Source organism: Aliarcobacter vitoriensis, assembly GCF_048320235.1.
GTDB lineage: Bacteria > Campylobacterota > Campylobacteria > Campylobacterales > Arcobacteraceae > Aliarcobacter > Aliarcobacter vitoriensis.
Map to the genome: position 1 here is coordinate 461,374 of NZ_CP182882.1, position 230,686 is coordinate 692,059.

216 protein-coding genes, 9 tRNA genes, 6 rRNA genes and 1 CRISPR repeat array (1 of these 232 cut by a window edge) are annotated in these 230,686 nt (G+C 27.6%); of the genes, 103 read left to right on the top strand and 128 right to left on the bottom strand.

What is annotated here, in order from left to right; translation table 11 throughout:
* Positions 1-56, top strand: the 3' end of a protein-coding gene (locus tag ACNSOS_RS02295; RefSeq protein ID WP_418185796.1) for an argininosuccinate synthase. It extends 1,180 nt beyond the left edge of the window; the window shows 56 of its 1,236 coding nt (coding positions 1,181-1,236); its start codon lies beyond the left edge, outside the window; its stop codon occupies positions 54-56.
* Positions 57-99: 43 nt separating this feature from the next.
* Here the strand turns inward: ACNSOS_RS02295 and ACNSOS_RS02300 are convergent, their stop codons facing one another.
* Both ACNSOS_RS02300 and ACNSOS_RS02305 read right to left on the bottom strand, forming a co-directional pair.
* On the bottom strand, positions 100-2,025 hold the full coding sequence (locus ACNSOS_RS02300) for a TonB-dependent siderophore receptor (RefSeq protein WP_418185797.1): 1,926 nt from the start codon (positions 2,023-2,025) through the stop codon (positions 100-102).
* Positions 2,026-2,257: 232 nt separating this feature from the next.
* Positions 2,258-2,464: a hypothetical protein gene (locus tag ACNSOS_RS02305; RefSeq protein ID WP_418185798.1), complete on the bottom strand. Its 207-nt coding sequence runs from the start codon at positions 2,462-2,464 to the stop codon at positions 2,258-2,260.
* Positions 2,465-2,686: 222 nt separating this feature from the next.
* Here ACNSOS_RS02305 and ACNSOS_RS02310 point away from each other — a divergent pair, with 222 nt between their 5' ends.
* The 3 genes from ACNSOS_RS02310 to ACNSOS_RS02320 are packed head-to-tail and all read left to right on the top strand — an operon-like array spanning position 2,687 to position 5,722.
* Positions 2,687-4,486, top strand: a complete 1,800-nt coding sequence (locus ACNSOS_RS02310; RefSeq protein ID WP_418185799.1) for a flagellar hook-length control protein FliK — start codon at positions 2,687-2,689, stop codon at positions 4,484-4,486.
* A 1-nt stretch (position 4,487) separates the two neighbouring features.
* Positions 4,488-4,766 (top strand): EscU/YscU/HrcU family type III secretion system export apparatus switch protein, encoded by a 279-nt coding sequence (locus ACNSOS_RS02315; RefSeq protein WP_113893956.1) that lies wholly within the window; start codon positions 4,488-4,490, stop codon positions 4,764-4,766.
* Between the two features lie 8 nt (positions 4,767-4,774).
* Positions 4,775-5,722, top strand: a complete 948-nt coding sequence (locus tag ACNSOS_RS02320; RefSeq protein WP_418185800.1) for a hypothetical protein — start codon at positions 4,775-4,777, stop codon at positions 5,720-5,722.
* Positions 5,723-5,768: 46 nt separating this feature from the next.
* On the opposite strand, the gene ACNSOS_RS02325 is transcribed toward ACNSOS_RS02320, so the two are convergent.
* The 10 genes from ACNSOS_RS02325 to ACNSOS_RS02370 all read right to left on the bottom strand — a co-directional run bounded on the left by ACNSOS_RS02325 (position 5,769) and on the right by ACNSOS_RS02370 (position 17,306).
* On the bottom strand, positions 5,769-7,655 hold the full coding sequence (locus ACNSOS_RS02325) for a TonB-dependent receptor domain-containing protein (protein WP_418186302.1): 1,887 nt from the start codon (positions 7,653-7,655) through the stop codon (positions 5,769-5,771).
* Positions 7,656-8,168: 513 nt separating this feature from the next.
* A 5S ribosomal RNA gene (gene rrf, locus ACNSOS_RS02330) occupies positions 8,169-8,285 on the bottom strand.
* Between the two features lie 206 nt (positions 8,286-8,491).
* Positions 8,492-11,404: ribosomal RNA gene (locus tag ACNSOS_RS02335) — 23S ribosomal RNA — on the bottom strand.
* Positions 11,405-11,817: 413 nt separating this feature from the next.
* Positions 11,818-11,893 (bottom strand) — tRNA-Ala (locus tag ACNSOS_RS02340).
* 49 nt (positions 11,894-11,942) lie between these two features.
* A tRNA-Ile gene (locus ACNSOS_RS02345) sits at positions 11,943-12,019 on the bottom strand.
* A gap of 109 nt (positions 12,020-12,128) precedes the next feature.
* A 16S ribosomal RNA gene (locus ACNSOS_RS02350) occupies positions 12,129-13,646 on the bottom strand.
* Together the 16S, 23S and 5S rRNA genes with 3 tRNA genes alongside form the textbook arrangement of a ribosomal RNA operon.
* A 336-nt stretch (positions 13,647-13,982) precedes the next feature.
* A tRNA-Asn gene (locus ACNSOS_RS02355) sits at positions 13,983-14,057 on the bottom strand.
* Between the two features lie 176 nt (positions 14,058-14,233).
* The gene (locus ACNSOS_RS02360; RefSeq protein WP_418185801.1) at positions 14,234-14,737 is read right to left on the bottom strand and encodes a c-type cytochrome; all 504 of its coding nucleotides are present in this window, start codon (positions 14,735-14,737) and stop codon (positions 14,234-14,236) included.
* A gap of 56 nt (positions 14,738-14,793) precedes the next feature.
* Positions 14,794-17,004 carry an ATP-dependent Clp protease ATP-binding subunit ClpA gene (clpA, locus tag ACNSOS_RS02365; protein ID WP_418185802.1) on the bottom strand — a complete coding sequence of 737 codons (2,211 nt, stop codon included), beginning with the start codon at positions 17,002-17,004 and terminating at the stop codon, positions 14,794-14,796.
* Between the two features lie 2 nt (positions 17,005-17,006).
* Positions 17,007-17,306, bottom strand: a complete 300-nt coding sequence (locus ACNSOS_RS02370; protein WP_418185803.1) for an ATP-dependent Clp protease adaptor ClpS — start codon at positions 17,304-17,306, stop codon at positions 17,007-17,009.
* A 72-nt stretch (positions 17,307-17,378) separates the two neighbouring features.
* Between ACNSOS_RS02370 and bioD the strand changes: the two genes are divergently transcribed.
* The 7 genes from bioD to ACNSOS_RS02405 all read left to right on the top strand — a co-directional run bounded on the left by bioD (position 17,379) and on the right by ACNSOS_RS02405 (position 26,574).
* Positions 17,379-18,011, top strand: a complete 633-nt coding sequence (gene bioD, locus ACNSOS_RS02375) for a dethiobiotin synthase (RefSeq protein ID WP_418185804.1) — start codon at positions 17,379-17,381, stop codon at positions 18,009-18,011.
* Positions 18,012-18,181: 170 nt separating this feature from the next.
* Positions 18,182-19,315, top strand: coding sequence for an HpcH/HpaI aldolase/citrate lyase family protein (locus tag ACNSOS_RS02380; protein WP_222718456.1), 1,134 nt, complete (start codon positions 18,182-18,184; stop codon positions 19,313-19,315).
* 19 nt (positions 19,316-19,334) lie between these two features.
* On the top strand, positions 19,335-21,854 hold the full coding sequence (locus tag ACNSOS_RS02385) for an aldolase/citrate lyase family protein (protein WP_113909913.1): 2,520 nt from the start codon (positions 19,335-19,337) through the stop codon (positions 21,852-21,854).
* 9 nt (positions 21,855-21,863) lie between these two features.
* Positions 21,864-22,922 (top strand): MaoC family dehydratase, encoded by a 1,059-nt coding sequence (locus ACNSOS_RS02390; RefSeq protein ID WP_113909914.1) that lies wholly within the window; start codon positions 21,864-21,866, stop codon positions 22,920-22,922.
* A 27-nt stretch (positions 22,923-22,949) separates the two neighbouring features.
* Positions 22,950-23,933, top strand: a complete 984-nt coding sequence (locus ACNSOS_RS02395) for an HpcH/HpaI aldolase/citrate lyase family protein (RefSeq protein WP_418185805.1) — start codon at positions 22,950-22,952, stop codon at positions 23,931-23,933.
* Positions 23,934-24,103: 170 nt separating this feature from the next.
* Positions 24,104-25,600: a fumarate hydratase gene (locus tag ACNSOS_RS02400; RefSeq protein WP_418185806.1), complete on the top strand. Its 1,497-nt coding sequence runs from the start codon at positions 24,104-24,106 to the stop codon at positions 25,598-25,600.
* Between the two features lie 137 nt (positions 25,601-25,737).
* Entirely contained in the window at positions 25,738-26,574 is an 837-nt protein-coding gene (locus ACNSOS_RS02405) for a DUF5718 family protein (RefSeq protein WP_418185807.1), read from the top strand.
* A gap of 16 nt (positions 26,575-26,590) precedes the next feature.
* Here the strand turns inward: ACNSOS_RS02405 and ACNSOS_RS02410 are convergent, their stop codons facing one another.
* Complete coding sequence (locus ACNSOS_RS02410; RefSeq protein WP_418185808.1) at positions 26,591-29,512, bottom strand: methyl-accepting chemotaxis protein; 2,922 nt, start codon at positions 29,510-29,512, stop codon at positions 26,591-26,593.
* Between the two features lie 188 nt (positions 29,513-29,700).
* Here ACNSOS_RS02410 and mscL point away from each other — a divergent pair, with 188 nt between their 5' ends.
* Positions 29,701-30,129: a large conductance mechanosensitive channel protein MscL gene (mscL, locus tag ACNSOS_RS02415; protein WP_418185809.1), complete on the top strand. Its 429-nt coding sequence runs from the start codon at positions 29,701-29,703 to the stop codon at positions 30,127-30,129.
* 159 nt (positions 30,130-30,288) lie between these two features.
* Here mscL and ACNSOS_RS02420 read toward each other — a convergent pair whose 3' ends face one another.
* The 5 genes from ACNSOS_RS02420 to ACNSOS_RS02440 form a co-directional block, all read right to left on the bottom strand.
* On the bottom strand, positions 30,289-32,424 hold the full coding sequence (locus ACNSOS_RS02420; protein ID WP_418186303.1) for a TonB-dependent receptor domain-containing protein: 2,136 nt from the start codon (positions 32,422-32,424) through the stop codon (positions 30,289-30,291).
* 233 nt (positions 32,425-32,657) lie between these two features.
* On the bottom strand, positions 32,658-34,085 hold the full coding sequence (gene glnA, locus ACNSOS_RS02425; protein WP_113909921.1) for a type I glutamate--ammonia ligase: 1,428 nt from the start codon (positions 34,083-34,085) through the stop codon (positions 32,658-32,660).
* A 340-nt stretch (positions 34,086-34,425) separates the two neighbouring features.
* On the bottom strand, positions 34,426-35,229 hold the full coding sequence (hisJ, locus tag ACNSOS_RS02430) for a histidinol-phosphatase HisJ (protein ID WP_418185810.1): 804 nt from the start codon (positions 35,227-35,229) through the stop codon (positions 34,426-34,428).
* Entirely contained in the window at positions 35,226-35,675 is a 450-nt protein-coding gene (locus tag ACNSOS_RS02435) for a molybdopterin synthase catalytic subunit (RefSeq protein WP_418185811.1), read from the bottom strand. The genes hisJ and ACNSOS_RS02435 overlap by 4 nt, the downstream gene beginning before the upstream one ends.
* Before the next feature lie 2 nt (positions 35,676-35,677).
* Positions 35,678-35,899 (bottom strand): MoaD/ThiS family protein, encoded by a 222-nt coding sequence (locus ACNSOS_RS02440; protein ID WP_113909924.1) that lies wholly within the window; start codon positions 35,897-35,899, stop codon positions 35,678-35,680.
* A gap of 71 nt (positions 35,900-35,970) precedes the next feature.
* Here ACNSOS_RS02440 and ACNSOS_RS02445 point away from each other — a divergent pair, with 71 nt between their 5' ends.
* Positions 35,971-36,639 carry an MqnA/MqnD/SBP family protein gene (locus tag ACNSOS_RS02445; protein WP_418185812.1) on the top strand — a complete coding sequence of 223 codons (669 nt, stop codon included), beginning with the start codon at positions 35,971-35,973 and terminating at the stop codon, positions 36,637-36,639.
* Positions 36,636-37,406, top strand: coding sequence for an undecaprenyl-diphosphate phosphatase (locus ACNSOS_RS02450; protein ID WP_113895126.1), 771 nt, complete (start codon positions 36,636-36,638; stop codon positions 37,404-37,406). Before ACNSOS_RS02445 ends, ACNSOS_RS02450 begins: the two co-directional genes overlap by 4 nt.
* On the opposite strand, the gene ACNSOS_RS02455 is transcribed toward ACNSOS_RS02450, so the two are convergent.
* Positions 37,395-38,420 (bottom strand): UDP-N-acetylglucosamine--N-acetylmuramyl-(pentapeptide) pyrophosphoryl-undecaprenol N-acetylglucosamine transferase, encoded by a 1,026-nt coding sequence (locus ACNSOS_RS02455; protein WP_418185813.1) that lies wholly within the window; start codon positions 38,418-38,420, stop codon positions 37,395-37,397. The two genes, ACNSOS_RS02450 and ACNSOS_RS02455, sit on opposite strands and share 12 nt — an antisense overlap.
* Entirely contained in the window at positions 38,417-39,688 is a 1,272-nt protein-coding gene (locus ACNSOS_RS02460) for an FtsW/RodA/SpoVE family cell cycle protein (protein WP_113895124.1), read from the bottom strand. Before ACNSOS_RS02460 ends, ACNSOS_RS02455 begins: the two co-directional genes overlap by 4 nt.
* Before the next feature lie 42 nt (positions 39,689-39,730).
* Here ACNSOS_RS02460 and ACNSOS_RS02465 point away from each other — a divergent pair, with 42 nt between their 5' ends.
* Positions 39,731-41,584 (top strand): peptidoglycan D,D-transpeptidase FtsI family protein, encoded by a 1,854-nt coding sequence (locus ACNSOS_RS02465; RefSeq protein ID WP_113895123.1) that lies wholly within the window; start codon positions 39,731-39,733, stop codon positions 41,582-41,584.
* Between the two features lie 14 nt (positions 41,585-41,598).
* Positions 41,599-42,102: a peptidylprolyl isomerase gene (locus tag ACNSOS_RS02470; protein WP_418185814.1), complete on the top strand. Its 504-nt coding sequence runs from the start codon at positions 41,599-41,601 to the stop codon at positions 42,100-42,102.
* A 42-nt stretch (positions 42,103-42,144) separates the two neighbouring features.
* Here ACNSOS_RS02470 and ACNSOS_RS02475 read toward each other — a convergent pair whose 3' ends face one another.
* The 3 genes from ACNSOS_RS02475 to ACNSOS_RS02485 form a co-directional block, all read right to left on the bottom strand.
* Positions 42,145-42,990 (bottom strand): virulence RhuM family protein, encoded by an 846-nt coding sequence (locus tag ACNSOS_RS02475; RefSeq protein ID WP_418185815.1) that lies wholly within the window; start codon positions 42,988-42,990, stop codon positions 42,145-42,147.
* 237 nt (positions 42,991-43,227) lie between these two features.
* Positions 43,228-45,213 carry a TonB-dependent siderophore receptor gene (locus ACNSOS_RS02480; RefSeq protein WP_418185816.1) on the bottom strand — a complete coding sequence of 662 codons (1,986 nt, stop codon included), beginning with the start codon at positions 45,211-45,213 and terminating at the stop codon, positions 43,228-43,230.
* A 178-nt stretch (positions 45,214-45,391) separates the two neighbouring features.
* Entirely contained in the window at positions 45,392-45,598 is a 207-nt protein-coding gene (locus tag ACNSOS_RS02485; protein ID WP_418185817.1) for a hypothetical protein, read from the bottom strand.
* 250 nt (positions 45,599-45,848) lie between these two features.
* Here ACNSOS_RS02485 and ACNSOS_RS02490 point away from each other — a divergent pair, with 250 nt between their 5' ends.
* A complete protein-coding gene (locus ACNSOS_RS02490; RefSeq protein WP_418185818.1) occupies positions 45,849-47,453 on the top strand; it encodes a YcaO-like family protein in 1,605 nt (534 codons plus the stop codon).
* Positions 47,454-47,462: 9 nt separating this feature from the next.
* On the opposite strand, the gene ACNSOS_RS02495 is transcribed toward ACNSOS_RS02490, so the two are convergent.
* Genes ACNSOS_RS02495 through ACNSOS_RS02505 form a run of 3 tightly spaced genes read right to left on the bottom strand, consistent with a single transcriptional unit; the run spans position 47,463 to position 48,786 of the window.
* Positions 47,463-48,068, bottom strand: coding sequence for a pyridoxamine 5'-phosphate oxidase family protein (locus ACNSOS_RS02495; RefSeq protein ID WP_418185819.1), 606 nt, complete (start codon positions 48,066-48,068; stop codon positions 47,463-47,465).
* A gap of 10 nt (positions 48,069-48,078) precedes the next feature.
* The gene (locus tag ACNSOS_RS02500) at positions 48,079-48,444 is read right to left on the bottom strand and encodes an FMN-binding protein (protein ID WP_418185820.1); all 366 of its coding nucleotides are present in this window, start codon (positions 48,442-48,444) and stop codon (positions 48,079-48,081) included.
* A gap of 21 nt (positions 48,445-48,465) precedes the next feature.
* Positions 48,466-48,786, bottom strand: a complete 321-nt coding sequence (locus ACNSOS_RS02505; RefSeq protein ID WP_418185821.1) for an antibiotic biosynthesis monooxygenase family protein — start codon at positions 48,784-48,786, stop codon at positions 48,466-48,468.
* A 94-nt stretch (positions 48,787-48,880) separates the two neighbouring features.
* Here ACNSOS_RS02505 and ACNSOS_RS02510 point away from each other — a divergent pair, with 94 nt between their 5' ends.
* On the top strand, positions 48,881-50,272 hold the full coding sequence (locus ACNSOS_RS02510; protein ID WP_418185822.1) for a PLP-dependent aminotransferase family protein: 1,392 nt from the start codon (positions 48,881-48,883) through the stop codon (positions 50,270-50,272).
* Here ACNSOS_RS02510 and ACNSOS_RS02515 read toward each other — a convergent pair.
* Both ACNSOS_RS02515 and ACNSOS_RS02520 read right to left on the bottom strand, forming a co-directional pair.
* Positions 50,253-50,954, bottom strand: coding sequence for an MOSC domain-containing protein (locus tag ACNSOS_RS02515; RefSeq protein WP_418185823.1), 702 nt, complete (start codon positions 50,952-50,954; stop codon positions 50,253-50,255). The two genes, ACNSOS_RS02510 and ACNSOS_RS02515, sit on opposite strands and share 20 nt — an antisense overlap.
* 75 nt (positions 50,955-51,029) lie before the next feature.
* A complete protein-coding gene (locus tag ACNSOS_RS02520; protein WP_113909933.1) occupies positions 51,030-52,790 on the bottom strand; it encodes an ABC-F family ATP-binding cassette domain-containing protein in 1,761 nt (586 codons plus the stop codon).
* A 325-nt stretch (positions 52,791-53,115) separates the two neighbouring features.
* On the opposite strand from ACNSOS_RS02520, the gene ACNSOS_RS02525 reads away from it, so the two are divergent.
* A complete protein-coding gene (locus tag ACNSOS_RS02525; RefSeq protein WP_113895112.1) occupies positions 53,116-53,310 on the top strand; it encodes a hypothetical protein in 195 nt (64 codons plus the stop codon).
* A gap of 11 nt (positions 53,311-53,321) precedes the next feature.
* Here the strand turns inward: ACNSOS_RS02525 and ACNSOS_RS02530 are convergent, their stop codons facing one another.
* From ACNSOS_RS02530 to ACNSOS_RS02555, 6 genes are read right to left on the bottom strand one after another with little or no spacing between them, the layout of a single operon-like run.
* On the bottom strand, positions 53,322-54,011 hold the full coding sequence (locus ACNSOS_RS02530; RefSeq protein WP_418185824.1) for a tetrahydrodipicolinate N-succinyltransferase N-terminal domain-containing protein: 690 nt from the start codon (positions 54,009-54,011) through the stop codon (positions 53,322-53,324).
* Between the two features lie 35 nt (positions 54,012-54,046).
* Positions 54,047-55,894, bottom strand: a complete 1,848-nt coding sequence (locus ACNSOS_RS02535; protein WP_418185825.1) for a primosomal protein N' — start codon at positions 55,892-55,894, stop codon at positions 54,047-54,049.
* Positions 55,891-56,301 carry a hypothetical protein gene (locus ACNSOS_RS02540; protein ID WP_418185826.1) on the bottom strand — a complete coding sequence of 137 codons (411 nt, stop codon included), beginning with the start codon at positions 56,299-56,301 and terminating at the stop codon, positions 55,891-55,893. The genes ACNSOS_RS02535 and ACNSOS_RS02540 overlap by 4 nt, the downstream gene beginning before the upstream one ends.
* A gap of 19 nt (positions 56,302-56,320) precedes the next feature.
* Entirely contained in the window at positions 56,321-56,530 is a 210-nt protein-coding gene (locus tag ACNSOS_RS02545) for a hypothetical protein (RefSeq protein WP_113895108.1), read from the bottom strand.
* Positions 56,527-56,721, bottom strand: a complete 195-nt coding sequence (locus tag ACNSOS_RS02550) for a hypothetical protein (protein WP_113895107.1) — start codon at positions 56,719-56,721, stop codon at positions 56,527-56,529. The genes ACNSOS_RS02545 and ACNSOS_RS02550 overlap by 4 nt, the downstream gene beginning before the upstream one ends.
* Positions 56,722-56,738: 17 nt before the next feature.
* Entirely contained in the window at positions 56,739-57,164 is a 426-nt protein-coding gene (locus tag ACNSOS_RS02555) for a TerB family tellurite resistance protein (protein WP_113895106.1), read from the bottom strand.
* A 292-nt stretch (positions 57,165-57,456) separates the two neighbouring features.
* On the opposite strand from ACNSOS_RS02555, the gene ACNSOS_RS02560 reads away from it, so the two are divergent.
* On the top strand, positions 57,457-59,397 hold the full coding sequence (locus tag ACNSOS_RS02560) for a methyl-accepting chemotaxis protein (RefSeq protein WP_418185827.1): 1,941 nt from the start codon (positions 57,457-57,459) through the stop codon (positions 59,395-59,397).
* A gap of 17 nt (positions 59,398-59,414) precedes the next feature.
* Here ACNSOS_RS02560 and ACNSOS_RS02565 read toward each other — a convergent pair whose 3' ends face one another.
* The gene (locus ACNSOS_RS02565) at positions 59,415-60,257 is read right to left on the bottom strand and encodes a YitT family protein (protein ID WP_418185828.1); all 843 of its coding nucleotides are present in this window, start codon (positions 60,255-60,257) and stop codon (positions 59,415-59,417) included.
* Positions 60,254-61,495, bottom strand: coding sequence for an NAD(P)/FAD-dependent oxidoreductase (locus ACNSOS_RS02570; protein WP_418185829.1), 1,242 nt, complete (start codon positions 61,493-61,495; stop codon positions 60,254-60,256). Before ACNSOS_RS02570 ends, ACNSOS_RS02565 begins: the two co-directional genes overlap by 4 nt.
* Positions 61,496-61,617: 122 nt before the next feature.
* On the opposite strand from ACNSOS_RS02570, the gene ACNSOS_RS02575 reads away from it, so the two are divergent.
* From ACNSOS_RS02575 to ACNSOS_RS02600, 6 genes are all read left to right on the top strand, one after another.
* On the top strand, positions 61,618-62,577 hold the full coding sequence (locus ACNSOS_RS02575) for a helix-turn-helix domain-containing protein (protein ID WP_418185830.1): 960 nt from the start codon (positions 61,618-61,620) through the stop codon (positions 62,575-62,577).
* Between the two features lie 116 nt (positions 62,578-62,693).
* Positions 62,694-64,763 (top strand): TonB-dependent siderophore receptor, encoded by a 2,070-nt coding sequence (locus ACNSOS_RS02580; protein ID WP_418185831.1) that lies wholly within the window; start codon positions 62,694-62,696, stop codon positions 64,761-64,763.
* 22 nt (positions 64,764-64,785) lie between these two features.
* Entirely contained in the window at positions 64,786-65,679 is an 894-nt protein-coding gene (locus tag ACNSOS_RS02585; RefSeq protein ID WP_418185832.1) for a DUF4198 domain-containing protein, read from the top strand.
* Positions 65,680-65,833: 154 nt separating this feature from the next.
* Positions 65,834-66,598: a polysaccharide deacetylase family protein gene (locus ACNSOS_RS02590; RefSeq protein ID WP_418185833.1), complete on the top strand. Its 765-nt coding sequence runs from the start codon at positions 65,834-65,836 to the stop codon at positions 66,596-66,598.
* Positions 66,599-66,674: 76 nt separating this feature from the next.
* On the top strand, positions 66,675-67,778 hold the full coding sequence (locus ACNSOS_RS02595) for a DUF808 family protein (protein WP_418185834.1): 1,104 nt from the start codon (positions 66,675-66,677) through the stop codon (positions 67,776-67,778).
* A 50-nt stretch (positions 67,779-67,828) separates the two neighbouring features.
* A complete protein-coding gene (locus ACNSOS_RS02600) occupies positions 67,829-68,683 on the top strand; it encodes a hypothetical protein (RefSeq protein ID WP_418185835.1) in 855 nt (284 codons plus the stop codon).
* Positions 68,684-68,697: 14 nt separating this feature from the next.
* Here ACNSOS_RS02600 and ACNSOS_RS02605 read toward each other — a convergent pair whose 3' ends face one another.
* Complete coding sequence (locus ACNSOS_RS02605; protein ID WP_418185836.1) at positions 68,698-69,399, bottom strand: DUF481 domain-containing protein; 702 nt, start codon at positions 69,397-69,399, stop codon at positions 68,698-68,700.
* A 106-nt stretch (positions 69,400-69,505) separates the two neighbouring features.
* Here ACNSOS_RS02605 and ACNSOS_RS02610 point away from each other — a divergent pair, with 106 nt between their 5' ends.
* Positions 69,506-69,805 carry a DUF3817 domain-containing protein gene (locus ACNSOS_RS02610; protein WP_113895091.1) on the top strand — a complete coding sequence of 100 codons (300 nt, stop codon included), beginning with the start codon at positions 69,506-69,508 and terminating at the stop codon, positions 69,803-69,805.
* A gap of 17 nt (positions 69,806-69,822) precedes the next feature.
* On the opposite strand, the gene ACNSOS_RS02615 is transcribed toward ACNSOS_RS02610, so the two are convergent.
* The 3 genes from ACNSOS_RS02615 to thiI are packed head-to-tail and all read right to left on the bottom strand — an operon-like array spanning position 69,823 to position 74,639.
* Positions 69,823-71,181: a hypothetical protein gene (locus tag ACNSOS_RS02615; protein WP_418185837.1), complete on the bottom strand. Its 1,359-nt coding sequence runs from the start codon at positions 71,179-71,181 to the stop codon at positions 69,823-69,825.
* 11 nt (positions 71,182-71,192) lie between these two features.
* Entirely contained in the window at positions 71,193-73,127 is a 1,935-nt protein-coding gene (locus ACNSOS_RS02620; RefSeq protein ID WP_418185838.1) for a hypothetical protein, read from the bottom strand.
* A 45-nt stretch (positions 73,128-73,172) separates the two neighbouring features.
* Positions 73,173-74,639, bottom strand: coding sequence for a tRNA uracil 4-sulfurtransferase ThiI (thiI, locus tag ACNSOS_RS02625; RefSeq protein ID WP_418185839.1), 1,467 nt, complete (start codon positions 74,637-74,639; stop codon positions 73,173-73,175).
* An 86-nt stretch (positions 74,640-74,725) separates the two neighbouring features.
* Between thiI and ACNSOS_RS02630 the strand changes: the two genes are divergently transcribed.
* Positions 74,726-74,983, top strand: a complete 258-nt coding sequence (locus ACNSOS_RS02630) for a hypothetical protein (RefSeq protein ID WP_113895087.1) — start codon at positions 74,726-74,728, stop codon at positions 74,981-74,983.
* Positions 74,984-74,996: 13 nt separating this feature from the next.
* Here the strand turns inward: ACNSOS_RS02630 and ACNSOS_RS02635 are convergent, their stop codons facing one another.
* The 16 genes from ACNSOS_RS02635 to ACNSOS_RS02710 form a co-directional block, all read right to left on the bottom strand.
* The gene (locus tag ACNSOS_RS02635) at positions 74,997-75,485 is read right to left on the bottom strand and encodes a hypothetical protein (protein WP_113895086.1); all 489 of its coding nucleotides are present in this window, start codon (positions 75,483-75,485) and stop codon (positions 74,997-74,999) included.
* A gap of 12 nt (positions 75,486-75,497) precedes the next feature.
* On the bottom strand, positions 75,498-76,757 hold the full coding sequence (locus ACNSOS_RS02640; protein WP_113895085.1) for a putative Na+/H+ antiporter: 1,260 nt from the start codon (positions 76,755-76,757) through the stop codon (positions 75,498-75,500).
* A 67-nt stretch (positions 76,758-76,824) separates the two neighbouring features.
* Positions 76,825-77,286 carry an N-acetyltransferase gene (locus tag ACNSOS_RS02645; RefSeq protein WP_113895084.1) on the bottom strand — a complete coding sequence of 154 codons (462 nt, stop codon included), beginning with the start codon at positions 77,284-77,286 and terminating at the stop codon, positions 76,825-76,827.
* Positions 77,276-77,878: a ribosome biogenesis GTP-binding protein YihA/YsxC gene (yihA, locus tag ACNSOS_RS02650; protein WP_418185840.1), complete on the bottom strand. Its 603-nt coding sequence runs from the start codon at positions 77,876-77,878 to the stop codon at positions 77,276-77,278. Before yihA ends, ACNSOS_RS02645 begins: the two co-directional genes overlap by 11 nt.
* A gap of 1 nt (position 77,879) precedes the next feature.
* Positions 77,880-78,365: a lipopolysaccharide transport periplasmic protein LptA gene (lptA, locus tag ACNSOS_RS02655; protein ID WP_113909951.1), complete on the bottom strand. Its 486-nt coding sequence runs from the start codon at positions 78,363-78,365 to the stop codon at positions 77,880-77,882.
* Positions 78,362-78,904 carry an LPS export ABC transporter periplasmic protein LptC gene (gene lptC, locus ACNSOS_RS02660; protein ID WP_418185841.1) on the bottom strand — a complete coding sequence of 181 codons (543 nt, stop codon included), beginning with the start codon at positions 78,902-78,904 and terminating at the stop codon, positions 78,362-78,364. The genes lptA and lptC overlap by 4 nt, the downstream gene beginning before the upstream one ends.
* Complete coding sequence (locus ACNSOS_RS02665; protein ID WP_418185842.1) at positions 78,895-79,392, bottom strand: KdsC family phosphatase; 498 nt, start codon at positions 79,390-79,392, stop codon at positions 78,895-78,897. Before ACNSOS_RS02665 ends, lptC begins: the two co-directional genes overlap by 10 nt.
* Positions 79,389-79,961, bottom strand: a complete 573-nt coding sequence (gene hisB / locus ACNSOS_RS02670) for an imidazoleglycerol-phosphate dehydratase HisB (protein WP_418185843.1) — start codon at positions 79,959-79,961, stop codon at positions 79,389-79,391. The genes ACNSOS_RS02665 and hisB overlap by 4 nt, the downstream gene beginning before the upstream one ends.
* A gap of 8 nt (positions 79,962-79,969) precedes the next feature.
* Positions 79,970-80,863: a septal ring lytic transglycosylase RlpA family protein gene (locus ACNSOS_RS02675; RefSeq protein WP_418185844.1), complete on the bottom strand. Its 894-nt coding sequence runs from the start codon at positions 80,861-80,863 to the stop codon at positions 79,970-79,972.
* Positions 80,847-82,094, bottom strand: coding sequence for a transglycosylase SLT domain-containing protein (locus tag ACNSOS_RS02680; RefSeq protein WP_418185845.1), 1,248 nt, complete (start codon positions 82,092-82,094; stop codon positions 80,847-80,849). Before ACNSOS_RS02680 ends, ACNSOS_RS02675 begins: the two co-directional genes overlap by 17 nt.
* Before the next feature lie 37 nt (positions 82,095-82,131).
* The gene (locus tag ACNSOS_RS02685; protein ID WP_418186304.1) at positions 82,132-82,920 is read right to left on the bottom strand and encodes a TatD family hydrolase; all 789 of its coding nucleotides are present in this window, start codon (positions 82,918-82,920) and stop codon (positions 82,132-82,134) included.
* Positions 82,921-82,929: 9 nt separating this feature from the next.
* Complete coding sequence (locus ACNSOS_RS02690) at positions 82,930-83,235, bottom strand: hypothetical protein (RefSeq protein WP_113895076.1); 306 nt, start codon at positions 83,233-83,235, stop codon at positions 82,930-82,932.
* A gap of 50 nt (positions 83,236-83,285) precedes the next feature.
* Complete coding sequence (gene hslU / locus ACNSOS_RS02695) at positions 83,286-84,614, bottom strand: ATP-dependent protease ATPase subunit HslU (protein WP_418185846.1); 1,329 nt, start codon at positions 84,612-84,614, stop codon at positions 83,286-83,288.
* Positions 84,615-84,621: 7 nt separating this feature from the next.
* Positions 84,622-85,158: an ATP-dependent protease subunit HslV gene (gene hslV / locus ACNSOS_RS02700; protein WP_418185847.1), complete on the bottom strand. Its 537-nt coding sequence runs from the start codon at positions 85,156-85,158 to the stop codon at positions 84,622-84,624.
* Positions 85,159-85,160: 2 nt separating this feature from the next.
* On the bottom strand, positions 85,161-85,607 hold the full coding sequence (gene rplI, locus ACNSOS_RS02705) for a 50S ribosomal protein L9 (protein ID WP_113895073.1): 447 nt from the start codon (positions 85,605-85,607) through the stop codon (positions 85,161-85,163).
* A gap of 57 nt (positions 85,608-85,664) precedes the next feature.
* Positions 85,665-86,300, bottom strand: coding sequence for a recombinase family protein (locus ACNSOS_RS02710; protein WP_113895072.1), 636 nt, complete (start codon positions 86,298-86,300; stop codon positions 85,665-85,667).
* A gap of 176 nt (positions 86,301-86,476) precedes the next feature.
* Here ACNSOS_RS02710 and ACNSOS_RS02715 point away from each other — a divergent pair, with 176 nt between their 5' ends.
* From ACNSOS_RS02715 to uvrA, 8 genes are all read left to right on the top strand, one after another.
* Positions 86,477-87,031: a UbiX family flavin prenyltransferase gene (locus ACNSOS_RS02715; RefSeq protein ID WP_418185848.1), complete on the top strand. Its 555-nt coding sequence runs from the start codon at positions 86,477-86,479 to the stop codon at positions 87,029-87,031.
* Positions 87,032-87,033: 2 nt separating this feature from the next.
* Complete coding sequence (gene coaD, locus ACNSOS_RS02720; protein ID WP_113895070.1) at positions 87,034-87,525, top strand: pantetheine-phosphate adenylyltransferase; 492 nt, start codon at positions 87,034-87,036, stop codon at positions 87,523-87,525.
* The gene (tmk, locus tag ACNSOS_RS02725) at positions 87,516-88,085 is read left to right on the top strand and encodes a dTMP kinase (RefSeq protein ID WP_418185849.1); all 570 of its coding nucleotides are present in this window, start codon (positions 87,516-87,518) and stop codon (positions 88,083-88,085) included. Before coaD ends, tmk begins: the two co-directional genes overlap by 10 nt.
* Complete coding sequence (gene hisS / locus ACNSOS_RS02730; RefSeq protein WP_418185850.1) at positions 88,075-89,316, top strand: histidine--tRNA ligase; 1,242 nt, start codon at positions 88,075-88,077, stop codon at positions 89,314-89,316. Before tmk ends, hisS begins: the two co-directional genes overlap by 11 nt.
* Positions 89,306-91,120, top strand: coding sequence for a biosynthetic arginine decarboxylase (gene speA / locus ACNSOS_RS02735; protein ID WP_418185851.1), 1,815 nt, complete (start codon positions 89,306-89,308; stop codon positions 91,118-91,120). The genes hisS and speA overlap by 11 nt, the downstream gene beginning before the upstream one ends.
* Positions 91,110-91,865, top strand: a complete 756-nt coding sequence (cysE, locus tag ACNSOS_RS02740; RefSeq protein ID WP_418186305.1) for a serine O-acetyltransferase — start codon at positions 91,110-91,112, stop codon at positions 91,863-91,865. The genes speA and cysE overlap by 11 nt, the downstream gene beginning before the upstream one ends.
* A 2-nt stretch (positions 91,866-91,867) precedes the next feature.
* Complete coding sequence (locus ACNSOS_RS02745) at positions 91,868-92,605, top strand: sulfite exporter TauE/SafE family protein (RefSeq protein ID WP_113909961.1); 738 nt, start codon at positions 91,868-91,870, stop codon at positions 92,603-92,605.
* Between the two features lie 94 nt (positions 92,606-92,699).
* A complete protein-coding gene (uvrA, locus tag ACNSOS_RS02750; protein WP_418185852.1) occupies positions 92,700-95,516 on the top strand; it encodes an excinuclease ABC subunit UvrA in 2,817 nt (938 codons plus the stop codon).
* Positions 95,517-95,573: 57 nt separating this feature from the next.
* Here uvrA and ACNSOS_RS02755 read toward each other — a convergent pair whose 3' ends face one another.
* Positions 95,574-95,963, bottom strand: coding sequence for a PAS domain-containing protein (locus tag ACNSOS_RS02755; protein ID WP_418185853.1), 390 nt, complete (start codon positions 95,961-95,963; stop codon positions 95,574-95,576).
* Between the two features lie 89 nt (positions 95,964-96,052).
* Here ACNSOS_RS02755 and ACNSOS_RS02760 point away from each other — a divergent pair, with 89 nt between their 5' ends.
* A complete protein-coding gene (locus ACNSOS_RS02760; RefSeq protein ID WP_418185854.1) occupies positions 96,053-96,310 on the top strand; it encodes a helix-turn-helix transcriptional regulator in 258 nt (85 codons plus the stop codon).
* A 1-nt stretch (position 96,311) separates the two neighbouring features.
* Here ACNSOS_RS02760 and ACNSOS_RS02765 read toward each other — a convergent pair whose 3' ends face one another.
* The 3 genes from ACNSOS_RS02765 to ACNSOS_RS02775 all read right to left on the bottom strand — a co-directional run bounded on the left by ACNSOS_RS02765 (position 96,312) and on the right by ACNSOS_RS02775 (position 99,724).
* The gene (locus ACNSOS_RS02765) at positions 96,312-97,958 is read right to left on the bottom strand and encodes an EAL domain-containing protein (protein WP_418185855.1); all 1,647 of its coding nucleotides are present in this window, start codon (positions 97,956-97,958) and stop codon (positions 96,312-96,314) included.
* A 152-nt stretch (positions 97,959-98,110) separates the two neighbouring features.
* The gene (gene lipA, locus ACNSOS_RS02770) at positions 98,111-99,004 is read right to left on the bottom strand and encodes a lipoyl synthase (protein ID WP_418185856.1); all 894 of its coding nucleotides are present in this window, start codon (positions 99,002-99,004) and stop codon (positions 98,111-98,113) included.
* A gap of 6 nt (positions 99,005-99,010) precedes the next feature.
* The gene (locus ACNSOS_RS02775; protein WP_418185857.1) at positions 99,011-99,724 is read right to left on the bottom strand and encodes a lipoate--protein ligase family protein; all 714 of its coding nucleotides are present in this window, start codon (positions 99,722-99,724) and stop codon (positions 99,011-99,013) included.
* A 104-nt stretch (positions 99,725-99,828) separates the two neighbouring features.
* Here ACNSOS_RS02775 and aceE point away from each other — a divergent pair, with 104 nt between their 5' ends.
* The 3 genes from aceE to lpdA are packed head-to-tail and all read left to right on the top strand — an operon-like array spanning position 99,829 to position 105,613.
* Positions 99,829-102,501, top strand: a complete 2,673-nt coding sequence (gene aceE / locus ACNSOS_RS02780; protein ID WP_418185858.1) for a pyruvate dehydrogenase (acetyl-transferring), homodimeric type — start codon at positions 99,829-99,831, stop codon at positions 102,499-102,501.
* Between the two features lie 10 nt (positions 102,502-102,511).
* Positions 102,512-104,170: a dihydrolipoyllysine-residue acetyltransferase gene (locus ACNSOS_RS02785; protein ID WP_418185859.1), complete on the top strand. Its 1,659-nt coding sequence runs from the start codon at positions 102,512-102,514 to the stop codon at positions 104,168-104,170.
* 9 nt (positions 104,171-104,179) lie between these two features.
* Entirely contained in the window at positions 104,180-105,613 is a 1,434-nt protein-coding gene (gene lpdA / locus ACNSOS_RS02790; protein WP_418185860.1) for a dihydrolipoyl dehydrogenase, read from the top strand.
* Positions 105,614-105,642: 29 nt separating this feature from the next.
* Here lpdA and ACNSOS_RS02795 read toward each other — a convergent pair whose 3' ends face one another.
* The 3 genes from ACNSOS_RS02795 to ACNSOS_RS02805 all read right to left on the bottom strand — a co-directional run bounded on the left by ACNSOS_RS02795 (position 105,643) and on the right by ACNSOS_RS02805 (position 109,741).
* Positions 105,643-107,268 (bottom strand): PepSY domain-containing protein, encoded by a 1,626-nt coding sequence (locus tag ACNSOS_RS02795; RefSeq protein ID WP_418185861.1) that lies wholly within the window; start codon positions 107,266-107,268, stop codon positions 105,643-105,645.
* Between the two features lie 72 nt (positions 107,269-107,340).
* Complete coding sequence (locus tag ACNSOS_RS02800) at positions 107,341-109,482, bottom strand: TonB-dependent siderophore receptor (RefSeq protein ID WP_418185862.1); 2,142 nt, start codon at positions 109,480-109,482, stop codon at positions 107,341-107,343.
* Positions 109,483-109,534: 52 nt separating this feature from the next.
* Positions 109,535-109,741 carry a hypothetical protein gene (locus ACNSOS_RS02805; RefSeq protein ID WP_418185863.1) on the bottom strand — a complete coding sequence of 69 codons (207 nt, stop codon included), beginning with the start codon at positions 109,739-109,741 and terminating at the stop codon, positions 109,535-109,537.
* A gap of 242 nt (positions 109,742-109,983) precedes the next feature.
* On the opposite strand from ACNSOS_RS02805, the gene ACNSOS_RS02810 reads away from it, so the two are divergent.
* A complete protein-coding gene (locus ACNSOS_RS02810) occupies positions 109,984-110,484 on the top strand; it encodes a gamma carbonic anhydrase family protein (RefSeq protein WP_113895271.1) in 501 nt (166 codons plus the stop codon).
* Positions 110,485-110,527: 43 nt separating this feature from the next.
* A tRNA-Leu gene (locus ACNSOS_RS02815) sits at positions 110,528-110,611 on the top strand.
* Positions 110,612-110,628: 17 nt separating this feature from the next.
* On the opposite strand, the gene ACNSOS_RS02820 is transcribed toward ACNSOS_RS02815, so the two are convergent.
* The 3 genes from ACNSOS_RS02820 to ACNSOS_RS02830 are packed head-to-tail and all read right to left on the bottom strand — an operon-like array spanning position 110,629 to position 111,782.
* Entirely contained in the window at positions 110,629-111,033 is a 405-nt protein-coding gene (locus tag ACNSOS_RS02820) for a hypothetical protein (RefSeq protein ID WP_113910168.1), read from the bottom strand.
* Positions 111,034-111,075: 42 nt separating this feature from the next.
* Entirely contained in the window at positions 111,076-111,459 is a 384-nt protein-coding gene (locus tag ACNSOS_RS02825) for a hypothetical protein (RefSeq protein ID WP_418185864.1), read from the bottom strand.
* Between the two features lie 8 nt (positions 111,460-111,467).
* The gene (locus tag ACNSOS_RS02830) at positions 111,468-111,782 is read right to left on the bottom strand and encodes a hypothetical protein (RefSeq protein WP_418185865.1); all 315 of its coding nucleotides are present in this window, start codon (positions 111,780-111,782) and stop codon (positions 111,468-111,470) included.
* Positions 111,783-112,058: 276 nt separating this feature from the next.
* Between ACNSOS_RS02830 and ACNSOS_RS02835 the strand changes: the two genes are divergently transcribed.
* The 4 genes from ACNSOS_RS02835 to ACNSOS_RS02850 are packed head-to-tail and all read left to right on the top strand — an operon-like array spanning position 112,059 to position 116,221.
* Positions 112,059-112,280 (top strand): XRE family transcriptional regulator, encoded by a 222-nt coding sequence (locus ACNSOS_RS02835; RefSeq protein WP_113895268.1) that lies wholly within the window; start codon positions 112,059-112,061, stop codon positions 112,278-112,280.
* A 2-nt stretch (positions 112,281-112,282) separates the two neighbouring features.
* A complete protein-coding gene (gene thiD / locus ACNSOS_RS02840; protein ID WP_418185866.1) occupies positions 112,283-113,041 on the top strand; it encodes a bifunctional hydroxymethylpyrimidine kinase/phosphomethylpyrimidine kinase in 759 nt (252 codons plus the stop codon).
* A 55-nt stretch (positions 113,042-113,096) separates the two neighbouring features.
* Positions 113,097-114,332, top strand: coding sequence for a glutamate-5-semialdehyde dehydrogenase (locus ACNSOS_RS02845; protein ID WP_113895266.1), 1,236 nt, complete (start codon positions 113,097-113,099; stop codon positions 114,330-114,332).
* The gene (locus ACNSOS_RS02850) at positions 114,332-116,221 is read left to right on the top strand and encodes a glycosyl hydrolase (protein ID WP_418185867.1); all 1,890 of its coding nucleotides are present in this window, start codon (positions 114,332-114,334) and stop codon (positions 116,219-116,221) included. Before ACNSOS_RS02845 ends, ACNSOS_RS02850 begins: the two co-directional genes overlap by 1 nt.
* A gap of 32 nt (positions 116,222-116,253) precedes the next feature.
* Here ACNSOS_RS02850 and ACNSOS_RS02855 read toward each other — a convergent pair whose 3' ends face one another.
* Positions 116,254-116,871, bottom strand: a complete 618-nt coding sequence (locus tag ACNSOS_RS02855; protein WP_418185868.1) for a hypothetical protein — start codon at positions 116,869-116,871, stop codon at positions 116,254-116,256.
* A gap of 118 nt (positions 116,872-116,989) precedes the next feature.
* Between ACNSOS_RS02855 and ccoG the strand changes: the two genes are divergently transcribed.
* Positions 116,990-118,306 (top strand): cytochrome c oxidase accessory protein CcoG, encoded by a 1,317-nt coding sequence (gene ccoG, locus ACNSOS_RS02860; RefSeq protein ID WP_418185869.1) that lies wholly within the window; start codon positions 116,990-116,992, stop codon positions 118,304-118,306.
* Here the strand turns inward: ccoG and ACNSOS_RS02865 are convergent.
* Together ACNSOS_RS02865 and ACNSOS_RS02870 are read right to left on the bottom strand one after the other, a co-directional pair.
* Complete coding sequence (locus ACNSOS_RS02865; RefSeq protein WP_418185870.1) at positions 118,303-119,622, bottom strand: ATP-binding protein; 1,320 nt, start codon at positions 119,620-119,622, stop codon at positions 118,303-118,305. The two genes, ccoG and ACNSOS_RS02865, sit on opposite strands and share 4 nt — an antisense overlap.
* A complete protein-coding gene (locus ACNSOS_RS02870; RefSeq protein ID WP_418185871.1) occupies positions 119,612-120,292 on the bottom strand; it encodes a response regulator transcription factor in 681 nt (226 codons plus the stop codon). Before ACNSOS_RS02870 ends, ACNSOS_RS02865 begins: the two co-directional genes overlap by 11 nt.
* A 45-nt stretch (positions 120,293-120,337) precedes the next feature.
* Here ACNSOS_RS02870 and ACNSOS_RS02875 point away from each other — a divergent pair, with 45 nt between their 5' ends.
* The 5 genes from ACNSOS_RS02875 (at position 120,338) to ACNSOS_RS02895 (ending at position 123,193) form a co-directional block, all read left to right on the top strand.
* On the top strand, positions 120,338-120,856 hold the full coding sequence (locus ACNSOS_RS02875; protein ID WP_418185872.1) for a methylated-DNA--[protein]-cysteine S-methyltransferase: 519 nt from the start codon (positions 120,338-120,340) through the stop codon (positions 120,854-120,856).
* Between the two features lie 90 nt (positions 120,857-120,946).
* A complete protein-coding gene (locus ACNSOS_RS02880) occupies positions 120,947-121,444 on the top strand; it encodes a transglycosylase SLT domain-containing protein (RefSeq protein ID WP_113910178.1) in 498 nt (165 codons plus the stop codon).
* 151 nt (positions 121,445-121,595) lie between these two features.
* Positions 121,596-121,937 (top strand): DUF2325 domain-containing protein, encoded by a 342-nt coding sequence (locus tag ACNSOS_RS02885; protein ID WP_113895258.1) that lies wholly within the window; start codon positions 121,596-121,598, stop codon positions 121,935-121,937.
* Entirely contained in the window at positions 121,928-122,683 is a 756-nt protein-coding gene (locus ACNSOS_RS02890) for a hypothetical protein (protein WP_418185873.1), read from the top strand. The genes ACNSOS_RS02885 and ACNSOS_RS02890 overlap by 10 nt, the downstream gene beginning before the upstream one ends.
* Before the next feature lie 12 nt (positions 122,684-122,695).
* The gene (locus ACNSOS_RS02895) at positions 122,696-123,193 is read left to right on the top strand and encodes a flavodoxin (RefSeq protein ID WP_418185874.1); all 498 of its coding nucleotides are present in this window, start codon (positions 122,696-122,698) and stop codon (positions 123,191-123,193) included.
* 27 nt (positions 123,194-123,220) lie between these two features.
* Here the strand turns inward: ACNSOS_RS02895 and ACNSOS_RS02900 are convergent, their stop codons facing one another.
* From ACNSOS_RS02900 to trpA, 4 genes are all read right to left on the bottom strand, one after another.
* Complete coding sequence (locus tag ACNSOS_RS02900) at positions 123,221-123,673, bottom strand: Fur family transcriptional regulator (protein WP_222718461.1); 453 nt, start codon at positions 123,671-123,673, stop codon at positions 123,221-123,223.
* A 98-nt stretch (positions 123,674-123,771) separates the two neighbouring features.
* A complete protein-coding gene (locus ACNSOS_RS02905; RefSeq protein ID WP_235827004.1) occupies positions 123,772-124,116 on the bottom strand; it encodes a hypothetical protein in 345 nt (114 codons plus the stop codon).
* Positions 124,117-124,172: 56 nt separating this feature from the next.
* Positions 124,173-124,910, bottom strand: coding sequence for an arginyltransferase (locus tag ACNSOS_RS02910; protein WP_113895254.1), 738 nt, complete (start codon positions 124,908-124,910; stop codon positions 124,173-124,175).
* Between the two features lie 3 nt (positions 124,911-124,913).
* Positions 124,914-125,654: a tryptophan synthase subunit alpha gene (gene trpA / locus ACNSOS_RS02915; RefSeq protein WP_418185875.1), complete on the bottom strand. Its 741-nt coding sequence runs from the start codon at positions 125,652-125,654 to the stop codon at positions 124,914-124,916.
* A gap of 99 nt (positions 125,655-125,753) precedes the next feature.
* Here trpA and panB point away from each other — a divergent pair, with 99 nt between their 5' ends.
* Genes panB through ACNSOS_RS02930 form a run of 3 tightly spaced genes read left to right on the top strand, consistent with a single transcriptional unit; the run spans position 125,754 to position 128,643 of the window.
* Positions 125,754-126,563, top strand: a complete 810-nt coding sequence (gene panB / locus ACNSOS_RS02920; protein WP_418185876.1) for a 3-methyl-2-oxobutanoate hydroxymethyltransferase — start codon at positions 125,754-125,756, stop codon at positions 126,561-126,563.
* A gap of 26 nt (positions 126,564-126,589) precedes the next feature.
* Entirely contained in the window at positions 126,590-127,618 is a 1,029-nt protein-coding gene (gene ruvB, locus ACNSOS_RS02925) for a Holliday junction branch migration DNA helicase RuvB (protein ID WP_418185877.1), read from the top strand.
* Entirely contained in the window at positions 127,615-128,643 is a 1,029-nt protein-coding gene (locus ACNSOS_RS02930) for an AI-2E family transporter (RefSeq protein WP_418185878.1), read from the top strand. Before ruvB ends, ACNSOS_RS02930 begins: the two co-directional genes overlap by 4 nt.
* A 6-nt stretch (positions 128,644-128,649) precedes the next feature.
* On the opposite strand, the gene ACNSOS_RS02935 is transcribed toward ACNSOS_RS02930, so the two are convergent.
* Positions 128,650-129,378 (bottom strand): ferredoxin-thioredoxin reductase catalytic domain-containing protein, encoded by a 729-nt coding sequence (locus ACNSOS_RS02935; protein ID WP_418185879.1) that lies wholly within the window; start codon positions 129,376-129,378, stop codon positions 128,650-128,652.
* Between the two features lie 101 nt (positions 129,379-129,479).
* On the opposite strand from ACNSOS_RS02935, the gene ACNSOS_RS02940 reads away from it, so the two are divergent.
* The gene (locus tag ACNSOS_RS02940) at positions 129,480-131,831 is read left to right on the top strand and encodes an ATP-binding protein (protein WP_418185880.1); all 2,352 of its coding nucleotides are present in this window, start codon (positions 129,480-129,482) and stop codon (positions 131,829-131,831) included.
* Between the two features lie 11 nt (positions 131,832-131,842).
* On the opposite strand, the gene ACNSOS_RS02945 is transcribed toward ACNSOS_RS02940, so the two are convergent.
* The 4 genes from ACNSOS_RS02945 to ACNSOS_RS02960 are packed head-to-tail and all read right to left on the bottom strand — an operon-like array spanning position 131,843 to position 135,688.
* A complete protein-coding gene (locus tag ACNSOS_RS02945) occupies positions 131,843-132,439 on the bottom strand; it encodes a YiiX/YebB-like N1pC/P60 family cysteine hydrolase (RefSeq protein WP_418185881.1) in 597 nt (198 codons plus the stop codon).
* On the bottom strand, positions 132,429-133,496 hold the full coding sequence (locus ACNSOS_RS02950; protein ID WP_418185882.1) for an AI-2E family transporter: 1,068 nt from the start codon (positions 133,494-133,496) through the stop codon (positions 132,429-132,431). The genes ACNSOS_RS02945 and ACNSOS_RS02950 overlap by 11 nt, the downstream gene beginning before the upstream one ends.
* A 15-nt stretch (positions 133,497-133,511) precedes the next feature.
* Positions 133,512-134,549, bottom strand: coding sequence for a CNNM domain-containing protein (locus ACNSOS_RS02955; RefSeq protein WP_418185883.1), 1,038 nt, complete (start codon positions 134,547-134,549; stop codon positions 133,512-133,514).
* Complete coding sequence (locus tag ACNSOS_RS02960) at positions 134,546-135,688, bottom strand: hypothetical protein (RefSeq protein WP_418185884.1); 1,143 nt, start codon at positions 135,686-135,688, stop codon at positions 134,546-134,548. Before ACNSOS_RS02960 ends, ACNSOS_RS02955 begins: the two co-directional genes overlap by 4 nt.
* A 99-nt stretch (positions 135,689-135,787) precedes the next feature.
* Between ACNSOS_RS02960 and ACNSOS_RS02965 the strand changes: the two genes are divergently transcribed.
* The 4 genes from ACNSOS_RS02965 (at position 135,788) to ACNSOS_RS02980 (ending at position 138,991) form a co-directional block, all read left to right on the top strand.
* The gene (locus ACNSOS_RS02965; RefSeq protein WP_113910190.1) at positions 135,788-136,102 is read left to right on the top strand and encodes a DUF6172 family protein; all 315 of its coding nucleotides are present in this window, start codon (positions 135,788-135,790) and stop codon (positions 136,100-136,102) included.
* Between the two features lie 68 nt (positions 136,103-136,170).
* On the top strand, positions 136,171-137,433 hold the full coding sequence (locus tag ACNSOS_RS02970; RefSeq protein ID WP_418185885.1) for a serine hydroxymethyltransferase: 1,263 nt from the start codon (positions 136,171-136,173) through the stop codon (positions 137,431-137,433).
* 18 nt (positions 137,434-137,451) lie between these two features.
* A complete protein-coding gene (locus ACNSOS_RS02975; protein WP_113910191.1) occupies positions 137,452-138,279 on the top strand; it encodes a bifunctional helix-turn-helix domain-containing protein/methylated-DNA--[protein]-cysteine S-methyltransferase in 828 nt (275 codons plus the stop codon).
* Position 138,280: 1 nt separating this feature from the next.
* Complete coding sequence (locus tag ACNSOS_RS02980; protein ID WP_418185886.1) at positions 138,281-138,991, top strand: endonuclease III domain-containing protein; 711 nt, start codon at positions 138,281-138,283, stop codon at positions 138,989-138,991.
* Here the strand turns inward: ACNSOS_RS02980 and ACNSOS_RS02985 are convergent.
* Together ACNSOS_RS02985 and ACNSOS_RS02990 are read right to left on the bottom strand one after the other, a co-directional pair.
* On the bottom strand, positions 138,974-139,471 hold the full coding sequence (locus ACNSOS_RS02985) for a ribonuclease HI (protein ID WP_418185887.1): 498 nt from the start codon (positions 139,469-139,471) through the stop codon (positions 138,974-138,976). The two genes, ACNSOS_RS02980 and ACNSOS_RS02985, sit on opposite strands and share 18 nt — an antisense overlap.
* A 91-nt stretch (positions 139,472-139,562) precedes the next feature.
* The gene (locus ACNSOS_RS02990) at positions 139,563-140,351 is read right to left on the bottom strand and encodes a hypothetical protein (protein ID WP_418185888.1); all 789 of its coding nucleotides are present in this window, start codon (positions 140,349-140,351) and stop codon (positions 139,563-139,565) included.
* Between the two features lie 139 nt (positions 140,352-140,490).
* Between ACNSOS_RS02990 and ACNSOS_RS02995 the strand changes: the two genes are divergently transcribed.
* On the top strand, positions 140,491-140,772 hold the full coding sequence (locus ACNSOS_RS02995) for a hypothetical protein (protein WP_418185889.1): 282 nt from the start codon (positions 140,491-140,493) through the stop codon (positions 140,770-140,772).
* A 232-nt stretch (positions 140,773-141,004) separates the two neighbouring features.
* On the opposite strand, the gene ACNSOS_RS03000 is transcribed toward ACNSOS_RS02995, so the two are convergent.
* Together ACNSOS_RS03000 and ACNSOS_RS03005 are read right to left on the bottom strand one after the other, a co-directional pair.
* Positions 141,005-142,906 (bottom strand): TonB-dependent receptor, encoded by a 1,902-nt coding sequence (locus ACNSOS_RS03000; RefSeq protein ID WP_418185890.1) that lies wholly within the window; start codon positions 142,904-142,906, stop codon positions 141,005-141,007.
* A gap of 233 nt (positions 142,907-143,139) precedes the next feature.
* The gene (locus ACNSOS_RS03005; protein ID WP_418185891.1) at positions 143,140-143,340 is read right to left on the bottom strand and encodes a hypothetical protein; all 201 of its coding nucleotides are present in this window, start codon (positions 143,338-143,340) and stop codon (positions 143,140-143,142) included.
* A gap of 211 nt (positions 143,341-143,551) precedes the next feature.
* On the opposite strand from ACNSOS_RS03005, the gene ACNSOS_RS03010 reads away from it, so the two are divergent.
* From ACNSOS_RS03010 to cas2, 15 genes are read left to right on the top strand one after another with little or no spacing between them, the layout of a single operon-like run.
* Positions 143,552-144,307: a CRISPR-associated endoribonuclease Cas6 gene (locus ACNSOS_RS03010; RefSeq protein ID WP_418185892.1), complete on the top strand. Its 756-nt coding sequence runs from the start codon at positions 143,552-143,554 to the stop codon at positions 144,305-144,307.
* Positions 144,308-144,341: 34 nt separating this feature from the next.
* Positions 144,342-144,860: a hypothetical protein gene (locus tag ACNSOS_RS03015; protein WP_418185893.1), complete on the top strand. Its 519-nt coding sequence runs from the start codon at positions 144,342-144,344 to the stop codon at positions 144,858-144,860.
* Positions 144,857-145,096, top strand: coding sequence for a hypothetical protein (locus ACNSOS_RS03020; protein ID WP_418185894.1), 240 nt, complete (start codon positions 144,857-144,859; stop codon positions 145,094-145,096). Before ACNSOS_RS03015 ends, ACNSOS_RS03020 begins: the two co-directional genes overlap by 4 nt.
* A 22-nt stretch (positions 145,097-145,118) precedes the next feature.
* Complete coding sequence (locus ACNSOS_RS03025) at positions 145,119-146,549, top strand: hypothetical protein (RefSeq protein WP_418185895.1); 1,431 nt, start codon at positions 145,119-145,121, stop codon at positions 146,547-146,549.
* A gap of 2 nt (positions 146,550-146,551) precedes the next feature.
* Entirely contained in the window at positions 146,552-148,081 is a 1,530-nt protein-coding gene (locus ACNSOS_RS03030) for an AAA family ATPase (RefSeq protein ID WP_418185896.1), read from the top strand.
* A gap of 2 nt (positions 148,082-148,083) precedes the next feature.
* The gene (locus ACNSOS_RS03035; protein WP_418185897.1) at positions 148,084-148,809 is read left to right on the top strand and encodes a hypothetical protein; all 726 of its coding nucleotides are present in this window, start codon (positions 148,084-148,086) and stop codon (positions 148,807-148,809) included.
* A 12-nt stretch (positions 148,810-148,821) separates the two neighbouring features.
* Positions 148,822-149,715 carry a type I CRISPR-associated protein Cas7 gene (locus ACNSOS_RS03040; protein ID WP_418185898.1) on the top strand — a complete coding sequence of 298 codons (894 nt, stop codon included), beginning with the start codon at positions 148,822-148,824 and terminating at the stop codon, positions 149,713-149,715.
* The gene (gene cas5b / locus ACNSOS_RS03045; RefSeq protein ID WP_418185899.1) at positions 149,716-150,501 is read left to right on the top strand and encodes a type I-B CRISPR-associated protein Cas5b; all 786 of its coding nucleotides are present in this window, start codon (positions 149,716-149,718) and stop codon (positions 150,499-150,501) included.
* Positions 150,488-152,917 carry a CRISPR-associated helicase Cas3' gene (cas3, locus tag ACNSOS_RS03050; protein WP_418185900.1) on the top strand — a complete coding sequence of 810 codons (2,430 nt, stop codon included), beginning with the start codon at positions 150,488-150,490 and terminating at the stop codon, positions 152,915-152,917. Before cas5b ends, cas3 begins: the two co-directional genes overlap by 14 nt.
* Before the next feature lie 59 nt (positions 152,918-152,976).
* Entirely contained in the window at positions 152,977-154,248 is a 1,272-nt protein-coding gene (locus tag ACNSOS_RS03055; RefSeq protein WP_418185901.1) for an ATP-binding protein, read from the top strand.
* The gene (gene cas4 / locus ACNSOS_RS03060) at positions 154,245-154,739 is read left to right on the top strand and encodes a CRISPR-associated protein Cas4 (RefSeq protein WP_418185902.1); all 495 of its coding nucleotides are present in this window, start codon (positions 154,245-154,247) and stop codon (positions 154,737-154,739) included. The genes ACNSOS_RS03055 and cas4 overlap by 4 nt, the downstream gene beginning before the upstream one ends.
* 58 nt (positions 154,740-154,797) lie before the next feature.
* A complete protein-coding gene (locus tag ACNSOS_RS03065; RefSeq protein ID WP_418185903.1) occupies positions 154,798-155,049 on the top strand; it encodes a hypothetical protein in 252 nt (83 codons plus the stop codon).
* Positions 155,033-155,371: a type II toxin-antitoxin system PemK/MazF family toxin gene (locus ACNSOS_RS03070; RefSeq protein WP_418185904.1), complete on the top strand. Its 339-nt coding sequence runs from the start codon at positions 155,033-155,035 to the stop codon at positions 155,369-155,371. Before ACNSOS_RS03065 ends, ACNSOS_RS03070 begins: the two co-directional genes overlap by 17 nt.
* Positions 155,372-155,373: 2 nt before the next feature.
* Entirely contained in the window at positions 155,374-156,378 is a 1,005-nt protein-coding gene (gene cas1b, locus ACNSOS_RS03075; RefSeq protein ID WP_418185905.1) for a type I-B CRISPR-associated endonuclease Cas1b, read from the top strand.
* Positions 156,375-156,686, top strand: a complete 312-nt coding sequence (gene cas2 / locus ACNSOS_RS03080; RefSeq protein ID WP_418185906.1) for a CRISPR-associated endonuclease Cas2 — start codon at positions 156,375-156,377, stop codon at positions 156,684-156,686. Before cas1b ends, cas2 begins: the two co-directional genes overlap by 4 nt.
* A gap of 163 nt (positions 156,687-156,849) precedes the next feature.
* A CRISPR array of direct repeats spans positions 156,850-159,758; the repeat unit is 30 nt; unit sequence CTTGAACTAAAACATATAATGTATTGAAAT.
* Positions 159,759-159,953: 195 nt separating this feature from the next.
* Here cas2 and ACNSOS_RS03085 read toward each other — a convergent pair.
* The 4 genes from ACNSOS_RS03085 to ACNSOS_RS03100 form a co-directional block, all read right to left on the bottom strand.
* Complete coding sequence (locus tag ACNSOS_RS03085) at positions 159,954-161,537, bottom strand: PepSY-associated TM helix domain-containing protein (protein WP_418185907.1); 1,584 nt, start codon at positions 161,535-161,537, stop codon at positions 159,954-159,956.
* A gap of 35 nt (positions 161,538-161,572) precedes the next feature.
* Entirely contained in the window at positions 161,573-163,693 is a 2,121-nt protein-coding gene (locus ACNSOS_RS03090) for a TonB-dependent siderophore receptor (RefSeq protein ID WP_418185908.1), read from the bottom strand.
* A gap of 52 nt (positions 163,694-163,745) precedes the next feature.
* Positions 163,746-163,952 carry a hypothetical protein gene (locus ACNSOS_RS03095; protein WP_418185909.1) on the bottom strand — a complete coding sequence of 69 codons (207 nt, stop codon included), beginning with the start codon at positions 163,950-163,952 and terminating at the stop codon, positions 163,746-163,748.
* Between the two features lie 197 nt (positions 163,953-164,149).
* Complete coding sequence (locus ACNSOS_RS03100; RefSeq protein WP_418185910.1) at positions 164,150-164,719, bottom strand: adenylate kinase; 570 nt, start codon at positions 164,717-164,719, stop codon at positions 164,150-164,152.
* A 132-nt stretch (positions 164,720-164,851) separates the two neighbouring features.
* Between ACNSOS_RS03100 and ACNSOS_RS03105 the strand changes: the two genes are divergently transcribed.
* On the top strand, positions 164,852-165,478 hold the full coding sequence (locus ACNSOS_RS03105) for an adenylate kinase (RefSeq protein ID WP_113910196.1): 627 nt from the start codon (positions 164,852-164,854) through the stop codon (positions 165,476-165,478).
* 38 nt (positions 165,479-165,516) lie between these two features.
* Here ACNSOS_RS03105 and ACNSOS_RS03110 read toward each other — a convergent pair whose 3' ends face one another.
* The 28 genes from ACNSOS_RS03110 to rpsJ all read right to left on the bottom strand — a co-directional run bounded on the left by ACNSOS_RS03110 (position 165,517) and on the right by rpsJ (position 184,353).
* Positions 165,517-168,084, bottom strand: coding sequence for a chemotaxis protein CheW (locus ACNSOS_RS03110; protein ID WP_418185911.1), 2,568 nt, complete (start codon positions 168,082-168,084; stop codon positions 165,517-165,519).
* A 135-nt stretch (positions 168,085-168,219) separates the two neighbouring features.
* Positions 168,220-169,995 carry a YgiQ family radical SAM protein gene (locus ACNSOS_RS03115; protein WP_418185912.1) on the bottom strand — a complete coding sequence of 592 codons (1,776 nt, stop codon included), beginning with the start codon at positions 169,993-169,995 and terminating at the stop codon, positions 168,220-168,222.
* A 46-nt stretch (positions 169,996-170,041) separates the two neighbouring features.
* Positions 170,042-171,793, bottom strand: a complete 1,752-nt coding sequence (aspS, locus tag ACNSOS_RS03120) for an aspartate--tRNA ligase (RefSeq protein WP_418185913.1) — start codon at positions 171,791-171,793, stop codon at positions 170,042-170,044.
* 44 nt (positions 171,794-171,837) lie between these two features.
* The gene (locus ACNSOS_RS03125) at positions 171,838-173,001 is read right to left on the bottom strand and encodes a hypothetical protein (protein ID WP_418185914.1); all 1,164 of its coding nucleotides are present in this window, start codon (positions 172,999-173,001) and stop codon (positions 171,838-171,840) included.
* Positions 172,998-173,666, bottom strand: a complete 669-nt coding sequence (locus ACNSOS_RS03130; RefSeq protein ID WP_418185915.1) for a uracil-DNA glycosylase — start codon at positions 173,664-173,666, stop codon at positions 172,998-173,000. Before ACNSOS_RS03130 ends, ACNSOS_RS03125 begins: the two co-directional genes overlap by 4 nt.
* Positions 173,667-173,744: 78 nt before the next feature.
* Positions 173,745-173,963 (bottom strand): translation initiation factor IF-1, encoded by a 219-nt coding sequence (gene infA / locus ACNSOS_RS03135; protein ID WP_113894991.1) that lies wholly within the window; start codon positions 173,961-173,963, stop codon positions 173,745-173,747.
* A 9-nt stretch (positions 173,964-173,972) separates the two neighbouring features.
* Positions 173,973-174,737: a type I methionyl aminopeptidase gene (gene map / locus ACNSOS_RS03140; protein ID WP_113894990.1), complete on the bottom strand. Its 765-nt coding sequence runs from the start codon at positions 174,735-174,737 to the stop codon at positions 173,973-173,975.
* Position 174,738: 1 nt separating this feature from the next.
* The gene (gene secY, locus ACNSOS_RS03145) at positions 174,739-176,001 is read right to left on the bottom strand and encodes a preprotein translocase subunit SecY (RefSeq protein WP_113894989.1); all 1,263 of its coding nucleotides are present in this window, start codon (positions 175,999-176,001) and stop codon (positions 174,739-174,741) included.
* Positions 176,002-176,003: 2 nt separating this feature from the next.
* Entirely contained in the window at positions 176,004-176,402 is a 399-nt protein-coding gene (gene rplO, locus ACNSOS_RS03150) for a 50S ribosomal protein L15 (RefSeq protein ID WP_113894988.1), read from the bottom strand.
* A 3-nt stretch (positions 176,403-176,405) separates the two neighbouring features.
* On the bottom strand, positions 176,406-176,846 hold the full coding sequence (gene rpsE, locus ACNSOS_RS03155; protein ID WP_113894987.1) for a 30S ribosomal protein S5: 441 nt from the start codon (positions 176,844-176,846) through the stop codon (positions 176,406-176,408).
* A gap of 9 nt (positions 176,847-176,855) precedes the next feature.
* Entirely contained in the window at positions 176,856-177,215 is a 360-nt protein-coding gene (rplR, locus tag ACNSOS_RS03160; RefSeq protein WP_418185916.1) for a 50S ribosomal protein L18, read from the bottom strand.
* Between the two features lie 9 nt (positions 177,216-177,224).
* The gene (rplF, locus tag ACNSOS_RS03165; protein ID WP_418185917.1) at positions 177,225-177,761 is read right to left on the bottom strand and encodes a 50S ribosomal protein L6; all 537 of its coding nucleotides are present in this window, start codon (positions 177,759-177,761) and stop codon (positions 177,225-177,227) included.
* Positions 177,762-177,770: 9 nt separating this feature from the next.
* Complete coding sequence (gene rpsH / locus ACNSOS_RS03170; protein WP_113894984.1) at positions 177,771-178,169, bottom strand: 30S ribosomal protein S8; 399 nt, start codon at positions 178,167-178,169, stop codon at positions 177,771-177,773.
* 12 nt (positions 178,170-178,181) lie between these two features.
* Positions 178,182-178,367, bottom strand: coding sequence for a type Z 30S ribosomal protein S14 (locus ACNSOS_RS03175; RefSeq protein ID WP_004510833.1), 186 nt, complete (start codon positions 178,365-178,367; stop codon positions 178,182-178,184).
* The gene (rplE, locus tag ACNSOS_RS03180; RefSeq protein ID WP_113894983.1) at positions 178,367-178,915 is read right to left on the bottom strand and encodes a 50S ribosomal protein L5; all 549 of its coding nucleotides are present in this window, start codon (positions 178,913-178,915) and stop codon (positions 178,367-178,369) included. The genes ACNSOS_RS03175 and rplE overlap by 1 nt, the downstream gene beginning before the upstream one ends.
* 1 nt (position 178,916) lies before the next feature.
* Complete coding sequence (gene rplX, locus ACNSOS_RS03185; RefSeq protein ID WP_113894982.1) at positions 178,917-179,156, bottom strand: 50S ribosomal protein L24; 240 nt, start codon at positions 179,154-179,156, stop codon at positions 178,917-178,919.
* Positions 179,156-179,524 (bottom strand): 50S ribosomal protein L14, encoded by a 369-nt coding sequence (rplN, locus tag ACNSOS_RS03190; protein WP_024776088.1) that lies wholly within the window; start codon positions 179,522-179,524, stop codon positions 179,156-179,158. Before rplN ends, rplX begins: the two co-directional genes overlap by 1 nt.
* The gene (gene rpsQ / locus ACNSOS_RS03195; RefSeq protein ID WP_113894981.1) at positions 179,524-179,775 is read right to left on the bottom strand and encodes a 30S ribosomal protein S17; all 252 of its coding nucleotides are present in this window, start codon (positions 179,773-179,775) and stop codon (positions 179,524-179,526) included. Before rpsQ ends, rplN begins: the two co-directional genes overlap by 1 nt.
* A gap of 9 nt (positions 179,776-179,784) precedes the next feature.
* The gene (rpmC, locus tag ACNSOS_RS03200; protein ID WP_113894980.1) at positions 179,785-179,976 is read right to left on the bottom strand and encodes a 50S ribosomal protein L29; all 192 of its coding nucleotides are present in this window, start codon (positions 179,974-179,976) and stop codon (positions 179,785-179,787) included.
* Positions 179,963-180,388 (bottom strand): 50S ribosomal protein L16, encoded by a 426-nt coding sequence (gene rplP, locus ACNSOS_RS03205; RefSeq protein WP_026803523.1) that lies wholly within the window; start codon positions 180,386-180,388, stop codon positions 179,963-179,965. Before rplP ends, rpmC begins: the two co-directional genes overlap by 14 nt.
* Positions 180,389-180,390: 2 nt before the next feature.
* Positions 180,391-181,095 (bottom strand): 30S ribosomal protein S3, encoded by a 705-nt coding sequence (gene rpsC, locus ACNSOS_RS03210; protein ID WP_113894979.1) that lies wholly within the window; start codon positions 181,093-181,095, stop codon positions 180,391-180,393.
* The gene (gene rplV / locus ACNSOS_RS03215) at positions 181,095-181,427 is read right to left on the bottom strand and encodes a 50S ribosomal protein L22 (protein WP_026803521.1); all 333 of its coding nucleotides are present in this window, start codon (positions 181,425-181,427) and stop codon (positions 181,095-181,097) included. The genes rpsC and rplV overlap by 1 nt, the downstream gene beginning before the upstream one ends.
* Before the next feature lie 2 nt (positions 181,428-181,429).
* On the bottom strand, positions 181,430-181,705 hold the full coding sequence (rpsS, locus tag ACNSOS_RS03220; protein WP_113894978.1) for a 30S ribosomal protein S19: 276 nt from the start codon (positions 181,703-181,705) through the stop codon (positions 181,430-181,432).
* Positions 181,706-181,714: 9 nt separating this feature from the next.
* Positions 181,715-182,542, bottom strand: coding sequence for a 50S ribosomal protein L2 (rplB, locus tag ACNSOS_RS03225; RefSeq protein WP_113894977.1), 828 nt, complete (start codon positions 182,540-182,542; stop codon positions 181,715-181,717).
* 10 nt (positions 182,543-182,552) lie between these two features.
* Positions 182,553-182,834, bottom strand: coding sequence for a 50S ribosomal protein L23 (locus ACNSOS_RS03230; RefSeq protein ID WP_113894976.1), 282 nt, complete (start codon positions 182,832-182,834; stop codon positions 182,553-182,555).
* A gap of 1 nt (position 182,835) precedes the next feature.
* Positions 182,836-183,447: a 50S ribosomal protein L4 gene (rplD, locus tag ACNSOS_RS03235; RefSeq protein ID WP_113894975.1), complete on the bottom strand. Its 612-nt coding sequence runs from the start codon at positions 183,445-183,447 to the stop codon at positions 182,836-182,838.
* Positions 183,444-184,019: a 50S ribosomal protein L3 gene (gene rplC / locus ACNSOS_RS03240; RefSeq protein ID WP_418185918.1), complete on the bottom strand. Its 576-nt coding sequence runs from the start codon at positions 184,017-184,019 to the stop codon at positions 183,444-183,446. Before rplC ends, rplD begins: the two co-directional genes overlap by 4 nt.
* A gap of 19 nt (positions 184,020-184,038) precedes the next feature.
* Positions 184,039-184,353 (bottom strand): 30S ribosomal protein S10, encoded by a 315-nt coding sequence (gene rpsJ, locus ACNSOS_RS03245; RefSeq protein WP_026803515.1) that lies wholly within the window; start codon positions 184,351-184,353, stop codon positions 184,039-184,041.
* 263 nt (positions 184,354-184,616) lie between these two features.
* Here rpsJ and ACNSOS_RS03250 point away from each other — a divergent pair, with 263 nt between their 5' ends.
* Positions 184,617-185,867: an NAD(P)/FAD-dependent oxidoreductase gene (locus tag ACNSOS_RS03250; protein WP_418185919.1), complete on the top strand. Its 1,251-nt coding sequence runs from the start codon at positions 184,617-184,619 to the stop codon at positions 185,865-185,867.
* A 21-nt stretch (positions 185,868-185,888) separates the two neighbouring features.
* On the opposite strand, the gene ACNSOS_RS03255 is transcribed toward ACNSOS_RS03250, so the two are convergent.
* From ACNSOS_RS03255 to ACNSOS_RS03290, 8 genes are all read right to left on the bottom strand, one after another.
* Positions 185,889-187,100 carry an ABC transporter permease gene (locus ACNSOS_RS03255; protein WP_418185920.1) on the bottom strand — a complete coding sequence of 404 codons (1,212 nt, stop codon included), beginning with the start codon at positions 187,098-187,100 and terminating at the stop codon, positions 185,889-185,891.
* A 104-nt stretch (positions 187,101-187,204) separates the two neighbouring features.
* Entirely contained in the window at positions 187,205-189,139 is a 1,935-nt protein-coding gene (locus ACNSOS_RS03260; protein WP_418185921.1) for a TonB-dependent siderophore receptor, read from the bottom strand.
* 232 nt (positions 189,140-189,371) lie between these two features.
* On the bottom strand, positions 189,372-189,578 hold the full coding sequence (locus ACNSOS_RS03265) for a hypothetical protein (RefSeq protein ID WP_418185922.1): 207 nt from the start codon (positions 189,576-189,578) through the stop codon (positions 189,372-189,374).
* Between the two features lie 459 nt (positions 189,579-190,037).
* Positions 190,038-190,154: ribosomal RNA gene (rrf, locus tag ACNSOS_RS03270) — 5S ribosomal RNA — on the bottom strand.
* Between the two features lie 206 nt (positions 190,155-190,360).
* Positions 190,361-193,273: ribosomal RNA gene (locus ACNSOS_RS03275) — 23S ribosomal RNA — on the bottom strand.
* A 413-nt stretch (positions 193,274-193,686) separates the two neighbouring features.
* A tRNA-Ala gene (locus ACNSOS_RS03280) sits at positions 193,687-193,762 on the bottom strand.
* Positions 193,763-193,811: 49 nt separating this feature from the next.
* Positions 193,812-193,888, bottom strand: a tRNA-Ile gene (locus ACNSOS_RS03285).
* A 109-nt stretch (positions 193,889-193,997) separates the two neighbouring features.
* A 16S ribosomal RNA gene (locus ACNSOS_RS03290) occupies positions 193,998-195,515 on the bottom strand.
* 497 nt (positions 195,516-196,012) lie between these two features.
* On the opposite strand from ACNSOS_RS03290, the gene ACNSOS_RS03295 reads away from it, so the two are divergent.
* Genes ACNSOS_RS03295 through ACNSOS_RS03310 form a run of 4 tightly spaced genes read left to right on the top strand, consistent with a single transcriptional unit; the run spans position 196,013 to position 200,413 of the window.
* A complete protein-coding gene (locus ACNSOS_RS03295; RefSeq protein WP_418185923.1) occupies positions 196,013-197,389 on the top strand; it encodes a phosphomannomutase/phosphoglucomutase in 1,377 nt (458 codons plus the stop codon).
* A gap of 1 nt (position 197,390) precedes the next feature.
* Complete coding sequence (gene galU, locus ACNSOS_RS03300) at positions 197,391-198,266, top strand: UTP--glucose-1-phosphate uridylyltransferase GalU (protein WP_418185924.1); 876 nt, start codon at positions 197,391-197,393, stop codon at positions 198,264-198,266.
* The gene (locus ACNSOS_RS03305; RefSeq protein ID WP_418185925.1) at positions 198,266-199,498 is read left to right on the top strand and encodes a glucose-6-phosphate isomerase; all 1,233 of its coding nucleotides are present in this window, start codon (positions 198,266-198,268) and stop codon (positions 199,496-199,498) included. Before galU ends, ACNSOS_RS03305 begins: the two co-directional genes overlap by 1 nt.
* 3 nt (positions 199,499-199,501) lie before the next feature.
* On the top strand, positions 199,502-200,413 hold the full coding sequence (locus tag ACNSOS_RS03310) for an AEC family transporter (RefSeq protein ID WP_418185926.1): 912 nt from the start codon (positions 199,502-199,504) through the stop codon (positions 200,411-200,413).
* Positions 200,414-200,603: 190 nt separating this feature from the next.
* On the opposite strand, the gene ACNSOS_RS03315 is transcribed toward ACNSOS_RS03310, so the two are convergent.
* The gene (locus ACNSOS_RS03315) at positions 200,604-201,326 is read right to left on the bottom strand and encodes a sulfite exporter TauE/SafE family protein (RefSeq protein ID WP_418185927.1); all 723 of its coding nucleotides are present in this window, start codon (positions 201,324-201,326) and stop codon (positions 200,604-200,606) included.
* A 97-nt stretch (positions 201,327-201,423) separates the two neighbouring features.
* Between ACNSOS_RS03315 and ACNSOS_RS03320 the strand changes: the two genes are divergently transcribed.
* The 3 genes from ACNSOS_RS03320 (at position 201,424) to ACNSOS_RS03330 (ending at position 203,507) form a co-directional block, all read left to right on the top strand.
* The gene (locus ACNSOS_RS03320) at positions 201,424-201,672 is read left to right on the top strand and encodes a hypothetical protein (protein ID WP_113895376.1); all 249 of its coding nucleotides are present in this window, start codon (positions 201,424-201,426) and stop codon (positions 201,670-201,672) included.
* Positions 201,672-202,460 (top strand): exodeoxyribonuclease III, encoded by a 789-nt coding sequence (locus tag ACNSOS_RS03325; RefSeq protein ID WP_418185928.1) that lies wholly within the window; start codon positions 201,672-201,674, stop codon positions 202,458-202,460. The genes ACNSOS_RS03320 and ACNSOS_RS03325 overlap by 1 nt, the downstream gene beginning before the upstream one ends.
* Positions 202,461-202,532: 72 nt before the next feature.
* The gene (locus tag ACNSOS_RS03330; RefSeq protein ID WP_418185929.1) at positions 202,533-203,507 is read left to right on the top strand and encodes a DUF438 domain-containing protein; all 975 of its coding nucleotides are present in this window, start codon (positions 202,533-202,535) and stop codon (positions 203,505-203,507) included.
* Here the strand turns inward: ACNSOS_RS03330 and ACNSOS_RS03335 are convergent.
* Together ACNSOS_RS03335 and ACNSOS_RS03340 are read right to left on the bottom strand one after the other, a co-directional pair.
* Positions 203,504-203,710 (bottom strand): hypothetical protein, encoded by a 207-nt coding sequence (locus ACNSOS_RS03335; RefSeq protein WP_113910284.1) that lies wholly within the window; start codon positions 203,708-203,710, stop codon positions 203,504-203,506. The two genes, ACNSOS_RS03330 and ACNSOS_RS03335, sit on opposite strands and share 4 nt — an antisense overlap.
* A gap of 88 nt (positions 203,711-203,798) precedes the next feature.
* Complete coding sequence (locus tag ACNSOS_RS03340) at positions 203,799-204,284, bottom strand: MarR family winged helix-turn-helix transcriptional regulator (RefSeq protein ID WP_418185930.1); 486 nt, start codon at positions 204,282-204,284, stop codon at positions 203,799-203,801.
* A gap of 99 nt (positions 204,285-204,383) precedes the next feature.
* On the opposite strand from ACNSOS_RS03340, the gene ACNSOS_RS03345 reads away from it, so the two are divergent.
* From ACNSOS_RS03345 to ACNSOS_RS03370, 6 genes are all read left to right on the top strand, one after another.
* Positions 204,384-205,616, top strand: coding sequence for a TolC family protein (locus ACNSOS_RS03345; RefSeq protein ID WP_418185931.1), 1,233 nt, complete (start codon positions 204,384-204,386; stop codon positions 205,614-205,616).
* Positions 205,613-206,653 carry an efflux RND transporter periplasmic adaptor subunit gene (locus tag ACNSOS_RS03350; RefSeq protein ID WP_418185932.1) on the top strand — a complete coding sequence of 347 codons (1,041 nt, stop codon included), beginning with the start codon at positions 205,613-205,615 and terminating at the stop codon, positions 206,651-206,653. Before ACNSOS_RS03345 ends, ACNSOS_RS03350 begins: the two co-directional genes overlap by 4 nt.
* A 2-nt stretch (positions 206,654-206,655) precedes the next feature.
* Positions 206,656-209,808: an efflux RND transporter permease subunit gene (locus ACNSOS_RS03355; protein WP_113895369.1), complete on the top strand. Its 3,153-nt coding sequence runs from the start codon at positions 206,656-206,658 to the stop codon at positions 209,806-209,808.
* 136 nt (positions 209,809-209,944) lie between these two features.
* The gene (gene pnuC / locus ACNSOS_RS03360) at positions 209,945-210,454 is read left to right on the top strand and encodes a nicotinamide riboside transporter PnuC (RefSeq protein WP_418186306.1); all 510 of its coding nucleotides are present in this window, start codon (positions 209,945-209,947) and stop codon (positions 210,452-210,454) included.
* A complete protein-coding gene (locus ACNSOS_RS03365; RefSeq protein WP_418185933.1) occupies positions 210,444-211,208 on the top strand; it encodes a phosphotransferase in 765 nt (254 codons plus the stop codon). The genes pnuC and ACNSOS_RS03365 overlap by 11 nt, the downstream gene beginning before the upstream one ends.
* Positions 211,209-211,317: 109 nt before the next feature.
* Entirely contained in the window at positions 211,318-212,232 is a 915-nt protein-coding gene (locus ACNSOS_RS03370) for a diguanylate cyclase domain-containing protein (RefSeq protein ID WP_418185934.1), read from the top strand.
* A 93-nt stretch (positions 212,233-212,325) separates the two neighbouring features.
* On the opposite strand, the gene ACNSOS_RS03375 is transcribed toward ACNSOS_RS03370, so the two are convergent.
* Positions 212,326-214,659: a methyl-accepting chemotaxis protein gene (locus ACNSOS_RS03375; RefSeq protein ID WP_418185935.1), complete on the bottom strand. Its 2,334-nt coding sequence runs from the start codon at positions 214,657-214,659 to the stop codon at positions 212,326-212,328.
* Positions 214,660-214,840: 181 nt separating this feature from the next.
* Between ACNSOS_RS03375 and uvrC the strand changes: the two genes are divergently transcribed.
* The 3 genes from uvrC (at position 214,841) to ACNSOS_RS03390 (ending at position 220,076) form a co-directional block, all read left to right on the top strand.
* A complete protein-coding gene (uvrC, locus tag ACNSOS_RS03380) occupies positions 214,841-216,682 on the top strand; it encodes an excinuclease ABC subunit UvrC (protein ID WP_418185936.1) in 1,842 nt (613 codons plus the stop codon).
* Between the two features lie 3 nt (positions 216,683-216,685).
* Complete coding sequence (locus tag ACNSOS_RS03385; protein ID WP_418185937.1) at positions 216,686-217,708, top strand: alanine racemase; 1,023 nt, start codon at positions 216,686-216,688, stop codon at positions 217,706-217,708.
* 109 nt (positions 217,709-217,817) lie between these two features.
* A complete protein-coding gene (locus ACNSOS_RS03390) occupies positions 217,818-220,076 on the top strand; it encodes a methyl-accepting chemotaxis protein (protein WP_418185938.1) in 2,259 nt (752 codons plus the stop codon).
* Between the two features lie 14 nt (positions 220,077-220,090).
* Here the strand turns inward: ACNSOS_RS03390 and ACNSOS_RS03395 are convergent, their stop codons facing one another.
* A complete protein-coding gene (locus ACNSOS_RS03395) occupies positions 220,091-221,218 on the bottom strand; it encodes an iron-containing alcohol dehydrogenase (protein WP_418185939.1) in 1,128 nt (375 codons plus the stop codon).
* Positions 221,219-221,331: 113 nt separating this feature from the next.
* Here ACNSOS_RS03395 and ACNSOS_RS03400 point away from each other — a divergent pair, with 113 nt between their 5' ends.
* From ACNSOS_RS03400 to ACNSOS_RS03440, 9 genes are all read left to right on the top strand, one after another.
* On the top strand, positions 221,332-222,504 hold the full coding sequence (locus tag ACNSOS_RS03400) for a MalY/PatB family protein (protein ID WP_418185940.1): 1,173 nt from the start codon (positions 221,332-221,334) through the stop codon (positions 222,502-222,504).
* Positions 222,501-222,920 carry a GNAT family N-acetyltransferase gene (locus ACNSOS_RS03405; protein ID WP_418185941.1) on the top strand — a complete coding sequence of 140 codons (420 nt, stop codon included), beginning with the start codon at positions 222,501-222,503 and terminating at the stop codon, positions 222,918-222,920. The genes ACNSOS_RS03400 and ACNSOS_RS03405 overlap by 4 nt, the downstream gene beginning before the upstream one ends.
* 150 nt (positions 222,921-223,070) lie before the next feature.
* A complete protein-coding gene (locus ACNSOS_RS03410; protein ID WP_418185942.1) occupies positions 223,071-224,576 on the top strand; it encodes a UvrD-helicase domain-containing protein in 1,506 nt (501 codons plus the stop codon).
* A complete protein-coding gene (locus ACNSOS_RS03415; protein ID WP_418185943.1) occupies positions 224,576-225,517 on the top strand; it encodes a hypothetical protein in 942 nt (313 codons plus the stop codon). The genes ACNSOS_RS03410 and ACNSOS_RS03415 overlap by 1 nt, the downstream gene beginning before the upstream one ends.
* An 8-nt stretch (positions 225,518-225,525) precedes the next feature.
* Positions 225,526-227,628: a hypothetical protein gene (locus ACNSOS_RS03420; protein WP_418185944.1), complete on the top strand. Its 2,103-nt coding sequence runs from the start codon at positions 225,526-225,528 to the stop codon at positions 227,626-227,628.
* A gap of 9 nt (positions 227,629-227,637) precedes the next feature.
* Positions 227,638-228,384: a hypothetical protein gene (locus tag ACNSOS_RS03425; RefSeq protein WP_418185945.1), complete on the top strand. Its 747-nt coding sequence runs from the start codon at positions 227,638-227,640 to the stop codon at positions 228,382-228,384.
* Positions 228,385-228,457: 73 nt separating this feature from the next.
* A tRNA-Gln gene (locus ACNSOS_RS03430) sits at positions 228,458-228,532 on the top strand.
* Between the two features lie 25 nt (positions 228,533-228,557).
* Positions 228,558-228,642, top strand: a tRNA-Tyr gene (locus tag ACNSOS_RS03435).
* 15 nt (positions 228,643-228,657) lie between these two features.
* A tRNA-Phe gene (locus ACNSOS_RS03440) sits at positions 228,658-228,733 on the top strand.
* A gap of 6 nt (positions 228,734-228,739) precedes the next feature.
* Here the strand turns inward: ACNSOS_RS03440 and ACNSOS_RS03445 are convergent.
* Positions 228,740-230,617 (bottom strand): cache domain-containing protein, encoded by a 1,878-nt coding sequence (locus ACNSOS_RS03445; RefSeq protein WP_418185946.1) that lies wholly within the window; start codon positions 230,615-230,617, stop codon positions 228,740-228,742.
* Between the last annotated feature and the right edge of the window lie 69 nt (positions 230,618-230,686).

Below are 230,686 nucleotides of genomic sequence, written 5' to 3' on the forward strand. Positions count from 1 at the left end.
GGTTTATAAGACTTAATGCTCTAAGACTTGTAATAGCTGGTAAAAAACAAAAATAATTCATATAAAGAGAGTGAAAACTCTCTTTATTTTTAAATATTATTAAAACTCCATTTTCATGGAGAAAGCAACACTTCTAGTATCCCCTATACCATTTGCATTTGCCCAATAAACTTTATTTGTTAAGTTTTGTACATTTAGATTAAAAGTTGTTGGATATTGTCCTAACTTAGTAGAATATCTAAGTCCTGCATCATAAATTGTATAGCTTGGTATAACATCCTTATTTTCTTGATCTACATAGCTTTTACCAGTATAGTATGCTCCAGTATTTATAGCTAAACCATTTATATATGGAATATTATACTCTGCAAATAATTTAGCCATTTTTGTAGCTACTAATGTTGGTTTGTTTCCTTTTAAAGATTCATCTTCAATTTTTTCTAAACTTAAATCCATCAAAGTTACTCCACCCATAAGTGTAAGATTATCTGTAACTTTTCCAGTAAGCCCTATTTCAAGACCTTGATGTATTTGTTCTCCATCTTGAGTTAATGTTGGTTTTCCTAAACTTGCTGTTGTACTTTCATCAGTGTAAGAATTAGCTTTTTCTATTCTAAACAATGATGTTGTTATTAAAGCTTTTTCATCAAATAAACTATATTTTGCTCCAATTTCATATTGTTTGCTTTTATATGGATCTAAAATATTTCCTTCATTTGCATACCAAATTCCGACAATAGTTCCCGCCTCTAAACTCTCTATATACGTAGCATAAGTTGTAAAATTCTCAAAAGGCTTATAAATAAGTGATAAAGTAGGAGTTAATTCTGATTTATCATATTTCGTATTTGATAAATAGTTTTTATTAATAGCCGTTGCATAATTTACTCCTACTAATGCACTCCATTGTTCATTGAAAACTATATCATCACCTATTAATATATTTTTATATTGAGTTTGAGTTATTGGTTTTTTTGATTGTGTTCCTATTGTTCCATAATCACTCCAATTTGGTTCAGATAAATTTTTATAATCATTAAAAGTGTAATTGTAATACCTGTTAGTTCTAAGTTCATTATCTGCTGATCTAAAAAGTTTTCTAGAATTTAAAGAATAACCAAGAGTTAAAGTATGATTTATACTTCCTGTATCAAACTTTGAATCTAAATATATATTGGCTCCATAATTTTTAGTTTTATTCCAAGCAAATTGTCTAGCATCCAACTCTTCAATAATATTATTTTTATAATAGTGAATATAGCCGTAAGTTCCTCTTCCTTTATGTTCTTCATACATTGCATTTGTTCTTAGAGTAAAAATATCATTTATATCCCATCTTATATTATTTGAAATATTGTGAGTATTTGACTCATTATCCATCCAATCTGGAATAGAATATTTATTTGAAGTTATATCTGAACGAACCACTCCTCCATAATCACCAAAAACAAGATTTCCACCTTTTGCTAAATAGTTTTTGTAAGCATATTTTATATCTGTATAAAAATTATCTGTTGGTTTCCAATCAAATACTAAACTTATTGCTTTTTGCTTTGTATCAGCTTCTGATGGTAGTCTTCCATCTTGATATAGTCCATTTACTCTATATCCAAAAGTATGATTATCATCAAATTGTCCACCTAAATCTAAGTGTGTATAGTATGATTCATTTCCATAACTACCTATTGAAATATTTCTTAAATCCTTAGTTATTGGTTTTTTAGTTATATAATTAACTGCTCCTCCAACTCTTCCGCCACCATATAAAAATCCTGTTGCTCCACTGATGATTTCAACCCTTTCTATATCTTGCATCATCACACTATTTGTACTACTTCCAGCATAAGAAATACCATCAACTATTGGATTTGAAGAATTAAATCCTCTAATTGTTACTCCTGTATGATCTCCTCCAGTTGATCCAAAATTCCCATCTTCTACTTGAGTAGTTGGATTCATTTTAAAAATCTGATTCATATCTTTTGCTTGAACATTTTCGATTAAGTCTTTTGAGATTATACTCATTGAGTATGGAGTGTCTTGTAGTTTTCTTTCATTCCAAATACCTACTCCCTTTGTTTCTTCTACAAGGTAGCCTGAATCAGCACTTCCATTTTTATAATTAGAACTAGAAACAGAGATTTCATCTAGGACAGTAGTATTACCAAAGTTTTGATATTTTGGTTTTTCTATTATATATATTACACCATCTTCTTGAATAGCTTTTAAATCATTTGGATTTAGTACACTATTTAAACTATCTAATACCGTACCCCCCCCCGAAACTCACTTTTTCTGAATCTACTATTTTATTCTTCAAATCTTTTGATTTTGAAATATACGTTACATTATATTTCTTTACTATATTCTCTACTGCTTCTTGCAAACTTATCTCTTTTGCATTTAACATTGTTCCACTTAACATCATTGATGTTAATACTGACATGAAAACTTTGTTTTTCATCTTCTAATCCTTTGTATTAATTTTGAGAATTTGTTTCTCTATATAGTAAGACGATTTAAATGAAAAAAATGGACAATTTTTACAAAAGAATTTTCAAATTTGTTGCTTAGAGTTACCTTTGGTAACAAAAATAGATAAAATTTAAATTCTTAATATATTCTGATTTAAATTCAAATACCAATAGATAGCTCTATTTTATAACTATTTGTGTTATAATCTATTATGTTAATATCAAATGGAACAGCTTTAAATATACTTTTAGCAAATAACAATAAAGTCTTAAATGATGTATTAAAAGAGACAGACAATAAAACTTTAAATAATCTTTTAAAACAAGATAAAGGACAATTATCAACAATCGATGCTGGAAAAGTTTTAAAAGAAGTTTTTGATAATATAAAAGATGGTACAAAGTCGAATTCATCTTTAGAAAATATGCTAAAAAATTCAAATCTTTTCAAAGATTTAGGAAGTGTTTCAACAAATATATCAAATTTACTTAATTCTGTAAAAGATGATGAAAATTTGCAAAAATTTAAACCATTATTAGAAAACTTTGCAAAAAATCTAAAAGATATTGATGCAAATAGTTTAAAAGAACAATTAAAAAATAGTGGTATTTTTTTAGAAAATAAACTGACACAAAATTCAAATTTGAGTACAAAAATAGAAAATATTTTACAAAATATTTCAAATTTATTAAAAAATATTGATACACCTCAAGTAAAAGAGATAAATAACCTTATAAACAATATTATCAAAAATGTATCAAGTCCAGCTTTTGTATCTAGTGGTGATTTACAAACTAGTCTAAAAAATCTTACAACAGCATTACAAAATTTAAATAATGCTTTGAACAATCCACAGACACAAAGTTTAAGTAACCTTGTAAATGAATTAAAAACAGTTTTAAATCAAGGAACATTAGTTGAATCAAAACTAGAGAATAAACCTGCTCAAAACCAAGTACAAACAAAAACTTTAGATAATCCAATAACAAATTTGATGAATAATCAAGTACAAAATTCAACTTCATCTCAAGCTACAAATCAACTACAAAATCCAAGCATTTTAGAAACAAAAAATAGTATTAATCTACAAGTAAAAGAACTTTTAGTACAAATTAAAAATGACATAATACAAAACCCTACTTCAGTACAAAACAAAAATATTTTGCCAATAATAGATAACCTTCTGAAAATAAATGATTTTTTTTCAAAACCAGAAGTAGCAATACAAAATAATCAGCAATCATCACAAAATATATCAAATTTGGCAAATAACTTACAAAATATAAATTTATCAACTTTTTCAAATAATTTTACAACAAATTTAAGCCCTCTTTTAAATGCTTTAAAAGATAGTTTACAATCGCAAAATCCACAAAATAGCCAAATTCAAGAACATATAAATACTCTTATAAAAAAAGTTGAAACAGTCATTCAAGAGCAAATAAATAACCCAACACAAAATTTGAAAACAAATATGAAACTAGAAGATGATTTCAAATCAGTTTTATTAAAAATGCAAGATGAATTAAGTACAAAAACAGATGTAAAATCACAAGATGCTTTGAGAACAATAAACAACTTGATAACTCAAGTAGATTATCATCAACTAACTTCTATTGTTTCAAACTCTAACTATGTTTATATTCCTTTTTTTTGGGAAATGTTAGAAGATGGAACTATCGAGATGAAACAAAAAGATGAAGAAAAGTTTTTTTGTCAAATAAAACTAACATTAAAAGATTTTGGAAAAGTTGATTTAATGCTCTCTCTTTATGATGAGAATAAGTTAGATATGACTATTTATGCGCAAAGAGAACATTTTAAAATAGCTCTTAGAGATAATATGCAACAATTAAAAATAGCTCTTAACAATGTAGAATTAATACCCGTAAATATAAAACTTCTTGATATGAAAGACGAAGAAACAAAAGAAGAAAAACCATCAAATATTTACCAACAAAACTACTATAATAGTGAGTCTTTTGGTTCAAAAGTTGATATAAAGGCGTAAGATGGAAGATAAAAGCCCAAATATTCAAAAAGCCGTTGCACTACAATATGACAAATCAGTAGATAATGCTCCAAAAATAACAGCAAAAGGGAAAGGTGAAACTGCAAAAAATATAATAAAAATTGCAAAAGACAACAATATTCCCATAAAAAAAGATGAAGATTTAGTAGAACTTTTATCTCAAATTGATATAGATAAAGAGATACCATCTTCGATGTATAAAGCTGTTGCAGAAATTTTTGCATTTATTTATGACTTATCAAACAAAAATAAAAAATAGGATAAAAAATGATTTTAAAAAAATTTATTATAAAAGATCAAAAAGAGCTTTATAGACATAAAAACTATCTTTTATCTTTAGATTTAGAATTTGATAGCCATAAAAAAGAGTATTCAAATAGTGGATACCTTGATTTTAATACAGAATATGAACTTGTAGAATTTTTAAAAAATGGTGACTTTAAATATACTATAACAGAAGAAAAAATAACTGATTTCAAAAAACAAATTATAGCTAAATATAAAACTTTACAAATTGATACAAACAATATATTTATAGTTGAAAAAAATGATAATTCTAAAATATATCTATTAAATCAAACAAAAAATCAAATTCAAATATTAGACTTAAAAAAATCAAATTTTAAATCATATAAAATAGATAAAGATATACAAAATGAAACAAATTTGAGTATAAAAGTACTTAAAACTCTAGCTTCAAATGATGATGATTTTAAAGAACTTTTCAATATTTTTGCTATATTAGAAAATCAAAATAGTGAAGAATTACTATTTATCGATAAACTTAAGAAATTTAAATATTTTTGTATTTCAAAAATAAAAGAAAAACAACAAGATATGTTTTTATGCAATTGCATAGAAGGCTTTTTCCCTGAAACAAAATTTTATATAAAAGGTGATAGAGTTTTTTCAGACTATACAAACTATTTCTTAAGTTATGAACAAGAGTTTAAATTATGGAAATATCTATATAATAATAGAAATTTAATAGGAATATTTAAAGAACCAACTTTAAATCAACTTTTTGTTGGAAGAAAAATATACATTATAGATGAATTTGCAAACAAAATAAAAGTTATTATAAAATCTGCTAAATTTAGAGAAGACAACCAAGGAATAATAATAAGCTTATCAAATGGAATAAGTATACAAAAACTATCAAAAATATTTACAAAAGAAGAGTTACAAAAAAGAGTTGTTGAGGCTAGAGATTGATTGCGGGATTAAATATTTAATCTACCGCAATCCTAAATAATTTAGTTTAAAACTTCATATTCATAGCAACGCTAAATCTTCTACCATCTAAATTCCTTTCATTAGTTCTGTTTGCTATATTATAAACTCCAGCTGTAAATTGTAGTTTTTTATCATAATTATAAACTCCACCTAAATCAACTAAAGTATAAGCTCTTTTTTCTAAACCTAAATCTCCTCCACCTTGTGGTACTGAACCACTTGTTTTACCATTATAATTTAATTGCGTCCATAACAATAACTTAGAAGTTACATCCCAATCAAGTCCAGCATTAAACATATGTTTTGGTGAATCTGTAAAAGGTCTTCCTTTATTATTTCCACTTTTTTGCTCTGTATCATTAAATGTATAAGAATGTCTATACTTTAAATTATCTAAAATATTATACTCTGTTGTAAGTTCTATACCTTTACTTTCTGCTTCATCCACATTATAATATGTAGTATATCCTCTAGAAGCAAATGGAAGGTTTGGATATTTACTATAAAAACTACTTCCAGCAGTACCACTTCCTGCCAATGTATCTGAACGAAGAATTTTATCTTTAAAATCTATTTGGAAAACTGTTAAACTAGCAGCAAGTCCAATATCTGGATTATCATAAGCAAGACCTGCTTCATAATTCATACTTTTTTCAGGAGTTAAATTAGGATTTCCGATCATATCTCCGCCCATAGAACCTTCTGCATAATTGTCACTTGAATTTCTTAGACTTGGTGCTTTATATCCAGAAGTAACTCCAGCTTTTAAATTTAAATTATCTGTTAAACTATAAACTGCATAAGCTTTTGGAGAAAAATTACTACCAAACTGTTCATTATCATCATATCTTCCACTTAAAGTTAAAGCCAAATTATCTGTAGCTTGCCAAGTATCTTCAGCAAATAATGCCCATTGATATCTATCTAAATCTGTAGTTTCACCAAGAGCATTATGCTGTCCATCTGTAAGGATTTTCTCTTTTTTATAATTTAGTCCAATAGATAAAGAGTTTGTATCAAAGAAATATGTCCCTAAAGTATTTGCACTAAGAGTTTCAAATTGATTCTTTTGAGTTAAACTCTTATCTTTATCATGATTTACATAAGAATTTATAGAAAATTTATCATATTTTGCTTCATGATCTATATTATAATTAGTTCTTTCAAATTTTGTATAAGGAGTTTCTCTACTACCAGCCACTATACTTTTACCTTCAGTATGAGTTCTTTCTTGAATTGTATAAGAGTATCCAGCTCTAATAGTATTATTTTCATCTGGAGTCAAAATCAATCTTGTACCAATATTTTTTCTTTCAAAATCAGGGTCTGCTCCAGATACAGCATGCTCACTTTCATTCATATTCATTAAACCTGCATCAAGTTGAAAAGAAAGAGTTTTTTCAATAATTGGAGCATTTAAATAAACACTTGTATTTGATGTAGCATTATTTACTTTATTTGATGAAGCACCTTTTATATATTCTGTTCTTATGCTTGCAGTTGCTCTATCTTGATGTTTTTTAGTAATTATGTTTATAACTCCACCAATAGCATCTGAACCATAAAGTGAAGAAGCCGGACCTCTTATAACTTCTATTCTTTCAATTGCCTCAAGTGGTGGCATATAATTAACTTGACTTTCAGGATAACCACCTCTAATTTTATAAGCATCATCACCTTGTGCAGGTTTTCCATCAATTAAAAATAGTGTATATTCAGAACCCATACCTCTAATAGATATAGTTCTTTTTGAACCATTTCCAGAAACATTAACACCAGGTATATTTTTTAAAGCATCAGTTACATCACTATAAGATTTTTTTTCTAATTCTTCAGCAGTTATTACTGAAATTGAAGCAGCCGCATCTAAAACATTTTGTTCAAACCCAGAAGCAGTAGTTACAACTTGAATATCATCAAGTTTTGTAGTTTCATTTGCGTTTAGTAGGTTGTACCCCCCCGCAAACTAGTAAAGCTGTTGCAACTGTTCTAGCCATTTTAATTTTCATTTTTTTCCTTTTTTTGAATTTTAGATTAAAATTTCGATAAATCTTTTAGGATAATTTATCTTATTTTACATTTTTAATAATTATTATACTAATTAGTAAAAATTAAATGTAATATTAATATATTATCCTTAAGATAATTTTAAATCAATAGTAATTATTGATTAAATTCTCTATTTTTATTTCTTTAATAATAAAAATGATAACATTTAATAAAAAGTATAGAGTAACTTCTTTTGAATAAAACTCAATATTTCAGAAGATAGATAATGGATAAAGAGGATATAGATAAAATTTGGAGAAGGTGTTTAAATATGTTTAATTGTGTTGAGAAGGAAGAAATAGAATAAAAAAAAGCCTTCCCTAAAATACTAGAAGAAGTAACTTAGGAAAGGCATTTGTAAAAAGAATACTCAAAGAGTTAGCGGTGACCTACGTTTCCACAAGGGGACCCTGCAGTATTATCGGCGATGAAGTGCTTGACTACCAGGTTCGGAATGGGGACTGGGTATTTCCACTTCTCTGTAACCACTAACAAAGTTGAGTAGTAAAAGCAAATAAAAAGTGAATTATTCATTTTCCATTTTTAACTTTTCATTTAAAAGCTTTGCTCTTAATACTCAACTCAAATATAGAGTTTAGATAAAGATAATGTTAAAGTCTTTTTGTATTTCATATAAAAACTAATGTAAACACAATTATTAAGTATTGTATACTTAATAAGATAGTAAACCAAAGAAATAAAAATAAGCCAAACGTTCTATTAGTACTGGTCAGCTAAACGCCTTACAACGCTTACACATCCAGCCTATCAACCAGCTAGTCTTGCTGGGAACTTCAGGGAAAGTTCATCTTAGAGTTGGCTTCGAGCTTAGATGCTTTCAGCTCTTATCACATCCGTACGTAGCTACCCAACGATGCTCTTGGCAGAACAATTGGTACACTAGTGGTACGTTCATCCCGGTCCTCTCGTACTAGGGACAAATCTCTTCAACTTTCCTACGCCCACGGAAGATAGGGACCGAACTGTCTCACGACGTTCTGAACCCAGCTCGCGTACCGCTTTAAATGGCGAACAGCCATACCCTTGGGACCGACTACAGCCCCAGGATGCGATGAGCCGACATCGAGGTGCCAAACCTCCCCGTCGATGTGAGCTCTTGGGGGAGATCAGCCTGTTATCCCCGGCGTACCTTTTATCCTTTGAGCGATGGCCCTTCCACGCAGAACCACCGGATCACTATGACCGACTTTCGTCTCTGTTCGACTTGTAGGTCTCACAGTCAAGCTAGTTTATGCCATTATACTCAACAAGCGATTTCCATCCGCTTTGAACTAACCTTTGTAAGCCTCCGTTACTATTTAGGAGGCGACCGCCCCAGTCAAACTACCCACCAGACATTGTCCTGATACAAGATAATTGTACGCAGTTAGTAACTCAAATATTCAAGGGTGGTATCTCAAGGATGGCTCCGACTCTACTGGCGTCTAGTCATCATAGCCTCCCACCTATCCTGCACATGAATATCCAAGCTACAGTGTCAAGCTGTAGTAAAGGTGCACGGGGTCTTTCCGTCTTTCCGCGGGTAGGAGGAATTTTCACCTCCACTACAATTTCACTGGATCCCTCTTTGAGACAGCTCCCATCTCGTTACGCCATTCATGCAGGTCGGTATTTAACCGACAAGGAATTTCGCTACCTTAGGACCGTTATAGTTACGGCCGCCGTTTACTCGGGCTTCAATCAAATGCTTCGCTTGCGCTGACATCATCAGTTAACCTTCGAGCACCGGGCAGGCGTCACACCTTATACATCCACTTACGTGTTAGCAAAGTGCTGTGTTTTTGGTAAACAGTCGGGAGGGACTCTTTGTTGCAACCTCTTTGGCTTTTTGAAGCAAGTTCATATACCAAAGTAGGCACACCTTATACCGAAGATACGGTGCTATTTTGCAGAGTTCCTTAAAGAGGGTTCTTCCACGCGCCTTAGAATACTCATCCCACCCACCTGTGTCGGTTTACGGTACGGGCAACATATAATATACTTAGTGGCTTTTCTTGGCACGACAGTATCATCGATTCTCCATCTCCTCCGAAGAGTGTCAAGAGCCTGTAAGATCTCGGTCTAATGTTAAGCGGATTTGCCTACTTAACAACCTACGTCCTTCGAGCCACTATTCCATCAGTGACCTCGATTAACTCTATGCGTCCCCACATCGCGCTTATATGTTGGTATTGAAATATTAATCAATTTGCCATCGTCTACCCCTTTCGGACTCGACTTAGGTCCCGACTAACCCTACGATGACGAGCATCGCGTAGGAAACCTTGGGTTTTCGGCGTTAAGGATTCTCACCTTAATTATCGCTACTCATGCCTGCATGCTCACTTCTATCCGCTCCAACGCTCCTTACCGGTACATCTTCTACGCTGAATAGAACGCTCTCCTACCACTCAATTAAAAATTGAATCTAAAGCTTCGGTGTACATCTTAGCCCCGTTATATTTTCCGCGCAGAATCACTAGACCAGTGAGCTGTTACGCTTTCTTTAAAGGATGGCTGCTTCTAAGCCAACCTCCTGGTTGTCACAGTAACTCCACATCGTTTTCCACTTAGATGTAACTTAGGGACCTTAGCTGTTAGTCTGGGTTGTTCCCCTCTCGACGATTGATTTTATCACCCACCGCCTGACTCCTGTGATTCCACATATAGTATTCATAGTTTGATAGGGTTTGGTACCGCGGTAAGCAGCCCTAGCCCATTCAGTGCTCTACCCCTATATGCTACAACACAAGGCTATACCTAAATATATTTCGGAGAGAACCAGCTATCACGAAGTTTGATTGGCCTTTCACCCCTATCCACAAGTCATCCCAAGACTTTTCAACGTCAGCGGGTTCGGTCCTCCACTGGCTCTTACACCAGCTTCAACCTGCTCATGGATAGATCACTTCGTTTCGGGTCTGCAGCTAGTGACTATGGCGCCCTATTAAGACTCGCTTTCGCTACGGCTTCGTACTTGACTTAACCTTGCCACTAACCACAACTCGCAGGCTCATTATGCAAAAGGCAGTCCATCACCCTGATAAATCATAGGGCTCTGAATGATTGTAAGCTAATGGTTTCAGGTTCTATTTCACTCTGCTCGCTGCAGTACTTTTCACCTTTCCCTCACGGTACTTGTTCACTATCGATCTGTAAGTAGTATTTAGGATTGGAGGGTGGTCCCCCCAGCTTCAGTCAAAATATCACGTGTTCCGACCTACTCAGGATACTATTAAAATTATTGATGATTTAAATTACAGGAGTTTCACCTTCTATGCTACACTTTTCCAAGTATTTCATCTATCATCTTTAATTCATATTATAGTCCTACAACCCCCAATACAAGTATTGGGTTTGTCCTTGTCCGCGTTCGCTCGCCGCTACTTACGGAATCTCTTTTGATTTCTCTTCCTCTAGCTACTGAGATGTTTCACTTCACTAGGTTCGCTCCCCGTAGGGTAATATAACTCTCATTATACTGGGTTGCCCCATTCAGAAATCCACGGATCAACGCTCTTTGGCAACTCCCCGTGGCTTATCGCAGCCTAATACGTCTTTCATCGCCTCTTACAGTCTAGGCATCCACCATTAGCCCTTAATAGCTTATTAATAAATAACTCTTTCAAGTTATTTGCCTTTAAAGTATTAAAAATTAATTTAATACTTTTAGTTTGATAATATTCTTTGGCTACTATCTTATTAAATATATTTATATTTAATAATTTAGTTGTGTTCTATCTATAGTTTTATAATAAATTTAATTTATCACAAATTATTGATATGAAATTTTTTTATTTAAAATTATTTAACTCTACTACAATAAAAAACTCTCATCTTTTATCTTCATATTATTATTTAATCTTACGAAAAAATTTTAAAGACTTTAACATTATATTTTTAAATATCATACTACTTAAAATAACTAAAGTTATCTTAGTAATGTTTTCTAGTTTTAAAAACCAGATATAAACTTTTAATCTATAAAAGCTTATATCTAATTTTTAAATATTAGTTTATATATATGGTGGAGAATAGCGGGATCGAACCGCTGACCTCCTGCGTGCAAAGCAGGCGCTCTCCCAGCTGAGCTAATTCCCCAACAAAACTCTTAATTCTAATATCTCTATTAAAAGTAAAGATTATTTAATGGTGGGCCTATCAGGACTTGAACCTGAGACCTCACGATTATCAGTCGAGCGCTCTAGCCAGCTGAGCTATAGGCCCATTCACCTATATATATTTATTCAAATAATCTTTATAAACCGAACATATATTGTTAATTGTTTTTTTCTTATTCTATGTATTAAGAATCAAATCTTAATACACTTCTCTGAAAGGAGGTGATCCAACCGCAGGTTCTCCTACGGTTACCTTGTTACGACTTCACCCCAGTCGCTGAATCCACTGTGGAAGGTAGCTACTTTAGCATCCCCGCTTCGAATGAGTTCAACTCCCATGGTGTGACGGGCGGTGAGTACAAGACCCGGGAACGTATTCACCGTAGCATAGCTGATCTACGATTACTAGCGATTCCAACTTCATGTAGTCGAGTTGCAGACTACAATCCGAACTGGGAAGTATTTTATAAGATTTGCTCCACATCACTGTATCGCTGCTCTTTGTATACTCCATTGTAGCACGTGTGTAGCCCTGGACGTAAGGGCCATGATGACTTGACGTCATCCTCACCTTCCTCCTACTTGCGTAGGCAGTCTCGTTAGAGTTCTCAGCCGAACTGTTAGCAACTAACGACGAGGGTTGCGCTCGTTGCGGGACTTAACCCAACATCTCACGACACGAGCTGACGACAGCCGTGCAGCACCTGTATGCAAGTTTCTGCAAGCAGACACTAATCTATCTCTAAATCATTCTTACTATGTCAAGTCCAGGTAAGGTTCTTCGTGTATCGTCGAATTAAACCACATGCTCCACCGCTTGTGCGGGTCCCCGTCTATTCCTTTGAGTTTTAATCTTGCGACCGTACTCCCCAGGCGGTACACTTAATGTGTTAACTGCATTACTGCAAGATCTAGTCTCACAACAACTAGTGTACATCGTTTAGGGCGTGGACTACCAGGGTATCTAATCCTGTTTGCTCCCCACGCTTTCGCATCTCAGCGTCAATAATGTTCCAGTAGATCGCCTTCGCAATCGGTATTCCTTCTGATCTCTACGGATTTTACCCCTACACCAGAAATTCCATCTACCTCTCCCACATTCTAGATTAACAGTTTTCAAAGCAGTTCTATAGTTAAGCTATAGGATTTCACTTCAAACTTATCAATCCGCCTACATGCTCTTTACGCCCAGTGATTCCGAGTAACGCTTGCACCCCCCGTATTACCGCGGCTGCTGGCACGGAGTTAGCCGGTGCTTATTCATATAATACCGTCATCATCTTCTTATATAAAAGGAGTTTACGCACCGAAATGTGTCATCCTCCACGCGGCGTTGCTGCATCAGACTTTCGTCCATTGTGCAATATTCCCCACTGCTGCCTCCCGTAGGAGTCTGGACCGTGTCTCAGTTCCAGTGTGACTGATCATCCTCTCAAACCAGTTATGCGTCATTGTCTTGGTAGGCCATTACCCCACCAACTAACTGATACAATACAGGCCAATCTCTTACCAATAAATCTTTCCCTTACAAACTTTTGTTTATAAGGAATATAAGGTATTAGCAAACGTTTCCATTTGTTATCCCTTAGTAAGAGGCATATTACCTATACATTACTCACCCGTGCGCCACTTAGCTGACAGTTATAACAAGTTATAACCCGTTCTCGTTCGACTTGCATGTGTTAAGCACGCCGCCAGCGTTCACTCTGAGCCAGGATCAAACTCTCCATAAATTTACAATGAAAAATAAAAAACTACAAATTAAAAATTACATTTTAATTTACATTCTAAATTCTATCACTCTTTATAGTGTTTGAAACTGACATATTCCATAATTACTCTCTTTTAAACTATATATCTATCTCTAAACATATAACTCTCTATTAAGTTAGTTACAAAATTATCACTCAAGTTATAGACAAGTATTTCAAATAATATCTATTCCTATCTCTAGGTTAAATATTACTACTTGTACAAATTTTCTTTTAACATATATATTCGGTTTACAAAGATTACCCTCTCTAAACCTATCAAACTTTAAAGATCTCAGATTTTACTAAATCTTAAAATGGCTCCGGCACCTGGGATCGAACCAGGGACCAAATGATTAACAGTCATCTACTCTACCGCTGAGCTATGCCGGATTATCTTAACCATCTCTGGTCAAATTGGACGGGAATTATAATCGCTTTTTCTGTCTTTGTCAAGGGGTTGTCACTTAATATTGGCTTAATTTTTTAAATTTATAAATAATAATCGTTTAATATTCGATTTTATAAGAGTTTTTATAGATAAAAGAACTTTCTTTTATCTATATATATTATAGTTTTGAGATAAAATCTGCTAAAATATCAATTTGTTCTGGTGTTTTTGTTTCAACATGAGGTTTCATGATTCCTTTCATAACACCACCATAAGTTCCATCTTTATAACCATTTAAAGCTTTTATTGTTCTATCTTTATCCCATCCAGCTATTGATTGAGATTTTCCTAAAGCTTCTTTTTCACCTTTTGTTCCATGACATGATGCACATGTTTTAAACATAGTTTCTGCATCTACTAAATTTGCATCTTCAACTAATTTTTCTTCAACTTTTAAATCTATTTTTGATTCTTCTTTTTTTTCTTGTTGTATCTCAGTAGTTCTTTCTTCTGTTTTTTTAACTTCTTCTACAATTTTTTCTTTTTCTTGTTCAACTGCTACACTAACTTCTTGCTTCACTTGTGTTTTAGTTGCTTGTTCAACTTTTTGCTCTTGTTTATCTTCTGTACAGCCAGATAATAACAATAATGTAGTTGCAGTTATAATTAAACCATTTTTCATATCATACCTTTATTTTTTGTTTGGAATTGTATCAAATAAATTGTAAAATAATTGTGTTATAAACTTTCATATTGAAAAATAAATTCATCTTTGAAATCTATTTTTACAATTCCACCTTTTTTTAGCTTTCCAAATAGTATTTCATCTGTTAAAACATTTTTAATTTTCTCTGAAATAACCTTATTTAGTGGTCTTGCTCCCATAGATTTATCATAACCTAATTTTGCCAATTCATCAGTTGCTTTTTTGCTAATTTCTATTTTTATCTTCTTATCTTCAAGTTTTTGTTCCAAATCTTCTATAAATTTGCAAACAACTTTTGAAACAATTTCCAAAGATAAACTATCAAAAGTTACAACTGCATCAAGTCTATTTCTAAATTCAGGAGCAAAAAATTTGTTTATTGCTTTATTTTCATTTAATTTCTCATTTTTTGCAAACCCCATAACATTTGCTTCAGTTGCACCTAAATTTGAAGTCATAATCAAAATAATATTTTGAAAATCTGCTTTATTACCACTATTATCAGTCAATTGTGCATTATCCATAACTTGAAGTAAAATAGACATCAAATCAGGATGTGCTTTTTCAATTTCATCAAGTAATAATACTGAATGTGGATGTTTTCTTATAGCTTCAGTTAAAAGTCCACCTTGTTCAAACCCAACATATCCAGCAGGTGCTCCAATAAGTCTTGAAACTGTATGAGCTTCCATATATTCACTCATATCAAATCTTTCAAAATGAATTCCTAATTGTAATGACAACTCTTTAGCAACTTCTGTTTTTCCAACTCCAGTAGGACCTGTAAATAAAAAACTTCCTATAGGTTTTTTATCCAAACCTAATCCAGCTTTATTTCTTTTAATTGATTGAACAATAGTTGTAATTGCTAAATCTTGCCCAAAAACTCTTTTTTGCATATTTTTTTCTAAATTTTTAAGTAAGCTTAAATCTGATTTTGTAGCACTTCGTAATGGAATATGTGCCATTTTAGAAATAGTTTCCTCAATATCTTTTGCACTTATTGTAATATTTGAATCATTTTGTGTTTTTAAAGTTTTTGATAGCTCTATTTTTTTAGCTGCACCAACCTCATCTATTACATCTATCGCACAATCTGGTAAGAATCTATCTTGAATATATTTTTTACTAAGTTCAACTGCACTTTGTATGGCACTTTTTGAATATTTTACTTTATGATACTCTTCATATTTTGATTTTAAGCCTTCTAAAATCAATATAGAGTCTTCAATAGATGGTTCATTTATATCAACTTTTGCAAATCTTCTACTTAGTGCTTTATCTTTTGAAAAATCATTTCTAAACTCTGCAAAAGTAGTAGCTCCAATACATCTTAATTTTCCATTTGCTAAAAGTGGTTTTAGTATATTTGAAGCATCCATTGCACTTCCACCTACACTTCCAGCTCCTACAATGGTATGAATTTCATCTATAAACAAAATTGCATTTGGAATTTTTGAAATCTCTTTTAGCAAAGATTTTAATTTTTTTTCAAAATCTCCTCTATATTTTGTACCAGCTACTAATGAACCCATATCAAGTGAAAAAACTTTTGAATCTTCTAAAAATGGTGGAACTTCTTCATTAGCAATTTTTAAAGCTAAACCTTCTGCAATAGCTGTTTTTCCAACACCAGGTTCTCCAACTAAAATAGGATTATTTTTCTTTCTTCGTCCTAAAATTTCAATAACTCTATTTAACTCCTTATCTCTACCAATAACTGGGTCAATTTGACCTTTTATAGCAATATTTACAAGTTCATTAGAATTTTGTTCTAAAATTTTATCATTTTGAGAAGTTTCTTCACTTTTTTCTTCATCCTCTTTGTGTGAAATTTCTTCTAAAATATCAACTCTTTGAACTCCATATTTTCTCAATAAATATGTAGAATATGCTTTTTCATCTTTTAAGATTGCAACAAACATATCTTCAACACTTGCATTTTGCTTTCCACTCCCTTGAGCATGAGCCACCATATATTCTATAGTTGAAGATAAAGCTAAGGTTTCTATTGGTTCATCATTAATATCTTCAGGTACTTTTGGAGTAGTTTCATCTATATATTTTTTCAATTCTTCAAATAATTCTTGAGAATTTAGCCCTAAATCTATAAATAACCCTTCAATCGTCAAATCATTTATCAACATTAAAAATATGTGTTCTACTGTTAAATATTCATGTTTATTAGTTTTTGCATAACCAACAGCTTGTGCAAAAATGTGTCTTAACTCTTTACTTATCATTTTTATTCTTCTTCCATTACAGCTTTTAAAGGAAAGCCTTTATCTCTACCCATAGTTTTTACTTGTGCAACTTTAGTACTAGCTATTTCATAAGTATAAACTCCACAAAGTCCTTTTCCATTATTATGAACACTTAGCATTATAGATTCTGCTTCATTTAAATTTTTTCTAAAAACTTTTATCAAAACATCAATTACAAAATCCATAGTTGAATAATCATCATTCAATAAAAAAACATTATATTTTTTTGGCTCTTGTAACTCTATCTCATCACTTAATTCTATTTCTATTTCATTACTCACATTAAACCCTTATAATTTATGATAAAATCATTTTCTAAAAATCGCCAAATTATAACAAAAAAGAGATTATTTATGAAAAATAATATAAAACCTTCTAAAACTATATTTATAACTGCTACAAATACAGATGTTGGAAAAACCTATGCTTGTGAAAAATTTTTAAAATATTTTGCTAAACAAGGTTATAAAGTAGGATATTTCAAACCTATTGAAACAGGAGTTATAAACAATCAACCTATTGATGGCAGTAAAATGTTTGAATTAACAAAAGAACTAAATCCAAATTTTAAGAAATTCTCTATGAATGATATTGTTCCATATCAATTTGAACTTCCAGCAGCACCTTATGTAGCAAAAAAAGATACATATATAGATATAGAATTTTTAAAAGAGAAAAAAGAATATCTACAAAATTTTTGTGATATTTTGATAATTGAAGGTGCTGGAGGATTGTTTGTACCTATAAAAAAAGATTTTTTTATGATTGATTTGATAAAAGAGTTTAATTGCAAAACATTTTTAATAACTCCTTCAAAACTTGGTTGTATAAATGACACCCTACTTTCAATAGAAACTTTAAAAAATTACAACATAGATTTTGAGTTTTTTATAAATTTATATCAAGATATTGATAGTTTTGAGAAAGTTTCAAAGCCATTTTTAAAAGATTATTTTAGAAATTTGAACTTTCTACAAGATATATAGCCCTATTTCTGGACTTTAAAGCATTTTATTAAACCAAACTTAAATTTATTTACTATTTCAAAAGATATAAAATTTATTCATTTTAATTTGTGTATAACTTCTGTATTAGTTTTATGTATAATATCTTTTGTATATAAAATGAATTTGTAAAATATAGAAAGGTTGAAAAAATGATGACTTCTGCTATTGATTTATCTAAATTAACAGAAAAAGATGATTTAACACCAGTTTTAGGTGGTTATTGGCCAGGTATTCAAATATACTACCCTCCAATTAAATATAATCCTCTTGATGGTTCTTATGAAACAATGGAACAAGCAAAATTAAGACTCCAAAAACATGCTTATAAAACAAAAGCTCATACAGTTTTATTTGACTTAGAAGATGGCTGTAGACAAAAAGCCATGAGTAGAGAGCTTCTAATTCAAGAGTTACCAAAATTCCCACAAAGAGATTTTCAAATAGCTGTAAGAATAAATCCTTTTAGAACTGAAGAGTATGAAGAGGATTTAAAAATGTTAAAACAAATACACCAATATATTGATGTGATAGTTTTGGCAAAAGCTGGAGAAGTTTATGGAAGTGCTGAAATAAGAGATTTATCTTCTTGGTTAGTATCTATTGGAAGTAAACTTACTATTCAACCAATTGTTGAACACCCAAAATCACTCCAAATTGCAGATAGGTTAATGGAACACTCAACAGTAAAACATATTGTATTTGGAATTCATGATTTTTCAAAAGCGATGGCATATAAAATAACTCCAAAAGGTTGGATTGATGAATTACAAACATTTTTCAACATACTTACGATGGAAGCAAGAATAAAAGGAAAAGGTGTAATTGGTGGAGTTGAAGTTCTACTTACTCCTCACTCTTTACCTGATAATTGTGTTGAAAAAAAAGATATTAGAAGATGGTTAGATTTACATGGAGATGAAGCTAGTAAACATGTTTATGCACATGCTTTAAGAGAAAATGCTATGGGATTAACAGGAAAACAAGTTATCACTCCAAATCATATAAATATTTGTAAAGTTGCATTTACTCCATCTCCAAATGAGATTGAAAAAGATGTATCTATTTTGAAAGCTGCACTTGAAGCTGATGCTCTTTTAAGTGGTGCGATAAGATATGAAGGAGAGATGCTTGATCCTCCGATGTTTGGAAAATCTTTGCAAAATATTTTAAGAGCTTATGCACTAAATAGCTTATCAAAAGAAGATGAATTATTTGCACTATCAGTTCTAAACAAAATGCCATTACACACATTTAAAGAAAATTGGCCATACGGTCAGTTGTAATATAACAAGGAGTTTTATAATGAGTCAAACAATTAAATTAGAAGTACCAGAATTTTTAAATATTGGTGTCGCTTGTACAAGCAAACATATAGGGACAAACAAAGAAAATAGCGTAGCTATGATAATTGAAGATGATAAACTTGGTACTGATACAATCACTTACAAAGATTTAGCTACAAAATCAGATCAAGTTGCAAATTTCTTTAAAGGGATTGGATTAGAACCAAGAGATAGAGTTCTAGTATGTTTAAAAAACTCTTTAGCTTACCCTATTTCATTCTTTGGGGTTATGAAAGCTGGAATTATTGCAGTACCTACTTCGACTCTTTTAAGTGGTAGTGAGGTTAAATATCTTGCTGAAGATTCTCAAGCAAAAGCTATTGTTATGAGTGCAACTATGTATGAAAACTTGGTTCCATATTTAGAAAATCTTGATAATTTAAAAACTATTGTTGTTGCAGGAGTTGATAGCGTTGAAGATTTTAAAGCACCTAAAGGTATAAATGTTTATGCTTTAAATCAAATTTTTAAAGATATAGATTCAACACCAAAACACTACAATTCAAAATCAGGAGAACCAGCATATTTAGTATATACTTCTGGGACAACTGGTTATCCAAAAGGTGTTTTACACTCTCATCGTTCATTAATAGGAAGAAAACCTGCTACTGATTTTTGGTTCGATTTTAAAGAAAATGATAGAATTATGCACTCTGGGAAATTTAACTGGACTTATGTTTTAGGTTCAGCATTAATGGATCCATTATACAACGGTCATACAGTTATTGCATATGAAGGCGGAAATGATGCCTCAACTTGGATAAATTTGATAAAAAAACACCAATGTACAATATTTATTGGAGTACCTACAATATATAGACAAATTATCCAAAAAACAGACTTTAAACTTGAAGATTGCCCAAGCTTAAGATATTGTATGAGTGCTGGAGAACATTTAAGTGATGAAATGTTAGGACTTTGGAGAGAAAGATTTAAACAAGATATTTTTGAAGCTATTGGAATGAGTGAATGCTCTTACTATATCTCACACTCAAAAAATAATCCTATAAGACCAGGAAGTGCTGGATTTGCACAACCAGGACATATTGTAAAACTTTTAAATCCTGAAACTTTAGAAGAAGTTGGTGTTGAAGAAGAAGGAATGATTTGTATAGGAGAAGATGATCCTGGATTATTTTTAGAATACTGGCAATTAGAAGATGAAACAGCAAAATCACGACATGATGGATATTTCTTTACAGGAGATTATGCAAAAAAAGATAAGGATGGATATATTTGGTTCATTGGAAGAAAAGATGATATTATCAATACTTTTGGATTTAGAGTAAGTCCACACGAAATTGAAAGAGTTGTAAAAACTCACGATGATGTTGCTGATTGTGTTGCTTTCGGACTCGATATTGAAAAAGACAAAACTTTAGTTGCTATTGCTGTTATTGGGCATTCACCAATTAGTAAAGAAAAAGAAGAAGAGATTTTAAAATTCTCACAAGATAATCTAGCAAAATATAAAGCTCCAAAAAGAATCTTTACAATGACAGATTATCCAAGAACAAAGAATGGAAAAGTTCTTAGAAAACAACTTGTAAAAGATTTACATGATTTAGAAAGAGCTGTTGTTAAAGGTGAAGAAGTTATAGAATATAAAGCTAGACGATCTATGATTTTGGTTCCAGCATACAATAAACACAATGTAGAAAAAGCAAAATCAATTCTAGCTGATACAGTGATTTTTGATTTAGAAGCTATTTTATCGGAGCAAAGAGAAGCTGGAAGAGAAACTTTAAGAGAAGTATTCAAAGAGTTTAATTCAAACTTTGGAGAAAGCGAAAGAGTTTTAAGAATAAATAATTTAATAAGTGAAGATTTGAAAAAAGATTTAGCTTTAGCAAAAGAGTTAGAAATTGATGGTTTATTATTCTCTAAAATTGACTCAAAAGAAGATGTTTTGGAAGCGGTAAAATTAATAAATGAAGTAAATCCAAATCTTACACTTATGATTATGATTGAAACTCCATTATCTGTTTTAAATATTCAAGAAATTTGTGCAGCTAGTCCTAAAGTTGAAGTTGTTGTTGTAGGTTCAAACAAATTAGCAAATAGGCTTCAAATAGACATAAAAAGAGGTTCAAAAGCAATCGTTACTTATCTATCTCAAATTGCACTTGCAGCTAAAGCTTATGGAAAAACTGTTATTGATGGACCACATTTTGATGTTCATGATGAATTTGCTTGTGAAGACTCTACAAAAGATGCATTTAATCTAGGATTTGATGGAAAATCTTTAGTACATCCAGTACAAATTGAATATATTAACGATATTTTTACTCCAAAACAAAGTGAAGTAGAAGATTATGAAGATATGATTGCAAAATATGAAGAAGCTACAAGAGAAGGTAAAGAGGTAATTTTACATAATAATAAACTTGTAGATTCATCAAGAATTAAATGGGCTAGAAAGATGATTAAGTTATATGAAACTTATAAAGCTTTAGGGCAAAATTTATTTAATAAATAAGGAGAGAATGTGTCAAAAATTAATTTTGGTAACTATTTTGAAGATTTTCAAATCGGACAAAAAATAGTTCATCCACTTCCAAGAACAATCAGTGATGGTGATGTATCTTTATATATTGCTTTCACTGGTTCAAGATTTGCTCTTCACTCTAGCGATGTTGTTGCAAAACAAATTGGATATGAAAAAAAACCATTAGATGATATTTTGATGTTTCATTTAACATTTGGAAAAACAGTTCAAGATATATCTTTAAATGCTATTGCAAATTTAGGTTATGCTGAAATATCATTTGCTAATCCTGTATTTGTTGGAGATACGGTTAGTATGACTTCAACAGTTATAGGATTAAAAGAAAATTCAAATGGAAAAAGTGGAGTCGTATATGTTCATTCTATTGGTGTAAATCAATATGGAAATGAAGTTTTAAATTTAAAAAGATGGGTTATGGTTCATAAAAAAGACCATTCAACAAAGAGTGATATAAATGAAGTTCCAACTTTTGCAAGTTCAACACCAATTTTAGATGAAATAAACATTCCAACAATAAAAGTAGTTGATACAGATGCTACTGGTGGAAAGTATTTTTTTGAAGATTATGAAGAAAAAGAAAGATTAAACCATCCAGAAGGAATTACAATTGATAATAGTGACCATACTTTAGCAACAAAGTTATATCAAAACAATGCAAAAGTACACTTCAATGACCATATGATGAAATCTACTCCAATGCAACAAAGATTGATGTATGGAGGGATTGTTATATCAACAGCAAGAACAATATCTTTTAATGGGCTTCAAAATGCACAATGGGTATATGCAATAAATAGTGGAAATCACTGCAATCCAACTTATGCAGGAGATACAATATATGCTTATACTGAAATTTTAGAGAAAATTGAGCATAAAAGAGAAGATTTAGGACTTTTAAGACTTAGAACTATTGCACTTAAAAATAAAACTCCAAAAGAGATTGAAAATGCAAAAGATGAGGATGGTAAGTACTTACCAAATGTTATTTTAGATTTGGATTACACAGTTGTAATCCCAAAAAAATCAACAAAAAAATAAATTTAATTAAAAAAGGAGAATATTATTATGACACACCCAAAAGAAGCTTTATTTGAATCTGGTAAATCTTTACCAATTATTCCAACTTGTGAACACTTTGCAGGAAGCGAAAAGCTAATCCTAAAAGGTTTTGAGATGCAAAAAAAACTAGGTCCTGTTTTTGACATTACTTGTGATTGTGAAGATGGTGCTGAAACTGGAAAAGAAGTTGAACATGCAAATATGATAGTTAGAGTTGTAAATTCAAGTGAAAACCCATATAAAATGGCAGGTACAAGAATCCATGACCATTCACATCCTGACTGGAGACAAGATGTTGATATTTTAGTTACTGGTGCTGGAGAAAATTTAGCATATATCACTTTACCAAAATCAACTTGTTATGAAGATGCTAAAACTCAAATAGAGTATATTCAAAGTGTTGCAAAAAAAGCTGGAATTAAAAAAGAGATTCCAATTCACGTACTTATAGAAACTCACGGTGCTTTACAAGATGTTGAAAAAATAGCAACTTTACCTTGGCTACAAGTTTTAGATTTTGGTTTAATGGACTTTGTTTCAGGTTACCAAGGAGCAATTCCTGCAATAAATATGAGAAGTCCTGGACAATTTGAACATAGATTAATTGGTGCTGCAAAAGCAAGAGTTGCACAAGCTGCTATTCAAAATTGTGTAATTCCTTGCCACAATGTAACACTTGACCTTAAAAATCCATATCAAACATATAAAGATGCTGAACGTGCTAGAAATGAGTTTGGATTTATGAGAATGTGGTCAATTTATCCAACACAAGTTCAAGCTATCGTTGATGCTATGAAACCAGATTTTACAGAACTTGAAGCTGCACAAAATATTTTAATAAAAGCTCAAGATGCAGAATGGGGACCAATCCAATATGATGGAGAGTTACACGATAGAGCAACTTATAGATATTTTTGGGAATTAGTTCAAAGAGCTAAATTCTCTGGAGTTAAACTGCAAGATGAAGCAGAAAAAAGATTTTTTGCTTAATTTTTAATTTCTTAAAGCTACTCTTTTTAAAGGGTAGCTTTTTTATTTTAAAAGATATTTCTAAACTAAACAATTTTGTAAAATATCCTAATTTATAGCTTAGAAAAAGCCTATCTTTAAAACTGCATTGATATAATTTCAAGGTTTATAAAACAAAAAAAGGAAAACTTATGAGCAAAAAAATCACAGAACAAGATATTATTGATTCGGTTGCATCAGCCTGTCAATACATCTCTTTTTATCATCCAGAGGATTTTGTAAAAGGGATGGTTGAAGCTTATGAAAAAGAACAAAGTGAATCTGCAAAAAATGCTATTGGACAAATATTAATTAATTCAAAAATGTGTGCTATGGGTCATAGACCCCTTTGTCAAGATACAGGAAGTGTAAATATTTTTGTAAAAATTGGTTTAAAAGCAAACTTAGATTTAAGTAGAAATTTAGAAGATGTTTTAAATGAAGGTGTAGCAAAAGGTTATACAGATCCAGATAATACTCTTAGATTTTCGGTTGTTTCAGACCCTGCTGGAAAAAGAGTAAATACAAAAAACAATACTCCAGCTGTTATTCATATCTCAACAGATAACTCTGATAAATTAGAAATCACTGTTGCTGCAAAAGGTGGAGGGAGTGAAAATAAATCTAAATTTACAGTTTTAAATCCATCTGATAGTATATATGACTGGGTTATGGCAAATGTAAAAGATATGGGTGCAGGATGGTGTCCTCCTGGTATTTTAGGTATCGGAATTGGTGGAAACCCTGAAAAAGCTATGTTACTTGCAAAAGAGTCTTTAATGGGACATGTTGATATCCACGAATTAAAGGAAAGAGGTCCACAAAATCCTCTTGAAGAGTTAAGATTAAGACTTTATGAAGATATAAATAAACTTGGAATTGGAGCACAAGGACTTGGTGGATTAACAACTGTTTTAGATGTTAAAATCTTAGATTACCCATGTCACGCCGCTTCATTACCTGTTGCTATGATTCCAAACTGTGCAGCAACAAGACATATTCATTTTGAATTAGATGGTAATGGAGCAGCTAAATTTGATAAACCAGATTTAAATCTTTGGCCAGATATTGAACTTCCAATGGATACAATCAAAAGAGTAAATATTGAAGATTTAACAAAAGAAAACTTATCTCAATTCAAATCAGGAGATACTCTTTTACTTTCAGGGAAAATTTTAACTGCACGTGATGCTGCTCATAAAAAAATAGTTGAATACAAAAATGAAGGTAAGCCTCTTCCAAATGGTGTAGATTTAAAAGATAAATTCATCTACTATGTTGGACCAGTTGATCCAGTTAGAGATGAAGTTGTAGGACCTGCAGGACCAACAACATCTACAAGAATGGATAAATTTACAAAAGATATGATGGATATTGGTATTATGGGTATGATTGGAAAAGGTGAGAGAAAACAACCTACAATTGACTTAATAAAAGAGTACAAATCTATTTATTTAATTGCAACTGGTGGAGCTGCATATTTGATTGCTCAATCAATAAAAGGAGCTAAAACTTTGGCTTTTGAAGAGCTTGGAATGGAAGCTATTTATGAGTTTGAAGTAAAAGATATGCCTGTAACAGTTGCAGTTGATACGCAAGGAAATTCTATTCACACAACTGGTCCAGCTAAATGGAGATCAATTAAATAATAATTTTACAAAAGGTAACACCTTTTGTAAAATCTCTTAAATTTACCTTAACTTCGTAAACTATATCCCTTTTTTGAACTTTATTAACTAAAAACTTTGCTATTATGTCAATTCAAAAAAATGTATTGGGATTTATGATGAATTTAATTGAAGATTTAAAAGATTACTTAGGTTTTGCTGTTGCAGGAAATTTTGCAGGGCATTTAAATGCAGCAGGTGAAGCTGATGAGTTTTCAATAATAAAAACAAAAGAAGAAGGTGCACCAAAAGGACTTTTCCCATTTTATATAAAAGGTCATAATAGCTTTTTAGGAACTTATCCTCTATGTGATGATATTATCTTAACTCATGAAAGAGAAGCAGATAATCTACAAATAGAAGCTGAAGTAGCTTTAATATGTGATTTTGTATATGAAGATGATAAAGTTGTAGATATCATACCAAAATATTTTAGTGCATTTAATGACTGTTCGATAAGAGTTCAAAATGGAAATAAATTAAGCACTAAAAAGAATTGGGGAGCTAGAACAAAAGGAATATCACAAGATATTATTCCTATTGATGATTTTAGTGAGAATGGTATTTTAAGCAAATATCATATCGCTTCATTTATAAAAAGAGATGGTATAGTTTATGATTATGGTACAACTTGCTCTGTAAAATCTTATAGTTACTTTTTCCACAAACTAAAAAACTGGATGGTTGATATGCTAAATTGCCAAGAAGATTGTGGACCATTGGAAGAATTAGGACAATTTTTAAAATATGCACATTCTGCAAAAGGTATAGTTATAGCAGCAGGTGCAACAACATATACAGATTTTGGTAAAAAAAACTTCTTAAAAAAAGGCGATGAAATTTTTGTTTATGTTTATAATGCAAATGCTCATAGCTTTCAAGATATTATGAATGATATGTGTGGTGTGGATACATATTTAGGACAATGTTCTAAACTTCACCAAATAGTAAAATAGTAGAAAATAGCTTGTGCTATTTTTTATGATTTCTTGATTCAAGATACAAAATATCATTTAAACTATCAAAAACTTTTATTGTGTTTTCTTCTACTTGATTTGCTATTTTTCGTAAAACTTGATTTTCTACTCTACTTGCATTTTGACTTATATATTCTTGTATTTTATTATGCATATTTTCATGGTTAGTTTTTAAATTTTGCCATTTTTCATCTTTTACAAAAGCCTCTTTTTTACTCTCACAACTTACTATCCATTTTCCTAAATTACACATTCTACAATTATCTATAATACAATCTTCAAATTTATCTAAAGTTTTGAAATATCTTTTTTTGAAATTTATATGATCATTTTTATATCTTGAAATCTCTTTAATTAATTCTACATTTTCAACCATTTCATAATATTTATCTTCTATTTTCGATTGTGATGTAATTTGAAGTAATTTATCTGATAAAATTGAAACTTCATTTGATAATTTATCAATATTTGAAGCTGTTTTAGCATTTTCTTGTGTAGAAAAATCTAGCCTTGAAACTGTTTCATTTATCTGTACAATTTCAATATCTTGCTCTTTACTAAATAAAGTTACATTATGAATAATATCTTTTGTTTCTAATATCTTTGAAGTTAGATTTTCATAACCTTTTATCATAGTATCAGCTACTATTTTTCCATCATTTGTTTCAATATTTGCACTTTCAACCAAATCTTTTATCTCTTTTGCAGCATTTGCACTTTTATTTGCCAACTCTCTTACTTCACTAGCAACAACTGCAAAACCTTTGCCTACTTCTCCAGCAGTTGCTGCTTCAACTGCCGCATTTAGACTTAAAATATTTGTTTGAAAAGCTATTTGGTCAATTACAGTTATAGCTTCATTTATAGCTTTTACTTTTTTACTTATTTCATCCATTGAATTAAAAGTTTGATTTGCAGATTTACCTCCTTGTATTACAGCAACATTTAATTCATCTGCAATTAATTGCATCTTATTCATATTTTCATTGTTCTTTTTTAAATTTTGTGTTATTTCTTCAAGAGAAGCCGAAGTTTGTTTCAAAGATGAAGCTTGATTTGAAGATGAAATAGCCAATTCATTTGATGAGTTAGTTAAAATTTTCGTATTCTCTTCCAATTTCTTTCCAGCATTTGTAATCATAGCAATTAATTGTGATGAAGATTGTCCTAAAAGTATAGTTGAATTACAAAGTATTCCAAAATCTCCATACATCCCTTTTGTATGAATCTCATCTAACTTAAATTTGTAATTTCCTTCACTATATTGGCTCAATAAAAAATTTAGATTATCTATTTTCAATCTTGTTCTATCTAACATTTTATTTATTATTTCTACTAAAGTTTGTAACTCTTTTGTAGATGGTTTAGCTTTTATAGAGTATTCAAAAAAACCATTATTAACTTTTCCTATAACATCTGCTATCTCGAGAATAGCTTGTTTATCATTTTGAGTTATTTGTTCTATTTTTACAACTTGCTCATTCATATTTCTTGTCATCAAAGCAAACTCATCTTTACCTTCAAGTTTATTTAACTTTATTTCATCTTTTTCTTTCATAGAGTAAGAAAAAAATTGATTTAGATTATTCTCAAATTTTTTAATAGATTTCGTAACATTACTCGTCATTATCATAATTACAAGAAAAATTAATAAAGTTAAAACTATCAAAGATACAAAAAATAATAATATTTGAGTATCACCTTCTTTTACATTTGTATCAATAAACAACAGCGTATCATTTACAATTTTCTCTTTTATCTCTTCTAGTATTTGTATCTTTTGTAAAGAACTATTTTCCCAATCTTGAATATTTGCACCATATATATTTTTTGATAAAAATTCTAAAGCTTTTAGAGTTTTTAAATCTAACTCTTTTGTGTCTTCCAAATATTCACTATTAAAAGCCTTTGACATATATAAGTCTATTGCACTTTGAATATCATTTAAAAGTTCTTTTTCTTCATCTAAATGTTCTAATTTTTGATAATCTTTTATTGCTCTTAATGTTTTTGTATGATTTCTTTGTATTTGATTTAAAATATTTTCATCACTTGACAAAATAAAATCTTTATACAGATGAATCAATCCACCATATCCTAGTCCATCTTTTATAGTGTTTATAATGCTCTCTTTTTCTATTTTTAAAAATATAACTCTTCTTGAATCTTCAATCTTTTTAAAAATATCATCTTCAAATCTTTTATAAACATACTCCAATTGTTCTTTTGTCAAATTCTCTTTTAATTCGTTTATATCTGAATCTTGAAAAATCAACAAAGATATAAAACTATTATAATCTTTATTTGAAATTGTATTGTAGTTGAAAATATTTCTTATTAAATCTTTCTCTTTATATGTTTTTTCTATTATACTTATGATTGAAATATATGTTTGAGAAGCTTTCAGTAAATCCTTACTTTTTGAATAAACCAATAACTCATCAAAAAAAGATATTAAATTAGTTATAACTTCATTGTAAAAATTTTCTAAAGTTTTACTATCTAGTTTTAAATCCAAGGCACTAGATCTTTTTTCATCTATTAAAGATATGTTTTTTCTCAAAGTATCAAGTTTATCTAACAAATTTGTATCTTTTTTAATCAATTCAAAATTATTTATAAAATCTTCTAATTTTTTTTGTGATGAAATATTTACTTTTATTTGATTTTCTAACTTCTCTTTATATATTGTATCTCCATAGTTTTTTATATATAAAACTGCGATTTCTCTTTCTTGTTGTAAATCTTTTAGAAATTGTGAGATTTCAACTGTAAAGTCTATGTAACTAGAAGTTTTATTCATATCTACAACTTTTTCATATTTCTCAAAAATCAAAACAGAAGAGAGCATAAAAATTGCCATCATTGGTAAAACTAATATCAAAAAGATTTTATTTCTTAATTTTAAATTGTTCATTTACATTTCCCCATTTTATATTTTTGGCAATTTACTCTTTATTTTATAAATATGGGGTTATACAGTTTTAAGCTGTAATTAAGTTGTAATCAAAGGATTATTTATTGATTATTTTATAAAAAATAAATACTTTTATTATCTATAAACCTATTTTTAAATATAATCTCAAAAAATCAAAAAGGATGAAAATGTTTAAAGAGTTTAAAAAATTTCTTATTTCTGGAAATGTAGTTGATATGGCAATAGGTTTTATATTTGGTGCAGCATTTGCAACATTTGTAAAATCTATGGTAGAAAATGTAATAATGCCTCCAATTGGACTATTACTTGGAAGAGTCGATTTTTCTCAATTGTTTATACCACTTGATGGAAATTCTTATACTAATTTAGCAGCTTTAGAAGCAGCAGGAGCACCTGCAATAAAACTTGGTGTATTTATGAATGATACAATATCATTTATAATTTTAGGATTTGTAGTATTTATGTTTATAAAATCTTACAATAAATTAAAAGGTGAAAAAGAAGAAGCACCAAAAACAAAATCTTGTGATGATTGTGCTATGGATATTCCAGTAGCTGCTAAAAAATGCGGACATTGTGGAAATACTGCAGTTTAATCTGCTACTATATTTATATTATTAAAATTGCAGGTTTCTCCTAAAAAAACCTGCAATAAAAAAGAAAAGTTCCGACTATTTGTCGAAAATGAAAATAAATGGCGTTTGTTCTACTTCCCAAATGTCGCCAATACTTGGGAATGAATATTTTTAATTATTTTAGAATTTCAAATTCATAGCAACGCTATATCTTCTACCATCTAAAACATTTGAATTTCCATCATCTAAAACATTTTTATTAGCTATATTATAAACACCTGCATTAAAACTTAAATTTTTATCATATTTATAAACTGCTCCTAAATCAACAAATGTATAAGATGGTGTTTTACTAGCACTAGTTCCACTACCAGCAGTTTTACCTCTATAATTTGCTTGTGTCCACAATAAAACTTTAGAAGTTACATCAAAATCTAATCCAGCATTAAACATATGTTTAGATATATTATTTAAAGGTTTTCCAATATTTGCCCCTGACTTTTGTTCACTATCTGTATATGTATATGAGTGTCTATATTTTAAATTATCTAAGATTTCCCAATCTGTTGTAAGTTCTAAACCTTTAATCTCTGCTTTATCAACATTTTCATAGAACTTAACTCCTCCTCCATAATATTCACCTTTATACCAATATTGTTTCGCATCACCTGGTAAAATATCAGTACCATCTCTTGATTGAACTTTATTTTTATAATCTGTTTGAAATACCATTAAACTTCCACCAAGTCCTAAATCTGGATTATCATAAGCAAATCCCAACTCATAATTTCTACTTTTTTCTGGTTCTAAATCTGGATTACCAACCATTGCAACAGCAGGACCTCCACCTCCAGAAATTCCAGCAAAATCAGGAGCAGCTTGTCTTAAACTTGGTGCTTTATATCCAGTTGTAACTCCACCTTTTAAGTTTAAATTATCTGTTAAACTATAAACAGCATAAGCCTTTGGAGAAAAATTACTTCCAAAAAATTCATTTCTATCAAATCTTCCACTTAAAGTTAAAGCCAAATCATCAGTTACACTCCAAGTATCCTCAGCAAATAATGCCCATTGATACCTTTCCATTTTAGTAATACTATCATCAGTTACACCACCAACTGTAATAGCATTTGTAGCACCATCTTCAAGATTTTCTTTTTTATAGTTTGCCCCAATAGTTAAAGAGTTTGTATCAAAAAAATAAGTTCCTTGAGAATTTGCTGTAATAGTATCCATTTCAATACCATTTCCAGTTCTAGAATTTGCTCTTGTTGGATTTTGTGATTTTTCATAAGTTAAGTAAGAATTTAATAAAAATTCATCATATTTTAATTCATGAGTTAAATCATAATTATAGTTTATTGATTTTTGAAAAGAAGAAGAATTTTTTTGTTTACCTGTAACTGTACCTTTAGAAATTTTTCCATCCCAACCAACTGCTCTACCATTTGAATCTAATATATTTCCATTTGCATCTACACTATATCCATTTGCTGTACTACCTCTAAATGATCCTTCACAAGCAATACTTTTACAAGGATTAGATGTTCTTTCTTGAATTTTATATGTATATCCAGCTGTGATTGTATTATTTTCATTTGGAGTTAATATAACTTTACCACCAACATTAGTTCTTTTATAATCAGGATCCGAACCAGCTTTCAAAGCTCCACTACTTACATAATCACTTTCATCTGTATCTAAAATTCCTGCTGTTAGCTGAACCGATAATAAATCTTTTACTACTGGAACATTTATAAATGTACTAACATTTTTTGAGTCATTATTTACTTTGTTTGATGAATCAGCTTTTAAATACTCTACATTTATATTAGCAGTTACTTTATCAGAATGTTTTTTCGTGATAATATTTATAACCCCACCCATAGCATTTGAACCATATAAAGATGAAGCAGGTCCTCTTATAACTTCAATTCTTTCAATAGCTTCTAATGGAGGTAAGAAATTAATAGGATTCCCAGCATGACTCCCATTTGGAGAGAATGCTTGATTATCTTGCATAGGTCTTCCATCTATTAAATATAAAGTATAATCAGCACTCATACCTCTAATAGATATAGATTGGTTACTTCCACCACCATTTACATAAACACCTGGTACATTTTTTAAAACATCTGTTACATCTGTAAATGATTTTTTTTCAATTTCTTCAGCTGTAATAACTGAAATTGTTGCAGCAGCATCGGCGATATTTTGTTCATATCCCCCAGCAGTAGTTACAACTTGAATATCATCAAGTTTTGTAGTTTCATTAGCACTTAATAGGTTACCCCCCCCCGCAAACGAGTAAAGCAGTTGCTACTGACTTAGCAATTCGTATATTCATACTTGTCCTTTTTGTTAAATTTTCAATTAAAATTTCGATAAACTTTAGGATATTTATCTTAATTTTTTACATTTTAATAATTGGTATATTAATTATCAAAAAGTAAATGAAATATTAATATATTAAACTTAAAAGAATATAAAAGTAATAATAGTTATTGAAGAAATATTATAAAAAAACTATGGATTTAATCCATAGTTTTTTAGCAAGAGTACATAGTTTTAAATTCAAAAGGTGTAGGTCTAGCTTCATAAGGCCAAACTTGTGTTGAGAACTTATAGTGTTGATACGTATCTATCATCTCTTTTGTAAATACAGGTTTAAGAAAATCATTATATCTAATAAGTGCTTCCAACGAACCTCTTAAAGTATGAGGCATTTGAGGGATATCTCGCTCTCTAATTTCATCTAACGATAACTCAAATAAATCATCATCCATAGGTCCTATTGGCTCATATTTATTTTTTATTCCATCAATTCCAGCCATAAGCATAGATGAAAATGCTAAATATGGACAAGAAGTAGAATCAGGGAATCTCATCTCTACTCTTGTTGATTTTTCACCTGCTCCATAAGGAATTCTACAAGATGCACTTCTATTTTGTGAAGAATAAGTTAAAATAGAAGGTGCTTCAAATCCAGGGATTAATCTTTTGTAAGAGTTTGTTGATGGATTTGTAAATGCTGCAACAGCTCGTGCATGTTTAAAAATACCTCCAATATACCATCTTGCCATATCACTTAAGTTTCCATATTCACCTTGTTTATAGAAAAGATTTTTACCATCTTTCCAAATACTTTGGTGAACGTGCATACCACTTCCATTATCTCCATAAAGTGGTTTTGGCATAAATGTTGCTGATTTTCCATTTAAATGTGCAACCATTTTAATTACATACTTTAATTTTTGAACATTATCACTAGCTTCAATTAAATCACCAAATACAATTCCTATTTCGTGTTGTCCTTGAGCAACTTCATGGTGACCTAGAGTAACTTCAAGACCAACTTGCTCTAAAACTTGCATCATTTCAGCTCTTAAATCAACACCATTATCAATAGGAGCAACAGGGAAATATCCACCTTTTAATCTTGCTCTATGTCCTATATTTCCACCTTCATAATCTCGAGAGTCATTCCATTCACCATCTTCACTATCAACTCTAAAAGATGACTCATTTACACTATCTTTAATTTTTACATCATCAAAAATGAAAAACTCATTTTCAGGTCCAAAATATGCAACATCACCAATATTTGCTTCTGCTAAATACTCTACTGCTTTTTTAGCTATTGATCGTGGACATTTTTCATACATTTGCCCTTTGTAAATATCATAAACATCACAGATTACAACTATTGTACTATCAGCTGTAAATGGATCTAAAAATGCAGTTGGAACATCTGGTTTTAAAATCATATCTGATTTATGAATTGGTTGCCAAGCATCTATTGATGAACCATCAAAAGGCATACCATTTGCCAATAAATCTTCATTTATTGCTTTATAATTATATGTAACATGATGCCACATACCTTTCATATCAGTAAATCTAAAATCTACAAATTTCACTTCATTTTCACTACAAAAACTTTTAAACTCATCTATACTATTTACAAATTTTCCCATCTGTTTATCTCCAAAAAATTTAAGCTGATATTTTAGCAAATTAAAACAAAATTCTTGATTTATACTATTACTCCATAATAAAATAAATGAAATTTTAGTAGTTTTATTGTGAGTATTTTTAAGGCGGAAGTTAGAAGCTTACCATTGTGTAAGCGATAACTTTCAACGCAAAAAATATTTATAATAAAACTAACATTTTGGTGTTTTCTCTCACATTATTTACACATTCTTTTTGTCCAAATTTTACTCAACATACGATGTATGTCTTCATAAATTTCAAACAAAAATTGATGGTAAAAATATGGCTAAAATTTCATTTATTTTATTGTGGAGTAATATATTAAAAATTCACCAATTTTCTATCTTTATTTTCAAAAGTCATACATTTTGTAAAACCTATCTCTTTTGCCAAATTTGTAGCTTCTTCATATCCAAAACCAATATGCTCTACGCTATGGGCATCTGATCCAAATGTTATATTTATTCCCATATCAAAAGCTACTTCTAAAAGCTGTTTTGATGGATATGTTTCTCCTATTGGTTTTCGTAAACCTGCTGGATTTATCTCTAAAACCATATTTGATTTTTTTATCTGATTTAAAGCATCTTTTGCCAAAATTCTCACATCTTTTTTTGGTAAAAATTTAAAAACTTTTATCAAATCAAAATGCCCAACAACATCAAAAAGTTGAGTTTTTGCCATAGATTCAATTGCATTAAAATACTCTTGCCAAATACTATCTATATCTTTTGACTTATAAACTCCTATAAATTCTGGATTATCAAATCCCCACATATCATCTTTATTTTTTAAAAAGTGAACAGAACCTATTAGATAATCAACTTTAGCATTTATTATCTCATCAAGTAAAAATCCATCTAAATAATCTACTTCATATGCAAAAAGAATTTTTATTTTGTCTTTATAAAAATCTTTTGCCTCTTTTATCCATCTTTCATAAATATCTTTTTGAGATAAACTCATTCTATATTTTGGGTCATAATTCATAGGTGCATGACATGAAAATCCATACTCATCTATACCCAATTTTATAGCTTTTTCTACATAATCAAAAACTGTCCCAGTAGCGTGATTACACAAAATTGTGTGATTGTGCAAATCTACTCTTTTTATATCTTTCATAGCAATATTCCTGCTCCATTTATTTTTTGACTTCTATCTTCTGCATAAACTCTTTTGCCATTTAAAATATCATATTTCCAAATTGGAGCATTTGCTTTAAAATCCTCTACAAATTCATCAATTAGCTCCAAAGCAACTCGTCTTTTTGGACTACAAATCCCAGCTATATACGAACTTTGATGATTTTTTACATTACCCAAACTATGAGCCATAAAAACTATTGCATTTTGTTTTTTAGCTTTTTCTTGCCAAGAGTTAAACCAAGATTTTAAAATAGGTTCATAAATATCAAAAGATAAACCTTCGATACTATTTTCATCTCTTACAATTCCAACAAAAGTTATAAATGCTCCATAATTTAGATTTTTATATTTTTCATACCAAGCATTATGAATTTTTTCTACTGGTAAATCGTCTTTATGTATTTGTAAATCTTCACTAAACACTATCAACCTCCACAAACTGGTGGTAATAAAGAGATTTTATCTCCACTTTTTAACTCATAATTTTTTGAAAAAACTAAAGTATCATTTACTGCAACTGCACAAGTTTCAAGCCAAGAAGAGATACTTTCATCATCTTTTAAAATTAAACTTAATTCTTTTAAATTTTTAATATCTAAATTCATATCTTCTTTATTTATAGGACCTAAAAATTCGACTTTTACCATTTTAATCCTTTCTAATTATCTTTATACTATTATATCGACTTAATTTTAAAACATTTTAAGGCAACAATTTTATGATATTTTCAAAAATTGATTTTATAAACTTATTACCCTTTCATATTTATATCAAAAAAAATATAAAATCGAACCAACTTAGGTCAAGTATAGAATATAAAAAATCTTATCCATCAGTTATAACAAACAATTTCAAAAAAAGAAGAGTTCATAGTGCATTTATATCATCTATTGGCTCAAGAAATGAAAAATTTTTAGATTTTGGAATAGTTGCAAGAGATGAAGTTTTATCCGTTTTAGTTTTGCCAAATAGAGTTTCAAAAGATGATTTTCAATCAAAAACTTCAAATGCACTAGCAAAAGTTTTAGAGCTTGATGGTGAAGTAATCATAGGTGATAAAGCTTTGAAATTTTATTGTGAAAATAAAGATGATAAGATTATTGACTTAGCAAAAACATGGCAAAAAAAATATAAATTACCATTTGTTTTTGCAGTATTGTGCTACAACAAACACGAAAATAGACTTAAGAAAATCACAAAAAACTTTAACAAAAAACATATAAAAATCCCACAATATATTTTAGATATCTACTCAAAAAGAAGTGGTATTTCAAAACAAAATATTTTAAATTATCTAAAAAAAATAGATTATGATTTGGGATATAAAGAAAAAAGAGCCTTAAAACTATTTTTAAAACTTACAAAAGAAAAAGGAATTATTTTATGACAATATTAGACGCAATTTGGCTAGGAATTCTTGAAGGAGTTACAGAGTTTATCCCTGTATCTTCAACTGGACATTTAATAGTTTTAAGTAAATTCTTAGGAATTGAACAAAATAATGTAAATAAAGCTTTTGAGATAATTATCCAATTTGCGGCAATTATGGCTTTAGTTTTTGTATATCCATCAAAATTTACATTTAAGCATATCAATCTTTGGGTGAAAATAGCTATTGCATTTATTCCAATTGGTGCTGTTGGTTTTTTGTTTGCAAGTCAAATAAAAAGCTTATTTAGTATAACAATAGTTGCTTGGGCATTTATAATTGGTGGGATAATTTTTTTAATAGTTGAAAAGTTTTTTTATGATGATAAACAACCTTTGATTGATGATGTAGAAAAAGTGAGTTTAAAACAAGCAATATTTATAGGAATTGCTCAAATTCTTGCATTAATCCCAGGAGCTAGTCGAGCGGGAGCTAGTATAATTGGTGCTATGCTTGTGGGATTAAATAGAAAAGCAAGTGCCGAATTTTCATTTTTACTTGCAGTTCCTGTGATGTGTGCAACAACTTTTTATGATATTTATAAACATCATAATGAAATACTACAAGATGGAAATTTACTAAATCTAGCTGTTGGATTTGTAGTATCATTTGTAGTTGCTTATTTAGTAATAAAGCTATTTTTAAAATTTTTAGAAAAATTTACTTTTGTAGCTTTTGGAATTTATAGAATATTTTTTGGGGTTTTGATTCTCCTAATATTCTAAAATATCATCAACAATATTTTTTATAGCATTTGGTTTGATAATATCTTTTAAACCAGTGCTTATTTTTTCAATATCACTATTTAAGCAAGAAAAAAAGTAGTTTTCATCAAGTTCATCTTCTATTTGCAAAAAACATAATTTTTTATCAAAAAGTTCTTTTGCATTAAAATATTGATGATTTGCTGCAGCATATTTAAAAGGTATAAAAAATGTTGGAAGATTGTTTGCACAAAGCTCAAAAAGTGTAGAAGCTCCAGCCCTACTTACACAAAAATCTGCTTCATTCATTTTACTCATAATATCTTTTGTAAAATCAAAAATATCAGCATTTATACTATTTTGCTGATAAAAATCTTTTACTCTTTCAAAGTCATTTTTACCAGTTTGATGAATTATTTTTATTCCCATTTCATTTAGTTTTGGTGCAACTTTTAGTGCAAAGTTATTTATAGCAATTGCACCTTGTGAACCGCCAAAGAATGCTATTGTTTTTATATCTTTTCTTATTCTTGAGTTTTCAAAAAACTTTAAATCAACAGGATAATCTTTAACTTTTGAATTTTCTAAAAAAGATGAATAAATCTGTCTTGCAAACTTTGATGTAATTTGATTTAATTTTCCCATTTTAGAATTTTGTTCATGTATAAAAAAGCTACAATTTCTCTTAAAAATAGCTGCAAAACTAGCAGGAGCAGCTGAAAAGCCACCAACAGAAATAACTTTTTTTACTTTAAATTTATTATATATTTTTAAACACTCTAAAGATTTTGAAAACATATTTGTCAAAGACAATATCTTACTCAAACCTTTTTTATTTACAACTCCACTAGTATCTAAGAAAAATGTTTCGCTCAATCTTTTATCATTTTCAAACCAAGCTCTATCTTGTCCCTTTGTAGAACCTATAAAAATAACATTAAAATCTCTATTTCTTAGTTCTTCTATAAAAGCATCTGCGACTTTTAAATGCCCTCCAGTTCCACCACCAGTTACAACAATATACTCTTTTTTCATCTTATTATAATCCTTTGATTAACTTTTGGTTTCGGAATATTTTTTTGTGGAATTTGTTTTTTTGATGTTCTACTTATTGATAAAACCAAGCCTATAGCAAAGGAAGTCGTCAATAAAGAAGAACCACCATAAGATAGAAATGGTACAGCAATACCTTTAATAGGAATAATTCCAGCAACCCCAGAAGAATTTATCAAAAAAGCTATAATTATCATCAATGCAACTCCAGTTGTAAAAAGATAATATACTTTATTTTCAACATTTCTACTAATTCTGAAAATTCTTAAAATAATTAAAAATAGTATAAAAACAATACAAAAGAATCCTATCCAACCTATCTCTTCAGTAATTCCAGCTAAAACAAAATCCGTGTGAACTTCTGATAAAAATCCCATTTTTAAATTACCATTTCCGATACCTTGACCAAAAAAATCTCCATTATGAATAGCATTTAAAGAGTGAGAAACTTGATATGGTTCTGGTAAGTTTTTAATTCTTAAATATGGTTCTAAAGATGCTGGTAAAACAGACAATATTCCATCTTGCACCATAGACCACCAAGAATGTATCCTATTTATCCTATGTGGTGCAGCTATAATAAGCCCTAAAAAACCTACAATAGCTACAACAAATAAAACTAAAATAATCTTAAAAGACCTATTTGCAAATAGTATTAAGATAAGCATAATCGAAGCCAAAAGTACAACTTGCCCTAAATCTTTTTGTAAAAATGCAACTATAAATACAACTACAAAAAATAGTAAAAAATAAGGCGATAAGAGTAATAAATCTCCAAAAAGTCCTTGTTTTGGCTGGTGAATAACTTTTCTATAAAATGACCAAGAAATAAAATATATAAATCCTATTTTAAAAAGTTCAATAGGAGATAGAGAAAATCCTGGTAATCTTATCCATCTATTTGCTCCACCAGAAGCAGTTACTAAAGAAGCTGGTAAAAATGGCATAGCAACCATAAGTAAAAAACCTACTATAAAAAGTGTTATTCCTACTTTAAACATTATTTTATCTGGATTTAGCCTTGCCATTGACCACATCAAAAAGATACAAAAAACACCTACTAATCCTTGTCTGAACACATAATGAAACTGTCCATATCCCATAAATTCTACTGTATATATTGTAAGTGAATATGAAAAAATTATACTTGTTATAATTAACATTGACACTAAAATAAACAAAAGGTAATCAGGTTCGCCTAAATTGGCACCTGTAGTTAATAATTTAATCTTATTTTTGATATAATTCATACCCTATTATATAATATTATGGATAAAGATGTCTTCAAAAAAATGCAATTAGAACAAAAATTTATAGAAAACAAAAAGAAAAAAAGAAAAATTATAATCTTACTCTTTCTGATTGCTTTAGGGCTATTTATAGTAACATTCTCATTTTTCAGAACTGTACATGAAAAAAGAACTCTTCCATCTTTAAAAGGTGAAAAAAGTGAATTGGCTGTTCGTGGAAATATAGTAAGTGAAGACAACTTTAACCTCGTATCTTCAAAAAAAGTATATAAAGCTGGACTTGATACAAGATATTTAAATCCTGAGAAAAAAGAGCTATTTTTAAAACTTTTTTCTATTTATAGTGGAATGGACTATCAAGAGTTAGAAAAGAAAATAAAAGATGCAGAAAAATCACCAGGATATGTAGTTTTATCTTATAATATTGACTCAAGAGCAGCAAAAAACCTAAAAGAATTAGACATAAAATTAAATCAGCTAAATGTATTTATACCACGAAAAGGTGGTAGTTTAAGCTTAATTAGAAGATTGGAAATAAGTGAAAGTGGAGAAAAAAGAACTTTCTCTTATGATGATACTTTGACTCCAGTTTTAGGATATAACTCAAAATTTGAATCAAAAGATGGAAAAACAAAAGTAAATGGAGTAAAAGGGCTAGAAAGAATATATAATAACAATCTAAATGACTCAAAAGATGGAGTATTAAAGGGATTTAGAGATGTTATTTCATATATCTATTTTGATAAAAACTCTATTATGTCACATAGCATAGATGGTTATAGTCTAAATTTAAATATTCCTCTAAAACTTCAAAAAAACAATGAAACAACACTAGATATTCATAAAAAAAGAACTCATGCTGATGAAATTTTACTAACTATTATGGAAAGTCATACAGGTAAGATCATATCTATGGCATCTTCAAATAGATTTAATCCAGAAAAAATCAAACAATCAGATATTCCATATTTAAATGTAAATGCAGTTGAGTATCAATTTGAGCCTGGTTCTGTTATCAAACCTTTATCTATATCTTTGGCTATGGACAAAGGTTTGATAAGAAAAAATGAGTATTTTTCAGCATACAATCAATCTAGTGTAAAAGGTGCTTATCCAATTGGTAAATTTACAATCAAAGATGACCACGCGTTTCCAAAAGGAAATATCTCACTTGATGATGTTGTGATATTTTCTTCAAATATTGGTACTTTACAAATTGCACAAAGACTATCTGGACCAGAATTTTATGAAGGTATGAAAAAATTTGGTTTTACACAAAAAACAGGTATTGATTTACCTTATGAAAAAAAAGGTGTTATGCCAAAACTTTGGCAATTTTCTGTAGGAGATAAGCAAAAAAGAGATAATATATATAAAGCAACGGTATCTTTTGGTCAAGGTATGACATCAACTTTTATACAACTAATAAAAGCTTATTCTGTATTTAACAATGATGGTAAAATGGTAACTCCACAAATTGTATCATTTCTAAGCCGTGATGGTAAGAAATATGAATCACCATATTTTCAAGCACCAGAACAAGTAATATCAAAAGAAACTGCCCTAGAGATGAAAAGAATGCTTATAAAAACTGTTACAGATGGTACAGGAAGAAGTGCAAGGATAGATGGTCTTGAAATAGGTGGGAAAACAGGAACTGCCCAAATTGCTGGTGGAACAGGGTATTTAAAAAAATATATATCTTCATTTATAGGATTTGTAAATGATGAAAAAGGTAACTCATATACTATTGGAGTAACAGTTATAAATCCTCTTCCAGTTCGTCCACACTACTATGCAGCCCAATCAGCTGTTCCAGTTTTTAAAGAGATTATTCAAAATCTTATTAAATTAAACTACTTATATCCAAAAGAAGATATAATCTCGGAAAATTAATTAAAAGGAAAAATATGTTTTTTAAAAAAGAATTAAAAGAATATAACTACTCAAAAGAAGAGTTAGCAAAATTTAACTATGCAAAAATCGCAACTGATAAAGGTGTTATTTGGATTAAACTTTTCAATGACGCAACACCAAATACAGTTTCAAACTTTGCAACTTTAGCAAATGATGGTTTTTATAATGGTTTAAATTTTCATAGAGTAATATCTGGATTTATGGCACAAGGAGGTTGCCCAGATGGAACTGGTATGGGAGGTCCTGATTGGGCTATCAAATGTGAGATAGATGCCCCAAAACAAGTTCATAATAAAGGTAGCTTATCTATGGCACATGCGGGAAGAAATACAGGTGGAAGCCAATTCTTTATATGTTTTGTACCTTGCCCTCACCTAGATAGAAATCATACAGTTTTTGGTGGAATTGAAGAAGGTGATACAGAAAGCTTTAAAAATTTAGATTCTATAAAACAAGGTGATAAAATAGTTTCTATTGAAATTTTAGAAACTAAATAAGTTTTAAAGAGGAAAATTCCTCTTTAAATTATATAAAATCTGTTATTTCAACTTCTGTAAAACTTCATCTATATCCAAACTCATTTTAGAAAAAGCGAACCATTTTTTACACAAATCTTTTAGACTAGCTCCCAAATGATATATCTCTTTTTTATCAAGTATTAAAAATCTATCATGAGAATTTTTAAAAGTTTTTAGTGTTATATTTTTATATTGTTTAGAGTATTTTTCAAAATCTAAATTTAGTTGTTTATTTATAGTATTTGTATAAATAGTAAAATTTATATTTGGATATTTTGAAAACAAAGTAAAAACTGTATCATCGATATAATTATCTATTAAAATAACTTCTTTTTGTGCTAGTTTTAATAAATCATTTATAAATCTGTATGAATCATATATTTGTCCATCATAAAATATTCCACTATCTTTTTCAAGTTTATTATCTTTTATTTTAGATTTTAAAATCTTTACATCATTTTCTAATGATAATAATCTTTGTTCAGTTATTTTATGAGTATTTATAGCATATCCATTTTGGATATAATTTTTCAAAATGGAAGTTGCCCATTGTCTAAACTTCACACCTTTTTGTGATTTTACTCTATATCCAACAGAGATTATTACATCAAGATTGTAGTATTCTACATCTCTTGTTACTTCCCTTTCACCTTCAAATTGAACTGTCGCAAAATTTGCGACAGTTGAAAATTTCTCTAACTCTTTTTCAATAAATACATTATTTATATGTTTTCCAATAGTTTTTACATCTCTTCCAAAAAGTTCAGATAGTTGATTTCTATTCAACCAAACTGTTTGATTATCTACCGAAACTTTTAGTTCTAGTTCTCCATCATTATAAACTACTAAATTTGATAAATTTCCCATTTTATATCCTTATGATAACAATTCTAAAATTCTATCATAAAAAGAAAAATTGTATAAAGAATATTACATTTTGTAAGATTTTATTTATACCCTTAAGTATGAGTTTCAAAGTAAAAAGGAAAGGAGAAAGTATATTTTTTGTATCGAAATTTTAATCTCAAAATTAAATAAATACTTTGAAACCCATGCTTAAAAATATTTGTTGGAACTGGGAACTTTGCTCCCAGTTCCAAAAGTTTAAAACTTATATTTTAAAGTAGCCATCCAACTTCTTTCATCTCCATAAGAATATGTTTCAAAATTTGTTTTATACTCTTTGTTTAAAGCATTATTGATATTTACAAGTAAACTTAAGTTTTTATTAAATTCATAATTTGCCATCAAATCAATCACATAATAATCATCTTGTTTAGCTTCTCCAACTAAATCTTCACGACCTAGTCTAATATAAGTATTTTTTATACTATCACTTGAAGATTTATCATGCCATCTTAAACCACCACCTACAGTTAAAGATGGTGTAGTTTTATAAGTTGTAAATAGATTTGCTGTTTTAGTAGTGTTTATTAATTCTTTGTTACTTTTTCTTAAACTAGAAGAAGAAAACCCTGCTTGAACTTGCCAATTTGGAGTAATCTCTCCTGAAACTTCAAACTCCCAACCTCTATTTTTTGTATCATCTTCTGCTTTAGAAGCACAACCACCATTTGGAAGTCTATGGCATTCTCCATCATCTCCGATTAAATAATCTGTTATAGCAAGATTGTCTTTTCCTGATTGAAATAGTGCAATACTACTATTTAGTCTTCCATCAAACCACTCGCCTTTTAAACCGACTTCATAGTTAAATCCAGTTTCTGGGTCAAGAAATTTATCACTTCTATCTTTTGCATTTTGAGGGTTAAAAATTTCTGTATAGCTTGCATATGTAGTTAAGTTATCTGTAAGATCATAAGTTAAAGCTAAATATGGTAAAAAATTATCAAATTTTCTATCATCTGTAACCCTAGTACTATTACTAATAGATTTAGTTTTCCATTCACTGTATCTTCCACCTAAAATTGCTGATAAATCATCTGTAAAGTTTAATTTAGTTGATATAAACCCACCATATTGTTGTGTTTCAGTATTGCTTGTACCAGATATTCCATCCCAAATTGGTTCAGATACTACTACTCTATTATTAATCATCTTTACATCTTGTAAATTCGTATTGGGATACAATGCAAAGATGTTATATTTGCTCTTTACACTATTAAATCCTATTACTAAATCATGAGTTTTTCCAAAAAGTTCAAAGTTTCCAGTAAGTTTTGTGTCAATTGAGTGAATTTTAGAATCTATTTTAGATATATCACTTTCAAAAAGCTGACAACCATCAGCCCTCCAAGTAAAACAACTACCTATTTTATGTGAAGCATCTTCTTCAATATAACTATAAGAAGTATCTATTTTCCAAGAGTCATTAATATGATGTTCTAAATTTAAAGTATAATTATCTCTAATTTGTTTGTGGTTTGTCCAATCTGTTGCATGCCAAGTGTATTTATCAAAGTTTGATAGTGAAACAATATTCCAATTTTGATCATAAAGAAATCTTCTTGCACCAACATTTATCATATAATGACCATTATTCTTCATTTCTGTTCTATTATATGAACCTGATATTGTAGTTGCATCACCTAAATCAGCTTCTACTACACCATATAAAGTCGTTCTTTCTTTTTCTGCTAATGGATTAAAATATCCACCTTGATCATTAACAGCGATAAATCTTCCTCTTATACTTCCATCTTCATTAAATCCACCACTAACATCTACAACCCCTCTATATTTATCCCATCTTCCAGTTTGAGCTTCTAAAGATGCTTGAAAATCTTTAGTTGGTTTTTTTCGTACTAAATTTATACTTCCACTAGGATCTCCAGCACCTGTTAAAAGCCCAGTTGCTCCACGAACTACCGAAACAGAATCATATATTGCAGTATCAGTATTATAACTTTCATAACTAGGGTTACTGTAATAGGCAATAGGGACACCATCTACTTGATAATTCGTTATTTTATATCCACGAGATACGAACATATCTCTTGCTTCTCCATTTGAACTTACCCCAGTTGTATTTTTTAAAACATCAACTAAATCATTTAATTGTTGGTCAGACATTCTTTTTGAAGTGATTACTGAAACTGATTGTGGTGTTTCTTTAAGCGATAAGTTCATACCAGTTGATGAATTGTCTTGGCTACGAGTGTAGCTATTTTCTTTATTATCTTTTACAGAAATTTCATCTAAAACAGTAGTATTACCAAAGTTTTGATATTTTGGTTTTTCTATTATGTAAATTATGCTATCTTCTTGAATAGCTTTGAGATTATGTTCTTCTAGTACGCTATTTAGATTACTTAATACCGTACCCCCCCCCGAAACTTAACTTTTCTGAATCTACTATTTTATTCTTCAAATCTTTTGATTTTGAAATATATGTTACATTATATTTCTTTACTATATTCTCTACTGCTTCTTGCAAACTTATCTCTTTTGCATTTGCAAAAGAACTTCCTAACATCAATGATGTTACAACTGACATGAAAACTTTGTTTTTCATCTTAAATCCTTTGTATTAATTTTGAGAATTTGTTTCTCTATATAGTAAGACGATTTAAATGAAAAAAATGGACAATTTTTGCAAAAGAATTTTGAAATTTGTTAGTTCGAGTTACTTTTGGTAACAAAATTATATATATTTAGTAATTCATTATACAAGATTTAAAATCATAAGAATTTATATAAACCTATAAATTAATACCATTTAGCTATACTTTGCAAAATTTTTAAGAAAGTAAAGAACAAATATTATGAATATAGTATCAAAAGATGCACCAGTAGAAGTTTCAATATCAAAAATGAAAAAAATCTTAGATGATTTTGGATATAAAGTAAAACTATCAAAAGAAAAAAATCCAGTAAAAAATAGCTTCTCTATAAACTTAAGCTTTGAAGGAGCAAATAATTATATATTTTCAAATGGAAAAGGTTCTATATTAAATTCTTGTTTAGCTAGTGCTTATGGAGAATTTATAGAAAGATTACAAACAAATCTATATTTTAATGACTTTTATTTGGAAGATAGAAAATTTTTTCCTGATCAAAAAGAGTTCAGTATTGATGAAGATTTTTTCCCAGATGAATTAAAAAAACAATATGATACAAAAGATTTTGAAAATGAAGATTTTTTGGATTTTAATTCAAATAGCTTTGATAAAATAGTATCTATACCATTTGTAAATCAAACTACTAAAGAAAAAATATATTTCCCTACAAGCCTTTTATCAAATCTTTTTGCAAGTAATGGCTTATCTACTGGAAATACACAAAATGAAGCAAAGGTTCAAGCTCTTTGTGAGATTTTTGAAAGATATGTAAAACTAAAAGTTATAAAAGAAGGTTTGGCTTTACCAAAATTTCCAAAAGAGATTATAGAAAATTTTCCAAAAATAAAAGAAGACATAAAATCCTTAGAACAAAATGGCTATAAATTAAAAGTTTATGATGCCTCACTTGGTGGAATTTTTCCAGTAACTGCAATAGCTTTTATAAACCCAAAAAACAATACACTTTTCTTATCTTTTGGAAGCCATCCTATTTTAGAAGTATCAATTGAAAGAACTTTAACTGAACTATTGCAAGGAAGAGAAATAAATGAACTTGATAGCTTTGAAAAACCATCTTTTGATATGAGAGAAATAAGCTCATCATCGAATTTGGAATCACATTTTGTGGACTCAAATGCAAAAGTAGGAATACAATTTTTAAGTACAAAAAAATCATATTTATATACTCCGTGGAAATTCCACAATGAAAATAGTGCTGAACAATTTATATTTTTAAAAGAGATTTTAGATAAAAAAAATAAAACTATATATTTAAGAGAATATGATTATTTAGGATTTTACTCTTGTCAAATGATAGTTCCAAATTTTTCTGAAGTTTATCCACTTGAAGATATGATTTATAACAATAAAAACCAAGGAAAATTAATCCGTGATTTTATTTTAAATAAAGATAATTACGATTTAGAAGATTTATTAACTCAAATTGATGGTTATGATGATTCTGTAAATGTTGGAGCATTTATTGGTGTTATTTTTAAAGAAGACTTTTCTCTTTTTGACTTTAAAGCTGATATTTTAATAAAACTAAAAGAGTATGAAGAAGCCATTTTTAATTTAGAACAAACAAATAAAAGCTTTAACTATCTTTTATCACAACTTCTAAGAATGTACCAAAACAAGCTAAATTTAGAAGATTATTTAGAAGCACTTGATGATATTTTTAGTAAAAAAGATGTTGAAAAAGCATTAAAAATCATAGAAGGTAAAAGTTCTTTAATAAATCTGGAATTTGCAGATGAATATAAAAATATATTAGCTTTATTTGATTCTAAAAAAGAGAAATTTTAATTTCTCTTTTTAGTGTTTGTTATAAAACTTCATCTGTTTGATAGTCTGCATATCTATATTTGAAGCTCTATTTTCTAACTTTTGAGTGAGTTTATCTCTTTTTTCATCATTTAAGTTTTGCCCTACTTTGATTTTACAAGATATATTTTGTGGTTTTAACCTAATAACAGTAACTTTATCCAACATTTTTGTGTACATTGCTTTATCATAAGATATCTCTTCATAACCACCATCATTTTGTAATTTTTTCATCAAATCATTTAAAACTTTAGCTTTATCATCACCATTTTCTACAAAACTTAAACTTCCTTCAAGCAAAACAGACGCAAAAAATTGAGTTGCAGGACAAGCAGCAACTGTATCAAAAAAATATGAGGGAATAGTAGAGTATGGCTGTACAACTAAAAAAGCACCATTGGGATTCTCTTTTATAGTATCTATTTTTTTACCTTCATTGCTTCCATGAAAGTAAATAGAACCTTCAAAATATACAAAATTCAAAGCTACACAATATGGTTTCCCTTCACTAATCAAACTCAAGGTTCCATATTCACAAGTTCCTAAAACTTCATTTATACTATTTTCATCTTTTACATCAAACTCTGCTCTTCTCATTTTATTCCTTTTATGTTGTTTGATAAGATTCTAAGATCTCTATTTTCATAACTGCTCTTGCCCATTCAAATTTAGATTTTATATCTTCATATTCTTTTATATCATTTTGAATAAAAGCTTTTCCAATTATTTTAACTCCCATACCCATTCCATGAAGTCCCATAAGTTCTTTTGTTCCAATTACAACTATAACTTTATTATCATTTTTAAGAGATTCTTCCATTTTAAACATTCCTGCAACTGGAACAAAAATCTCATTATTTTTGAAAATCACATATGAATTCCAAGTATTTACAATATGCGGAAAATCATCACCTTTAGCTACAACACTAAAAACTCCTTCATAGTTTAAAATAGATTCTATTTTTTTCTTCATATTCTTTCCTAAATATATTTTTCACTTATTAAAAGTGCTTGTTTGTAAAGTATAATCCCTTTTAATTTCTACAATACTTATCTTATAGTCTTTAAAAATAGATTCTCTACCTTTTTTCTGTGCAGCTGCATGGTCAATATTTTTCTTCCAATTTAAAATAGATTTTTCATCTTCCCAAAATGACAAAGATAAAAGCTTATTTTCATTAGCTAAAGATTGAAATCTCTCTATACTAATAAATCCTTTTTCTTTTATTAATTGTTCTTTTAAGATAGAAGCAATTTTCAAATATTCATCTTTTCTATTTTCCAATATCTCAACTTCAAAAATTACACCAAACATAATAAACACTCCTTCCTAAGTTTTTTGTTTGTATAATATCAATTATTTGTACTTTATAAAAGATACATTTTTTATTATTTTAATAAGGACACTTTTGTATAAATTTGAACAAAATCAAACTCCACTTTATTTACAACTTTATAATCAAATAAAAGAAGATATAGAAACTAAACTAAAAGCAGGAGCAAAACTACCTTCTATTAGAAAACTATCAAATGAATATAACCTAAGTAAAACAACTGTACAAACGGCTTATAACCAACTTTATGCTGAAGGTTATATAGAAAGTAAAAAAAATAGTGGCTATTTTATTTGTGAAGATATTATTCAAAATTTTCAAATAAATTTAGATAATAAAGAAAGAGATGTAATAGAGGATAATAGTTATAAAATAGATTTTTTTCCTGCAAGTTTATCTAAAAACTCTTTTCCAAAACAAACTTGGTTAAAGCTTTACAATAAAGCAGTAAAAAACGATATTCACTATGGGATTTATCATGATATTCAAGGAGAATTAGAGTTAAGAGAAGAGCTAGCAAAATATCTTTTATCTTCAAGAAATGTTATTTGTAAAGCTGAACAAATCATTCTTACAAGTGGTTTTACAGATAGTTTATTTATTGTTTCAACTATTTTGAAATCTTTTACAAAAAAAGTTGCTGTTGAAAAGCCTTGCTATAAAACTGCTAGAAAAGTATTTGAATTACAAGATTTTGAAATAGAAGATATTTCAATAAACCAAAATGGATTGGATTTATCACTTTTACAAAATATATCTTCAAAAGCTTTATACCTTACTCCATCACATCAATTTCCAACGGGAGTTACTATACCAATTTCAAATAGAATAAAACTTTTAAATTGGGCAAAAGAAAATAGTGTTTTTATAATAGAAGATGATTATGATAGTGAACTAAGCTACTACAATCGCCCTATTCCATCTATGCAAGGTTTAGATAATTTTGGAAATGTTATCTATCTTGGAACTTTTTCAAAAGCTCTATCTCCAGCTTTACGAATCTCTTATATAGTTTTACCTACAAAACTACTTCATATTTATAAAAAATCTTTTGACTTTAGATTTTCTCAAATTTCTATTGATATTCAAAAAACTTTAACACTATTTCTAAAAGAAGGTTATTGGGACAAACATTTAAGAAAAATTAGAAATATAAATAGGAAAAAACACCACATTATGAAAGATTATTTAAAAGAGTTTTTAGGTGATGATATAAAAATTTTACGAGAAGGAAGTGGATTAAACATCCTAATAAAACCAACTTTTACTATGAACTTAGAACTTTTAGAAAAGTTATGTCTTAAAAACAAAATAAAAATCTATTTTAAAGAATTTTTCAATTTAGAAAAAGTTATAGCTTTAGGATTTGGTGGATTTGAAGAGTTTGAAATAAAAGATGCAATAAAAACTTTCAGTAAGATTTGGTTTGAAGCTAAAAAACAAAATCTTATGTATGATAATAACTAAATTGTTCATCTTTATCACCCATTTCATATCTTTTTTGTAAAGAGTTTTTAAATTGATATCCTAACTCCTCACAATTTAAAGCTTTTAAAGTCAAATTTTCATCAATCATTGGGTTTACTATGATTTTATTTAGTTTTTCAATAGTTAATTCTGGATTTATCCTACTTTCTAGGTAAATTTCATCACCTTTTGAAATATTTCCTTCTTTTAAAACCTTTGCATAAAATCCTGTAAATCCACTTTCAAAAATAAACTTTGTCATATTTTTTTGTTCTGTATTTGCACTAAGTTTCCAGCAAGGTTGTCTTGGTTGTGTGATTTGTACTTGTGCATCGCCAATTTTTAATATATCACCAATACAAATATCTTTTTCACAAATTTCATCAAGTATCAAATTCTCCCCAAAATATGCCATATTTGTCATATCAAAACTATTATTAAAATGTGAATTTATATTTTGATAAGTTAATTTTGAAAATAAGAAAAGTGCTTTATTAACTCCTCCATGATGGAGTAAATCAGCTTGAAAATCATCAATAAAACCATTTTTTGATAAATATGCTTTTGAAACTGGATATTTTTTTATACCAGAAACAAGCTCTTGCCTTTTTTGATTTTCAAGTTTTGTGATAGTTACATTTCCTACTTTTATGTACAAAATAGTTGATATTTTTGTAGCCATTTTCCATACTCCAAATTTTGTATATTGGAAGTATAGAAAAATGAAAGAGTTTTTACAATCTGTTAATTGCTAATTTTATAGTTCACTCATCTTTGCTTCAAATTCACTATTTATGCTCTCAATTTTTTGCATAACTTCTAAAATCTCATTCTCTACTTTTGTTTTATCTACTCCAAAAAGTGTAGAAGCAAGGCTTTCTAATTCTTCAATTTTAGCTTTGAGAGGTTTTAAATCTTGGCTTTTTTTAGCTACTAATTCAGCTCTTAACTTTTTACTCTCTTTTTTATTTATCTTTGGCTTATCTTTTTTTTCATCTTTATTTGAAGTTTTTGTAGGTTTTTTATCATCAATATCATCACCCCAACCTATTTTTTCTAAAAATTCATCATAAGTTCCATTGAAATAATCAGCTCCATCATTTGTAAAAACTATCAATCTATCACAAACTTTTCTAAGTAATTCTTCACTGTGAGTTACAATGATACTTGATCCTTGGAAATCTTTTATTGCTGTTGTAAGTGCTTCAATAGACTCAATATCCAAGTGATTTGTAGGTTCATCAAGAAATAGTAGATTTACATCTTTTGCTATAATTTTTCCTAGCATTACCCTACTTTTTTCTCCACCAGATAAAAGTGAGATTTTTTTCTTTGCATTATCTCCACTAAACATCATAATTCCACAAATATTTCTTATTGTTGATTCAGGTAACTTCACATTTACAGAGTGAATTTCATCCATAATTGTATTGTTCATATTTAAATGATTTATATTTGTTTGTCCAAAATGCCCAAAAACTGTACTTGGATGATATTCAATATTTCCACTTAAAGCTTTTAACTCACCTGCAATTACATTTAAAAGTGTTGATTTTCCTTTTCCATTTTTTCCTATAATTCCCAAAGTTTCACCACGACTTAGTGCAAAAGTTATATCTTTAAAAAGCAGATTTTCTTTTGTATATCCAAAACTTACATCTTTTACTTCAAGTAAAAACTTAGCACTTGTATCTTTGTAGTTAAAATCAAATTTTAAATCTTTGTCATATTCAATATCTTCTAAAATATCCATTTTTTCAAGTATTTTTACTTTCGATTGAGCTAAAGTAGCTGTTGCTGCCCTTGCTTTGTTTTTAGCGATAAACTCTTCTAAATCTTTTATTTTTTTCTCTTGAGCAATTTTTTGCTTTTCATAATGCTCTTCATTTGCTTCTAATTGTTCAAAGAATTTTTGAGTTCCACCAGCAATAATAAAAGCATTTTTTCTAATAATCCCCATAGTATGAGTACAAACACTATTCATAAAATCTCTATCGTGAGTAATAAGTATAACTTCACCATCAAAGCTTTTTAAAAACTCTCTAAGCCAACGAATAGAAAGGATATCTAGGTAGTTTGTAGGCTCATCAAGAAGTAACATATTTGGTTCAGTTAAAAGTAATTTTGCTAAATTGATTCGTATTTGGTAACCACCAGAAAAAGATTTTGGCTCTTTTTGTAAATCTTCTTCACTAAATCCAAGTCCAAAAAGTATTTTTTCAGCTTTATAAATATTGTATTTATCATCTTCATTTAAAGCCAAAGCTGTTTCATCTATCAAAGTTTTTTCTGTAAAATCAAAATATTGTTTTAAAGCACCTATTTTATAATTTTTTGGTGTTGCTATATCTCCACTATCTTGATGTTCTTCACCAAGGATAAGTTTGAACAATGTAGATTTCCCAGTTCCATTTCTCCCAACTAGTCCAACTTTATCACCTTTATTTAGTCGTAAGTTTAAATCACTGTAAAGTTGGCTTGTTGGATAACTTTTTGATATGTTTATTAGTTCTATCATATTTTTCTCTTTTTTATTTTTTAGGGCGAGATTATATTAAATTTTTAGTTATAGATTGGTTATATCTAATTTACAAAAGAAAATTCATTAAGGATAAAATATATACATATTATTAAAAATATAAATGTAAGAAATATTACAAATAAACTCTCAAGATTTTTTATTTTATTATGTTTATAGAAAATATTTTTCTCTTTTTTCTTCAATTTCATAGCAAATATTATCTAACAATAACTTAATAAAGCAAATTATTTGCCTTTATAGGCATATAAAATAAAATTATTATCGAATTTTATTTATATAATTAATTTTATATCATCTTTGTATGAAACTAACCCAACAAGATATAGCAAGAATATTAAATATTACTCCAATGACACTAAGAAATTGGAAAAAAGACAAACCAAGACTTTATGAAATAGTTATGAAAGGTTTTGCATTTGAAGAAGCAGTAAAAAAAGCTCAACAAAATGCAGATGAACTAAAAGAGTTAGAAGAGAAATTTAAAATTAAAAAATAAAGTAGCAAAAGCTACTTTAAAAGGTTTTCAAAACTATATGTTTCATTTTCATTTGGAAGTATATGTTTTAAAACTCTTGAATATTTTCCTACAAATTCAACTTTTGGATATTTATTTGCAACTTTTAGCAAAATTTCATTTTGTCTTAACCAATCAAGCTCAACTGGAACTCCATCTATCCAAGCACAAGTTATAAGTAAATCATCAATTCGATCTAAATTAACATTAATATTTTTGCTATATTTTGCATAAAGTTTTAAATATGCTGTTTCAACACTTTGTGGTTTTGTATCTTCAAAAATAAATACAACTTTAAAATCATCAGCACTAAGTCCACTTTCTATTGGTAAAGATGCTAAAGTTGATATAACTTGCAAGTTTTTATGTTGCTCTTTTTCTTCATAAAATGGCTTATAACTCTCTACGCAATATGACAAAAAACTATCAGTCAAATCAAAAACTGCTTCACTTTTTGTTATATCAAATACAACTCCACTTTGTTTTATAGCATTTAAAAAAATTGCTGCACTTGCACTATTTTCATTCCAGTTTATAGTAGGATATGTAACTTCTAAGATACTATTTTTATTCAAAACTCCTCTGCTTACTCTAGCTATTGCAAATGCCAGTGGTTCTTTATACCAACTTTGTTTTTTTATATCTTCAACTAAATTTTTAAAATCATCTTTTGTAGTTACCATTTTATCTCCTTTGTTTTATTGATTTTACTAAATTTTTAATAAATAGTATCCATATCTATAGAAGCATCACTTGATTTTATAGAGTGCAAAGCTTTTAATAGTGCTTTTGTATTGTTTGAACGAAGTAAAATCTCATATCGGTATTTGTTTGCTATTTTAAAAATAGCACACTCTCCAAAACCTATAACTTCAATATCTTGTATAGTTTTAAATATATTTACAGCTTCAAAAGTTTCATCTTTTGCCTTTAAGCCATTTTTATTTGAAAAAACTACACGTGCAAGTTTTACAAAAGGTGGATATAAATCTTTTCTAAACTCCATCTCACTTTGTAAAAACTCCAAATAGTTTGATTCTTCCAAATAGTATTTGAAAAAATCTTCATTTTTTGTCTCAATTATAACTTCACCAAATCCACTTCTTCCACTTCTTCCTGATATTTGAATAAGTAAAGATAAAGCTTTTTCTCTAGCTTTATATGAATTCATATTTAAAACAAAATCTATTCCTAAAACAACTGCTAGTTTTACATTGTGATAATCATGCCCTTTTGAAAGCATTTGAGTACCAACTAAAATATCTATTTTATTGTCATTAAAATCTTTTAGTGTACTTTTCAATACTTTTTCACTTTTTATCTCATCTTTATCAAACCGTTTTATAACTTTATTTGGAAATTCTAGCTTTAAAAACTCTTCAATTTCTGCTGTTCCAACTCTATGATTTTTGATGATTCCAGTTTTACAAGAGGGGCAAAACTCTGGTATTTTTTGAGTATATCCACAATAGTGGCACTTCAATGCCAAATCATTTTTATGTAAACTCATAGAAACACTACAAAATGGACATTCAACACTTTTCCCACAATCAAAACATATCTGATGTTTAAAATTTGCACGAGTTGGCAAAAAAACTATTGCTTGATTCCCACTTTTTAAAGTATTATCTATTTTAGCTAAGCTTTTTGGACTGATTGTTTGGCAATTTGCTTCAAAAATATACTCTTTTTTTGTCTCAAAAAATGTCTTATCAAGGTTAAAATATGGTATTTTGTAAAAAGAACCAATAGATGGAGTTGCACTTCCTAAAATAAGTCTTATATCATACTTTTTAGCTATGTAAATACTCAAATCTTTTGCATTATATCTTGGAGTTTGATCACTTTTATATGAATCATCATGTTCTTCATCTACGATTATTAATTTGAGATTTGAATATGGTAAAAAAAGTGCTGATCTTGCTCCTGCAATTAGTTTTATACTTCCATTTTGAAGTCCTAAAAGTATCTCTTTTTTCTTTTTAGCACTTATCTTTGAGTGCCATATAGCAACACAATCTCCAAAAACTTTCTCCAATCTTTTTTGCATTTGTGGAGTTAAAGATATTTCAGGCATCAAAAGTATAGCTTGAGAGTTGTTTTTTAGATTTTCTTCAATAGTTTTTATATATATTTCAGTCTTTCCAGCTCCAGTTGAAGCAAAAAGTAAAGCTTGTTTTTTTTCATCTAAAAACTCTTTTGCTTTTTGTTGAAAACTTGATAATTTAATTGAGCTATCTATTTTTATATCAATATTTTCATCTTTTATATTTTTATTAAAGCCTTGAAAAATACTCAAAGCATAACCAAGAGAGCAAATATAATATTTTGATATAAAATTTGCTATTTCAATCATATAAGAAGAGTAAAATTCATCACAAATTTCTAAAATATTGCTACAGTTAAACTCTGGTTTTTCAACCTCTTTTATAACAACTGCCTCAATAAAATTTTTCCTATTTGCAAGTTGCACTAAAACTTTTGAACCAATCGAAATATCATCTTTACTTTGAAATGTAAGATTTTGCAAAGGCGATTTCAATATAGCAAGTTCATAATAATTCATTCTAACTCTTTACAATCTATTTCTTTACTTGAACAGATAAAATCACCATTGTTTAAATAAAACTCATAAGTTTTTGAAGAAGTAAAAAATATATATTTACTATTTGATACTTTTGCCCAAGAGCCTTTTTCTTTATCTTTTGTTGATGTAGATATGATAGGCATTTTTAAGATATTTGAAAACAAATCTTCATTTTTTATATCTATTTTAGCACTATCTAAAGAATTTATATAACTATTTTCTTGTGCTAAAACCCTTTTTGTCTTCTTTTTTTGCAAAGCATTTTTTATTAAAACTACATCTGATTTCAATTTCAAAATATCATTTTTTTCTAAATAAACACTCATTTTTGGTAAAATAAAAGATAATAATATAGCCACTATTACAATGGTTATGACGATTTCCAAAGTTGAAAATGCTTTGAGTTTAAACTCCTGCAAGTTTATTTGCAATGTCCTCAACCTCTTTTTTAAAAGTTCTATATTCTTGAGTAAGTTTTAAATATGCAAGTAATAAAGCTTTTGTTTCATTGTTTTTATTTATATCTAAATACTTGCAAAGCTCTTGTTCAAGCTCTTCATCAGCTGTTATCGTATAAGCCATATTATTTATATGAAAAGTTAGTTCTTTAGTCACTTTTGAGCCTTTATAAGTGTTAGTGTACTATCTATTTTTAAAATCATATCTTGATTATTTCTTTCTAATTTATCATTTTCATCTATCAATTCTTGAATTTGTTGCTCCAAAGCTATTTTTTCAAGTTTTAATTTTTCATGTTCATACAGTAAATTATCAATTCTATCATTTAAAATTTTAATAATTTCCATTCTTTTTTCCAAATTATTTATGATACAAACTCTTCTAAATTATCATCTTTAATATAAACTTTTGCAATTTCATAAAGTGTCGCAACAGATTTTCCCCACGCTGAATAATTGTTTACTTCTTCAGCAGAAATTCCAAAATCTTTTGCTAATTTATCTATCACAATTTGTTCATTTATATTGAAATTTCTATCAATATGTATTAAAATCATCAACTCTAATATAACTATTTTTTTACTTTTTAAGCTTTTAAAATTTTTTAAAGTATCTTCTAAACTAAAACTACTAATATCAAAAGAATCAATATTTTCAATACCCATTTCATCACAATACTCTAATATAATATCTTCTTCATCTTTTCCAAAATTATTATCAATTCTTGCTAAATAGTGTGCTAGTTGTAAAAAGGCAAATTTTTCTCTTGCTTGAAGTTTCATCAATAACATATTTTATATCCTATAATTTTTATAATATTCCCTTATTATAGTATATTTTTTCTAATTTGTGGTAAACATAAATTTCAATTTTTATTATTTAATTCTTATTTTAGGATTCTATAAAAATAAATTTATATTTAATTTATAAAATATTAGTTTTTAAAACAATAAAAATGTAACTAAATGAATATTTCAAATAAGATTCTTTTATCTTATTTATAACTTTTTCTTTTTTTAATCTTGTTATAAGTAACTTGTTTATATTTTAAAATAATTATTTAAACTCCATCAAAGGAACCCTATGCTGAAAAATGTTTCTACTAGAAAAAAGTTATTTTTGTTGCCAATAGTATTTGTTGTTGTAATTATTGCATGTACCTCGATATTTCTGTATTTTGAGAGCAATGCAAGTAAAAGACAAAATGTCGTTAAACAAACAGATGTACTAATACAACAAATGTTAAAAGGGCGAATTTCTGTCTATCAATTCTTACAAAATCCAGATCAACAAGCTGTATTAAATGTTAGAAATAATTTTTCAGAACTTCAAGAAAATCTTAGAGATTTGAAAACTAAATTAATAGAACAAGACAATATAGTTTTAGTTGGAGAACTTTTAGATTTATCTGGAAGATATTTATATCTATTTGACAGAATGTATCCTATAAAAATTGATGAATCAAATGGAAATTTAGAAAATAAAGAAAAACTTCCAAATAGTATAAAAGAAATTGCAAATGTAGGTCTTATATTAGAAGATAAATTAAATTTGATAAGTATAAAATCTGCTGAACTAAGAGATAAAACAATTAAAGAGATGGATATTGCGCTTATTATAACTATCTTGTTATCTATCATTTTCTTTGCAACTTTCTCATTGTATCTTGCAAATGAACTCATTAAATCTTTAGCAAATTTCGAAAAAGGGCTATTGAGTTTTTTTGATTTTATCAATAAAAATAGCAATGCTAAAATAGAATATTTGGATGATAGTTCAAAAGATGAATTCGGTACTATGGCAAGAGTTGTAAATGAAAATATTGAAAAAACTAAAATAACTTTAGAATCAGACAAAAGATTTTTAAGTGAAATTGATGCAATTGCAGAAGATATAAAAAATGGTTTTTTAAATAAAAGACTAAATAATAAAGTTGAATCTCACAATCTTGAATCTTTAAGAGAACATTTAAATGATATGTTTCATAGTTTACAAATAAAAATTTGTACAAATATAAATCATGTTACTCAAGCACTTGAAAGCTATGCAAAACTAGATTTTACATATAGAATACCTAATTGTAGAAGTGGTGTTACTACGGGATTGAATAAACTTGCAGATATTATAAGTGAAATGTTAGTGGATAATAAATCAAATGGTTTAACATTAAATGAAACTAGTATGATTTTATTAAAAAATGTTGATATTTTAAATAAAAATTCAAATGAAGCAGCTGCTGCTTTAGAAGAAACAGCGGCTGCAATAGAAGAGATTACAAGTAATATTTCAAGTAATACAAATAATGTTATTCAAATGTCAAAAATAGCTTCAAATGTTACATCTTCGGCTAATCAAGGTGAAAAATTGGCAAATCAAACAACACAGGCTATGAATGAACTTGATAAAGAAGTAAATGCCATAAATGAAGCAATAAGTGTAATTGACCAAATAGCATTCCAAACAAATATTTTAAGTCTAAATGCAGCAGTTGAAGCAGCAACAGCAGGAGAAGCTGGAAAAGGATTTGCAGTTGTTGCACAAGAAGTTAGAAATCTAGCTTCAAGAAGTGCTGAAGCTGCACGTGAAATAAAAAACCTAGTTGAAAGTGCAACTTTAAAAGCAGATCAAAGTAAAAAAATAGCCGAAGATATGATAATTGGTTATAAAGATTTAAGTGAAAATATAGATGCAACAATAGAACTAATAAAGGGTGTTGAAGCTTCAAGTAAAGAACAACTTACTGGAATTGAACAAATAAATGATACTGTAAGTTCTTTAGATAGTCAAACTCAACAAAATGCAGCTATTGCAACTCAAACTTATGATATTGCTGTTCAAACAGATACTATGGCTAAGTTAATTGTTGCAAATGCTGATGATAAAGAATTTGTAGGAAAAAATGAAGTAAAAGCTAAAGTACTTTCTAATAATCAAGAAATTAAAATTCCAAATATAGCTAAAACAGAGATAAAAAAAATAGCTCCTCAAAAAAAAGAAAATGACGATGAATGGACAAGTTTTTAAAACTTGTCCATTTTAGATTATTTTGAACTTCTACCTAAAAACTCTGAAGCTTCTGTAATTATCATAAAAGCATCTGGGTCATATTTACTTATCAAATTTTTTAGCAAATCAATCTTACTAGCTTCAACTGTAACATAAATAATAGTTTTATTTTGTCCTTGATGAAGTCCAATTCCTGTTAAAATAGTACCATGTTCTTCAATTCTTTCCCTAATTTGTTCTTTTAAAACTTCTACATTATTTGAAACAATATTTACTATCTTCTTTGAAGGTCGTCCAGTTAATATCATATCAATAACTCTAATTCCCACATAAACACTAAGCATACTATAAAGTGATTTATCTATATCGTTATATACAAAAACTGAAGCAAACATAATAGTTGCATCAATAGCTAATAAAACTTCAGCTGCTTTGAATTTTGTCTTTTTAGCAACTATTTCTCCAACAACCGAAGTACTTCCAGTCGAAGCTCTTCCTTTTATAACTAATCCTACACCTAAACCTATAAAAATACCACCAAAAATAGATGCTAATAAAATATCATTTGTCATAGCTTTTATTTGTAAAACTTCCTTAAATATATCCGTAAAAGTTGATAAAAGAATAACTACAATAAATGTTTTAAATAAATAGTATTTTCCAAAATAAATATAAGACATAATCAAAAATGGAATACTAACTATTGCCATAAAAATACCTAAAGTAATTTGTGGGAAAAGTGCATGTAAAAGTAAAGAAATTCCTACTCCACCACCTGTAATTATCTGATTTGGAGATAAAAAGCACACTGTTCCAAATGCCATTGCTAATGAGCCCAAAACTATAAATATATAATGTTTTAAATTTATTTTTTTCATATTTTTCCTAATAATTTACCAGCTAAAAAGCCACTTGAAAAAGACCATTGAAGATTATACCCACCACATGGTCCATCAATATCAATTACTTCTCCACAAAAATATAAACCATCTATTAAACGACTTTGCATAGTTTTAGAATCTATCTCTTTTAGGCTTATTCCACCTCTTGTTATCATAGCTTGTTTAAATCCATCATGACCAATAATAGTAAAAGGTGTCCAAGCCAAAGTTTTGATTAGCTTTTCTCGCTTAATTCCTTCAATTTGTTTAAATCGTAAATCATCTTTTATCTCACAAATATTTAAAATCTCTAGTGCAACGCTACTTGCCAATAATGTTTCTAAATTTTGTAAGATATTATTTTGTGGATTTTTTACTATTTCATCTTTTAATTGCTTATAAATCTCTTCTTCATTTCTACCTTTTAAGAAACTTATCAAAAGTGGAACTTCATCAAATGAAGCTAAAATCGGAGTAATTTCTCTAGCAAAATCTAAGATAACTGGACCTCTTAGACCTTGAGCCGTAAATATCAAATCACCAACTAACTTTAAATTTTTATATTTTGGAATATTTACTTTTAAAATAGCTTTTGAAATAGTATCAGCTTTGCAAGAAGCAAAGTTTTTCTCTTTTGTAAAAAGTGGCATCATAGCTGGATGAGTTTGTGTGATTGTGTGAGAAAGATTTAAAGCAAACTTATATCCATCTCCAGTTGCTCCAAGTGTTGGATAGCCTAAACCACCAGTTGCTATTATGATATTTTTTGATATAAAAGTTTCATTTAAAATTTTTACTTCAAAAAGTTCTTTATCTTTTTTTATCTCCAATATTTCTATTGAAGTTTTTACCTCAACTTTTTGATTTTCTAACTCTTTACTTAAAGCTTCTAATATGATAGTTGAACTATGATTTATAGGAAATATTCTAAAACCATCTCTTGCAATAGTTTCAACTCCAATAGAAGCAAAAAAATCTTGCAAATCTTTTTGGCTAAATTCATCTAAAGCACTTTGGATGAATCTTCCATTTTTGCCAAATTTAGCAATAAAATCATCTTGGCTTAGAGTATTTGTAAGATTGCATTTTCCTCCACCAGTTGCTTTTAATTTACTTGCAATTTTAGGAAGTTTTTCCAAAAGTAAAACGCTATTATTATTTTTGGCACAACTTATACTAGCCATTATTCCAGCAGCTCCTGCACCAACAACTACACAATCATAAATATTTTTCAAAATCAACCTTTTTTTAAATAGATGAAATTTTAGCTAGTTATTACAAATTTATCAATTTAATATATATTTAAATTGTTTTAAAATAAATAAGTATAATTCTCTTTATTTATTAAGGTGTAAAAATGAATGAAATAGTAAATTATAATAATTTAATAGAAATATCAAAAACAATATCAAACCCATTTTCAAGAGAAATCACTATATCCAAAATAAAAGAAGAGTTTGGTAATGGTTATTCAATTTTTTATGATTTAGGTAATGGAATTGCTGTTTTTATAAGAAATTTTATTCCAAAAAAAAATTTTACATTAATTGAAGAATCTAATATTGCAGGAACAAGTTTCATTTTTAATCTATCTTCAAATTTTACTTTTATATATAAAGATAAAAAACAATATATTGTAAACAAAAATCACTTTTTGACAGAGATTGCATCAGATAAATTTTATTGTGAAATTCCAATAAAAAAAAATGATCCATTTTCAGTATTTTTTATAGGAGTAAAAGAGGAACTATTTTTAAAACTTTCATATCCTATAAAAGATATTCAAGAATACATAAAAAAAGCTCATAAGAAGTGTTATTATATTTTAAACAAACTACAAATTGATACTTTTCAATTAGAACTATTTAATGATTTTATAGATGAAAATTCTTTTGAAGATATTTTAAAAAGTATATATTTAGAATCTAAAACTACAAATTTAATTCACTATACTATACAGAAAATAGCAAAAAATTTAAATACTTCACTAGATAATAATATATTATCTAGTTTAGAAAGAGCAAAAGAAATAATTATGAAAAATTATAATTTAAATCTATCTATAAAAGATATTGCTTATAAATCTGCGATAAATGAATGTTATTTAAAAAAATACTTCAAAATGCACTATGGAATAACTATTTTAGAAATGCTTCAACAAAGACGATTAGAAGTATCAAAAGAACTACTTAAAAAAAATCTTACAATGAAAGAAATTTTAGCAAAGATAGGATATAAAAATCTTGGACATTTTAATAAACTATTTTTTAATAATTTTGGAATATCACCAAATAATTATAAAAAACAACTAAATTAAAACCTACCTAGTTTTCCCTTTTAGGAATAATTTTTTCCTATTTTGGCAATATTAAATATTGATAACAACTATTTATTTATATATTATTCTTTATATTTTAATATTTAGGAGTATAAATGAAAAATAAAAATATATCTATTAAACTTTGTGTAATATTATTGGCAAGTACAACAATATTTGCACAAGAAACGACTAAAATAGATACCATAACAATAACGGAAAAACAAAGTTCTACTACATACAAAAATGATGACAAAGTAAATCTAAATAGAACAAAAATATCACAAGAAGATACAGCTAAATCTATTCAAATTTTTAATCAAAATTTTATAGATGATGCAAAATTACAAAATATTGATGATATTATAGAAATGTCATCAAATACAGTTTATACTGGTGATACAGATGGGAAATCAACAAATATTACAATAAGAGGGTTTTCAGGAACTCCAATACTTTTTGATGGTATAAAATATACAAATCAAATAGCTCATCCAGAAATCTTTAATTTTGAATTAGTTGAAATTCAAAAAGGTGCAGATTCATTACAATATGGACAATCAAGTCCAGGTGGATTGGTAAATTTAGTAAAGAAAAAACCTATAAAAACATCTTTAACTTCAATAGAGTTTGAAGCAACAGACAATCCATCATATAGTCCAAAACTTGATATTGGCGGTAGTCTAACAAATGATAATTCTTTATATTTTAGAATGCTTTCTGTTTTTAAATATGATAAAGGTTGGACAAATAGTAATACAAATACAAATAAATTATTTGTAGCTCCAAGTTTAGCTTATGACATAAATGATAATCATACTTTAACTTTTATAGCTGAATATACAGATGAAACAACACCAACAAATTTTGGAAGTAATGTAAATAGTAATGGTAAATTAGTTGCTCCCATTAAAAATGTAACTGGTCATCCTGATGAAAAATTTGAGACAACACAAAAAATTGTCGGGTTAGATTTTGATAGTATATATAATATTTGGAACTCAAATTTCAAATATCGATATTTTGATAATAAAAGAGATTATGGCAATGTTTACTTGCCACTAATGTATTTTGAGAACACTAATACAGTAAGAAGATTTGCAGCAGAACAAAAAACAGACTCTTCTGAACATGCTTTACAATATAGTTTAAATACAGAATTTAATTTGTTTGGTAAAAAAAACAACTTAAGTATAGGAGCTGATTATAATAAATCTTACTCTAAAACAATTTCTCGTGTAGTACAAGCTAGACCTTTCGATATTAGTATAGCAAATCCCATATATGAATCAAATATAATATCCGTAAATGATTTAGGATTTCCAATAAGAGATATGTCATCTTCAAAAACTTATGTAGAAAATTATGGAATATTTTTACAAGATAATATATATGTAACTGATGATTTAATATTTAGTGCTGGAGTAAGATATAGTGAAGTAAAACCACAAAATGGACAAAAAAGTGATGCTACAACTCCATCTTTTGGATTAATATATCATCTAACTCCACAAACAGCACTATTTACAAATTACTCTAAATCATTTACTCCAAATAGTCGTTTAGATTTAAATGGAAAAGTTCTAAATCCTGAAGAGGGGAAAAGTTATGAAATAGGATTTAAACAAAAACTATTTAATGACAATTTTGATTTAACAACATCTATTTTTAAAATAGAAAAAGAAAATGTTGCTGAACTCGATCCAAATGACATAACAAGAACAAGATATAAAGCTAGTGGAGAACAAGAAAGTAAAGGTTTTGAAATTGATTTAAGTGGAGAAGTTACAGAAGATTTACAAGTTATTGCTTCTTATGGATACACTGATACAAAAAATAAGGTTGTTAACGATAATGATTTAAGAAATGTTCCAAATCATACAGCAAACTTATTTTTAACTTATAAATTAACTGATTTGAATCTACCTAATTTTTATGTAGGTGGTGGAACAAGATATATAGGAACAAAATATGCAGATGATGCAAACAGTATAAATCTTGATAAAGCTATTATTTACAATGCGACAATTGGATATAAAAAAGGAAATTGGAAAGCTAACTTAAGTGTTCAAAACTTAACAGATAAAAAATATGTTGATGGTTCAGCTTCTGGTACTACAAGTGATACAAGAGTATATGTAGGAACTCCAAGAACATTTCTAGCTTCAATTTCTTATAAATTTTAAATAAAAAAACAAAGGATAAAAAATGAAAAATTTAAAAAAATTAGTGTTTATTAGTACAATATTGTCTTTAGGTTTTACGAATCTAAATGCTCATAATTTTTGGGTAAACTCTTTTGAGTCATTTTCTCATAAACCAGGTCATATTATCGTTGGTTTGGCTTGGGGTCATTCAATGCCAATGGATGATATTTTAAACTCTCCAAATGGAAGTGTTATTGTTGAAGAGTTTAAAATAACTTCACCAAATGGTGAAGTTACAAATCTTGATATTCCAACTAGTGAACCTAAAGAAGCAAATAAAAAAGCTAATAATTTTGATATTTTTAGTGCCGATATGGGATTACAAAAAATTGCATTAAAAGCAAATAGTCAAAAAGGTGTTTATAAAATAGAAGCAAAAAGTAAACCTACTTTTTATACTAAATATATAGATACAAAAGGAAAAGAAAGACTCAAGCTAACAACACTCGATAAAATCGATGATATTCAAAAAGTTTTAATGTCTTTAAAATTTGAAGCTTTTGCAAAATCTTATTTGACTATTGACAAATGGGAAGAACAAAAAGCAACAAATAAAGGACTTGAAATCATCCCAAAAACAGATTTATCAAATGTAAAAGTTGGGGATTTAGTAGAATTTGAAGTTTTATTTGAAGGAAAACCTTTAAGTGTAAGTGCTTCTAGCATAGATTTTATAACTGCTAGTAGTAACTCTTTTGGTCAAAATGACGGTTTTTCTTTAATGTCATACATAGAAAATGGAAAAGCACAATTTAGAGTCCAAAGTGCAGGACAATGGAGAGTTTCTTGTGAACATAAAGATAGTGTAACAAAAGATGGTGTTTTAAAAGATCTGTTTGGCAAAGTAGAGTATGTTTTCAATGGAGCAGCTTTAACTTTTAATGTAAAAGAATAATCTTAATATATTTTTGTATCAATCTTATAAATGAACAAAGATTGATACAAAATCTCTCATTATAAAAACATATATCAAACATTTACTCATATATTCTTTTTTTTAAATAAATTTTAGTATTATAAAAACTTGATTTTAAATATATAGGATTGTTGTGCATATTTTTTTTATTTCTCTCTTTTTATCGTTAAATTTATCTGCGATTACTAATTTTTTTGAAAACAATTCTACTATTAAAGAAGCAAAAAATGAAAAAATAGTACTTCTTACTTTTGATGATGGTCCAATAAGTGCAACAAAAAATATTTTAAAAGTAGTAAAAGAAGAAAGTATCCCTGTGACTATGTTTTTTATTGGTTATCAAGTAGAAAATGCAAATAATATTTATAAAAAAGCTCTGAAAGAATCAAATATTACTATTGCAAATCATACATATTCTCATGCAAACAATAGATATAAAGAGTTTTATAGCAACCCTATTTCAGTTCTTGAAGATATAAAAAAATCAAACTCTTTAATGTCAAACAATGAAAAATCTATTTTACCAGTTCGTCTTGCAGGAAGAAATGTTTTTAGGTTACCAGAAATAAAAGTAAATGATTTTGCAATATCAAAAGAACAAACAAATATAGAAACTATTGCTTATGATGATATTTTTAATGAAGGTTTTCATATTTATGGATGGGATTTAGAGTGGGAATATGATGTAGATGGAGAACCAAAACAGACTCCAGAACAAATATTTTACTCTATGGAAAAGATTTACAAAAGTAAATTAACTATCAAAGAAAATAAAGTAATCCTTTTGATGCATGATATTATGTTTTCTAGCCATTTTGAAGGTGAAGAAAATCTAAAAACTCTAATCACACTTTTAAAAAACAGTGGTTGGAGTTTTGAGAGTATCGAAAATTACTAAAATTACTCAATAATTTTTATTTTATTAGGAAAGATTGTATATTATTCCACTTTAAAAAATCAATTAAAGGATTTTAATGGCTGGAATATTAGGCTATTTATCTATTTTAGCAGATGATATTGGATCACTTGCAGGAAAAACTATGGCAACAACTGCCAAATCACTTGCAACTTCACTTGATGATATTGGGCTACTTTTTGATGATATTGCAACTTATACAAAACTTGCAAGTGTAAAATCAAGCGGACTTTTAGTTGATGACCTTGCAGCTATTGCAAACTTTACAAATGAAACAACTTCACAAATTTTAAAAAAAGAGTTAGAAAAAGCAAAATCTGTTGAAGATTTACAAGAAAATATAAAAAAGTTAGATGAGAAGTCTCAACAAGAAATTATTGAAGAGTTAGAACATATAAGAAATGTTGCAATGCTTGAAGCAAAAAGAAAAGCAGCACTTAGAGAACTTCCAATAGTTTATAAAATTGCAAAGGGAAGCTTTATAAATAAATTTATAATCATTCCTGTTGTTTTACTTTTAAGTTATCTTGCACCTTGGGCAATAGCTCCCATTTTAATCATAGGTGGAGCATATTTAGCTTATGAAGGAGTTGAAAGTATAATAGAAAAATTTTTTCATCAAGAAGCTCATAATGAAGATAATAAAAAAGAAGTTTCAAATGAAAACTTTGAAGATGAAAAAGTAAAAAGTGCTATTAAAACAGATTTTATTCTTTCATTTGAAATTATTGTTATTAGTTTAAGTTTACTTGATAATAGTGATTTTTTAACTAAACTTTTTGTTTTAATAAGCGTTGGAATATTAACAACAGTTTTTGTATATGGAATAGTTGCATTTATCATAAAACTAGATGATATAGGTTTTTACTTACAAGAAAAAAGAAGTAAGGCTATACAAAAAATCGGAGATGGTTTTGTAAAATCTATGCCATATATTATAAAAATTATTGGTGTTTTAGGAACTATTGCTATGCTTGCTGTTGGTGGTGGGATAATTGCACACGAAACACATATTTTAAGCTCATTTGATGAAACTTTAAAAGCTGTTCCACTTGGTGGATTTTTTAGTGAAATAATATTAGGTGTAATTGTTGGATATATTGTTGTTTTAATAGTGCCTTTATTTTCAAAAGTAGCAAAAAAAGTAAAATTAAATAAGTAAATTATTTATAGAAACTTTTGATACAATTTTACTATCTAAAAGGATTTCTTATGCAAGAATTTATAGAAATATATAATAAAAATCAAAAAAATATAGAGATTTTTATCAAAGAAAGTATCTACAATATAGGTGATATAAAATCAAAATCTTCAAAAAACTATCAACAACTTTTCAAAATATTTCCTTCATTAGAGCTTATATACATTGCAGATATAAATAATTTAAATCAAACTTCACCAAATATTTTCAAAGATAAAATAGTAGAAAAACCAATAGGTAGAAATAGACAATATTTACTAGATAATATAAATTTAAAAGATGAAAAAATAGCTATTACAAAACCTTATGTTAGTAGTGCAACCGCACAAACATGTATTACAACTATCATAAAATTAGAAGATTGCATAATATTTTTGGATTTCAATTTACAATCTATTCTAAAAAAATTAGGCTTTTTAGAGATAAATAAAAACTTTAATTTGTTGAATAAGACGTTTTATGTTGTTGTTTGTGTTTTGATGATAGCTTTAGCACTTTTTACAATATTCTACTCTTTATATGATTTTATAAACTCAATATTAAATCATACTATTTCTATTGAGTATATTTTTAAACCTATTATTGCATTAACACTAGGGTTGGCTATATTTGATTTAGCAAAAACAGTACTAGAACAAGAAGTTTTATTTAAAAGTTATGATAAAAATGAGAAATCAGAATATAAAGTTTTAACAAAATTTATGATTACAATTATAATAGCACTTTTGATTGAAGCCCTTTTAGTGGTATTTAAAATAGCAATAGATGATTATAGTCAAATGATAAATGCTTTATATTTAATAATTGGTGTAGGAGTAATCATAATATCTTTATCTACTTTTATTTATATTACAAAAAGTAAATAAAGATTGTTTAAATGTTAGAAATCAAAAATTAAAGATGTTAAAAACTTTTTATCTGTTTTCTCTTTTTCAGTATAGTTTACATAATCTATTCTATAACTAGCTCCTAAAGATAGGTTTTCCATCATCTTTACAGCAATACCTGTTTCACTAGAGAAGAAGTACTTTTCACTATCCTCAGCAGATATAAGATAACTTAACATCTGTTTTAATTCAATATTTTCTTTGATTTTATATTTATAATTCAGTTCAGCTCTTGGTGCAACATACTCATCTTTTTTACCATTTTTGAACTTATCTACTGCATAGTCAAATCCACCTTGGATATCTAAAACTTCATCATCTGTATAGATAAATTTATACCCAAGTCCAGGACCTACATTCAATCTTGAATCATAATCTGAAAACTCATCATTTATATAATGAGCTCCTAAATATGTATATAATCTGTCTCCTATCATATGATCATAATCTAACTCTAATTCATATTTATTTGCTGATTTTTTATTATTATCTTTACTTTTTAAAATACTTCCTTTTGCTTTTAGTTCTTGCTCATCAAACTTTGCATTTAATCCAAGTCTTCCAGAAAGTGAACTTGTATCAGTATTTCCACTTGTATTTATATAAGACAATTCCAATCTTCTATCTATATCAAATGCACTCAAAGAACTAAACAAAATTGGTAATATCAATAAATATTTTAAAACTTTATTCATTTTTTTCCTTTTTTTTAAATTTTTGGATTTTACTAAAAGTGGTGTTATATTAACCTTTCATAAAGAATAGTTTACTATACTTGGGCAAAAAATCAAAAGGTTAGATATGTTAAGAACAAAATTTTCTCAATTTAGAGCAATATCAATAATTGAAGGAATATCTTATTTAATATTGGTATTTATAGCAATGCCTTTAAAATATTTTTTTGCAGAACCACTTGCTGTTAAAATATTTGGAATGATGCATGGTATATTTTTTATTCTTTTTTGTATAGCATTACTCAATGCTATGAGACAATATAAATGGGAGTTTTTATTTAGTTTAAGACTATTTATATACTCTTTAATTCCATTTTTCTTTATACTAATAGAAAAAGAGATTTTAAAAAAGAGAGAAAATATTTAGGCAAAAAGCCTAAATATTTATTTTATTTCCATTCCTTGTGGAATTTGTAGCATAGCTTTTGGTAAAATTAAAACATCATTTGCATAAACACCATCTTCTTTAAGTTGAGCTTTTAAAACTTTAAATTTTTTATCATCTGAATCAACTAAATCTATACCCATTCTACTTAATCCAATTATATTTGAAATATTTTGAGCCGATTTACTATCAATTTTTAAATCTATATTTACAGTTTTAACAACGTCATCAATAGTTTGGAATTGCATATCACCTAATTTGCTACTAAAAGTAATATTTGATTTTAAATCAATTTCTTCAAACCAATCTTGACCTAAGAAATTAAGATTTTTTGAATTTGCATCTATTTTAATTTCTGAACCATTTTGTGCAATCTCTTTTAAAAGTTCTTTTAATTTATTATGCATTTCTTTGTTGATATCTTCAGAAACATTATAGTAGCTATCAATAAACTCTTCATATTTTTTCATAGGTAACTTATCAATTCCAAGACCAAAAGAAGTATCTTTTAAATTTACATTTGTAAGATTATTTTTAAAAGATAATAAATCAATAGATATTTTTGTATTTCCATCTAACAAGTCATTTAAAATTTTCTGAGAAGATGAACTTTTTAAACCACTTATATCTAATTGTGCTTTTTCATCACCAAATTGTATAGTTTTAATATCAAAACTTGAATCAATAGTTTTATTAGCTTGTTCTTCATAAGAAGTTTTTATTCCATATAAACTAAGTGAAAATTTATCTTTTGGAACATCAAATTTAAAACTTTCCATATCAAAAACTGTTTTATTTCCAGTCATTCCAAGAAGACTAAATTTTGCTTCATTATCTGGAGCAACAATATTGATATCTTTAATTTTATAGTTATAATCTTCATCTATATTTACATGGAAATCTCTATTTTTTAACATATCATCAAAAGTTTTTGGTAAATCTTCCATCATTTTAGTTGAAAATTTTGTTAAATAAAAGTTCAAATCAAGATTTGCAGTTAAAAGAGTCAAACTAAAATCATAGTCAAAAACTGCACCTTCTAAAATAAGCTTTGACAAATCAACATCTGGGAAAAATAACTTTTCATTATCTATAAGTCTTTCTAAAGCTTTTTTAGCTTCTCCTTTTTGGCTTTGCACCATATATTGAGTAACTTTTGAAGAATCAACAACTTCAATTTGACCATCTCCAACTATTTTAAGTGGTACAAATTTTTCATTGTAAGTTACATTAAATCCATTTGCTTTAAGTTCTTCAATCTTTGCTTCAATTTTTGAACTAACACTATTTCTTAAAAAGAAACAAACAGCAACTACAACGACAATAAGGGCAATAAGCCCTAATAATATTTTTTTCATTTAAACCTTTCTTATTTTTTCTTATTTTTTAAAGAATACAAATCTATATCAGCTATTTTTATAGGATATGTTTGTTGATCTTGAGTAAAACTTTGATTTTGATTTGGGATAAGTTCATAATCTATTTTATTAGCTTGTGTTGAATACCCTCTTAAATTTATCTCTAAAACATTACTTAAATCTGTAATATCTAAATCTACACTAAACTCTTTTTCTATATTTTTATCACTCCAAGAAGCATCCCAACCTTCAATCATCAAATACTCACCAGTTACATTTTCTTTTAATAATCCACTATAAAGAGTATCACCTTTTTTATAAACATCTAGTTTCTCAAATGTTTTTGTATTTTTAGCTTTTACTCTAGTATCATCTTTAAATTGAGGGAAAGATACAGAAATTCCACCAGAAGATACATCTTTCAAACCTGTTTTATATTTAAAATTTACTCTTAAAAGATTTGGTGAAACTAACTCATAAGTATAAGATACATTATCCATACTAGACTCTTTTCCATCATAAGAACTATTTGTATCATAAGCATAAGGTTTATATTTGTTTGGAAATAGTTTTAATTCAGCTTTTGGTAAAGTCAAAATACCATTCGTATATAATCCATCTTCTTTTAATTCTACTTGTAATTTTTTGAAATTTTCATCACTAGCATTCTCAAATTTAAGTTGAGATTTCAAATTTTCATCAAGACTTTGTAAAGATTTATCTACTGATTCCTTATCTATTTCAATATCAGCTTTTAAAACACTAAAAATATCATTTAAAATATCAATTTTATTAAAATCTAATTCTTTACTTAATACAAGATTTCCAGATAATTTCAAGCTTTTATACAAACTATTTTTATCTACATCTAAATCTTTTGATTCACCATTTATATTTATAGTTAAATCAGATTTTGCTAAAACTTCAAAGAATTTTTTATCAGCTTCTTGAGTTTTTGTTGTAGGTGTTAAAGAGTATGCTTCTATACCTAAAGATTTTGTAAATTCTTTGTACTCTTTGTATGGTAATTTATCATAAGCAACTAAAAAAGATGTATTTTTTAAATTTGTACTATTTTTATCTTCTTTTGTATAATAATCTGTATTTTTAAAATTTAAAGAATCAAAAGATATTTTTGTATCACCTTTTAAATAATCTCCATTTGGAATAGAAAAAGACGATATTTTTAAATTTTTTATATCAAATTCATTTAGAGTATATGTATTTTTATATTTAAGATTTCCAATATCAAATTTTGAATCAATTTTCTTATTTTTATCTTCACTATAAAAGAAATTAATATCTTCCATAACTATTTTATCATCTAAATAGTAGTTTCCTATTTCAAAATCAATAAAAGATATTTGTAAACTTTTATCATCACCTTTCATACCTCTTACAGTATATATTCCACCTGTTTGTGCAATAAAAGTAAAATCAGAAACTTTAAATTTACCTTTTTCATCTATATTTACTTGAATTTCTTTATTTTTCAACATCTCATTTATAGTTGAAATAGCATAAGAATTTTTCATCAAATTATATGTATTTTTTATAGGTAATTTTGTTAAATATAAATTTAAATTCATTTTTGAACTAAAATTTGATACTACAAAATCATAATCAAAAGTTAATCCATTTATCAAACTATCTTTATCCTCTTTTGATAAAAGTTTTAAAAGCGTATCAAATTCATCTTTCATTTGAGAATTTTCTTTTTTATTCATAAAATACTCAATAGCTTTTGAAGCATTTGAAACTTCTATTTTACCTTTACCTTTTGTTTTGAAAAATCCACTATAATTTTTATTTGTTACATAAAAACCATTTGAATTTAGTTCATCTACTTTAGATTGAATACTACTTTTTACTGAACTAGTAATCATAAAACAAATTAGAAATAGTGCTATAAAGATAGCAACTATTGAAATAACTATTTTTTTCATTTATATCCTTTTATAAAATTAAAATTGATTTTATCATTATTAAACTTATTGTTTTGGTCGATAAACCTTTATATTTGAGTATCCCTCACTATCTTTTAAAAACTGTCCATGAAGCTGACTTAAAACTCCTTTATCACAATACAAAAGATATGTTTTTTCTTTTGATAGAGTTTTAAACTCTTTTTTCAAATTATAAAATGGTATTTTCAAAGTTTCAACAGAAGTTTTTATACAATCAATATTTTGTCTTATATCTATTACAATATCATCTTTACTTGGTTCTGTTACAACTTCCAAACTTCCAATCTCACAAATATCATCTAAAACTTCATTTATATTTTTTATTTTTGCTTGTTTTACAGCTTCATCTAAAACAGAATAATCAAAAGCTTTAGCCTCTTTTTCAACTCTATCGTAACTCCCAAAAGTTACTGGATTTTGAGATATAACTCCACAATATTCAGGCATAGCTTCTGCAAATTTTCTAGTTCCTATTTTTGTAGCAATATCTATAATATCTGGTTTGCTCATCATTGCTAAAGGTCTTAAAATTAACATATTTGAAGCACTATCAATCAAACTTAAATTTCTGAGAGTTTGACTAGAAACTTGTGCAACACTCTCACCTGTTAAAAGAGCATCAATATTTAAATCTTTTGCTATATTTTGAGAAGCTTGTATCATCAACCTTTTAAGCATAACTCCCATATATGACGGGCTTATATCTTTAAATATTTGAGAAACAACATCTTCAAAAGGTACAGTTATAAAAGATACTTGATGAGAACTTGCAAACCTATTCCACAAATACCAAGCGACTTGTTTAACCCCTATTTCGTGAGCTAATCCACCCAAATTAAAGAATATAAAATGAGTTTTCACCCCTCTTTTTATAGCTAAATATGAAGCAACAGTAGAATCAAATCCTCCTGACATTAAAGATAAAATATCTCCTTGTGTTCCCAATGGAAATCCACCCATACCAAAATATTTTTTAGTAATAATATTTAGTTTTTTGTGTTCAAGCTCCAAGTTTATAGTAACATCAGCATTTTTTAAATCAACACCTTTACTATTTTTATTCATAGCCAACATATATCCACCAACAGTTTGCTCTATATTTGTAGATTTAAAATCTTGAGTTCCCACTCTTTTTGCTCTTACAACAAAAGTCTTATTATCTATTGTATGACGCATAAATTCATCAACTTTTACTTTTATATCATCAAGTGTTTCCATATTATCAACTTGTATTGCTTCTAAAACTTGTTCAATTCCTGAAGTTTCTAAAAGTTTTACTCTTAAATCATCTACAAATTGTAAAGGTGTTACAAGTTCAATCTTGTCAAAAAATTTCTTAATTTGTATATCTTTTGAAATATTTGAAGATATTTTTTGTAAATTTTGATAAAGCTGATTTATCATCTGTTTTTTAGCACTGTCACCTTTTATCATTATTTCAGTGAAGTATTTAACTATAAATTTTTGTGTTTTTATATCGTTTTCAACCATTTTTTCCAAAGCCTTAAATTTTTTAAGGTGTGATTATACCATTTTTTGAGATAATATAGCTTTCACAAAAAACTAAAGGTAAAAGTATGGATATAGATAATCTAGAAGATTTAGCAAAAGAGCTTAAATCTGACAAAAACAAGAATGTTTATAAAATATTTGATGACTATGCTACAAAGAACAACTTAACAAGCGAAGAGTTAGAACATAAATTAGCAAAAGAGTACGATTGCTTTAAATGTGATAGCTGTGAGAGATTTTATTGTTATGATGAATATTCATTCTTTGATGAAGAGTGTATTTATTGTTTTGATAGCGAAGCCGAGGATGAAGAGGAGTACTAAAGCTCCTTATCACTTATTCATCGCAATTTGCTTCTAATTCATCTTTTAAAATTAAAGCATCAATTTCTCTACTTTTAATATTTAAATCCTTTGCTCCACCAAAACATTTGATTAAAATTTCGTTATCATTTTTTTCAAAAGTTACTTCTCCCGCACCTTGTATAACATAGTCTGTAAAAAGTCTATTTGCTACTCTTTTAAAAGAAAATTTTCTAGGGAAAATTATAAACTTTGTAGATGTTATTATATACCTTGATTCAACTGCAAATGAAGATAGAAGCTTGTTTCTAATTAAAGCATCAGTTTTTCCTTGAATTAAATCGCACTTTAAATCTTCTTCTAATAAACAGACTCTATCTTCATTTATCTTTAAAAACCCAAATTCTTTTGGCTTAACCCTTACATTATAAAACTTTTTAAAAACCTCTATATGGCTAAAAGAGTTTGAAAAAACTATCAAACTCTTATTAGTTCTTGCAAATTTGGCAAAATGTGTAATCATATAAAATTTCCCTTATAAAATTATAAAACATATACTAGCAATTATTGTTGGTACTAATGCACCTAAAAATAGATATCTTGGATCTATAGTATTATCTTCAAAATGACTTTTCAAAATAGCTGCACCAGCTGGATTTGGTGCATTTGCAATTACTGTTAATCCACCACCAGATACAGCTCCTGCAACCAAATAATATTTAAATTCATCACTTAGATTTGGAACCAATGAACCTAAATATGTAATAGCAGCATTATCTGTAAAAGCTCCTAAAGTAATAGCCCCTACAAAAGCTTCAATATTACTTAAACTTGATATAATACCTGTTAGCCACCACTCTTGTTGTCCACCTAGAATTACAAGTCCACCTAAGAAAAATGCAACTAAAAGACCTTCTCTTAACATCAATCTATCTTGATATTGTTGATAAGCATAAGTTACACCTAAAAAAAGTAGAAACAAAATCATAAAAAATGCCGGATAATGTCCAAAATATACTACTAATATTAAAAAAGTAAAGTGTACTAAAACTATACCAAAAGGAATCTTTTCTCTATCACTAACTGTTGTTCTTATATTTATTTTTGATAACTCTTTATAAAATAATATTATCATAAGATTTGTATTTATAAATACAGCTATCATAGCTTTCCATCCAAAAGTAGTAAACATAAATGAAGTACTCCAATCCCAAGTTTGAGCAACCATTAATATTGGAGGAGCAGCAAAATTAGTCAATGTACCACCAATAGATATATTTATAAATAATGCTCCTAAAGTCATATATTTAAATTTAGTTGAAATACCTTGAGAAAATAATTTATCACTCAAAATAAGCGCAGCTAAAGTCATAGCAGCAGGTTCAGTTATAAAAGAACCTAAAAGTGGAACAATGGCTAATACAACAAAATAAAACCCTGTTGCTCCCTTTGCAGGTAATATATTTGATAATCGTTTAACAAAAGCAATAACAGTATGCAAAATTGGTCGTGTTGCAGCAATAACCATAATTACAAAAACAAACATTGGTTCGATATAATTTCTACTATTTACATAAGAAACTGTAGTTTCTTTTCCTTGTAACAAAAACATAAACATTACTAAAAACATAGCCCAAATACCAAAAACAACTTCTATTTCACCAAGTAAGTGAAAAAGTCCAGAGTGTTTTTGACTTCTATGTGATAAATGTTCAAAATATTTAACTGAAAATATATGTATAATTGCTAGGATAAAAATAACAAGTGCGATAATTTGCAAGGTAGTAGGTGGCATAAAGCATTCCTTTAGGTTGAATTTTGCCCGATTTTACTAAAAAAAAATTAATATAACCTTAACAATATTAAATATCTTTTACCATTGCAATTTCATTACAGATTGGAAATAGTTTACAGCGAATACAATCAGCCCAAATCTTTTGTTCTGGAATATCTTCTTTTTCTATTTGTATAAAACCACATCTTAAAAAAAATTCTTTTTCATATGTTAATGATAAAACTTGTTTGATTCCATAAAATTTTGCTTCTTCAACACAGGCTTCAACTAGTTTTTTACCAAGTTTTAAACCTCTAAACTTTTCTTTCACTATCAAGCTTCTTACTTCAGCAAGTCTTGGAGAATGAATATGCGTTGCAGTAAAACCAGCCATTTCTCCATCAACTTCAACAATAGTATAAGAACGAATTGTTGTAGCCATCTCATCTTCAGTTCTAAGTAAAATTTTTCCACTTTCAACTTCAGGTTTTACAAGCTCTTGCATTTTTGGTATATCAATAACTGTAGGTTTATAAAATTTAATTTCCAAACAAATGTCCTGTAATTTTATTTTGTAAGTCTATTATACCTCTTTTTTTAAGGTTTGATATAAAAATTCCATTAGGATAATCTCTTTTTAATTTATTCAATTCACTACTATTTAGCTTATCAGTTTTTGTAAAAGCATTTACTATTATTTGATCGCCTCTTTTTATATCTTTCAAAAATTCATCAACATTTTTATCTATTTCAAGTTCTGGGTGTCTTGAATCTATTAAATGTACAAAGATTTGTAAATTAGGTCTATCTTGTAGATATCCAGTTAAATTTTTATTCCAAGCAGCTTTTAAACTTTTTGCAACTTTTGCATAACCAAATCCTGGTAAATCTACAAATCTAGCAAATAAATATGGCATTTCTTCACTATTTGTTTTAAACTTAATATCAAAATAATTTATTAATTGTGTTTTTCCAGGTGTTGAAGAGGATTTTGCTAAACCTTTTTTATTTGTTAAAGAGTTTAATAAAGAAGATTTACCAACATTAGAACGACCCAAAAAAGCAACTTCAACAATATTTGGAGCAGGAGAATCAACTATACTTTGGGCTGATTGTAAAAATGTAGCATCAATTAAATTCATACTAATTCTTTTCTCCTCTTTCTACATTTATAATAAATTTAACAGGTTTATTTTCACTTCCTTTTACTTTTGCTTCACCTGTTAATTGATTTATATATATATTATCTCCATAAACTTTTCGATCATCATTTTTTTCATGAACAAAACCATTACCAATAATAGTATATTCTTCTTTTATTGGGCTATAAACTATTTTATCACCTTTTCCTACATAATGTTTATCATTTGAAATAACTTCAAAATCTGCATTTCCAGTTGCTTCATATTTTGTAGCAATTTTATTTTTTGAATTTTTTTCATTTTCAAAAAATACATCTACTCTATTTGCATTTAATTTATCTTCACCCATTCTTACTTTTACATTTCCTGTAAATGTAGATATTCCTTTATTATCATCTGCTTTAAAATCAAGTGCATCTATTACTAAAGTTTCACTTTGTGCAAACAAAAGTATAGAACAAATAAATAATCCAGCTAAAATTCTCATCTCTTTACCTCTTTGTTGTTCATATCTATCTCAAAATGTGTATTTTTTGAATTTATAATATTTTTTTCTATTTCAAAATATAAATTCTCTCCATTATATCTATGAGTATAATACTCTGCTTTAAATGGTTTACTATTTTTTGCAATTTTATTCAAATCATCATAAATTAGATGATCTGTATTTATTTTAATAAAATCATCTCTTTTATATTCAACATTCTCTTTTAGAGTATATATCCCACCTCTTTTTACTATAAAATCTGATTTAATATTTTCTTTATTAAACTCTTTTTTTTCGTTACTATTATTTAAAGTAATATCCCCAAAATACATTTCATCTCTATTTTCATATCTAATTGCTTGTTTTGCAATAATTATTCTATTTAAACCACTTTCATCAAAACTATACATAACTGGTTTTTCAAAAATAAATAAAGGTATATCTTCATTTTTAATATCTTTTTTTGTATCTTGTATAGGAGAAAAATAGAAAAATATTGCTATAAAAAAAATAGATGTAATAAATATTTTTAAACCCATGCGTTTAAAAACTCCTCTTCTAAACCATCTTTTTTTAATATATAATCTATCATTTCTCTTGCAGCTCCACTACCACCATTTTTTTCACAGACTACATTTACACTATCTTTTACAAGTTGTATAGCATTTTGTGGAGCGAAAGAAATTCCTACACTTTTAAGCATCCTAACATCATTTAAATCATCTCCAATAGCAGCAACTTGAGATAGTTCTAAACTCTCTTTTCTTAAAATTTCTTCTAGCACTTCAAGTTTATTTTTTACACCTTGATAAAGATGAGAGATATTCAACTCTTTTGCTCTTTTTTCAACAATAACAGAGTTTCTTCCAGTAATAATAGCTGCTTTTTTACCTAAATACTTTGTCCAAAAAACTATTCCAAATCCATCATTTACATTAAAAGTTTTGAACTCTTCTCCACTACTTGAATACATAATATCACCATTTGTAAGAGTTCCATCTACATCAAAAACTAAAAGTTCTATCATAAAATACCTTTTGTACTAGGAATACCTATCTTTTCATTTTTAGCTAATGCTCGTCTTAATGCAACTGCAAAAGCTTTAAATGTAGCTTCAATAATATGATGTTTATTTCTTCCTCTATCTTGTATCAAATGTAAAGTTATCCCAAAATTTCCACTTAATGCATGAAAAAATTCCTCTACAAGTTCAACATCAAAAAGCCCTACTTTTTCATTTACATCTATTTCATAAACTAAAAATGGTCTATTTGATAAATCCAATGCACATGAAACTGCAGCTTCATCCATTACAACTGTTGCATTTCCATATCTTTCAACTGCCTTTATAGGGAAAACTGCCTTTTTTAAAGCTTGTCCCAAAACAATTCCACAATCTTCAACTGTATGATGATAATCTATATGTAAATCCCCTTTACACTCAAGATTTATATCTATTCCACTGTGTTTACTTAAAGCTTCTAGCATATGATCAAAAAAGCCAACTCCCGTATTTATAGAAAATTGTCCACAACCGTCTAAATTCAATTGACATTTAATATCTGTCTCTTTTGTAACTCTATTTATTTCTACCATTTTAAATCCTAATTTTGTACTACAATTGCACTATTTAAACTATTGTTTTCTTTAAATCTCTGTCCATCTTCATAAGATGAGAAACCTCTGATATAAACTCTATATATTCCACCATTTTCACTATATTCTATTTTTTTTGAAGGGAATTTAACCTTATAGTCATTTACAGTTTTTAAAGCACCTGTTTGTAAACTAAATGCCCCAACTTGAATACTAAACTTTCCTTTACCTACAACTGGTTTTGTAGAGTTTTGATTTGATATTGGTGTTCCAATATTTGTATTCACATCTGTTGTTACAATAACATCTTCAACTACATCTATTTGATCTACTTTTGGTTTTTGTTCAACAGTTGAAACAGATGGTGCATTTTTATCATCTACTAAGCCATTGTACCCTAAAACAGTAACTTTAACTTTGGCTGTTCCTTTTCTTATCATATCAATTTCATGTGCTGCTTTGTTTGATAAATCTATAATCCTTCCTGCAACAAAAGGTCCTCTATCATTTATTCTTACAATAGTAGATCTTCCATTGTCTAAATTATCAACTCGAACAACAGTGTTCATAGGTAAAGTTTTATGGGCAGCTGTCATTGCATACATATTGTAAATCTCACCATTTGAAGTCTTTTTTGAATGAAAATCTGGACCATACCAAGATGCAATACCATCAAAAACATCACCAACATTTGCAACAAATGGATAATATCGAACCCCAAACACATCATAAGGTCGCATAGTAGCCCTATGCATAGCATCTGAATTATTTATATTTGTATTTCCTGTTTGCTTATGAAAAGTTCTATAATCAGTACTTTGTTTTGTTGAACAACCTGTAAATAAAAAAACTGAACATAAAAATATTCCTATAAAATATATTATACTATTTGTAAATTTCAATCTTTTCTCCTATTTTCAACATATTTGTCTTCTTTTTGTTATCACTTTTTATCTTTTTTACACTTACTTTATATTTTTTTGATATTGCTTCTAAAGTATCCCCTTGTTTTACAATATGTATAGTTTTATTAGCTTTAGATAAACTCTTTTTAGCTACTTCTTGTTTTGTATCTTTTGATACAACAACTTTTTCATCAGTAGCTACTAAATTTTTAATATTTGTTAATTTTAAATTAAAAAGTTCACTTTTTGTATGAGGAATATATAAATTATAGTTATTTTTATCTGTTGGTATTACTTCTTTTAAAAGATGTTTATTTAAACCTTTTAATTCATTATAATCCATAGATATTGCATCTGAAATAGTTTTTAATCTCAATCCTTTAGAAGCAGTTATCTTTTCGAGCTCATATCTTGAATTTTTATCTAAATTTTTAAATTTATCATTGTTTGCCAAAATAGAAAATGCAACAAGGGTATTAATGTAGTTTATACTTGTTTTAGGAAGATAATCTCTTTTATTGTTATGTTTCATGAGGTACATATAGTCAAAATGTCCATTTTTTTTACCTAAATCTCTATAAATAGTGAAAAGATTATCTATTCCTTTCTTACTTTTTCTATAATCATTTATATAAATATTATAAAGTTTTATAACTTTATCATGATACATTGTTGGATTTTTTTCTAAATAATTATCTAAAGATGCTCGTGCTAAACCATGAATAATTCTTCCTTCACCTGCATTATAAGCTAATACAGATAAATACCATTCACCAAATTTTTTGTAATACTTTTGTAAGTAAGAAGTTGCTGCTTGAGTTGATTTTATTAGATCAAGCCTTTCATCTACAAAATCATTTCTTCTCAATTTTAAGTTAGTTGCAGTAAGTGGCATAATTTGCCAAAGACCTGAAGGTCCTTTTTTACTTATTTGATTAACATAACTTGATTCAATTAATGGTACAAAAAATAAAAAGCTAGGCATTTTTTCATACTCTAACTCTTCTCTTACTATTTTTGCATTTAAGATAGATTTTTTTATTATATTATCATAATATCTGATTTTTTTTTGTGAGGATAGGTCTTTATACTTTAAAAGAAAAGATGATTCCTTTAAAAATTCTTTGGGCACTCCTATTTCATCCAAAACCTTAATATCTTCATTTTGAAATGAATTTGAATAAATTAAAGTAGTTAAAAACAACACTATAAAGAATATTTTTTTCAAAACTACCTCTCTTTATTTTAAATATTTTAGATTATATCTAAGAAATATTAGAAAATTCTTTAAATAATTTTTTAGCATTTTTTGTTGTAAGATCTTCTATTTCAACCTTACTTAGATCCAAAAGTTCGGCCATTTTATCTGCTACATAAACTGTATAATAAGGTTCATTTCTTATACCTCTATATGGATGTGGAGTCAAATATGGAGCATCTGTTTCTATTAGTAATTTATCTTGTGGTATTTTTGGTAAAATTTCAACTAGCTTTTTTGCATTTTTAAAAGTCAAGACTCCGCCTATTCCAAAATAAAAATTATGTTCAGATAACATAAGTAGATGTTCACTTGCATTATAACAGTGCAAAACCCCGCCTACTTTTTTTGCTTCATTATCTATTAAAATTTGTCTTGAATCATTTGAAGCTTCTCTTATATGAATAATCAAAGGTTTATTGTATTTTATAGCAAATTTTATTTGAGAAATAAAAACTTCCTTTTGTTTTGCTACATTTTTTAATTTTTCTTCTTCATTTTCAGCTAATCTATAATAATCTAGCCCACACTCACCAATAGCTATGCACTTAGGATGTGTTACATATTTTTCCATAATCTGTTCATCAAAACCATCTATATCATAAGGGTGAACTCCAACAGCAAAATAAACTTCATCATACCTTTCAGACAACTCAACAGCCCTTGGTAAATCATTCAAATCAGCACCTGGAATTAAAAAAGCTTTTACACCATTTTCTAAAGCTTTTTTGATAACCTCATCAATATCATTATAATATTGAGAGTTATCTAAATGGCAATGTGTATCAATAATAATGAAAAATCCTTATGATAAAAATCTTTTATTTAAAAGATTTATAAGATTATTTATTTGAGATATATCAGCACTTTTAATCCAAGCATCTATTCCAAAATTTTTAAAAGCATCATAGTCACTTTCATCTTCAATAACAGCAATACTTACAAACTTATCTTTACAAACACTATGCTTATTCTCTTCATATTCAAATATTGATTCAATATCTAAAATTGCTATATCAGCTTTATCTTCACTTTTAGAGTGAAAAGACTCCACACTAAAATCTGGATTAAAAATTGTCTCATCAATTTGACAAAAAGTTATTATTTTCATATATCCCCCAATTTTTTAATTAAGATGTATTTTATCAAAATATTATTAAATTACAATATGTACCTAGTAATATCAACATTATCCACAATTTTTTCCAATTTTTGTGAAACTAAATCCTTATCCACAGTCACTTTTGAACCATTTTTTTCATCTGCATCAAAAGATATATCTTCTATAACTTTTTCAATAACAGTATGAAGCCTTCTTGCTCCTATATCTTCAGTTTTTTCATTTGCTAAAACAGAGTATTTAGCAAAAGCTCTTATAGCTTCATCATCAAAATCTAGTTCAACTCCTTCAACAGATAAAAGAGCCTTATATTGTCTTAAAAGTGAATTTTTAGTATTTGTCAATATTTTATATAAAGCCTCTTCATCTAAAGATTCTAACTCAACCCTTAAAGGAAATCTTCCTTGCAACTCTGGGATTAAATCACTTGGCTTTGAAACATGAAAAGCACCAGCAGCAATAAATAATATATGGTCAGTTTTTACTTGTCCAAATTTTGTTTGAACACTACTTCCCTCAACAATAGGGAGTAAATCTCTTTGAACACCCTCTTTTGATGGATCACTTCCATTATTTTTCTTTCCTGTTGCTATTTTATCTATCTCATCAATAAAAATAATTCCACCATTTTCAGCTCTTTTTATAGCTTCAATTTTTATAGCTTCAGTATCAAGTAAACCTTCACTTGCAACATCTCTTAATAAAACTTTTGCATCTTTTATTGTAACTTCTTTTTTAATTTTATCTTTATTTAAACTTCCAAGCATTTTATTAAGACTTTCTTGCATTGAACTCATATCAAATGGAATACTTGAATCTATTATCTCAACATGAGCTTTTTTAGGAACTTCAATCTCTATTTTTTTATCATCTAAATCACCACTTAATAACTTTGTTTCCATTAAATTATAAGTTTTTATAAAAGACTCTTTTGCACTATCACTTGCTGTTTCAGGTAAAGGGGGAACTAATTTTTCAACTATTCTTTTAGTAACTTCTGAATCTATTTTATCTTTTATTTTTTCTTCATACTCTTTTGTAACCAGAGCAATCGACTCATAAACCAAATCTCTAACCATAGATTCGACATCTCGTCCTACAAAACCAACTTCAGTATATTTACTAGCTTCAACTTTTACAAAAGGTAATCCCATCATTTTTGCTAATCTTCTAGCAATTTCTGTCTTACCAACTCCTGTATTTCCTATCATCAGAATATTTTTTGGCATAATCTCTTCTTGAAGTTTTGGCTCAACCCTCATCCTTCTATATCTATTTCTCAAAGCTAATGCAATAGTTTTTTTAGCATCTTTTTGACCAATGATATAATCATCTAAGTAAGCAACAATTTGCTTTGGTGTCATATCCATAATATATCTATTCCTCTAATTTTAATATTTTAATATTTTGATTTGTATATATACAAAGCTCTCCAGCTATCATTAAACTCTCACGAACCAAATCTTCTTCGTCTAAATTTGAGTGTTTAGCTAAAGCACGTGCAGCACTAATAGCAAAGTTTCCACCACTTCCTATACTTGCAATTGCTCCATCTTCAGGTTCTACAACATCACCATTTCCACTTAAAATAAATATTTTTTCTTTATTTAAAACTATCATCATAGCTTCTAATCTTCTTAAAACCTTATCTTTTCTCCACTCTTTTGAAAAAGCTATAACAGACTTTAGTAAATCTCCTTTTGAAGCTTCTAAGTGTGATTCAAACATATCAAAAAGATTAAAAGCATCTGCTGTGCTTCCTGCAAATCCAGCTAAAATTTTCCCCTGATAAAGTGTTCTTATTTTTGTTGCATTTCCTTTTAAAACAGAGTTTCCAAAAGTAACCTGTCCATCACCACCAATTACAGCTTTATTTGCACCTTTATAGGCAAGTATTGTAGTTGCATGAAACATTTTTAACCTGCTATAACATCAATTTTTAAAACTGCACTTATAGAATGTCCCAATTTGCAAGATACTTCAAAAATTCCTATATGTTTTATTTTGTTATCTATACTTATATTTTTTTTATCAATCATAATTGAAAACTGTTTTTCAAGTTCTTCACTGATCTCTTTATTTGTAATACTTCCAATAAGTTGGTCGTTTGCCCCAACTTTGTGTCTAATTGTTAGTTTTGTTGAGTTTAATTTCTCTGCTAACTCTTTTGCTTTTGCAATCTCTTCTTCTTCTTTTAAAGCTAATTTTTTTTGTTCTGATTTATGTCTATTTAAAACTTCAGTAGTTGCATGAAGTGCTAATCCTTTACCAATTAAAAAGTTTTTACCATAACCATCAGCTACCTCTTTTACTTCTCCAGCTTTTCCTAAACTTTTTACATCTTTTAACAATAATACTTTCATAAAAACTCCATTTAATTTGATATTTAATTCTACACTATTTTTAATAAAAATAGTATTTTAAGCTTCTTTTGAAGCCTTAACATGCTCTTTTATAGCTCTTTTTTTAACATAGTTATTTAAACCTATATGATTGTTATAACCTAGAAGCTTAGCTATTTTTCTAACACTCAAACCAACACCTAAAAGCTCTTCAATTTTTTCTCTTTGAGTATCAAATTTTGATTTTTGTATAGTTCCTTTTGGTTTCCCTAAAGCTATTCCATCTTGTTTTTTAGCATTCAAAGCCTCTTTTGTTCGTAAACTCATAAGCTCTTTTTCTAAATTTACAGTTATTGAGATAATATTTAAAATCATTTGTGTAAGTTTGTCATTGTCATCAAGTAAATCTAAATTTTGTTCAACAACCACTATTCTAATTTTATTTGAAAGTAAAAATTTTACAATTTCTAAAATCCTATCAATTGTTCTACCAAAGACATTTAAATTTGAAATAATTATAGTAGAGTTTTTCTCACAATTTTCCAAAAAATGTACAATATTTTTCTCTTGTGAAGGGCGATTTATCTCTATTTCAATATTTTTACTTATAACTAATTTATTTTTATTGACATAGCTATCTATAAAATCTTTTTGTTCTTTTGTATAAGTTTCGTTATTTTGATTTTTTCTTATATAGGTAAATATTTTAGACATATTCTTCTCCTAGTTTTATAAAATATTACTATTTTAATTTATACAAAATGTTATCTATTTATTCATTAGCAAAAGCTTATACACAGACTATTTAAAAAATTGTAATATAAATAAAACTCAAAGCTTTTTTTTGATAACATCAATGTTTTTATAATTTAATAAACTTAGAGGTTTTTTTGAGATTAACAGTTGCAATTAGTGGTGCTAGTGGAGTCAATCTTGCACTAAAATTTATAAAACAAATTCCTAAAGATATTGAACTTTTTGTTGTTATTTCAAAAAGTGCAAAAAAAGCTTTAAAACTTGAAAATGGAATAAATTCTAAAGAGATTTTTAAAGATTGTGAAAATATTTCAATTTTTAAAGATAAAAATATTGGTGCATCAATAGCATCTGGGTCATTTAAAGTTGATAAGATGATTATTATTCCATGTAGCCAAAATACTTTAGCAAAATGCTCAATAGGAATAGCTGATAGTTTGATAACAAGAGCTTTTAGTGTAATGCTAAAAGAAAAAAGAGAAATCATAGTAGTTCCTAGAGAGCTTCCTTTTAATACTATTTCTTTGGAAAATATGTTAAAGCTATCAAAATTAGGAGTTACTATTGCTCCTCCAATTTTGGGATATTATAGTTCTCAACAAAGTTTAGAAGAGATGGAAAATTTTATAATTGGTAAATGGCTTGATTTACTAAAAATTGAGAATAATTTATATAAAAGATGGAAATAAATATGAAAAATAAATATGATTATACAGGCTCATATAAAAAAGCTATTTATAGTGGAACTTTTGACCCTATAACTATTGGGCATTTAGATATTATCGAAAGAGCAACAAAAATATTTGATGAAGTTATAATAAGCGTTGCAAAAAGTGAACTAAAAAAGCCAATGTTTAATCATCAAAAAAGAGTAGAATTTGTAAAAGCTGCAACGGAACATTTAAATAATGTGCAAGTTATTGGCTTTGATACACTACTTGTTGATTTTGCACGTGAACTTAAAATAAATACTATAATAAGGGGCTTAAGAGCTGTTAGTGATTTTGAATTTGAACTTCAAATGGGATATGCAAACTCATCGATAAATAAAAATTTGGAAACAGTTTATTTGATGCCAACTCTTGAACATGCTTTCGTAAGTTCTACAATAGTTAGGGAAATCATCAGATTTAAAGGAAATTTTGAACATTTAGTTCCAAAAAGGATTATTGAATGTATGTAAGTATAGAAGGAATTGATACAGCTGGAAAATCAACACAATTAGATATTTTAAGAAATAAATTTCCAGATGCAATTTTCACAAAAGAACCTGGGGGAACAGCATTAGGAATAAAATTAAGACAAATGATTTTAAATGGAGAAGCAAATTCAAATATTGCTGAAATGTTCTTATTTTTAGCAGATCGTGCTGAACATACAAAAGAGATTATTATTCCAAATTTAGACAAACTTATCATTTCAGATAGATCATTTATTTCTGGAATTGCTTATGCCATAGAAGAAAATATAGAAAAATTAATTGAATTAAATAAGCTAGCAACTCAAAATAATTTTCCAAATAAAATAATCCTACTTGAATTAAGTAAAGATGAATTGATAAATAGACTTTCAAAAAAAAAGAACGATAGCATAGAACAAAGAGGAATTGATTATTTACTATCAATTCAAAGTAGAATGAAAGAAGTTATAAAAAATATAAATATCAATCATATAATCATTGATGCAAGTGAAAAAATAGAAGTTATTGAAAAACAAATAGAGGATTTTATAGATGCAAAGTAGCACAAAAAATATTCAAAGTTTAAGAGGTATGAAAGATATTGTAAATGAAGAGAGTGTTTTATTTACATATTTTATAGAAAATGCTTCTAAAATTGCAAAAAAATATGGTTTTTCATATATTGAAACTCCACTTTTAGAAGAAACCGCTTTATTTAAAAGAAGTGTTGGAGAAAGTAGCGATATTGTAAATAAAGAGATGTATCAATTCATCGATAAAGGTGAAAATGATGTTTGTTTAAGACCAGAAGGAACAGCTGGAGTTGTAAGACATTTTGTAGAAAAGAAACTTGACCGTGCAGGTGGAACTTATAAATGGTATTATTATGGACCAATGTTTAGATATGAAAGACCACAAAAAGGAAGACTTAGAGAATTTCACCAATTTGGTTGTGAAGTTTTTGGAATAGATAGTGTTTATGAAGATGCAAATATCATAATGCTGATAAAAGAGATTTTAGATTTTTTTGGCATAGGATTTACTTTAAAATTAAACTCTTTAGGTTGCAAAGAGTGTATGCCATCATATAAGGAAAGTTTAGTAAAACATCTATCAACTTTTGTAAATGAACTTTGTGAAGATTGTAATAGAAGAATTCTAACAAATCCAATTAGAGTTTTGGATTGTAAAAATGAAAAATGCCAAAGTTTATTAATAAATGCACCAAAAATAACAAATAATTTGTGTAATTCTTGCGATAGTGATTTTGAAAAATTAAAAGAGATCTTAGATTTTAATAATATCTCTTATGAAATTGATTCAAATTTAGTTCGTGGACTTGACTACTATAACAAAACTGCTTTTGAGTTTGTAAGCAATGAAATAGGCTCTCAAAGTGCAATAGCTGGTGGAGGAAGATATGATAGGTTGGTTGAGTTTCTAGGTGGTAAAAGTACAGCTGGAATTGGTTTCGCAATAGGAATAGAAAGATTACTTGAATTAGTAAAAATAAAAGAGTTTAAAGAAGATTTTGTATATATTGGTGCTTTAGATGAAAATTGTTTAAATGAAGCTTTCAAAATAGCAATAAATAAAAGAAAAAATACAAAAACCCATATAGAATACAATCCTAGAAGTTTTGGAAAACACTTTGGAATTGCACAGAAACTAAATTGTAATATTGTTGCACTTATTGGAGAAAATGAGTTAAAAAATAGTACAATTTTTATTAAAAATTTAGATACAAAAGAAGAAAAAAACATTGCATTAGAGGAGTTTTTAGTTGAAGAATAAATATGGTATAGACATTTGGTCTGATAATAATTTTTTTATTGAAGATGGAGTTGTAAAAGTTGATTATGATAGTAATCCATCTTTAATATCAATCGTAAAAAATGTAAGAAAACAAGGCTTTAAAGGTCCTTTACTTCTAAGATTTCCACATATCACAAAAAAACAGATAAAAACTCTGTTTAGTAATTTTAATGCAAGTATGAAAGAATATGATTATAAAGGAACTTTTAATGCCGTTTTTCCTTTAAAAGTAAATCAGTTACCAAATTTTATTCATCCATTAATAAGTGCTGGTAAAAAATACAATTATGGACTTGAAGCAGGAAGTAAAGCAGAATTAATCATTGCTATGACTTATAACAATATGGGAAGTCCAATAACTATCAATGGTTTCAAAGACAAAGAGATGATACACCTTTGTTTTATAGCAAAAAGTATGGGACACGATATTACAGTTATAATTGAAGGTTTAAATGAACTTGAGATGATTGTGGAAGTTTTAAAAGAGACAAAACTTGAAGCTCCAAATGTTGGTTTAAGAGTAAGACTTCACAGTGGAGGAAGTGGTGTTTGGGCAAAAAGTGGCGGAATTGACTCAAAATTTGGTTTAACTTCAACAGAAATTTTAGAAGCTTTTGAACTTATGCAAGATAATAACCTTGAAGATTTACTAACAATGATTCACTTTCATATAGGTTCAGCTATGAACTCTATAAAACCTCTTAAAAAAGCTCTAAGAGAATCTGGACATATTTATGCAGAACTTAAAAATTTAGGTGCAAAAAATCTATCTTCAATCAATATTGGTGGTGGATTAAGTGTAGAATATAGTGCTTATGAAAGAACTAGATTTTATTCATTAAGAGAGTTTGCAAGTGATGTTGTATTTACACTAAAAGAGATTGCAAGACAAAAAGGTGTTGAAGAGCCAAATATTTTTACCGAATCAGGAAGATTTATAAGTGCTGCTTCAACTGTACTTATAACTCCTGTTTTAGAACTCTTTTCAGCAGAATATGAGTTAAATCATCTAAAATTAAAAGAGAAAAATCCTCCTTTAATTGCAGAATTAAATGAGTTATATAAAGATATGACTAAAAAAACAGCTTATGAATTTATGCACGATAGTATCGACCACTTAGAATCATTGCTAACATTATTTGATTTAGGATATATTGATTTGCAAGATAGATCAAATGCTGAAATATTAACTCATCAAATCATAAAAAAAGCTATTTCATTACTTCAAATTGATGATTATGAAGAGTTAAAAAGATTTGATAAAAATATTCAAGAAAAGTATCTTCTAAATTTCTCTTTATTTCAATCACTACCTGACTATTGGGGAATAAATCAAGAGTTTCCAATTATGCCAATAACTCATCTTGATGAAAAACCAACAAGAAGTGCATCTTTATGGGATATTACTTGTGATAGCGATGGAGAAATACCATTTGATATGAAAAAACCTCTATATTTACATGATGTAAATTTAAATAAAGAGGATTACTTTTTAGGATTTTTCAATGTTGGAGCATATCAAGATACTTTAGGAATGAAACACAACTTATTTTCACATCCAACAGAAGTAAATGTTGTATTTAAAGATGGAGAAGTTCAGCTTGAAAAGATTTTAGAATCTCAAAAGATTATTGATATTTTAGAAGATATTGATTATGACACAGAAGAGATACAAACAATTTTAAGAAGAAGTTTACCTCTAGAAACTTATGAAGTATTACAAAAATATCTAAATGACAATAGTTACTTAAAAACTATTTGGAGTTATTATGATGATGAATGAAGAAGAGATAAAAAATGGTAAAAAATTATCTTTATGGCAACAAATAAAAGAAGATTTTTCTGTTCCAAAGCTAAATGACCCAGTTTTAGAATCAAATTTTGAAATATTTTTTAATTATCCTGGTGTTTGGGCTATCATAAATCATAGAATTGCAAATAGACTATATTACAAAGGTTTTAAAAAATTAGCAAGAGTTCTTACTGGTATTTGTTCTATTTGCACAAAAACAGATATACATCCAGCTGCAACTATAGGAAGAAGAGTTTTTATTGATCATGCTATTGGAGTCGTTATTGGCTCAACTGCTATTGTTGAAGATGATGTTTTGATATACCAAGGAGTAACTTTAGGTGGAGTTAGCCTAAATAAAGGTAAACGTCATCCAACAGTTAAATCAAATGTAGTGTTAGGTAGTGGAGCAAAAGTTTTAGGAAATATTACTATTGGAGCAAATTCAAAAATAGGAGCGAACTCAGTTGTAGTTGTAGATGTACCTGAAAACTCAACAGCTGTTGGAGTTCCTGCAAGAATTATCAAAAAAGATAACTCTAAAGATAAACTAGCTCACAATGAATTACCAGATATAAATAAAGAGATGTTTAAATATCTAATTGAAAGAATTTCTATTTTAGAAAGTAATGTAAAAAATGAAAATTGCAATTGCAATATAAATGAAAAAAATGAAGTTTTAGAAAAAGAATACCAATCTTTTATTGAAACATTAAAAACAAATAAAAAAGGTTAATAATGGAATTTGAACTAATAGCATTTGGATTAATTACTGGTTTTACATCAGGTTTTTTTGGAATTGGTGGAGGAAGTATATTAATTCCTATGTTATTACTTGCAAATTATGGTATGAAAGAAGCTGTTGCAATATCTATTATGCAAATGGTTTTTTCATCTATTTATGGCTCTTTTTTAAACTCAAAGAAAATAAAAGGTTTAGTAAGAGATGGTGTTATATTAGGTATTGGGGCTAGTTTAGGTGGAGCTACAAGTGGTTATTTTTTACCAAAAGTTCCAGATATTTATCTTCAATATCTTTTTATAACAGCACTTTTATATACAATATATACTCTATTTAAAGCTCCTGCATCTTCAAATATACAAAAAGAAGATAAAAGTGTATATGTACTTTTAGCTATTGGTTATTTTGTTGGTATTTTAGCTATGAGTATAGGAATTGGTGGTTCTTTAGTGCTTCTTCCTATTTTAGTTGGATTTTTAAAATATGATTTAAAAGTTGCAACTGCTTTAGGATTATTCTTTGTGATTTTTTCTTCTATTGGTGGTTTTATATCTACTTCAATATATGGAAATATGCTATATTATGAAGGTGCAATAATAGGTATTGGTTCACTAATTGGTGTATATTTTGGTATAAAAATAAAAGAAAAAACACAAGCAACTTCATACAAAACTTTTGTTTTACTTTTAAATCTTCTTGTTTTGGTAGTAACTATATACAAAACTGTATTTTAATATTACAAGGTAGTGCTTGTAATATTAATATATTTACAAAACTATTAAACAAAACTATCCTATAATAATGGCTTTAAAATTTTAAAGGCAATATATGAGTGATACAATAAAAATTTTTAATGCAAAAGAGAACAATCTAAAAAATATTAACTTAGAAATCCCAAAAAATAAGCTTATAGTATTTACAGGACTTAGTGGAAGTGGGAAATCAACTTTAGCTTTTGATACACTGTATGCAGAAGGACAAAGAAGATATATAGAGTCTTTATCTTCTTATGCTAGACAGTTTTTAGACAAAGTTGGAAAGCCTGATGTTGAAAGAATAGAAGGTTTAACTCCAGCAATTGCAATTGACCAAAAAACAACATCAAAAAATCCTCGTTCAACTGTTGGAACAATTACTGAAATCTATGATTATTTTAGACTATTATATGCAAGAGTTGGAAAACAACACTGTCATCAATGTGGAAAACCAATTTCACAAATGAGTGTTAGTGATATTATAGAGCAAGTTTTATCTCTACCAGACGAATCAAAACTTATCATTTTAGCACCACTTATAAATAGAAAAAAAGGAAGCTTTGCAGATTTACTAGAAAGCCTTAGAAATAAAGGTTATGTTAGAGCTATGATAGATGGGGTTATGGTAAGACTTGATGAAGATATTGAGTTATCAAAAACACAAATGCACACTATAAAAGTAGTTATAGATAGAGTTACAGTAAAAGAAGAAAACCGTGATAGAATTGCACAAGATGTTGAAAAAGGGCTAAAAGAGAGTTTTGGAGAACTAGAAATTGAAATAGCAAATTTTGAAGATCTAGGTACTCAAAAAAGTATTCATTACTCTGAACATATGGCTTGTTTTGACTGTAAAATATCATTTGAACCACTTGAACCATTGTCATTTTCTTTTAACTCACCAAAAGGGGCATGTAGTTCTTGTGACGGATTGGGTATTCGATACACTCTTGATATGAAAAAAATTATAAATGAAGATTTACCTATCGAAGATGGAGCTATAAAAATAATTTATGGTTTTAACAAAGGGTTTTACTTTAAAATGCTTATAGCATTTTGTGAAAGTCAAGAAATAAATATAAAGATACCTTTTGGAGAGCTTGAAGAACATCAAAAAAAAGCAATTTTACATGGAAGTGCTGAAGAGTTCTCATTTTTTTGGAAAAGACACAAACTTTCTAGAAAGTGGGAAGGTATCGTAAAATTAGCCTATGATATGATAAAAGATGAAAAAGAGATGGCTGAATATATGACAGAGAAAAAATGTGACTCTTGTTCTGGAAATAGATTAAAACCATCTTCTCAAAGTGTTTTTGTAGCACAAAAAAATATTCCAGATTTATTAAATATTCCTATTGAAGATACACATAAATTCTTTCAAGATGAAAAAAACTTTGATTACTTATCTGAACAAAATAAAATGATTGCTGCTCCCATTTTAAAAGAGATAAAAGAGAGAATATTTTTTCTTTTTGATGTTGGTTTAGGATATATAACATTAGGAAGAGATGCAAGAACAATAAGTGGGGGAGAGGCACAAAGAATAAGAGTTGCCTCGCAAATTGGTAGTGGATTAACAGGAGTTATGTATGTACTTGATGAACCATCTATTGGTCTTCACGAAAGAGATACAAATAAACTAATAAACACTTTAAGAGCATTACAACAAAAAGGAAATACAGTTATTGTTGTAGAACACGATAAAGAGACTATACAATCAGCTGATTTTATAGTTGATATTGGTCCAAATGCTGGAAAGTTTGGTGGAGAAGTTGTATTTGCTGGAACACTAAAAGAGATGAAAAAAGCGAAAACATTGACAGCACAATATGTAACTGAAGCAAAAAAAATTGAGTATGCTCACAATCGCCCACAAAAAGAGTTTATAGAGATAAAAAATGTAAATATAAATAACATAAAAAATCTTGATGTGAAAATCCCACTTAAAAATCTAGTTTCAATAACAGGAGTTAGTGGAAGTGGAAAATCATCACTTATATTACAAACATTACTTCCTGTTGCCCAAGAGCTTTTAAATCGTGCAAGAAAAGTAAAAAAAGTTGATGGAGTAGAAATAGAAGGATTAGAAAAGCTAGATAAAGTTATCTATCTTGACCAAAGCCCAATAGGAAGAACTCCAAGAAGTAATCCTGCAACTTATACTGGACTTATGGACGAAATAAGAGATTTATTTGCTAAAACTAAAGAAGCAAATCTAAGAGGATATAAAATAGGTCGTTTTTCATTTAATGTAAAAGGTGGAAGATGCGAAAAATGTCAAGGAGAAGGTGAAATCAAAATAGAAATGCACTTCTTACCAGATATTATGGTTAAATGTGATGCTTGTCACGGTCAAAGGTACAATGCTCAAACTTTAGAGATAATGTACAAAGGTAAAAATATATCTGATGTTTTAAATATGAGTGTCGATGAAGCTTTAGAATTTTTTATAAAAGTACCTAAACTTAAAGCAAAACTTCAAACTTTAAGTGATGTAGGACTGGGATATATAACTTTAGGACAAAATGCTATAACTCTAAGTGGTGGAGAAGCACAAAGAATAAAATTAAGTAAAGAGTTAAGTAAAAAAGATACAGGAAATACTCTTTATGTATTAGATGAGCCTACAACAGGACTTCATTTTGCTGATGTTGATAGATTAACACGAGTTCTTCATCATTTAGTTAATTTAGGAAATTCTGTTCTTGTAATTGAACATAATCTTGATGTTATAAAAAACTCTGATTGGGTTATTGATATAGGTCCTGAAGGTGGAAGTAAGGGCGGTAAAGTTGTAGATGAAGGGACACCTGAATTTATGGCAACAAATCATAAAAATAGTGGTTCATATACTGGATACTATTTAGATAAAGAGATAAACAAAAACTAGAAGAGTTTATTTTAACTCTTCTGGTTTATTAAAATAGCATCATTAAAAATTTAGTATTTAATGCATATTTTTATACAAATTTATAGCTTTTGCAATCTCTTTATCTGTTGCTTTTTTTCTACAAGATAAATATCCTTTTTCCCCATTATTCAATATAGTTGGATAAATTGTTGCAAATACCCAATAATATCCACCAGACTTTGTAGAATTTTTTACATAACCAGTCCAAATTTCATCATTTTTTATAGTATTCCATAAATCTTCAAATGCACTTTTTGGCATATCAGGATGTCTTACAATATTATGTGGTTTTCCAATCAATTCATCTATACTATATTCAGCTATTTCACAAAAATCATCATTTGCAAACTGTATTACTCCCTTTTCATCTGTTTGACTAACTAAAAAAGCATAGTCATCTAAAATAGTCTCTTTTTTTTCATTCATATTTATTCCTATAGAAATGATTTCTTGAGAAGATTGTATATAAGTTCTTTTTAAAATACCCTTATAGAAATAATTTCTATAGGAATAATATGTTAAATTTACCAGAGATAGTTACAGAAGAAGAGATTGAAGAATATTTTAAACTAATTTCTAAAAATGTTAAAAGATTGAGAAAAGAGAAAAATTTAAGTCAACTAGAAGTCGCTTTGTCTATTGGACAAAAATCTTCAGGTTTTTATGCAAATACTGAAAATAATGCACATGGAAAACATTTCAATTTAGTTCATTTACTAAAATTATCAAAATTATTTGATATACCAATGGAAGAATTTTTTAAAGAAGAGTAAACTATTTTAACTCTTCTGGTTCGTGTAGATAATATCCTTGAGAATAGTCGATTTTAAGTTCTTGAACAATATCAAAAACCTCTTTATTATGTACAAATTCAGCAACAGTTTTTATATTCAAAGCCTTTGCAAAATCTACAATTGTTTTAACTGTAAGATAAAGATGTTCATCTTTATGAATATTTTTTATTAAAGAACCATCTATTTTTACATAATCAACATCAAGCTTTATAATATATTCAAAATTTGAGTATCCAGTTCCAAAATCATCAATAGCAACTTTACAACCTAAATGTTTTACTTTTCGAATAAAGTTCCCTACTTCTTCAAAGTTTTCAATTCCTTCACTTTCAACTATCTCAAAAGCTATAAATTCAGCTGTTTTTGTTCTAAGAAGTATGTTATATATAAAATCCATAGTATATGTATCTTTTAAATCTTCTAATGTTAAATTTATACTAAAATGTATATTTTTATCTTTAAAATATTCACATGCTTTTTTAACCAACATTCGCGTCATATTGAGATATAATTTTGATTTTTTTGCTTCTTCCAAAAATTTAAAAGGAGATAAAATTGTATTATCATTTAATTTCAATCTCATTAAAGTTTCATATTTTTCTTCACCTGTAAAGTTATTTATCATTTTTTGACCATACAATAATAAATTGTTATTTTCTAAAACACTTTTTAGCTGTTCTACAAGTGTTCTATTCTCTTGCAATTTATTATATAACTCTATGTTTTCATCTAAAAATAGTATTGATATATCTTTTTTTCTAGCAATCCGAACTGCAAATTCAGCTTTTGATAATAAATTAGAACTATTATCTAAACAATTACAAGCAACTCCTATCGCAACATTTATATAAAAACTATTATTAGCGACTAAAATTGGTTTTTGTGCAATATTTTCTATAATATTTTTACAAAGATACTTTAAATCATCTAAACTATTTTTATCATTAGATAATATTGCAAAAATATCATTTGATAATTTATATAAAATCAAATTAGAAGGTGTCAGTTTTTTAAGAATATCTGCAAATTTTTGAAGAACTTTATCTCCAGTTTCAAAACCGTAAAAATTATTTATATCTCTGAATCTATTTATGTTTATAACCGCTACTTTTGAAAATTCAGATTTTTTGATATCTTTTAAAAGTTTTTGTCTATTTGGTAGATTAGTAAGTTCATCTAAATATTGTTCTTGAATTATCTTTTCTTGTTCGTATATTTTTGTAATATCATATCTTATTGCCATAAACTCTATAATATTATCTTTATCATCAAATATTGGAAATACAGTTGTATCTACATAATAAGATTGTCCATCTTTTTTTCTATTTTTAATAATTGCTTTAAATACTTTTTTATCTAAAATAGTTGTCCATAACTCTTTAAATACTTCTATTGGCATATCTTGATGTCTTATAATATTATGATTCTTACCTATTAACTCTTCTTTTGAATATCCAGAAACAGTACAAAAGTTATCATTAACATAGGTTATCACACCATTTTTATTAGTTTTTGAAACTATGGAACTCTCATCTAAGGCTTTTTTATACTGATTTAAAAGAGTAAACTTATCTAAAATCTCTTCAATTTCATTTAAAAGAGTCTTATTATCTATTATCTCACCCAAAAAGACCCCTTACGGTTTTTAATATCTAAATTTAAAAATTTTAGCTAGAAAAAAGCTTTAATATAAAGAAGACAAAAATCTTCTTTATCATTAATTTTTAAATTACTTAATGAGTTGGGATTATATTATAATATTTTGTAAATTATTATTAATTACAAAGCCGAAGCCATATTCAAGTAGTGATGGGCCATATAAGAACTTCTAGCATAAGGACTTGCTTTTACAAACTCAAAACCTAAATCATAAGCTAGTTTTTCATATCTTAAAAACTGTTCAGGTTTTACATACTCTATAACTTTTTCAAAATCTCCACTAGGAGCAAGATATTGTCCTATACTTAAAAATTTACAACCAACATTTAATAAATCTTTAAATACTTGAACCATTTCTTCTTCTGTTTCTCCAAGTCCTACCATCAAAGCACTTTTTGTCTTAACTTTATCGCCACCTAGTTCTTTCAATTTTTTTAATACTTCCAAACTTCTTTCATAAGTTCCATTTCTTCTTATTCTATATAGACTTGGAACTGTTTCTACATTATGTCCGATGATTGTAGCACCTGATTCTATAGCTCTTTTAAGACTCTCTTCTTTACCTTTAAAATCAGGAATTAAAATCTCAACTTTTGTGTTTGGTGATTTTTCCAAAATATCTTGTGTTACTCTAAAAAACTGCTCTGCTCCACCATCTGGTAAATCATCTCTTGCTGGACTTGTAATAACTACAAATTTAAGCCCAAGTCTTAAAACTGAAGTTGTAACTTTTTGTATTTCATTTAAATCAACTTCAGTTGGTCGTCCTGTTGTAACATTACAGTAAGTACATCTTCTTGTGCAAATATTTCCTAAAATTAAAAAAGTTGCATTTTTATTTGCAAAACATTCACTTATATTTGGGCATTTTGCCTCTTGACAAATAGTATGAAGTCCACCAACATCTTTAAGTAGATTTTCCATTTCTACTTGTGTATGTGGAGTTAATTTTTTTCTTAACCATTCTGGTTTTTTAAAATTTGCTGATTGCTTAAAATTCATTTGTTGTGTCATAATAGTTTATTCCTTACATAATTCATTATATATTTTTAATTCATCCTCATTTAATTCAGAATTTGTAAATTCCGAGTTAAATGTTTTAGTAAATGCTGTTTTTAATTTTTCTATTGCTTCTTTAAAATCTAATTTTACACCAAAACTTTCCAAACTACTACCATATTTTTTGTCATTTTTTACATTTTTTATGGGAATAGAACCATGTTGAAAGATTACTTTCTTTGCTCTTTTTTGTGCATTTCCACCTATTTTTTGCCCATCAATTATGATATCATAAGCTTCAAAGCCTACTTGACAGAAATTACTTTTACTTAAAGTTATCTCTTTTATATCTTTTGCAAAAGCTACTTTAAAATCTAAATTTTCATAAAAAGCAAGTACAAACTTACATATCAATTCATAAGTTTCTTTTACATTTTTATCTTCAATCATTTTTGATGGAACTATCAAAGAGTATGAAATATCATGCCCATGAAATAAAACTCCACCGCCAGTTATCCTTTTTGAATAATTGTTTTTATAATCTTCTATCAAATTTTTATAATCTTGTGGGTCTTGCCCTGCACCAAAGGTAACAGAATCTTGCCAAGAATATATTCTTAAAATTGGTAAATCATTATCTTTAAAGTTTTTAAATAGTGCATTATCTATATTTGAATTAACCTTTGCACTAAGATTATGTGATATAATCAATCTAAATTTATTATTGAATATCATTTATATTTATCCTAAAAAAATTTATATAAGTGAATTATAATTTATAATAGATTAAAATTGCAAATTAATTTTAAAAATTAAGAAAACTTTTATAAAGGATATTTATGCCTAAAAAACAATTAGAAGACATTAACCCACTTGAAACGCAAGAGTGGATGGAAGCTTTAGAAGCTATTATTGAAGAAGAAGGTGTTGAGAGAGCTCACTTTTTATTGGAGAAATTAATTGATAAATCAAGAAGAAGTGGTGCACATTTACCATATAATTCTACAACTGCTTATATTAATACAATTCCAACTAATGAAGAACCTAAAATGCCAGCTAATATGGATTTGGAGAGAAAAATAAGATCTATTATTAGATGGAATGCACAAATAATGGTACAAAGAGCTTCAAATAAAGGTTTAGAACTTGGAGGGCATATTGCATCTTTCCAATCATCTGCTACACTTTATGATGTTGCTTTTAACCACTTTTTTAGAGCACCAAATGAAAAAGATGGTGGAGATTTAATATTTTTTCAAGGTCATATAAGCCCTGGTATATATGCAAGAAGTTTCTTAGAGGGAAGATTCACTGAAAATCAAATGGATAACTTTAGACAAGAAGCATTTAATGATGGATTATCTTCATATCCACACCCAAAATTAATGCCTTCTTATTGGCAATTCCCAACAGTTTCTATGGGACTTGGACCATTACAAGCAATCTATCAAGCAAGATTTTTAAAATACCTTACAAATAGAGGAATAAAAGATTGTAGTGCACAAAAAGTATATTGCTTTATGGGAGATGGTGAGTGTGATGAGCCTGAATCTCTTGGAGCTATTGGAATGGCTGCACGTGAAGGTTTAGATAACTTAATCTTTGTTATAAATTGTAACTTACAAAGACTTGATGGACCAGTAAGGGGAAATGGAAAAATTATCCAAGAACTTGAAGGTGAATTTAGAGGAGCTGGATGGGAAGTTCTAAAAGTTATTTGGGGTGGACTATGGGATAGTTTACTTGAGAAAGATACATCAGGAAAACTTCTTGAACTAATGGAACAAACAGTTGATGGAGAGTACCAAAACTTCAAACAAAAAGGTGGAGCATATACAAGAGAGAATTTCTTTAATAAATTCCCTGAAACTGCAAAATTAGTTGAAAATTTAAGTGACAATGATATTTGGAAACTTAATCGTGGTGGACATGACCCTGTTAAAGTTTATGCTGCATTTAAAAGAGCAACTGAAACAACAGGAAGACCAACTGTAATCTTAGCAAAAACTGTAAAAGGTTATGGAATGGGAAGTGCTGCTGAAGGTATGAATATCGCTCACCAAGTAAAAAAAGTAGATGTAAATCATCTAAAAGCATTTAGAGATAGATTTGATTTACCAATCAGTGATGAAGCTGTTGAATCATATTCATACTATAAACCAGAAGAAAGTTCACCTGAAGTTCAATACTTAAAAGAAAAAAGAGCTGCTCTAGGTGGATTTGTACCTCAAAGATTAGAAAAATTCACAAATAAAATGCAAATTCCTGCTTTAAGTGATTTTGAAAGTATTCTTGCAGGTAGTGGAGATAGAGAAATCTCTACAACTATGGCATTTGTAAGAGTTTTAAATGTTTTATTAAAAGATAAAAATATTGGTAAACAAATAGTTCCAATAGTTCCAGATGAAGCTAGAACTTTCGGTATGGAAGGTATGTTTAGACAATATGGAATTTATTCAAGTGCTGGACAAAAGTATATTCCTCAAGATAAAGACCAAGTTGCATTTTATAAAGAAGATATTAAAGGTCAAGTTTTACAAGAAGGGATTAATGAACTTGGAGCTATGAGTTCTTGGATAGCAGCGGCAACATCATATTCAGTAAATGATTATCCTATGATTCCATTTTATATTTTCTACTCAATGTTTGGATTCCAAAGAACTGGAGATTTATGTTGGGCAGCTGGAGATCAAAAAGCAAGAGGATTCTTAGTTGGAGGAACTTCAGGAAGAACAACACTAAATGGTGAAGGACTACAACACGAAGATGGACACTCACATATTTTAGCAAATACTGTTCCAAATTGTATATCATATGACCCAACTTATGGATATGAAGTTGCTGTTATTGTAAAAGATGGTGTTGAAAGAATGTATGGAGAAAACCAAGAAGATATTTTCTACTATATCACAACTTTAAATCAAAACTATGTACAACCAGCAATGCCTGAAGGTGCAGAAGAAGGAATTATCAAAGGAATTTATAAAGTAAAAACTTTTGAAGCAAAAAATGATTTCAAAGTTAAACTTTTAGGTTCAGGAACTATTTTCCAAGAAGCTATAAGAGCAGCAGAAATTTTGGCAAGTGAATATGATATTAAAGTAGATATTTACTCTGTTACTTCATACAATGAATTAACAAGAGAAGCTCAAGATACAGAAAGAGAAAATCTTTTAAATTTAGATAAAGAAGCAAAAATTCCTTATATAGAAAAAGTTTTAGGAAGCAATGATGACAATATTGTTATTAGTGCAACAGATTATATGAAAGCATATTCAGAACAATTAAGACCTTATGTAAAAGGAAGTTTCAAAGCTTTAGGAACTGATGGTTTTGGTAGAAGTGATAGCAGAGCGAATTTGAGAAAATTCTTTGAAGTTGATACAAACTTTATTGTTTACACAACTTTAGCACAACTTTCAAAAGCTGGAAAATTAGATAAAAAAGTTGCTCTTGAAGCTATGAAAAAATATGAGATTGATTCAAATAGAATCTCTCCAAGAAATGCTTAAGGAGTAAACAATGGCAAAAGTTTATGATATTTTTATTCCTGATTTAGGTGCTGATAAAGATGTTGATTTAATCGATATTATGGTTAAAGTTGGAGATAAAGTAGAAGTTGAAGATGGACTTATAACTCTTGAAACTGAAAAAGCTTCTATGGATGTTCCTACAACTCATGCAGGAATTATTAAAGAGATTTTAGTAAAAGTTGGTGATAAAGCAAATAGTGGTGACTTAATAGCTAGAGTTGAAGTAGAAGATGATTCAGTTGCTGATGAACCAAAAGCTGAAACTGTTTCTCCTGCTGTAAAAGTTGAAGAACCTAAAGTTGAAGCTGTAGCTGTTCAAACTCCAACACAATTTGTAAAAGAACAAACTATAAAATCAGTTGTTGAAGAAGTGAGAGTGCCTGATTTAGGTGCAGAAAAAGATGTTGATTTAATAGAAATTATGATTCATGTTGGAGATATTATAGTAAAAGATTATAGTATCATCACTCTTGAAACTGAAAAAGCTTCTATGGATGTTCCAGCACCATTTGGTGGAGAAGTTATTGAGATTTTTGTAGAAAAAGGACAAAAAATAAATGGTGGAGATTTAATAGCAAAAGTTATAAAAACTGTTGTTGTTGAAGACAAAGTTCCAACTCCAGCATTTGCAGCAAACTCAACTCCTACAAAAGTTGAAAAAGCTACAAGTTCAACTCCTACAATTCAAGAAGTTGCTGCTATTAGCATAGAAAAAGAAGATAGTAAAGTTTTATCTAAAAAAGCTACAAAAGTTTATGCTTCACCATCTGTTAGAAAAGTAGCAAGAGAGTTTGGCGTTGATTTAGGATTTGTAAAAGGAAGTGGTGAAAAAGGAAGAATCTTAAAAGATGACATCAAAGCTTATGTAAAAGAACAACTAAACAAACCTGCATCTGCTTCAAGTATTGGTTTTGGATTTAATTTACCAGAATCAAAAGAGATAGATTTCTCTGTATTTGGTAAAGTTGAAAGAGTTGAACTTAGCCGTGTTCAAAAGGTTTCTGGACCATTTTTACATAAAAACTATCTATCTATGCCTCATGTTACACAATTTGATGAAACTGATATTACAGAACTTGAAGAGTTTAGAAAATCACAAAATGCAAAAGCTGTTGATTTTAAACTATCTCCTTTAGTATTTATCATCAAAGCTGTTCAAAAAGCTTTAGAAATTCATCCAAAATTCAACTCAAGTTTAAGTAGTGATGGGCAAGAATTGATTATGAAAAAATACTTCAATATCGGAGTTGCTGTTGATACACCAAATGGTTTATTAGTTCCAGTAATAAAAGATGTTGATAAAAAAGGTTTTAAAGATATAGCTATTGAATTAGCTGAACTTTCTAAAAAAGCAAGAGATGGGAAATTAACTAGTGCTGATATGAGTGGTGGTTGCTTTACTATTTCAAGCCTTGGTGGAATTGGTGGAACATACTTTACTCCAATTATAAATGCCCCTGAAGTTGCAATTTTAGGTGTTTCAAAATCTTCTATTAAACCAATTTATGATGGGAAAGAGTTTAAACCAAAATTGATTTTACCATTAAGTCTATCTTATGATCACAAAGTAATTGATGGTGCAGATGGTGCTAGATTTACTACAACAGTATCACAACTTTTAAGTGATATTAGACTGTTAAGTCTATAAGGAGCTAAAATGACAGAAATAAAAACTCAAGTTTTAGTAATCGGAGCAGGACCTGGAGGATATTCAGCTGCTTTTAGATGTGCTGATTTAGGACTAGAAACAACTATAGTTGAGAGATACTCAACTTTAGGTGGAGTTTGCTTAAATGTTGGTTGTATCCCTTCAAAAGCCCTACTTCACGTTGCAAAAGTTGTAGAAGAAGCAAAACATATAGAAAAAGCTGGTATATTTTTTGAAGAACCAAAAATAGATATAAAGAAAGTTGCAGAATATAAAAGTGGAGTTGTAAAAAAACTAACTGGTGGTTTAGATGCAATGGCTAAAATGAGAAAAGTAAACCATGTTCAAGGATATGCAAAATTTTTAGATGAACATAGTGTTGAAGTAGCTCTTACAAATAGTGATGAAAAAACAAAAATCACTTTTGAGTATTGTATTATTGCAGCTGGTAGTCAAAGTTCTAAAATGTCATTTATTCCACATGAAGATCCAAGAGTTTGGGATTCAACAGATGCACTTGAAGTAAAAGAAGTACCAAAAAAACTTTTAATTCTTGGTGGTGGGATAATTGGTCTTGAGATGGGTACGGTTTACTCAACTTTAGGAAGCCAAGTTGATGTTGCAATTCGTGGTGATCAACTTATGACTGGAACAGATGCTGATTTGATAAAACTTTATACAAAAGCAAATAGCAGTAGATTTAATATCATGTATAAAACTCAAACTCAAAGTATCATTCCAAAAAATGAAGGAATTTATGTAGAGTTTAAAGGTGAAAATGCTCCAAAAGAAGGAGTTTTATATGATGCTGTTTTAGTTGCCCTTGGAAGAAGTGCAAATGGAAATAAAATCGGACTTGAGAATACAAATATAGAAGTAAATGAGCAAGGTTTAATCAAAGTTGATAATCAACTGCGAACAAAAGTATCTCATATATTTGCTATTGGAGATATAATAGGACAACCAATGCTTGCACATAAAGCTGTTCATGAAGGTCATGTAGCTGCTGAAGTTATTGCAGGTCACAAAGTATTCTTTGAACCAAAACAAATTCCATCTATTGCATATACTTTCCCAGAGATTGCTTGGGCTGGAATGACAGAAATTGAAGCTAAAAAAGCTGGAATAAACTATGAAATTTCAACTTTCCCTTGGAGTGCAAGCGGTAGAGCACTAGCAAGTGATGTTTCAACTACAGGTCTTACAAAACTAATTTTTGATAAAGATACACATCAACTAATTGGTGGGGCAATCGTAGGAGAAAATGCAGGAGAACTTTTAGGAGAAATCTCTTTAGCACTTGAAATGGATTGTGATGCAGAAGATATTGGCCTTACAATTCATGCTCACCCAACACTTCACGAGTCTATTGGTATGGCTGCTGAGATTTTCGAAGGAACAATCACAGACTTACCAAACGCAAAAGCTGTAAAGAGAAAATAATTTCTCTTTACAAATTGTAAGATTTGATTTTACAATCTTTTACTCCAAAACTCTTGAATCTTTTGTCTATCCGTTGGTAACTTCTTAGCCACATAAAGTAATATCAATCCAAAAACAAACAATCCTATATCAACAGCTAAAACTGTATATATCTCTTCATTCCAAAGTCTAATAGGACTAAATCCACTAAATATAAAATGAATGATTGGACTTAAAGCAAACAATACTCCACCAAGATATAAAAATTCTTTAGCTGTTTGATAAGAGTTTAATCTATAAAACGAATAAGTCAAAGTTCCTATCCAAAAAGTTGCAAAAAGTCCATGTTGAATAGCTACTCTATCTTCCATATCAAATGGAAGTATCCATTGTAAGAAAAATAAAAGTGCAGTTGCAGGAATAACTCCAACCATTCCAGCTAAACAAAACTTTGAAACCCAGTTATATACAGGAGTTGTAGTTGGAAATTTTCTTGCTTGCTTTTCTAAATATAGCAATACTCCAAATCCAACAGCTAAAGTACACAAAAGCATAGTTACAAATACAAACAATCTCAACCAAATTCCATGATTAACAAGTATATGCAAATAATGTATACTATCAGATATTATAAAACTATAATGTCTATTTTCAAATAAATTCTCTTCTATCAAACTTCCATCAACAGCACTTAAAGTAATACTTGGAAAAGTTTGTTCATCTTTTAAAAATGGTACATATTGATTATGTCCTCTAAATGTTATTTTTGCATCTTTATCTTCCCAATTTTCTAATCTTATCCATTTAAAATCTATATCTTTATTGATTTGTAAAGCTTTATTTGTAAGTTCATTTAAACTTAACATTGAAGCTTCTATTCCACTTATTTTTACTTCTTCTTTTTTTGGGTTTTTTAACTCTTTGAGATGCTCTTTATATTCCCAATAGTCACTAAATTCTCCTTTAGAAACTACATAAGTCATAAAAGAGGATTGTTTAACATAATGCATAGGAACATTTAAGTTTGCTCCACTCCAAACAATAAGTAAAAAAGGTAAAAACAACCAAATAAATATTTTTCTATGCCAATTTGAAAATTTACTTGATACACTTTTCCCACCATTTTGATATTTTATAATACTTACTTGTATCAATCCACCAATAATTAAAAATATTCCTGCAAGTGCAACAAAGCCAAAAACTTGTGTCATATAGATTTTATATAAAGGTGCTCCATAGTGCATACCATTTAAGAACCAAGCTAGATTTGATTCTTCCTTTACTTTTTCTACTTCTTCATTTGTATTTGGATTAAAAACTTTTCTTTCCATAAATTGAGTAGATATAGTTAAATTTGGAGATTTATTTGGTAAGTTTACAAAAATAGTATTATATTTAGGATACTCCTTATCATCTAAAACTTTTTGTATAGTTTTATCAAAATCTATATTTTCTATATTTACTATTTTTTTATGATTAGATGGTCTTTCCCAATTTGCTATATAAGGCAAGAATATTGCAAATATTCCAAAAAACAAAGCTATATACATAAATACTGAAAACCATATTCCTATTACTACATGTACTCTTTGTAATCTTTGTTTTAAAAGTTTACTATTCTCTTTATTTTCTTCTTCTTTTAATTTCTCTTCATTACATGATATTTTTATATTCATATTTATTTTATTCCTTTAAATTGTAAGTCACAACCTACGATTTATAAAAAATCGTAGGTTTAATAAGATGCTTTAAAACTTATATTTCAAAGTAGCCATCCAATTTCTTTCTTCTCCATAGTTATAATCACCAAAACTATTTTTGTATTCTTTATTTAAAGCATTTTTGATATTTACCAATAAACTTAAGTCTTTATCAAACTCATAGTTTGCCATCAAATCAACTACATAATAATCTTTCTGTGTAGCTTCCCCCACCATTTCAGAATGACCTACGCTAATAAATCTATCTTTCAATTTGTCATCCCAAGTTTCACTTTGCCATCTTAAACCACCACCTACTTTTAATTGTGGTGTAGCTTGATAAGCTGTAAATAGATTTGCTGTTCTTATAGGCATAGTTGTACTATTTAATCTTTTTCCATCACTATCTTTAAGAATTGATGAAGAGAAACCAAATTGAGCATGCCAATTCGGAGTAATCTCTCCTGCAATTTCAAACTCCCAACCTTTGTTTTTTGTATCATCTAAAGATTTATAAGCACAATCCCATTCAGATGTAGCATCTGGAAGTAAATAGCATTTTCCTGTTGTTTCATCTTTATCTTGAATAGCTAAACCATCTTTACCTGATTGAAAAAGTGCAATACTAGAGTTTAGTCTTCCATCAAACCATTCACCTTTTAGACCAACTTCATAGTTAAATCCTGTTTCTGGATCAAGTAATTTACCACTTCTATCTTTTGCATTTTGTGGGTTAAAAATCTCTGTATAGCTTGCATAAGTTGTAAGATTTTCTGTAAGATCATAACTTAAAGCTACATATGGTAAAAAATTATCAAATTTTCTATCATCACCAGGGCTTTTTGTTTCCCATTTACTATATCTACCACCTAAAATTGCAGATAAATCATCTGTAAAATTTAATTTAGTTGATATAAATCCACCATATTGTTCATTACGTGTATCATAATATGGTACTGCATTACCAAACTTAGTTGGTTCAATTACTACCCATTTATTATTTATAATCCCCATATCTTGTAATGCACCTATTTGGGGATAATATTTACTATTTAGCTTACTTTTTTCTCCATTAAATCCTACTACTAAATCATGAGTTTGTCCCCATAATTCAAAATTACCATTTAGTTTTACATCAAATGAATGAGATTTTGTAAGATATTCAATTGGAGAACCCCAATATGGTGTACCAGTACAAGTACCATCTGTACGAAAGTAAGTACGACAACGTGCATCTTTTATTTCTATATCATCTTCCGTATAGTTATATGTAGCATCTATCTTCCAAGAATCATTAATATGATGATTTAAATCCAAAGTATAATTATCTCTAACTTGTTTATATCTTGACCATTCTGGTCTAATCCAAGTATATTTATCAAAATTTGATAAATGGACTTTATAATTTTCATCATAAACAAATTGTGAAGGAGAAATACTATGAGCAGAACCATTATGCTTTGTTTCTGTTCTTTCCCAAGAACCTGATATTGTAGTTGAATCTCCTAAATCAGCTTCTATCACACCATATAAAGTACTATTTTGTCTATCTAGTAATGGATGCCAAAATCCACCTTGATTATGTAGTGCTATAAATCTTCCACGAATTGAATCATCTTCATTAAATCCACCACCAATATCTACAACACCTCTATATTTATCCCATCTTCCTGTTTGAGCTTCCAAAGAGGCTTGAAAATCTTTTGTTGGTTTTTTTCGTACTAAATTGATACTTCCACTAGGATCTCCAGCACCTGTTAAAAGTCCAGTTGCTCCTCGAACTACTGAAACAGAATCATATAATGCTGTATCAATATTTTCAAGTCCCGTTTTATCTGTATCAAAAAAACTGCTTTTTGAACCATCAACTTGAAAATTCTTAATTTGATACCCACGAGAATAAAATTCTGTCCAACCAGTATTTCCTGATTGTGAAGTTGCCCATACTCCTGTAGTATTTTTCATAACATCTATTAAATTATTTAATTGTTGTTCTTCCATTCTTTTTTTAGTGATTACTGAAACTGATTGTGGAGTTTCTTTAAGTGATAAATTCATACCAGTTGCAGAATTGTCTTGAGTTCTTGTGTAGCTATTTTCTTTATTATCTTTTACAGAAATTTCATCTAAGATATAAGTTTTACCTACTTTTTTATATGAGGATTGGGAATTTTCTATTATATATATCACATCATTTTCTTGTATAGCTTCGAGATTATGTTCTTCTAATACACTATTTAGATTACTTAATACCGTACCCCCCCCCGAAACTCACTTTTTCTGAGTTTATACTTTTATCTTTCAAGTTATTAGCTTTTGAAATATATGTTACATTATATTTCTTTACTATATTCTCTACTGCTTCTTGCAAACTTATCTCTTTTGCATTTAACATTGTTCCACTTAACATCATTGATGTTAATACTGAAATGAAAATTCTATTTTTCATCTTTAATCCTTTGTATTAATTTTGAGAATTTGTTTCTCTATATAGTAAGACGATTTAAATGAAAAAAATGGACAATTTTTACAAAAGAATTTTCAAATTTGTTAGTTGGAGTTACTCTTGGTAACATTTTTTACGAATTATAACTTCAGAACTTTTAATTTCTAAATTGTATTTGATACTCTTTTTGCTTTATTTTTGCTACTTATTTTGAATACAATATCAAGTTTATAAGGAGATTTTATATGATATTAAAATTTAAAGAGTTTTATCCAAAGATTCATCCATCTGCTTGGATAGCACCAAGTGCTGATTTGATAGGAAATATAGAAATAGATGAAGATAGTTCTGTTTGGTTTGGATGTGTTATTCGTTCAGATGTAAATGAAGTAAAAATAGGTAAAAATACAAATATTCAAGATTTATCATGTATTCATACAGATACAAATACAAAAACAATTATTGGGGACAATGTTACAATTGGACATAAGGTAATGCTTCATGGATGTAAAATAGAAAATAATTGTTTAATAGGAATGAGTGCAACTATTTTAGATGGAGCAGTTATAGGAGAAGGAAGTATCGTAGGAGCAAATTCACTTGTGACTGCTGGGAAAAAATTTCCACCAAGAAGTATGATTATGGGAAGTCCTGCTAAAGTTGTAAGAGAATTAAGCCAAGAAGAAGTTCAAGGTTTAATAAATCATGCTCTGCATTATGTAGAGTATAAAAACGAATATAGATAGGCTTTAAGAAAAAATAGATATAATTCCAATCTATTTTTTCTGTGCGGCTGTGGTGGAACGGTAGACACGCTATCTTGAGGTGGTAGTGGCAACAGCTGTACGAGTTCAAGTCTCGTCAGCCGCACCATAAATATTTCTGATTATTTATATATATGTTTCTATCAATTTAAAATTAGCAAAAGCATTTTCAATACTAGGGATATTTTTATATAAAGTCTTTGTTAATCTCACACTTCTTGTTTTCAAATCACATATTGCAATTCTAAAATTTGAACCAATTGATGGTTCAACTACACAAATGATTTTATCTTCTATTTGTTTTGTTACATAAATAGTTCCTTGAAGTTGTGAAAAAAAATATTTTGGATAACTCAAAGGGGTGATCTCAACTATATCAATATTTTCTGGTTCTTCAAGAGTTTGTACAATATCCATCGCTTCTTCATAGCTTTCAAATGAAATACACCAATCATCAAATTTTTTATTGAAATGTTGTAAATCTTCATCTAAAAATCCCCCTGCTATTGATTGCAAAGCAAAAATAGCCATATAACCACCTTTTTTATTCATATATCTTTTATAAATTAAAATCTATTGATTATTTAACAATACATCAGCTTTTGTTTTTAGCTTTTTTTTATGTAAAAGTTCTTTTTCTCTTGGAGTAAATTTTTCTTCTTGTGGTATTTTTTGTTCTTTTTTTACTTCTTTTTCTTTTACTTCAACATCTTTTTTAAACAAACTTAAAATTAAATATATAGAAAATAAAATATTAAAAAGTATTATGAGCCATTTTGCAAAAAGTACATACTTCAAATATTCAATATTTTGTGTAAGTTTCAAATACTCAACAACATCACCATAAATAAGTCCAGAAAACAAGGCAACCAAAAGAAGAAAAAATATCAAAATTGCTCTTTTTCTAAATTTATATAAGTAATACCAAAAAACAGCTGATTTTACTTGTTTAAACATATTTTAACCTATACAAAAAAGTTTATTCCTAAAGCAGCCAAGGCAACAACAAGTGATTTCGTTTTTAAATCATCAACTATTTTTCTCTCTTCATCTGCAATGATTATTTCCAAATCATCATCGCTAAAATCATTTATAGTTTTTCCATTTTCAACTAATCTAGCTTTTGTTGCAATAATCGCTTTTTTTCTGATTTTTAAATTTACCATATCTTTTAACTGATTACTTTTAATCTTTGGATAATCAAAAGCCTTTGTTACATTTTCACTTGCTATATTCACAAGTTCTTTCGACTTATTTTGTAAAATATCTTTTATTCCCATAGTCTATCCTAAAATTTTGGATATTTTATCATATTAAGATACATATTCCCATCTATTATAAGCACTTGCAACTTTTTTTAAATCTTCAAATCCCATAACTTTGATAAAAGTAAATCTTCCACTTGCTAAAAAAGCTTTTATAAGCATTTTATCTCCTTTTAAAATAATATATATTCTAGCCTTTTATATATTATAATAAACTTAAAATAAATATACTTTTATATATTTTTTAAATTATTATGATATACTTTTGTATATTTTATTATTTGGAAGAAAATGGATAAAGAAGAGTTTAAAAAGCTTTTAAAAAATGCAAACTTTTCAAAAAAAAGTTTTGCATCTTTTGTTGGATTAAAGTATCAAAGTGTGAACACATGGGGGAATAACAATCGGGCTATTCCTTACTGGGTTAAATCATGGTTAAATCTCTATATTGAAAATTTGAAATATCAAAAAATGAAAGATATTTTAAAAGATAGTGGAGTTTGTAAGGAGTAAAAATGAAAGTAGTTTTAAGTATAGCGGGGAGTGATAGCAGTGGTGGTGCAGGAATTCAAGCTGATATAAAAAGTGGGTTTTATCATAAAGTTTTTATGACAACTGCAATTACAGCAATAACTGTGCAAAATACTTTAGGTGTATCAAATGCAGTAGTTTTAGAACCAAAATTTGTAGTAGAACAGATAAATGCAGTAATAGAGGATTTTAAAGTTGATTGTATAAAAATAGGAATGCTGAGTTCAAAAGAGCTTATTTTAGAAGTTTTTAATGCTATTAAAGATTTAGATATTCCTATAATATTAGACCCCGTTGCTATTTCAAGAGCTGGTTCAAAACTTATTGATGATGAAGCCATAAATAGACTAAAATCTATGTTTAAATATGCTTTATTAATTACTCCAAATAGTTTAGAAGCAAAGCTATTTTTTGGAGTAGATAGTATTGAAGATATTAAAAATATAAAAGATATTCCTACAAATATTATTTTTAAAAATATAGTAAAAAATGATGAAACAACGACTGATGTTCTTTTAACAAAAGATGGAAATATAGAACTTTTTATAGGTCACAAAGCTGATATTTCAAATACACATGGAACAGGTTGTAGTTTTAGTGCTTCAATTGCTTCTTTAGTTGCTAGAGGTTTTAGCTTAAAAGATAGTATAGATTTATCAAAAAAATATATTTATGAAGCTATAAACCATGCTCCAAATTTTGGAAGAGGAAATGGACCAATAAACCATATATTAGATTTTTAAAAGGCTTAACAAAGTCTAATTTTAGTATATTTACATAAAAATTTTAGGAAATTTTATGCAAGATTTTTTACAAAAAGCCAAACAAAGTAGCCGTATTGTAGCTACTTTAAGCACTGAAATTAAAAATAGTGTTCTTTTGCAAATGGCAAATGCTTTACAAGAAAACACTTCATATATTATTGAAGAAAATAGTAAAGATATGAAAAATGCGAAAGAAAATAACTTGAGTTCTGCTATGCAAGATAGACTTCTTTTAAATGAAAAAAGAGTATTTGATATGGCAAATGCAATAAGACAAATAGCTTCTCAAACTGAACCAGTTGGGCGAATACTTGATGGTTGGGTTACAAAAGATGATTTAAATATTCAAAAAGTATCTATTCCTATTGGTGTTATTGGAATAATTTATGAAAGTCGTCCAAATGTAACAAGTGATACAGCAGCACTTTGTTTTAAAAGTGGAAATGTTTGTGTACTAAAAGGTGGAAAAGAAGCTGAAAACTCAAATCAAGCAATAGCAAAAATTTTACAAAATATTTTAGAAAAAAACAATCTTCCTAAACAAGCAATTTCTTTGCTACCAGATAGTAGTCGAGAAGGTGTTGCAAAGCTTATAAAAGAGGATAAATTTGTTGATTTGATAGTTCCAAGAGGTGGTGAAGCACTTATAAGATTTATTAGTGAAAATTCTTCAATTCCTGTAATAAAACATGATAAGGGAGTTTGCCATATATTTATAGATAAAGATGCAAATGCAAATAAAGTTATATCTATTGTAATAAATGCAAAATGCCAACGACCAAGTGCTTGTAATTCAATAGAAACTATTTTAGTTCACGATGATATAGCTCCTTATATTTTAACTGGTCTTCAAGAAGAGTTAAAATTACAAGGGACTCAACTAAAAGGTTGTGCAAAAACTTTAGAATATATAAAAGTTGATTTTGCACAAGAAAATGACTTCTATACAGAATATTTAGAGAATATTTTAAATATCAAAGTTGTATCAAATGTAAATGAAGCTATAGAACACATACAAAAATATGGTTCTGGGCACTCTGAATCAATTTTAAGTGAAAACTACACAACAATAAATAAGTTTTTAAATGAAGTTGATGCAGCTTGTGTATATGCAAATGCAAGTACAAGATTTACGGATGGTGGAGAGTTTGGTTTGGGTGCTGAAGTTGGAATTTCTACAAATAAACTTCACTCACGAGGACCTATGGGAATAAATGATTTAACAACATTTAAGTATAAAATCTACGGACAAGGACAAACGAGAAAATAATGAATACAAATAGACTATTTTTAATATTTTGTAGTGCAATAATAGCACTATTTTTCTGGCATTATTTAGGTGAAAAGGCTATCTTAAAAGATGATTCAAATAGCTTTGATAAACTTCAATGTGTATCTTATGCACCTTATGGAAAAGATGAATCTCCTTTTTTATTTGATAAAGGTTTGGTTTTAAAAGAAGAAAATATAAGAAAAGATATGGAACTTCTTTCAAAATATACTTCTTGTGTAAGAACTTACTCAACTGTTGGGCAAGAACTTATACCAAAAGTTGCAAAAGATTTAAATATGCAAGTTTTAATGGGGATTTGGATAGGAAAAGAAGAGAAACAAGCTATTGCTGAAATTAGCAAATTAAAAGAGTTAGCTGCACAATATCCAGAAGTTATAAAAGCAATTATTGTAGGAAATGAAGTACTTTTAAGAGGGGATGCAACTGAAAATCAACTCGTGAAATATATAAAAGAAGTAAAAGAAGCTCTTCCTCAATATCAAGTAACTTATGCTGATGTTTGGGAATATTGGATTAAATATCCTAAAGTTAAAGAGGTTACAGATTTTGTAACTATCCATATTTTACCATATTGGGAAGATGACCCAAAAAATATTCATGATTCAATAGAACATGTAAAAAATGTAAGATTAGAAGTTGAAAAAGAGTTAGGAACTTCAAATATTTTAATAGGTGAAACAGGTTGGCCAAGTGAAGGAAGAACTAGAGTTGATGCACATCCAAGTAAAATCAACCAAGCAATTTTTATAAGAGATTTTGTAAAACTTGCAAATGAACATAACTGGCAATACAACATAATAGAAGCCATAGACCAACCATGGAAAAGAGTAAGTGAAGGAGCAGTTGGAGGTTTTTGGGGAATATTTGATAAAGATAGAGCAGATAAAAATGTATTTAGTGGAGATGTTTCAAATTTTCCAAATTATTTATATTTAGCTTTTGGTTCTTTAGTTTTAATCTTAGGTTTCTTCTTCATATTTAAAAAAGAACAAACTTCAACTATAAAAATAATTACTTTTAGTGCTATAAATACACTATTTTCTATTCTTTTTATGCTTCAAGTTGAGCAGTATATTGTAATTTCAAGAAATTATCTTGAAGCAATTTGGGCTATCTTACTTTTAGGAGTGCAAATATATGTTTATTATCAACTTCTAAAACATATTGTATGTAAAAATCAATATGAGATTATTTCAAGAGTTGCATTTTATTTAAGTGCTATTTTTATATTTATTATGACTGTAAAACTAGCTTACAATGGAAGATATGAAAACTTTGAAATTTATGGTTTAACAATTTTAGCAATATCATTTATCTGGTCATATATTGGTAAATTTGATAGATTGAAATTTGGAAATTTTGAAAGATTATTTGCAATTATTTTACTTTTAAATACTTTTGTTATGCTTTATAGTGAAACTACATTAAATATCTTTAGCAATATTTTAGCAATTATAAATTTTATTTTTGTAGCTATTCTTTATTTAGGTTCACTTAAAAATAGTAGTTTTAACGAATTAAAAAAACCAATTATTTATATAATATTTACAACTGTTATTCTGGTTTTATTCAAAAATGGTTTGATTATGAATAACAGCTTAGGTATGAGTTGTAAAGAAAATGGTGGAATATTATGTTCATTTGTTGGATATATATGGTATTTACTATATTTCAACTATATTGGAATTGCAGCAATTATAGCTTCAATAGTAGCATTTTTAATAAACACTAGAGTATTACTTCTTGTAGCACTATTCTTGAGTATTTTAGCTTCTATGCTTACAAATACTTTCTTAGGAGCAATAGCATTTATTATTGTAATGTATGCCATTACAAAGGATAATGATAAAAAAGCTCTTATCTAAAAATAAAATAGATTGAGAAAACTCAATCTATTTTAATCTTCGCCTTCAGATATTATAATATCTATAGCTTTAACTGGAAAATTAGGTAGCTTGAATTTATTATCTTTTATATCTATATTAAAATTTGCATTTTTTGCTATTTGCATTTGTTCACTTCCAGAACTTTTAGTTATCTGTTTTAAAGGAACGCTATTATAAATCCAAATTTTATATTCACCTAACTGCCAAATATCACACTTGTATCCCAAAATATTCTCATTTCCCAAAAATTTTGCTCCCATTTGAGTAAAACTCTCTTTATTTTTAATATTTCCAACTGGGTCATCTTTATCTATTTGTAAATCTTGAGAATATATCATCTCATCATTGAAATCAACAGTATAAAGTTTGTCTTTTGAAATTTTATTTATATTTCGTTCTTCTTCATCTTCAAAATTGCCTCTTTTATAAGTAATTCTTTCATCAAGAAGTTCTATTTTTCCAAAGTCCTTAAAATAAAGTACACTAGTTCCTGTAATAGTGCTATTATCCATCGCACCTACAATATCATACTCAACAATTCCTGATTTTATATCATATCTATTAGTTTGAGCAAATAAACTATTCAAACTAAAAAATAAGAATATAGATAAATAAAGTGCTTTTTTCACTGCTTATTCCTTAAATAATTTAAATAAATTATACATATATATAAATAAATTTACTATTTATACCACCAAATAGCCACTATTTTTTCGTAAAATTAAAAAAAATTTAAAAGGAGTATATATGGCTTATGCTAAAAAAAGATATATTGTATATCTTTGTATTACAATATTTGTTATGGTTTTACCATTTATAACTATAAATGAAAATCATATTTTACTACTATCATTTGATAAGTTACAGTTTCATTTTTTGGGGGTTTCTTACAATGTAAATGAACTTTATGTTATGCCATTTTTATTAATGTTTTTATTTATTGGAATATTTGCATTAACTTCTATATTAGGTAGATTTTGGTGTGGGTGGGCCTGTCCACAAACAATATTTAGAGTAATTTATAGAGATTTAATAGAAAGTACTATTTTAGATTTACGAAGAATAAAAAATAAACAAAAAGATATAGACTATACAAAAACAAACAATAAAATTAAAAAATATATATCTTTAGTTTTATGGTTTATGATAACTTTAATAATATCATCAAACTTTATGCTATATTTTGTACCACCTGAAGACTTTTTTACTTATTTACAAGATCCATTTGAACATAGCTTTATGATTATTTTTATTATAAGTGTTGCGCTATTTTTATTTTATGATATTGTTTTTATGAAAGAAAATTTTTGTGTATATGTTTGCCCTTATTCAAGAATACAATCAGTTTTATATGACAATGATACAAAACAAGTAACTTACGATTTTAATAGAGGTGGAAAAATATATGAAAATGGAACTAAATCTATTTTTAAAATCAATCAATGGAAAAATAATGAAGAGTGTACAACTTGTGATGCCTGTGTGAAAATTTGCCCAACTCATATTGATATTAGAAAAGGTTTACAAGTTGAGTGTATAAACTGTCTTGAATGTAGTGATGCTTGTAATACAGTTATGGGAAAACTAGGAAAGCCATCTTTAATAAACTGGGGAAGTACAAATCAAGTTTTAAACCATAAAAAAGTATCTATATTTACTAAAAAAAATATAACTTATTTTACTTCGCTTTTTATTTGTATATTTTTGGCATTTTACTTTTCGCTTGAAAAAGAGCAATTTTTAGTAAATATCAATAAAACAACTGAACTTTACAAAATAACAGAAGATAAAAAAATAGTAAATAACTATATTTTAACTATTCACAACACTCAAGATGAAACATTGTCTTTTAATATAAAATTAAAAGATGAATTAAATTTTAAAATAAAAAGAGTTGAAAACCCTACTTTAGAAGCAGGCAAAAGAGCTAAAATAGTATTAATTATAGAAAGTAATGATGAACTTAAATACATTAAAGAAAAGAATATACCTATTTTTATTGAGATATTTACAGAAGAGAAAAATTTTAAAACTGTAAAAAAACTAACTTTCTCAAAACCTTAAATAGTTTTTTCTATAAAGATGGAGAATTTTGCTCCATCTTCTATATTTTGAACTTGTAATTTTCCATTAAAACTTTCCTCAATTATAATTTGAGATAAATAAAGCCCTATTCCTGTTCCTTCTTCTTTTGTAGAAAAATATGGTTCAAATATTTTTTTTATATTTTTTGGTTTTATTCCTCCACCATTATCAAAGATTTCTATTATCACATCAGCACTAGAAGCTAAAACTTTTATATATATTTTTGGGAATTCTTTATTTTTTAAAATATCTATTGCATTTGAAACTAAAGATAAAATAACTTGTGAAAGTTCATTCTTTACTCCATAAACTTTTATCTCTTCATAAACTTCAAATTCTACACTCAAACTAATATTGTGTTTTTTTATATCTGCACTTAAAATTGTAAAAGCATTTTCTATTGCATCTTTTACAAAAAAATCTTCTTTTTCTTTTTCTTGTGTATAGAACTCTTTAAAATCATCTATTGTTTTTGACAAAAAGTGTAACTGTTCATTTGCTTGATTTATCTTTTTATCAAAAAAAAGTTTGTCTAGTTTTTGGCTTTCAAACCTCTTTTTTAGGTTTATTAAAATATATGAAATATTATTTAGTGGCTGTCTAAATTGATGAGTTATATTTGCTATCATTTCACCTGATTTTACAAACTTTGATTGTTGTAAAACCATCTTTTCAAACTCTTTATTTTGTTTTTTAAGGTCATTATATTTATATGCAACTGAAACAGTAAAAAGGACTGCTTCAAAGGTAAATACAAGCAATACTAAATCAAAATATCCCTTATTTATATAGAAGTTTTTAAAATCAAAAATAAATAAAATTATACAAAAAACACTCCAACCTAAAACATAAATCATTGTGGGCTTAAAACCTTGTTTTAAATTAAAAACTATAGAGATAAATAAAACTGCATAAATAATAGTATATGGTAAATATTCAAATAATATATAGTGATAAAATGAAGTTAATATAACAATATTTAATAAAAAAGTGTTTATAAAAAGTTCTTTATAGTTTGAAATCTTTGGTATAAATTTTCCATCATTGTAGCTTATAGCAAAAATAAGTGCAGAAATAGAAGCAAGAATCAAAAATAATTCTTTATAAAAATAACTTATTTCATAAAGTTTACTATGAGCTATAATAAAAATAAGAGAAAAAAGTTGCATAAAACAATAGCTTATATAAAATACTTCTTTAGAGTATAAATATCGAACGAAAGTATAAACTATAGTCATCAATAAAATACCAAATGTTATTCCATAAAATAAAATTATATTTATATCAAATGTCAATTTTATACCCAATATTTGTAAGATTTTGTATCAAATCTTTTGGTAATTTATGTTTAATATTCTTAACTAAAGTTTTCAAGGCATCTTTTGTCATAACACTATCAAACCAAATATAAGATTCTAATTCTTCATAATTTACATATCTAGTTTTATTTTTTATTAAAATATCTAAAAATAGTATCTCTTTTGCTCTCAATTTTATTATTTCACCATTTGATACTAAAGTTTTATTAAAAATATCAAAATATGTTATTTCATCAAATTTTATAATATTTGTTATATTTTCACTTAAAGACTCGATACATAAAGATAAGGCCTCTTCAAACTCATTTTCTTGTACAGGTTTTACAAGATATTTTATAAGCTGTAACTCAACTGCTTTTAATAAATATTCTTGATTACAAAAAGCTGTAATAATAATAATTTTTGTGTGTTTATCATTTTGTCGTATTTTTTTTATAAATTCCAAACCATCCATTTTTGGCATTTGTATATCTGTTATAATAATATCTGGATTGTATTTTTCATACATTTGTAGAGCACTTATAGCATTTGAGGCTTCATAAATAGTTTCAAAATAGTTTTCTAAATACTCAACACCATTTTCTCTTGCTATTTCATCATCTTCAACATATAAAATTTTTATATTTTTATTTATATTTTTTAACATTTCAAATTATATCTTATATCATATTATTATGATAAAATTTTAACTATGAAAAATTATAATATTTATACTACCATTATTAAAACTCCCATAGTTGATATGTTTGCAGCTAGTTTTGAGAATGAACTTTTACTTTTTGTCCCTTTTGAAAAAGAGTTTTGTCAAAAAAAAATAGAAGGTTTTAAAAAAATTTTAAATGTAGAAAAAATTATAGAAGATGAGAGTAAATTTGATAAATTAAAAATAGAATTAGATGAATATTTTAGCAAAAAAAGAGATTTTTTTACGATTCCACTAAAATTAATAGGAACACCTTTTCAAATAAAGTGTTGGAAAGCTTTACAAAATATTCCTTATGGAGAAACTATTAGCTATAAAGAACAAGCCAGTAATATAGGAAATGCAAAAGCCTATAGGGCTGTTGCAAATGCAAATGGTAAAAATAATTTCAGCATTATTATCCCATGTCATAGAGTTATAGCAAATGATAAAACAATTGGTGGTTACACTGGTGGAATTTGGATAAAAGAGTTTTTACTAAACTTGGAAGGAACATATAACATATAATTTTGAAATGATTTTTATCATATACAATTTTTTCACAATTTTGAAATATTATCTATATTCATTGTAAAAAATTCAATAAGGAGAAAAGCATTGAAATTTAAGTTACTACTAATGATTTTATTATTCATTTCTAATGTCTTTGCATCTGAAATAGATATAAAAAATTTAACCCCTCAACAATTAGAGACTCTTAAAGAGATAAAAAAATATGGAGAGGATCATGGTCTTGGCTATACTTTAATGGCAATAGCTATAAAAGAGTCAAAATTAGGTACATATATGGTAAATCTTGATACGAAAGACTTTGGGCTTTATCAAGCAAATATAAGAACTGTTTTGAATAGACAAAATATCAAAGATACTACTTGGAATAGAAATGTTTTCGCTTCAAAACTTGTTTCTGATTTCCACTTTGCTACTCAAAATGCAATAGAAGAACTAACTTTTTGGCAAAAAGTACACAGAAATGATTGGTCAAAAGTTTGGGGAAGTTATAATGCTGGGTACAAATATAATAGCCTGGAAGCAAAAAATTACTCAAAAGAAATAGCCTCTATTATTCGTGAACTAAAAAAAATTGATGTTTAATAAAAAATTACAGCCAGTTTATGCTGGTTGTTACACAAATTAATAAATTCTACAAAAAACAATAGCAATTCTCATAATTTAACTAAAATTTAAGTTTACTTTCTGTATATTTTCTGATACCAATTATTAGTAATTTTATAAGGATATAAAAATGAGTGTTTTAATAATAGGCGGAGACCAAATATCACAAATAAGTTCAATGCTTACAAATTTAGGTGCAAAAACAATAAATCATTGGGATGCTAGAAAAAAATCTTCTGCTCCAAAGAAGAAAGTCCCTCAAGATACAGATTGTATAGTTATGCTTACATCTTTTTTAAATCATAATACTATGCTTAAATATAAAAATGAGGCAAAAAAGAAAAATATCCCATTTATATGTGCAAAAAGATCAATATCTTGTGTTTATGATGAATATGTAAAAATCATGGGAATAAAAGATTGTAGTCAATGCTATGCAAACTGTACTAATAAGGAACTTGAATGTCAATAGAAAATAATTTTATTGGTTTTTCGAATAATTTAGAGTATTTACCAAAAGATTTTGATGAATTTAATTCTATATATAGATTGAGACAGTTATTTTTAGGTCTTAGTAACAACATTTTAAAATCATATTGTAACTTTTCAAAATATGAACAAAGAAAGTTATCTATTTTACCTTTAAATAAGGCTTTCTCATACAAAATAAAAAGTATGCTACCTATAAGCTTTATTAAGTCAAAAAAAGCTACAAGTATGAAATTTAATCCATGTAGTAACTCTACAAATATTATAAATAGCTATTTAAATAATGGTATTAGTGGAGTTATATCTGCTACTAATTTAATACCCGTAGCAAAATTAATATCAGTTTGTTTTGTACAAAACTGTTTTCAACTACTTATTGATAAAGATTTACTATTTCATGAGTTTGTTTTAGATAAAATAAAGAAGCTTCATGGAAATAGAAAAGTTATTGATTTGGGTGATTCTATTGGTATTAAAGTTCAAAATTCTATTGGCATTAAAGTTTATACATCTTGGAAACATATAGAAACAACAAAACCAAATATAAAAAGTGAACTTGATAATGCAATAAAATCTATAAAAAAAGGTGAGTTTTATCAAATATATTTAGCTTATCCAAAAAACAAACAATTTACTAAACATATACCTGTTTATGTAGATGAATTAAAAAATAGAGAGTATCAAATCAAAGCGATACCATACTCTTTTAGATCAATTATAAAAAATTAAAGAAGGAACAAAATGGCAACAGCAATCTTTTATGGAAGTAATACAGGAAACTGTGAAGATATAGCTAAAAAAATAGCTAAAAAATTAGGGAATGTAGATATTTACAATCTTGACAAAACAAAAATAGAAAAAATAAATGACTATGACAAAATTATTTTAGGTGCTTCAACTTGGGGAGATGGTGAATTAAATGATGATTGGGAAAGTGCTTGGGATGATTTTAAAGAACTTGATTTATCAAATAAAATAGTAGCACTTTTTGGTTTAGGTGATCAAGAAAGCTATTGTGATGAATTTTCAAATGCGATAGGTATTATTTATGAGCATTTACAATCAATTGGTGTAAAAGTAGTTGGTTTTACGTCTACAGAAGGATACTACCATGATTATTCAAAAGCTCAAATTGATAAAGAATTTGTGGGATTAGTAATAGATGAAGACAATCAAAGTGACCTAACAGATCAAAGAATAGACGATTGGATCAACGAAATAAAATCTGATATTTTATAAAAAATAAAAGTAGTATAAAAAACTATACTACTTTTGACAATTCTCACAAATACCATAAAGTTGCATTGAGTGGCTAGTAATTTTAAATTTATTAGCTTTTGCAATTTTATCTTGTCTTTTTTCAATCTCTTCATCTATAAATTCGATAATAGCATTACACTCTGTACAAATCAAGTGATCATGGTGAGACTTCATATTGCTTTCATACTTTTTACCTTCAGTTCCAAAATTAATTGAAGCAATTAAATCAACTTCTTCTAAAAAGCTTAAAGCTCTATATACAGTTGCTATACCAACATTAGATTTAGGGTACTCTTTTTTTATCTGATTATATATCTCTTCAGCTGTTAAGTGACCATCTGCATGTAACAATATACTTAATACAATTTCTCTTTGTTCTGTATATTTAAGACCTTTTTGTTTAACTATTCTTCTAAGGTCGCTAATTACCTCTTCGTGATTATTATTATTCTCTATCATGTAACACCTCTCAATTTTTTAAACATTATAGTATATCTAAAGTTTTTAAAAATTTCAAATTAATTTTGATTTTATTTACACAAAATAGTAGTAAATTACTATTTTAACTCAAATTTAGATGAATACTCATTACCTTTATAAACAATTACAAAGTCCCATTGACCTTTTTCTCTTCCATCAAGGTATCTAAAATCATAGGCAGAGGTATCTCCAATAGGAATTACCATTTCTCTAGTTCTAGAAATTTCTCCATTTGGATCAATCCAATTTATAACTATTGTTTGATTATTTTCTACATCTAGTTCTACTTCAAATTTACATATAATTGAGTTTTCATCTTCTAAAATAACACAATCAACATTTGGGTTATAAGGTTTTGGTTCTGCTGCACTCTCTGCAAAAGCTGAAATTACAAAAAGCAAAACTATTAATAAATTTCTCATAATTCTCCTTAAATTTAAAAACAGATTATAGTAAATTTTTTATTAAACAATAATAATTAGTTTATAAACTTTTCCCAAATAACTTCTTCATGAAGACCAGCCCTATTTTTCAAAACTTCAAAAGGTTGATAAGCTCTTTTATATCCCATAGAATAATGGTTATCTATCCAATACCCTAAATAAACATATGGAACATTTAATTCTTTAGCTATTTTAATTTGAGCCAAAATAGAAAATTTTCCTATAGATAGATCTGAATATTCATGATCATAATAGCAGTAAATAGCCGAAATTGATTTTGGCAAAACATCAACTAATGCAACACCTATTAATTTATCATCTTTCATATACAAAAACTCTCTTGCATAGTCATCACTTCCTTCAACATAAGACTTTGCATAATCATCAACTGTTATAGGAGAATATGGCCAATCTTTTTTATCATGCATAAATTTATGGTATTTATCATATAAATTTAAATGTTCCATTGTGAGAGTTGGTTTTCTAATATATAATTTTGTATCTTTATTTTTTGAAAATACTCTTTTATCTGATTTTGAAAATTTATAATTTTCTACATCTATTCTCATAGAAACGCATTTTGTACAAGTTTTACACTCTGGAACAAAATGCATTTTTCCAAATCTTCTCCAACCTCTTTCTAACTTTTTTTGATAATCAGAAATTGAACAAGAGTTAATATATTGATATCTTATATCAGAAGCTTCTTTTTCAAAATATGAGCAACTTCTATTCTCTTCAAAAAATTCTAAATCACAGTTAAAAAAATTCATTTTCTATTCATTTATCTTTATTTTTATCTCTTTTGCTAATTGTGAAATCTTAGAAATTTTTTCACTATTTGATAAACTATTATCTAGTAAATGCTTTACAAAGGCACTTCCTACAATAACACCATCAACATTTTTTGCTTTTTCTTTACAAGTTTTTTCATCTACTCCAAAACCTATGTAAAGTGGTGTTTGTGTATATTCTCTAATATTTTTTATTATTTCACTTAAATCTTCACTTTTACCACTTCCAGTAATTCCTGCATAAGCAACCATATATATAAACTTTTTAGAATTTTCAACAAGAGTTTTTATTCTATTCTTTGGAGTTGTTGGAGCTACAAAAGTTATATTTGTTTTATTATATTTATTAAATAATTCATCATATTTTTGTGACATTTCAAAAGGTAAATCAGGAATAATTGTTCCAGAGATATTGTATTCTTGTGCCTTTTTCAAAAATTCTTCTATACCATAATGATAAAAAGGATTCATATATCCCATCCATAAAGTATCAATATCATGCCCTATTTTTGAAGACACTTCAAATAAATCGTTTAATCTAAATCCATTTTGAAGTGCCAATAAATTGGCTTTTTCAATAATAGGTCCATCAGCAACAGGGTCACTAAAAGGAATTCCTAGTTCTAAAATATCAACTCCATTTTCTTTTAAAGAATATGCTAAATCAACTGTTAAATCATTGTTTGGTAAAGAAGTAGTAATATATGCAACCAATTTTTTCAAAATGTAATCCTATTTTTAAATTGTATAGATTTTATCCAAAACCAAATTAAAATATATTTTTAGCTATAATCTTTCGTATTTAATTTAAGGATTTTTTAAATGAGTATAGTAGTAAACAATTTTGAAAAAATGAATATAACAAAAATAAAACAATCAAAAAATAAAAAAAAATTAACCGTTATAACAGCTTATGATGCACTTTTTGCAAAACTCTTTTCTCAAGCATCTGATATGATATTAGTTGGAGATAGTTTAAATATGAGTTTTGCTGGTGAAAAAGACACTCTAAGTGCAACTTTAGAACAGATGATTTATCACACGAAAGCTGTTTGTAATGGTGCAAAAGATGCTTTTGTTATAACAGATATGCCTTTTGGAACTTATATAAATAAAGATGAAGCTTTAAAAAACTGTACAAAAGTATATCAACAAACAAATGCTAGTGCTGTTAAAATAGAAGGTGGAGAAGATAGAGCTGATATTATAAAACACTTAACTTCAAACTCAATAGCTGTTATGGGACATATTGGACTTATGCCCCAATATGTAAGAAGTGAAGGTGGATATAAAGTTCGTGGAAAAACAAAAGAAGATGAAGAACAACTTATTCGAGATGCAATTGCAGTTGAACAAGCTGGAGCTTTTGCCATCGTTGTTGAAGGTGTAATGAGTGATGTTGCAAAAAAAATAACTCAAACAGTTAATATTCCAATAATTGGAATAGGAGCTGGAGTCGATACAGATGGACAAGTGTTAGTTTGGTCTGATATGTTAGGATTTTTTGAAGAGTTTAAACCAAAATTTGTAAGACACTATCTAAATGGAGCAAAACTTGTAAAAGAAGCTGTAAACCAATATAGAGATGATGTTCAAACTCAAAGGTTTCCATCTAAGGAAGAAGAATACTAAAATGAATTTAAAAGCGGAGCTTTATAGTGCAAAGATTAGTTGAAGTTGAATCTGTATCATTCGAAGAAGAAAAGAACGAACAAAGTCTTCGTCCATCTTCATGGGAAGACTATATAGGGCAAGAAAAAATCAAAAAAAATCTAAGAGTATTTATAGATGCTTCAAGAAAGAGAAATGAAGCTCTTGATCATATACTATTTTATGGTCCTCCAGGACTTGGTAAAACTACACTTTCATATCTAATATCAAATGAGATGAATTCAAATATAAAAGTAACAGCTGGTCCAATGATAGAAAAAAGTGGTGATTTGGCTGCAATTTTAACAAATCTTGAAGAAGGTGATATCCTTTTTATAGATGAAATACATCGTTTAAGTCCTGCTGTTGAAGAAATTTTATATCCTGCGATGGAAGATTATAGGCTTGATATTATTATAGGTTCTGGACCAGCTGCTCAAACTGTAAAAATAGACCTACCAAGATTTACACTAATAGGTGCAACAACAAGGGCTGGAATGTTATCAAATCCATTAAGAGAACGATTTGGTATGCACTTTAGAATGCAGTTTTATACACATGAAGAGTTGGCAAAAATCATCCAAAAAGCTTCATTAAAACTAGGAATATTTTGCGAAGACAATTCAGCACTTGAAATGTCTAAAAGAAGTCGTGGTACACCAAGAGTTGCTCTAAGACTATTAAGAAGAGTTAGAGATTTTTCTCAAGTTTCAGGAGAAAAATCAATAATTCTAAAAACTTGCCAATATGCACTTGATGAATTAGGAATAAATGAAAATGGTTTCGATGAAATGGATATAAATCTTCTTGAACTTCTTATTTCAAATCGTGGGAAACCTATGGGACTATCTACTATTGCAGCAGCACTTAGTGAAGATGAAGGAACAATAGAAGATGCTATTGAACCATATTTATTAGCAAATGGCTATATTGAAAGAACAGCACGTGGAAGAGTTGCAAGTGCAAAAACTTATGATATGTTTAGATTAACACCACCAAAAATGAATTCAGAGGATAAACAAGGAAATTTATTTTGAAACCATCACACTTTTTAATAGCAATTGCCATTTTACTGCTATTTTTCTTAGCACAATTATTCGATCCATTTTTAAAACCTATTTTCGTAGCAACACTACTAACAATTGCTACAAATTCGATGTTTATAAAAATAAATGCTATTATAAAAAATAATGCTGTTTCAACTTCCATTTTAACCTTACTCATGGCATCACTGTTTTTTTTACCAATGCTATATTGTATTATCTCATTTGCAACATTTTTTAATCAAGTAGATCAAAATATTTTGATAAATAACCTAAATGAAATTAAAAATTCTAGTATTAAACTTTTAGCTGAATTTAGTTTTTTAAATGAGTTCACACACAATATAACTTCAAGAATAGATATAGGTAAAATTGTTCAAACAATGGTAAGTTTTAGTGCTGATTTAGGGAAAAACTCTTTAAAATTTATGATGGATATGATATTTATTTTAGTATTCTTCTTATTTTTTACTTTGTATTCATCAAAAATTGCACACTATTTAAAAAATATTATTCCTATAAATAATGATGATGCAAATATTTTATTTAACGAATCATCAAGTGTTATGAGTGTAGTTTTTTACTCTATATTAATAACTGCAATTTTTCAAGGATTTTTATTTGGAGGTTTTTTAAGTGCTTTTGGATACGATGGACTTTTATTTGGAGTTTTATATGGTTTTGCTTCTTTAATTCCTGTTATTGGTGGAATAATAATGTGGCTTCCAATCTCTATTTATGAAGCAACAACAGGAAGTTTATCAAATGCTATTTTTATAGCAGTTTACTCAATAATAGTAATATCAATAATAGCAGATACTTTTATAAAACCAATAATAATAAATTACATAAATAAAAAAGTAGTAAAAAATAAAACGAATATTAGTTCACTTCTAATATTTTTTGCTATTGTCGCAGGACTCTCAACTTTTGGTTTTTGGGGGATGATAATAGGTCCAGCTATGATAAGTCTATTCATATCTATAATGGAATTAATAAAAAAATATAGTAGCAATTAGAGAAGATTATTCTCCTCTAATTAAATCTCCTCTAAAACTTGAAATTCCAAAATCTAAATTTACAACTTTCTCAAATCCCATATTTTGCATAACTCTTTGACAATAAGCACTTCTACTACCACTATGACAATATACAACTATTGGTATATTTTTTTTATCATTTAATGATTCAATAGAGTGATAAAAACTTGTTGTTGGAACTAAAAAATCAACACCTTTTATCCTTGCATTTATCCACTCCATCCACTCTCTTGTATCAACCAAACAAAAATCTATAGCTTTTTTATCTCTTGCTTTAAGAAGTGCTTCTAGTTCTTGAGAATTTATCTCTTCTTGATAAAATAGGTCTTCACACTCTTTTTTCGATAACCCATTAAAATCAGATATATCTTCTTCTATATTGGCTTGAGATTGTAAATCTTGTGCTTTTTGTGGTGTAACAAAGATACCACAGTGACAACTACCATTATTTGGTATTTCAACACTCAAAGCAGGAACACAAGGACATAGCCTGTTTTTTTCAGTTTCACTTTCTTCAATAACCATAAAACAGGGACAATATCTTTTACCATAAATAATCATATTTCTTGTTAATCCCATTTGAATAGCTTCATTTACTTCATTATTTGGATTAAATACTAAATTATGTGTTTTTAACACATCTTGTGTAAATTTTATTGTATTTTTTAGTTCATTTTTAAATTCATTTGATTCTACATCAATCTTTTTTATCATTTTTACCTTTCATATTTTTTAAATTATTCTTGACAATTATACTATATTTTCATTAATTAGAATTTTGGCTATAATGTACCAAAAAATTATTAAGGTTTACTATGAATACTTTTGATTATGAAAAATTAAAACTTTTTTATATAGGAAAAGAAACGATAGATGGACAAAAAACTCCATTGGTTTATCAAAATAAAGATTTATTGACTCATGCAGCTATACTTGGTATGACAGGAAGTGGTAAAACAGGACTTGGAATAAGTTTACTTGAAGAAGCAGCAATTGATGAAATACCATCGATAATTATTGATCCAAAAGGTGATATGACAAACTTGATGCTAACTTTTCCAGAGTTAAAACCTAATGATTTTGAACCTTGGATTGATGATAGTGAAATTTCAAATAGTGGAAAATCAAAAGAAGAATTAGCTTTAAATATTTCAAATTTATGGAAAAATGGAATCCAAAAAGATTTTCAAGATATAAGTAGAATAAAAAAATTAAAAGATAATGCAGATTTTACAATATATACTCCAGGAAGTAATGCAGGAGTTCAAATCTCTATTTTATCTTCATTTAAAGCTCCAGCAATTGAAGTTTTAGAAGACAATGAACTTTTTACTTCACTTATTAGTTCAACTGTAAGTTCTATTTTATCGCTAATTGATGAAAAAAGTGAAGCAACTTCAAAAGAGTCAATTTTACTTAGCTCTATATTTACAAACTATTTTAAAGAGCAAAAAGATTTAACTTTAGAAGAGTTAATCACTTTGATAGTTACTCCACCATTTTCAAAAATTGGAGTTTTTGATTTAGAAACATTTTTTGCACAAAATGATAGATTAAAATTTGCATTAAAACTAAATACAATCATTGCTAGTCCGTCTTTTAGCTCTTGGCTTGAAGGTGAAAGCCTTGATATTTCAAAAATGCTGTATGATGAAAATGGAAAAGCTAGAGTTTCAATATTTTCTATTGCTCATTTAAATGACTCTCAAAGAATGTTTTTTGTAACAATTCTTTTAAATCAAATCTTAGCTTGGATGAGAAGACAAGAAGGTACTACTTCTTTAAAAGCCCTACTTTATATGGATGAAATTTTTGGATATTTTCCACCACTAGCAAATCCACCATCAAAACAACCTATGCTAACACTTTTGAAACAAGCTAGAAGTTTTGGAATAGGAATCATACTTTCAACTCAAAATCCAGTTGATATAGACTATAAAGGTTTATCAAATATTGGAACTTGGTTTATAGGAAGACTTCAAACAAAACAAGATATTGATAAAGTTATTGATGGCTTAAATAGTGCAAGTGATGGTGCATTTAATAAGCAAGAATTATCATCAACTATAAGTAATCTTCAAAAAAGAAATTTTATTTTAAAGAATATAAATGAAGATAAAATAAAAATATTTGAAACAAGATGGGCATTGTCTTACTTAAAAGGACCAATATCAAAAGATGGTATAAAAAAACTTATGAGTGATAAACGAACATCAAATAAAGCTCCTAAAAAAGAAGAACAAACAGAAAATTTTATTGATGTTCAAAAAGGTGTATCAAAACCATTAATCGTAAGTAATATTAAGGAAAAATACAAATATATTTCTCAAAATAGTGCTTATTATATGCAACCAAATCTACTTATTTCTTGTACAACACACTATGTAAATAGTACAAAAAGTATCGATTTAGAAGAACAACTATCTTATAAAATATATATAGATGAAAATACAAAAGAGATAAATTTTGATGAAAAAGAAGAACTTTTAAATGAAATTTTTGATGAAAAAGATAAACCAAACTCATTTTATTACGAAATACCATCTTTTATTCAAAATGATAGAGAATTGAAAGCTTTAGAAAAAGATTTTGCTGATTATATATATAGAAATTCAAAACTCATTTTATATAAAAATGAAAGTTTAAAATTAACTTCAAAACAAAATGAAAATTTAAATGATTTTAAAATAAGAATACAAGATAGACTAAATGAAAAAATAGATTTAGAAATAGAAAAACTAAAAGAAAAATTCAAAAAAGATAATTTTTCAATAGAACAAAAATTATCAAAACTTTTTGACAAACTTGAAAAAGAGCAAATGGAAGCTTCAAATATAACTACAAATAGTATCATCTCTATTGGAACTTCTATTTTAGGAGCTTTTTTTGGAAAATCTAGTAAAAGTGCTATCGCTTCAAAAGTAGCAACAAGTTCAAGAGGTGTAAGCAAAGTTTTAAAAGAGAAAAATGATGTAAAAGCTGTTGAAAATGAGATAAATCTACTTCAAACACAAAGAGATGAACTTCAAAATAGATTAACAATAGAGATAGACAAAATAAATCAAGAATTTGATATTTCTAAATATCAAGTTGAAGAGTTATTTATAAAGCCAAAAAGAAGTGATATTTATGATATAAAAGTAGAACTTCTTTGGCAAGAACAGTAACAAACTAGAGTTTAAAACTCTAGTTCATATCTTTTTTCTAAATTTGTATTTTGAATAATACTATTTATTGAAATTCCACTTTTTCCACCAAAATCATATAAATAAGTATATAAATTTTCATTAAAAAGCTTAAAATATATATCATTTATAAACTCAGTACAATAAAAAGTATCATTTTCTAAAGAAAACTCAAAATCAAATTTTGGTCTATTTTCTAAAAATCCATTCAAAATTTTAGACAATGAATCTTCATTGATATTATTTTTATATCTGTAAATAGCTATTTTTTTTGAAAAATTTACAAAATCTTTTATATTTGATACTTTCATTTCATCACTATTTTCATCAACTTCTAAATGAAAAACTACAAAACCATCTTCACTATTTGCAACTATTCCTATATGTGAAAATCCAGCACCATCTAAAGAAGTAAAAAAATCACTTAAAGCATTATCTTCTTTTCGTAAAATAATATCACCATTTTTAAGTTCTAAAGTTTCTTTTAGGCTTTCAGTAGTTAAATCTTTTTCTCTTTTTTCCATAAATTTTTTTGCTTCATATGAAGCAAAAAAAAGTAAAAAAAGTATAGCAATAAGTCTAATTTGCATCTTTTCTCACTATATCACCATTTTCTGATATCAATATAGCCAAGCTTTTTGTACTCTCAAATTGAGATAATATTATAAGTAAAATCATCATTATAGGAACAGCCAAAAACATACCTATACTTCCCCACATAGCACCCCAAATAACTAAAGACAATATCACAACAAATTGAGAAATATTCAATTTATTTCCCATAAGTTTTGGGTATATAATATTTCCTATTACAAACTGAATAATAACCAAAGCTGTAAATAACCATAATATATCACTTAAATCATCTATTTGTATAAATGCAAAAATTGTAGGTATTAAAACAGCCACTATTGTTCCAACGGTAGGAATGAAATTTAGAATAAATGCTATAAATCCCCATAAAACAGAAGCTTCTAAACCAAAATATTGACATATTAAAAAAGTTAAAAATCCTGTTACCAAACTTACAACCGTTGTTATAAAAATATATGTTCTAATTCCTTGTGAAATTGAAGTTAAAATATTTTTTGCTCTTAATTTACTATCATTCTTTTTAAAAAGTGCATTTAGTTTTGCGTTGAAAAATCTTTGGTCAATCAGTAAAAAAAGCACATATAAAAAAATTTGCATCAAATTACTAAAAATTGAGCTAAAAACAACAAATATTCTATTTAAAACACTAGAGATACTGAACTCTTGAAAAAATTTACTTAAAGGTTCTTTCAAATCTATTGAAGTTAAAGTTGAAATTTTATCTATTACAATATTTATTTTTGAATCTAATTGAGATACTACAGAACTCAATTCCATCATACTTGTAGTTAAAAAAGCTCCTATTTTTATCATAGAATATATGATAATTATTAAAGATAAAGGAGTAGCTATAAAATCTAAAAATTTATTATTTACATAAGGAATTTTTCTGATTTGTGATGCTAAAGCATTTATCAAAAACCATATAAAAAATGCTATTGCAATAGGGATTAGAATGTTACTCAGACTATTAAAAGCATAAACTACCAAAAACATAAAAGCAAAAACATAAAATAGTTTTGCAAAATTTATATCACTTTTGAAACTTTCCAAAATATCCCCTTTTTATTAGGCTCTAGCAAATTTCCTAAACTTATCTTTTGCTAACTCTTGCATATCTGTAACTTCATCCATTTCATCAACTATTTCAACTCCAAGTAGAGTTTCCAAAGCATCTTCAAGTGTTACAACTCCACTTGTTTGTCCATAGCTATCAACTACTATAAAAAGGTGGCTTTTTCTTCTTACAAATAAATCTATCAATAAAGAAACATTTATATCTTCTGAAATTTTATGAACAGGGATCATAATATCTTTCAAAAGAGTATCTTTTTTCTTTTTCACACTTTTTTCTAAAATAGTTTGATTGAAAACAACTCCTACAATATCGTCTATTGTTTCATTAAAAATTGGAATTCTTGAGTGAATATAAGTCTTATCCATTTTCAAAGCTTCTTTTACAGTTGTTTGAGAATCAAGAGCAAAAACTACACTTCTTGGAGTCATAATATCTTCTGCTTTTATACTTTTTAGTTTAAATAAATTCTCAATAAAATCACTCTCTTTTGCTTGAATAGTTCCCTCTTTTTCACTCAAATTTACTAAAGCCATAATCTCATCTTTAGAGAAATTTGCCTCTTCTTTTTTATTTTTTTGTATATAATTTGTGATTTTTGTACCAACCCAAATAAATGGATATGTTACTTTTATTAAAAATGATATTGTATAAGCTGTTGGAACTAAAAATCTTTTCCAATACAATGCAGCATAAGTTTTCGGATATATTTCAGTAATATATAAAACCAATAAAGTAAGAATAAAAGCAACCAAACTTTGCCATTTTTCTCCAAATACAATAGCAGCTTGTGCTCCAACTCCAGCTGCTCCCATAGTATGTGCAAAAGTATTTAATGTCAAGATTGCAGATATCGACTTATCAATATCTCCTTTCATCTCTTTTACCAAATTTATACTTTTAGGGCTATAGCTATTTTTGTCCATACTTTCAATATAAGAAGGAGTTGAAGATAAAACAGTAGCTTCTAATATAGAGCATAAAGATGAAAAAAATAGTGCTAAAAAAAGGTATATAAATAGTAGTGTCATTTTTTAAACTCAATTAATGAAATATTTTTTAAAAGATGATTTATATCTTTTAAATTTAATATATGTTTATCTTCTAAAACTTTCATAAAAAACCTAACTTCAGCATTAGTGAATCCATCAGGTTCTTTTTGTTTTACAGAGACTTCACAACCATCTTCTAAACGAATCCTATATAGTTTTTTATCTGTAAGTTTTGCATAATAAACTACATCTATTTGTGTTTGATTTACTTTTTCTAAAGTTACAATAACTCTTTGTGTATCAACTTGCATATCAAAATCTTGATACAGTTTTTTAAACTCTTCAACTTCCATATACCCAATGTATAATTTTGTATAAATATCAAAATATAATTCCATTTTTGGTGATGAAAAAAATCTTAAATCGACACTAAATTTTGGATTTTTTCGTGAAGTATTTAAAATCCACTCTAAAGTTGGAAAGTAAGGAAACTTCTTATATTTGAGGCTATCAGCTTCAAGATATTTGTCATTATTTGGAGCTTTTAGAGTTTGTAAATCATTTTTTACTCTCTTTGTAAAAATCATCTCTTCTATTAAACTTTCGTCTTCTAAATCTTTTGTAACCCAAATCGTGGCATATTCTGGGAAATTTCTAAGCCCAGTTGAACCAGAAGTTAAAACTATCAAAGCATTTATTTTTAAATATGGAAATATCATCTTCAAAAGTGCATATTTCTTAGCCAATCGTTTATTTAAACTTGCTGTTTTTTTAGATGTACTCATCTCTACAAAATAAAGTCCATCTTTTGTAAAAAACAAAGCATCAAACTCACTTATATCTTTATATGCTGATTTAAAAACTATTTGAGAAGTTCTGTCTATTAAAAGTCCACTTTTTATAAATTTATTCTCTTTATCTTGATATGGTCCTTTTAACACAAAGCCTTCAATATCATCATTTGTTTTTGCATAATCAAGTAAAAGTTCATAAATAATATTTTCATAAATCTCTCCTTTAAAACTACTGTATGCTGTTAAATAAGAAATTTCTTCTTTTGAAACATCACTTTTAAATAAAGATTTTAAAGTTTTATTATCATATGAGTAATGAAAAAGATTATCTTTTATATCTTCGATATCTAAATTTTTGATTTTATCTGTTATTTTAAATTGCAATTCTTCTCTTTTTTTCATAATAGCTTTGATTATATCAAATATTTTCTCTATTTAAAATAATAAACTTGATATAATGTCAGCTTTAAAAAAAGGGTATGAATGAAAAAGGTATTTAAATTAATTGTGGAAAATAAGTCTAAAGATAGACAAGTTGATTCAATTAAAAATGAGATTAGAAAATACGTAAAAAGAGAAAAAAACAAAAAACTTCCTGAAGAGTTTAATTTTTGGAGCTTTGAATGTAAAGCTGGTAAATCTCAAGATGAAGCAAATAGTATCGAATTTAAAGATATTATTAAATATGTTGATTTTGCATCGTCAGAAAATTTTGATAGTTTTTACTTAGAAATTATTGCTAAAGCAGTTTTTAAAGAGAAGAAACAACAAACAATTGAAGATGAAAATTTAGAATAAAATAGCAATTTTTGGATTGTCTATTTAATATAAATAAGTTAATATTTTAAAAATTTAAAGGAGAAATTATGAATTACATAACAAACGCGAATTTAAAAGAAGCAGATAACGAAGTATTTGCAATAATTGAAGATGAATTAAAAAGACAAACAAATCATTTAGAGATGATTGCAAGTGAAAACTTCACAAGTCCAGCAGTAATGGAAGCTATGGGTTCAGTTTTTACAAATAAATATGCTGAAGGGTATCCATATAAAAGATATTATGGAGGTTGTGAACAAGCTGATAAAGTTGAACAACTAGCAATTGATAGAGCTTGTCAAATTTTTGGTTGTAAATTTGCAAATGTTCAACCACACTCTGGAAGCCAAGCAAATGGTGCAGTTTATGCAGCATTACTTAAAGCTGGTGATAAAATTTTAGGTATGGATTTATCTCATGGTGGACACTTAACTCATGGAAGTAAACCAAGTTTTTCAGGACAAAACTATTCAGCATTTTATTATGGTGTAGAACTTGATGGAAGAATAAACTATGACAAAGTTGAAGAGATTGCAAAACTTGTTCAACCAAAAATCATTGTTTGTGGAGCAAGTGCTTATGCTAGAGAGATTGATTTTAAAAGATTTAGGCAAATAGCTGATAGTGTTGGTGCTATTTTATTTGCAGATATTGCTCATATTGCTGGTTTAGTTGCTGCAGGTGAACACCAAAGTCCATTCCCACATGCTCACATAGTAACAACAACAACTCATAAGACTTTAAGAGGTCCAAGAGGTGGAATGATCATGACAAATGACGAAGATATTGCAAAAAAAATCAATTCAGCAATATTCCCAGGACTTCAAGGTGGACCACTTGTTCATGTAATTGCAGCTAAAGCAGTAGCATTTAAAGAGATTTTAGATCCAAAATGGAAAGATTATGCTAAACAAGTAAAAGCAAATGCAAGAGTTTTGGGAGAAGTTCTAATAAAAAGAGGTTATGATATAGTAAGTGGTGGAACAGATAATCACTTAGTATTAGTAAGTTTTTTAAATAAACCATTCTCTGGTAAAGATGCAGATGCAGCACTTGGAGATGCAGGAATTACTGTAAACAAAAATACAGTTCCAGGAGAAACAAGAAGTCCATTTATCACAAGTGGAATTAGAGTAGGAAGTCCAGCATTAACTGCACGTGGAATGAAAGAAAAAGAGTTTGAAATCATAGCAAACAAAATTTGTGATGTTTTAGACAATATAGAAGATAAAGAGTTACACAAAAAAATCAACAAAGAGATGGAAGAACTTGCTTCTAACTTTGTGATTTATTCTAAATCTACTTACTAAGACCCAAAAGGAAGTGTAATGCCTGCACTAGATAAAACATATAAACAGATAGAAAAGGCTATAAAATATATAGATGACAACTTCAAACAACACCCAAGTGTTGATGAAGTTGCACTTAATATAGGAATGAGCAAATATCACTTTATAAGAGTTTTTAAAGAGTATGTAGGTGTTACTCCTCAACAGTTTTTACACTGTGTAACTTTAAATTATGCAAAAGAACATATAAAAGAATCCAAATCTATACTTGATAGTAGTTTAGATATTGGACTATCTAGTACTAGCCGACTTCATGAACTTTTTGTAAACTTAATAGGTGTTACACCAAAAGAGTGGAAAGAAAAAGGAAAAGATGTACAAATAACTTATGGATTTGGACAAACTCCTTTTGGTGAAGCTCTTCTTGGATTTACTGATAAAGGGATTTGTTATTTAGGATTTATTGACAATAACAAAAAAGAGATTTTCCAAAGATTTAATGAACTTTGGGAAAATGCTAATTTAGTTTTTGATGAAAAATTGGCAAATGAATACTTGGAAAATATCTTTGTAAAAAATCAAAAATACCCCCTTTTAGTAAAAGGTACAAATCTTCAAATAAATGTTTGGAAAGCACTTCTAAATCTTCCAAATGGAATAGTAGCAACTTATAGCGATATCGCAAACTATCTTGAAAAACCAAAAGCTGTAAGAGCAATAGCAAGTGCAATAGGACAAAATCACATAGGATACTTAATCCCTTGCCATAGAGTTATTGCAAAAAGTGGAGCAATGAGTGGTTATAGATGGGGCATTGAGCGAAAAAAAATCTTAATAGCTTACGAATCAGTAAAAGAAAATAGTTAAAATGAATAAAGTTTTTAGTATTTATAAAAAGCTTTATGAAACTTATGGTGCTCAAGGTTGGTGGCCTTTTATAAACTATCAAGGTCAAAATAGCCAAAAGCAAGGAAATAATGATGGTTATCACATTTTAGATTATAGTTTTCCAAGAGATGGAAATGAGATTTTTGAAGTATGTTTAGGCTCAATTTTGACTCAAAATACTACTTTTACTTCTGTCATAAAATCTTTAAATAACTTAAATGATTTAGGTTGCCTAAACTACAAAAAAATCAAAAACTTACCAATAGAAAAACTAAAAGAACTTATAAAACCATCTGGATATAACAACCAAAAAGCTAATTATGTTTTAAATTTTATAGAATTTTTTGAAAACTTAAATGGTAAAATTCCAACAAGAACTGAACTTTTAGCTATAAAAGGAATTGGTTTTGAAACTGCTGATTCTATGCTTCTTTATGGCTTTAATCAAGCAGAGTTTAAAGTAGATGCTTATACAAAAAGATTGCTAGTACATAATAAACTTTTAGATGAAACAGCAAAATACAACGATATAAAATATTTTATGGAAGATGAACTAAAAAAAGTGATTTTTGATGAAAAAGAGCTAGTAATAACTTACCAAGAATACCATGCTTTGATAGTAAATCACTCAAAATTGTATTACTCAAAACAACCTTATGGAAATGGGTGTTTTTTAAATAAAATTTGTTAAAGAACTTTCTCTCAAAGCATTTCTTGAAGCTTTATCTACAAGATTAAAAATCTTATCAATTTCATTTTTCAAACTATTTTTTTTATGCCCTTTTACTTTTATAAAATCAATATTGAACTTATCTATTTTTTCAAAAAATAGTTTATATAACTCATGATTATTTATAGTTTTTTTAGTTGAAGTTTTATAGTCATTTATCTCAAACTTTTCTCTTCTATTTTGTAAACTTAGTATATTTTGACAGTCAGTATAAACTTCTATTTGAGTATTTTCATCTATTACAGCAATCTCATCTAAAGCCCAAAGCAAAGTTTGAAGTTCAAGCTTTGTGGAGCTTGTATCTTCAAATCTTTTTATTTTTATAGTTTTCTTTAGCTCCTCAAAAGAAAAACTCTCATCAGAAATTTTTAAAAAAGCCCCAAATCCTATTTTCTTTTGTGGGTTTACACTTGAATCTGTAAATAATTTGATTTTTTTCATATTGTTGCAACTTTTTGTGTAAATTGTAAAAAGCTTAATTCATAATTTTCTATATTTTTTATTAGTAAATCAATATGTTTCATCATTATCCTTAATATTCTTTTATCAATTTTTTTAATTGATAATATCCATTTTTATTTATAACTATTTTATTTGTCCAAACTAATATCCAGAATAAACTACTAATTATATATTTAGATGTTAAAAATTTATTAATTTTATATTTTATAGTCTTTATAAAAGATTCCTTTCTTAAGTTATAAGAGGAAAGAATCTCTCCATTCAATATTTTATAATATATATATTCTCTCAAATCTTCTTTCCCTTCTTCAATATATTTTAAGTTCCAATTTATATCCCATTTTATATCCCATCTATCATTTATTAACGAAGAAAACATTGGGTATAATTTTTCAAATTCTTGATTTACACTATTATGATTTATACTAACTACTTCTATATATATTAAATTATATTTTGGAATTATAGAATCTTTATAAAATTCAAGTTCTTGAAAAGGTATTTGATTTAATATAAATATATTAGGTTTTTCTTCAGGTGATAAACTATCTATGTATATATGTTGAATATAATTCCCAAATATTGATTTTGCAACAATTTTTATTATTAAATTCTCAAGTTTATTTGTTGAATTATTTTTAATCATCAAAAACGAATTATCATTTACATCATTCTTATATATATTTTCAAGACATATCTTATAAGAAAAACCAAATTTATCAATATTGTGCCAATTTGAAGTATATAAATGCTCTATATATTTTGAATGAGAATATTGATAATATTTTAAAAATAATTTTTTATCAATAAATTCTATTATTTTACCTATAAATGGTATAGGAATACTTATTTCTGCCATGACTTTATTTCCTTATTTTATTTTTTATAATTATATTACAAATCTAAATATATAGCAACTATAATTATATCAATATGAAATATTTTTATATTTAATTAAATAAATGATATTATATTTCAAATAAATAAAGGTATAGGAAATGAAAACTTATGGAGAAAATAACAATATTTTTGATGCTGTAGAAAGTTTTATAACATATGGGATTGTTGCTATAAAAGGTACAAAAACACCAGCTTTAAATTATGCTCATAGAATTATTAAAGCTTTAGAACCTTATTCTAATGTTAGCCCAACTGTTAGTTATCAAAATGTAGAAAACAATGGATATTTATATTTTATAGTAGATTTAAATAGATTTAATTTATTGGGTAATGAAATAAAAGAATTTATAAATATAATTGATAAAACAAATATTGGATAAAAAGTATTGCAAATTGTGATTTTATTCTAGGATAAAAGATAAAATCAAAGGCTTTATAGCAAAACGAGACTAACCATAATTAATAATATGTGTGAATTAGGAAACGATACACACAAAATAAAATGCTATAAAACCCATGAAGTTAAGTTTATACACAAGTTATAAACTTAATTATAAGTTTTGAATAAAATCCATAATTAAATCTATAAAGAGAGCAAACTCTCTTTATATTTTAAAACTTCAAAGTAACATTAAAAGCAACACTTCTAGGGTCACCTAAGTAGTTTCTTGTCACCCAATATTTTTCATCAGTTATATTTGAAGCATAGATTCTAAATGTTGTATCATATCCATCTAATTTTGTTTCATATCTAGCACCAAAATCAACTGTTGTATAAGCATCAAGTTTTTCTGTATTTGCACCATCTCTCCATTGAGTTCCTGTATAGTAAACTCCACCATTTAAAAAGATTTTTGGAGAAACTGGAAGTCTATATTCTGCATACATTTTTGCTTGAACTTTCGCAATACCTGTTGATTCTTTCCCTTCAAGTGTTTTATCATCAGTTTTTTCTACTTTTGGACTTAAGTATGTAACTCCACCCATCAAAGTTAAACTATCTGTTGGTTTTCCAGTTACTAAAACTTCAACTCCTTGGTTTACTTGCAGTCCATCTTGAGTTGTTGTTTGTGTTTTCCCATCTCCACTATCAGCAAAATATTCAGTCATATTATTTGCTTTTTCTATTCTAAATATTGCAGTGCTAAGTAATAAGTCTTGATTTATAGAGTATTTTGCTCCAATTTCATACTGTTTACTTTTCAATGGGTCAAAAGTTTTTCCATCATTTCTATCTACTGAATTATCAATCACTGTTCCTTGTTCTAAACTTTCCATATAAGTAATATAAGTTGTTAAATCTTCTATTGGTTTATATATTAAAGATAAAGTTGGAGTTAATTCTGATTTATCATATTGAGTAACTCCTTGTCCATTTTTATTTTCCATTGAAGCATAATTTACTCCAACTAAAGCACTCCATTGTTCAGAGAAAGATATATTATCACCTAAAACTACATTTGTATTAAAATTCTTTCTGTCTAAAGATTTTGATTGTGTACCATTTGGGATTGTGTAGTTCCAATTGTTATAATCAGCCAAATTATTACTACCAAGAGAAGCACCCCAAGGAGTATTATAACCACCACTACTATAAGCTTTTTCAGTTCCGAAAGAACCACCAAAAGTTAAAGAGTGTTGAATAGAGCCTGTATTAAAATCTCCATCTAAGTAAGCATAAGCTCCATCATTTTTAGTTGTTTGTGGATAAAAGTAATATAAAGTTCTTCCTAAAGTACCTGTATTTGTATTTAGATAATTATAAAATATAGTTCTTTTTCTATCTGCTTCTTTATAAATATAAGCAGATCTTAGTCTTAAATTATCACTAAAATTATAATTTGTTTTTAGTTCTACTTTATCTGAATTTGTATCTACTTTAGCCCAATCAGGAATATAAGCTTTTGAAGTATCAAAATCTTTTGCATTTGGCATTTTACCCGTTATTAACCACATAGGTTTAGTGCCTTTTATTGATTCTAGATGTGAGTAATATAATCCTAAATCAAGATTATCTGTTAGTTTATAAGTAAAAGATACACCAAGTAGTTTTTCTTCATCTTCATAATTTTCTATTGCTGTTTCACCATCTTGATATGAAGCATTTACTCTAACACTTAATTTATCTGTGATGTTTTGAGAAGTATCTATACTTGAATAATAGTTTTCACCTCCATTATTTCCAATACTTACTTTTGTAAATGGTTTATTTGTAGGGTATTTTAAAGCATAGTTTATAGTTCCTCCTACATTTCCACTTCCATATAAAAACCCACTAAGTCCAGATATAACTTCCACTCGTTCTACTTCTTTTAATGATGTTCCAAAACTAGAATTTGGAAGTGGTATTCCATCAATTAAAGCTGTTAAAACACTAAAGCCTCTAATATTGGTATTTAATTCTCCAGATTCTGAAATACCATCTTTATTTTCTAAAAGTGGATTTTGTTTTGCAACTTGTCCCATATTATTTGTGATTGTATTTTCTATAAAGTCTTGTGGAATTATTGACATCGAATATGGAGTATCTTGAAGAGATAAATTTCCCCAAACTCCAAGAGTTTTTACATATTCTACAAGGTAGCCAGATTCTGCACTTCCATTGTTATTCGTATCATTAACAGAGATTTCTTCTAAAATAGTAGTGTTAGATTTTGAAGTTTGTTTTGGTTTTTCTATTATATATATTACACCATCTTCTTGTATTGCTTTTAATTCATTTGGGTTTAATACACTATTTAAACTGTCTAATACCGTACCCCCCCGAAATTCACTTTTTGCGAATCAACTATCTTATTCTTTAAATCTTTTGATTTTGAAATATATGTTACATTATATTTCTTTACTATATTCTCTACTGCTTCTTGCAAACTTATCTCTTTTGCATTTAACATTGTTCCACTTAACATCATTGATGCTAAAACTGAAATGAAAACTTTGTTTTTCATCTTCTAATCCTTTGTATTAATTTTGAGAATTTGTTTCTCTATATAGTAAGACGATTTAAATGAAAAAAATGGACAAATTTACAGAAAGAATTTTGAAATTCGTTAGTTTGAGTTACTTTTTGTAACAATTTAAGAATCTTTTTGATTTTTAAATTTGATTTTCTTAATCAAAATGATATAATACTTTCAAATTTAAAAAGGATAACTTACAATGGAAAAAAGTAAAATATTTGAACTAAAATGTATAACATATTTAAAAAAAGATATATCTTTTGAAGATACTTTTGATGTGATTTCAAAATATATCAACTTCTCAATTTGCAAAAAAGATGAGTATTTAGAAAAGCATAATAAGAATATATTTAATAATTTTTGTTTTGGTGGATTTATGCCTCTTGAAAAAGATAAAATATATAAAAAAGGAAACAACTACTCTTTTACTTTTAGGACTATTGATGAAGAGTTTGCAAAGAATGTATATAGTCTTTTTCGAGCAAATATCGACAACCAATATTTACAAATTGTAGATATAAAACAAAAAGAGATAAAAAATTATTTTATAAGTGAACTTTATAGTGCAACTCCTGTTGTAATGTCTATTAAAAAAAAGGATTTACAAGATAGACAACTTTTTTGGACTTTGGAAAAAAGTGGAGATATAATAGAACTTCAAAATCAACTCCAAGATAATCTACTCAAAAAATATGAAGAGTTTTTTGGTGAAAAACTAATTCCAACTCAAAATTTTATCCAGTTACTTGAAATAAAAAATCATAAACCACAATATATTTTTTTTAAAACCACAAAAAATGAAATTCAAAAAAAAGTGGCACTTATAGGTAATAAGTTTAGAATAGTTCCAAATGAAGATGAAGTAAGTCAAAAATTGGCATTTTTAAGCTTGGGTGTTGGACTGGGTGAAAAGATCAGCTATGGTGCTGGGTTTTTGATTGTAAAAAGTATATAATAAAAGATTGTATAATTATTACAAAGGTTAAAAAATGATAACGATTCAAGAAGCACATTGGAAATCAGAAGGAATTTTTAATAAAAAAGATTTAAGTAATATTATGACTTTAGTTATTGAACAAAATGGGTTTTATTTTGATCCATCAGATAGTGATTTTTTAGGAGCAATATTTAAAGAATATGTACGAAATTTTTTAGATAATGATTCTGTCATACTTAAATTGTCAAAAAAAGAGTTGTTTTTTTATGGTGAAAATGCAAATCTTTATTTACTTAATCATATTTATAATAATTTTTTCCCAAATAAAAAACAAAATCCATTTAATTCAATTTATGATGACGATGAAGACGGAGCAACAAACCTTGGAATATTTAACTTACCATTTGCTAATCAACTTCAAAACTTAATTGAAATTTTGGAAAAAATGGAGATTGATTTTAAAAAACTTAGTGAAAAATATATGCTTTTGGGATTTCCAAACTCTATGAAACGTTACAGAAAAAAAGATATAATTGATTTGAGTTATAAATTGTGGGAGGATAGGGGATGATTTATGATATTTTAGAAGTTTTTAAAAGGCTTTATGCTGAATCTAAAGATAAAATTATATTAGATAACTATTTATTGAAAGATGGTTTATATGTAATTGTAGATAATAATCAAGAAGAATTTTTTATATATAAAGCAGATAAAAAAATTGCTGACAAAGATTTATGTTTACTTGACTTAAATAAGAATCGAAGAAGAGATAAATATTTTGACCTAACTCAAAAAAGATTATTATAGTGAGTGGCTCAATGCCAATAAAATGTTTTTTGATAAAAAAATTCATAGTATAAATTATTTCTCTTTTTTTGTAAAAGTTGAAAGTTTTATAAGTAAAGATGAAAAGAAATTAATTGATAGAAAAAATATACAAAAACATTTTGAAGGTTTTATTGATTTTTCAAAATATACAAAACCTGAAGAAAAAAAGGTACTAAAAGAATTTTCTCATACATTTGAAGATGAAAATAGAAAACAAAATATTTTGAAGCATTTAGATTTTATTGAAAAAAATATAGATAGGTATGTACAAATAGCACAAGAAAATGATGTAAAAAACTATATAAAAGTTTTTTTTGAAGCAGATATTGATAAATATCAAAAAGAGAGTGAAATATATTATTCTTTAAAAATATTTAATGATATAAAATATAGTTTAGATGATAATGGATTTACTTTTGGATTAAGCGATTCCAATATGGGATTAAATTCTAAAAAACCTTTTTTAGAACATAAATCACGAAAAAAAGAAGCTCCTTTTTTGATAAAAAAAGATGAAGCGATTATGACAAAAAAGTTTTTTGATTGGTTGAAATATCAAAAATATCAAAATAAAAAGCCTCTGGGTGAAGAATTTTTTATAAATAGAGATTTTAAAGAAAAAAATTTGATTACGGAATATGATTATATTCCTGTAAAAATAGATAAATTTGATGATTCTATTTATTATAAAAATTATTTAAGTGTATTTGAAAATAAGAATATTATAGAAAATGATACTATTGATTCTTTGGGACAATTAGAAATTATGATTGATGAAATTATTTTTAATCATCAACTTATGAATAATTATTATGGAGAAGTTTATAACAAACTTGATAAATCATTTGCAAATCTGATTTATCTTACACGAGAAGCTATGATAAACTATTTTAAAAAGTATGATGATAGAGCATTTAAAACTATTATTTTCAAATACGGTTTAGATTTTGTTTTAGAACATATACGACACAATCGAGAACTTGGTGCAAAAAAATGTATGAATTTATATTTATCGCTTAAAAATTATTATTTAAAAAAAGAGGAGAAAGAGATTATGGATATTAAGGCAATGCAAAAAAATATCATAGAGAAACTGGAAACAAATGACTATAAAGAGCTAAATTCAGAAGAGTTTTTTTATCTTTGTGGGCAAGTGGTAAAATATTTATTATCTCAAAGTGAAAAAGAGAAAAAAACAGCTGATATGTTAGAACCTTTTTTAAGAGCAAATAATTCTAAAAAACTAAAGCAAGATATAGAATTGACTTTTTTTAAATATAAACATAAAATTTCTTTAAATCATGTGAAGTTTAACAATGCAATGAGTATCATAATGGCTTATGAAAATATTGAAAAACTTTCACAAAATATGGATATTTTTTTGGTAGGAGTACTATCTCAAAATATTTTTTATATAAAAAATGAGGAATAAATATGACTTATTGGCATATGCAACTTTCATCTAAAGCTCATTTAAGAGGTAGATTAAAAAGAATATTAGAAGAAAATTCTTTAATAGACTTTGCGGATATTGAAGAGAATAAACAGATAATAAATAAGTTTAGAGAGAATGTGAAAGTAAATGATTTGATTTTAATTAAAAATAAAGATAGACCTATAGTATTAGTTCAAATATCAGAACTATTAAAAAATATAGAATTTACAAACTCATATCAGTGTAAAGTTAAAATTATAGATTGGGCAACTACTACAATGGATAAATATCCATTAGGCAGTATGACTCAAGAGCTTCAAGCAATAAATCCAAATAGTATTCTTGCATATAATTATATACAAAAGTGGTATGTTCAAGGTAAAGAAATATTGATTAATGGTGTAAAACTTAGAAAGTTGTATATTGATGATTATAATAATGGAATGATAAAAAATCTTGAAATTGATTTTATTGATAAAGAAGATAAACCTTTAAATATAATTGTACTTGTAGGAATTAATGGAAGTGGCAAAACTACACTATTAGAATATATCCAAAAAAATCACTTATTAAATATAGGAGCATTTTATGCAAATAATAAAGATTTTATTGAACTTGAAGAGAATAATAAAATAAAATTCTTAAATAATGAAGCTAAAAAGAAGAGAAAGGAGATAGATGATTATTTAAAAAGAATAGTTGAAATAAAAGGAAGTGCAGGAATATCATATAATGAAGATGAATTATATTTAGAGGATTTAGATAAAAAAATTTTATACATTAAAGTTTATGAAGATAATGTGGTAAAAGATATAAAACAAAATATTTTAGAATTCTATAGAAGAGAATCTAGAGAAATAGATTCATATTCTGAAACAGTTAATAATCTAAAAATTTTTATAAATAAAATTTTTGATGGCTTAGAAATAAACTTCTTTCTTGAGGATGTAGATGATATTTCAAAAGAAGAAGTTGTTCAGTTTAAAAATTCTTCAGGACTAATATTTCGGATAGAAAGACTTTCTACTGGTGAAAAAACACTTCTTTCAAAAGTTTTGAATTTATATTTTAAAGATATTAAAAATCAAATTATTTTAATAGATGAACCAGAACTTTCTCTTCATCCAAGTTGGCAGAATAAAGTTTTAAGTATATATGAACGATTTGCTAAGGAGTATAATTGTCAAATAATTTTAGCTACACATTCTCCACATATTATAGGAAGTGCAAAAAATGAATATATTAGAGTATTAAAAAAAGATAAAATAACAAATGAAATAAAAATTTTAAATAATTTAAAAGCTCATGGAAGAGATATAAATTCTGTACTTTTTGATGTTATGGGAGAAGTTTTATATAGACATGATGAATTTAGGAAAAAAATTGATAGGCTTTTTTATGCTATTGAAGATGAAAAAAACTATGAATTATCTAAAAAACTTTTTGATGAATTAAAAGAAGATTATGGAGAAAATGATAGTATTATCCTTGAGGCTAAGATGTTAATAAGTATGACTTTTGGTGAATAGCTATGAGATTAATAACTAAAAAACATAAGGGTAAAGGTTATAAAAGATTAATTGGAATTCATAAAAATAATGGGTCATACACAAGTGATGTGTGCTCAAACGATGAAAATGGAATTTGTACTAAAAATATAGTTCTAAAAGATTTGCTTAAAGAACAAGGATATATTTGTGCATATTGTATGCAAAAAATTGATGAAAAAAACTCTACAATTGAACATATAATTGGACAAAGTTTCAAGGATGAAGAAGATTTAGAAATAGGCAAAAAAGAAGATACAAACTATGATAATATGTTGGCTGTATGCTTAGGTAATTCCTGTAAAGAACTTCATTGTGATAAAAGCAGAGCAAAATATCAATCAAAAAGGGCTAAACTTTATGTTAATCCTTTAAGTAAAGTTCAAATGGAAAATATAAAATTTTCGCAAAGTGGAGTGATTTATTATAAAGAGTTAGAGGATATTATTGATAAATCTAGTGAAATACAAGAAGAAAAAGAAATAAGATTTGATTTAAATAAAGTTTTAAATTTAAATACTAATAGATTAATAGAAGAAAGAGGAAAAATAATTAAAAGTATTAAATCTATATTAAGTAGAAGTGGTTTAAATAAATCAAGTTTTGATAAAACTAAAGCAAATATTGAATTAGATAAATGGCAACATAATGATGGTTGTTATAAAGAATTTTGCCAAGTAGCAATCTATGAATTAAAAAAACACATTTAAGGAGACAAACAAATGAACAGAGTTTACGGAATAATAGGAATAAAAGCTAAAATGGCAAATTGGAATGCAGATTTTACAGGTCGTCCAAAATCTACAAGTAATGGTGAAATATATGGAAGTGATAAAGCTTTAAAATATCCTATGAAAAAAATGTGGGAAAATGAAGGAAAAAAAGTTTTATATGTTAAAAGTTTTAAAGAATCAAAAGGTGCAATTATTCCGAATCAATTAGCTGAAAGATATGAAAAACTTTTTTCAAAATTAGATGAAAAAGATATGACAAATGATGTGATGATAAATCTTTTTAATTGTATTGATGTGAAAAATTTTGGTGCAACTTTTGCTGAAAAAAAACAAAATATTTCTATAACTGGTGCTGTTCAATTTGGACAAGGTTTTAATAAATTTGATGATACAAATGTAGAGATTCAGGATATATTATCTCCTTTCGCCGATTCAACAAAAGATGATGCAAAGCAATCAACTCTTGGAACAAAAATCACAGTTGATGAAGCTCACTATTTTTATGGTTTTTGTATTAATCCAAAAGCTTATGATGAATATAAACTTTTGTTAAAAGGTTTTGATGGATATACAAAAAATGATTATGAAGAGTTTAAAAAAGTTGCTCTTACAAGTGCAACTGCATTTAATACAAATAGTAAATTTGGTTGTGAAAATGAGTTTGCATTGTTTATTGAGTGTAAAGATGAAGAGTGTTATTTCCCTGATTTAAGTAATTATTTAGAGTTTGATAGTCAAAAAAGAGAGATTGATTTATCTCAAATTGAAAAAATGATAGAAAATAAAGTTACAAAAGTGGAAATATATTTTAATCAATTTAAATTAAGTGTTTCTTCAAAATATGATAAATTTAATATTTTTACAAAAGAGAATATACAATAAATGAAAGCAATAAGTTTCATACTAAGTGGTAAAACCGCTTGTTTTAGGAAACCTGATGTTAATCAATTTGCATATTTTACTTATAACAATATTCATAAACCTGCACTTTTAGGATTATTTGGTGCTATTATAGGCTTAGGTGGATATACTCAATTAAATGATGAGAATATTAGAAATAAAAAAGATAAAAAGTCATTAAATAGTGGCTTTCCTGAATTTTATGAGAAATTACAGCATTTAAAAATTTCTATTATTCCATTAGTACCAAATGGATATTTTAGTAAAAAGATTCAGAATTTTAACAATGGAGTGGGATATGCAAATGCATTTGGAGCAAAACCAGAAGAAAGAATCAGTTCATATAACTTACAAGTTCGTGAACAATGGCTTGAAAATCCTATTTGGCAAATTATGATTCTTGATGATGGAAGTAGTGAGTATGAGAAAATCAAAGAATATTTAGAGAATGGTAAAGCAGTTTTTATTCCTTATTTAGGGAAAAATGACCATTTTGCTGATATTAAAGAAGTTAAAAGTATTGAATTAGAAAGTCCAATATTAGAAGATAGGATATATTCTATTTTTATGGAAAAAGATTTAAAACTCTCAAAGATAAAACCTCGAGCTGAGAACTCTTGCTTTTTTAAAGAGATTGCTCCAATTAGATTAAATAAACAATATCACTTTTATGAATTTGAAAATTTAATTTTTACAAATCATAGTATTATTGAGGGAGATTATCTAAATATTTATTCAGTTAATGAGAAAAATTATGCTTTTATCTGATTTTGGAATTGATGAAAGATATTTTGCTCATACTTGTATAGATAAAGAACCAGAAACATTAATAGAGCATTTAGATTTAACACTTGAATATTATAAAAAAATTATAGAGAGTAAGAATTTAAATTTTGTTATTGATTCACTTATAAAAAAGATTGATTCAAAGAATTTTGAATTAATAAAAGAGATGTTTATAAACACCATTTATTTACACGATTTAGGTAAAAAGAATCCAATTTTTCAAAAAGTTAAAATGAAAAATCCTTTATTTGGTAGTTGTGAAGATGAGGGAGATAGTAAACATTCTCATATAGGTGCTTTGGAATTTATAGCGTATTATAATAATCGTTTTAATAAAGAAATAAAAAATGATGTAGATTTTTATAGATTAAATTTTATTCTTTACACTTTTTCTTATCATATTAGTAAACATCATGGAAAACTTGATAATATGAATGATTACCCAAAAGACAAAAAAGAGAACAAAAAAAAACATAATGATTTTACAAGTATTTTAAAAAATATAGATGACTATGTTACAAAAGATGATTTTGATTTTTTTATTTTAAATAAACTTCTTTTTTCATTAGTTATTTCAAGTGATTATTTCGCAACAACTGCATATATGACCGATAAAACTTTTGATAATTTTGGGATTTTTCAGAAAAAAGATAAGTTATTATTTGAAAGTTTATATTCTAATTTTATGAAATCATTTGGCGAACCAAAAGGGATTAATAAATTACGAAATGAAATATCAAAAACTGCTGTAGAAGAGTTATCAAAAAATATCAATAAAAGTATATTTTATCTTGAAGCACCAACTGGAAGTGGTAAAACATTAACTTCCATATCACTTGCATCAAAACTTCTTAATACAAATGAAAATTTAAATAAGATTTTTTATATATTTCCCTTTAATACTTTGGTTGAGCAAACAAAAAAAGTATTTGAAAATATTTTTAAAGATAAATTTAATATGGAAGTTATAAATTCTGTAACACCTATAAAAGAGATAAATGATGATGAAAATGAAAAAGAAGAAACAAATTATGATAAATCTTATTTAAATAGACTTTTTTTTAATGAACAAATTATTTTTACAACACATATAAAATTTTTTGATATATTATTTGGAACAACAAAAGATGAAAATTTTCCATTATGGCAATTGGCAAATAGTGTAATAATTATCGATGAAATACAAAGTTATAATAATAATCTTTGGTGGTATATGACTCAATTTTTTGAAAAATATGCATCACTTCTTAATATGAAAATTATAATAATGTCTGCAACTTTACCAAAACTAGATTTCTTTCTTGAAAAAAAAGACAATTTTGTTTCATTGATTCCTGATGAAAAAAGAGATGAAATATTTGGAAATAAATATTTTAAAGATAGAGTCAGTATAAAATATCTTGATTTAGATAATAAAATCACTTTTGAAAAATTATATGATATTTTTAAAGAAGAAAATAAAAAATATAAAAAAGTGTTATTTGAATTTATTAAAAAAGATACAGCAAGAAAATTTTATCAATTTCTAAAAGAAAAAAAAGTTAAAAATTTATATGAGTTGAGTGGAGATGATAATAAAGCTTTTAGAGAATATGTAATTAATAAAACAAAAAATAATGAAGAAATTGTAATAGTTGCAACTCAAGTAATAGAAGCTGGCATTGATATTGATATGGATTTAGGTTTTAAAGATATTTCTACTTTAGATAGCGAAGAACAGTTTTTGGGGAGAATAAATAGGAGTTGTTTAAAAAGTGAAATAAATCCTACTGTTTATTTTTTTTATATGGATGATGCAAATAAAATTTATAAAAATGATAATAGATTAGAATTTGATTTACGAATAAAAAATTATCAAGAGATACTTTTAAATAAAAATTTTGCAAAGTATTATGAAAATGTTTTAACTCTTATAAAAGATAAGGGATTAAAATATGAAGATGGGTATTTAACAAATTATGGGAGGTTTGAAAAAGATGTAAAATATTTAAACTATAAAAAAATTCAAGATAATATGAAATTGATCAAGTCTTCACAATTTACACTTTATTTTCCATTTCAAATCAATTTATCAATCTATAAAGATGTGAAAGAGTTTATTGGTTTAGATGAAATATTTTTAACAGATGGGAAACTTGATGGTCAAAAAGTTTGGGATGAATTTATAGCTTTAAATAAAATTGAAAGTTTTACAAAAAGAGAAATAGAAAAATCAAAAATAAATTCTCTTATGCAATTTTTTACTTTTAATATTTTTAAATATTATGATGGGCAAAGACCGCATATTGGTGAAGAAATGTATGGGTATTATTTTATAGATAATTTAGAATATATTACGAGTGAATGTAAATTTGATAGAGAAAAATTTAACAATGATAAAAAAAGTTTATTTCTATGAATATAATCAATAAAAATAAGTTATAATACAGAATACATTCCTAATAAAGGTTATAAAATATGGAATCAATTCTTTTAGAAGACAATAAACATTGGTTTGATAGCTCTTGTTATGATAGCTACATTGAGCGAAATATATTATCAAAAGCTTTAGAGTTTTTACATACAAAAGAAATTCTAGCAATAATTGGTGCAAGAAGAGTAGGAAAAAGTACTTTATCAAAGCTTATGATAAGAGAGTTATTAAAAGAGGTAAATTCTAAAAATATTTTTTTTATTAATCTTGAAAAACCAGAATTTATACCATTCAAAGAAGATGCTTCTTATTTACAAAAGATTTTTGATGAGTATATAAAACTAGCCAATCCAAATTTACAAGAAAAAATATACTTTTTCATAGATGAAATTCAAATTTTTTCAAATTGGGAAGTTTTTATCAAATCAAAATATGAAAATAGCAATATAAAGTTTATTATCACAGGTTCAAACTCTTCACTTCTTACATCAAATTATGCAACAGTTTTAACAGGTCGAGTTATCAAGCTTAAATTAAATAGTTTTAGTTTCAAAGAATTTTTACAATATAAAAATATAGATATTTCTTCAAAACTTTTAAGAGTAAAAAATAAAATTGATATAAAAAGAGCTTTTGATGAATATATAAAATGGGGTGGATACTTTAGTGTTATTTCAAATTCAAATGAAGAGATAAAAAAAGAGATTTTAAAGAATATTGCTGAAGATATAATATTAAAAGATATTGTTCCAAGATACAATATAAAAAATTCTTCTCAAATAAGAGATATGTTTTTTTATATCGTTTCAAATGCTACAAACATAGTAAATTATTCAACTTTATCTACTAAGCTAGGAATTGATGCAAAAACTGTCAAAGAGTACATAAACTATTTTGAAGATAATTTTTTGATTACTAAAATATCAAATTATCACAATAAGTTAAGTGAACAGATAAAATCAGCAAAAAAAATATATATCAATGACAATGGTTTTTTAAATCTTTCAATCTCACAAAATAGAAATTTTGGAATAAATCTTGAGAATTTAGTATTTAATTATCTTTATGAACACGATGAAAATATTACATATGTAAAAGACAAATATGAAATAGATTTTTTTAGTAAGAATTCTATGTATCAAGTATCTTTTAATATTAGTGATGAAACTACAAGAAAAAGAGAATTAAATGCTTTTAAGCATTTTGATTCACTAAAAAACTCACAAAAAATTTTAATTACTTATGACTACAATGAAACTAATGAAGATATTCAAATCATAAGTTTTGATAATTTTATATTAGATAATAATTTATGAAAAATATAACAGGAACTTTAATAAACTATTATTTTCACTGTCAAACACAATGTTGGCTCCACGCAAATCGCCTAAACCTTGAAGACAATAGCGAAGATGTTCGAATAGGAAAAGTTTTACATGAACTAAATGAAGAAAAAAATAAACAAAGTGAAATAAACATCGACAATATAAAAATAGATAAAATCACGCGAGATTATTTAGTTGAAGTTAAAAAATCAGATTCTGACCCAGAAGCTGTAAAATGGCAAGTTTTACTTTATCTTTATAAATTAAAGCAAAAAGGTGTAGAGAAAAAAGGAAAAATTGAGTATATAGAGAAAAGAGGTGATAAAAAAGTAGAATTCATAGAACTTGATGAGATAAATGAAAAAGAGCTTTTAGAAGTTTTAAGCAGTATTGAAATGCTTATAAATCAAGCAATTCCACCAAAAGCAAAGTTTGAGAATAAGTGTAAAAAATGTGCTTATTTTGAGTATTGTTTTATTTGACAAGTAAAATATAAAATGTTAGAATTATTTATCATTTTAATATGTAAAAAGGATATGTATGATTAATACAACATTAGCAAATTTAAGAAACTCTACAAACTTTTTTAATACAAAAGAGATTTTGCATATTTTTGATGGACGAAAAAAAGAAGAAATTGGATATTTTGTACCAAAATATTTCCAAAAAGAGTTTGAAGAGTTCATACAAAAAATTGAAAAAGATAAAAAAAATAGACTTTTAAAAAGGATAGCAAAAGCTCAAAAAAGTGATCCAATAGAAGAAGGAAGTGAAGATGATGGACTTAGATAAAGGGGATATTTGTCTTATCAATTTTAATCCTGCAAAAGGTGGAGAAATAGGTAAACTTCGCCCTGCAATCATCTTAAGTTCAAAAGAAGACATAGAAATTTTAAGTACAGTAATAGTCATACCACTTTCAACAGTTATAGAACAAGATGCTTTACCATACAGATATTTGATAAAAAAAAGAGAGAAACTTAAAAAAGATAGCGATGCTTGTATTTATGAAATAAGGGCTTTAAGTAAATCAAGAATTAAAGAAAAAATTGCAAAATTAACTATAAAAGAGTTAGAAATTATACAAGAATCACTATGTGAAGTATTGAGATAATAGTGGCAAAAAATCATACACGATATATTTTTAGCATGGGTGAACTTAAACGTAAAGATAATTCAATAGCTTTTAGAAATGAAAAAGGCAATTTTTATATTCCTGTACAAGATACTAGAGAAGTTTATTGTATGAATGAAGTGAGTTTTAATACAAAATTTTTGGATTTTATAAGCAAAGCTGGGATTACTTTGCATCTGTTTAATTATCATGGAAATTATAGTGGGACTTTTTATCCCAAAGAACAGCTAATAAGTGGAGATTTGAGTATAAAACAGGCTGTTTGTTATATAGAAAACAGACTAAATATTGCAAAATCAATCGTTCAAGCAATTGCAGATAATATCTATGAAACTTTATATCACTATTATAGACATGATAAAAAAGATTTAAAACCAACTCTTGATTGGCTTAAAACTGAACCAAAAAAATTTTTGGAAAAAGAGATAACAATTGAGCAGATTATGTTTATTGAAGGGCAAATTTGGAGTAGATTTTATGATAGTTTTAAACACTTTTTGCCTGAAGATTTTTTGATGAATAAAAGAGTAAAAAGACCACCAGATAACCCTATGAATGCACTTGTAAGTTTTGGAAACACCCTACTTTATACAAAAACAATAAGTGCAATTTATACAACTCACTTAAATCAAGCCATAAGTTTTTTACATAGCCCACAAGAAGGAAGATTTAGCTTATGTTTGGATATAAGTGAAGCTTTTAAACCTGTTATTGTGTTTAAAACTATCTTTGATTTGGTTGGGAGAAAAAAATTGCAAGTTGAAAAGCATTTTGATAAAAGTTTAAACTATGCACTACTCAATGAAGATGGCAAGAAAATATTTATTGATGCTTTTGAAACAAGACTAAATGAGACTTTTATCCATCCAAAACTCAAAAGAAAGGTTAGTTATAAACACTGCTTAAAACTTGAAGGATATAAACTTATAAAATATATTGTTGAAAGTCGAGAGTTTGTACCTTTTAGATTGAAGGATAAAATGTGAGTAAAGATAAGTTCAATTATAACTACGCTTTTTTATTTTATGATATTGCTGATGAGTTTAGTGAAGTTGGAAAATATAGAGTTGCAAAAGTTTTTAAAATCTGTAAAAAATATCTTAAACATCACCAAAAATCTATTTTTAGAGGAAATATTACTCCTGCAAATCAACTAAAACTTGAAACTGAACTAAAAAAAGTTATAGATAAAGATTTGGATTTCATCTCTATAATTAAGGTACAAAATAGTGGAAGTTTTGCTGAAAAAATCATAGGAAATGATAAAAAAGAAGTTGAATCAATCTTTATATGATTTTCCAACTTATAAGAGTTTAATTTAATGGTAAAAGTGCTAAAATACAGCTTGTACAAAAGTTATTTTACAATTTATTGTTAATTATACTTTTGATTGGAAAAAATAGTTTTGAGAGCTATTTTTAGGCAATTCGATATTTTAAGATGTCGATTTTGCCTTACTTGAACTAAAACATATAATGTATTGAAATAATTTACTATCTTCAAAATTAGATGAAATATTGGCTTGAACTAAAACATATAATGTATTGAAATTCATATTCGCTTACAGTAATCTCATAATCTTCCGCTTGAACTAAAACATATAATGTATTGAAATTCACCAATTTTTCTAACATCTGACCAACCCTTACAACTTGAACTAAAACATATAATGTATTGAAATGTTATTGCAAATCTTGCTATCGCTGGTGGTGCTGTCTTGAACTAAAACATATAATGTATTGAAATGTGTTTATATCTTTGCAACCTTGACCAACGCAGACTCTTGAACTAAAACATATAATGTATTGAAATATACGATATAATCTAAAATATCTCTTCCACCGTTTGCTTGAACTAAAACATATAATGTATTGAAATAAAGTTTTGCCTATTTCATATTGAAAATCTCTACACCTTGAACTAAAACATATAATGTATTGAAATTCAAAAACAATAAAGCTAACTTCTTTTAATCCCTGCCTTGAACTAAAACATATAATGTATTGAAATATATGAAATTTTAGATACTGTTCTCTAGCATATTTACTTGAACTAAAACATATAATGTATTGAAATGAGATTGATATTATTCAAACGGTTGGAAGAGTGCAACTTGAACTAAAACATATAATGTATTGAAATGAGATTGATATTATTCAAACGGTTGGAAGAGTGCAACTTGAACTAAAACATATAATGTATTGAAATAAAATATTTTACAAATGAATTAACGAGTTTAAATCTTGAACTAAAACATATAATGTATTGAAATTCGTTTCTAGTCTTGATTTTGTTTTTGTAGCACAAGACTTGAACTAAAACATATAATGTATTGAAATAATATTTTATTAAGAATAGTAGATAATGTCATTATGCTTGAACTAAAACATATAATGTATTGAAATACTGATTCATCTAAACATTGTAGATGTGTTTGAGCTCTTGAACTAAAACATATAATGTATTGAAATATTCTTAGCTTATAAGGTTGAACTTTAGCATTGAACTTGAACTAAAACATATAATGTATTGAAATTAGTATCAAAACAATCAATACTATCATAAGCACCAACCTTGAACTAAAACATATAATGTATTGAAATGTTAATGTTAGTTCTACATTTTCAATATCAGTTTTCTTGAACTAAAACATATAATGTATTGAAATGGATTAGGTTCATTAGGTTTAGTTTTTTCGCATTTCTTGAACTAAAACATATAATGTATTGAAATGGATTAGGTTCATTAGGTTTAGTTTTTTCGCATTTCTTGAACTAAAACATATAATGTATTGAAATATAATTCGTGCCATTTTTATTAGTTTAGCATCTCCTTGAACTAAAACATATAATGTATTGAAATATTATGAAAAATAAAGAAATTAAACAAAACAATATACTTGAACTAAAACATATAATGTATTGAAATTATCCACCTTTTGTACAAGCAAAAGTTTGGTATAACTTGAACTAAAACATATAATGTATTGAAATGGATTAGGTTCATTAGGTTTAGTTTTTTCGCATTTCTTGAACTAAAACATATAATGTATTGAAATCAATCATAGGAGATACTGCTTTTCAAAAGATTGGCTTGAACTAAAACATATAATGTATTGAAATTTTCAATAAATAATCCGTGATACTTTTTATTTGCAACTCTTGAACTAAAACATATAATGTATTGAAATACTGAAACTGTTTTGAACCCTACAAAAGCTAAAAACTTGAACTAAAACATATAATGTATTGAAATAGTTCAGCAATCAATCTCTTCTCAACAACCTACTACTTGAACTAAAACATATAATGTATTGAAATTTTACTATAAAAACTATATTTTCATTTCTTAGATTCTTGAACTAAAACATATAATGTATTGAAATTCATTTAAATCTCCCATTTCAATAACATCAAATGCTTGAACTAAAACATATAATGTATTGAAATTTTGTTACACTGCAAGTAGCTTCACAATAAGCACTTTCTTGAACTAAAACATATAATGTATTGAAATTAAGTTTTTCTGTATCTGTATTTACTATTTTTTTCTTGAACTAAAACATATAATGTATTGAAATGTGCTTCAATAAAACATTTTTTACCTATTCCATCAACACTTGAACTAAAACATATAATGTATTGAAATGTCATCCACCTTGGCATGATGCGAGTTAGAATTCTTGAACTAAAACATATAATGTATTGAAATTTTTTAATTAGAATTTGTAATTTTTCTAAAGCAAGCTTGAACTAAAACATATAATGTATTGAAATCGGGGATTTTAACAGCTTTAACTAATGAGATGGCTTGAACTAAAACATATAATGTATTGAAATCATGCTATTTTTATCCTCTTCAGAATATCCTTTACTTGAACTAAAACATATAATGTATTGAAATAACTTTTTGCATATTCAAAAATGCTATTTATTCTATCTTGAACTAAAACATATAATGTATTGAAATTCTAAAAATCTATTAACTGTTTTATTAAAAAATCTTTCTTGAACTAAAACATATAATGTATTGAAATTTACCTAAAGGATTTTTAAAACTATGGGATTTAAAAACTTGAACTAAAACATATAATGTATTGAAACCAAAAATAGACTTTTTGCATGAATGAAAAACTTCTCTTGAACTAAAACATATAATGTATTGAAACAGAAGCAAGGCTATTTCTAAAAGTGTATTAAGATATCTTGAACTAAAACATATAATGTATTGAAACTAATTGGAACTTTGCATACAATTTGTTTTATGAGAAGCTTGAACTAAAACATATAATGTATTGAAACTTCTAAAATCACTTTATCGTAGGAATTTCGATTAACTTGAACTAAAACATATAATGTATTGAAATAAAATTGCTCGAATATTTTTTTGTGTTAAACTCATCTTGAACTAAAAGAATTTAAAAAATAAATATGCCCTTAAGTATGAGTTCCAAAGTATAAAAGGAAAGTATATTTTTTTGTCGAAATTTTAATCTCAAAATTAAATAAATACTTTGAAACCCATGCTTAAAGATATTAGGAAGTTTTAAATCTTCCTAATATCACAATCTTTTACTCCAAAATTCTTGTATCTTTTGCCTATCAGTTGGTAACTTCTTAGCCACATAAAGTAAAATCAATCCAAAGATAAAAAGTCCTATATCAACAGCTAAAACTGTATATATTTCTTCATTCCAAAGTCTTATTGGACTAAATCCACTAAATATAAAATGTATTATTGGACTTAAAGCAAACAATACTCCACCAAGATATAAAAATTCTTTACTAGCTTGATATGAATTTATTCTATAAAAACTCCAAGTTAAAGTTGCTACCCAACAAACAGCAAATAAACCTTTTTGAATTAAAAATCTATTTTCCATATCAAAAGGAAGTATCCATTGTAAGACAAACAAAAGTCCAGTTGCTGGAATAACTCCTATCATAACTGCTAGTGAGAGTTTTCCAAATCCTTGATATACTGGAATATTATCTCCAAACTTTCTAGCTTTTTTTTCTAAATAAAGAAGATTCCCAAATCCTATGGCTAAAGTAGTCAAGATCATCAAAGATAAAACAACTAATCTTGTAAATGTATCAACTCCTACTAAAAAATGTAAAAATAAGATACCATCAAAAAATATACTACTCCAATGTCTATCTAAAACATCTTGTTTATCTATCAGACTTCCATCTAAACCACTTAAAGTTACACTTGGTTTATTAGTAATACCATTTAAAAATGGCATATAAGGATTATAACCCTCAAATTTAGCAATACCATTTTCAGTATTCCAATTCATAATATGAATTCTTTGAAAATCAATTTGTGGTGCAATATCTTTTGCTTTTTTTAATAATTCATTTATTGGAAACATTAAAGAAATTTTACCATTTTCTTTATATTCCAATTTGTTAGGAAATAAAATAGGATCTGTTAATTTATAAATATTTGTAGTTTCACCTTTTGAAGATAAAAATGTCATAGGAACGGAACCACTATATCCTATATTAAACAAAGCACCAGTTAAAATTATAATAATCAAAGGAGTAAAAGTCCAAATAAAAATTTTTCTATGATACTTTGAAAATTTACTTGTAGGAGTTTTTGCATTATTACTATATTTTATTTTTATTATTAAGTAAACTCCACCTATAACCAAAAACATCACTCCAACTGCCATAAATCCAAAAGTATAAAGTCCAAAATCTTTAAAAGGCTTACCATAGTGCATTGTATTTAAAAACCAAGAAAGTTCAGATTGTTTATCTTCATTAAAAACTTCTTGATTTGTATTTGGATTAAAAACCCTCTCTTTTGTAAATTCTGCAAATATTCTAAGAGCAGGATCATGCCAATATCCTGGAAGCGATATATGAACTCCATTAATAAGTGGATAATCTGGTTCAGCTAAAACTTTATCTATCATTTTTCCATAATCAATATTTGTACTATCTACTGTTTTAAAATGTCTTGAAGGTTTCTCCCAAGCTTGAATATAAGGAAGAAGTATTGCAAAAATTCCAAAAAAAACTGATATATACATAAGTAAAGAAAAAGTTATTCCCGTTATTATATGTACTCTTTGCAATCTTTGTTTTAAGAGTTTTTCATCTTCATGTTTACATAATTGTTCTGTATTCATATTTTAACTAATAAAGGAACTTATAAGTTCCTTTATTAAAACTCCATTTTCATAGAAAATGCAACCGCCCTAGGTTCTCCCAACATTGCACTATGTGTCCAATAAACTTTATCTGTTAGATTTTGTACATTTAAATTAAAACTTGTAGGATAATTTCCTAGTTTTGTTTTATATCTAAGACCTACATCATAAGCTGTATAACTTGGCATAATATCTGTATTTGTATCATCAGCATATTTTTTACCAGTATAATATGCTCCACCATTTATCGCTAAACCTTTAATAAATGGGATTTTATATTCTGCATAAATTTTTGCCATTTTTGTAGCTGTATTTGTTGCTTTATTTCCTTCAATGGATTTATTACTATGTTTTTCTACACTTAAATCCATCAAAGTTCCACCAGCAATAAGTGTTAGATTATCAGTTAGTTTTCCAGTAATTCCCAATTCAAAACCTTGATGTATTTGCTCTCCATCTTGTGTTAAAGTTGGTTTTGGTGTTGTTGTATTATCAATATAACTATTTGCTTTTTCTATTCTAAACAATGATGCTGTTAATAAGGCTTTTTCATCAAATAAACTATATTTTGCTCCAATTTCATACTGTTTACTTTTATAGGGATCTAAAAAATCTCCTTCATTTTTGTATATGCTTCCAACAGTTTCTCCAGCTTCTAAACTCTCAATATAAGTTGTATAAGTAGTTAAGTTTTCAAAAGGTTTATAAATAAGAGATAAAGTAGGAGTAAGTTTTGATTTATCATTCTTTTTATTATCAGAGTAACTTTTATTTATAACTGTTGCATAATTTACTCCTATTAATGCACTCCATTGTTCATTAAATACAATATCATCACCTATTAATATATTTTTGTATTGTTTTTTTTCCCAAGCTTTTCTTGAAGTTGTTCCAATAGTTCCTGTTCCCCAAGGAAGTTGATTAAAATCATTCATTGTTACATTCTTAAAATCATTTAAGGCAACATCTTTATTTAATCCATAACCAATCCAATCATCATCACTTATAGAAAATTTGTATGAATTAAATGAAGTTCCAAAAGTTAAAGTATGATTTATATCAAATGTATCAAAATTTGAATCTAAAAAGATATTTGCTCCATAGTTATCTGTTTCTCTATATCCATATCTCCAATGACTTGTACCAGAGTAAGTAGCCATATCATAGGCTTTTAGCTTTCCATCTTGAACATTCATAATAATATTATTTACATATGAAAGTACATTTTCATACATAAAATTTGTTCTTAAAGTAAAAGTATCATTTATATTCCATTTAATGTTATTTTCAAACTTATTTGATTTATATTTTTCTTCTACTAAATCAGGATTATAGCTTTTATTTTTCTTTATAACAGAACGGTCATTAATAGTATTAATAGTAGTGTACCCACCATTAGTATTCCTTTCGTTTCTTGTATATTTTATATCTGTATAGAAGTTATCAGTTGGCTTCCAATCAAACATCAAGCTTCCTGCTTGTTGTTCAGTATCAACTTTTGAAGCTGATTTACCATCTAATACAAATAAATTTGCTCTATATCCAAAAGTATTTTTGTCATCAATTTGTCCACTTAAATCTGCTTGAACAAAGTTTTGACTTCCACCATAGTTTCCAATACTTATATTTGCTTGAGTTTCAAGTGTTGGTTTTTTAGTTATATAATTTACTGCTCCTCCAACTCTTCCACCTCCATATAAAAACCCAGTTGCTCCGCTTATAATTTCAACTCTTTCAATATCAGACATTATTGGAGTAGTAGAATATATATATGCACTTGGAATTCCATTTATAATAGGAAAACTTGATTCAAATCCTCTCATAGTTACATTTGCAGTATCTATTCCTGATTGATAAAATCTCCCTCTTTCTTGAGTTACTGGATTCATTTTATATATTTGATTCATATCTGCTGCAACAGTATTTTCGATTAGGTCTTTTGAGATTATACTCATTGAGTATGGAGTATCTTGTAGTTTTCTTTCATTCCAAATACCGATTCCAGATGTTTCTTCTACAAGGTAGCCTGATTCTGCACTTCCATTTCTATATGAATTCCCAGAAACAGATATTTCATCTAAAACCATAGTATTACCAAAGTTTTGATATTTTGGGTTTTCTATTATATATATCACATCATTTTCTTGTATAGCTTTGAGATTATGTTCTTCTAATACGCTATTTAGATTACTTAATACCGTACCCCCCCCCGAAACCTAACTTTTCTGAATCTATACTTTTATCTTTAAGGTTATTAGCTTTTGAAATATATGTTACATTATATTTCTTTACTATATTCTCTACTGCTTCTTGCAAACTTATCTCTTTTGCATTTAACATTGTTCCACTTAACATCAAAGATGTTACAACTGACATGAAAACTTTGTTTTTCATCTTAAATCCTTTGTATTAATTTTGAGAATTTGTTTCTCTATATAGTAAGACGATTTAAATGAAAAAAATGGACAATTTTTACAAAAGAATTTTGAAATTTGTAAGTTGGAGTTACTTTTTGTAACAAAAAGAGTGAAAAAAAGTTTAAAATTTAAAATAAGTTAAAATAAAAAAAGATAGATTTTCTACCTTTTTTATTATATTTTAGATTGTATAAAATTATCCATTTCATTTACAATCTCTTCAATAGTTCTTTCACCATCTATTTTTTTTAATAAACCTTTTTCTTCATAAAATGCTTGAATTTGTGCTAATGGTTCAGTATAAACTTTCATTCGGTTGTTAAATACCTCAACTTTATCATCATCTCCTCTTGCTCGTCCTAGAACTCTATCTCGTGCAACCTCTTGGCTCACAACAACTTCTATGCAATTTACAAGTTCAACTTCACTTTCATTTACTAAATACTTATCAAGCTCACTCATTTGTTCCAAACTTCTAGGATAACCATCTATTATTATCGTATTTGTTGGTGCATTTTTTATGGCATTTAATATTGTTTTTATAGCTATTTGTATTGGAACTATCAGACCGTTATTTATATATTTTTCTATCTCTTTTCCAATTTCACTCTTTTTTGCAACCTCAGCTCTTAACATATCTCCTGTACTATAATGAGTAATATTTTTGTGTTTTTGTGAAATAAGTTCTGCATCTGTTGTTTTTCCACTTCCTGGAGCTCCGATTATTAAAAATAGTTTTTTCATATATACAACCTTTCCCATTTTAAAGCATTCATTGTATCAAAAATCATTTAAAACAAAAGTGTAACTTAAAAAACTTATCTACTATTAAATGCTTTTTATATACAATGTGCTAAAAATTTTTAAGGATAAAATATGAATTTAATGCTATTTGGAGCACCAGGAGCTGGAAAAGGAACTCAAGCAAAGTTCTTGATTGAAAAATACAATATTCCTCAAATCTCAACTGGAGATATTTTAAGAGCAGCAATTACAGATAAAACTGCTATGGGAATGGAAGCAAAAAAATTTATGGATGAAGGAAAATTAGTACCTGATTCAACGATCATTGGTATTATCAAAGATAGACTTATAGAATCTGACTGTAAAAATGGATTTATTCTTGATGGTTTTCCAAGAACTTTAGCTCAAGCAGAAGCTTTAGACGAGTTAATGAACAATATGAAAATATCACTTGATAAAGTAATATCTTTAAATGTTCCAGATTCAAATATAGTTGAAAGAATCACAGGAAGAAGAACATCAAAAGTAACTGGTAAAATATATCATATTAAATTCAATCCACCAGTAGATGAAAAAGAAGAAGACCTTGAACAAAGAGCAGATGATACAGAAGAAACTGTTACAAAAAGACTAGAAGCATATCATACTCAAACTGCTCCTTTAATCGACTTTTACAAAGCTAAAGGAATATTTATAGAACTTGATGGAACAAAAGATGTTTCAGAAGTTACAAAAGATATGATAAACTCACTTTCTTAAATCTTTAAAAAGTAACCACAATATGGTTACTTTTTATTTTAAACTCTTTGCGTAAAATTTTCATCTAGTTTTTTAATATCCAAAAGCATAGCGACTTTTGATTCTTTTACATCCTCTGTATCTTTTATCTCAACTAAACTCTCTATTAAAGTTCCACTTCCTAAAAAATGATTTTGTATATGTTGAATTGACTTTTCTTCCACTGTACAAATAGTTTCAAGTGAACTTACTAAAAGCCCTATACAATGTTCTACATTGTCTTTATCATACTCAACTAAGATAATATTTGAAAGTGTTTCATCACTTATATCTTCATTGATAAATTCTCTTATATCTAAAACAGATATTAGTCTATTTTTATGTAAAACCATACCTTTAAAAGGATTTGTATTATCCATTTCTATTGATTCTTGAAGCTCTTCTATCCCTATAGATTCTACTACATTTTGTGAATTTACTGCAAGTAGTTTTTTACCTAAATAAAAAGTTGCTAACTCTGTTGTATTTCCTGTAAACTCCTTTTTTTGAGAAGTTATAAATTTTGTTTTAGCTTGAGTTAAAATAGTATCAACTTCAACTTTTCCAATTAAGATAAAAATAAAAGATAAAACATCATTTTTGTACTCTCTATATCCACTTGAACATTTAACTCCAACTGCATAGTAGTTTCCACGAAATTCTATGATACGACTTAAACTTTGTCCATTGTTTAGTTTGAAAAATTTCTCATCTATATCTAAATATGAATTTACTTCAAAATTTGTACTAGTTGTAGCTATAATTTGTCTATTTTTATCAGTAAAAAAGGCATAAACTCCTTTTTGTTTTACTCCATTGTTATCCTTTGGTAAAACTTCATCAAGCATTGTATAAAACTGTGATGTTGAATCAAAAATAGTAGCGATTCCTCCAATAAATCTTTTTTCATCTTTTAAAGAGAAAATTGCACTACTATAAATATATGTTGAATTATTATCATAAAGAGTAGTTTTTTCAAATTTTGAAACATAATATTTTGAAGTATTATCTAAATATATAGTTTTTTCTACTAAATCTTGTGTTAAAGTTTTTCCAATGATAGAACTATATTTATCATTTGATATAGCAATTACTTTTCCTTCTTTATCAAAAAGTATCAAATTTGTATAGACAGTATATAAACTATTGATATATTTTAAAATAGAACCCAAATTTTCTTCTTTTTGGTTTATTGCCAAATTGTCTTCTAAAGCTTCTTTAAAATATGAGTTTAAAGCCCACCATCTACAATCATTTGCTCTTTCATACAGATTTCTATCCATAATATCAATCGCAAGTGAAGATAAAAACTCACAATCTTTTAATATTGAAGAGATTATTGTTTGGTTTAGATTATCTAAAGATGAACTAGCTTTATTTCCAGTAAGTCCAATTTCATTTAATAAAGCTCTTGAAAATGTTCTATTTGTTGAATTAAATTTACTTTGAATAATATTCCCATTCCAAATAACCCTTGTTAAATTATCTTGAATTTTTTTACTATTTTCAAATACATCTTTTAGCTCTTTAGAAAAATGCTGTTCATTTTTAATCATTGAATTTACAATTTGCTCATCAATAGCTAAACCTTCATGTTTTTCACTTAAAAAAGCATATTCAAGTGGTATCATAATATGAGAATACCATTTTGGACCAAAGAATCCTTGATATCCAGTTGTTTGTGAGCTTTTTGCTATATAATCTCGTCCAGCGAATGATATAATTTTATACTTTTCATTTAAAATTATTTGTAACTTTACATCTAAATTTATATGAGCTTTGTCACTACTTGCTATTACATAACCATTTTCATCAAGTATAGTTAGACACTCTTTATTTTTTGGATTTACTAAATTATTAAAAATTACTTTCATCTCATCTTTAAATTTAAAACAAAGAGATAAAACTCCTAAGATTTCATTACTATTTGATTTTGTAACCTTATATGAATATACTAAAGATTGTTTATATTTTGGAATAAAATCATGATATTGATAACTTTCAACATAATCTTCACTTGTATTTAAAACCTTGTGAATAAAAGATATATCAACTTTTTCTACATCAATATCCTCATTCATTCGTACAAGTACTCGTCCATTTGTATCTAATAAAACAATATCAAAATATACAGAATATTTAGAAACATACTCTTTAAATCTTTTTTTAATATTTTGTTTTAAAACCAAACTATTTTCAGCATATTTTGATACAAAATTCTCTAAAAAAAGCCTAATATCATCATCCGTTGCCAAAAATCCAATATCAGCTCTTCTTTCAAAAAGATTTCTAATAAGAATATCTATAGATACTTGAGATTTAAAATTCATCTCTTGAGTAACTTTTTTAATTTGTTGGATAGTTAAATGATTTAGTAGTGTTGAAGTAAGATTTAGAAAATTATCTTTTGTTTTTCCTATATCTATATTAATATCGCCAAGTTGTCCTAGAAGTGATAGAATATCCCAAGATGAGTTCAAAGTTCCTAATTCATCTTTGTATTTATCTACATCTTCAACATATTTTATAATTGGATATAACTCATTTTTTATGTTTATACCCTTATAATTTATTGTTTCCTCTTGCATAACAATCTCCTATTAGGGCTATTTTGAGTTGTGTTGAACTTCTATGTTCAATAAAAAATAATTTTTTATTCTCCTATTTTATGTATGATTTAAAAAATCTGGAAATTTTATCAGAAAAAAACTTTTATATAGTTTTTAACCTTGCATTCCTTGAGTAAACTTCTGTTTTGAGTTACAAAAACTCTTTTTTTCAATAACAATCTCTTTTTGTCTCTCTTTTCTTCTTGGGTCTTTTTCTACAAAGATTTTCTTTTTTGTAAATGGATCAAGTTCAGTATAATACATAACAGCAGAATAAGTTCCTGGAGTTGGAGTAAATATTTGTGCTTGTTCTGGATTCATTTTAAGTTCATGAGTTGTAAATTGTTTTAATTCATGCATATGTTTTTCTTCACATCCAGGATGAGCTGCAATTAAATAATAAGTTAAAAACTGTTTTTTACCCGATTCTTTATTCAAATCATCATACATTTTTTTAAAATCAATAAGTGTTTGTTTTCCTGGTTTTCCCATGTGATGTAAAACATCATCATTTGTATGTTCAGGAGCAACTTTCATCTGCCCTGAGATATGATGGTCTATCATCTGCTTTAAATACTCTTTTCCATGGTTTTTATCAGCAGTTATCAAATCATATCGAACACCTGAAGCAACAAAGGCTTTTTTAACTCCTGGAACTTTTCTAATATCTTTTAAAAGCTGAATATTTCTACTATGATCAACTTTCATAGTTCGACAAAGTCTATGAGCATCTACACATCTTTTATTATCAACACAAGTTCCTAAATTTATCTTCTTTTTACACTCATATCCATACATATTTGCAGTTGGTCCACCAACATCAGAGATTATTCCTTTAAAATCTTTCATAGTTGTAAAGTGTTTTGCTTCTGCTAAAATATTTTGTTCACTTCGTGTTCGTATAGTTCGACCTTGATGAGCTGCAATGGCACAAAAATTACACTCTCCCCAACAGCCATGATGAGTCATAATTGAAAATTTAATAGTCTCTAAACATTTTACTTTTCCATCTTTTGCATGATATGGATGAGCATCTCTTTGATATGGATAAGATGCTATTTTATCCATTTCCTCTTCTTCCATATGCCTGCTTGGTGGATTTTGTATCAAATATCTTCCATCAACTTCTTGACAAAGTCCTTTTGAATAAATAGGGTCATTATTATCATAAAAAGTTCTAAAAAGGTCTATGTATTTTTCTTTATTTGCTAAACATTCTTTATGTGAAGGTATTTGAAGATAGTCATCTTTTGGCTCTTTTGAGATATAACAAAGCCCTGCTATTGTTCGTACATCTTTTCCTTCTTTTAAATATGTTCCTAAATCAATAATAGCTTGTTCAGCCATACCATAAACCATATAATCAGCTTTTGAATCAAATAGAATTGGTTTTCTAAGAGTGTTTGACCAATAATCATAATGAGTAAGTCTTCTTAAACTTGCTTCTATTCCACCTAAAACTATTGGAACTGTATTTTTAAAATATCTTCTTATAAGATTTGTATAAACTAAAGTTGCACGATCTGGTCTTTTATTGTTTTTTCCACCTGGAGTATAATCATCATCATTTCTAAATTTTTTACTTGCAGTATAGTTTGAAACCATAGAATCTATACTTCCACCACTAACTCCCCAAAAAAGTTTTGGTTCACCAAGTCGTTTTATATCTATATCACTATTAACATCAGGTTGTCCAATAATACCTACACGAAGTCCAATATCTTCTAAAATTCTTCCAACAACAGCAATTCCCATAAAAGGTGAATCTATATAAGCATCACCTGTTATTAAAACAACATCAAGTTCTTCCCAACCTCGTTGTTTCATCTCTTCTTTTGTTGTAGGTAAAAATTTATTTTGTGAAAAATTGTTTATGTTTTTATTTAGCATATTTTTGTGTATTATAGGTTTTTATATTGAAAGTAGAAAGCTAAAATTAGCTATCTACACTTTTTCTTACACGAATGTGTAAATCTTTTAATTGAGTTTCATCAACACTTGAAGGTGCTTGTGTTAGTAAACATTGAGCTTTTTGAGTTTTAGGGAATGCTATAACATCTCTAATAGAATCTGTCCCAGCAAGTAACATAATCATTCTATCAAGTCCTAAAGCAAATCCACCATGACTTGGAGCTCCATATTGTAAAGCATCAAGTAAGAATCCAAATTTTTCTTTTGCTTCTTCTTGGCTTATTCCCATAAGTTCAAATACTTTTGATTGAATTTCCTCTTTATGGATTCTTATGCTTCCACCACCAAGTTCTGTTCCATTTAATACAATATCGTAAGCGATTGATTCAATCTCTTCTAAATCTTCTTTATTTAAATCTTTTGGCATTGTAAATGGATGATGAAGTGCTTTTGTTCTTCCATCTTCAACTTCAAACATAGGGAAATCTACAACCCATAAAAACTCATATTTATCTTTTGGAACAATATTCATCTCATCAGCTAAAAATAGTCTAAATCTTCCCATATAGTCCCAAACAGTTTTTTTGTCCCCAGCTCCAAAGAATACTACATCTCCAACTTCAAGTTGTGTAACTTTTACTATCTCTTCTAAATCAGCTTCTGTAAAGAATTTTGTAAGTGGTCCTTTAAGTCCATCTTCTTTCATTTGGAAGTATCCAAGACCTTTTGCACCAAATTTTCTTACATAATCTTCAAAACCTTTCATCTGTCTTTTTGAGAAAATATTATCTCCATTTGGACATCTTAAAGCTTTTATTCTATTTGCTTTTTTATCTTTTGCAATTTCGCTAAAAATTTCATTTGAAGATTTTTCAAATATATCAATAACATCAATTAAAGGCATATCAAATCTTAAATCAGGTTTATCTGAACCATAACTTTCCATAGCTTCAGAGTATTTCATTCTCTTAAAAGTTTTTGGAATATCTTTTCCACATTTTGTGAATACATCATAAATTAATTTTTCAGCAACACCTATAACATCTTCTTGATTACAAAAACTCATTTCAACATCTATTTGCGTAAACTCTGGTTGTCTATCTGCTCTTAAATCTTCATCTCTAAAACATTTTGCAATTTGGAAGTATCTATCAAATCCTGCAACCATTAAAAGTTGTTTGAATAGTTGTGGTGACTGGGGAAGTGCATAAAACTCTCCAGCGTGAACTCTTGATGGAACTAAATAATCTCTTGCACCTTCTGGAGTTGATTTTGTCAAAATTGGAGTTTCAACATCTAAAAACCCTAACTCATCAAGTGTATTTCTAGCTTGAATAGTTGCTTTACTTCTTAGTTGGAAAATATCAAATGATTTTTTACTTCTTAATTCTAAAAATCTATTTCTTAGTTTTATCTCATCATTTACTTTCTCATCATTTATATCAAAAGGCATAGCTTTAGATCTATTTTCAATAACAAGATTTTCTAAAATAATCTCTATTTTTCCAGTTTCTAAATTTGGATTTTCTAATCCCTCACCTCTTGCTCTTACAGTTCCTGTTGCAATTAAAACATACTCATCTCTTACAGTTTCTGCAACAGCTAAAGCCTCTTTACAATCTTGTGGATCTGCAACAAGTTGAACTAAACCACTTTTATCTCTTAAATCTATAAAAATAATTCCACCGTGGTCACGTCTGCTATTTACCCAACCAGCAACTGTTACTTTTTGTCCTATTAAATTTTCTCTTACACTTGTATTATAATGTGTTCTCAAATTAAACTCCATTTTTCTAAATAATCCGCGATTTTATCTAAAACCTACTTAATTTCTACAAACCCATACTCTGTACTTTTAAATAGTCTTGGAGTATAAATTGCTTGATTTTCTAAAACTTTTGTCGGAATAAAACTATTATTCCCATTAATTAAATAGTTTATTCCTACTAATGTTGAATAATCAACCCATTCATAGATGATATTGCCACCATAAGATAAAATCTCATCTTTTAATTTGTTATCAATATTTTCAATAGAATTTGCTAAAACTAGCCTTTCTCTATCTTTATCTTGAGTTAAAGTCATCAAAACTGGATCAAAATTTATTTGTGTAGAAAATATCATTTTAGGATATATATCATTTGCTCTTAATTGAGATAAAATCAGTGAGCTTTTTACAATATCAGTGTTTAAAAATAAAGCACTATTTCTCAATCTCGAATCTACAACAATACTTCGAAAATTTGTTTCATCTTTTTTTATCTCTTTTCTAACAATCGTATAATCAACTACTGATTCATAACTATTTTTTAATTTTGTTCCTAAATATGTATCTTGATAAAATAACACATTTGGACCATCAGTGTAATAACTTAATTTTTTAAGTTGTTCTTCATAAGATATTGAACCAAAAATTAAATTATCATTGTTTTCTAATGACTCTTTTTTTTCTATTAAAGGTAGATATACTAAAATATCATTTAAAGCAATTTTATTTATATTGTTTATAGAATTTGGAGTATATAAAGCAATTACTTTTGTAATTCCCTCTTCTTTTACTTTATCAAAAGCTTTATTTATACTTTCAGGACTCTCATTTATACTATCAATTACAACTAAATTGTAATTAGCTTTTACAAAAGATAGATAACCTGAAACTGTATTTATAGAATTTCTTGCATATTTAGATACCAAAGAAGATGGATAAACAAAAGCTACTTTTATATTAGCTTTTGTTCCATCAATATCACTTATCACAATACTATCACCATCTTTGATAATTTCATTTTGTGAACCACTATTATTGATAATCTCTTCTTGAATTATAGTATCATTTGAAATAAACTCTTCAACAACTGTTTTTTTATCTTCATCAACTTGTTTTACTGGAACAGTTTGATTTGGCAGCTTTAACTGCACAACTTGTTTTTGTAAACAACCTGAAAATAAAATAGCCATAAAAATTAAAGTTACTAAATGCTTCAATTTAACTCCTCATATAGATTTTTTATTTTTAACATATCAAGGTAAGTATCTTTTTTTAAAGATGGATTTTTTAGTAAGTGTATAGAAGAAAATATTGGAATCAATAAACTAGAATTAAAATTTAAAGTTTTCCCTCTATTTTGTGAAAAATCTTCATCATTTTTCATTAAATAACTATAAACTTTCTCCCCAACAGCAATAATAAGCCTTGGATTTATAATTTCAAGCTGTTTATGAAAATAACAACTACAACTTTCAAAGTTTTGAAAACTTGCTTCTTTTGATCCTCTACACTTGGCTAAAGTTGTTATATAAACTTCTTCTTTTTTGATATTTAAAACATTTTCAATCATTTTAGAGAGTAATTCTCCACTATTTCCTGAATAAAAAATTCCTAACTCATCTTCACTTTTTGTTGGTTCATCACAGACAAACATAAGTTTACTTTGATTATTTCCATAACTAAAAAGAGTATTCTTTCTACCTTTTGATAGTTCACATAAATGACAGTTTGCAACAGAATTTTTCAAATCATTTAAACTATTTGGTAAATTAAAATCACAACTACTATAAAAATTGATATTTAAATTACTATGATAGTTAAATCCAAAAAGTTTTTGATTGTATAGATATTTTAAAATTTGATTCTTAACTTGTTTTGTCATATGAGATTTTACAAAAAATATACTTTAGTATTGATTTGTATTTAAGAAGTTTTAAATAAGGTAAAAACCTTATTTAAACTATTTTTTTCTATGTACTATTCTACCTTTATCCAAGGAATAAGGTGTTATTTCCACAGTAACTACGTCGTTTGGTAATATTTTAATATAGTGCATTCTCATTTTACCTGAGATATGACATAAAACTATATGACCATTTTCTAATTGTACTCTAAACATAGCATTAGGCAAAGCTTCGATAACTTTCCCATCAATAACTATTACATCATCTTTCGCCACTTTCTCCCCTTAATCTTCCCGATTACTTAAAATAATTGCTCTACCATTAACAACAGCAACTGTATGTTCATAATGGCTACCTCTTAATCCATCAGCTGAGATTACATCCCAACCATTTTCTAAAATAACTGGATTTCTATCTTTTTGACAAATCATTGGCTCGATACAAAATACCATTCCATTTTTAATTTTTGGTCCAGACTTTGTATCTCCATGTTCCAAGTAATTTGGAATTTCTGGATCTTCATGTGGTTTTCTTCCAATACCATGTCCACAAAATCTAACTAGCGGTTGGTATCCTCTAGCAACAATAAAATCTTCAATTTTTTTAGATAACTCTTTAAATCTCATTCCATCTCTTATTATGTCAATTGCATAATACAAAGAATCCTTAGAACAAGCTATTAAATCTTCATCTTTTTTTGAAATTTTACCTATTGGCATAGTAATTGCACTATCACCATACCAACCATCAATTTCTGTTCCAATATCAAGCCCTAGTATGTCACCTTCTTTTAAAACAACATCACTAGGAATACCATGAATAATAACTTCATTCAAAGATGTACAAATAGCATTAGGAAAACCATATAATCCTTTAAATGCAGGTCTTGCACCTAAGTCTCTTATAAATTTTTCTCCAATTGTATCTACTTCTTTTAAAGTCATTCCTGCTTTAACATTTTCTTCAAGATATTTTAAAGTTTTAGCAACTGCTTGATTTGCAACAAAAAGTTTCTCAATTTCGTGTGGTTTTCTAAGAGCGATTGACATTTTATAGTCCAACCGCACTTAGAGTTTGATATTTGCTTGAATATTGTTGAGCTTCAATTTTTCTCATTGTATCAATAGCAACTTGAACAACAATTAATACTGCAACCCCTCCAAAATAGAAAGGTACTCCCATAGCTTTTACAATTAACCATGGTATAGTAGATATTAATCCCATATATATAGCTCCCCAGAAAGTCAATCTTCCTGCAACTGTATTTAAAAATTCAGCTGTACTTTCTCCTGGTCTAACTCCAGGAATAAATCCACCTTGTCTTTTTAGGTTTTCTGAAATATCTTTTGCATTGAATGTAATTGAAGCATAGAAAAATGCAAAGAAAACAACAAATAAAAACATAAATAGATTAAAAGTATATGAACTAGGATTTAAATAATCAGCAATCATAATTAGATACTTATTTTGGCTACCTTGTAACACTGTTGCAGGGAACATCAAAATAGCACTTGCAAAAATTGCTGGAATTACTCCTGAAAGGTTCACCTTAATAGGTATATAATTCATAACTCTTCTTTTTTGGTTTTGCATCATAACTTTTCTTGAGTATGATACAGGAACTCTTCTTTCACCTAATTCAACATAAATAATAGCACCAACAGTTGCTATAATAACAATTAAAATACCAATAACTGTTAAGAAATGCATTTGACCATTATTTACTAACTCTACCGTTCCACCAATTGCACTAGGTATTGCAGATACGATACCAGCAAAGATAATTAGTGAAATACCATTTCCAATACCTTTTTGAGTGATTTGTTCTCCAATCCACATTAAAAGCATTGTTCCTGTTAGCATTGAAATAGCTGATACTGCTATAAATGTATTCATATCAATAGAAATAGCACCTTGTCCATTTTGACCAGTTAATGAATTAAGACCTACTGAAACACCAACAGATTGAACTAATGTAATAACTATTGTAGTGTATCTGATGATTTGCATATATTTTTGCATACCATCTCTCTCTTTTTTCATTTTACCTAAAGCTGGGAAAGTTGCTGCAAGAAGTTCCATAATAATAGAAGCAGTAATGTAAGGCATAATTCCTAGTGAGATAATACTTAGTCTTTCAACTGCATTTCCACTAAACATATTTACCAACCCTAAAGCATTATTTGCATTTGAGTCAAAAAATTCTTTAACTACATCTATATTAACTCCAGGTACTGGCACATATGCCAATAACCTGTAAAGAAGAATAAAGCCTAAAGTAATAAGAATCTTATTTATTAGATCTTTACTCATAATTATTTTCCAGTAGTTGTAATGTTTTCGTCTTTAATCTTAGCACTTAAATTTTTTGCAGTTGCACCAATTAATTTAACTTTTACAACTGATTTAGATAACTTATACACAGATTTAATAGAATCTAATGTAATTTCATCAAGATTTGCAACTGCCGTAACTTTATCAACATTTATTGAGTAAGGTTTAACAACTCTAGAAACAAATCCAACTTTTGGAAGTCTTCTTGCTAATGGTTGTTGTCCACCTTCAAAACCTCTTTTTACATTGTATCCAGATCTAGCTTTTTGACCTTTGTTACCTTTTCCAGCAGTTTTACCGTTACCGCTACCTTGACCTCTACCTTTTCTTTTTGTATCTTTTGTACTTCCACAAGCTGGTTGTAAATTTTCTAATATCATATACTATCCTTTAATTCTTGCTAAAGCTTCAACAGTAGCTTGTACAAGGTTATTTGGATTATTTGAACCTAAAGATTTTGCAATAATATCTTTTAATCCAGCAAGCTCAAGAACAGGTCTTGCAGCTCCTCCAGCAATTAACCCAGTACCTTCTGATGCTGGTCTTAATAATATTTTACTTGCATTATATTTATGTTCAATATCATGTGCAATTGTTGTTCCTTTTATAGAAACTGTTACTAAGCTTTTAAAAGCATCATCTAATGCTTTTTTAATAGCATCTGGAACTTCTTTTGCTTTTCCTGTTCCAAATCCTACTGTTCCGTTTTTATCTCCAACAACAACTAAAGCTGTAAATCTGAATCTTCTACCACCTTTTACAACTTTTGTTACTCTTCCAATTTTAACGATTGCTTCTTGAAATTCTTCTCTATTTACTGCCATCATTAATCCTTATAATTTAATACCATTTTCTCTTAATGCGTCAGCAAATGCTGCAACAACACCATGATAAAGATACCCGTTTCTATCATAAACAACTGTTTCTATACCAGCTGCTTTTAATTTAGAAGCAAACTCAGCTGCAACTTTTACAGCATTCTCTTTATTACCATTTAAACCCATAGCTTGAGAGCTAACAGCTGCTAAAGTTCTACCTTCAACATCGTTGATAGCTTGTGCACTAATGTATTTGTTAGATTTAAAAATTGATACTCTAGGTTTTTCAGCCGTACCAGAAATATTAGCTCTAACTCTTTTTTTTCTTTTGATTCTTAAAGCAACTTTTTTTGCTAAATCTTTTTCTCTACTCATAGTTACACCTTACTTCTTAGCAGTTTTTCCGGCTTTTCTAATGATTTTCTCATCAGAATATTTAACACCTTTACCTTTGTAAGGTTCTGGTTTTCTAAAGCCTCTAATAATTGCAGCAGCCTGACCAACTTGTTGTTTATCTGCACCTTTAACAGTAATTATATTTTTCTCAACAGAGATTTCTAAACCTTTTTGGATCTCAAAATTAATTGGATGAGAATATCCTAAAATTAGTTCTAAAATATTACCTTTTACGGCAGCTTTATAACCAACTCCATTAATCTCTAAAGTTTTTGTGAAACCTTCATGTAAACCATTAATTGCATTCGCAGTTAATGCTCTATAAGTTCCCCAGAATGCCGCTGATTCTTTTGTTTCACCAATTTTAGATAAAACAACTTGACCATTAGCTACTTCTACACAAACTCTTCCATGAGTTTCAACTGTTGAAACACTGTTTCCTTTTTTTACATTAATTACTGTACCATTTACAGTAACTTCAATTCCTGAAGGAATAGCGATAGGTTTTTTACCAATTCTTGACATTACACTCTCCTACCAAACAGTACAAAGTACTTCTCCACCAACATTAGCAGCATACGCTTCATCATTAGCGATAATACCTTTGTTAGTTGAAAGAATAATAGTACCGTACCCATTTTTAAAGTTTTTAATTTCAGAAGCTGGTTTATAAACTCTTCTTCCTGGTTTAGAAACTCTTACAAGTTCGTTAATTACTGATTTTTCATTTTCATCATATTTTAATTCTACTTGAATTGTTTTTTTATTATTTGTTCCATCGATAACTTTGAATCCAGTAATATACTCTTTTTGTAAAAGTACATTCATCACACCAACAACTGTATTTGAGTGTAATAATGTTGCAACTTCTAATCTTCTCATTGCAGCATTTCTAATTCTAGTTAAAGCATCTGCGATTAAATCATTCATCATAGCTTTTTTCTCCTACCAACTAGCTTTTCTAACACCTGGTAATAAACCTTCGTTAGCCATTTTTCTTAAACAAACTCTACATAAACCAAAATCTCTGTAAACAGAGTGTGGTCTTCCACAAACAGAACATCTTGTATATGCTCTTACAGCAAATTTAGGTGTTCTTTGTTGTTTAGCGATCATAGATTTTTTTGCCATTACGCTCTTCCTTTTGTAAATGGAATTCCAATTAATTCAAGTAATCTGAAAGATTCAGCATCACTTGTTGCAGTTGTTGCAATTGAAATATTCATCCCGTGTGTTTTAATGATGTTATCATAAACTACTTCTGGGAACATTAGTTGTTCATCTAGTCCAAAGTTAAAGTTTCCTCTACCATCAAAACCATTTTTATTCAAACCTCTGAAGTCTTTAACTCTTGGTAGTGCAACATTGCATAGTTTGTCTAAGAAATGATACATATTTTCACCTCTTAAAGTTACTTTAACACCAACAGGCATTCCTTCTCTTACTTTAAATCCTGCAACAGATTTTTTAGCAATAACTTTAACCGCTTTTTGACCAGCAATTAAAGAGATTGTATCTTGAATATTTTGGATTAACTTAGTATCTTTCATAGCTTCACCAGCACCAACAGAGATTACAACTTTATCAACTTTAGCTGTTAAAGTTTTATTTTTTGCAAACTCTGCTTCAAGTACAGGTTTAATTTCAGCTTTGTATCTTTCTAATAATCTTGATGCCATCTTACTCACCTTCTACTTTTGCCACATTTGAAATATCAATTGGCATCTCTTTATTTATAAATCCACCATCTGGATTTTTTTCTTGATCAGGTTTAACAGTTTTTTTAGCAACTTTGCAATCTTTCACGATTACTTTGTTAGCTTTTGGTAATACTTTTAAAACTTCTCCAGTTTTACCTTTATCATCACCAGCGATGATTTTTACTGTATCACCTTTTTTTATTTTTAATTTAATAGCCATTATAATACCTCCGGTGCAAGTGAAACGATTTTCATAAAACCTGAATATCTAACTTCTCTGGCAACTGGTCCAAAAATTCTAGTTCCAACAGGCTCTCTTTTTGCATCAAGAATAACTGCTGCATTATCATCAAATCTAATTAATGAACCATTTTCTCTTTGAACTTCTTTATGAGTTCTTACGATTACAGCTTTTACAACTTGACCTTTTTTAATTTTACCAGTTGGTAAAGCTTTTTTAACAGAAGCAACAATAACATCACCAACAGTTGCATATCTTCTTTTAGAACCACCTAAAACTTTGATACACATAATCTCTTTAGCACCTGTATTATCAGCTACATTTAATCTTGTAAAACTTTGAATCATTATTTAACTCCTGTAGCAACGATTGTCTTTAATCTAAAAGATTTAGTTTTTGACAATGGTCTACACTCAACTGCAATAACACTATCACCAACATTTAATTCATTTTTTTCATCATGAATTAAATATTTTTTAAATCTTTTTACAGTTTTGTGATATTTTGGGTGTAAAACTGATCTTGTAACTAAAACAGAAGCTGTTTTGTCACCTGATCTTTTTACTACTACACCTTGAATCTCTCTTTTATGTGTCATACTAGATCCTTAGTTAGCTTTTGATGCAGTAATAGCTGTTTGAATTCTAGCAATATCTTTTTTTGCTACTCTTAATTCAGAAGTGTTTGTTAACTGCATAGTTTTTAGCTTAGCTTTTAATTCAAAAAGAAGCACCTTTTTCTCTTTTAATAACGCTTGTAATTCATTCAAGCTTTTATCTTTAATATCAGTATAGTTCATTTTCGCTATCTCTTGTTACAAATTTAGTTTTAAATGGTAATTTATGCATAGCTAAAGCTAAAGCTTCTCTTGCTAACGCTTCATCAACACCAGCCATCTCAAAACAAATTCTTCCTGGCTTAATGTTCATAACCCATTTATCTACAGAACCTTTACCTTTACCCATTCTTGTTTCAAGTGGTTTTGCAGTAAGTGGTTTGTCAGGGAATACCATAATCCATACTTTTGCTTGTCTTTTTACTTTTCTAGTCATTGCAACCCTAGAAGCTTCGATTTGTCTTGAATCTACTCTTCCATGTTCAACAGCTTTAATTCCGAAATCTCCATAAGCTAAAGAGTTACCTCTATGAGCCTGACCTCTATTTCGGCCTTTCATCATTTTTCTAAATTTTGTTCTTTTAGGCATTAACATAATTATTTACCTCTTTTCTTAGCTGGTCTTCTTTTTGGTTTTGAAGCAGTATCTTCTGATTTTTCAGCAGGAATTCCTTTAGCTAAAACCTCACCTTTGAAAATCCAAACTTTTATACCTATACAACCATAAGCTGTATGAGCTTCAGCAAAACCATAATCAATTCTAGCTCTTAAAGTATGTAATGGAACTCTTCCTTCTAAATACCACTCAGTTCTAGCCATTTCAGCTCCACCAAGTCTTCCAGAAACAGATACTTTAATACCTTTTGCTCCACCTTTTAATGCATTTTGCATTACTCTTTTCATAGCTCTTCTAAATGCTACCCTTCTTTCTAATTGCTGAGCAACATTTTCAGCAGATAATTGAGCTGATATTTGAGGTTTTCTTTCCTCTTTAATATTAACTGCAATCTCTTTTCCTACTAATTTAGATAAAGAATTTTTTAGTTTTTCAACATCCGCACCTTTTTTACCAATGATAATACCAGGTCTTGCAGCAACAACTGTAACTCTTACTTTTTTAGCAGTTCTTTCGATAACTGTTTGAGCAATTCCAGCATAATATAACTCTTTTTTAACAAATTTTCTAATTTTGTCATCTTCAGCTACATTTGCAGGCATTGTTTCAAATTTTGGGAACCATCTTGAATCCCAATTTCTATTAATACCTAATCTTAAACCTATTGGATTAACTTTTTGACCCATTATTTGTCTCCTTTTGTTGCAGCAGCTACTTCAATCATAATATGTGCAGTTGGTTTATGCTTTGGTGAAGCTGAACCTCTTGCTCTTGGAGTAAATCTTTTAAGAACTGGACCTTTATCCACTCTAGCCGATGTGATAACTGCATCAACAGGATCTAAACCAGAATTTGCAACAGCAGAAGCTATTACTTTAGAGATAATTCCAGCAGCTTTATTTGGAGTAAATTGTAAAGATGCTATAGCATACTCTGCATTCATTCCTTGAACTTCTCTTGCAATAAGTCTTGCTTTAATTGGAGAAACTCTAATAAATTTTAATATTGCTCTTGCCATTATTACGCCTTTCTCTGAACAGAACCTTTATGGCCCTTAAACGTTCTAGTTGGTGCAAACTCACCTAATTTATATCCAACATGGTTCTCTGTTACATTTACTGGTACAAAGTTTCTACCATTGTGTACATTGAATGTTAATCCAATCATATCTGGTAATATTGTTGATCTTCTTGACCAAGTTTTAATTGGTTTTTTATCTTTTGAACTATTAGCAGCTACAACTTTTTTTAATAGATGTGAATCCACAAATGGTCCTTTTTTTACTGATCTTGCCATCTTAAACCCTTACTTCTTTCTTCTTGAAATGATTAGTTTATCACTAGCTTTTTTCTTTCTAGTTTTATAACCTTTAGTTGGCATACCCCATGGAGTAACAGGATGTCTTCCAGAGTTAGTTTTACCTTCCCCTCCACCGTGTGGGTGATCAATAGGGTTCATTGCAGATCCTCTAGTTTGAGGTCTAACTCCTAAGTATCTATTTCTACCAGCTTTTCCAACTACCATATTAATATAATCTTCGTTACCAACTACACCGATTGTAGCCATACAAACACCAAGGATTTTTCTCATTTCTCCAGAAGGTAATCTTAAGATAACATATTTATCTTCTCTACCCATAATTTGTGCATATCCACCAGCAGATCTAGCAAACTGTGCACCTTTACCTGGTTTTAACTCAACATTATGAACCATTGTTCCAACTGGAATGTTACTTAATCTCATTGCATTACCTGGTAAAATATCCAATCCACTTTCAGCAGCTTGAACTTTGTCTCCAACTTTTAATCCAGATGGTTGAATAATATATCTTTTATCTCCATCTAAATAAGAAACTAAACAAATTCTGCAGTTTCTATATGGGTCATATTCAACAGTTGCAATTGTACCTTCTACTCCAAATTTATCTCTTTTAAAGTCGATAATTCTATATAGTTTTTTAGCACCTGCTTCTTTGTGTCTTGATGTAATTCTACCATTATTATTTCTACCAGCATTTGCTTTTACTCTTACAAGTAAAGATCTTACTGTTGGTTTTGAAGTAATATCAGAACTCTCAATAACTGACATAAATCTTCTAGCAGGAGTTATTGGTCTAAATTTTTTAATTGCCATTCTTTACTCCTTACGCTGATAGGTTCGCAATAGCTGCGCCTTCTGGTAATGTTACATAGAATTTTTTGAAATCAGCTCTTTTACCAACTTTTCCTCTAAATCTTTTAACTTTACCGTCTTGTCTTAAAGAATTAATTTTTGATGGAGTTACTCCAAAATACTCTTTAAACACCTCTTTTAAACCGTTTTTAGTCATTTTAGGACTTGTTTGAACAACGATTACACCATTTTCTTGAAGCTCAATTGTTTTTTCTGTATATAAAATTGATTTAATATCTGTAATATCTGCCATCTTAAGCCTCTTTAGTTAATACTTCTAGTACTGATTTTTCAATTAGTACAGAGTGGTAAACTGCAATTAAGTAAGCATTTACTTCTTGCTTTTCAACCATATAACAGTTTTTAATATTTCTAAATGATAAATAAGTTTTTTCATCAATTGTATCAACAACAATTAATGTATCTCTTTTATTTAATTTATTTAAAACTGCAACTGCATCTTTAGTTTTACCTGATTCAACTTTAAATGAATCTACAACAAAAAGTGAACCATTATTAGCTTGTGCATTTAAAGCATATTTAAGTGCTAAAGCTTTTTGTTTTTTATTTACTTTTTGATCATAGTTTCTTTTAGTAGGTCCAAAAGCTTGTCCCCCACCAACAAATAAAGGAGATCTTTTAGAACCCCATCTAGCAGCACCACTACCTTTTTGAGCTTTAGGTTTTTTACCACCACCACTCACTTCAGCTCTAGTTTTTGCTCTAGCAGTATTTGCTCTTAAAGAAGCTAAATATGATTTAACATATAAATATAAGTTATGTTGATTAATTTCTTCATAACTTGCTGGTAAAACTACTTCACCATTATTTTCAAATTTTTCATTTAATACTATTGCTTTACTCATTTAGCAACCTTTACTTTACCTAATGTTCCATTTGCACCAGATACTGAACCTTTTAATACTAAAATTCTAGTTTCAGCATCAAATGAAATGATTTCATTTTTTACAGATACATTTGTATTTCCGTATTGTCCTGGCATTTTTTTACCTGGTTGAACTCTTCCTGGAAATTCACAGTTACCAATTGAACCTGTTCTTTTTCCCATTCTGTGTCCGTGAGAACCTCTACCACCAGCAAAATTCCATCTTTTTACAGCACCAGAGAAACCTCTACCTTTTGTTTTAAAAGTTGTTTTAACTACTTTAGCAACACCCAAACCAGAAACATCTAAATCTCCAGCTTCTGCATTAGCTACAGTAATTGTTGCAAATCTATTAAACTCTTTAGATAGATTGTATTTTTTTTGTTGTCCCTCGATAGCTTTGTTATTTTTTTTACCATTGCTATAAGATACAAGTGCTACACCATCAGTAACTTGACATACCTTTGTATCAAGAACTTTTAAAAGTGTAACCGCTGTACTAGGAACAGATACTGTTCTACTCATACCGATTTTTTGAACTATAAATTCCATCTTGTATTACCCTTTCTTATTATTCTTGACCCATTGATCTTACTTCAACATCAACTTCAGGAGCTAAGTCTAGTTTCATTAATGAATCAACAGTGTCTGCAGTTGCAGAGATGATGTCAATCATTCTTGAATGAACTCTAATTTCAAATTGCTCTCTTGAATCTTTGTTTACGTGAGGACCTTTGATAACTGTATATCTTCTGATTTTTGTAGGAAGAGGAATAGGACCTCTTAAATCAGCACCAGTTCTTTTAACAGCTTCAACTATTGAAGCAACACTTCTGTCTAAAACTCTATGATCATAAGCTTTAAGCTTTAATCTGATTTTTTCCATATATTTTTTCCTTTAAAGAACTCGTTAGACACCAAAAAATGGCTCTAACCACATTAAGTGGACGCGGATTATAACTTAAATTGTGTTAAATGTCAATATTTATGGGTGTTTTAGAAAAATATTTATAAATTTATTTCCTTATACAAAGGAATAAAATATCAATTAAGAGCTTAATTAAGTTTAATTTTATATTTCTCAATTAACTCCTTTTTTAAATAAATATTGTATTGTTTCATAATTTTAGTTTAATAAGGAGTTATTAAATGAAACGAGATATTATAATAATTGGTGCTGGAATTATGGGCTTAACTACAGCCTATGAACTTATAAAAACAGGTAGGAAAGTTACAATTATAGATGAACATGATATTACAAATTCAACTTCTTTTGGAAATGCAGGTTTATTATCTGCTTTTGACAAAGGTCCACTTGCAAATCCAGGAATTGTATTTAATACATTAAAACTTATGATTAAAGGTGAATCACCTGTAAATATACATCCAACTTTAGATATAAATATATATAAATGGTTATGGAAATTTATAAATAGTGCAAATAAAGATAGATTAAAAAGAACCCTTGCTTTATTTGAAAAGTATGGTCATATATCAAATAATAGTTATGAAAATATGCAAAAAATTGATGGACTAGATTTAGATTTCCATAGAAAAGGTATGTTATCAGTTTTTACAGAACAAAAAAGTTATAATAAAAAACTACTTGATTATACAGTTAAAAATGATGATATTTTTGAGATTATTGAAAAAAATAGAATTAAAGATTTTATACCTTGTGTTACAGATGATGTAAAAGGAGCTATTTATTTTAAAAGAAATACTCATTTTGATCCTAAAAGAACTATATTAGAACTAAAAAGATATTTAAAAGAAAATGGAGTTGAATTTATATTAAATGAACGAATTTCAAATATTACTTATTCTGATACAAAAATAGAATCAATTAGTTCTGCTCTAAATACTTATGAAGCTGATACATATATCCTATCAACTGGTTATCAAACTAATTTAGTAAATAAATTAAAACAAAATCTTATGATGACTCCAGCAAAAGGATATAGTATTACCTTTAATATGCCAAAAGAGTTACAACCAATTACATCAACACTATTTTCTGATTTATTTATTGTTATGACACCAAGAAGAGATGATGTAAGAATTACATCAAAATTAGAAATAGGTTCTACAAATCATAAAATAGTAAAAAAACAAATAGAAAGTATAAAAGAAAATTTTAAAAAATACACTATTCCTTTTGATATGGAAAATATGCTTGAATGGACTGGCTTTAGACCATTAACACCCAATGATATGCCTTTAATTGGAAGAGACGAAAAATATAAAAATTTAATTTATGGAATGGGATTAGGATGGCTTGGAATGACATTTGGTCCAGCTCTTGCTTCTATATTAAAAGATTTGATTGTAAATAATTTAGAAAACAAAAATTCTGATGATATTCTTTTATTTTCTGGATTCTATCAAGGTAAATATTAAGAGTAGTAAAATTTCTACTCTTTATATTTCATCACCACAATTAAAACAATACCCTAAACCTTTTATACTATCTTTATGACAATTTTGACACTCTATTTTTAACTCATTCTTACAACAAGGGCAATAATTCATATTTATATAATCAACTCTAGTTCCACAACTATTACAAAGATTTCTACTATAAGATTCAATGATTGATATTTTACTATTTTTTAGTTTTTCATTATCATCTTTAAATCTTTTTTGTATTTTTACTATTACAAAAATAAAAAACAATATAGCAATTGCAATGGCAAAATAATAAACAATAAAAGGTATTTCTAAATTATAAAAAAACATTAAAAGTTTTTCTATAAAAATCTTTGGAATAAAAATATTTATCAAACTCAAAAGTGAAATCAAAGTTGGTATTAAAGTAACAACTAAAAGATTTTTAAAAATAATATATAAAATATATCTATCTTTTTTTAGATAGTTTTTCATCATATAGAGGAAAATCAAAACCAAAGGTATTAAAAATAACAAAATCACCAATTCATATTTAATAGAATAATATTTTTCGCTATTTTCTATATCTTCTAAAATAATATTTTTATTTGAATCAATATATAAATTAAATTCTTTTACAAAACTATTTTCCTTAAAGCTATTGTATAAATCTTCTTTTTGTTTTGTTAGTTTTTCTAATTCTAATGAGAAATTATCATATTTATCTTTAATATTCTTAGCTGTTAAATCTCCTTCAATAATCGACTTATCAACATCTTGATTACTTAGTTTTTCAAATAATATAGTGTTGTAATTGTCCTTTAAATATGAAATTTGATTATTTAATTCATAAGATTTATTTGATATTTCTTCATTTGTCTTTTTCAATAATTTTACATCTATATTATCTTTTATAAAATCTATTTTCTCATAAATTAAATTACATCTATTATCAACTTCTAAATCTTTTATATTTTGGTATTTTGAAGAATAATTTTTGGGATTGTATATATAGTTGTTAAAATCATCAACTTTTGAATTGTAAGCAAAAATATCTCTACAATCATATGGAAATTTTGTACTTGGATTATTTAAAACTTGTGTTTGAAAGTCTATACCTTGATAAAGTATAGTTAAAATAAAAATATCCAAAATAGCCAAAGCTAAAATGGTGATTTTCGATAATTTTTCTTTTCCTTTATATATAAAATTATTTATAAAAAAGTTTTTAATAATAGATTTCAAAGTAATTCCTAATATTTTTAATTTGACTATTGTACTTTAAATATCTTTACAATTTATAAAAAATCTATAAAGAGAGAATAAACTCTCTTTATTTCTAAATATTCTTAAAACTCCATTTTCAAAGATATTACAACACTTCTAGGATCCCCTAATCTATTTGAACCACTCCAATAAACTTCATCAGTTAAATTTTGTACATTTAAGTTAAAAGTTGTAGGGTATTTATCTATTTTTGTTTTATATCTAAATCCTACATCATAAGCTGTATAGCTTGGTAAAACATCTGTATTAAGAGCATTTGCATATCTTTTCCCAGTATAATATGCTCCACCAGATATTGTTAAACCTTTAAGCATAGGAATATTATATTCTGTATATAGTTTTGCCATTTTTGTAGCAGCTTCAGTTGGTTTCTTCCCTTCAATAGCTTTATTACTATGTTTCTCAACGCCTAAATCCATATATGTACCACCAGCAATTAAAGTTAAATTTTCTGTAACTTTACCAGTAATTCCAAGTTCAATGCCTTGATGTATTTGTTCTCCATCTTGAGTTAAAGTTGGTTTTGGTGTTGTTGTATTATCTGCATATTGATTTGCTTTTTCTATTCTAAAGAATGAAGTAGTCAATAAAGCTCTTTCATCAAATAAACTATATTTTGCTCCAATTTCATATTGTTTACTTTTATAAGGATCTAAAATTTCACCTTCGTTTTTATAAAAGCTTCCAACTATTGTCCCAGCTTCTAAACCTTCAATATAAGTAGCATAAGTTGTTAAATTTTCAATAGGTTTATAAATAAGAGATAAATTTGGAGTTAATTCTGATTTATCATATTTTGTATTAGCCGAATAATCTTTACTTATAGCAGTTGCATAGTTTACTCCTACTAAAGCACTCCATTGCTCATTAAATACAATATCATCACCAATTAATATATTTTTATATTGAGTTTGACTAATTGGTTTTCTTGGTTGTGTTCCTACTGATTGATATCCATCATAACTAACTCCATCTTTAATCCAATCTGGTTCAGATAAATTTTTATATTCATTAAATGACATAGCATTTGGTATATCAAAATACAATCCAGAATCAGCAGATTGGAAAAGTTTGCTAGAATTTAAAGAATACCCAACAGTTAAAGTATGATTTATACTTCCTGTATCAAATTTTGAATCTAAATATACATTTGCTCCATAATTTTTATTTTTACTCCAAGCACCCTTTGAAAAATTTGATGTGTTTTGTACAAGATTATCACTATAAGAGATGAACCCCAGAGTCCCTCTTCCTTTTTGTTCTTCATACATTGCATTTGTTCTTAAAGTAAAAATATCATTTATATCCCATCTTATATTATTTGCTATATTATGTGAATTTGATTCATGATTTACCCAATCAGGTGAATATACTTTATTTGAAGTAATATTTGAACGATTAGTATATGGAGCAGCATTAAATATAGCATTTGCACCTTTACTGTAAATATCTTTATAAGCATATTTTATATCTGTATAAAAATTATCCGTAGGTTTCCAATCAAATACTAAGCTAATTGCTTTTTGTTCAGTATCAACTTGAGTTGGTAATTTTCCATCTTGATATAAAGCATTTACTCTATATCCAAAAGTATGATTTTCATTGAACTGTCCACCTAAATCAATATGTCCATAATATGATTCGTTTCCATAACTTCCAATAGTTACATTTCTTAAATCTTTTGTTGTTGGTTTTTTAGTTATATAATTTACTGCTCCTCCAACTCTTCCTCCACCATATAAAAATGCTGTTGCTCCACTGATGATTTCAACTCTTTCTATATCTTGCATCATCACACTATTTGTACCATTCCCAGCATAAGAAATACCATCAACTATTGGATTTTGTATATTAAATCCTCTTATAACAACTGTTGCTACATCTCCACCAGTTGTTCCATAGGGTGTTCTTTCTTGTGTTGTTGGATTTTTTCTAAATATTTGATTCATATTTGAAGAAATAGAGTTTTCAATTAAATCTTTTGAGATGATACTCATTGAGTATGGAGTATCTTGTAGTTTTCTATCATTCCAAATACCGATTCCAGATGTTTCATCTACAAGGTAGCCTGAATCAGCAGAACCATTTTTATAATTAGAACTAGAAACAGAAATCTCATCTAAAACAGTAGTATTACCAAAGTTTTGATATTTTGGTTTTTCTATTATGTAAATTATGCTATCTTCTTGAATTGCTTTTAAATCATTTGGATTTAGTACACTATTTAAACTATCTAATACCGTACCCCCCCCCGAAACTTAACTTTTCTGAATCTACTATTTTATTCTTCAAATCTTTTGATTTTGAAATATATGTTACATTATATTTCTTTACTATATTCTCTACTGCTTCTTGCAAACTTATCTCTTTTGCATTTAACATTGTTCCACTTAACATCATTGATGCTAAAACTGATATGAAAATCTTTCTTTTCATCTTCTAATCCTTTGTATTAATTTTGAGAATTTGTTTCTCTATATAGTAAGACGATTTAAATGAAAAAAATGGACAATTTTTACAAAAGAATTTTTAAATTTGTTAGTTAGAGTTACTTTTAGTAACAATTATTAGTAAATAATCCTGTTTTAAATTTTTTATTGCTATTAGTTATATTTAAAAAAATAGTCATAAAATGTAATAAAACTTCTTTAAAAAAAAGAGTTAAAAAATAAATTATGTAAATAAATTTAATAAAAAGTATAGAGTAACTTCTTTTGAATAAAACTCAATCTTTCAGAAGATAGATAAAAGATAAATTATGTAAATAAAATTTAAAGAAGGTGTTTAAATATGTTTAATTGTGTTGAGAAGGAAGAAATAGAATAAAAAAAAGCCTTCCCTAAAATACTAGAAGAAGTAACTTAGGAAAGGCATTTGTAAAAAGAATACTCAAAGAGTTAGCGGTGACCTACGTTTCCACAAGGGGACCCTGCAGTATTATCGGCGATGAAGTGCTTGACTACCAGGTTCGGAATGGGGACTGGGTATTTCCACTTCTCTGTAACCACTAACAAAGTTGAGTAGTAAAAGCAAATAAAAAGTGAATTATTCATTTTCCATTTTTAACTTTTCATTTAAAAGCTTTGCTCTTAATACTCAACTCAAATATAGAGTTTAGATAAAGATAATGTTAAAGTCTTTTTGTATTTCATATAAAAACTAATGTAAACACAATTATTAAGTATTGTATACTTAATAAGATAGTAAACCAAAGAAATAAAAATAAGCCAAACGTTCTATTAGTACTGGTCAGCTAAACGCCTTACAACGCTTACACATCCAGCCTATCAACCAGCTAGTCTTGCTGGGAACTTCAGGGAAAGTTCATCTTAGAGTTGGCTTCGAGCTTAGATGCTTTCAGCTCTTATCACATCCGTACGTAGCTACCCAACGATGCTCTTGGCAGAACAATTGGTACACTAGTGGTACGTTCATCCCGGTCCTCTCGTACTAGGGACAAATCTCTTCAACTTTCCTACGCCCACGGAAGATAGGGACCGAACTGTCTCACGACGTTCTGAACCCAGCTCGCGTACCGCTTTAAATGGCGAACAGCCATACCCTTGGGACCGACTACAGCCCCAGGATGCGATGAGCCGACATCGAGGTGCCAAACCTCCCCGTCGATGTGAGCTCTTGGGGGAGATCAGCCTGTTATCCCCGGCGTACCTTTTATCCTTTGAGCGATGGCCCTTCCACGCAGAACCACCGGATCACTATGACCGACTTTCGTCTCTGTTCGACTTGTAGGTCTCACAGTCAAGCTAGTTTATGCCATTATACTCAACAAGCGATTTCCATCCGCTTTGAACTAACCTTTGTAAGCCTCCGTTACTATTTAGGAGGCGACCGCCCCAGTCAAACTACCCACCAGACATTGTCCTGATACAAGATAATTGTACGCAGTTAGTAACTCAAATATTCAAGGGTGGTATCTCAAGGATGGCTCCGACTCTACTGGCGTCTAGTCATCATAGCCTCCCACCTATCCTGCACATGAATATCCAAGCTACAGTGTCAAGCTGTAGTAAAGGTGCACGGGGTCTTTCCGTCTTTCCGCGGGTAGGAGGAATTTTCACCTCCACTACAATTTCACTGGATCCCTCTTTGAGACAGCTCCCATCTCGTTACGCCATTCATGCAGGTCGGTATTTAACCGACAAGGAATTTCGCTACCTTAGGACCGTTATAGTTACGGCCGCCGTTTACTCGGGCTTCAATCAAATGCTTCGCTTGCGCTGACATCATCAGTTAACCTTCGAGCACCGGGCAGGCGTCACACCTTATACATCCACTTACGTGTTAGCAAAGTGCTGTGTTTTTGGTAAACAGTCGGGAGGGACTCTTTGTTGCAACCTCTTTGGCTTTTTGAAGCAAGTTCATATACCAAAGTAGGCACACCTTATACCGAAGATACGGTGCTATTTTGCAGAGTTCCTTAAAGAGGGTTCTTCCACGCGCCTTAGAATACTCATCCCACCCACCTGTGTCGGTTTACGGTACGGGCAACATATAATATACTTAGTGGCTTTTCTTGGCACGACAGTATCATCGATTCTCCATCTCCTCCGAAGAGTGTCAAGAGCCTGTAAGATCTCGGTCTAATGTTAAGCGGATTTGCCTACTTAACAACCTACGTCCTTCGAGCCACTATTCCATCAGTGACCTCGATTAACTCTATGCGTCCCCACATCGCGCTTATATGTTGGTATTGAAATATTAATCAATTTGCCATCGTCTACCCCTTTCGGACTCGACTTAGGTCCCGACTAACCCTACGATGACGAGCATCGCGTAGGAAACCTTGGGTTTTCGGCGTTAAGGATTCTCACCTTAATTATCGCTACTCATGCCTGCATGCTCACTTCTATCCGCTCCAACGCTCCTTACCGGTACATCTTCTACGCTGAATAGAACGCTCTCCTACCACTCAATTAAAAATTGAATCTAAAGCTTCGGTGTACATCTTAGCCCCGTTATATTTTCCGCGCAGAATCACTAGACCAGTGAGCTGTTACGCTTTCTTTAAAGGATGGCTGCTTCTAAGCCAACCTCCTGGTTGTCACAGTAACTCCACATCGTTTTCCACTTAGATGTAACTTAGGGACCTTAGCTGTTAGTCTGGGTTGTTCCCCTCTCGACGATTGATTTTATCACCCACCGCCTGACTCCTGTGATTCCACATATAGTATTCATAGTTTGATAGGGTTTGGTACCGCGGTAAGCAGCCCTAGCCCATTCAGTGCTCTACCCCTATATGCTACAACACAAGGCTATACCTAAATATATTTCGGAGAGAACCAGCTATCACGAAGTTTGATTGGCCTTTCACCCCTATCCACAAGTCATCCCAAGACTTTTCAACGTCAGCGGGTTCGGTCCTCCACTGGCTCTTACACCAGCTTCAACCTGCTCATGGATAGATCACTTCGTTTCGGGTCTGCAGCTAGTGACTATGGCGCCCTATTAAGACTCGCTTTCGCTACGGCTTCGTACTTGACTTAACCTTGCCACTAACCACAACTCGCAGGCTCATTATGCAAAAGGCAGTCCATCACCCTGATAAATCATAGGGCTCTGAATGATTGTAAGCTAATGGTTTCAGGTTCTATTTCACTCTGCTCGCTGCAGTACTTTTCACCTTTCCCTCACGGTACTTGTTCACTATCGATCTGTAAGTAGTATTTAGGATTGGAGGGTGGTCCCCCCAGCTTCAGTCAAAATATCACGTGTTCCGACCTACTCAGGATACTATTAAAATTATTGATGATTTAAATTACAGGAGTTTCACCTTCTATGCTACACTTTTCCAAGTATTTCATCTATCATCTTTAATTCATATTATAGTCCTACAACCCCCAATACAAGTATTGGGTTTGTCCTTGTCCGCGTTCGCTCGCCGCTACTTACGGAATCTCTTTTGATTTCTCTTCCTCTAGCTACTGAGATGTTTCACTTCACTAGGTTCGCTCCCCGTAGGGTAATATAACTCTCATTATACTGGGTTGCCCCATTCAGAAATCCACGGATCAACGCTCTTTGGCAACTCCCCGTGGCTTATCGCAGCCTAATACGTCTTTCATCGCCTCTTACAGTCTAGGCATCCACCATTAGCCCTTAATAGCTTATTAATAAATAACTCTTTCAAGTTATTTGCCTTTAAAGTATTAAAAATTAATTTAATACTTTTAGTTTGATAATATTCTTTGGCTACTATCTTATTAAATATATTTATATTTAATAATTTAGTTGTGTTCTATCTATAGTTTTATAATAAATTTAATTTATCACAAATTATTGATATGAAATTTTTTTATTTAAAATTATTTAACTCTACTACAATAAAAAACTCTCATCTTTTATCTTCATATTATTATTTAATCTTACGAAAAAATTTTAAAGACTTTAACATTATATTTTTAAATATCATACTACTTAAAATAACTAAAGTTATCTTAGTAATGTTTTCTAGTTTTAAAAACCAGATATAAACTTTTAATCTATAAAAGCTTATATCTAATTTTTAAATATTAGTTTATATATATGGTGGAGAATAGCGGGATCGAACCGCTGACCTCCTGCGTGCAAAGCAGGCGCTCTCCCAGCTGAGCTAATTCCCCAACAAAACTCTTAATTCTAATATCTCTATTAAAAGTAAAGATTATTTAATGGTGGGCCTATCAGGACTTGAACCTGAGACCTCACGATTATCAGTCGAGCGCTCTAGCCAGCTGAGCTATAGGCCCATTCACCTATATATATTTATTCAAATAATCTTTATAAACCGAACATATATTGTTAATTGTTTTTTTCTTATTCTATGTATTAAGAATCAAATCTTAATACACTTCTCTGAAAGGAGGTGATCCAACCGCAGGTTCTCCTACGGTTACCTTGTTACGACTTCACCCCAGTCGCTGAATCCACTGTGGAAGGTAGCTACTTTAGCATCCCCGCTTCGAATGAGTTCAACTCCCATGGTGTGACGGGCGGTGAGTACAAGACCCGGGAACGTATTCACCGTAGCATAGCTGATCTACGATTACTAGCGATTCCAACTTCATGTAGTCGAGTTGCAGACTACAATCCGAACTGGGAAGTATTTTATAAGATTTGCTCCACATCACTGTATCGCTGCTCTTTGTATACTCCATTGTAGCACGTGTGTAGCCCTGGACGTAAGGGCCATGATGACTTGACGTCATCCTCACCTTCCTCCTACTTGCGTAGGCAGTCTCGTTAGAGTTCTCAGCCGAACTGTTAGCAACTAACGACGAGGGTTGCGCTCGTTGCGGGACTTAACCCAACATCTCACGACACGAGCTGACGACAGCCGTGCAGCACCTGTATGCAAGTTTCTGCAAGCAGACACTAATCTATCTCTAAATCATTCTTACTATGTCAAGTCCAGGTAAGGTTCTTCGTGTATCGTCGAATTAAACCACATGCTCCACCGCTTGTGCGGGTCCCCGTCTATTCCTTTGAGTTTTAATCTTGCGACCGTACTCCCCAGGCGGTACACTTAATGTGTTAACTGCATTACTGCAAGATCTAGTCTCACAACAACTAGTGTACATCGTTTAGGGCGTGGACTACCAGGGTATCTAATCCTGTTTGCTCCCCACGCTTTCGCATCTCAGCGTCAATAATGTTCCAGTAGATCGCCTTCGCAATCGGTATTCCTTCTGATCTCTACGGATTTTACCCCTACACCAGAAATTCCATCTACCTCTCCCACATTCTAGATTAACAGTTTTCAAAGCAGTTCTATAGTTAAGCTATAGGATTTCACTTCAAACTTATCAATCCGCCTACATGCTCTTTACGCCCAGTGATTCCGAGTAACGCTTGCACCCCCCGTATTACCGCGGCTGCTGGCACGGAGTTAGCCGGTGCTTATTCATATAATACCGTCATCATCTTCTTATATAAAAGGAGTTTACGCACCGAAATGTGTCATCCTCCACGCGGCGTTGCTGCATCAGACTTTCGTCCATTGTGCAATATTCCCCACTGCTGCCTCCCGTAGGAGTCTGGACCGTGTCTCAGTTCCAGTGTGACTGATCATCCTCTCAAACCAGTTATGCGTCATTGTCTTGGTAGGCCATTACCCCACCAACTAACTGATACAATACAGGCCAATCTCTTACCAATAAATCTTTCCCTTACAAACTTTTGTTTATAAGGAATATAAGGTATTAGCAAACGTTTCCATTTGTTATCCCTTAGTAAGAGGCATATTACCTATACATTACTCACCCGTGCGCCACTTAGCTGACAGTTATAACAAGTTATAACCCGTTCTCGTTCGACTTGCATGTGTTAAGCACGCCGCCAGCGTTCACTCTGAGCCAGGATCAAACTCTCCATAAATTTACAATGAAAAATAAAAAACTACAAATTAAAAATTACATTTTAATTTACATTCTAAATTCTATCACTCTTTATAGTGTTTGAAACTGACATATTCCATAATTACTCTCTTTTAAACTATATATCTATCTCTAAACATATAACTCTCTATTAAGTTAGTTACAAAATTATCACTCAAGTTATAGACAAGTATTTCAAATAATATCTATTCCTATCTCTAGGTTAAATATTACTACTTGTACAAATTTTCTTTTAACATATATATTCGGTTTACAAAGATTACCCTCTCTAAACCTATCAAACTTTAAAGATCTCAACCTTCCCAGCTGTCTGGTCAAATTGGACGGGAATTATAATAGCTTTTTTCTTATTTGTCAAGAGGTTTCTATTAATTCTGGCTTAAATTTCAAATTTTATTTTTTGTAAACATTTATTTTACAATTTTTAGGTAGAATTCTAGAGTTTTTATACGTTTATATATAGGAGTTATAGACAAAATGAGTGCATCTATTTTTAGGGAATATGATATAAGAGGAATATTTGAAAAAGAGTTAAATGAAGATATAGTAAAGAAAATTGGTTATTACTTAGCTAAAGCTTTACAAAAAAAAGTTCCAAATGCTGTTTACATGGCTGTTGGTTATGATGCAAGACTTCATTCACCAACTTTAAGAGACTGGTTAAGTTCTGGAATAAATAAAGCAGGTTTAAAAGTTTTAGATATGGGACTTGTACCAACACCTGCAAACTATTTTGCAAATTTTACTGATTTCGATGGTTTAAAATGTGATGGTTCAGTAATGATAACGGGTAGTCATAATCCTCCTGAATACAATGGATTTAAAATTACTTTAAATAAAGACCCATTTTTTGGTGAAGATATTTATGCTTTGGGAAGAGAAATTTTAGCGGATAATACTATTATTGAAGATAATGAAGAAACTATTTTGATTGATTCTAAAAATAGATATATAGATTATATAGTAAAAAGTTTTTCTCACTTAAAACTTGAAAATAAAAAATTTGTTTTTGATTGTGGTAATGGTGTTGCAGGAGTTGTTTTAAGAGAAATTCTTGACAAATTAAATATTAAATACAAAATTTTATTTGAAAAGCCAGATGGAAATTTTCCAAATCACCATCCAGATCCAAGTGACGAACATACTTTAGAAGATATTAAAAAAGAATTAGAAACTAAAGAATTTGATTTTGGATTTGCTTACGATGGAGATGCAGATAGAATTGCCCTACTTTCACAAAAGTATAACTTTAAAGGTGATATTTTAGCAATATTCTTTTCAAGATTTATTGATAATCCAACTGTAATTGGTGAAGTAAAATGTTCACAAGTTATGTATGATACTATCAACTCTTATGGAAAAGCTATAATGTACAAAACTGGGCATTCAAACTTAAAAGTGAAAATAAAAGAAACAAATGCTGATTTTGCAGCTGAAGTTTCTGGTCATTTATTCTTTAATGATAGATATTTTGGTTATGATGACGCTATTTATGCAACATTTAGAGCTTTAGAATTAATTGACCAAGGTTTTGATTTTGATAAAGAATATGAAACTTTACCAAAAGTTTACTCAACACCAGAAATAAATATAACAGTAACTGAAGATACAAAGTTTAAAATCATAGAAGATTTAAAAGATGCATTAAAAAATCCACCTGCAGATTTTCCAAAAATTAAAGATATTATAACTGTTGATGGAATTAGAGTTATATTTGAAAAAGGTTGGGGACTAGTAAGAGCTAGTAATACTACACCAAAATTAGTTACAAGATTTGAAGCAGATACAAAAGAGAATGCAAAAATCTATGAAGAAGTTTTAATAAATCTATTTAATAAGTTAGAAGGAAAATAAAATGAGTAATACAAATAATCCAATTAAAAAATGTCTATTCCCAGCTGCAGGTTATGGAACAAGATTCTTACCAGCAACAAAAGCAACACCAAAAGAGATGTTACCAGTTTTAACAAAACCTCTTATTCAATATGGAGTTGAAGAAGCACTAGCTGCTGGAATTGAAAATATGTCTATCGTAACAGGTCGTGGGAAAAGAGCTATTGAAGACCACTTTGATATATCATATGAGCTTGAACACCAAATAAAAGGAACTAGTAAAGAACATTATTTAACAGAAATTCGTTCAGTAATTACAAAATGTACTTTTTCATATACTAGACAAATAGAGATGAAAGGTTTAGGTCATGCAATTCTATGTGGAGAAAATCTAATAGGAAATCAACCTTTTGCCGTTTTACTAGCAGATGATTTGTGTGATGCAGCAACAAAGGGTGTTTTATCTCAAATGGTTGATTTATATAAAAAGTATAATTGTTCTATTGTTGCTATTGAAGAGATACCAAAAGAAGATACAAATAAATATGGGGTAATTGCTGGAAATGAGATAGAACCAGGAATTTTTATGGTAAAGGATATGGTTGAGAAACCTGAACCAGAAGTTGCTCCATCAAATTTAGCTATTATCGGAAGATATATATTAACTCCTGATATTTTTGATATTATAAGAGAAACAAAACCAGGAAAAGGTGGAGAAATTCAAATAACAGATGCCCTTTTAACTCAAGCTAAAAAAGGAATGGTTTTAGCATATAAATTTGAGGGTCAAAGATTTGACTGCGGAAGTATTGATGGGTTTGTAAAAGCTACAAATTACTTTTATGACAAATCTATAAAAGAAATAAAACAAGAGAAGAAAGATAACGGGAAAAAATAGTGAAAAATAATCTATACTATCCAAAAATATCTCTAAGCGACGAAGATATTTTTTTAGAGATAAAAAAAGAGCGTGAAGAGATAGGTTACTATTCTTTACCTTATTGCGATACAAATAATATAAAGAATGAACTTAATAAACTTGATTTCAAACAAAAGAATATTGCTATAATTGGGATTGGTGGAAGTACGTTAGGTACTTTTGCCATATACAATTTCTTAAAATATCACAAACAAAAAAATAAATCTCTAAAAAAAGAAATTTTTTTCTTTGAAAGCACAGATCCAGTAAACTTAAACGGAACTATTTCTCAGTTCAATTTAGAAGATACTTTATTTATAGTTATATCAAAATCTGGAACTACAATAGAAACAGTTTCTATTTTTAAATATCTTATGTCTATTACAAAAATAGATAAATCAAATCTTTTAGTAATAACAGAAGATGACAGTAAATTAAACACTTTTGCAAAAACAAATGAGATAAAAACTTTTGATATTCCCAAAAATGTTGGTGGAAGATTTTCAGTTTTATCAAATGTTGGATTGGTTCCACTATATTTAGCTGGTTTTGATATAGATGAACTTTTAAAAGGTGCTAGACATATATCAACTTCATTTTTTGAACAATATGAGCTTTATACTCACTTAATAAAAAAAGCTAGAACTTACTATGAATACAAAGATGTTTATAATATAAATGCAGTTTTTTCATACTCTCAACTTTTAGAAGGATTTAATAAATGGTATATTCAGCTTTGGGGTGAAAGTTTAGGTAAAATAGATGCAAACAGTACAAATCAAGGTTTAACTCCTATTGGGTTACTGGGACCAGTTGATCAACACTCATTTTTACAACTAATCGTTGAAGGAAAACGTGATAAAACAGTAACTTTTATAAAAATTAAAGATTTTAAGGATGATACAAAAATAGCTCCTACAACTTTGCAAGGTTTAGAAGAGTTAGACTATATAAATAATCTTGATTTTAAAAAACTTATAAACCTTCAAGCAGATGCAACTATTGCATCAGTTAAAGAGTATAAAAAAGATATTCCAATAGATTTAATAGAAATTGAAGATATAAGTGAATTTGAGATAGGGAAACTTTTATTTTACTATGAATTACTAACTTCTATTGTTGGTAAATTTTTAAGAATAAATACTTATGATCAACCTGGAGTTGAGGGTGGTAAAATTATCCTAAAAGAGATGTTGAAAAAGAAAAATTAAAAAATGGAACATATATTTTCAAGTTTAATTCCAATTTTTTCTCTAATTGTGATTGGTTACTTATTTAAAAGAATAAGTTTCCCATCACACGAATTTTGGCCAATGGCAGATAAACTCACTTACTATATTTTAATGCCCGCACTTTTAATATATACTCTATCAAAAGCTAAATTTGAACAAAATAGTATAACTTTTATATTTGTTTCTATTTTAGCAATTTTTATAACAATGCTTATATTGATGATATTTAATAAACTAAGTCCTACACAAAATAGTTCATTTACTTCTATTGTACAAGGGGGAATAAGATTTAACACTTATGTATTTTTAGCATTAAGCGGTTCAATATTTGGTTCAAATGGCTTAGTTTTATCAGCAATTATCATCACTTTTGCTATTCCTATTTTAAATGTTTTTTGTATAACAATCTTTGCTTTATACTCAAACAATAGCAAAATTGATTTTATATATTTAATTAAATCCATTATTAAAAATCCTTTGATAATCTCTTGTATTTTAGGAGCTTTAATAAACTTTTCAGAAGTAGCAGTTCCAATTAGTATAGAAAATTTACTTAAAATTTTAAGTAGTGCAGCTCTTCCTTTAGGACTTCTATCTATTGGTTATACTTTAGTTTTAAAAGAGATTGGAAGTGCAAAAAAAGATTTATCTGTTACTATGATAGCAAAATTCATAATTTTACCTATTATTATGTACTTTTTAGCAATTACTTTTGAACTTGATAATTTAATGATTTCAATTTTGGTTTTATTTGCTATTATGCCAACTGCACCTAGTTCTTTTATACTTGCACGTCAATTAAATGGTGATTTGCCTTTAATGACATCAATAATAACTGTACAAACAATATTGGCCGCAATATTTTTAATAATTTTTTTAAACTACTTTAATTAAAATTTATCATTTGATAATATATAATACTTGATTTTAGAATAAGAGCTTTATTAATATATTGTTAAAAAAATATAGTATATCATAAATTTTAATCCCCTAAAAGCTCTCATTTACTATATCATTTCCTTTGTGTTGAACTATATCTAAAATTTGTCACAATTCTGTCACAATTTTAATTTTTATAAATATCTTAAATCATTTTTATAAAAATATCTACTATAAGTTTAATAGCCAAAAGTGTAAGTAGTATTTTTAAAATGATTGTAAATTTTTTACCATCTACTAAATTTCTCGCTCTTGTTCCAACAAAACTTCCCAAAACTGCACCAAAAATCATAGCTAAAATAATCCAAATATAATCAAAAAATACAAATCCAAAATATATAAAAACAGCAACTTTAAGAAAATGAGTTATAGTCATCAAAGCTGCTCCAGTTGCTACAACCTTATCTTTATCATTATAATCTTTAAATAAAAGTGTCATAGTAAGTGGTCCCGTGGCACCTACCACCATAGAAAGTCCTGTTTGAAAAAACCCAGCAAGATAGTAGTTTTCATATCTTTTTATCTTTTGATTAAATTTTTGACTCCACAAAGATAGTAAAATATAAACTCCAATAAACAATGGAACATAATCAAGTGAGATAAAACTTAGAATTCCTGCAAAAAGCCCTATTCCTAAAATTGAACCTATCAAAAATTTAGGAATTATTTCATATTGAATATCTTTATATCCAAAAAAAGCTCTACTCAAATTGCTTGAAACTTGTGTAAGTCCATGAACTGGGATAAGAGCATTCAAGGGTAGAAAAGAAGGTAATATAGCTATTAACATCATTCCACCTCCAATACCAACAACTGCTGCAATAATTGAAGTTAAAAATGTGATGCTTCCTAATAATAACTCTGTCATAAATATTTACCTTAAAAAAATATTATGTAAAAATATCAAATTAAGGCTTTATTATTGAAATGTAGTTATAATTTATTAAAAAAAAAAGGAAGATATTATGAAAATATTACTTATTGTTACTATATTTTTATCAAATTATTTGTTTGCAAATTATATCTATACAGATCAAAATAGTGGAAAAATAGATATGCATGGTGGCAAAAAAGAGAATTTATTAAATCAAAAAAATAGTATTTCAAATATAAATCAAATTGGAATCGTAAAACCACTTGAGCCCAAAAAACCAAATGAACCAGAAAATTTAATAAAAGAAGATAAAAAAATAAAAAAGGAAGATAAAAAATAATGGCAAAAAGATATAAATTTATCTCTTGGAATGTAAATGGAATAAGAGCAGTTGATAAAAAAGAAGCTCTAAAATGGGTTGATGAAGCAAATATTGATTTACTTGGAGTTCAAGAAACAAAATCACAAAAGAGTCAAATTCCAAAGTCTATATTCAACAAAGAATTCTCTTTTACAACAGCTAGTGAATCAAAAATAAAAGGAAGAAGTGGAACAGCACTATTTTGCGATATTACTACAACTTTTGAATGTACTTGTCCAACAGTAGATATTTTAGATGAAGGAAGAATAAATGAAGTTCATTTTTCTTTAGGAAAAAAAAATATTGCATTTTTTAATGTATATTTTCCAAATGGTCAAAGTAGTCAAGAAAGACTAGATTATAAAATGGAATTTTATGATAGATTTTTAGAACATTGTGAAAATCTAAAAAAAGATGGAAAATCAATAATAGTTTGTGGTGATGTAAATACTGCACATACTGAAATTGACATTGCAAGACCAAAAGCAAATGAAAAGACAAGTGGATTTTTAAAAATAGAAAGGGATTGGATAACAAAATTTTTAAATCATGGATATGTAGACACTTTTAGACTTATAAATGGTGATTTAAAAGATAAATACTCATGGTGGAGTTATCGAGCAAATGCTAGAGCAAACAATGTAGGTTGGAGAATTGATTACTTCTATGTAAGTGAAGATTTAAAAGATTTTGTAAAAGATGCTTATATTTTAGATAATATTGAAGGAAGTGACCATTGTCCTATTGGACTTGAAATAGAAATATAGTCATTGATTTAAATCATTTATTAGGTTTTTGAATTAGGATATATTTTGTCCTAATTTTTATAAAGGATATTTATGAATGATTTAAAAAATAATTTAGAACAATTTGATGAAGGTCATCCAGTAAGAGTTTATCTTGAAGAGAATATTTTAATCAAAGAGCTTTTTAGCGAATTATTCAATATTAATCCAAAAGATGATTTTCAAAAATTTTACAATATTTTTAACCAAATTTGTGAAGTAGAAAAACATTTTGCTAGAAAAGAAAATCAACTTTTTCCATATCTTGAAAAATATGGTTGGACTGGACCATCTCAAGGTATGTGGTCATTTCACGATGATATAAGAGCATTAATAAAAGATGCAAGAGTAGCAGTTGAATCTAAAGATTTTGATAATATTGTAACAAAAAGTGTAAATGTTTATAATAGCTTATCACATCTAATTCAAGTAGAAGAAAATAGGTTATTACCAAATGCAATGCAACTTCTTAAAGAAGATGATTGGAAAGAGATGTATGAAGGTGATAAGGAAATTGGTTGGATGTTTGCTAATCCACCACAAAGATATCCAGCTCTTGAAGAAGAATATATTCACCCAAGTCAAGATACAAAAAAAAGAAAATTATCTTTTTCTCTTGAAGATAGAACTCATTTTGATGAAGGTTATCTGACTATGGAACAAGTAAATTTTATATTTAAGTTTCTACCAATTGATATAACTTATGTAGATGAAAATGATAAAGTTGTTTTTTATAATCGTGGAGATGAAAGAGTCTTCCCCAGAAGTGCAGGAATCATAGGAAGAGAAGTAAAATTTTGTCATCCACCTAAAAGTGTCGATCAAGTTTTAAAAATTCTTGAAGAGTTTAAAGCAGGAAGACAAGATATAGCTGATTTTTGGATAAATTTTAAAGGCAAATTTATACATATTAGGTATTTTGCAGTAAGAGATGAAAATAAAACCTATAAAGGAGTAATAGAAATGTCACAAGATGTTACTGAAATAAGAGCTCTAGAAGGGGAAAAAAGACTTTTAGATTGGAATTAATCATTGATTTTATTTATGTCTTTTTTATCCTTGTTCATAAGATTCGTTTTTCCACATCTAGGACAAGGATTTCCAGGATTTGAGTAACAAGAATAACAAAACATTGTAGTACAAGATTCACAGGTAAGCTTACAATGTTTACATACATAAGTTTTTGCTCTTTTAATTTTTTTATCTTTGTTTTTAAACAACCAAGCAAACATAATTATCCTTAAAAATAAAATAAGTATATTTGATATTCTTTTTATAAACAATGATTTATATCAAAGATTTTTGTTTAAAAATATAAAATTATGAATTTAAAGAGTAAAGAAGTTTAGCTAAAATCTTTTTCAAATCATCTTTTTCTTTATTTGTCAAAATACTAAAAGATTTTTCTAACATACAGGCTTTATTATCCATAATTTCAGTTATAAGTTCTACACCATTTTGTGTTAAACAAACCAATTTTTTTCTTTTATCATTGGAAATATACTCTCTTTTTATAAGTTTTCTTTCCTCAAGTTTTTTCAAAACCTTTGTCATACCACCAGAAGAAAATATTAAACCATCATATAAATCTGTAGGTGATAAAGTATAATCTTCTCCATTAAAAAATAAAGAAGCTAAAACATCAATATCAGTATGAAGCAAATCATAATTTGTCTTTAAAAACTGTTCTGAAGCTACAGTTAAATCCTTATTTATTAAAAAGAGTGGTAGAGACAAAGAAAATATCTCGCACTTTTGATCACTCTTAACCCTATCATAAAAACTATCTATATATTGTTTATCCATGAGATAATTATATCAAAACAGACATTAAAATATCTTTCTAGCAAGATACTTTTAAGAATAATATAGATAAAATCTTGCTTTATTTAAAAGGAGTTATTTTTGAAAAAGATATATTTTACTTTTTTAGTACCACTTTTTTTATATAGTCAAAGCTTAGAAGACATAGTAAATTTGTCTATTGAAAATAGATTAATTGAAGCTTCAAAACAAAATCTTGAAGCACTAAAATCTGATTATAAAAGTGTAAAAAGTGGCTATTTACCAAAATTTGATGTTGGTGCTAGTTATTCAATAAATGAACATGAATCACCAAATGTTCCAAAAAAAGGAACAAATGCTTATGCAAGTGCAAATTATGTCCTATATGATGGTGGAAAAAAATATGATATTTATGATAGTTATGAAAGCAGTATTAAAAGTGGTGAGAAATCACTAGATGCACTAAAAAATGATATTTCATTGACAGTTATAAACTACTATTTCAGCTACCAATCATTAATAGCAAGAAAAGATGCAAAATTAAAAGAAATTGAGCAACTTGAAGCACAAAAAGATAGACTTAGCAGATTTTATAATGCTGGAACTACAACAGAAGATGAACTACAAAAAATCATATCAAGACTACAAAATTCAATAGTTGAATTACAAGAAGTTGAATTAAATATTGTTACAATTTTACATAATCTTGAATATATAACTGGTACTCAAATAAATTTAGAAGATGGTTCAAGTATCAAAAATATTGAAGATTTAAAAACAAATAATCAAAGATTTGATATTCAAGCTTTAGAGTTTGATACTCAAACAAAATTAAGTAATGCCGATGCTCAAAAAAGTGGTTATTTACCAACTCTTACTTTAGATAATACTTTTAACTATTATGATAGAGATTATAGCAACAAAAATAACGATACAAATAGTCCTGATCATCAAAATGTTGCAAGTGCAAATTTAAAATGGAATATTTTTTCATTTGGAGAAACAAAATATAAACATGAATCTAAGCATAAAGAGTATTTAGCTAGTAAATCAAACTTTGAATATGAAAAAAACAAAGCAGAGGTTGATTTACAACTTGCACTTAGAGCTTATGATATAGCACAAACAAAGATTAAATCAAGTGAAGCGACTTTAAAAGCTGCACAAAGTGCTTATGATGTTATAAAATCAAAATATGAAAATGGTTTAATAGATAATGTTGCATTTTTAGAAAGTTTAAGTGAAAAATATGATGCAATAAGTCAACACAAAAGAGCTTTAAATGATTTAGAGATTAGTAAAGCAACAATAATTTACCATAGTGGTGAAAAATTACAGGAGTATATAAGATGATAAGAAAATCATTAGTTTCAATATCTTTCCTATTATTAGGATTTAACAGTTTAATGGCAAATGAAGCTCCAGCTTTACCAGTAAATACTTTTACGGTAAAAACAGAGAACAACACTACAAGTAAAACTTACCCTACTATTTTAAAGGCTTTCGAGCAAGTAAATGTGATGGCAAGAGTTTCTGGAACATTAAAAGAAAAATATTTTAATGAAGGAGATTTTGTAAAAAAAGGAACTCTTTTATATAAAATTGAACCTGATATTTATCAAGCAAACTTAAATGTAAAAAAAGCAAATTTTACAAAAGCAAAAAAAGATTTTGAAAGAGCAAAAGTATTAATTGCTTCAAAAGCAATAAGCCCACAATCTTTTGATGATTACACTTTCCAATATGAAAGTGCAAAAGCAGCACTTGATGAAGCACAAATAAATTTAGATTATACAAAAGTTATTGCTCCAATAGATGGGATTGTAGGTCTTAAAAATCATGATATTGGAGATTTAGTTGGTTCAACTGCAAGTAATTCTCTTCTTGTGACTATTACAAATACAAATCCAATTCATGCAGAATTTTCTTTACCAAAAGATGATATGAATAAATATTTATCTCAAATAAAAGAAAATCAAATAAAAGTTAGCCTTGAAGTAAATGGTAAAATTTATGATAATGGTAAAATAGATTTTATTGCTCCAACTATTGATACAGCAACAGATACGCTACTTTTAAGAGCAAAATTTGACAATGCAGAAAATGAATTAATAGTTGGAAACTTTACAAAAGTTAAAATTTCGAATCTTTCATTAGGAGATGTTTTTATAGTTCCTGAAAATGCTGTATTAAAAACTGCACAAGCTAGTATTGTTTTTGTAGTTGATGAAAATAATATTGCAAAACCAAGACCTGTAGTAACAGGAGATTTAGTAGCAAATGGAATGGTTGTAAAAGGTGGTTTAAAACCAGATGAGAAAATTGTAATATCTAACATCGCAAAACTTAGACCAGATACAAAAGTTCAAATTGTGAATGAAGAGAAATAATTATGATTTCAGCATTTTTTATTAGAAACCCTGTTTTCGCAGGTGTTTTAAGTATTATCATATTTTTAGTTGGACTTATTTCTATGGTCAATCTTCCGATTGAACAATATCCAAGAGTTCTTCCTCCACAAATTATTGTAAGTACATCTTATCCAGGGGCTAGTGCTGATACTATTGCTAAAAATGTTGCGGCACCACTTGAAGAGCAAATAAATGGTGCAAAAGATATGCTTTATATGAACTCACTAGCAGAAGATAGTGGAAGATTAAGTATAAATGTTTTCTTTGAAGTTGGAACAGACCCAGATAGTGCAAAAATTGACGTAAACAATAGAGTTCAAGCAGCACTAGCAAAAATGCCTGAACAAGTACAAAGACAAGGTGTTGTTGTAGGGGAAAGAAGTCCTAGTATTTTACAATTTATTATGCTTCAATCTCCAAATAACACTTTTGATAGTATATATTTATCAAACTATGCTTTACTAAACTTAGTTGAAACTCTAAAAAGAGTTAAAGGAGTTGGAGATGCTATGATTTTTGGTGGTAAAGATTATTCAATTAGAATTTGGATTGACCCATCAAAATTATCTCAATATTCTTTAGCAACAACTGATGTAATTTCTGCAATAAAAGAGCAAAATAATCAATATGCAGCTGGAAAAGTTGCGGCTGAACCAATTGCAAATAAGCAGATGTACACATACACAATCCAAACTCCAAGTAGATTTGAAAATCCAACACAATTTGGAGATATTGTAATTAGAGCAAATGAAGATGGAAGTAGCTTAAAAGTAAAAGATATTGCAACAATAGAACTTGGAGCTGCTGATTATAGTGTTGTAACAAGATTAAATGATGCACCTTCTACTCCTATTGGTATATTTTTACAAAGTGGAGCAAACTCACTTGAAACTGCCGAAGCTATAAAAAAAGCATTAGAAGATGCTAGTAAAATTTTTCCAGAAGATATGACATATTCTATACCTTATGATAGTACAGATTTTATTACTGCATCTATTGATGAAGTTGTTAAAACTTTTGTTGAAGCTTTAATTTTAGTTATTTTAATTATTTTCTTATTCTTACAAAGCTGGAGAGCAACTATTATTCCACTTATTGCTGTTCCTGTATCAATTATTGGTGCATTTGCAGGAATGTATGCTCTAGGATTTAGTATCAACTTGCTTACTCTATTTGGACTTGTTCTTGCCATTGGTATTGTTGTTGATGATGCCATTATTGTTATTGAAAATATTGAAAGACATATGGAAGAAGGTAAAACTCCTAAAGAAGCTGCATTTATAGCTATGAGAGAAGTAACAGGAGCTTTAATTGCTATTATATTAGTTTTAACTGCTGTGTTTGTTCCTGTTGCTTTTATGGGTGGATTAAGTGGAGAGATGTATAGACAGTTTGCCATAACTATTGTTATTTCCGTTATAATATCTGGTTTCGTTGCTTTAACTTTGACACCGTCTCTTTGCGTAAAAATATTAAAAAATAAAAAACATGAACCAAAAGGCTTTTTTAAATGGTTTAATACTATGTTTAATAAAGCAACTGAAGGTTATTCATTTTTAGTTAAAAAGAGTATTAGATTTGCATTAATCTCTGTTTTATTATATGTAGGTTTACTATTTGTATCTTTTGATATGTTTAAATCTATGAAAACTGGACTTATTCCAGATGAAGATCAAGGAACAATTTTTGTATTTGGATTCAATCCTCCTGGTTATTCATTATCAAAATCTTTAGAACTTAGTGAAGAAACAAATAAAATAATAATGGCCGATGAAAATGTAAGAGATGTTATAACTCTTGCAGGATATGACTTTACAACATCAGCACAAAGAAGCCATACTGTTGCAACTATTATTAAACTTAATGATTGGAGCAAACGTCCAAATCCTGAACAAGATGCTATGAATTTATTAAAAAAATTTAGCCAACAACTTATGGGAACAAGTGAAGGTTTCTCTGTTGCGGTTGTACCACCACCGATTATGGGTATGAGTGTTACTGGTGGATTTGATATGTATGTTCAAGATAGAACAGGTGGGACTATTGAAGATTTAGGAAATATCGTAAATGAAATTGTAGAAAAAGCAAATGCTAGACCTGAACTTATGGGAGTTAGAACAGCACTTGCAGCTAACATTCCTCAATTTAAAATAGATATTGATATAGAAAAAGTAAAATCAAAAGGTGTAAATTTAAATGATATTTATAGCACTATAAATGCTACTTTTGGAAGTTTTTATGTAAATGATTTTTCTTTACAGGGAAGAACTTATAGAGTAAATGTTCAAGCAATTGATGAATATAGAAATAATATAGAAGATTTGCAAAATGTTTTTGTAAGATCAAATAATGGTGAACTTTTACCTATAAACTCTTTCATAACTTATAAAAAAATTGTTGGTGCAGATATAGTTGAAAGATTTAACTTATTCCAATCGGCAAAAGTTTCAGGACAACCAGCACAAGGATATAGTTCTGGAGATTCTTTAAGAGCTATTGAAGAAGTTGCAAACGAAGTACTACCTGAAGGTTATACTATTGCATGGACAGGAACAGCTTATCAAGAAAAACAAATTGGTGGAAGTTCAGCACAAGCGTTTATATTTGGTATCATTTTCTTATTCCTAATACTTTGTGCACTATATGAAAAATGGTTATTACCTCTTTCAGTTGTTTTAGCCGTACCATTTGCAATATTTGGAGCTATCTTAGCCACAAATTTAAGAGGTTTAGATAATAATATATATTTCCAAATTGGACTTTTAGTTCTTGCTGGACTTGCTGCTAAAAATGCTATTCTTATAGTAGAGTTTGCTTTACAAAAAAGAAAAGAAGGGTATAACTTAATAGATGCTGCCATAGAAGCAGCAAAAGTAAGGCTTAGACCTATTATTATGACTTCTTTAGCATTTACAGTTGGAGTTTTACCTCTTGCAATTAGTAGTGGAGCTGGAGCTGCAAGTAAACACTCTATTGGTACGGGGGTTGTAGGTGGTATGCTTACAGCCACATTTATAGCAATTTTATTTATACCACTATTTTATGTACTTGTATCAAGAATTAGTAGAGAAAAAGAAGGTTCAATAGCTGAAGATTTAAAACGAGAAGAGGAAGAAAATAATAGTGAAAAATAGGTCATAAATTGGCCTATTTTTCATATTTAAAGGATAGATAATAGATATTTTTTCTAATATAAGAGATAGCTTTTTAAATCTTAGTTATTTTGAACTCATTGCAGTTTTTTTATCTATTCTTTATCTTCTTTTAGCAATTAGACAAAATATTTGGTGTTGGATTTGCGCTTTTTTTAGTACACTAATTTATACTATTTTATTTTTTGACTCATCTTTATTTATGTCTTCACTGTTAAATGCTTACTATTTAATTATGTCATTTTATGGATTTTATATTTGGAAATATGGAAATAAAGAAAATAATAAAGTTCTAAAAATATCATCTTTATCAGTAAAAACTAATTTTAAAATAATTATTTCATTATCCTTATTTTCATTTATTATTGGGTATTTGATGAAAAATTATACAAATGCATCTTTTGCATATCTTGATAGTTTTATAACTATTTTTGCTTTAGCAACAACATTTATGATGACAAGAAAAATTTTAGAGAATTGGATTTATTGGATTTTTATTGATAGTGCTTCAATATATTTATATTTTCAAAAAGAGTTTTATTTTACATCAGTTCTGTTTTTGATATATACCATCTTAGCAATTTTTGCTTTTATTACTTGGAAAAAAGAGATAAAATATGAATATTGAAAATATAAAAAACCTAAAGATATTTGATAATAGTAATATCTCTATGAAGCTTCTAAAATCACAAGGTTTTAACAATATAAGTTATCTTATAACAACTAAAACTAAAAAATATGTTTTAAGAGTTTTTAAATCAAATAAAAGTGTAAATATAGGTAGGAAATTTGAGTATAAAATACAAAAAATAGCAAATAAACTTAATATCTCTCCAAAACCTATTTTTTTTAATAAAAATTTTATGATATATGAGTATTTAGAAGGTGTACATAAAGATAATCTATCAAAAAATGATTTAGAAAATCTTGCTTTAACCATAAAAAAACTTCATTCAATAAAAGTAAAAACAAAACCTTATAATCTAAAAAAAGATTTCAAAAAATATAAAAATTTATTTGAAGATAAAGAAAATATACTTACTTTAAATAAATTAAAGAATTCTTTGAAAAAGCTAAAGAAACATAAAAATCATTTTGTTTTATCACATTTTGATTTAAATCCAAAAAATATTTTATTTTCAGAAAATAGTATTAAAATAATAGATTGGGAATATGCTGGAACAACTGATAGTTTTTTTGATTTAGCTTCAATTTGTATTGAATTTAAACTAAGTAAAAAAGAAGAAAGGTTTCTACTAAAAAATTATTTTAAACCAATAAACTTATCAAAAAACAGACTTATTAAATATAATAAAAAATTAAAAATCTTTAAAAATATATATAAAAGTTTATGCTTTTTATGGTTTAGTTCTCAAATTTAATACTTATATTTAATAATTTTTATTCTCAAATATTAATTTAATTTTAATATGCTTTTAAATATAATCTCAAATTATTTTTTATTTACACAAACTTTATATAGGGAATTTTATGCTTTCAAATAGGAAACCTACTATTTTAATTGTAGATGATATGACTACAAATATTTTATTATTATCTGATATATTAAAAGATGACTATAGCCTAAAAATCGCAAAAAGTGGGCAAAAATGTTTAGAAATACTTTATAACCAAGATAATATAGATTTAGTATTACTTGATATTGAAATGCCAGATATAAATGGTTATGAAGTTTGTAAACAACTAAAACAAGCCGATAAAACAAAAGATATTCCTATTATTTTTGTAACTGCAAAAAGTAGTGAAGAAGATGAAGAATATGGTTTAAATATTGGAGCAATAGACTATATTACGAAACCTTACAGTAAAGTTATAATAAAAACTAGAATAAAAAATCAAATTAAGTTAAGAGAAAAGACTCTTATGCTAGAAAAATTATCTATGTATGATGGTTTAACAAATATTAAAAATCGAAGGTTTTTTGATGAAATATTTGAAAAAACATACAATGATGTAAAAAGAGAGAAATCAAATCTTGCAATTATGATGATAGATATTGACTTTTTTAAACCATACAATGATAATTATGGACATGGAAAAGGTGATGAAACTTTAAAAAGAGTTGCTCTTACTTTACAGAAAACTTTGCATCGACCAAATGATTTAGTTGCTAGATATGGAGGAGAAGAGTTTGTAGTATTAATCAAAGATATAGATGAAGATGGATTAAATAATATTGCAAATAATATTTTAAAAGCTATAAAAGAGCTAAATATTGAACACAAATTCTCTAGTATTGAATCTTTTTTAACTATAAGTATTGGAATATGTTTTTTCAACTCAAATAATAATTTAACAAAAACAGAAATTTTACTAAGAGCAGATGAAACACTATATAATGTAAAACATAGTGGAAAGAATAATTTTCTAATAACTAAGATATAGTCTTTTGTTCCATATTCCATAATATTACTTTATTGTATTGACACCAACTTTATAACAATCTTTCATAAATATTAAGTGTCATTAAGGGAAAGCCTAAAAGCTTTCCCACTCATCATCTTTAGTATTCTCTTTTACAACTTCTACTTTTGATTTTATATTTGATGTTGTTTTTATAGTTTTTTCTTTTGAAGTATCTTCTATTTTTCTATTTACTTTATTACTCTCTAGATTTTTACTCTTTACTTCATTTTTACCTACAAACTCTTTAGCATTTGCATCTTCTACTATTAATTTAGCTATCTCATCTGCTCCCAATGCTATCTCATTTGTTTGACTTGCTACCATTGCATTTTGTTGTGTTTGTCTATCTAGTTCATTTACTGCATCATTTATTTGTTCTATTCCTGATAGTTGCTCTTTACTTGACATCTCTATATCTGATATTAGGTTTATTGTTTGTGAGATACTCTCATTCAACTCTTTATATCCTTCTATCATTGTCGAAGCTATATTTTTACCTTCATTTGCTTTTAATGTTGCAAGTTCAACTATATCTTTTATCTCTTTAGCTGCTTCTGCACTTCTTGAAGCTAAATTTCTTACTTCTTGAGCTACAACAGCAAATCCTTTTCCTGCTTCACCTGCAGTTGCTGCTTCTACTGCTGCATTTAAAGATAATATATTTGTTTGGAACGCTATATTATCTATTACACTTATTGCATCATTTACAAGATTTACTTGTGTATTTATTTCATCCATTGCTATTGTTGTTTTATTTGCCAACACTTCACCATCTTTTGCGCTAGAAGTTACATTAGAAGATATTTTTGACATTTGTGCGATACTATTTGTATTATTTCTTATATTAGAAGTTATCTCTTCTAGTGCTGCTGCTGTTTCTTCTAAAGAAGCTGCTGCTTCATTTGAACTTAGGTTTAGTTTATCTACATTTTCAAGTAGTAATCGTGAACTATTCTCTAAAGTTAATCCATTTGACTTATTCTCTTTTAGCATATCATTTATAATTGTTGAAAGGTTATTTATACCAACTGCTACTTTTCCATTATCATTTTCTATTTTTACTCTAAAGTCTAATTTACTGAAGCTATCTAATACTTCTATTATTTTATTAATATCTACACAGATATTATTCATTGTATTTTCTAGCATTTCATTAAAGTTATTCTTTAATTCTTCTAATCCTTCATTTGCTGTTATTTTTTCTATTCTTTTATTTAATTTTCCTGCTTTTACTTCTTCTACTACTCTTTTTACATCATTTATCAATGCTTCATCTTGCACTATTAAATTTTGTGTCTTTTTTATGTTCTCATTGATTACTTTTGCCATTGTTCCAAATTCATCTTGGCTATCTATTTTTATCTCTGTTGTACTTTTTGATTCTTTATTTAAAAATGCAAAAAATCCCAACAATCCATTTGATATTATTGTTAAGTTCTTACTCAACGTTCGCATATTCAATATTATGATTAAACCAATAATTACTATAATAGCTGCTGCAAAAACAATACTAAAATTCCTATTTTCGTAAGCAGCTTTTAAATATATATTTTCTGGTACAGACCCCATCATAAGCCAGTAAACTCCTGTATTACCAAATTCAAATGGATATGTAACAAAATAAGAATTCATACCTGTTGCTCTAGCAATAGAATAAAATTCATAAGGTTTACCCTCTTTTTGATTTGCAATAGCTTGAAGTCTATCCTTATCTCCATTTGCTAAAGTAGAAAAAGACTTTCCTATTCTAGCTTTATCATTATGTGCAACTATAATATCGTGATTCTCAATCAAATTAAAATATCCAGCATCAAGAATTTTTAATTTAGAAATCTCTTTATCTATGTCATCAGTAATAATATCAACTCCAGCAATTCCAATAACTTTATTATTTATAATAATAGGTTTTGAAACAGTTACCATTAGTAAATTTGTAGTACTATCATTGTATGGCATTGAAACCGAAACTATTTTATTTTCATAAGCTGATTTTATATATGGTGCATTTTTATCAAAATTAGGTAGATGTGCAACATCAAGATTATTTTTACCTCTATACACAAAAGGTGCAAAAAGACCATTTGGAGTGTAATAATTTTGTGTACTATCTGCACTTTTTGCACTAAATAAATTATATGAATCATCTTCAAAACTTATCCAAGAAGCAAATAATAAGTCATTCGCTTTTAAAATATCTTTTTGAAACTCTACCATTCCACTTTTTGTGATAAGTTCATCATTTTCAATAGCAACACGAACTTTTGATTCTAAAGCATCAACAGATGCAATAGACAAATTTAACTTGCTTTTGATATCTTCACCCCATCGTTCAACATCTTTTTTTACATAAGCTTTTGCTTGTTCTTCAATAGCGTTATAAGTTACATTACTTGTAATTGAGATCATTAGCCCTAACGTCAAAATAACAGTCCCCAACAAAATTATCAGTAATTTTGTACCAAAATTTAGGCTCTTCATCTTTTTTTGCTCCCTTGTTTAATTAAGGTGGAGATTATATTATCTATTACTAGCAAATAAGTAGCATATATAAACTATTTAACAAGAGTTTTTTTGCTACAATTCCAAAATGATTTTAGAAGAAAAATTAAAAGAATTACCAAATGATGCTGGAGTTTATCAATATTTTGATAAAGAAGGACATCTACTATACATTGGAAAAGCAAAAGTTTTAAAAAATAGAGTTAAATCTTACTTCAAATTTACTCCAAAACTATTACCCGCAGATAAATTAAGTCCAAGAATATATAAAATGATTAGTGAAGTTGAAAATTTAGAGTGGATAGTTGTACCAAATGAACACGATGCTTTAATTCTTGAAAATTCTCTAATAAAACAATTAAAACCAAAATATAATATCTTACTTCGAGATGATAAAACTTATCCATATATTTTTATAGATTACAATGATGATTTTCCAAGACTTGAAATAACAAGAAAAATACAAAAAGGGAAAAATATAAAATATTTTGGTCCTTACTCAAGTGGTGCTAGAGATATGTTAGATAGTATCTATGAAATAGTTCCATTAGTTCAAAAAAAAGCCTGTATCAAAGGTAAAAAAGCCTGTTTATTTCACCAAATAGCCAAATGCCTTGCTCCTTGTGAAGATAAAATCTCAAAAAATGAGTATAAAAAAATAGTTGAAAATGCTTTAGAGTATATATACAATAAGACAAAACTCATCTCTAAACTAAAAGAAAAAATGAAAATTTATTCAGATGATTTTCGTTTTGAAGATGCAATGAATTTAAGAGATAGAATAAAAACTATTGAAAAATCACAAATAAAAACTGGTATTGATTTAGCTACAAATGAAGATATTGATATTTTTTCTATCAACGCAAACAGTAAAAAAGCAGTTATTGTAAGAATGTTTTTAAGAGATGGAAAACTTGCTTCCTCAAATTATGATTTTATAAAAGTAAATGATGATTTAGAATTTGATTTTGATGAAGCATATAAAAGAGCTATTGTAAACTATTATGACAATGAAATACCAATTTTACCAAAAGAGATTTTGATTGCACAAGAACTTCAAGATATTGAAGATATTGAAGATTTTTTATTTAAAAGATTTAATAAAAAAATCAAAATTGTAAATCCAAAAAAAGATAAGAAAAAAGAAATCATAAACATTGCACTAAATAATTGTGATGAACTATTAAGAATAGAAAATTCTAAAAATCAAACAACAATTTATGAAGAACTAAAAGAGTTATTCAATCTTAAAACTTTACCATATCTTATCGAAAGTTTTGATAACTCTCATCTTATGGGACAAGCAACAGTTGGAGCTATGATTGTTTGGAATGAAGAATTAAATAATTTTGATAAAAAAGCTTTTAGACACTACAATCTTGAATCAAAAGATGAATATTCACAAATGAGAGAAATGCTAATAAGAAGGGTTGAAAGTTTTGAGAAAAATCCAGCTCCTGATTTATGGATAATTGATGGTGGAGAAACTCTACTAAAATTGGCTTATGATATAGTTCAAAGTGTAGGAGTAAATCTTGATATTATAGCTATTGCAAAAGAAAAAATAGATGCAAAAGCACATAGAGCAAAAGGTGGAGCAAAAGATATAATTCACTATAAAAATTCCAATGGTGAATTTAAAAGTTTTAATTTACTTCCCAGTGATAAAAGACTACAATTCGTCCAAAGACAAAGGGATGAAGCTCATAGATTTGTAATCAATTTTCATAAAAAACAAAAAAGAACTCAAGATAAACAAATATCATTACTTCAAATAAAAGGTATTGGTGAAGCAAAAATCAAAAAGCTTCTTTTATTTTTTGGTGAATTTGAAAAAATAAGAAATGCTTCATATGAAGAGTTAAAAAATGTGTTAAATGAAAAAGATGCACAAACAATAATTGAATATTTTAAAGATTTTAAGGAATAAATTTTGGCAAAAATATTATTAAATAAAAACAATCTATTTGATAACTTAGATGTTATTTCAAAAAAAGCTGGTTCAAAGCAAAAAGTTGCAGTTGTATTAAAAGATAATGCTTATGGGCATGGATTAGTAGAAATTGGAACTTTGGCAAAAGAGTTTGGAATAAAAAAAGCAGTAGTTAGAACAATAGATGATGCTATAAAAATTGAAAAATTATTTGATTATATTTTAATATTGGCAGAAAAATCTTTTCACACTTATTCACATAATTTTCACATAGCTTTAAACTCTCTTGAAGATATTGATAAACTTCCACAAAATAGTAATATTCATATCAAAGTAGATACAGGAATGCATAGAAATGGAATATCAATTGATGAATTAGAAAAGGCTTTTTTAGGGCTTTCTAAAAAAAATATCAATATTACTGGAGTATTTACACACCATAAAGCAGCTGATGAATTAACAACAGATTTTTTCTGGCAAAAAGAAAATTTTTCTCTTGTGAAAAATAGTGTAAAAAATATATGTGAAAAACTTTTATTACCAATTCCAGCCTTTCATTCTTGTAATTCAGCAGCTTTATTTAGAACTGAAAATTTTGATGAAGACTTTACAAGAGTTGGTACAGCAATATATGGATATTTAGATAATGCTGGAGTTTTTGAATTTCCAAAATTAAAACCAGTGATGTCACTTTGGGCAAGTAAGCTATCCACTAGAATTTTAAAAAAAGGACAAAGTATAGGTTATACAGGAACTTTTACTGCACCTAAAGATATGAGAGTTTCAACTTATGACGTTGGGTATGGAGATGGATTTTTAAGACTAAATGAAAGAAAACTTTATACAACACCAAAAGGATATAAAGTTTTAGGAAGAGTTTCTATGGATAACCTATCTTTAGATACAAATGATGAAGAAGTTTGTATTTTTGATGATGTAAGAAAATTAGCAAAAGTACACGACACAATCACTTATGAAATAACAACAACTCTCAATCCAAATATAGAAAAAGAGATAATCTAATCTCTTTTCTATTAAAGCACATTATTACTATCAAATTTCTACTTTAAATAAAGTTTTATTATAATTACGGTAAAAAAGATTTAACCATACATAATAATAAGGATTATAAATGGATTTTATAAAAAAATCAGTTATTGCAAAAGTAATCTCTGTATCAATTATATCTATTCTTATTTCAATGAGTATATTAACCTTTTTAGTAGTAAATAACACATTTGAAATAATGAAAAAAAACAATGAAGATACAGTACACAAAGAAATTAATTTATTAGTTGAAAACATCAATACTTTTAACAAAGTAGCTAAATCTGGTGCAGATACAATCGGTGACATATTTATAGATATGCTATCAGATATAAAAATAGATAAAACTCAAAATATTAAAATTGGAGATTTACAAACACCTATTTTATCAATAGATGGTAAAACTCTAAACCTTAATTTTGATATTGTTGATAAATTCACACAAATGACAAAAGGCTCAGTAGCTACTATTTTTGTAAGAAAAGATGATGACTTCATCAGGATTTCAACAAGTTTAAAAAAGGAAGATGGGAATAGAGCTATTGGTACAAAATTAGATGTAAATCACCCTGGATATACAAAAGTACTACAAGGTGAAACATATTTGGGAAAAGCTATTTTGTTTGGAAAAAGTTATATGACAAAATATATTCCAATAAAACAAGATGGTGAAATTATTGCAATCGCATTTATTGGGTTTGACATAGAAAACAATTTAAAAGAGTTAAACCAAACGATAAGTGATAAAAAAATAGGAAAAACTGGTTATTACTATATTATAAACTCAAATGAACAAGATAAAGATTATGGTAATTTCATAGCTCATCCAACATTGAAAAACAAAAATGGTTTAGAACTAAAAGATAAAAATGGAATTTTTATAGTAAAAGAGATATTAAAAAATAAAAATGGAACCCTGACATATATTTGGGAAAATCATGAAAAATTTGTAGTATTTGAAAATTTTGAGGAGTGGAATTGGCTTTTAATAGGTGGTGTTAATTCTGATGAAATTTTTGAAGATGCAAATAATATTATGTTCTTAATTATAGCTTTATCAGTTATAACAGTTATTATAATATCGTTGTCAATATTTATAACTATGAGTATATCTTTAAGATCACTCAAAAAAATAAAATATGGATTAGTCTCTTTCTTTCAATACCTAAATAGAGAAATAGCTCATGTTGAAAAAATAGCCATTGACTCAGAAGATGAATTTGGAGTTATAGCAAAACAGGTAAATGAGAATATTGAGAAAATAGAAAAAAGTATAGATGAAGATAGAAAATTAATAGATGAAACAATAGCTGTTTTAGGAGAATTTGAGCAAGGTGATTTATGCCAAAGATTAAATATAGAAGTTTCAAATCCAGCTTTAATGCAACTAAAAAATGTACTTAATAATATGGCAGATAATCTTGAAACAAATATAGACAATGTTTTACATATTTTAGAAGAATATGCTCACTATAACTACTTAAATAAAATATCAACAAAAAATTTAAAGGAACATTTGTTAAAACTTTCAAATGGTGTAAATACTTTGGGAGATTCTATAACTGAAATGTTAGTTGAAAATAAATCTATGGGATTACAACTTGGTAAGAGTTCGAATATACTTCTTTCAAATGTTAATAAATTAAACATTAGTTCAAATGAAGCAGCAGCATCTTTAGAACAAACAGCGGCATCTTTAGAACAAATTACATCAAATATTAGAAATAACACTCAAAATGTTCAAAAAATGACTCAACTATCGAAAGAATTATCTACTTCAGCAAATCAAGGTGAGAATCTAGCAAACCAAACAATGAATGCCATGGAAGATATAAATAATCAAGTAAATTTAATAAATGAAGCTATTGCTGTAATAGATAATATAGCATTCCAAACAAATATTCTATCACTTAATGCAGCAGTAGAAGCAGCAACAGCAGGTGAAGCAGGAAAAGGATTTGCAGTAGTTGCTGGGGAAGTAAGAAATCTTGCAAATAGAAGTGCTCAAGCTGCTCGTGAGATAAAAGATATTGTTGAAAATGCAACTTCAAAAGCTAATCAAGGAAAAGATATAGCTTCTAATATGATTGAAGGATATAAAAAATTAAATACAAATATCTCAAATTCTACTAAATTAATATACGATATTGAAAACTCTTCAAGAGAGCAACTTCTTGGTATTGAACAAATAAATAATGCAGTAAATCAACTAGATACTCAAACTCAACAAAATGCAATAGTTGCCTCTCAAACACATGATGTTGCCATATCTACTGATGATATAGCTAAAATGGTAGTAAATAATACAGATGAAAAAGAGTTTATTGGTAAAGATAAAAATTAGGGTTTCCCCTAATTTTAAATAGCAAAATTTAAGATTTTTTCTAAATCACCATTTGAAATCTCCTCTTGAAAAGATAGATTTTCAATAATTTCAGAAATATTTTTCTTATCTAAATTAAACTGATTTAATCTTGTAGGAGTTCCTATTTTATTAAACCAATTTTCTAAAGCTTCTATTCCTTCTATTGCACTATTTTTTCCAAAAACTTCTTTTGCAAATCTAGTAAATTGAGCTTCATTTTCTTTATAATACCACTTTGCCCAAGCAGGTATCACAACACTAAGCCCTGCTCCATGTGGGACATTATAAAGTGCAGATAAAGAGTGTTCTATTAAATGATTTGGAAATGAAAAAGATGATAATCCAACAGTAGTTGTACCATTTAAAGCATTTGTAGCAGCCCAAGCGAAATCTCCTCTTGCTTCATAATCATCTGGATTTTTTATTAAAATCTCTGTTGTTTCAATAACTGTTTTTATGATAGATTCTACAACTCTACTCATATATGTTGGATGTTTTTTTGCTGTAAAATAACCTTCTATACAGTGAGCTATGATATCTGTTGCTGAATAAACTAAATAATCTTTTGAAACACTTTTTTGAAGTTCAGGATTTATAACAGAAACTTTTGGATAAATAAATGGTGACCAAATAGAATCTTTTCTCTTATTTTTTTCATTTGTAATAACGGCATAACCATTCATCTCACTTCCAGTTGCAGCAAGAGTTATAATATCAAAAATTGGCAAGGCTTTTTCTATATCTTTTTTTCTTCCAAAAAAGTCCCAAACATCACCATCATATAAAGTTCCAACAGCTATTGCTTTTGAGCTATCCAATACAGAACCTCCTCCAACACTTAAAATTCCTTCAACTTTTTGTTCTTTTGCAACTTTTATAGCATTATGTACTGTTGATAAAATAGGATTACTGATAACTCCACCAAACTCTACAAACTCAATATTGTTCTCTGTTAAACTATGTGTTACACTATCAAAAAGTCCATCTTTTTTTATTCTTTGGCTTCCATAAACTAATAAAACTTTTTTTATTCCATTTTGACCTATATATTTTCCAATATTTTTCTCTTTATCTTTTCCAAATTCTATTTTTGTTGGATTATAAAAACTAAAATTTTCCATAATTTACTCCTTTTTTAAAATTTTATCTACTTTATTCTTTATATAGCAAATTCAAAGAAGCTTATATAAAATATAATTTTGTATAATAAAAACTTTATAAAAAGGAAAATATTATGAAATACAATTTTGATAAAATATGTGAAAGAAAAAATACAAACTGCTACAAATGGGATACTACAAAAGATGGTGTTATACCTATGTGGGTTGCAGATATGGATTTTGAAGTTGCTAATAAAATCATTGAAAATATCATAAAAAAAGCAAATCACGGAATTTTTGGATATACAATGATTCCAGATGATTACTACAAAGCTGAAATAAATTGGTGGAAAAAAAGATACAATTTTGATATAAAAAAAGAGTATATCTTACCAACAACTGGGGTAATACCAAGTTTAAGTTCTATCATTCAAACTTTTTGCGAGAAAGGAGACAAGGTTTTAATCCAATCTCCTGTTTATCACTACTTTAATATCTCTATAAAGAATAATGATTGTGAAGTTGTAACAAATAATTTAATCTATGAAAACAACTCTTATAAAATAGATTTTGAAGATTTTGAAAACAAAGTTAAAGATGAAAAGGTAAAACTTTTTATTTTGTGCAATCCACACAATCCAGCAAGTAGAGTTTGGACAAAAGAAGAGTTACAAAAGATGGGAGAACTTTGTATAAAACACAATGTTTTGGTAATAAGTGATGAAATTCATAGAGATTTAGTATTTAAAAATTATAAATTCACTCCTTATGCTTCTGTTTGTGAAGAGTTTTTAAAAACTTCTATTACTTGCACAAGTGCCACAAAAACTTTTAATCTTGCTGGACTTAAAGCTTCAAATATTATTGTAGAAAACAAAGATTTAAGAGTAAAATTAAGTAAAACTTTAAATAAAAATGAGATTTCAAGCCTAAATATATTTGGAATTGAATCAACTTTAAGTGCTTATGAATTTTGTGAAGATTGGCTAGATGAACTTTTAGTATATCTTGAAAAAAATAAGGATTTTTTGCTTGAGTTTATTGAAAAAAATATATCAGATTTAAAAGTTGTAGAAACCCAAGCTACATATCTTTTATGGATTGATATAAGTAAATTAAATATTAAATCTGTGGAATTTACAAAAAAACTTGAAGATATAGGTAAAGTAAGAGTTATTTCTGGTGCCACTTTTGGAGAAAATGGAGATAATTTTATAAGAATAAATATAGCTTGTCCTCTTGAAGTTTTAAAAGAGGCTTTAGATAGATTAAAAATTACTGTAAATTCGATAAAAGATAATATATGATAAGAAAATCAAATAAGAATGATATTGAACAAATTATGGAAATATGGCTTGAAGTAAATATACAAACTCATAATTTTATACCAATAAATTATTGGAAAAACCAATATGATAATGTTAAAAAAGTTCTACCACAAGCCGATATATATGTTTATGTGAAAAATAATAAAATAGTTGGTTTTGTAGGTACTATTGAAAATTATATTGCTGGTATTTTTGTATCTTCTTCTTTTCAATCCAAAGGAATTGGTAGAAAATTACTAAACCATATAAAAGAACTTAAAAAAGAATTATCTCTAAATGTTTATAGAAAAAATATGTCTGCAATAAAATTCTATCAAAAAGAAAGTTTTATAATAGATTCTATAAGTATTGATGAAGATACAAAAGAAGAACAATTTTATATGTTATGGAAATAGTTATTATTAAATTTTTATATTATATATCTCTATTTTGCATAAAGAATAATATAGTATAATAGATATCCTTATGATATTTAAAAGGTCCAATTTATGATATTTAAAAATTTAATTAAAATATTAAAAGATATAAGAATTTTTGTATAAAATATGAATTTAACAAAAGAACAAGAATTAATCATAAATAGTAAAGAACTATCTTTTAAGATAAATGCTGTTGCAGGAAGTGGGAAAACCACAACCCTACTTCTTTATGCAAAAAAAAATCCAAATTTAAAAATTTTATATCTTGCATACAATAAATCTTTGCAAGTTTCACTTCAAGATAAACTAAAAGATTTTCAACTTCCAAATTTGAGTATTAGCACTATTCATTCATTAGCCTACAATAAAATAGGTGCATACAACTACAATTTAACAAGTGATTTGAAAACTTATGTTTTAGAAAAACTAGTTATAAAATATGAATTAGAAACAAATCAAAAAAGCTACTATCCATCTATGGAATATTTGAGTTTATTAAAAGATTTGGTAAATTTTTACTGTAATTGTGCACTTATTCAAATAGATATAAAACTTTTGGAAAACTATAAAAAACAATCTGATTTAAGTGCAAAAATCTTAGAAATATTAAATAAAAACGAAAAAAAAATATTAAACCATATAAAAATAGTTTTGAGTGCTATGAAAAATAGACAAATTGACGCGATTCACGACTTTTATTTAAAAATGTTTTATTTAAACAAAAAAGCATCTACAAACTTGCCTTATGATTTGATATTAATCGATGAAGCACAAGACATAAGCGATGTTATGATAGCAATAGTTGAAAACCAAAATTGTAGAAGAGTTTATGTAGGAGATAGTTTTCAACAAATTTATAGCTTTAGATATGCAACGAATGCTTTAAATAAAATAGATTTACCAAGCTTTTATCTAACAAAAAGTTTTAGATTCTCAAACTCTTATGCAAAAGCTTTACAAAATCTATTAAACCATCTTTATTCTATAAATGAAACAAAGAAATTGAATCTAAATGGATTGGATAGTTCAACAAAAATAGGCAAAGAGTTTATAGATATTTCCAAACCTTTTTGTGTAATAGCAAGAACAACTTTTGGACTTATTCAAGAACTTGTAAAACATATTCATAGCAAAAAAAAGATATATTTTGAGGGTGGTTATAACTCATACTCTTTTATGAATCAAACTGTTTATTCTATTTTTTATTTAAAACAAAGAAAAAACGATAAAATCACAATAGATGAGATAAAAGATTTTGAAACAATCAATGAACTTGAGAGTTTTGCCAAAGATACAAAAAATCAAGATTATCTGAATATTATCAAGTTTATAAATACTTATGGAGATAATATTTTTGAAATAAATAAAAAGATAAAAGTATTGCTAGTTAACAATAAAGAAGAAGCTGATATCATATTTACAACAACACATAAAGCAAAGGGTTTGGAGTACGAACAAGTTTTGATGGTAGATGATTTTATAACAAAAAAAGATATTCTAAATAAGAAAAATCCTTTAAGTTTTCAAAGAATAAATGAAGAGTTAAATATCTATTATGTTGCAGCAACAAGAGTAAAAAATGCCATAGAATTGGCTGATTTAAACATAAATTACAGTGAAAGTGAGAACTGATGAAAAAATATATTTTGGTAAGCTTTGTTTTTTTTATAGCTTTTTTTATTTTTTTTGAAAAATCAAAAGAAAATACAAATCAAACTATGAGTTTTTACTCTTGGGAAAATAGTTATAAAGAAAAAATAGAAACTGAAAAAATGTATATAAAAGTTTTAGATATAAAATACTCAACAAAACTAGAGATTATAAAAACAAATTTTATAGAAAATCCACCAAAAGAGTTTATACCAGTAATATTTATCACAAATAAAACTTTGCAAAAAGTTGATTACAAAGATTTAAGCAAAGATATTTTAGAAATTCTAAAAACTTTTGATTTTAGTTTTGATGAGATACAAATTGATTGTGATTGGAGTGATAGCTCAAGAAGTAATTTCTTTTTATTTTTAGAAGAACTAAAAAGTAATTTAAATAAAACTATAAGTGCAACAATAAGACTTCATCAAATCAAGTATTTTTCAAGAACTGGAGTTCCTCCAGTTGATTATGGGGTTTTAATGTACTACAATATGTCTAATTTGGGTGATTTTGAAACAAAAAACTATGTTTTAGATAATGACATAGCAAAAAAATATCACTACAATTTTGATATTTATCCACTTAAATTAAAACTTGCTCTTCCACTTTACTCTCAAGCTGTGCAATTTAGAGATAAAAAAGCTATAAATTTATTTGAAGCAGTTGATCAAGAAGATTTTAGTATTAACTTTGAGAAAATAGATGAAAATAGATATAAAGTATTAAATAGTCATTATTTCAAAGGAAAATATATTTATAAAGATGATATTTTAAGATTTGAAAGTGTAAATGAAGATGATTTAAAAATTGCATTAAATGATTTTCTAAATCTAACAAAAAATAGATTTGATGAGATAATTTTTTATACATATAAATATAAAAAAAGATATAATCTCGAAAAATTACTCAATATTCAATAAGGATTTAAATGATAAAAAGATTTCTTTTTTCGATACTTTTTCTGAAAATATCGCTATTTTCTTGTGCTGATTATTGGGACCCTTCAAGTGTACAACACCTGTTTTTAGAAAAAAGAGATAATATTTTTTTACAAATATCAGAAGATTTAAATAGTCCTGGAATTTATAATGAAGTAATATATAAATATGAAATAGAAAATAAAAAAACAAATATAGAAGAGTTAGAAAAAGAGTTAAACAATAGATATTCTTTCGAAGATATTGAAAAATTTTTATATAAAAGAGAAAATTTAAATAATTTAAGAGATAAAGAGTTTTTAGAATATATAAAATTTGTAGAACTTCAAGAAAAATGTGCAATTTCTAACTATTATAATCCTAGACCAGAAAACTGTGGAGATTTAACTAAGATTGCTTTAAGTCATATAGAAAAAGTAGAATCTACTTATTTAAAACTTAGATATTTTTATTTGGGATTTAGACTAGCTCATTTTAACAATCAAGAACCTTTAAAAATATATGAAAAATATAAATACCTTTTAGATGAAACAAAAAATTCTATTGTGAAACAGTGGGTACAAGGAATTTATGCTGGTGCTTTAGTAAAAAGTGGCAAGAAAGTACAAGGAGTTTATGAGTTCTCAAAACTTTTTGATGAATCTATAAATAAACATTTATCTTTATATAATTTTTTCCATATCAAGACTCAAGAAGAGTTTGATGAACTTTTAAATTTAGCAAAAAATAGTGATGAAAAAACTAAAATGTATGCACTTAGAGCATTGGATGATTCAAGTAACATTATTGAAGAGATGCAAAATATTCAAAAGATTGATAAAAACTCAAAGTGGCTTGATTTTTTATTGTTTAGAGAACTTTTAAAATCACAAACTTATTTTAATAACATTGAATATGAATATTTCCAAGATGAACAACAAAAAGAAGTTGAAAATAGTTTTTATAAAAAATATATTGAGTTTTTACAAAATTTACAAAAAGATGACAAATATTTAGTTGATTTGAGTTTGGTTTATTTTAATATTTATATTAAAGATTTTTCTAAAGCACAAGAAGTTATGAATAGACTAACAAAAACTTATCCAAATTCACACGAAATAAAAACCGCTTCTTATATTCTATATCTTAACTCTTTAACAAAAATTGATGAAAAAATAGAAAATGAAATAATCTCAAAAATAGATTTACTAATATATGAAAATCACTCTTCAAACTCAATATACGAATATACTTTAGAAAACTTACAAAATCTATATAAAAAGCAAGGTTTAGATTTTGATGAGTTTTTAGTAAGAAATGCACTTTATTCGACTCTTTATGAAATAGATTTGAAAACATTTAGAACTTATGAAGAGTTTTTAGAAAAACCACAAACTTCAAAATTAAAACAATTTCTTCAAAATAGATTTAAAGAACAGATAAAAAATGGTAGTTCTTCTTTTGATACTACAAAGGTTTATTTACTTATAAATAATCTTTTATTTCAAGAAGCTTTAGATACAAAGCTATCTATTTTAGATACAAAAATAGAGTTTAACCCTTTTAATGGTCTTATTCGTGGAAATAATAGAAGTGGTAAAACACAGCAATTAAGTATAAAAGAGTTTTTGGAAAAAATCATTGTTATTAAAAAAGAGTTAGAAAAAAATCCAAATAGTGTTATAGATAACTTTTTATATGCAAATGCTTTGTATAACCTAAGTTATTTTGGAAATTCAGATAGAATTACAACACTTTATAGAAGTACTTATGATATTCATACTCCCAAAATGCAAGAAGAGAAATTAAATTTAGCAATAATTCACTATAACATTGCACTAGAAAATTCAAAAGACAAAGAGTTTCAAGCAAAAATAACTTATATGATTTCAAAGGTATATCTTGCACTTGCTGATTTAACTCAGGATAAAGATAGATGGAAATATTACAATGAATCAAAATATAATTACGGAACAATATATGAAACATTTTTACAAAAAAATGGAGCAAAATATTTTGATATCTTAAAAAATGATTTTTCAGACACAAACTATTATAAAGAGATTTTAAAATCTTGTGGTGATTTTAGAATTTATATAAATTCAAAAAAATAAAGGAGAAGTATGCAATATTTTGGAGAGATTCAAACTAAATATGAAGAGGTGTTTTTAACTCAAAGTTATATGTATTTTAATGAAGAAGGTCAAGAAATATCTTCTAAAGAGTTAAAAGATATGATAAAAACAACAAAAGATAGAAAGAAAAATATCATAGGAACAGTTTTTATATACAATCCTGTTGTTACTCCTATTGGATTTGACTCAAACAAAGAATTGTTAAAACAAAATTTTGAAGATTTTGATAAATTAATAGAACTAAAATGTGAAAACTATATCACAGTTTTTAAACAAGCTATGAATGAGCATTGTAAAGGTAAAATAGTAGAAATAAAAAACCTATTTAACCTAATAGAAGCTCATATTGATGCTTCAAATTTATTATCAAAATTTAATGAAGATTTAGAAAAATACAACTCATCACAAAATACAGAGTTTGATAGAGATATTATGTATCTTGATGCACAAAATTTTATCCCTTTAGGAAAATTTGTATATTTTTGTTGGGGAGATAAATTAAATGTAAAAGAGTTTCCAAATATAGTAGAATATGCAAAAACAATTTATGAAAATAGCATAAAATTAGGCAAAAAAGTAGCCTTTGTATATAAAAAAGAGAAAACAATAGATGAAAGTGTAAAATACTTACAATTTTCAAATCCTATTCAAAATATAAAAAATAAAAACTCTATTTCATTTGCTATTAAAAAATCTTTTGATGAGTTTCCACCTGTTCCAGCTTTTTATGAATAATTTTCATAAAAAGCCATTTATTTTTAGCTAATTTTAATTTTATAAAGTATATAATTCCGTCCATTTAAATTATTGGGGTATCGCCAAGCGGTAAGGCAACGGTTTTTGGTACCGTCACTCGAAGGTTCGAATCCTTCTACCCCATCCAATTTTTTGGGTTTTTTATTTTTTATGGTGAGGTTGGAGAGTGGTCAAATCCTGCGGACTGTAAATCCGCCGCCTACGGCTTCGAAGGTTCAAATCCTTCTCTCACCACCACTTTTAATTTTGCGTGGTTCGATAGCTCAGTCGGTAGAGCAAAGGATTGAAAATCCTTGTGTCGACAGTTCGATTCTGTCTCGAACCACCATCTTATTTATGCTTTTAAAGTTATGATAAAATCAGCTCCAGTAAAATCTTTGTTTTCATATTTAAAATTAATATTTTCAGCCTTGATACTACCATTTAATTGCTTTTCAATAATATCTTTTGTCATATACAAACCTATTCCTGTACCATCACTTTTTGATTTTGTACTAAAATATGCTTCAAAAATCCTATTTATATACTCAGTTGATATACCACCAGCATTATCTTTTATAGATATTACGATATCTTGATTGATTTTTTTTACATCTATAAATATATATCTATCATAATCTTTTTTAATAAGTTCATCTCTTGAATTATTTAATATATTTATAAAGACTTGAATCAATTGATTCTCATAAGAGAAGATATTTATATCATCTATATCTTGAATAATGTTTATATTTTGTTTATTAAATTGTGATGATATCAAATTAAGAGCTTTATTAAAGCTATCTTGTATAAAAAACTTACTTTTTTCTCTATTTGGTTTAAAAAAATCTTTAAAATCATCAATTGTTTGTGATAGGTGATTTGCTGAAGAGTTAATTTTTGCAATATATTCTAAAAATATTTCATCATTTAAAATATTCATCTCTTTTTGTATCTTCATAGCACTTGCAGAAGTTGTTATGATGGATAAAGGTTGTCGCCATTGATGAGTAATGTTTCCTATCATTTCACCCATACTTTCCATCTTAGTTTTTTGGTATAACATAGATTGATTTTGTTCAAGTTCTTTTTTATAATCTTTTAATATTTTTTCAAGATATTTTGAAATATATTTAGATATTAATAATAAACCAAAAATTAAAATAGCAAATATTAAAGTTATATTTTTTATATAAGAGCTGTATTTCTCATCATTTTTCTCTTGTAATTTTTCTATACTATTTATTATTTCATCTTCATAAAATCCAGCCCCAATAGTCCAATTCCAATTATATACACTTTTTATATAACTAATTTTTTTTCTAGTTATATTATCTTCATTCTTTTGTAAATAAGAATAAAAACCTTCATTATTCTTTGCAAACTCTACAATATCTATTGTATTATTATTTTCATCTTTTAAAATTACATTTTCTTCATAGTGTTTACCTATCAAATCTTTATTAATATGTGATAATAACTTCCCATTATTTTCCATTACAAATAGATATCCAGTATCTTTAAACCTAATCATACTTATATATTCTAATGCCTGTTGCTGAACGACTTTTTCAAAATCCTCTATATATTCACCTGTACCTATTACTACATTAAATGGTTCCAGATATTTATAAAATGCAATTTTTTTAGCTGCTTTTTTTGTATTTGGATTTTGCCAATAATATTCATCATATCTTTCAGTTTTATTTTTTATTGTTTCAACCATAGTTTTTACAAAAGAATAACCTTTTTCATCTAGGTGTTCAAAATAGTTTTTATCTTCATTTTCTTTATCTATAGGTAATAAACGTTTATTTCCAAATTCATCATCTATATAAAAATATCCTCTTCCATCATTAAATCTAACTTTATCAAGAGCAACTTTGATTAACTCAAAAATCTCATCTTTACTCTTTGTATATTTATATGTTTCATAAATATTTGTTGCTATTTCATGAGCTTCATAAACTCTATCTTTTATTGATTTTTTTAAATATTCTTCTGTATTTGCTTGTAGATATCTAATATAAGTATAAACTCTAATAACTTCTGCTTGAATGTTATCTTTACTATCACTAAGGAACTTGGTTTCAATAGCCTTCTTTTCCTCTTCATAAGTTTTTTTACTATCGAAGTATATAAATATCACTATAATAAAAGAGATAAATAAAACTAAAAATGTTGGAGCAAATTTAATTAACCGTAATAACCTATGTTCTCCAGAGTTATCCATATTTTCACCTTAAAATTTAAGATAAGATTATATCAATTTTTTTTTAAATATAATCTATAATTTTACAAG

Coding starts and splice junctions, on each gene's coding strand:
- hisS (WP_418185850.1), top strand. CDS start 88,075: ATGCAAAGTAGCACAAAAAATATTCAAAGTTTAAGAGGTATGAAAGAT.
- ACNSOS_RS03330 (WP_418185929.1), top strand. CDS start 202,533: ATGAATGATTTAAAAAATAATTTAGAACAATTTGATGAAGGTCATCCA.
- ACNSOS_RS02760 (WP_418185854.1), top strand. CDS start 96,053: ATGTTAAATTTACCAGAGATAGTTACAGAAGAAGAGATTGAAGAATAT.
- ACNSOS_RS02500 (WP_418185820.1), bottom strand. CDS start 48,444: ATGAAGAAAAAAATAGAATCTATTTTAAACTATGAAGGAGTTTTTAGT.
- ACNSOS_RS02965 (WP_113910190.1), top strand. CDS start 135,788: ATGAAAAAGGTATTTAAATTAATTGTGGAAAATAAGTCTAAAGATAGA.
- bioD (WP_418185804.1), top strand. CDS start 17,379: ATGAAAAATAATATAAAACCTTCTAAAACTATATTTATAACTGCTACA.
- ACNSOS_RS02380 (WP_222718456.1), top strand. CDS start 18,182: ATGATGACTTCTGCTATTGATTTATCTAAATTAACAGAAAAAGATGAT.
- ACNSOS_RS02845 (WP_113895266.1), top strand. CDS start 113,097: ATGCAAGATTTTTTACAAAAAGCCAAACAAAGTAGCCGTATTGTAGCT.
- ACNSOS_RS03130 (WP_418185915.1), bottom strand. CDS start 173,666: ATGACAAAACAAGTTAAGAATCAAATTTTAAAATATCTATACAATCAA.
- ACNSOS_RS03175 (WP_004510833.1), bottom strand. CDS start 178,367: ATGGCAAAAAAATCTATGATCGCTAAACAACAAAGAACACCTAAATTT.
- rplR (WP_418185916.1), bottom strand. CDS start 177,215: ATGAGTAGAGAAAAAGATTTAGCAAAAAAAGTTGCTTTAAGAATCAAA.
- ACNSOS_RS02310 (WP_418185799.1), top strand. CDS start 2,687: ATGTTAATATCAAATGGAACAGCTTTAAATATACTTTTAGCAAATAAC.
- ACNSOS_RS02980 (WP_418185886.1), top strand. CDS start 138,281: ATGAATAAAGTTTTTAGTATTTATAAAAAGCTTTATGAAACTTATGGT.
- ACNSOS_RS02615 (WP_418185837.1), bottom strand. CDS start 71,181: ATGAAAAAAATATTATTAGGGCTTATTGCCCTTATTGTCGTTGTAGTT.
- ACNSOS_RS03295 (WP_418185923.1), top strand. CDS start 196,013: ATGAGTGCATCTATTTTTAGGGAATATGATATAAGAGGAATATTTGAA.
- ACNSOS_RS02990 (WP_418185888.1), bottom strand. CDS start 140,351: ATGGCAGAAATAAGTATTCCTATACCATTTATAGGTAAAATAATAGAA.
- ACNSOS_RS02940 (WP_418185880.1), top strand. CDS start 129,480: ATGAATACTTTTGATTATGAAAAATTAAAACTTTTTTATATAGGAAAA.
- ACNSOS_RS03325 (WP_418185928.1), top strand. CDS start 201,672: ATGGCAAAAAGATATAAATTTATCTCTTGGAATGTAAATGGAATAAGA.
- ACNSOS_RS03040 (WP_418185898.1), top strand. CDS start 148,822: ATGAACAGAGTTTACGGAATAATAGGAATAAAAGCTAAAATGGCAAAT.
- rplF (WP_418185917.1), bottom strand. CDS start 177,761: ATGTCAAGAATTGGTAAAAAACCTATCGCTATTCCTTCAGGAATTGAA.
- ACNSOS_RS03260 (WP_418185921.1), bottom strand. CDS start 189,139: ATGAGTATCATCTCAAAAGATTTAATTGAAAACTCTATTTCTTCAAAT.
- ACNSOS_RS02585 (WP_418185832.1), top strand. CDS start 64,786: ATGAAAAATTTAAAAAAATTAGTGTTTATTAGTACAATATTGTCTTTA.
- yihA (WP_418185840.1), bottom strand. CDS start 77,878: ATGAATTTAATTGATGCTACATTTTTACAATCAGCCCAAAGTATAGTT.
- ACNSOS_RS02890 (WP_418185873.1), top strand. CDS start 121,928: ATGTCAATAGAAAATAATTTTATTGGTTTTTCGAATAATTTAGAGTAT.
- ACNSOS_RS03315 (WP_418185927.1), bottom strand. CDS start 201,326: ATGACAGAGTTATTATTAGGAAGCATCACATTTTTAACTTCAATTATT.
- ACNSOS_RS02530 (WP_418185824.1), bottom strand. CDS start 54,011: ATGGTAACTACAAAAGATGATTTTAAAAATTTAGTTGAAGATATAAAA.
- ACNSOS_RS02565 (WP_418185828.1), bottom strand. CDS start 60,257: ATGAAAAAAATAAATTTAAAACATTATATATTTATAGTTTTGGGCTCA.
- ACNSOS_RS02300 (WP_418185797.1), bottom strand. CDS start 2,025: ATGAGTATAATCTCAAAAGACTTAATCGAAAATGTTCAAGCAAAAGAT.
- secY (WP_113894989.1), bottom strand. CDS start 176,001: ATGAGTAAAGATCTAATAAATAAGATTCTTATTACTTTAGGCTTTATT.
- ACNSOS_RS02785 (WP_418185859.1), top strand. CDS start 102,512: ATGGCAAAAGTTTATGATATTTTTATTCCTGATTTAGGTGCTGATAAA.
- ACNSOS_RS02825 (WP_418185864.1), bottom strand. CDS start 111,459: ATGTTTAAACAAGTAAAATCAGCTGTTTTTTGGTATTACTTATATAAA.
- ACNSOS_RS02560 (WP_418185827.1), top strand. CDS start 57,457: ATGCTGAAAAATGTTTCTACTAGAAAAAAGTTATTTTTGTTGCCAATA.
- ACNSOS_RS02895 (WP_418185874.1), top strand. CDS start 122,696: ATGGCAACAGCAATCTTTTATGGAAGTAATACAGGAAACTGTGAAGAT.
- rpsH (WP_113894984.1), bottom strand. CDS start 178,169: ATGATGAATGATTTAATCGCAGATGCTTTAACTAGAATTAGAAATGCT.
- ACNSOS_RS03030 (WP_418185896.1), top strand. CDS start 146,552: ATGACTTATTGGCATATGCAACTTTCATCTAAAGCTCATTTAAGAGGT.
- ACNSOS_RS02405 (WP_418185807.1), top strand. CDS start 25,738: ATGAATTTAATTGAAGATTTAAAAGATTACTTAGGTTTTGCTGTTGCA.
- ACNSOS_RS02905 (WP_235827004.1), bottom strand. CDS start 124,116: ATGAGAAATTTATTAATAGTTTTGCTTTTTGTAATTTCAGCTTTTGCA.
- ACNSOS_RS03335 (WP_113910284.1), bottom strand. CDS start 203,710: ATGTTTGCTTGGTTGTTTAAAAACAAAGATAAAAAAATTAAAAGAGCA.
- coaD (WP_113895070.1), top strand. CDS start 87,034: ATGAAAAATAAATATGATTATACAGGCTCATATAAAAAAGCTATTTAT.
- ACNSOS_RS02970 (WP_418185885.1), top strand. CDS start 136,171: ATGAATTACATAACAAACGCGAATTTAAAAGAAGCAGATAACGAAGTA.
- rplE (WP_113894983.1), bottom strand. CDS start 178,915: ATGGCATCAAGATTATTAGAAAGATACAAAGCTGAAATTAAACCTGTA.
- ACNSOS_RS02690 (WP_113895076.1), bottom strand. CDS start 83,235: ATGAAAATAATAACTTTTTGTCAAATTGATGAGACAATTTTTAATCCA.
- ACNSOS_RS03085 (WP_418185907.1), bottom strand. CDS start 161,537: ATGAATACAGAACAATTATGTAAACATGAAGATGAAAAACTCTTAAAA.
- ACNSOS_RS02875 (WP_418185872.1), top strand. CDS start 120,338: ATGAAAAATTATAATATTTATACTACCATTATTAAAACTCCCATAGTT.
- ACNSOS_RS02900 (WP_222718461.1), bottom strand. CDS start 123,673: ATGATAGAGAATAATAATAATCACGAAGAGGTAATTAGCGACCTTAGA.
- ACNSOS_RS03375 (WP_418185935.1), bottom strand. CDS start 214,659: ATGATCTCAATTACAAGTAATGTAACTTATAACGCTATTGAAGAACAA.
- ACNSOS_RS02810 (WP_113895271.1), top strand. CDS start 109,984: ATGATATTAAAATTTAAAGAGTTTTATCCAAAGATTCATCCATCTGCT.
- ACNSOS_RS02635 (WP_113895086.1), bottom strand. CDS start 75,485: ATGATTACACATTTTGCCAAATTTGCAAGAACTAATAAGAGTTTGATA.
- ACNSOS_RS03000 (WP_418185890.1), bottom strand. CDS start 142,906: ATGTCAATAATTCCACAAGACTTTATAGAAAATACAATCACAAATAAT.
- ACNSOS_RS02830 (WP_418185865.1), bottom strand. CDS start 111,782: ATGGGAATAAAAGATATTTTACAAAATAAGTCGAAAGAACTTGTGAAT.
- galU (WP_418185924.1), top strand. CDS start 197,391: ATGAGTAATACAAATAATCCAATTAAAAAATGTCTATTCCCAGCTGCA.
- ACNSOS_RS02605 (WP_418185836.1), bottom strand. CDS start 69,399: ATGAATAAAGTTTTAAAATATTTATTGATATTACCAATTTTGTTTAGT.
- ACNSOS_RS02455 (WP_418185813.1), bottom strand. CDS start 38,420: ATGAAAAAAGAGTATATTGTTGTAACTGGTGGTGGAACTGGAGGGCAT.
- ACNSOS_RS02440 (WP_113909924.1), bottom strand. CDS start 35,899: ATGGTAAAAGTCGAATTTTTAGGTCCTATAAATAAAGAAGATATGAAT.
- ACNSOS_RS03010 (WP_418185892.1), top strand. CDS start 143,552: ATGGAAAAAAGTAAAATATTTGAACTAAAATGTATAACATATTTAAAA.
- ACNSOS_RS02795 (WP_418185861.1), bottom strand. CDS start 107,268: ATGAATATAAAAATATCATGTAATGAAGAGAAATTAAAAGAAGAAGAA.
- ACNSOS_RS03445 (WP_418185946.1), bottom strand. CDS start 230,617: ATGGATAACTCTGGAGAACATAGGTTATTACGGTTAATTAAATTTGCT.
- ACNSOS_RS03230 (WP_113894976.1), bottom strand. CDS start 182,834: ATGGCAGATATTACAGATATTAAATCAATTTTATATACAGAAAAAACA.
- ACNSOS_RS02550 (WP_113895107.1), bottom strand. CDS start 56,721: ATGGAAATTATTAAAATTTTAAATGATAGAATTGATAATTTACTGTAT.
- ACNSOS_RS03310 (WP_418185926.1), top strand. CDS start 199,502: ATGGAACATATATTTTCAAGTTTAATTCCAATTTTTTCTCTAATTGTG.
- ACNSOS_RS02630 (WP_113895087.1), top strand. CDS start 74,726: ATGGATATAGATAATCTAGAAGATTTAGCAAAAGAGCTTAAATCTGAC.
- rpsE (WP_113894987.1), bottom strand. CDS start 176,846: ATGGCAGTAAATAGAGAAGAATTTCAAGAAGCAATCGTTAAAATTGGA.
- hslV (WP_418185847.1), bottom strand. CDS start 85,158: ATGTTTCATGCAACTACAATACTTGCCTATAAAGGTGCAAATAAAGCT.
- ACNSOS_RS02820 (WP_113910168.1), bottom strand. CDS start 111,033: ATGGCTATTTTTGCTTTGCAATCAATAGCAGGGGGATTTTTAGATGAA.
- thiD (WP_418185866.1), top strand. CDS start 112,283: ATGAAAGTAGTTTTAAGTATAGCGGGGAGTGATAGCAGTGGTGGTGCA.
- ACNSOS_RS02595 (WP_418185834.1), top strand. CDS start 66,675: ATGGCTGGAATATTAGGCTATTTATCTATTTTAGCAGATGATATTGGA.
- ccoG (WP_418185869.1), top strand. CDS start 116,990: ATGGCTTATGCTAAAAAAAGATATATTGTATATCTTTGTATTACAATA.
- ACNSOS_RS02490 (WP_418185818.1), top strand. CDS start 45,849: ATGAATATAGTATCAAAAGATGCACCAGTAGAAGTTTCAATATCAAAA.
- ACNSOS_RS02580 (WP_418185831.1), top strand. CDS start 62,694: ATGAAAAATAAAAATATATCTATTAAACTTTGTGTAATATTATTGGCA.
- hisB (WP_418185843.1), bottom strand. CDS start 79,961: ATGGTAGAAATAAATAGAGTTACAAAAGAGACAGATATTAAATGTCAA.
- ACNSOS_RS03020 (WP_418185894.1), top strand. CDS start 144,857: ATGATTTATGATATTTTAGAAGTTTTTAAAAGGCTTTATGCTGAATCT.
- ACNSOS_RS02755 (WP_418185853.1), bottom strand. CDS start 95,963: ATGAATGAAAAAAAAGAGACTATTTTAGATGACTATGCTTTTTTAGTT.
- ACNSOS_RS02620 (WP_418185838.1), bottom strand. CDS start 73,127: ATGAAAAAAATAGTTATTTCAATAGTTGCTATCTTTATAGCACTATTT.
- thiI (WP_418185839.1), bottom strand. CDS start 74,639: ATGGTTGAAAACGATATAAAAACACAAAAATTTATAGTTAAATACTTC.
- ACNSOS_RS02870 (WP_418185871.1), bottom strand. CDS start 120,292: ATGTTAAAAAATATAAATAAAAATATAAAAATTTTATATGTTGAAGAT.
- ACNSOS_RS02450 (WP_113895126.1), top strand. CDS start 36,636: ATGACAATATTAGACGCAATTTGGCTAGGAATTCTTGAAGGAGTTACA.
- map (WP_113894990.1), bottom strand. CDS start 174,737: ATGTCAATCGCTCTTAGAAAACCACACGAAATTGAGAAACTTTTTGTT.
- ACNSOS_RS03005 (WP_418185891.1), bottom strand. CDS start 143,340: ATGAAAAACAAAGTTTTCATTTCAGTTTTAGCATCAATGATGTTAAGT.
- ACNSOS_RS03110 (WP_418185911.1), bottom strand. CDS start 168,084: ATGCAAGAGGAAACAATAAATTATAAGGGTATAAACATAAAAAATGAG.
- ACNSOS_RS03425 (WP_418185945.1), top strand. CDS start 227,638: ATGCAATATTTTGGAGAGATTCAAACTAAATATGAAGAGGTGTTTTTA.
- ACNSOS_RS02575 (WP_418185830.1), top strand. CDS start 61,618: ATGAATGAAATAGTAAATTATAATAATTTAATAGAAATATCAAAAACA.
- ACNSOS_RS02975 (WP_113910191.1), top strand. CDS start 137,452: ATGCCTGCACTAGATAAAACATATAAACAGATAGAAAAGGCTATAAAA.
- ACNSOS_RS03100 (WP_418185910.1), bottom strand. CDS start 164,719: ATGAAAAAACTATTTTTAATAATCGGAGCTCCAGGAAGTGGAAAAACA.
- ACNSOS_RS02525 (WP_113895112.1), top strand. CDS start 53,116: ATGAAACTAACCCAACAAGATATAGCAAGAATATTAAATATTACTCCA.
- rplD (WP_113894975.1), bottom strand. CDS start 183,447: ATGAGTAAAGCAATAGTATTAAATGAAAAATTTGAAAATAATGGTGAA.
- ACNSOS_RS03105 (WP_113910196.1), top strand. CDS start 164,852: ATGAATTTAATGCTATTTGGAGCACCAGGAGCTGGAAAAGGAACTCAA.
- ACNSOS_RS02385 (WP_113909913.1), top strand. CDS start 19,335: ATGAGTCAAACAATTAAATTAGAAGTACCAGAATTTTTAAATATTGGT.
- ACNSOS_RS02850 (WP_418185867.1), top strand. CDS start 114,332: ATGAATACAAATAGACTATTTTTAATATTTTGTAGTGCAATAATAGCA.
- ACNSOS_RS02535 (WP_418185825.1), bottom strand. CDS start 55,894: ATGAATTATTATGAACTTGCTATATTGAAATCGCCTTTGCAAAATCTT.
- ACNSOS_RS03320 (WP_113895376.1), top strand. CDS start 201,424: ATGAAAATATTACTTATTGTTACTATATTTTTATCAAATTATTTGTTT.
- ACNSOS_RS03035 (WP_418185897.1), top strand. CDS start 148,084: ATGAGATTAATAACTAAAAAACATAAGGGTAAAGGTTATAAAAGATTA.
- ACNSOS_RS02480 (WP_418185816.1), bottom strand. CDS start 45,213: ATGAACTTATCGCTTAAAGAAACACCACAATCAGTTTCAGTAATCACT.
- ACNSOS_RS02640 (WP_113895085.1), bottom strand. CDS start 76,757: ATGCCACCTACTACCTTGCAAATTATCGCACTTGTTATTTTTATCCTA.
- hslU (WP_418185846.1), bottom strand. CDS start 84,614: ATGGATATGACACCAAAGCAAATTGTTGCTTACTTAGATGATTATATC.
- ACNSOS_RS02985 (WP_418185887.1), bottom strand. CDS start 139,471: ATGAAAAAAATCAAATTATTTACAGATTCAAGTGTAAACCCACAAAAG.
- ACNSOS_RS03410 (WP_418185942.1), top strand. CDS start 223,071: ATGAATTTAACAAAAGAACAAGAATTAATCATAAATAGTAAAGAACTA.
- lipA (WP_418185856.1), bottom strand. CDS start 99,004: ATGACACAACAAATGAATTTTAAGCAATCAGCAAATTTTAAAAAACCA.
- ACNSOS_RS02555 (WP_113895106.1), bottom strand. CDS start 57,164: ATGTTATTGATGAAACTTCAAGCAAGAGAAAAATTTGCCTTTTTACAA.
- ACNSOS_RS03420 (WP_418185944.1), top strand. CDS start 225,526: ATGATAAAAAGATTTCTTTTTTCGATACTTTTTCTGAAAATATCGCTA.
- ACNSOS_RS02935 (WP_418185879.1), bottom strand. CDS start 129,378: ATGATAAAAAAGATTGATGTAGAATCAAATGAATTTAAAAATGAACTA.
- cas3 (WP_418185900.1), top strand. CDS start 150,488: ATGCTTTTATCTGATTTTGGAATTGATGAAAGATATTTTGCTCATACT.
- ACNSOS_RS03065 (WP_418185903.1), top strand. CDS start 154,798: ATGATTAATACAACATTAGCAAATTTAAGAAACTCTACAAACTTTTTT.
- rplX (WP_113894982.1), bottom strand. CDS start 179,156: ATGGCTATTAAATTAAAAATAAAAAAAGGTGATACAGTAAAAATCATC.
- ACNSOS_RS02400 (WP_418185806.1), top strand. CDS start 24,104: ATGAGCAAAAAAATCACAGAACAAGATATTATTGATTCGGTTGCATCA.
- ACNSOS_RS03370 (WP_418185934.1), top strand. CDS start 211,318: ATGCTTTCAAATAGGAAACCTACTATTTTAATTGTAGATGATATGACT.
- ACNSOS_RS02600 (WP_418185835.1), top strand. CDS start 67,829: ATGCAAGAATTTATAGAAATATATAATAAAAATCAAAAAAATATAGAG.
- ACNSOS_RS02775 (WP_418185857.1), bottom strand. CDS start 99,724: ATGATATTCAATAATAAATTTAGATTGATTATATCACATAATCTTAGT.
- clpA (WP_418185802.1), bottom strand. CDS start 17,004: ATGATAAGTAAAGAGTTAAGACACATTTTTGCACAAGCTGTTGGTTAT.
- ACNSOS_RS03265 (WP_418185922.1), bottom strand. CDS start 189,578: ATGAAAAGAAAGATTTTCATATCAGTTTTAGCATCAATGATGTTAAGT.
- ACNSOS_RS02710 (WP_113895072.1), bottom strand. CDS start 86,300: ATGTCTAAAATATTTACCTATATAAGAAAAAATCAAAATAACGAAACT.
- rplV (WP_026803521.1), bottom strand. CDS start 181,427: ATGGCAAGAGCAATATTAAAATTTATTAGAGTTTCTCCAATTAAAGCA.
- ACNSOS_RS02955 (WP_418185883.1), bottom strand. CDS start 134,549: ATGACACTACTATTTATATACCTTTTTTTAGCACTATTTTTTTCATCT.
- uvrC (WP_418185936.1), top strand. CDS start 214,841: ATGATTTTAGAAGAAAAATTAAAAGAATTACCAAATGATGCTGGAGTT.
- ACNSOS_RS02315 (WP_113893956.1), top strand. CDS start 4,488: ATGGAAGATAAAAGCCCAAATATTCAAAAAGCCGTTGCACTACAATAT.
- ACNSOS_RS02945 (WP_418185881.1), bottom strand. CDS start 132,439: ATGCAAATTAGACTTATTGCTATACTTTTTTTACTTTTTTTTGCTTCA.
- ACNSOS_RS02445 (WP_418185812.1), top strand. CDS start 35,971: ATGATATTTTCAAAAATTGATTTTATAAACTTATTACCCTTTCATATT.
- ACNSOS_RS03390 (WP_418185938.1), top strand. CDS start 217,818: ATGGATTTTATAAAAAAATCAGTTATTGCAAAAGTAATCTCTGTATCA.
- ACNSOS_RS03350 (WP_418185932.1), top strand. CDS start 205,613: ATGATAAGAAAATCATTAGTTTCAATATCTTTCCTATTATTAGGATTT.
- ACNSOS_RS02835 (WP_113895268.1), top strand. CDS start 112,059: ATGGATAAAGAAGAGTTTAAAAAGCTTTTAAAAAATGCAAACTTTTCA.
- ACNSOS_RS02410 (WP_418185808.1), bottom strand. CDS start 29,512: ATGAACAATTTAAAATTAAGAAATAAAATCTTTTTGATATTAGTTTTA.
- lpdA (WP_418185860.1), top strand. CDS start 104,180: ATGACAGAAATAAAAACTCAAGTTTTAGTAATCGGAGCAGGACCTGGA.
- mscL (WP_418185809.1), top strand. CDS start 29,701: ATGTTTAAAGAGTTTAAAAAATTTCTTATTTCTGGAAATGTAGTTGAT.
- ACNSOS_RS03115 (WP_418185912.1), bottom strand. CDS start 169,995: ATGCTAAATAAAAACATAAACAATTTTTCACAAAATAAATTTTTACCT.
- ACNSOS_RS02465 (WP_113895123.1), top strand. CDS start 39,731: ATGCAATTAGAACAAAAATTTATAGAAAACAAAAAGAAAAAAAGAAAA.
- rplB (WP_113894977.1), bottom strand. CDS start 182,542: ATGGCAATTAAAAAATTTAGACCAATAACTCCTGCTAGAAGATTTATG.
- cas4 (WP_418185902.1), top strand. CDS start 154,245: ATGAAAAATATAACAGGAACTTTAATAAACTATTATTTTCACTGTCAA.
- ACNSOS_RS02320 (WP_418185800.1), top strand. CDS start 4,775: ATGATTTTAAAAAAATTTATTATAAAAGATCAAAAAGAGCTTTATAGA.
- ACNSOS_RS02485 (WP_418185817.1), bottom strand. CDS start 45,598: ATGAAAAACAAAGTTTTCATGTCAGTTGTAACATCATTGATGTTAGGA.
- ACNSOS_RS03355 (WP_113895369.1), top strand. CDS start 206,656: ATGATTTCAGCATTTTTTATTAGAAACCCTGTTTTCGCAGGTGTTTTA.
- ACNSOS_RS02610 (WP_113895091.1), top strand. CDS start 69,506: ATGTTAAGAACAAAATTTTCTCAATTTAGAGCAATATCAATAATTGAA.
- ACNSOS_RS03025 (WP_418185895.1), top strand. CDS start 145,119: ATGTTTTTTGATAAAAAAATTCATAGTATAAATTATTTCTCTTTTTTT.
- rplP (WP_026803523.1), bottom strand. CDS start 180,388: ATGTTAATGCCTAAAAGAACAAAATTTAGAAAAATGATGAAAGGCCGA.
- uvrA (WP_418185852.1), top strand. CDS start 92,700: ATGAGTGATACAATAAAAATTTTTAATGCAAAAGAGAACAATCTAAAA.
- ACNSOS_RS03405 (WP_418185941.1), top strand. CDS start 222,501: ATGATAAGAAAATCAAATAAGAATGATATTGAACAAATTATGGAAATA.
- ACNSOS_RS03015 (WP_418185893.1), top strand. CDS start 144,342: ATGATAACGATTCAAGAAGCACATTGGAAATCAGAAGGAATTTTTAAT.
- ACNSOS_RS03055 (WP_418185901.1), top strand. CDS start 152,977: ATGGAATCAATTCTTTTAGAAGACAATAAACATTGGTTTGATAGCTCT.
- ACNSOS_RS02395 (WP_418185805.1), top strand. CDS start 22,950: ATGACACACCCAAAAGAAGCTTTATTTGAATCTGGTAAATCTTTACCA.
- ACNSOS_RS02885 (WP_113895258.1), top strand. CDS start 121,596: ATGAGTGTTTTAATAATAGGCGGAGACCAAATATCACAAATAAGTTCA.
- ACNSOS_RS02475 (WP_418185815.1), bottom strand. CDS start 42,990: ATGGGAAATTTATCAAATTTAGTAGTTTATAATGATGGAGAACTAGAA.
- ACNSOS_RS02505 (WP_418185821.1), bottom strand. CDS start 48,786: ATGTTTGGTGTAATTTTTGAAGTTGAGATATTGGAAAATAGAAAAGAT.
- rpsJ (WP_026803515.1), bottom strand. CDS start 184,353: ATGGAAAAAATCAGATTAAAGCTTAAAGCTTATGATCATAGAGTTTTA.
- hisJ (WP_418185810.1), bottom strand. CDS start 35,229: ATGAAAGATATAAAAAGAGTAGATTTGCACAATCACACAATTTTGTGT.
- ACNSOS_RS03250 (WP_418185919.1), top strand. CDS start 184,617: ATGAAACGAGATATTATAATAATTGGTGCTGGAATTATGGGCTTAACT.
- cysE (WP_418186305.1), top strand. CDS start 91,110: ATGATGAATGAAGAAGAGATAAAAAATGGTAAAAAATTATCTTTATGG.
- ACNSOS_RS03395 (WP_418185939.1), bottom strand. CDS start 221,218: ATGGAAAATTTTAGTTTTTATAATCCAACAAAAATAGAATTTGGAAAA.
- ACNSOS_RS03365 (WP_418185933.1), top strand. CDS start 210,444: ATGAATATTGAAAATATAAAAAACCTAAAGATATTTGATAATAGTAAT.
- rplN (WP_024776088.1), bottom strand. CDS start 179,524: ATGATTCAAAGTTTTACAAGATTAAATGTAGCTGATAATACAGGTGCT.
- ACNSOS_RS03070 (WP_418185904.1), top strand. CDS start 155,033: ATGATGGACTTAGATAAAGGGGATATTTGTCTTATCAATTTTAATCCT.
- ACNSOS_RS03415 (WP_418185943.1), top strand. CDS start 224,576: ATGAAAAAATATATTTTGGTAAGCTTTGTTTTTTTTATAGCTTTTTTT.
- ACNSOS_RS03400 (WP_418185940.1), top strand. CDS start 221,332: ATGAAATACAATTTTGATAAAATATGTGAAAGAAAAAATACAAACTGC.
- tmk (WP_418185849.1), top strand. CDS start 87,516: ATGTATGTAAGTATAGAAGGAATTGATACAGCTGGAAAATCAACACAA.
- rpsQ (WP_113894981.1), bottom strand. CDS start 179,775: ATGACACATAAAAGAGAGATTCAAGGTGTAGTAGTAAAAAGATCAGGT.
- rpsC (WP_113894979.1), bottom strand. CDS start 181,095: ATGGGTCAAAAAGTTAATCCAATAGGTTTAAGATTAGGTATTAATAGA.
- ACNSOS_RS02460 (WP_113895124.1), bottom strand. CDS start 39,688: ATGAATTATATCAAAAATAAGATTAAATTATTAACTACAGGTGCCAAT.
- ACNSOS_RS02910 (WP_113895254.1), bottom strand. CDS start 124,910: ATGAATTTTTTTAACTGTGATTTAGAATTTTTTGAAGAGAATAGAAGT.
- ACNSOS_RS02745 (WP_113909961.1), top strand. CDS start 91,868: ATGGAATTTGAACTAATAGCATTTGGATTAATTACTGGTTTTACATCA.
- panB (WP_418185876.1), top strand. CDS start 125,754: ATGAGTATAGTAGTAAACAATTTTGAAAAAATGAATATAACAAAAATA.
- rpmC (WP_113894980.1), bottom strand. CDS start 179,976: ATGAACTATACTGATATTAAAGATAAAAGCTTGAATGAATTACAAGCG.
- ACNSOS_RS02470 (WP_418185814.1), top strand. CDS start 41,599: ATGTTTTTTAAAAAAGAATTAAAAGAATATAACTACTCAAAAGAAGAG.
- ACNSOS_RS02360 (WP_418185801.1), bottom strand. CDS start 14,737: ATGAAAAATGGTTTAATTATAACTGCAACTACATTATTGTTATTATCT.
- lptC (WP_418185841.1), bottom strand. CDS start 78,904: ATGGGTTTAAAAATATTTATTACATCTATTTTTTTTATAGCAATATTT.
- lptA (WP_113909951.1), bottom strand. CDS start 78,365: ATGAGAATTTTAGCTGGATTATTTATTTGTTCTATACTTTTGTTTGCA.
- ACNSOS_RS02515 (WP_418185823.1), bottom strand. CDS start 50,954: ATGGCTACAAAAATATCAACTATTTTGTACATAAAAGTAGGAAATGTA.
- ACNSOS_RS02805 (WP_418185863.1), bottom strand. CDS start 109,741: ATGAAAAATAGAATTTTCATTTCAGTATTAACATCAATGATGTTAAGT.
- aceE (WP_418185858.1), top strand. CDS start 99,829: ATGCCTAAAAAACAATTAGAAGACATTAACCCACTTGAAACGCAAGAG.
- rplO (WP_113894988.1), bottom strand. CDS start 176,402: ATGATATTAGAAAATTTACAACCAGCTTGTGGAAGTACAAAAGATACA.
- ACNSOS_RS03340 (WP_418185930.1), bottom strand. CDS start 204,284: ATGGATAAACAATATATAGATAGTTTTTATGATAGGGTTAAGAGTGAT.
- cas5b (WP_418185899.1), top strand. CDS start 149,716: ATGAAAGCAATAAGTTTCATACTAAGTGGTAAAACCGCTTGTTTTAGG.
- ACNSOS_RS02305 (WP_418185798.1), bottom strand. CDS start 2,464: ATGAAAAACAAAGTTTTCATGTCAGTATTAACATCAATGATGTTAAGT.
- rplI (WP_113895073.1), bottom strand. CDS start 85,607: ATGAAAGTATTATTGTTAAAAGATGTAAAAAGTTTAGGAAAAGCTGGA.
- ACNSOS_RS02665 (WP_418185842.1), bottom strand. CDS start 79,392: ATGATAGAACTTTTAGTTTTTGATGTAGATGGAACTCTTACAAATGGT.
- ACNSOS_RS02995 (WP_418185889.1), top strand. CDS start 140,491: ATGAAAACTTATGGAGAAAATAACAATATTTTTGATGCTGTAGAAAGT.
- rplC (WP_418185918.1), bottom strand. CDS start 184,019: ATGGAATTTATAGTTCAAAAAATCGGTATGAGTAGAACAGTATCTGTT.
- ACNSOS_RS02520 (WP_113909933.1), bottom strand. CDS start 52,790: ATGATAGAACTAATAAACATATCAAAAAGTTATCCAACAAGCCAACTT.
- ACNSOS_RS02495 (WP_418185819.1), bottom strand. CDS start 48,068: ATGAGAAGAGCAGAGTTTGATGTAAAAGATGAAAATAGTATAAATGAA.
- ACNSOS_RS03095 (WP_418185909.1), bottom strand. CDS start 163,952: ATGAAAAACAAAGTTTTCATGTCAGTTGTAACATCTTTGATGTTAAGT.
- rpsS (WP_113894978.1), bottom strand. CDS start 181,705: ATGGCAAGATCAGTAAAAAAAGGACCATTTGTGGATTCACATCTATTA.
- glnA (WP_113909921.1), bottom strand. CDS start 34,085: ATGGGAAAATTTGTAAATAGTATAGATGAGTTTAAAAGTTTTTGTAGT.